Raw genomic sequence first — 230686 nt, forward strand, 5'->3', positions numbered from 1 at the left:
GTTTTGGCGATCAGCTCGTGGCGCTGACCGATTTCCAGGAATTCGTCCCCGATGTCGGCACCTACGGCAACCGCAGCTTAGGCGGCATCAGGGTTCCCGGCATCATCGTCGATGGATTTACTTATACGCTGTAATGTCAGACGTTTCCCTCACTCAGTTCAAACGCTGAGGGAATGTAATCCTGTAGTACGAGCGTGTAGCCAATCTGCGGCGAGGGTGCGACCCATTTCGGGGTGGGTACTGGGCGAGATTGAGATGATTGGAAGCGCTGGTGATATACAAGCGCCACGTCAAACCGACAGGGTAATGTGGCTAAGTCTGGATAGTCCGCTAAAAATAGGTGAGCTGCCTGCCAGAGTTTTTGCTGCTTGGCGGGAGTAATCGACTGCAAACCATTGGCGTCCCAACTGCCTTGGCTGCGAGTTTTGACTTCGACAAAGGCGATGCCTGTTGTGCTCTGATCTGATTCACAAGATTGGACAGGTTGGTTGAAGTGCGATCGCACTTGTCTCTGTAACGGAAACTGCGCCACTAAATCCAGCTCACCCCAGCGACAGTGCCAGCGACGCTGCAATATTATCCAGCCCTGTTTCTCTAGCCACTTGGCAACAAAATCTTCTCCCCACTGGCCGAGGTCGTTTTGTGCCGAAGAAGATGCAGATGACATAATCGACAAATTTAACCTTAAAATACCGAAACATCCCGTAGGGGGCAGGTTTAGCCGTCAAATGATTTATCTCAATCCAGCTTGACCATCAAAACCTACCCCTACAGCCGCGCATCACTTGAAAGATTTTTTAGTAGCCACGATCTCAATCGCGTAAACGAAAATCCATCCGCACGGGTAGGTGATCGGAGGCTTGGGCGGTGTTGGTCATCACGCTGGCGTTGAGTGGTTCGATGTCTTCTGGATCGTAGAAGATGTAGTCGAGCTTGACGGTGGGGGTGTCTGAGGGAAAGGTGAGCTGATTGGCAAAGTCGGCGGGTGAGGTGGCGACAGCAATTCCTTCAGCTTGGAGCAGTTGGTTAATTGTCGGATCAGTTTCTTCACTATTGGGAATTGAGCTATTGAAATCGCCCAGTAGGATAACCGGATAGTCAGCGGCGTATTGGTTGTACAGATCCAGAACGGTTGCCGTTTGCTGGCGTCGTGTCGGTTCGTCAAACGCTTCCAAATGCACGTTGATCAGCACCAGCGGCTGCCCATCAACGTCAACTTGTGTGACCTGCGCCAGTCGATCCAGGTATAGCGCGTTGTAATAGAACGGTTTGTCCGCCACTTTTTGCAGCACAACCCGCTCGTTTTCAGTAATGGGATAGCGGCTCAGTACTGCCTGACCGGAGACCACTTGGCCGAAATGGGCCGCAGGTGGCCAATAGGGAAACGGCACGTAGCGCTTATTCCAGTTAATTGCGATCGCAGCTTGAGGAAATCCCAAACCCTGAGCAATCGCGGCCACCTGATCGACAAAAAATGACCGCTTGGCGTCGAAATCAATTTCCTGAAAGGCAATAAAATCGGCATCGGCAGAGTTGAGAGCTGCGATCGCAGTTTGCTGGTTGGTGTCAAACAAGCTGCGATCGCGCTCAACAGCTTGATTATTGGTGAGTCCAGATAAATAGCCGATGTTATAGGTGACAACGGTTAGCGTGTCAGTCGTGCCCCCTAGATTGGAGAGCGGATCAGCAGTCGCACCGTTATCAGTACTGTCCTCAGCACCGTCCTCAGACGAGCGAATCTCGGTGTACCGATCAATAGGATAGACGCCAGAAGTAGCCCAGAGAAAGAAAACTGCGATCGCGCCTGCCGCTGCAGCGGTCAGCCCTCCACTTATCTGTAACAGCCACTTCACATCCATGCTGTGATCCCCACATCAGTAGACTTTATCGGAAATTGTTTTGTAGCGCGGCTCAGCCGCGCTACAAAACAATTTCCGACCCCAAAAACCTTATTTCTAATAAAGTCTAGTATCCTCAGCATGCCCAGTTGCCGACTTACAACTCACTTTCAAAGCGGCTGCGGACGATTTCGCCCTCTGACCAGGGTGCATACCAGTAGCTGTCTTGCTGAACCGTATCTTGACTAAAATGGACGACGGATAAGTTATTGCGTCCGACCAGTTCACGCCCCTCCTGAACCCAGCGGCTTTTCCAAAACTTTAGCGATCGCAACCAGCGTCCACGCCGCTTGACGGGCACCCACTCAGCAATGGGGCTGAATGCGGGCGATTGGGTCGGCTGGCGGGGAACCCAGGTAAGTTTGCCAAACCAATCGGGCTTCGTGGGGTGATGAAAGCGGGGAGTTTTGGTTTCAGCCAGCTGTGGCGGATTGATCCAGCCCTGTAGGTAGCGGGTGCGTTCGGGCCAGAGTATGTCCTTCAAGCGCGTGTGAATAATTCGGGTCAGGGTTTCTTCATTGTCAATCGAGCTGGCCGTAAGCTGCACCAACACGCCCGAATTAACGCTTGGATCTTGGCTGGTTAGTTCTAGGCGGACGGCAAAGCTGAAGTGAATATCACCGGACAGGACAATTACCCGTTTGCGCTGCTGGAATAACGTCGTAATTAAACTGGCCAGCGCCTCAGTCGGCAGGTTCCAGGCATCACCAACATCCGAGCCAAAGACCTTTTTTTGGCGCAGGAAATACTGGTGAATGACATCAATCAGCTTGATGCTGAACACATTGGTTGGCGCAATTACTAACGTCAACTGCTGATCAGTTTCAGGTTGGAGGTTTTGGGTCAGTTGAGTCTCCAATCCGAACGGGGTGAGCAGCTTGGGGGGAGCTAAAGCGTGGTCATTCATGGGATAGCCCCGATGCGTTCGCGTATCCAGGGCAATCACCTGATGGCAAGAGCTTTCTACCGTGTAGTGCCAGGTCAATGATCCGGCTTCGCGACTCAGAACAAAACAGTCTGCTTCTTGGTCAAATTTGGGCAATCCGGTGTGAGAATCAACTGGCGGTAAACCCAGGTAATGTGCGATCGCAATTCCGCTCTCAGCGTCTCCCCCAGCCGACGCTGACCAGCGCTGCACCGAATTGAGTAAGGAGCTACCGGGTTGATCAGCAGCAAACTGCCAGGGCGTATTGCCCCACGCTTGCACCAGCGCATAGGCCAGCAGCGCATTCTGCACCACCCGGTAGCCCATTGGCCGGCCATACACGCGCAAGCACCAGGTTTGGTTCAGGTTCCAATCGTCACTCACATCATGGTCATCGAAAATGGCGTAGACCGGGATATTGGCCAAGGCGCGGCGCACCCGCCCCAGCGGCTGAGCAAACAGTTGCAGATTTTCAACCTGTTTCGTCCAGTTTTTGCCCTGTCCAGCCTCATTGGCCGTTGGAAACCGCTGTGGCCAGCAGGTAGGGGAGTGGTTCAGCAGATAAGCGGCCAAATATTCGCCCAAGCTCAGCAAATGGCTACTGACCTTGCTGGCATCTTTTTTGCCTAAGGCCGCCGTCAGGCCACCATAGTCTTCAGCAGCGGCGCGGCGCTGTCCCGGCTTCAAGGATTTAGTCGGATCGCCCGTGGGCAGTAATTCTTCCCAACCCAGCAGATCCGGCCCCAAATAGTGCACCAGCCACAGCATCGGCTCCGCTACGTCATCGCCGTAGATCTGGTCGCCCGTGAAGTAGATCTGATGCGGTCGCTGTTTCGGATCTGCTGCTGTGTGCGTCAGTAACTTATCCAGTAGCGGCAGCGCGTCGTGGCCTGTGCCATGCGGCTTACGGCAGGAACCATGCGCCAGCTTCAAGTCATGCCAATCGGTCGGCGGCAGGATAAACGTTGGTAGGCCGTGGTCGAAGTAGCTTAAGCCTTCAACGCTGTCGCCAATCGCCTCGCTGAGTGAAAGGGGTGACTGGAGTGAATCTGCTGAATTGGCTGAATTTGCGATCTCAAACTGCAAATCATACGCATAAATGCGATCGCTCTCTAAAACCTGGCCCGTACCTGGACGAGCGGTAATTGCCAACAGATGTAAACGGCGACCAATAGCCACCGTTTCCGCCACGCTCGATAGCAGCGCTTGCCCTACGGCTGCACCAGCCCCTGTCGTGTCGTATACCGTCAGCGTGATCTGACAAGGTTGCTGTAGCGCCAGCCAAACCGTCACCGCGTCTGGTTCAGTCCGGCGCAGAACTGGCCCTGCTAGAACCAGCGGCAAATGGGCAAAATCAAGATGGGGGTGCTGTTCGATCATGGTTGGCAATCACGACATGGTTTGATGCTAATCCAAACATGGGTAAACGGCATCATGACGGAGATAGACAAAACAGGCTGGTACAAATCAACTCAACCTAAAATAGAGCCGTCTAAACATGCGCTGGCGATGACGGTAGCCATCAATCATTCAGACTGAATCTGTTTTAGCCTAAATCGCCAACGCTGTCGCTGATCGGACTGTCACCTGTTGATCAAATTTCCATGTAAGGTTCGAGTCAACAGAGTTCAATAAGGTTCAACACAAAGGAAAATCCATGTCAAATTCACCACTGCGGTCGTCAGGACTCACCGAAACTGAACTACGACGCCTGGAGCGAGAACCGGAGAACGAAGAAATAGAGGAAGAGGAAGAAGAACCTTACTTTGACTATCACTTTGATGCACCGGGCAGTTCTCCTGGCACCTTAACCATTGAGGAGGACGCCCACCCACCCGTTATCGTGCTGATTGATTATCAGCCTCGCCATGCTCACATTGTTCAGTTAGACGCGCCTGAAGCCTGCGCTCCTTATCTCGATACCGACAGCGTTTCCTGGGTGGATGTGCAGGGGCTGGGCAGCGAAAACGTTCTGCGCCGTATGGGTAGCGTGTTTCACCTGCATCCGCTGGTATTGGAAGACGTGGTCAACGTGCCGCAGCGACCCAAGGTGGAGCGCTACGACGAGCACCTGCTGATCATTGCCCGTATGGTAGCTCCTAAAGAATCCGGCCAGGGCTTCTACAGCGAGCAGGTGAGTTTAATCCTGGGCCAGCACTATTTACTGACGGTACAGGAAGAACCGGAACAGGATTCCTTCGATCCAGTCCGCGATCGCATTCGGCGTAATAAGGGATTGATTCGACGGCAAGGCGTGGACTATTTAGCCTATGCGCTGCTGGACTCGATTATTGATGGTTTTTTTCCAGTTCTGGAAGTTTATGGAGAACATATCGAAAATTTAGAAGAAGAGGTGGTCAGTAATCCCACCCGCCAAACCCTAGAACGAATTCACGACCTGCGCCGAGAGTTATTTTCCCTGCGTCGCTCCATCTGGCCTCTCCGCAGCGCCATTAACACCCTAATTCGCGACAGTACCGAGTTTATTAGCCCAGAAGTGCAGGTCTATCTGCGAGACTGCTACGACCACATCATTCAGGTACTCGACATCGTAGAAACCTATCGCGAACTGGTATCCAGTTTGATGGATGTCTATCTCTCCTCAGTCAGCAACCGGATGAACGAAGTGATGAAGCTACTGACTGTCATTTCGACCATCTTTATTCCCCTCACCTTTGTCACCGGACTCTACGGCATGAACTTCAACCCGGAAGCCTCGCCGCTCAATATGCCGGAGCTGGACTGGTACTTGGGCTATCCATTTGCCTGGGCCATCATGATCACAATTAGCGCCAGCCTAATTGCCTTTTTCTGGCGACGAGGCTGGTTCGAGAACTTTACAACCATTCGACGGTAAGGGGTGAGCAGCCTAATGCCTTTACAGCCTTTCACAGCTTCTATAGTGATTCCAGTTAAGAGTGAGAAAACGAGAGAGGAGAGTGCCTCAGGATGAGGCACTCTCCTCTCTCATTCTTATCTAGAACCGCTATATAAGCCTCTACAGCCCCACCTCCCAAACGTTCCAGACGAGCCCAATTCGTGACTCAATCTGTAATCCGAATCCGTGATACCAATTTGTGATACCAATCTGTGACAGGTGAAAATGGTAGGATTTCTACGATCTACACGATCCAATTGTCCGTTTAATCGTCCGCCATTTACTTACCCGAATTAACTCATGGATCTCAAAGCGCTGATTCGCGATATTCCTGACTTTCCTAAACCCGGTATTTTGTTTCGTGACATTACAACCCTGCTGCAAAATCCCGACGGATTGCGCTACACCATTGATCTAATGGCTGAAAAGTGTGCCAGTCTCCAGCCGGACTACATCTTGGGTATGGAGTCCCGTGGTTTCATCTTTGGGCCACCGCTGGCTTATAAGCTGGGCACGGGATTTGTACCCGTGCGGAAACCGGGTAAGCTGCCAGCCGCTGTCCACGCCGTCGAGTATGAACTTGAATACGGAACCGATAGTCTGGAAATGCACCAGGATGCTCTGCATGAGGGCGCAAAGGTGCTGATCGTAGACGATTTAATCGCCACGGGTGGCACAGCCGCCGCCACGGCACAGCTCGTTGAACAAACCGGAGCCGAGGTGATTGGCTTTGGCTTTATTGTCGAACTGCTGGCGCTAGCGGGTCGTCAGAAGCTACCTCAGGTTCCAGTTGTTACCCTAGTGGAATATTAAGGTTCAGGATTTAGCCTTTTATGACCTTCATCCCTGATTCACCGTCTGATGCTCCCAAGTCGCCCAAGCGTGACAATCGCATGTCGTCGATCCGCGATCGCATAGTTGATTTTCTAACCAGCGATACGTTCTTGTTCATCGTCAAGCGCGTTTTGCAGGCTATATTTACGCTGTTTCTGGCCTCCATTCTGGCCTTTTTCGTGATTCAACTTGCTCCGGGCGACTACGTTGATAAGTTTCGCCAAGACCCATCAGTTTCCGCCGAAACGCTGCAACAGCTCACAGAGCGATTTGGTTTGGATAAGCCGGCTTGGGAGCGCTACTGGCTCTGGCTCAGACAAGTGGTGTTTAATCAGGACTTTGGTAACAGTTTGACCTATCAACGGCCTGTGGTGGAACTGTTGTGGGAGCGGGCGTTTAACACGCTGCTGCTGTCTATTTCTTCGTTCTTGTTAACCTGGGCAGTTGCGATTCCCTTGGGCATCGTTGGCGCAGTGCGGCAAAATCAGTTTGCTGATCGGGGTTTGCGAGTTTTGTCGTACCTGGGACAGGGAATGCCGAGCATTGTCACGGGCCTACTCTTCTTGATGTTTGCCCAGGCCACATCCCCAATTTTTCCCGTGGGCGGCATGACCAGTATTAACCATGCGGATCTCAATCCGATTGGTAAGGTGTTAGATATCGGCTGGCATATGATTTTGCCAACCTTGGCGCTGAGCATTACTAGCTTTGCCGGACTACAGCGAATTATGCGGGGTCAACTGCTGGACGTGCTGCGGCAGGACTATATCAAGACAGCAAGAGCCAAGGGATTACCCGAGAATCGCGTGATCTATGTTCATGCATTGCGCAACGCCATCAACCCGCTGATCACTCTGCTGGGCTTTGAGTTTGCGGGTTTGCTGGGTGGAGCGTTTATTACCGAGACGTTTTTTAACTGGCCGGGTCTGGGTCGCCTAACCCTGCAAGCGGTGATCTTTCAGGATGAATATTTGATTATGGCGAGCTTGATGATTGGTGCAACGATGCTGATTGTTGGTAACTTGCTGGCTGATCTGATGTTGAGGGCAGCCGATCCGCGGATTAGCTTTACCGATATCAAGTAGTCCTGATCAAACCGTCCCAAGTTGTACTAAGTTGTACCGTTCCATAAGCCTATGGTGGTTTCACAGATTCATTATTTATTGCGATCGCGCATGGATGGCCAGTATTTGGTGGCTCATCCACGACGCACAACCGATACAGAAGAAGCGGCGGCACCGCAGGCTGGTTTTTTGCTGCTGTTCCAGGAGCAGTATGAGGCATTGAGCTATCTGAATACGCACGCTCCCGATGTCGCAGATCGGTTTGCCGTCGAATCGGTATCGGGGACTCAACTAGGCAAATTACTGGAGCGCTGGGGCTTTATCGGGGTGGGGTTAGTCAAAGACCCCTTGACTTCAAATATCGAGTTTTTAGTGCGCGAAAAGTAGATTCAGCCACATATAGCAAAGCGGGGCACATTGTGCCCCGCTTTGCTATATGTGATGTAATACAGAACCTAGCTGGCTAGATAGCCTCGAATATTGGCTTTCTTCCGACGCAGATGATCAAGTGCCTGCCGTTCAAGCTGGCGTACCCGCTCACGGCTAATGCTCATCCGCTGACCAACTTTAGCCAAAGATAGCTCATGACCATCATTGAGGCCAAACCGCAGCGTCAGCACTTCTCGCTGCTGAGGAGTGAGTTCCGACAGCATCCCCTGGATGTCAGACCGCAACGACTCCTGCACCGTATAATCTTCCGGCGATGCATCTTCGTCTTCTAATAGGTCTTGCAGCTCGGTATCTTGATTGTCACCAATCCGCAGATCTAAGGAGACGGGCTGACGAGCCATCAGCAGATATTCACGTACCTGTTTCGGTTCCAGCTCCAGCGCTTCCGCAATCTCGACGGCGTTGGGGCTACGACCTAACGTTTGGGATAGTTCGCGCTGAACTTTCTTGATTTTGTTCAGTTTCTCAGTAATGTGAATCGGCAAGCGGATCGTACGAGCCTGCTGTGCGATCGCACGTGTGATAGCCTGACGAATCCACCAGTAGGCGTAGGTTGAGAATTTGTAGCCCTTAGTGGGGTCAAACTTCTCTACACCACGCTCTAGGCCCAGCGTCCCCTCTTGGATTAAGTCAAGAAACTCTAGATTCCGCTTTTGGTATTTTTTTGCGATCGCAACGACTAGGCGCAAATTCGCCTCAATCATTTTTTGTTTCGCACGCTGTCCGACCCGCAGATGCTGCTCTAGCTCATCTACAGTCATATCAGCTTTATCAGCCCACTCTTGCTGAGTCGGCTCGCGCTCTAGCGTTTCGGTCAAATTCGCCTGGATGTCGAGCAGTTCCATTAGCTGCTGAACTTGCTTACCCAACACAATTTCCTGCTCATGGGTCAACAAGGGAACTCGACCAATCTCATGCAGATAGGTTCGTACCATATCCGCTGAGAAGGTGGGTTTAGTATTCTTCTGGATTTTTGCGTTGGGCATGGGGTTAAACAACTCCAATCGAAATAAATTCGGCAACAGGGAAGAACAAGGATAGTAGAAGTAAAAAGTTAGAGAACCTAGAGGACAGAGCCTACGAATATTGCTCTGGGTTCTAGAATGAAAGTAGACAGGTGAATGAAACCAAAACGGTCAATCTTAAAAAAGAGCTATAACGAAATTGAAAGGGCAGCGTTGAAACTCAGAACCAGCCTGCGCTTTGGTGTGGCGGGTTGAGGTGATGAACATTACAGAAGCTTGGGGGATGTAACAGCTACAGAGATAGGGTCAAGACTTTAATCAGTCGAATTCATAAACCCATTTGCTGATGGAGCGAAATCAGGAGCATAATTAACTGTTGGGAAAGTTCAACTCACAGATTTAAACGGCTCAGCCACCAATTCTAACAGCTCAATAACGGCTCAAGTGCCAAGCGGCTTCAAAACGACTACAGATGCTAATTCGGAATCATTATGAGTTTAGTTTATCACGCTTCAATATCTAGCCTAGAAATGAATTGATTGAAATAACTCATCCTGTTGATAGAATCTGTTTGGGGACTAGGGGACGATTGAGTTTATTACTGGCGAGTTATGTAAATTATGCCTGAACCATTTAGCGGGGGAAATACGGATAACCCAACCAGAATAGATCGCGTTAGCCCTACGTATGTAGTCCCGGTAGATCGGGTGGCGGAAGCATACTAAATTCACCTCATCGATCATGAATTACATGGCATTTATCATTAGCATTGGCAAGTTTGAGTAACCCTCACCCCCACGCTTGAAGACGGCTTTGTTAAAGACTGCTCTGTCTTTTAGCCACTTAGTTTGGTTCATGTAGGTAAAAAATCGGTAAAGTGACCTGCCAGTTTTTATACCAAGCCTCATGTGAATAGACCCGACTCTTTCTAGAGAAGCGCCTGCGGTGCAAGCGTGACTAGAAATAGCGGTAGGGTTTTAGCTAGGCTTGACGCTATCTGTATAACGAAAATAACGGAACGAATGTTCCATTACCCTATCATCACCCCAAAACCTGAGATTTTGCAGAGAATTTTATGAGATCCTTAGTATTCACCGTTAGTTCAGTAAAACTTACATCCGAAAAAGAAAATTGGTGAATCAGGTCATGATTTCTTGAGGTCTAAACCCAAAGCGGGTATTCTGCTGCCGCATGACGGTGCAGAATACCCGCTTTGGGATATTTGGGGATATTAATTCTCCTACAACGCATGATGACAGGGGCTTGAGTCACCGGATTTTGCAGCCAAAGTCAAAACTGATTGATCAAATCGGCTTCTTTAGTGGGATGGGTTGAAAACAGGCAGTTCTCAAAGTTGATTGTTTCCAACAGCTCTAGCAGTACCCCATTTGTCCAGCCAAAGCCGATTTCGTTGCTGCTGTAGCCAAAGTGAATTTCTGAAGACACATCCCCGGTACAGGCTTCCACATCGTATTTTTCGAGCAGTGTACCCGTGCGCTTGAACTCTTTCACGAGTAGACTGATGAACTTGCCTGCAATTCGCTTTGCTTCTTCTTCATAGCCATAGCGACGCAGTCCTTCAATCGCAATCCAGTTTAGCGGTGCCCAGCCGAAGGGGGCGTCCCACTGATTGCCCGTGACGGTGGTGCTGGTGCGCAATCCGCCTGGGCATTCGAACTTGTGAAGGTTTTCTACAACGCGCTTGGCCTGCTGTGGGGTGGCGATGCCGACCCAGAGGGGATAGAACGTGGTGATGTAGTCGTAGTAGCGATGCTGACCCGTACGGAAGTTGTAGTCGTAGTACTGCCCCTGCTCCTCATCCCAGAGAAATTGATTGATTAGTGCTCGCCGCTTGATGGCGCGATCGCGCCAGGAAATCCAGGCATCTTTGTGGCCCAGGATGTCGTTAATTTCAGCGATGTCCCGTTCCATTTGGTAGAGCAGCACGTTGAGACAAACGGGGGCATAGTGGATAATATCGACGCTGAAAGGGCCGAAGCGGTTAGTGGGGTCGAGGCCTGACTCCCGCATGGCTCGGTCGCCTTTGAAAAAGAGATTGGTTAGCTGGTTGCGATCGCGGTCGTAATACAGGTTGACGTCGTAATCTTCGACCACATGATTTTGGTAGTAGTCGCAGATGCGATCGTAGTGAGTGCGACCATACTCATCCCGTTCCGATACGACTACTTCTGGGGCAGGGCCTTCGCCGAGATCGTAGTAGTGGGATAGTCCGGTGGACTGATTGAGATGGGGCGGCACCGTCCAGAAATAGTAGTAACTCTCAACCGCAGGTAGCGTAGACAGCAACCACTCCCGATCAACGTTGTACTGATACTGAGCCAGGATCATCAGCGTGAGCACAGGCGGTTGCGATCGCGTCAGCATGTAGGTGCGATTCGCGTTCAGCACCGTGCCATAATGCTCCACCTCGTAAATCATCTGATCGACGAGGCTTTGGGCCAGATCGACCTCGCCATCGCGCAGTAAGCCAAGCTGAATAAAGTAGCTGTCCCAGCCGTACATTTCGTTGAAGCGACCTCCGGGCACCACGTAATCATGGGGCAGATAGAGCAGACCGTGTTCTTCAATTTGGTCGATTTCGGCTGGTAGTACCCGCAGATCAATGCGGCTGAATTCGCTGGGCGGCAATACCTGTTTGAGGTGGTTGCGCACGCGCTCAATATCTTCTTTGATGGAAATATAGACGGGCCAGCGAGTGTTTCGCTCATGATCCACTTTTGAATCTTTAGCCGCAGCCAGGATATGTTCAGTTGAGCGGGTCAAGGTTTTCCAGGTGCGCTTAATGTAGTCGCGGACTGCTTCAATATCTTCAGATGGAGGCAGTAGGGAGGTGGAAGTAGAGATTGAGGTGGAAGTTGATATCACAGAATTAAGGGGAATTCAGCAAACTTTACTTTTTCTTAAGTTTGTTTTTTGGAGATTAACATCTTTTGGGACTTGACACCATTTGAGCGACGTCGCTACAGCCGATGCAGAACTTGTGCTCTATTCAGTTTGCTTTGGAGGAAACCCCAGAACAAACCGAATAGAGCACTCAAGACAACGAAGCGTAGATGCGAAGCGGCTTTCCCCAAGTGGGAGCAACGAAGCCTTTGTGTAGCTGTAATTTAGAAATTGCTTTGAAGAACGATTTGTATCGTTAAAACTGTTGCCAAGGCAACTTATGCAGTCGGTAGAAACCCTTACGAGATTTCCCCTAAAACAAACTTGATGTCTACTTGTCCAAGCTCACACAGGATTCAAATAATGCAAAGGGAAAACGCTGACGGTTCAAGAAATGTTCAAAAAACTATGGCTTTAGTTCGATTTTTCTTGGCATCAGTTGATATGGGCCTGTATCCGTATCATTTCTTACAGTTTTATGGCGTGGAGTAAGATCGAATTGGCTACAGCGTTGTCAGAATAATTTGGGGCCATAACGAAGAAAGGGTTTTACTGCACGCAGTAAAACCCTTTCTTTTTTTCGTGTTGCTGATGCTATTGGAAAATTCTCCAAGAAGCGTGAATTGGATAGAGCCGCAAACTGTAGGGATGGGTTTCGTCGTCAAGTTTATGACACGGTGCAGATTGATCTGCTAAACCCACCCCTACCCAATATCGAACTTGTTTATCACAACGCAACTAAATTAGCTTGGTGTACTCACTAATAACGCAACTGGAAATTGGTTAAGGATTTGGGAGATGGGTAAGACCGATTGCCCAGAGAGGGATTCATTCGTGATGGTGTTGATCCAGTTGACTTGGTTGCCGTTGGGAATCTCGATGGCGGTGTTGCCCCAAACAGCATCACCCAGGGGAAACTCGGAGGGATGAACTAGCTTTACTAGAAAGCGGGGGACTACCGTGAGCGCCACTTGATTGCCAAACTGGCGAGCAAAGGCGACGACGTGATCCTGATAGTCGCCCGTGACCTTGATCGGTAAATAGCTACCCTGCTGAAAAATACCGACATATTTGGTACGAGCAGCCAGTGCCTGCATGATTAAAAACAGCTTGATGCGACCGTCGGCAGCCTGCGATCGCAACTCTTTCAATAATCCAGGCATATCGGCAGCGGTGCGATCGCGCAGGTTTTGCAGAGCTTTGGCTCGCAGTTCGTAATCGACGGGGCGGCGGTTATCCGGATCGACCAGGCTCAAGTCCCAGAATTCGGTGCCCTGGTAAATGTCGGGTACGCCAGGTGCGGTAATTTTAATCAGCAGTTGGGAGAGGGAGTTGAAAATGCCGTAGGCGGCAACCTTCTCGTTAAAGGCATGAAGTCGCTGGAGAAATTCGTTGTCCTCTCGCTGTTCCATTAGCCCATCAATGAAGGCGACAAATCCTTCTTCATATTCGGTATCGGGTCGCAGCCAGGCAGTGTGGACTTTGGCTTCTCGTACGGCTTTGACGGCGTAGTCTTTGATGCGATCGCGGAAATTCTCATGGTCGTAGGGAGCAAAGGGCAGCGCACCGACCAGGGTCTGGTAGAGGAAATACTCGTCGTTGGCATCGGGAATCAGCCGATCCTCACCCGTTTGCTTGTGGACATGGTTCAACATGCGCCAGGTTTCCACCTCGACATCCCATTCGTCGGGGATTTCCGACAGCACGTTGAGTCGTGCCCGGATGTCCTCGCTGCGCTTGGTGTCGTGGGTGGAGGTGGCATTGAGGGCGTGGGGCCAATGCTCTCGCTGATATTTGTGGAAGGCGTGAAATTCGGGTAGCGAAATGGCAAATTCATCAGGCGACCCGCCCACTTCATTGAGTGATGTGAAGCGGTAGTAAACATACAGCAGCGTGTCTTCAATGCCTTTGGCCATCAGCGGCCCAGTGAATTGCTGGAGCCACATAACAAAGTGCGTCCAGCGATCGCGCTCTTCTTTGGTCAGCCAGTCTTCATGCTCCAGCAGTAACAGCTTTTGAATGAAGTCTAGCTCTTTGGTGAGCTGCGGGCGGCGGGCTTTGGCCTGACGGATCACGCGCTGAACGTAAGTGCGATCGCGTTCGTCAATGCCCTCATTGGTAATGTAGGTGCGATAGATGGGGAACAGCACCAGCACTTCCATCACTGCGCGCCGCAGACCGTTGAGCGTAAAGTCACTGGCGTAGCGATAGCGCCCGGCAATGCTCTTGAGCTGATTGGCTAAATTTTCAATATCGCCCGCCAGATTTGTCTCGGCAATCAGCTGCTTTTTCTCCAGTGCCAGCTCTTTATAAGGCTCGTAGAGTCCGGTAAAGCGGTAGTAGAGCCGGGTGAGGGCATCTTCGCTTTCCGATTGGCAGAACAGACGGTTGACGGTGTTCAAAAAGTCGTAACCGGATGTGCCCTGAATCGGCCAGTCGTTGGGCAACGTTTCGCCTGGTTCCAGAATTTTTTCTACAACGATGTAGGTGTCGTCGCCTAAACTATCGCGCAACTGGTGCAGATAGCGTTCTGGATCGTATAGCCCGTCAATATGGTCAATGCGAATACCCGTAAACTGTTCCTGATTAATCGCTTCGCAAATTAGTTTATGGGTGGTGCGAAAGACATTTTGCTTTTGCACATTGACGCTAATCAGCTCATTGACCGTGAAAAAGCGGCGATAGTTAAGTTCTTCGGCTCCCACTTTCCAGAAGGACAGCCGGAAAAACTGGTTAGACAGTAGCCGATCAAGGGGATCAAAGCTGCTGGGATCGTTGGCATCGCCGTTAAAATAGGCCAGATTATGGTCAATAAACTGCTGAATCTCTTCATTGGACTGATACAGTTCCCACAGCATGCCTTTGACAAAGGCAACCTGATCGCGGCGCTGCTGCCCCGTGGTATCGGCGATTGAATGCCGCAGCATGTAGAGCACGCCCAGCAGCTTAATAAAGTCGGGATGCTGTCGTCCTAGCGATCGCGCCAGTCGGCCCATATCGTAGGTAATCAAGTCAGAGTAGGACTCGACGCGCAGGGGGAATCGGTTGTTGTAGTAGTTGACGGCTAAGCCCGCTTCGTCATAGCTGAGCTGGAGTTCACCCCGCTCCAAGCACCTGCCGTAGAAGTCTCCCAGCAGCGGCGTCAGAATCTTGCCCTGCAAATCGGGATAGGGATGCTCCCACTGAATATCAAAAAAGCTGAAATATTCGGAATCTGGCCCATTTTCCAATACGTCCATCAGAAACTCATTCTGGGTATCATAGGCCATGTGATTGGGCACAATGTCCTGAAGCCAGCCCATGCCCTGATCCCGCAGCGTCTGCACCAAGGCTTCAAATGCTTCTTCTCCACCGAGTTCCGGATTGAACTGACGCGGATCGACTACGTCATATCCATGTGTACTGCCCTCACGAGCCTTAAAAATCGGTGAGGCATATAAATCGGAAATACCCAGTTCCTTCAAGTAAGTTGCGATCGCATGAGCATCCTTGAAGGTAAAGTCGAGATTGAACTGAATTCGATAAGTCGCAACAGGAATTCGCATAAGCTCTGGCTGACTCCTAGTAGTTGCTAGATAGTTGGATTTCTAAAAGTTGATGGTTGATGGAAAGTTGATGATTGATGGTGATTGGGTTGATGGTTAGTGGTTAATAGTGATGATTAAGGTTCAGGATTGATAGTGGGAAGCTTAGTTGATTGGTAGGTGGTAAGAGTTCAGGTTAATTGTTGTCGGTGCGTTTCGTTTTGCTCAACACACCCTACAAAGACTCTCTCCCTGCTTTCCTGCCCTTTACATGCCTCCATATCTACCCCTTCCCCCCATAAACCGCCACACTCCAAGGAGAAACTGTCAGCGAATCCTGAGAATCAGAGGTTAATGTTTCTGGCAGGGTTGAGCCCTTGCCTTTCCAGCGGGAATCGGCGGAATCGAGCTGTTTTTGCCAGGTTTGTCCGGCTAGCCAGTCGGTGGGGATGGGGGCGGGATTATCGTTGAAGCTGAAGAGAGCGAGCGTTTGCTCATCTCCCTGCCAGCGGCGTAGGGCGAGGACGCGATTAGCTTCATCGCTGGATGCTTCGAGACAGGTGCGATCGCAGTTCATCAAGGCCGGGGAACTGCGGCGCAGTTTGATCAGCGTTTGATAGAACTCCAGCAGCACGCCATGTTGACCTTGGGTGCGCTTGTCCCAGTTCAGCGTGCTGGTTTGAAAGGCTTCTTGGCTGGCGGCATCGGGTGGTTCGCCTTCGAGGTGAAAGGCTTCAAATTCGCGTTTGCGGCCTTCGCGGACGGCTTGGACGAGATCGGGATCGGTGTGGCTGATGAAGTAGAGGAAGGGAGCATCTTCTCCATATTCCTCGCCCATGAACAGCATGGGGATGGCGGGAGCGAGGATGAGTAGGGCTGCTGCCAGCTTTTGGGCTTCAAACGAGACGAGATGGGACAGCCGCTCACCTAACATGCGGTTGCCGACCTGGTCGTGATTCTGGACGGCAACGACGAACTGAAACAGGTTGCATTCGCTGGGATCGCTGCCGTGGTAGCGCTGCCGATCATGGGAATAGTCCCAGGTGTAGGCAAAGCTCTTGCGCCAAACTTTGGCCAGTTGCTCACAGGTGCCGAAGTCCTGGTAGTAGCCAATATTTTCACCCGTCAGCAGGGTGTGAACGCAGTGGTGGTAGTCGTCGCTCCACTGGGCGTTCATGCCGTGACCATTTTGCGATCGCGAACGAACAACCTCTACGTCGTTCAAATCGCTCTCGGCGATTAAGTAGCGCTGAAACTGGCTTTGCTGGTTCAACTCCGCCACCCGATCGGCCATTTCGGCCAGGATGTGATAAGCTCCGTAGTCATAAATGGCGTGGACGGCATCCAGGCGCAGGGCGTCAATGTGATACTGCTCCAGCCAGTAGAGCGCATTTTCAACCACAAAGTTGCGTACGCCGGGGCTGTCAGCATCGTCGAAGTTGACGGCATTGCCCCAAGGGGTTTTGTAGTGGGCGGTAAAGTATGGCCCAAACTGGCCGACATAGTTACCTTCGGGGCCAAAGTGGTTGTAGACCACGTCCATGACGACGGCAATTCCCTGCTGATGGCAGACGTTGACCAGTCGTTTTAGACCTTCTGGGCCACCGTAGGAATTTTGGACGGCGTAGACATAGGTGCCGTCATAACCCCAGTTGCGATCGCCCGGAAATTGGGCGACGGGCATAATCTCAATTGCGTTAATGCCTAGTTCTTTCAGATCGGATAGTCGATCTGCGATCGCATCAAATGTGCCCTCTGGCGTGAATGTGCCAACGTGCAGTTCGTAAATAATGTAGTCGGCCAGCGGAATGCCTCGCCAGTCCTGATCTGTCCATTCAAATGCATGGTGCGAAACGATTTGGGATGGCTGATGCGGCCCTGCGGGCTGAAAGTGAGAAGCCGGATCGGGAAAGCTGTCTGTCCCGTCGAGGCGATAACGGTAGCGAGTATCCGGCGGTAAGTTTGAAATTTTCACCTGCCAGTGTCCTAGTTCGGCGGGCTGCATCGGTACCCAGCGCGGCTCTGGGGTAAGTAGTTCGACGTCAACCTGCTGACGCTGCGGTGCCCAAACAGTAAATTCCCAGTCTTGATTGCCAACCCAGGCTGCGCCTAGTCGCATAGTTGTCCTCTGACCCGTTTACAAGATGTAGGTGACTGAAATGATGTAAATTGACGCAGTTCATTTGCGCGATTCTATTCTCAAGTTCTCTTGAAAGTAAAACATCTATCGCGAGGGAGGATTGCTATGGAGACTACTGGCTAAACCCAAAAACTAGAAGAGCCATTCTGTCGCCGTTGATAGCAACAAAATGGCCGTTCTAGTATCAAGTCCGCATATAAGAACCTAATTTACTTTTTGTGAAACGCTTGCTCCGCAAGCGTTTGTTGTTTAGCGTAATGCTCTGCTAGCTTGCCCTCGATCGTTTTGCCCTCACCCTAAATCCCTCTCCCGCAGGAGAGGGACTTCCGATCCGGCTCCTCTTCTCCTGTGGGAGAAGGGGCTGGGGGATGAGGGCATTCTATGCCACGCTAAACATATACCCACAAACGTTTCTCAATGAGTCAATTGGCTGAACTTACATCTTGCACCAAACCCAAGAAGCGGTTGTTTTGCCGCCGCATCGCGGCGGCAAAACAACCGCTTCGGGTTCTCAAAGTGCAAGATGCAAGATGTAAGCTGAATGTGTCGTTTAATATTGGCTACCCGTTGCTTCTGGAAATGTCCGATCAAACTCGTCGAGTAGGTCGTCCATTTCTTCTAGTGCCTGGTTAACATCAATTCGTAGGGTGCCTAGGTTGGGCTGTTCTAAAAGCTTGACGAGGGCTTGGCGCTTGCTTTGAATGATTTCAATCCGTTCGCGAATTTGGGTTAGATCCATAATGATGTCGGGTAATGTGCATATAAATTCGTGTGGTGCCTGATCCAGACAGGCCGCTGTTCTTATCTTAAGGGGAAATCTGCGATCGCACTATTTACACCAGGCATACAGCAATAGTGTCTGGTAGGGGCGTTAGCGTAGCCATGCCCGAAGAGCTATATGGCCATTCGCCCTTACGTAAGGTCGCACAAATATTTGATCGGCGACAGGCATAAGGGCAGATTTAAGGGGATGATGGAGTCAGGACATCATTAACTGATTCTGATCAACGATATTTATTTTTTCTTCATACTATGCTGCGTCAATTTCCCCTGGGAGCAATTGGACTTACGGTTGGAGGCATTCTGACCGTCATTGGTTTTGCGGCCTATTTTGCCGAGCAGGCAACGCTCAACCTGGTGGGTTTCTTTTACGGCATTCCCATTTTGCTGGGCGGGTTAGCGCTGAAGGCGTCTGAACTGAAGCCTGTGCCGTTTACTGAGCCAACCTCACCAGAGGTGCTGGAGCTGCGGAAAACCCAGGCGACTCAAACTCAAACTCAAATTCGTAAGGATGTCACTCGCTATCGCTACGGCCAAGAGGTTCATTTAGATACGTCTCTAGAAGCACTGGGGTTAAGTCGCAATGACGAGGAGCGCCCTACTTTGACCGGAGTGCGCGAAACCCAAATCGGCGGCGCTTATACGCTGATTTTGGAGTTTGACTCGCCGAATATGCCGTTTGAAACCTGGGAGAAAAAACGCGATCGCATTGAGCGCTTTTTTGGGCCTGGCATCCGATTAGATTTAACCCAGCCGACTGAAGACAAAGTTGAGGTGTCGCTGATTACCAGTCCAGAGGCAGCAGGTACACCCGCAGCCGTGTAAACAGGGTTAAACATTGTGTAGGGGCGAATGGCCATTCGCCCCTACACAATGTGGACGGTTTCAGGTTATTTCTCCAAGCGAACAACGTACCACTGTACAGAATGACCGGGTTCTGTTTCAAATTCGCAGGACGTGTTGATCAAATGCTTCACCTGCTCGTCAATCTGGTCATATCGGGCTAGGCTGCGCGGCAAATCGGCTTGATGGGTGCGCAGGACATCCGTCAGTTTGGCTTCTAATTCCTCAGCATCGAGAAACTGCTCCGGTTGACCTGGCTCAAGCAGAACAAACATTTCTTCCTGATACATCAGTGAATCGGGCATGATTTCGTCGCTCCAAACAATTGGACAGTGCCAGCGGGCTGCATGAGCAGCGCCAGCTTCTTTCTGAGTCTATCGCGCGTCAATTGCGTTTGCGATCGCACAGCCGCACCTCGGCACTGAACCTAAGGAACGTTTAAGGTTTGGGATGTTCGGCGAAAGGAATTGTCTCAGCGAAATCAGGTTATGAAATATCAACCTTTGGCGACTCATCCTCCTCAACCTCGACTAGAAGAGATGTTAGGATGAAGGGGATACACCGCAATCTCGACCGATTTACCGGGGTTTCTCATACTTACCAGATTGAGCGACCTTGAAAGCTTGAGACTTTTAAAGTGTTTCCTTGCGATCGCAGCCTGCGATGGTAGGTTAATAATCTTGCTCGTCCATCATCCCGCTTAGACTAATGGTTAACACTCCAACGAAACCGTCCGCACCCGACAAGCTTTCCAAAATGGAAGGCATCAAGCAGCGCAGCGATTTTTTGCGCGAACCCGTTGCTACCGAAATTCTGGAAGATACCACCCACTTTTCGAGCGATGGTATCCAAATTCTGAAGTTTCACGGGTCATATCAGCAGGACAACCGGGATAACCGAGTCAAGGGGCAGGAGAAGGACTACCAGTTCATGCTGCGGACGCGGAATCCGGGCGGATTCATCCCGCCGGAGCTGTATTTAGCGCTGGATGATCTGTCGGAGCGATTTGGCAACCATACCCTCCGTGTCACTACGCGTCAGGGTTTCCAAATTCACGGCATTCTGAAGCGGAATCTGAAAGAGACAGTTGCGACTATTGTTAAAAACATGGGGTCAACTCTGGGAGCCTGCGGCGATTTGAACCGCAACGTGATGGCTCCCCCGGCTCCATTTCAGGACAAGCCGGAGTATGTTTACGCACGGGACTATGCTGACCGAATTGCCGACCTACTGCGGCCTCAAACCAGTGCGTATTATGACATTTGGCTGGATGGCGAGAAATTTTTAACCGCTGAGGAGCATCCCGATGTCGTGGCGGCGCGTCAGCGCAACGGCAGCGGCACGGTTATACATGACTCGGTAGAGCCAATCTACGGGGATGTCTATATGCCCCGTAAGTTCAAGTGCGCGGTCACGGTGCCGGGCGACAACTCCATTGATGTCTATACCCAAGACGTCGGTCTAATTGTCATTACCAGCAAGAAGGGCAAACTGAAGGGCTTCAACGTCCTAGCAGGTGGCGGCATGGGTCGCACCCACAACAAGGAAGAAACCTTTGCGCGACTGGCTGATCCAATCGGCTACGTCGATAAGGACGATGTTTATGACCTGATTAAAGCGATCGTGTCAACGCAGCGCGACTATGGCGATCGCGCTCAGCGGCGGCATGCTCGGATGAAGTATTTGCTGCACGATTGGGGCGTTGACAAGTTCCGAGCCAAGGTGGAAGAGTACTTTGGCAAGGAGCTGGAGCCGTTCAAAAAGCTATCCACGTTTGAATTTCGGGACTATCTGGGTTGGCAGGAGCAGGGTGACGGCAAGCTGTTCTTGGGCATTTCGATCCAGAACGGTCGGGTAGCAGACTGGCCCAATCTGAAGCTGAAGACGGCCCTGCGCGAGATTACGCAGCAGTTCCATCTGCCGATGCGGCTGACGGGCAACCACGATATCGTTATTTACGATATTGAGCCCAAGGCGAAGAAGAAAATCCAGGCCATTCTGGATGAAAATGGCATCAAGAAAGAAACCGACATTGATCCGCTGGTGCGCTACTCAATGGCTTGCCCAGCGCTGCCGACCTGCGGTTTGGCGATCACAGAGTCGGAGCGGATTCTGCCGAGCATGATTGATCGGGTGCGGGCGCTGCTGAACCAGCTTGGCCTAGAGAAAGAAGAGTTCTTCATTCGGATGACGGGTTGCCCCAATGGTTGCGCCCGCCCCTATATGGCGGAACTAGGTTTTGTGGGCAGTGCGCCGGATTCCTATCAGCTTTGGCTGGGCGGTGCGCCGAATCAAACGCGGCTGGCGCAGCCGTTTATTGACCGGATGCATATTGACACGCTGGAAGACACGCTGACGCCAATTTTTGTCTTTTTTCGCGAGAAGCGTAAGTCGAAGGAAAGCTTTGGTGATTTCTGTGCGCGGGTTGGTTTCGATGCGCTTCGTGAGTATATGGATCGCTATCAGCCAGGGGATGACCAGCACCTCAAGAGCAGCACGGCTAAGCAGGGTCGCAAGCACAAGCGGCGGGTGACGGTGGATGATGAGCTGTACGATCTGCTGAAAGAAGCGGCTATGCGGCAAAATCGCTCAATGACTGAAGTAACGGCTGAAGCACTGCAAAAGTACCTCAAGAGTTAAACTCAAGCCTAAAAACCCAAAGAGGCATGTTGCTGCCGCATTGCGGCAGCAACATGCCTCTTTGAATGAAAAAAATCTATGACAAATTCCTACGCTGCGTTGCTCGTGTGGAAGTAAACAGGTTAGGTATAGGTCAGCTATGAGGGATAACGATTGTCCCCTAAGCCCTACTGTCAAGCGGCACATGCATTATGACTGCTTCTGTTTCTTCCCGGCGCGTATTGTGGCTACAGGTTTGGGGATTGGCCGCCGTGCAAGGTGCGATCGCACTGATGTGGGTGATTTATAACTTGTACCTGGCAGACTTGTTGATCCAGGTTGGATTCCCTAGAGGCTTGGCGGTGGGGCTGCTCGTGCTGGAAAATCTGCTGGCGATGGTGATGGAGCCGCTAATGGGCAGCTTTTCGGATCGGGCGCAGCAGTGGGTGGGTAGCCGCTTTCCAATAATTGCCGTGGGTGTGGTATTAGCCGCCGTCTGCTTTATTCTGATTCCGTTCGCTGTGGTTTTTGGTTGGGATTCCGGCGCAGCCCGCTGGCTTTTACCGATTATCCTGGTGGCTTGGGCACTGGCCATGACGGTGTTTCGCAGCCCAGCCCTGTCACTCTTGGGGCGATATGCCTTTGCCACCCACTTGCCGCAAGCGGCGAGTATTTTGACGCTCGTGGGCGGCGTGGCGGGGGCGATGGGGCCACTGGCGAGTGAGTTTATTTTGGGACTAGGGCCAGTGGTGGCGTTTGGCTTGGGTTCGTTTGTGCTGCTAGTTGCGGCTGGGGCATTGCGCCTGTTTGATCCGGATCGCACGGTTAAACCTTTAGACACAGCCGCCAATAAAGCCGATGGAAGCCGCGCAATCGCACATCCGCCCGTTTCGATTCCAGCACTGGGATTAATCTTCGGTGCAGGCGTGGGTGTGGGATTGGGCTTTCGGTTGCTGATGCTGAGCTTTCCCCAGCTCGTCCAGGCTCAGGCGGTTGATAATCCTAGCTTGGTCGTGGGGCTAATTTTTATTGCCCTGGCTGTTACTGCCATACCAGCAGGCACGCTCACGACTCGGCTGGGCAATCGTTTGGGCATGATGATTGGACTGGCGGCGATGGCGATTTTTTGCGGACTGATGATCTTGATGCAGGGATTGGTGACAGCGGCGGGACTTGCGATCGCACTGGGAGCTGCCTTCAGTCTCGTTTCCAACAGCACAATTCCTTTTGCCCTTTCGCTGGTGCCGCCGGATAAGGCGGGTTTAGGAACGGGCATCTATTTCAGCGGTGGGGCTTTGGCCTCTAGCCTATTTGGAGTGGCGATTGCACAGTTGGAGAGTATTCCGACGAGTACAAGCGGTATTGGCAGTGCGATCTCATTTTTGGCCGCCGCTGTCTGCGTTGCGCTCAGTGTCCAACCCCAGTTTGATCACTCAAAGCTAGAAGACTATTAATTTCGCCAATGAAAAAGCCAGAAGAAGCATGTTTTATACCGTTTCGCCGTACTACAGCGACACATGCCTCATCTGGATTTCAGCTTTATAGGTGCGCAAAATATGCGCTAAACCAACTTGAAATTTGGTAGCTATGCAGGACAATTATGCGGACAGCAACTTCACACCGTGAGTTTCAATCCCTTCTGCTCCATTGACCCGTAGCGTAAACTTAACTAACCTAGCCAGCACATGCGGGTTAGCGACCTTGCCCGTGAAAATGACAATTCGACCTCTTTGCGTAATTCTTAAACTATTGATTGTCTCTGCATCAAAGGCTTCTGTCAGTTCTAACTTGACTCGCTTCGCCAATCCGTGATGATCATATTCACCGTTCAACCCAATCCGCTCCGGCGGAATAGATTTGAAAAATCGTTGCTTCGGTGAGAACGCGCGCGAAACACGGCTACCAAATTCGAGATAGTCGCAGTTCTCTTGGAATAGAATCGTTTCCTGCATAGCACCCACAGCCTATAACCTCTTTAGCACTGTATGTTTGAAAGTGGACTCAACTTTGTGAAGTAAGCCAATCAACGCTTTATTTCAGCTTGATTTGGCAACAATATATGGCCCGAACTTTCCCTGATGGATCTTAAAAAGGTGAAGCGCTTTGAAGCAGCTTTTCCTAAACCACAACTTACTTCAACAACTCTTCACATTAAATCTAAGTGTATGTGATAGACGCTGTATCGATAACTACCCTAAAGGTAGATATTCCTGTTTTAACTCAAAAAATACAAATGTCAATTCTGTGAAGCTGCCTATGCAAGCTAGTTTGTGGTACGTCACATGTCATAAAAGCAGCAGAAATCAAGCCGATTTTGCACTTCAACCTTGCCGTAGATCTACGGAGACAGTTCATCAATCTTAAAGATATTCATTAGTTTATCGGGAGTTTTACGTAGGTGTGCCAGATGTACTAGACAAGGTGACGTATCGAAAACGCTAACCTACAGTATGGAATTACGGAGGCTAGATCTTGCCAGAAAGTAGCATGGTTGGGCAGATTCCTCGGTAGAATCTTCATCGTTGTAGTTAGAGGGATTACAAAAATGCCCAAGTATGTGATGTGGGGCAGCTATTGCGAGAACGTGCTGGAAAAGCGAGCCCCCTATCGGGAAGCGCATCTGGCCGGATTGGCCAAGCAAAAAGAAGCGGGTCAGCTGATCACGCTGGGGCCAACCGCAGACACGACGATGGTGTTTGGTATTTATGAAGCGGCAAGCGAAGCTGAGGTGCGATCGCTAGTTGAGGGTGACCCCTATTGGCAAAACGGTATCTGGACAGAGTATTTCGTCAAAGAGTGGATTCAGGCGTTCTAGTAGGGGCGTTAGCGAAGCCATGCCCGAAGGGCTATATGGCTATTCGCCCCTCGACGCGATTTGGAGGTCAGGGCGAATGCCATTTGCCCCTACGAGTGATTGATGCAGAATTGAATGGCCTGTTCTATATCATTTGTTTGATTGGGATAGGTGATTGCAGGGCGCTCAATCGTCACCAGCAAAATGCCAAGCTGCGCGGCAATTTGGCGTTTAGTATCCTCCCCTCCAGCCGTGCCGGATGCTTTTGTCACGACCATTGAAATTTGCCACTGCTGCCAGAGGGCTTGTTCTAGTGCAGGAGTGACAGGGGGACGGAGGGCGATGATACGGTCAGGGGTGAAACCAGCGGCTAAAGCGGTGTTGAGGGCAACGGTTGAGGGCAGAATCCGCACAAACAGGGCTGCTCGGTCTTGCCACGGTTGAAACAGCGGTAGCCAGCGGTAGCCAATGGTCAGCAGGACTCGCTGATCGGTGAAGATGTCGCTGGCAATTACGTCTTCTATTGACGGAAATACCAGGTGACTGGAGTGGCTTGGTGCGATCGCAGGTCGTTCGTAGCGCAGGTAGGGAATTGAGAGAGCTTGGGCGGTTGCGATCGCAGATTTCGAAATTGCTACAGCGTAGGGGTGAGAGGCGTCTACAATTGCGCTGATTCCCTGATTCTGTATAAACTGCGGCATTTCATCATCAGCTAACCGTCCAACCCAAATATCTAAGCTTGAAGATGGGGGATAAAGCTGGCGGGCGGATTCGGTGGTGACGGTGACGAGAGAGGGAATCTGATGCTGGATGAGGGCATGTGCGATCGCAGCGCTTTCCTGAGTGCCGCCAATTAACCAAATTCGTTTCGAGCTTTTCACGAAAAATAAACCCTGTTGTAGAGCGGGTTTTATTGATTAGTTTTGAGTGAGATCTGTAAGGGCGGGTTTCGTTCACCAATGTTGATTGGGAGTTTAGAGTCAACGGTTAAACCCTCCCTTACGGGGTGTTTGGGCTACTTTGTATAACAGTCCCTAGACTCCGTTTCAACGCTGAAATCCCCTTAAATCCCCCTTAAAAAGCAGGGCTGATTTATTGAAAAAAGGAAAATAGACGGGGGATATCGTGGGCTAAATGCCGCAGTCCCTTGGTGATGGAGGCAAATCCGGCTTGGCGAAACAGATTGACCGCAATCGTTCGCACAATCGCAAAATTGGTCGGTGCATGACCATCACACAAAGGGGCGTGATCTTCATGAAGCACGACATCCTTTGGCCAATGCAATCGATTCTCAATGTGCCAATGAGAGCGAATGTGCTGAGCAAAGCCTACGGCATCCAACGGGAGTGAACTGATGTAGAACATGGTCTGAGTGTAAGGCTGGTTGTCACGAGTTCCGACTCGTTCGACTCGAACCATGCGCTCGACTCCAACCCAACCGGGGTCTATCCCTGCGACTGATTCCAAAACACTGACGGTACGACTTGTTTGGCGCTCACGCGTTCGTTCAACTTGGCAATCTGAACTGGTGGGTAACGATTGCTCAAACTGGGTTCGCAGATGCTCAAACAGCTTAGGTTGGTTCGGCTTGACGGCCATCAGGTAGTCATTGCCACTGGCAATAATCTGCTCAACCGTTTTTTTGAGTGTGCAACGCATCAAAACTGAAGCAAACTCCTTTGAATTGCAAGACATCTAACAAGGTCTGCACGGTGACAATCTCACTTTGCTGTTGGTTTCGCATCGATTGGAGTCCAACCACGACCCCTTGTTGCACACTGAAGGCAGAGACGACACTGACGAAGTCTTGATAACTTTGGTCATAGTCTGTGACGGTTGCCTTGATACTCTTGCCATCGGTGGCCAGTTGTTCTCCGGTTTGGGGCGCAAATGCCGTTGTTGCCCAGTCATTGAAGGCTTGACTCAGGTGTTCAAAGTTGGTTCGCACGATCACCTTGCGGATCGTTGAGTAGGCGGGCAGTCGGGTGTGAGGCAGCTCTAAACAGTCCAGCAACACCGTTTGATGCCGTTCGACGAAATCTTCAATCGCTCGGTAACCCAAGCACCCACTCATCGTTGCCATGATGATCAAAAGCAGCACGACCCACAGGGGATATCGCGGTTGAGTTCGAAAGTCTGGAATTTGCTTGAGATGGCTGATGAGGCTCATGGTTTAGTTGTTGTGCAAAAATGGTTACCTATCTCATTATCTTTTTTCTCTCATCAATAAATCAGCCCTGCCCTTAAAAAGGGGGAACTTTGAGTCAATTCCCCCCTTTTTAAGGGGGGCAAGGGGGGATCATTTCGGGGTTGAGAAGCAGTGATCAAGATGTGTATACACGGTAGGGGGTGTTTGGGGAAGCGGATCTAGGTTGGCCACTTGACGCAGAAACCGTGGAATAGCTCACCTTCGCGCTGCTTGGTAACTTTTGCGCCAGATTGTTTAATTAAGGCTTTCCAATCCGCAATGGATTCGAGAAAGACTTCTGCGCCGAGGTAAGTTTCCAGAATGGCCCAGTTTTCGGCGAGGGGAATGTCGGGATTCAGCACGTCAAACACAAAAGCGCCGCCAGGTTTCAGTACCTTTTGCACTTCTTCCATGACGGTTTGCCAGTAGTCCAAGTCGTAGTAGCAGCTAAAGCCAACTGCGATCGCAAGATCAAAATAATCTGCATCGTACTCCAGCTTATGAGCCGGAGCGAGACGCGCACCTTTGAACAGCTTGGAGTTGAGCTGGGGGCTGCGGGAATTGAGAGTTTCCTGCGCGACGCTGCTGATTTCTTGACCGTGGAAGTAGGCTTGCCACTCGTTCCAGGGATAAATCAGAAAGCTGACGCCGCAGCCCAGATCCAGGCAATGCTGATTTTTCTTGGGTTTCGCCAGTTCCCAAAATGGGGTTGATTTTCTGGCAGCTAGCGCTCCGGAGGCCCATTCGTGAAAAACGGGCATGGCTTCCACTTCAGCAGGCAGATCGAACGGTTGCTGCTGATATTCCTTGTTGTAGCGCTGTGCGATCGCAGTAATTTGCTTTTGCCAATTTGCGGCTTGGCTACCGGGATGCTGAGACGCGGAACTATTGAACCAACTGTTTTGGGGGCGATTGGTCATTCCCTATCCCTTTAATGCTTTGTTGAAATTCTGACGATAGTTTTTGTTGGTCAAAAACAGGGGCCACAGCAGGGTCAGTACAGCGCGATTTTGGGTGAAGTTGGTGCGATTGAAGCCTTTCCAGAAACGAAAGGCACCATAGCCATAGCCACCCAGGGCCAAAATACCAATCAGTGGAAACATAATGAAACTCTCGCGGTATTCAATCGAAGTTTAAGTGTTTTTACAGTTCAAGTGTAGTCTAACCGATTGGCTATCGGCGATGAAGCACATATTTCTCAGTACCAATGAAGATCCTCAATCCCGGTTTTGTTGGGTTTTGCTAGCGCTCTAGCCAACCTCCGAAAGAACAGGGAGAGCAAGAGTTTTGTCAGTCAACCAGCCCCGAATCTGTATTCCTATTAACGAGGAACGGTATTATCCGTTAATCTCATTAGTAGCCCGCCCCAACTGGTCAGACCGATGAGCGAATACCAATATTACGAGTTTCTAGCTGTTGATCGTCCGCTGACATCGCAAGAACAAGCTGTTATTCAGAAGCTGTCTAGTCGGGTTCAGATCAGCTCTAGCCGAGCCGTTTTTGTCTATAACTACAGTGACTTTCCGGGCGATGCAGAACAGATCTTGGCCAAATATTTCGACATCATGTTCTACATTGCCAACTGGGGTTCGTGGCAGTTTATGTTTCGACTGCCATCTGCGATCGCAGATCTGGAGTGGTTTGAACCGTACTGTCTGCCTCATGCGATTACCTGCACCCAGACTAAGCAGCACATTGTGCTCAATATTGAAATTAGCGACGATGGCTGGAGCGGCTGGGCGGAGGGTGACGGGTGGCTCTCACAGATTGCCCCGCTGCGGGACGATTTGCTGAAGGGTGATCTGCGGTTGCTCTACTTGGCGTGGCTGCGCGTGATCGATCAGTTTGCTGGCTATGAGCTAGAGGAGGATCCGGTTGAGCCACCTGTGCCGCCCAATTTAGGTCAGCTTTCTGCTCCGCTCAAAGCATTCATGGAACTGGTCGAACTCGATCCGGATCTGGTTGCCGCTGCTGCTCAGACGAGTCCTAAACAGAAGTCGGGGACAGAATCACCCCTGGAAAATTGGCTACCTAAACTTTCAGAAGCTGAGCGACAGGAGTTTTTGATTAAACTCGTTCGGCAGGAACCACGGGTTGATTTACAGTTGATCAGTCGGCTGAAGGAGTTGGCAGGAGCTGATCAAGCCGCACCACAGACGGCTGCTGGTACGAGACGACTATCGGAGCTGTGTGCGATCGCAGATGAGCTGAGAGACAAGCGTCTGAAGAAAGAACGAGCAGCGGCTGAAAGAAAGCGTCAGAAAGAGCAAGAAGCGGCTCGCAAAAAACGCCTGAAGTATTTGGAAAATTTTGCGCTCAAAGCTGATCAAGCCTGGGATCAGATCGTTGAGCTACTGCAGCGGAAACAAGCGAAACCGTATGATGAGGCGACGCAGTTACTGCGCGATTTACACGATGTGGCTGAGCAGCAGGGGAAGTTACCTGAGTTTCGCGATCGGTTTGAGCGTTTGAAATCGGACTATAGCAATCGTCCCGCGCTGATGAAACGATTTGAGACAATCAAAGTTTAAGGGTCAATTTAGCACTTGCGGATAAATCTGTTGTAACAGTCCGATTTCGCCAATCACAGCCAAATTGCTTAGAGGCGAGGTGTTACTGACAACCCGCATTAACAACCATCCTGACGCAGGCTGGAAAGATCTTGCTCTAGGTCTTCCACATCGTAGTGAACGCAGATGCCACGGCTAGCAATGAGACGTTGAAATTCAATTTGATGCAGTTCCGCAATTTGGCTAGCGGTACCCAGCGTAATCCGTTCTTGTTGGAATAGAGTAATCGCTAATTCTGCTCGCAAATCGGTTTCAGTTAATTGGAGATCATCTGGCAGATCGAGCGTGATTTGCATGACTCATGCTCCACAACAGGTCTTCACAAATTCTGACACGTTGACTTGTGTTGATGCTCAATTACCTAATCGGCTCGATAGAATGGGCGCTTCACGACTTTGGTGGGATAGGTTTTACCGCGAATTTCGACTTCAAGCTCCTGGCCGACCTTACTGAGTTCTGTGGGGACGTAGGCCAGTGCAATTGGCTGACCGACTGTGGGTGCGAGGGTGCCGCTGGTGACGATACCGACGGAGGTGCCCTCGTGTAGGACGAAGTAGTCATGACGGGCGATATTGCGGCCCCGCATTTGTAGGCCAACGAGACAGCGTTCCACGCCATTTTCTTGCTGCTTTTCCAAGACGGAGCGACCAATGAAATCGCCCTTGCGATCCAGATGCACCAGCCAGCCTAAGCCTGCTTCTAGGGGAGTGGTGGTGTCGCCGATATCCTGACCGTAGAGGGCTAGTGCGGCTTCAAGACGGAGAGTGTCCCGTGCGCCCAGGCCGCAGGGGATGATGTCCAAATCGAGGAGTATCCGCCACAGTTTCGTGGCGTCGCTGTTGTCTACCATGATTTCGAAGCCGTCTTCGCCTGTGTAGCCCGTGCGGGCCATGAAGGCGTCGTAGCCTGCGAGCCGAGTCTCGATGTGGGCGAAGCGTTTGACTTTGGATAAATCCGCTTCAGCGATGGTTTGCAGCTTTTTGACCGCATTTGGCCCCTGGACGGCAAGTAGGGCGTTGTCCCGTGAGAGATCGGTGAAGGCGACTTGCCCTTGAGGCAGGTGATCGAGTAGCCAGTACTTGTCTTTGCTGGTGGTGGCGGCGTTGACGATCAGGAAAATGCGATCGCGCTTTTCGTCGTCCGTCGCTTGATAGTAAATAATCAGGTCGTCGATGATGCCTGCGTTTTCGTTGAGCAGGACGGTGTACTGGGCGCGACCGGGTTTGAGCTTGCTCAAATCGGTGGGCACTAGTGCTTGCAGATGTTCGATCAGATTGTTGCCGACCAGCGTGAACTTGCCCATGTGGGAGATGTCAAACACGCCTGCATTTTGCCGTACCGCTTCATGCTCTTGGCGAATGCCGCTGTACTGGACGGCCATTTCCCAACCCGAAAAATCGACCATTCGCCCTTTCAGTTTCAGGGCTTCTTTGTAGAGCGGCGTTTGCAGCAGCGTTTGGGTTTCAGCCGGAGTTGGGTTCGATTCAGTCATGAAGATTGTTTATCGGTGTTGAACGCATTGATCGGGGCAGGGATTAGCGCTCAGATTGGAAAAATTGGCGAAAATCTTCATCCTGATCGCTAAGCTGTGCCCAGTTTACACCGATTGCTTCTAGACGTTTGACTAATCTTGCACAGGCTGGTCGCTCGGTAGCGTAATGTCCAGCATCGATGAGGACAATGTTGCGATCGCGGGCTTCTTGAAATTGGTGAAACTTGCAGTCGGAGGTGAGATAGGCTTGCGCTCCGGTTTTGGCGACGGCGGAGAGAAAGCTGGCTCCTGAACCGCCCAGGACGGCTAAGCGATTGATGGGCTGATCCAGATCGGCGGCTGGTGAGTAGATTAAGTCCGGCGGATTGAGCGTTTGCTGAATTTGGCTGAGCAGTTCGTCCAGCGACAGGGCCGGAGAGAGGTTGCCAACGCGACCGTAACCCAGGCCGTCTTGAGTCGGCACTACGGGTTGCGAGTCCTGTAAGTTCAATAGCTGGGCCAGCACGTCCGCCGTTCCGTCTGCTACCTGGTCAAAGTTGGTATGAGCCGTATATACGCCGATCCGGTGCTCGTAGGCCAGCGCCACCATGTCAGCGACGGGATTTCCCGGTTGCAGCGACTTAACGGGACTGAAGATCAGCGGATGGTGAGCAAAAATCAGGTTGACGGGTGTTCCCGCTTGGCAACGTGCGATCGCATCTTGCATCACCGCCAGCGTCGGCGTCAGACACACCAGCACTCGCGCGTCTTGGTCTAGAATTCCAGGCTGCACCTGCCAGCCACAGTTATCCCAGTCTTCCTGCCAAGCCGGATTGGCCCAAGCTTCAAACTGCTGAATTAGGTCTGCAATGTTCATAGATCTCACCGTTCAGTTTTTGCGATCGCAATGATTCATGTGATTCGAAAGTGCGATCGCTGTAATTCCGTGCAATTGGCAATTGTCCTTATCTTCTGCCGCAATCCTACCGCGCTTCCTCCTACATCCTGCAAGCCCCGGAAGTTTTACAACTTGGTCTTTTCAACTCCCTCTACAGCCTCTACAGCCCTTTACACCCTCACCCTCTCCTACCCATCCACCCATCCACCCTCTCACCCCCTATAAACTTTTTTGAAAATTCGCAACGAAATGGGAAGCAACGGGAGATGCTGATTGAGTGAATCAACGCCACAATCATCTTTCCAAATGCAGGGTGGCACCGCCCATCAGCTTTTATACCCGTCCAAATCACCTGCTATGACCAACCCATCCCTAAAGACAACTCCAGCACCTGACGTATTCGATGACGTACTAAATGATTCCGTTCACGTTGCGCCGCTGCCCTCTCGACGTAAGCTCTGGATGGCTGCCATCAAACCGCCAATGTATAGTGTAGCGATTATGCCGATTTGTCTCGGAACGGCAGTTGCTTACTACACAACGGGCCTATTCAATGGGGCAATCTTTAGTGTTTTTTGTATTGCGGCCATCCTAATCTTAGCCTGGGAAAATATTAGTAATGATGTATTTGATTCTGAAACTGGAATTGATCAGAATAAGCATCACTCGCTGGTGAATTTAACGCAAAGAAAGAATCTTGTTTTTGCTGTCGGTAATTTGCTTTTAGCGCTAGGTATTGCCGGGATTATTAGTATTTCAGTTTGGCAGAAAGACTTTACTGTTTTAGGTTTAATTTTGCTGTGTTGCTTCTTGGGCTATGCCTATCAGGGGCCACCGTTTCGCTTGGGATATCAAGGATTAGGCGAAATTCTATGCTTCTTTGCCTTTGGCCCAGTGGGGCTTGCAGCCGTTTACTATAGCCAAGCTCAATCTTGGTCTTGGAACAGTTTAGCTGCATCAATCCCATTGGGAATCACAACAAGCTTAGTCTTATTCTGCTCCCATTTCCATCAGGTAGAAGACGATATTCAAGCTGGAAAAACATCACCCATTGTCCGTTTGGGAACGTTACGAGGCTCGGAACTTTTAACGTGGATTTGTGGCAGTGTTTTTGTTTACATTATTGGTTGTGTTTTGGCAGGTTTATTTCCTGCTTGGACACTGATTACCGTATTGAGTTTTCCGCTAGCTGTTCGGCTCTATCGCCATGTGTCACAGAACCACGATCAGCCAGAGCGAGTCAGTAACTGCAAATTTTATGCAATTCATTTTCACTTTGTTAGCGGTGTTTTGTTGTGTTTGGGGTTTGTTTTGGGGTAGGTGATGGTGAGTGGTTGATGGTTAATAGTTGATGGTTGATGGTGATTGCTTAGTTGAGATGGGTCAGGTGGCGATTGAGTATTTGCCCTATCGTCGTTCGTTTCGGCAACCTTTGCGATCGCATCATGGTGCTTGGACAGTGCGGGAAGGAATTTTGCTCAAGGTTACGGATGAGCAAGGGGAAGTCGGTTTTGGTGAGATTGCGCCGTTAGAGTGGTTTGGCTCCGAATCCCTTGCAGATGCGCTGGCCTTTTGTGAGCAACTGCCTCAGACGCTGACGCCTGATTGTGTTAATCAGATTCCGGATACGCTGCCTGCGACTCAGATGGGTTTTGAATCGGCGTTTAATTCTGCTGCCTTAAAGAGAATTGCACCTCTGACTCATTCTTTTCTTTTCTCTAATTCGCTTGAATTCTGTGGGCTTTTGCCCACTGGAAAAGCGGCGTTAACTTCCTATTCATCGCTGTATCAGCAGGGCTATCGTACGTTCAAAGTCAAAATTGGCGTGGCAGATTGGGTTGTGGAACAAGCTTGGCTCAATGAGTTAATTCAGCGTTTTTCACCTGATATAAAACTGCGGCTTGATGCAAATGGTGGACTGACTATAGAAGACGCGCATCACTGGTTGGAATGGTGCGATCGCAACCTTATCGAGTTCCTAGAACAACCGTTATCTGTTGATCAATTTATATCCATGCAAACCCTGGCGGAGCAGTATCAAACGCCGCTGGCACTAGATGAATCGGTGGCGACGCTGACGCAGTTACAGGATTGTTATCAGAAAGGCTGGCGAGGAATTTTTGTGGTTAAATCTGCGATCGCAGGTTCACCCCGGAAACTGCACCAGTTCTGTCAGCAGCATCCGATTCGTTTGGTATTTTCGACCGTTTTTGAAACAGTTATTGGTAGACAGTCGGCATTGAGCTTAGCTGTGGATTTAAACTCCCCAGATCTGGCGGTTGGCTTTGGCGTAGGGCATTGGTTTGGGGATGATTGGGATGGGTTGGAGGCGGAGGAATTGTGGGAGAGAGTGGGAGGGTAGATGGGTGGATGGGTAGATGGGTAGATGGGTAGATGGATGGATGGGTAGATGAGTGGATGGGTTGTAAAGAATTGGGGTTTAGGTGTAGATGGACTGGGCTTCGTATTTGGAGGGGTGTTGGCTGAAGAACTGGTGGATTAATGGTGATCTGGATGCTTTGCAGCGCTTGATTGAGGCGAAGTGGCGGGAGCTAGATCAGGTTAAATTACGGAATGCTCAACCTGTTGTTCTGCTGGTGGAGGCGGAGCCTGTGCGGTTTCTGGCGGGATTGCTGGCGGCGGGAAGTCAGGATTGTGCGCTGGTTTTGGCAAATCCGGGCTGGCGCGATCGCGAATGGCAGCAGGTGGCCCAACTCATCAAACCGGACATCATCTGGTCAGATACTCCCCTCTCCATTTTTCAATCACCAACCATTCACCATTCACTATTAACCAACTCACCATCAACCCTCCCCCGCAACGCCATTCTCATCCCCACAGGCGGATCATCCGGAGACATCAAGTTTGCAATTCATACCTGGGACACGCTAACCGCTTCTGTGCGAGGCTTTCAGCAACATTTTCAGGTGGATGCCGTGTCGTGCTACTGTACGCTGCCGCTGTATCACGTGAGCGGCTTGATGCAGGTGTTGCGATCGCTAATTTCTGGTGGCCAACTGATCATCCAACCCTTTCGCGAACTCCAGCAGGGACAATATGCAATTCTCCCCGAGACAGCAGACTCTAACTGGTTCCTCTCCCTCGTCCCCACCCAACTCCAACGCCTCCTACTCACTCAAAACTCAAAGCTCAAAGCTCAAAATTTATCTACCCATCCACCCATCCACCCATCTACTCCCTCGCTCCGCACTCCTCACTCCTCACCCCATTCACCCTTGCCCCTCCTCCCCTGGCTCGCTACACTGAAAGCCATACTCCTTGGCGGTGGAGCGGCTTGGCCGCAGTTGTTCAGTCAGGCGCGTCAGTTGGGGTTGCCGTTGGCTCCCACCTACGGCATGACTGAAACCGCATCCCAGGTTGCCACGCTGCAACCTCAAGATTTCCTAGCTGGAAACGAAAGCTGCGGTCGGGTGCTTCCCCATGCTGAGATCACAATTCATGACGAAACCGGAGCCATCTTGCCTCCCGGCCAGCCCGGACAGATCAGAATTCAAGCAAAATCCCTAGCTTTCGGCTATTTGTCGCTCCAACCGACAACCAACTTTCTCCCCATCACCCATCCACCCATCCACCCATCCACCCTCCCACCCATCCACTCCTTCCAACCCGACGACCAAGGCTATCTCGACGCTGATGGCAATCTCCATATCGTGGGCCGCAACAGCACCAAGATCATTACGGGTGGCGAAAACGTGTTTCCGGAGGAAGTGGAAGCGGTGATTCGAGCGACAGGTTTGGTTGCTGATGTCTGCGTGGTGGGTGTACCGGATGCTGAGTGGGGGCAAGCTGTGACGGCGATTTGGGTGCCGGGAGTTGATACCGATCGGGAGAGAATTGAGCAGAAGTTACGAAGCGCGATCGCAACTCAACTCAGCAAGTATAAACATCCCAAGCGCTGGCTGATGGTGGAGCAGTTGCCGCGTAATGCTCAGGGGAAAATTGTGCGATCGCAGTTGGCTCTCTAGACTCGCAATTCACTGTGCCGAAAGCAGTCAACCGTATGGTCATTCACTAGTCCGGCTGCCTGCATGAAGGCGTAGCAGATGGTGGAGCCGACAAACTTGAAGCCGCGTTTTTTCAGATCTTTGCTGAGGGCGTCGGACTCTGGAGAGGTGGCGGGGACTTGCTCTGGGGTTTGCCAGGTGTTTTGAATGGTTTTGTTGTCAACGAACTGCCAAATGTAGTGGTCAAAACTGCCGAATTCGGACTGGACGGCTAGAAAGGCTTGGGCATTAGTGATGGCGGAGGCGACTTTGAGGCGATTGCGGACGATACCGGGATTTTGGAGCAGGGTTTGGTACTTAGCGTCATCGTACTGGGCGACTTTTTGCGGGTCGAAGTTGTCAAAGGCGTTGCGGTAGTTTTCGCGCTTGTGCAGAATGGTGCGCCAGCTTAAGCCAGCCTGCGCTCCGTCGAGGATGATTTTTTCAAAGAAGTGTCGATCATCATGCACCGGGACGCCCCATTCCTGGTCATGATATTCAATCATCAGCGGGTCATCGCCAACCCACGCACAGCGGTTGCCCATTTGTCTATCCTGCTGGTCTATTTGTACCAGTTTGGCTGGTATTACGACTATATGGCATAGACGCCCGTTTTGCACCCAAAAACAAAAATAGAGGAGTTCTGTTGCCGACACATGGCTGGCGAAGAACTCCTCTGAGCTGTGGGTGTGAGGTGTGAACTCTAAAAGATGAAGGTCAGCCCAAGTCGTCAACGTGAAGGAGCGTGGTGTGAGAAGCAATTGTGGTGCTTCTTGGGCTGACATCCTTAATATAAGCAGCGGTTATGAACCTCCTATGTCAATCGTGTGACAAGGAGATAAAGCTTTAGGTTTTGGTGCGATCAGTGAATCAAACAGGGAAATGAGAGGCTTACTCTCGCTATCGTAAACTTTGTTCTCATTCACCCAATCTTAGAAAAAATCGCAGTATTCTAATAACAGAAGCGAACAGCTTCTACTCACAGACAGAAGCAAAAAGCTTCTACTTTCAAAGTCCAGTCCACAGCGTAATAGGAGGTTCGTATAAACTCCGAATTAGATTCACTGGATAGTCAACTCGCAACAGCATCCAAACGAATCGCCAACGTTTCCTATTTCATCACTTAGAGAGTACTGCATCTCGCCAAGGCTATTTCAATCGAACGACACAGCGCTTAACTGGCCAAGGCTTGAGATTCAGCTCTAGATAGTATTAATGAATGGAAGGAAATGTTTAGGTTGATTGAATCGGATGCTGTTGCGCTTTTAAATGCGGGATTTTAGATGATCCCAATTCAAGTCTTCCGCTCAAAAACTCTTCATTAAATTGAGCCCAATTCTTGAATCTTTCAACCCTAGTTCGTTTGATTGTCACTCATTTGAGCCAAATTTTTGCTTGGCTTGTTCATAGACTTCTTCGGTAATTTGCGTGGCTCCCATTTCTTGAGCAAACTTTTCAATTTTCTTGCGGGCAGCCGGACGCACAAAAAAGGGAATTTCTTTTAGTCGTGCTTTTGCTTCTTCTGTCCATGCGATCGCATCACTCATACCGTTCTCCTCCGATTATTCGTTAACGTTCAGGTTGATTATCCATCTTAAGCTGAGAGCGGCACGGGTTTTGCGGGTCTGTCTCAGAAGAACTGAACAGTTTAGACGAAGGCTGGGGTGACTCGAAGAGAATGACGAAGATGGCGTTGGACATGAGGCGACGCAGGGCTTTGAGGTGTTCTTCGGCGGCACTGCGCTGGCGGAAGCGGGCGATGGTGATGCGCTGGGCTTTGGGCAGCAGGCGGATGATGCACCAAGGATGGAGTTGATCGCGGTAGTTCATAAGGGTATTTCCAGACACACGAATTTGCAGCGATGGGCGACAGGCTCACCACTTGATGAGAAACTAAATAAGGCAATCGGCTCGAAGCCCCGGCTTCTGGGACGACTTGCCAGTTGAATATTAGTTGACTATACCGTTCTTTCTATACCGAACGGTAATTACCAAGCAGTATAGTATGACGAACCAGAGCGATCAAGTCTCTCTGATGGATTTGCGTAATCGTGCGAATTTGACGCGCCGTGAAGTGGCATTGGCGCTAGGGGTTACGGAAAAAACAATTTACGTGTGGGAAACGAGTTCAAAGACGCCAAAGATGACGGTGGCTCAGGTGCAAAAGCTGATTGAGCTACTGAATTGCTCAATGGAAGAGCTAGTGCAGGCAACTGAGAAATCGCAGTAGATGTTTTGATGACAGAGAACCCGTCCGCATCTGAATCAGTATTAAAGCAGCGCCGCGAGGAGCTGGGTTTGACGCAGCGAGATGTTGCAACGGCGGCGAATGTGTCAGTGCAGACGGTGAGCAATTGGGAAACGGGGCGCTATAAGGAAGCGAAGCTAACACTGCCGCAGGTTAAAGCGCTCTGTCGCATTTTGCAGTGGACGATTGAAGACCTACCAGATGATTTGGGGCCAGTTGGCTAAAGCCCCAGTCTTTCCAGCTGATCTTCTTAGGCTAGTTGCTTGATTTATACTCACGGACTTGAGTTACACGGTAGTTACTATCTACTGTAATTGACAAAGCCATTTGCAGTGCTTGTAATGTGTCACCTGATAAGAGATCTAGCTTGTCTTCTATTGCCAACTTTAAGCTGTGATGAATTTCCATTGCCTCATCTTTCTTTTCCGTTGCTCCATCCAGGATTTGTCTTCGTACTTTTGCTAGAGGTTTGCCCTGCCCAAAGAAACTTTGAATCATATCTACAGGAACAAAGGAATCTGCATCATTAATTATTTTGTCTTGGAATAAAGAATGGAATTTGTTTTGCAAGGAAAGCCAAGCATCTAGATCTTTTCTTAAAATTTCTAATGCATGAGTTTTCGCTAGTCTATTTCCAGGTATTGAGCAACGTAAGAATACAGCTAGCATTTGAACAAAAATGGCTTTGACTGCAACTTCTGCATAACTTACATAACCTATTCCCTTTCTGATTGCTTTTCCAAACTTGGGTTGCCAAAAGTTAGAAAAATCAGAATTTTTGAAAATCTGAAATTTCTTTTCCATCAGTTTGTAGTAAATGCAATAAACTTCTCCACAGTCTCGCTCGATTTCCTTAAGCGTATTGATACTAGCAATTCTTTCATCTTTATCTAGATCAGGGCTTTCAAGTGCCAAGCTGATTTCTTTGATTTGCTTCAAGCTGCTCTGCAAAACTGCATAATCTTTAGCCTCCATATGCTCCTTAATTGCGATCAGCTCTTTTTTGATGTCTTCTAGTTTAGAGTTTATTTCTGACAAATAATGTTGTGCTGTGATGATAGCTAAACCTTGCCATACAACTGTGACGGCTGCTGCTAGTTGAAGACTTGACGTAGGTAATAAAGCAGCTTGTCCTACTATTCTTCCTTGAGAATCTACAGCGATCGCTCTCACTCCTCCTTCAGTAGCCTTCATTATGGAATATGTTCCATCTGCTATTCCCTTCGCAACTTCAGGTGAAAATCGCATGACGTAGGTGTTGCTGGTAGCAGTAAGAAGATTGCTAGCAAGCCCTGGAACATGCTGAAAAATGGCTCCCAGATCTCCCATTTGAGTAGAATTCAAAGGAATCTTTTTATGAGTTCCGTGGTGTGTTTCTGGCTCAAATGGCTCAATTTCAGCAAAAGGATTTTCTATATCTCCAATAATCAGCTTTGAGTAATTAGCTCTACCTAGCATCTGTTACCACCTATTAACTTGGGCTATTTTGCTGTAACTATACGAGATTTGGGCGTTTTCCCATTTCGCCTTTTAGTATTCCCTGGAGATAACTGAAAATAATCTGCTTCCGGCGCAATGTATGTTTTTTAACTCGCCTGACTCCAATCTTCTAGCTGTAAGCCTGCAATCAGGGAAAATCTTGGCCATCGCATGTAACAAAGTGCGATGGCGTTTTTGAAGTATGGAAGTGCGATCGCGCTATTCCGTTCCCTCGTAGACAATTGGTTATGCTTTAATTACAGATTGACATCCGGCCAAGGCTTATCAGCGATGACCCTACAAGAATTGCAGCAGCAAATATTACAGCTCCCCCTCCAAGACCGCTGGTACCTTGTCCAGTCTCTTTTAGCTTCCATTCAGCAAGAAACAGCGTCGAACACCCACACTTCACCCGATTTGGATGAACAGTTTCTCACCAATCTCGATCCCTGGACTCAAAGCCTAGTCGGTGTAGTGCAACTCGATACCGATGACCCAACGGACACCTATATTGATTATCTAGAGGAAAAATATAGTTGAGTCAGGTGCTGATCTATAACGATATTCCATTGACGCGAATCTTGTTTGATAGCGACGTTCTGCTCGATGTTTTAGCCAATCGGCAACCATTTGTTGCGGCCTCCGCTCAAGCTCTGGATACCGTAACGAGATCGCAGGCAAAAAGTTACGTTGCAGGGCATGCCGTAACCAACATTTTCTACATTTTACGTAAGCAAATTGGCAGTCAATCCGCACGAGAAATACTGTCCAGGCTCATGCAGCGTATTCAAGTTGCCGATATTACTAATCAGGTCATCCAAGCTGCGTTGCAAAGCTCCATTTCAGATTTTGAAGACGCAGTTACCAGTGAGGCAGCTTGTTCAGTAGAGGCACAGATTATTTTGACCCGTAATACAAAAGACTTTATTGAGTCTCCTGTCCTTGCAGTTTCCCCAGACGACTTTCTGATCAACGTAGATCAGCACATCGAGCAATTAGAGTTGTTTAACCATTAGCAGGAACTTGGCTTGATTGTAGTGGGCACGATCTCACCTAGAAAACGCACTGCTTCGCCGCTACATGATATAAGCGAAACAAACTAATATCTGTTTGATAGCATTGGCATATCAAGCCCTGTTACATCAAGCAGTTCAGCAAGTTTTAACCATGACAAAGAGCAGCAAAAAGCAAATTATCGATAACTTACGCGAAGCATTTCTGGAAGACGGGGAAATGTATCGCTCGCTCTATGAATACGAACTCGAAGAACACATTGATTACTGGTACGACCAACTTAAAGCCGATCGCAACGAGTACGTCATTGTCATCACCGAAAACAATGGGCACGTCGCAATGGTTCTGATTCAGGACGACAAAACGCTCTACATCAACGAAGCAGGCCGAGAAAAACTTAAAAAACTATGGTTCGCCGCCTATAAGCAAAACATGGAGAGGTTCATCCCGATGATGGCTCAAGATCTATTCAATGGTTGTATAGCTGTTACCGGAGTCAACACTGTTAACACCGCCAAACGCAAGTGGGTTGTGAAATAAGCTGCTTACTTTGTTGCGTACTTGTTATGCGATCGCACTTTCCCAAAACTGAGATCGCACCCAGCAAACGAACTGCTTCACCAAAAAACCGAGGCTACAATTAAGCATCAGCTTTTATCCCACTCTGATTAGCGTTCCTGCTATGCCGAATCTATCCGTTCCCTATCCCGACGATTTACTCATCACATCCGGTAAATCGCCTCAAGATCTAGAAGCAGAACTGGCTTTTCTACTTGCTGCCAAGCTCTTTGAACTGCATCGACTCTCCCTTGGCAAAGCCGCCACCTTTTGCAATATGAGCAAACTACAATTTATGTACGAGCTGGGTCGGCTACAAATTCCAGTGATTAACCTAGACGATGATCAAATAGCTGATGAGCTGAGTGATGACTAACTCAGCAATCGTTGCGGATAGCGGCCCTCTCATCCAGGGCTATTGCATTCTAAATAGAGACTTGAGAGTGCTAAGTCCAAATCCAGCCCGGCGTTGAGCTTGAGCCATATTCTCAAAGCCATGATTGCGATATAAGTTCAGCGCAAAATTACGGGCCAGTGCCCAATTTTGCACCAGAGGAGGGGTTCGAATGCGGGAGGCATCTTCCCCTTGAGTCACATCTCGGACATAATGCACCTTGTTTTCTACGCCCCAATAGCCTCGGATGCGTTGAGCAAAGGCTTGGACACTCTCACAAAAGGAAGCCACGTAGTAACGGGTGTCGTGAGACACCTCAACGATGTCGGCTCGATGCACCTGGCGCTCGGATTGAACTCGAATCAGCGTCTGCAATCCCGGAAACTCGGGCATGTTATCCAGGATGTGACTCATGCTGATCGTTCGTTTTTCAATGCGACCATGCCCTTTGTTGAGCTGTTGGACGGTTTGCTGCGCCTGAAAATGAGTCGTTACGGCCTGGAGCAGCCCAGATTGGTTGCCTTTGAGTGCCCCCAGATAATGGTTGCCACTGCTGAGAATCACCTCAGCCGTTTTTTTTGAGTACTGATCGCATCAAAGGCAAACACCACTCCATTGAGCGCCAATTGTTCAATGAAGATGGGCAAGGCTGTGATTTCATTGGTTTTGGACTCCACCTCATAGGGCTCCAGGATGAGTCCTCGTTCCACAATGTAAGCGCTGACCAGCAGAATTGCTGGATGCGACTCGACCTGTGGGTCATCGCTGAGCGCTTCATAAGACCCCCGCACAACTTTGCCATCAGTCGCAATCGTTTCTCCAGGCTGAGGATGAACGCCGAAAAACCGAGATAAACAGGCGGCATACTCGTGATAATCCACCCGCAAGAGCGTTCGTCGAATGGTGCTGTAGGAGGGTAAACGGTCTTGAGGAGGCGAAAACAACGCCACTAATTCATCGTGATACGCCTTGAGCCAATCCCCGATCGCCAGAAATCCCCGATTCCCTGCCGCAACGGCCAAGGTGAATAGGGCTAAACATAAGGCTTGGCTATGTCGTTGTCCGGCTCGACGGCGGGTATCGGGTAAGTCGACAAAGGCTTCTACAATCGCAAGTTGAGTCATCTGAACCTGTAGATGAGCGTCAGCTTCGATCCCATATTAGGCTACTTGTTTAGAATGAAATAGCCCTGCCCTCTCATCGCATTAGCCATCATTGAACAGCTAGAACTCTTGCCGCAACTATATCTGCAGGTTTACCTCCCGCCAGCCGTTTGGGAAGAAGTGACAGTTCATTGAACAGTTGCGAGCTAACGGCATCTATATTCGCACCAGCTTAGTTGAAATCATCCTGCGTGACGTAGGCGAAATCGATTGATTATTCAGAAGATTCACTGTTCATCTTGCCCTTGAGGAGTAAATAAATCGAACCGGGCAACCAGAACAGAAGCGTAATCGGGAACTGAGCAAAATTGCGCTGTTGAAAACCATCTATCAAAATAAACACGCTTCCTGCTAGCCCAATTGCGCCCAAAATTCGCAGCGTAAATGGACGACTCCTCGGCACCAAACAGGCCAGTGCGATCGCAATCAACAGACAGGTGAAAATAGCAACACCAATAATAAGTTTGGGATGCTGATCCGGTGGCAAAACTGCTAGGCGCTCCGGCACTCCGGCCAAAAATAAAACAGTCGTCAGGATCGTGAGAATACCTAATATCGTCCAGATATTCCAACCGCTTTTACTCATATACGTAACGGTAATAGAGAATCAAGGCAGAGTGCGATCGCATTAGGAACAGCGGCTTTTCTTGTTTACATACATGCGCTGATCAGCTAATTGTAATAGGTCATCGATAGACTGCGATCGCTCACAATCAAACTCAGCTAGACCCACACTGTATAACAACTGGTAGCCGCGAGATGCTTGACGATTGTGGTCATCGCAGGCTTGCGTGAGGCGCTTTAAAATCTGTTCCGCTTCAGTCACGTCAGCCTGGCTGAGCAACACCACAAATTCGTCTCCACCCAGTCTGCAATCACATCGGACTCGCGAAATGTATCTTTGAGAAGTTGGGCAAACGCAACGAGTGCGCGATCGCCTTCGGCATGACCATATCGGTCGTTAATTGCTTTAAAGCGATTCAGATCAAACAGCAGTAAAATAGCCTTTTTCTGGAGACGCGTACAGAGATTCAGCGTATGTGAACCGAGCGCCATCAGCCCACGCCGATTGGAGATCAGCGTTAAATCATCTAGCGTTGCAAGCTGAACGGCGGCTAGTTCGCGCTCGGCCATGTGTCCCAAATCGCGGAGTAAGTCCAAATCATCTTGGTTCATTGATCGTGGATCGCGATCAATTAAACACAGCGTACCGAGCTTGCTGCCGTTTGGCACTTGTAGCGGCACACCTGCATAGAAGCGAATTTTCGGATCATTGACAACTAACGGATTATCATGAAACCGTTTGTCTAATAGCGTGTCAGGTACGACAAAGACATCGTTGCCCAAAATGGCGTGACCACAGAACGAGATATCCCTTGGGGTTTCTTGAGCAGATAATCCCTGGTTGGATTTAAACCATTGCCGATTAAAGTCAATAAGGCTTACCAAAGCAATGGGGACACCAAACAAACGTTTGGCTATACGAGTGAGCCGATCAAAACGTTCTTCTGGATCAGTATCCAGTAAATGTAGCGCCTTGAGTGTATCGAGGCGTTCGACTTCTTGTTCTGGATGTTTGGGTGCTTCCATGTCAGTAGTTTTTCTTGCTTTGGATTGGGGGAGTAGAGTCTCCCTACCCTTAGACATTCCAAGGCAGGTCGAAGGCAGATCTTAAGGGAATATAAAATCAGGGTGCCCAAACCACCGAAAACTGACACAGATCACATCAAAGATCAGGAACAGATCACCTCAAGCTTAGCGATAGTCATATTGGTTATGACATTTTGTGGCACGGCTTAGCCGTGCCACAAAATGTCCGTGTCCCCTACAGAGTTGACTGCAGCGATATCAAGACAACTTGCAGAAATGGTATTGCAACCTGGGCATGAATGGGTTCATTTCTCAGCCAGGGCAGGTTCCGGCAGCGCACCCTGCATGCGGCTCAGCCAATCCACCAGGTTGTCAAGCTGCTGATCAGGTTTGAGCGAACCCAAGCCGCGCACCGTTACCTTGCCCGGAGAATAGACAAACCGAGAATGCAGGTGAGCGGGCAGATTTTCCTTCAGCAGGTTCCATGCGGGTTCTTCCATTGGCGTTTCCAGGGCCACGTGCTGCTTGCCTTCGGGCGCAATCCGTGAGAAACCCAGCTTGCGTGCTACCTGCTTCAGCTCCATAATTCGGATGAGCTGACTGGCTGCTGTTGGGATTGGGCCATAGCGATCGTTCCAGTCGGCAGCAATTTCGGTGAGTTCCTTCTTCGACTGGGCAGATGCGATCGCACGATAGGCGCTCATCTTCTGATCCAGATCCGGGATGTAGTCGGCAGGAATAAAGGCCGTGAAGTTGAGGTCGATTTGAGTCTCGTCCACCTGGGGAATTTCCTGACCGCGAATTTCGGCCAGTGATTCCTCTAGCATTTCCATATAGAGGTCAAAGCCAATCGCCTCCATTTGGCCGGACTGTTCGGCACCGAGTAGATTACCCACGCCGCGAATTTCCATATCGCGCATGGCCAACTGATAGCCGGAACCGAGCTGGGTAAATTCCTGAATTGCCCGCAGCCGCTTCCGTGCCTTATCGGTCAGCGAACTCTGCCTGGGATACAACAACCAGGCATGGGCTTGAATGCCCGCCCGCCCGACGCGACCCCGCAGCTGGTAGAGCTGAGCCAAACCAAACCGCTGAGCGTCTTCAATCAAAATCGTGTTCACACGGGGAATGTCAAGACCCGATTCAATAATCGTCGTACAGACCAGAATATCGGCCTCGCCCGTGCTGAAGGCCAGCATTGTTGCTTCCAGTTCACCTTCGTGCATTTGACCATGTGCGATCGCAAGTCGCGCACTGGGCACCATTTCCCGCAGCCGCGCAGAGATTTCTTCAATGCCCTCGACGCGGGGCACGACGTAAAACACCTGGCCACCTCGATCCAGTTCTTGGCGAATCGCCGAGCGCACCGTTTCCGGATCGTAGGGGGAGAGGTGAGTTTTAATGGGTCGGCGGGAGGGCGGCGGCGTGGTGATCAGGCTCATTTCTCGCACCCCAGACAGCGCCATATAGAGCGTCCGAGGAATCGGTGTGGCGCTGAGCGTCAGCACGTCCACCTGGGTCTTCATCGCCTTGATTTTTTCCTTCTGGTTGACGCCAAACCGCTGTTCTTCGTCCACCACCAACAAGCCCAAGTCTTTGAACTGGACGGCTTTGCCCAGAAGCTGGTGCGTGCCCACAACCACATCTAGCTCACCCGTCGCCAACCGCTGCTGGATATCCTTGCGCTCACTGGCCGTCCGGAAACGATTGAGCAAACCAACCTGAATCGGATAGGGCGCAAACCGCTCCTTCAGCGTGTGGTAGTGCTGCTGGGTCAAAATCGTGGTGGGAGCCAGCAGTGCCACTTGCTTTCCGGCAGTGATCGCTTTGAAAATGGCTCGAATCGCGACTTCCGTTTTACCAAAGCCCACATCGCCGCAGACTAGCCGATCCATTGGCCGCTCGCTTTCCATGTCCCGCTTCACGTCCTGCACCGACTTAAGCTGATCCGGCGTCGGCTGATAGGGGAAGGAGTCCTCCAGTTCTTCCTGCCAAGGCATATCTTCTGGGTAGGAATAGCCCGTATTCTGCGCCCGCTGCGCGTAGAGCTGAAGCAGATCCACCGCCACTTTCTTAATCGCCTTGCGGACTTTGCTCTTGGTGCGCTCCCAGGCTTTGCCGGACATCTTGTTCAGTGTCGGTCGCTCACCGCCCGTACTGCGGAAGCGAGAAAGCGACCCCACCTGATCCGCCGCCACCCGCAGCAGCCCGTCTTCGTACTTTAAGACCAGGTACTCCCGCGTTTCATTGTTAATCGTTAGGCTTTCCAGCTTGATGAACTGGCCGATGCCGTGGTTGCGATGCACGACAAAATCACCAGGCCGCAGCTTGTTCGGATCAACCTGCTTGGAGGCTGCCCGTCGCCGCTTCCGCACATAGCTCGGCGTGGCCAGCGTGTGCTGACCAAAGAATTCTCGGTCAGTGACAACCACTAAGCGGAATGTGGGCAGGATAAACCCTTCTAACTCTGCCAGCCCCGAATATTTCACGGCTACGGGTGTATGCTGCGTTTGCAGCTTGTCAATCGCTGGATAATCTCTAGGATTGGGCACAAACTGAGCCGGACAGTCATGCTCCTGCAGCAGCGCCACGCAGCGAGACGGCTGAGCCGATACCAGCCAGATCGAGAAGTTGCGATCGCGCTCCTCCCGTAACGTCTCAGCTAACTTACCAAACTGATGCGGAATGGCCGGAAATGGGCGACTAGCTAGATTTAGCCCAGTATTTTCTTCTGCAATTTCTGATAAGTTAAGCCGCTGGAACCGCTCCATTTCGGCCAGAGAATCATCAAAGGAGCGGTGAATTTTGACGAACGCGTCTTGGTTAGATTGAGCGTTAGAGCTTGAAAGCAGATGGGAATTGACTTCCAGCCAGTGATCCTCAACGTGTTCCAACCAGCGATCGCTGTGGGCGCGGCACTGTTCCGGTTCATCCAGGGCAATCAGCGTATTGTCGGGCAAATAATCCAGCAGCGAGGCCGTTTGCTCAAAGGCCAGCCCCAGGAAACGCCGCATTCCCTCAATTGGCTGTCCGGTGCTCAACTGCTCCTGCTCTTCGTCGGAAACGGGCAGTCGCTCCAGCAGTCCTTTGTCCTGTAGCGCATCGAAAACAATGGGTGAAAAGCTGGTGGCCGTCAGCGTAATTTGGTTGATTTTGTCTAGCGATCGCTGACTGGCGGGATCAAACTCGCGAATCCGATCCACCTCGTCTCCAAACAGCTCTAGTCGAACAGGCAGTTCAGACGCAACCGGAAACACGTCAATGATGTCACCGCGCTGGCTCCACTGCCCTTCCAACTCAACCTGAGAAACTTTCTCGTAGCCCAAACGAGCGAGGCGATGAGACAGAGATTTGAGGTTTAGCTCATCCCCTTGGCACACGTTGACGCAGTATTCCTGAAAAACCTCAACGGGCGGCAATAACGGCTGCAGCGCCCGCTCAGCCGCGACAATGGCAAACGGTGCATCCAGCTTACCGCCCGATTTACCATTCCCTTTTCCACCGTTCACTTTCCCATTCGCCGACGGATCAACTGGAGCCTCGGATCCCTGTCCAGTCCGACTTCGCATCAAATCAGCCAGCACCTGCATTTGCCCCCAGGTCATCTCGGCCTCGGTATCAAACGGCTCGTAGGGCGACGATTCTGATGTGGGATAAAAATGCACCGTCTGCCAGCCCATCGCATCGAGCTGGGCTGCCCAACGTCCCGCTTCTTCCAGCGTCGCCGTCACGATGACTAAGGGTTGCGTCTGGTTTTGAGCGAGCGCTGAGCTGACCAGCCCTTTCGGTAAACGAGCAATCCCGTTTAGCGTAAGTTCACCCTGCTGATTCAGCTTCTCCAGCAGTTCAGTGGTTAGGTTTGATCGTCCGAGTGCGCGAGTAATTGAAGAAAAGGACATGAGGATTTTTAGTGTGAAGCCCCATCACGGGTGTCTTTAATCTTTCTTTATGCATCTTATTGTAGTCATACAGCGCGGTTCGAGCAGGAGCACTTGGTTCGGGCAAGCCAAGCGCAACCAAATCACGATTTAATAATGAAGCAGCGCCAGAGAGGGTAGACTTGTTTTTTCGTGTACATTTTTCCCTTAAGGGGATGACCTCCCAATCAAGCTACGGTATACCCACAAGTGTTCTAACAATGTTCCGAGATTAACAGTCAAATATTGCACTCTTCAAATGGTTCATGATGTTCGTTTGAGTCGGCAAAATCCCCTCAACCAAACATCTAACTCCGCACCACGATCCACTCATTTATTTTGGAGACGCGAGGCCACTTTAGGCATGTCCACAACGAGTGAAATTCTAGTTATCTTGCTGCTGGTAATGGCTAATGGCTTGTTTGCCATGTCCGAAATGGCCATTGTCTCTGCCCGTAAAACCCGCCTCCAGCAGTTGGCCAATCAAGGAGATTTGCGGGCACAAGCCGCGCTGGATTTGGCCAATAGCCCCAATCGCTTTCTCTCGACGGTGCAAATCGGCATTACGCTGGTGGGGATTTTGGCCGGTGCCTTTGGTGGTGCCACGCTGTCTACGTCACTCTCCGAACTGTTTAGTCAAATTCCGGCTCTCGCACCCTTTAGTGCCACATTGAGCTTGCTGGCCGTGGTGCTGCTGATTACCTATTTATCCCTCGTCGTTGGAGAGCTGATCCCTAAACGGCTTGCTCTTAATGCGCCCGAGAAAATTGCCTCTGCGATCGCAATTCCGATGCAGTTACTCTCTGCGATCGCATCTCCTGCCGTCCGCTTACTCAGCGCGTCTACAGAATTGGGCTTAAAGCTGTTTGGGGTTGGCCCGACAGAAACCGAGCCGCTGGTGACGGAAGACGAAATTAAGGTGCTGCTGGAACAAGGGCGAGAAGCGGGCATGTTTGAGGCCGCTGAGCAAGATATGGTGGAACGCATCTTTCGCCTGGACGATCAGCCGATCAGCGCGCTCATGACGCCGCGACCCGATATTGTTTGGCTCAATCTCAACAGCTCTGCCGACGAGAATCGGCTCAAGATTACCCAAAGTGATCACTCGCGCTTTCCCGTTTGCCAAAACACGCTGGATAACGTGCTAGGTGTGGTGCATATCACCGATTTACTGGCTCGCAGCATGTCAGGCGAACCGATGGATTTGACCTCAGCTCTACGCCAACCGCTGTTTGTGCCGGAAACCACTCGGGCGCTGCGGATCATGGAGATGTTCAAGCAGTCGGATACCCATATTGCGATCGCAGTTGATGAGTACGGTGTGATTCAGGGCATCGTCACGCTCAACGACATCTTGGAAGCAATTATTGGCGATTTGCCCTCCGTTGGTCAGTCCGATGACACCTCTGCCGTACAGCGAGAAGATGGCTCTTGGCTGCTTGACGGTATGGTATCTATTGAAAAATTCAAGGATCTATTTCAACTTAGCCGCTTACCAGGGGAAGAAATGGGCAACTATCAAACCCTGGGCGGTTTTGTGATTACTCACTTGGGCCGTATTCCGGTTGCTGCCGATCATTTTGAATGGGGCGGCCTCCGGTTTGAAGTAATGGATATGGACGGCAACCGCGTCGATAAGATGCTGGTTATGCCCATGGGCAAGCCGCTGTAGATGAGTAAAAATCTGACCGAATATTAATTTCAAAGGCTTGGTTGGTCACTATTAGGTTAAAACTGCTCTGCAAAATGGGTGTTGCCGCAGTTTTTCCATACTTTTACTCTGAAGGTGCTCTACCATGTCTTATTCCGTCAAGTTTATGCTCGATACCTGGTTGAAACTCACGACTGATCAGGGGGCAACGCTGCCCGATAGTCAGCGGCAATATATTGAGGCTGGCACGGAACTTCCCTTAGCTGCCTATTCGCTTGTGGGCAATCATCTGCGCATGATGCTTGGCCAGAACAATGAGGGACAGCAGATCTTTTTCAAGGGTCGCAATACCTGGTTTGTCTACGAGCCAGCCGTTGATATTTTGCGAAATGGTGAAGAAATCAACCTTTTTCCGCCGACTACGGACGATGAACCCAGTATCTTCCAGCTAAAAGTCAAATCGGATACCTGGTTCAAGCTCAACACCGACCAAAGCTCGGCCCTGCCAGATGGCCAAAAGTATTTGGTGAGAGCGAATACGACAATGCCGCTCAACAGCTACACACTGGATGGTTCTCATCTGAAGCTAGCGCTGGGGCAAGATGGGGATGGTCAGCAAATTCACCTGCAAGGGCGCAACACTTGGTACGTTTATGCTTTGCATGTAGAGATGCTACAGGAGGGAAGACCCGTACAGCTTTCACAACCCGCCGTACTCCAGTCAACCGGACAGATTAATGACAAAGGGTTGCACCTGCTGAAATCCTTTGAAGGGTTAAGGTTGAAAGCCTACTTGGATGCGGTCGGCGTTTGGACAATTGGCTACGGCACGACTCGCGGCGTTCGTCCCGGTATGCAAATTACCAAAGCCGAAGCCGAAGCTTTACTAAGGGACGATCTGAGAAAATTTGAGCAGGCCGTGTCGAGCAATATTCAAGTACCGCTGAATTCCGACCAGTTCTCTGCGCTGGTTTCCTTTACGTACAATGTCGGTGCTGGCGCATTAGCTAGTTCAACGCTGCGGCGGGTGCTCAATCAAAACAACTACAGTGCAGCAGCAGAGGAATTCCTGCGCTGGAATAAGGGGGGTGGTCGCGTACTCGCTGGCCTCACTCGGCGGCGGCGAGCTGAACGAGCATTGTTTTTGGGCGAAGATTACAGGGTTTTCTTGTAGTTTTCAACTTTGTAGGTGTGTAACTTGTCTCAGAACCCAGAGCGGCAGGGCATTGCTCTGGGTTCTGAGTTGATTGTAGATAGAAGCAGCTCAAAATCTATAACTAGAGACGAGTTCCAATCTGCCTTGAGGGACTAACAGTGCTGATCGAAAATTCTCTAGCCTATGCGTGATGCAGTTAAAAAGAGATATTTTTATGGCAACTGATGCTCCAGTTAATCCGAAACAAGTTAGCAACCGAGCCCTTTGGACTGGGATTGTATTAACAGTATTAGGGGTAGTTGCGATCGCACTTCCCGTCGTTTCAACTGTCTTTGTCGAAACCTGGCTAGCGTTGATTCTGATTTCAGCCGGGGTGGCGAAGCTCGTTTATGCCTATCAAACTCGCGATGAAGGCAACACCCTTTGGAAAGCACTCTTAGGTGTTCTGTATATTGCTACAGGACTCATGCTGTTTGTCTATCCCCGCACTGGAATTTTGACGCTAACGCTGCTGCTGGGTAGCTTCTTGCTCACCGAAGGCGTGTTTGAGCTGATTCTAGCCTTCCGCTTACGCCCCCGACAAAACTGGACGTGGGCCCTAACGAACGGCATCATCACCCTAATTTTAGGTGGCATGATCTGGTTCCAGTTTCCCTTCAATGCGCCCTGGCTACTGGGTACACTGCTGGGTGTGAGCATTCTATTTACAGGCATTTCTCGGGTCGGACTCTCGCTGAAAGCACGCAACCTTCTCAGCAGCAAAGACGAATCCACGCCTGCGGGTGAATCCGATTCACCCGCTTCTGCCTAATTCACCGGATGTATCGAGTTTTCCACCTAACTATCTAAACTCTTGCACCTGATAGAAGACGCAATTCGCCGCTGCAGCGGCGAATTGCGTCTTCTGGTTTAGGATTTGATATATGCATCGTTTGAGCGGATGGCTGTAACCCCATGACCCCCGAACCGATTGAAATCCTCTCGGAAGAAGAAATTCGTCGTACCATTACCCGATTGGCGTCGCAGATTCTAGAGAAAGCTGGCAGCGTTGAGAATTTAATCCTGATTGGTATCTATACTCGTGGTGTGCCGCTGGCCCATCGCTTGGCCGATCAGATCGAAATGCTAGAGGGAGTGCGACCTGCGATCGGAGCCATTGACATCACCTTCTTCCGCGATGACCTGGATAAGATCGGTGCCCGCACTCCGGCCAAATCCAAAATTCCATTTGACCTTTCTGCTCATAACGTCGTGCTGGTTGACGATGTCATCTACAGCGGTCGCACGATTCGGGCGGCACTGAATGCGGTGAATGAATATGGTCGGCCTGAGACAATTTGGCTGGCGGTTCTGGTGGATCGGGGACATCGGGCACTGCCCATTCATGCAGACTTTGTCGGTAAGGAGCTGCCTACCTCCAAGGACGAGCAGGTCAAGGTACATCTACAGGCCGAAGATGGCCGCGATTCAGTTGAGCTGATTAAGTTGGGTAACGTTTAGCCGCTTGTGGTCATGACTTAAATAGCCACCGTCAGTCATTCCATCTGTAGGGACACGGCATTGTACTTGTTTAGCGAAACACTCTGACCGATCCCCCTAAATCCCCCTTAAAAAGGGGGACTTTGAGTTGGCGGTGGTATAGCCCCTTTTTCAAGGGGGCGGCGACAGCGGGGGATCATGCGGCTACGCTAAACACATATAGCGGTGTGCAGATTGATTAAGCACAGTAGCACCCGTGGGTGAACCAGTGACGCACATCTTCTAAGGTGATCAGAGAAAGCCCCTGAGCGATCGCCTCATGCAAGGCTTGCGGAGTTCGTGCCTCAACGGCTCTCAAATACCCTTTCAACTTTGACCACAGGTTTTCAATCGGATTGAAATCTGGGGAATAAGGAGCCAGATAAATCACTCGTGCCCCCACGGCCTCAATGGCTTGCCTGACGCCGTCCACTTTATGGGCAGGCAAATTATCCATCACCACGACCGCTCCCGGCCATAGGAGTGGACAGAGAAGCGTTTCGATGAACCACAAAAACACATCGCCTGTCGTGCCACCCGTAAAGCTGAGGCCCTCAAGGAACCCAGCCTTGAGGCTCATGGCACCGAGGATCGTGAGGTTTTTGCCACGGCCTTTCGGTTGCTGGGCATAGGCCCGTTGACCTCGTTGAGCGCGCGCATACAGCAACACCATGGCCAAGTTAACTCCCGTTTCGTCAAGAAACACCAAATCTTCGACGGCTACATTCCGAATGCTTTGCCAGTAGTCATAGCGTTGCTGCTGTTTTGCTTCGCTATAGACCTCACTGGCCTTGAGACTTTTTTTTTCGCGTGATGCCCAGTTTGCTGAGGGTGCGACTGATGGTGCTACCGCTCACCTGGATGCCGGTTCGGGCGGCTAAGCGCTCAGCCAGTTGGGCCAACGTGGCATCATTATCCGCTTCTACTAGCTCCCGTAACACCTCATGGTGACTGGCTTGAAGCGTGGGTTGAGGACCGCCGACATAGGGTTTGGGGGCGATGCTTCCGGTAGCTCGATACTGTTTCACAAGCAGACGGACGCTATCTTGACTCACTTGAAAGCGCTTGGCTAATTGTCGAATGGATCCTTCACCTTGCTCGTAAAGGGTGACGATACGGTGACGTAAATCAGCGGAGTGGGGACGCATAGGCATGACCAAAGCAGTACAAACGAGCGTACTGCATAATTTTGCAAACCGCTATACATGGCAATGCCGTGTCCCTACTCCAAAGATTTTGCCTTGTTAGATCCGCGTTCTTTAACCCGCTCCTAAGCTGGTTTTTAAGATATATGACGCACCCGTTACTTATTGCGTAGGTTGAGCAGTTCCTTCGGAGAAGCCAGCAGCTTAACCCGGACGGCAGTTAACTGATCATCCTGGTTTAAAGTGAATGTCCACTGGACGTTCACGCCAAATACTGATGTTTGCACCTTACCCGTGACTAAAATCTGATAGATTTCGTCGGGTACATTTTCAGGTTCATCTTCGGACTTATCGTCAATCGGCTGCACCACGCCTTCACGGGGCTGAAGCTGCATACCTTTGGCTTCGGTTTTTAAGTAATCTGCGATCGCACCTCTGCCTTGAATGCCAGATTCAAATGGCGCGTAGAGTATGCCATCTTCTGTGAACAGAGTGACAGCCTGATCGTAGGCTTCCTGATTCAGCCAATCGAAATAGCAAATCACCGTAGGATGCTCAATGCCAGCGATTTGTAACTCGGACTGTGAGGCGGTCTGATGAATATAAGTTTGGTACTCAGTTGGTTCCCCTCGACTGGTATCCGGCTGATTAGACGGCGCAACGGTGGATTGAGAGGCGGAGGAACGGGCTGAAGACATAGTCAAGGGGAATTTAAAGTACAAACTATATCAGCATTCCACGTCTGGCTCTTGAGCCGCATCATGCGGACGGTAGAAATACTCTATTGGTCATGTGCTGTTGGTGACTATACCGTAGCCGTAACCTGTCGTTTCAGATTTGCGGCAAGATGTGAGAGTAGGGACACGGCAATGCCGTGTCCCTACGGATGGAATGATTGACAGGCTATTTAATTCACAATTCCAAGCTTTGCATGACAGCTCATCCGCTTTCTCGCACGAATTCTCAGACGAACGCAGATTACGTTAAGCAGCAGGCTTTAGCCGTTGGATTCCACCGGGTTGGCATTGCCGCAGTGCCCGACGACCCGACTCAGCTAAGCGCCGCTTACGATCCAGTTGCCGTGCTGCAAGACTGGTTAGCGCAGGGCTATGAAGCCGATATGGCCTGGATGCACCATTCGCGGCGGCAGAATATTCGTGAAATTATGCCGGATGTGAAATCGGTCATTTGTGTAGCGCTGAACTACTACACGCCTCACGAGCGTCCCGAAGGTCAGCAGTATGCCAAGATTTCTCGCTACGGCTGGGGTCGAGATTACCATCGCGTCATGGAAAAGCGGTTGAAAGAATTAGCAAGCAAGCTGCGATCGCACTTTTCTCCCACCTATCCCGATCTACAACTGCGCTACTACGCTGACACCGGCCCCGTTCAGGATAAAGTCTGGGCTGAGCGAGCGGGCATTGGCTGGATTGCGAAAAATGGGAATCTAATCACCCGCGACTATGGATCGTGGGTATTCCTGGGCGAGATTCTGACTAATTTGGCACTGCCACCCGACCAGCCCCATACCCAGCACTGCGGCACCTGCACCCGCTGTCTGGAAGCCTGTCCGACCCAGGCGATCACGAAACCCTTTGTTGTGGATGCCAATCGCTGTCTGGCCTATCACACGATTGAGAATCGGGCTGAAACATTGCCCCAGGAAATTGCGTCTCAGGCCCAAGGATGGGTGGCTGGCTGCGACATCTGTCAGGATGTGTGCCCCTGGAATCAGCGGTTTGCACAACCGACCAATGTTGAAGATTTTCAGCCCTATCCGGGAAATATCGCGCCGACTCTGGCAGAATTGGCCCAGTTGACCGATGAAGAACACGATCGGCAATTTCGGGCTTCTGCCCTGCGGCGGATCAAGCCAGACATGTTTCGACGCAATGCCCGTGCCAATTTAGAAAATTTCTGTCAGGATGGGACATGATTAGCTGACCTGTCCCTGCAAATCATCAAACTAAATCAAACTAATTAGTCGTTATAGTGCGCTTTATGAGTCGTCCATTGCACAAATCAGTCCGCCGCACCCTGCCCTTGGCATCTTTCCTGATGCTGCTTGGGTTATGGGCTCCGGCTCAACCTGTTTCTGCCCAGGTACTCGTTCCCTACACGCCTGAGCTAGATTTTGAGCTACTGGAGGAACAGGGTTTAATCCTGGCGCAGGAAGCGACTCAGCTTGCCCAGTTTCAGCAATACGATTTGGCTCTGGCGCGGGCGCAGTTGGCCTCCCAGCTGGTGCCGCAAAATGCCGATGTGTGGGGGCTACTCGGCAGTCTCTACTTGCAGGTTGAAGAATATGACGATGCCGTCAGCGCTCTCAAAAAAGCGCAGAGCCTAAATCCGGAAAACTCATCGGTTTTGTTTGCGCTTGGTTCAACCTACTTCCGGATGGAAGAGTACACAACAGCCGCAGACTATATTCAGCAGGGACTGAAGATCGAACCCGATACGCCGGGGGCGCTGTTTGATTTGGGCAATGCTTATTACAAGCTACAGCGCTATAACGATGCGATCGCAGCTTATGAAGATGCGGTCGATAAAGACGAAGAATTTTGGCCTGCGGTGAATAATATCGGCCTGGTTCTGTATGAGATGAATCAGGTGGATGAAGCACTGGAAAAATGGGAAGATTCGGTTGCCATTGCCAGCGAAGAGGCCGAACCTCAACTTGCGATCGCAGTTGCACTCTACGCCCAAGGGCAGCAGCAGGCTGGCATTGATCAAGCAATTGACGCGCTGACCCTCGACAGCCGCTATGCCGATATCCAATTCCTGCGGGACAATCTTTGGGGGGAAGCACTAATTGCTGATACCGAGCAATTGCTCAACACACCCCAAATTCAAGATCTGCTCTCAGGAGCACTGACACTAGAAGAAACTGCGCCAGCAGAACCAGCAGCAGAACCGGAAAGCAACGATGGTCTGCTTGATCAAGGTCAACCGACAGAGAATCAGCCTGCAGACGAGAGCGACGACAGCGGCGCTGAAGGACTGTTAGAACAGCGCTTAGAGCGTGATGGTGATGGCGGTGGATTGCTAGAGCAGCGGCGTTAACTGAGACGTTAACTGAAGGCGTTAACTTAAAGCGTCTTTAATGTTTGGCCCAAATGTGTACGATGCGCACGTTTGGGCCAAACATGATTTAAGACTTACACATTTTGTCTAGCTTACGTTCGGTTATCCGTCCTCTTTCGGATTAGCACTCCTTTCAACAGAGTGCTAATTTAGGACATTGGAGAGCTGTAAAGGCGATATGGCAAAGATTGTAGTATTTGACGAAGAGTCACGGCAGGCCCTGGAACGGGGCGTCAATGCGCTAGCCGATGCGGTGAAAATCACCCTCGGCCCTAGAGGTCGCAACGTCGTGCTAGAGAAGAAATTTGGTGCGCCTCATATTGTGAATGACGGCATCACCATTGCGAAGGAAATTGAGCTTGAAGATCCCCTGGAAAACACGGGTGCACAACTGATTCGGGAAGTTGCGTCCAAAACCAAGGATCTGGCTGGGGATGGCACCACCACGGCAACCGTTCTGGCCCAGGCCATGATTCGGGAAGGCTTAAAGAACGTCGCCGCAGGCACTAATCCTGTTAACCTGCGACGTGGCATGGAAAAAGCGATCGCAGTTTTGGTGAACGAAATTAGTGCGATCGCAAAGCCCGTCGAAGGCAACGCCATCACTCAGGTCGCGACCGTTTCCTCAGGTAACGATGAGGAAGTCGGCCAGATGATCACCGAGGCCATGAATCGCGTCACCACCGATGGTGTGATCACCGTTGAAGAATCCAAGTCCCTCGCTACTGAACTAGAAGTAGTAGAAGGGATGCAGTTCGATCGCGGTTACATGTCGCCCTACTTTGTGACCGACCAGGAGCGGATGATTGCCGATTTCGAAAATGCTCGCATTCTGCTGACGGACTCCAAGATCAGCTCCATTCAGGATCTAGTCCCCATTCTGGAGAAAGTAGCTCGCTCTGGACAAGCACTGATCATCATTGCGGAAGACGTTGAAGGCGAAGCACTGGCAACGCTAGTCGTAAATCGGATGCGCGGTGTACTGAATACCTGCGCCATCAAAGCACCTGGCTTTGGCGAACGCCGCAAGTCCATGCTGCAAGATTTGGCTGTGATCACTGGCGGTCAGGTCATTTCGGAAGACGTTGGCCTCAGCCTTGAAATGGCTGACCTAGACATGCTGGGTACGGCTCGCAAAGTCACCATCTCCAAAGACACCACTGTCATGGTGACGGATACGGGCAACAAAACTGACATCGAAAAGCGGGTTGCTCAGCTCCGCCAAGAACTCAGCAATTCTGACTCTGACTATGACAAAGAAAAGCTGCAAGAGCGGATTGCTCGCTTGGTCGGCGGTGTGGCGGTGATTAAAGTCGGCGCAGCTACTGAGACTGAACTGAAAGACCGTAAGCTGCGGATTGAGGACGCCCTTAGCGCCACCAAGGCAGCCGTAGAAGAAGGCATCGTTCCCGGCGGTGGGACGACTCTCATTCACCTAGCTCCCAAAGTTGAGCAGCTCAAAGAGTCTCTCAGCGCTGAAGAGAAAGTTGGGGCAAATATTGTCCTGCGGGCACTAGAGGCTCCTCTACGCCAGATTGCTGACAATGCTGGTGTTGAAGGCTCGGTCATCGTTGAGAAAGTGCGCAGCATGGACTTTAACGTTGGCTACAACGCTCTGACAGGCCAGTTCGAAGACTTGATTGCCAGCGGCATTATCGATCCTGCTAAAGTAGTGCGCTCCGCACTACAGGATGCCGGGTCGATCGCAGGTATGGTCTTGACCACTGAAGTCCTTGTGGTCGAGAAGCCAGAACCAGAACCCCCGATGCCCGCTGATGCTGGCATGGGCGGCATGGGTGGTATGGGCGGCATGGGCGGTATGGGTGGCATGGGCGGTATGGGCATGATGTAAGCCATCCCCCTGATACTTAAGCTACTTAAGCTCAAGGTTTGTAATCCTTAAAAGTCACCGCACCATCAAAACGTGATGGTGCGGTGCTGTTTTTCGAGATCAATTTTGTATAGCCGTCGCCACTTTGGTCCAGACATTTATAGGGGTTCTAGATAAGAACGAGAGAGGAGAGTGCCTCAGGATGAGGCACTCTCCTCTCTCGTTTTCTCACTCTTAACTGGAATCACTATACAAAACCCGACGTTTAAATTTGAACGTTTTCAGAGTTTGCCAGCGTCACTCAGCACTCAGCGCTTTGTTCTGTAATGATGTCCCATTAAAACCCACTGGGCATCCGGTTGCTGGTTGCTGGTTGCTGCACGGCATCTCGCTGGCTTTGCCGATTGATAAACCGCTTCAGTATGTGTTTTTCAGCTGGGGATAGAGAGACGTTGTCATTTTCCTGGGCAGCGCGGGCTTTATCGGCCAAATTTTGCCACTTACCGCTGGCGCGATCGCGGGCATCCTCAATCACGGTATGAATGGGTTTCTGATCTTTGCCATAGAGCTTTTGTGTATCTTCTAAACCCTGATAAACCTTTTCAGAGGCTTCTTCTGCCTTATCAGCAGCTTTGTCTAGGTCAAAAGACGGATCGGGATCTGTCGTGGGTTTACCTTCAATAACCTGATCGGCCTGGGCGATCTGGATAGGGTGCTGAAGTGGATGAGACAACAGGTCGGGCGATAGAGTATGCGATGGCGTAGCCAGTAGTGGTCTAGCGGATGCGATCGCAGGAGCCATCAACCAGAATGTACAGCAGCAGAGTAGCACTACAGCACAGATACCAGCCGCTCGGATTGTCGTTAGTGTCCAGGTTGATATCCAGGATGTCCAGCACTGAGAACCCCAATTTTGAAAGGTTCCGGATTGAGGCGCTGAACGTTTGTTAGGAGAATGGTTCGAGTACATCTGGTGATCATGATTATCGTGTTACTTTGTTGTAGCGATCAGCTTGCACCTTGTCGTCGTTCAAAAGATAGGTATACCGGGCACCTGATAGGCTCAAACCTATAGCCTGAAGGATTCACAAGCCTTGGCCAATAGGTAAAGCAGGGCATAAGGCTACCAAAATATGCTGCTGAATGAAATTTTTCGTTCAAAATATGAGTGGAGCTTTTCTCGGCTCATGGCGGGACTAGAACTTTGGCTGCCATGCAGACAGCGTAGGCGTTTCAGCTTAGAATCTAGCCAGGTTTAGAGTCGATTCTCATACAGCTCACCATCTGATTCGATCAAAGGTTGCTATTCTGAAGGTTGGAGTCAGCCTGTGGTTGTCTCCAGGTAGCTGAGCATAATGAAATATAAACTCTCAAACCCTGCGCCACCCGCTGCGCGGGCAGCGCAGGGTTTGAGACCTGGTTTTAATTACGCTCAGGTACTGATTACCTTTAACTTAAGAAAAGGCTGATAGCCAAAACTTCGTTTCCAAATACCGTTGTGGAAACTTTATATGCTAAGGATTACTTATGGCTCGTTATACCAGTTTGTTTACTACCAATACCGAGATTGAGGGCCTGCGCGAGGCTCTACACAAGACGTTGGAATCCTGTAGCTTTGACATTATTTACGATACAGGTGACTACCTTGTGGCGCGAGAAAAACCAGGCAAAGTGAGCTTTGCGAGACTGGTCACTGTAGAAGTGCTACTGGATCAGTCAGCCGTCAACGACGAAACTCGCATGAACTTTGTGGTGAAAAACGAGGAGCTGCCCCTCAAAGCGGATAATCACTGCCACCGGATTTTTGATCATCTAAATAAAGCGATCGCAGATCGTCAGCAGTGGAAGCTAGTCGAGAGCCTCACCTAGCCCTGATTCGGTTTTGTCGGTCTTTGGCTAGTGTTTGTAATTTTTGGGTGATGAACTTGGCAACTAGTCATGAGTGCTAAGTAGCTACATAAAATACGCTCAAAGTTTAAGAACCGGGGAAGCCATTTAATAGATGGCTTCCCCGGTTCTTAAACTTTGAATCTGTTCATACCCATCAACTTAGAGCCTGCGCTAAGTTGTTAACGGGTCGCAACTCACCTCACCTGCTGCCACTCATCTTTGTTTAGATATCGATTTAACCAATAAATCCTTTAATCGACAGATCATCGTCAATCTAGCTCGAATTTGATTGGTTTTAAACTTGAGCATCGCTGCTCGCTAAGTTGAACTTAATCTTCTGGATCACCCACCATGTTAGGGCTAATCAGCGTGATATCAAATTCGTCGGGTGGTACGGTGGTAATTGCCTCTCGCTGGAGTAGGTAGTAAATTGCCCGCACTTGAGGTCCAAAAACAATTTCATCCTCATTTTGCAAATCGTGCGCCTGTAGCTTGCGCCCGTTGATTAGCAAACCATTCGCACTGGGTTTGCCCTTCAGGTTGCCATCGACAATGCGATAGTAGTAGCTGCCGTCTTCATTAGGCAACTGAACGAGCGTAGCGTGTCGGCGGGACACAAACTGAGAGACCAGGCGAATATCGCACTTTGGATCGCGCCCAATCGTATACACCGGGCTATCCAAAATGTATTCTCGCCGACCCTTGCTGTCTTCAATGATGAATAGATGGTTTTGGTGAGGTTCTGAAGCCATGTTCAAACCAGGGGATATGATGAGCAACGCCATTGATGCGGAGTACCTGCATCTTAGCTGTTTTTAGAGTTCCCACATTTGGGAAACAGTTGCGAGTTTAGAAGTAAAAAATGATTGAGCTGCGCCTGTTCTGCCCGAAAACCAAAACCACTCTAGTGGGCTTTGGCTTCGCAGATGCTGCCCAAATTAAGCCTTACTATAGAGTGCTACTGGCTGGCTTGCATCGCCCGTATTGGGTAATATCTAGCGCTGTACCCGGCAATACGCAATGATGTTCGCTGATCCATGATACTAGAATCCTTTTCATTACTGGTGAGTCCAACCTATGTTAACAGTTAGATCTCCTAAAAACTGGCATAGCTATTTCTAGTACGTCTGAGGAGGAGGATTGGATGCCTACCTGCGACGTAGCAGCAAGGAATTGGTCACAACGCTGACTGAGCTAAAGGCCATCAGCGCACCTGCGATCGCAGGGCTAAACGCAATCCCAAACGCGGGTAATAACACACCTGCCGCCACGGGAATGCCTATAGCGTTGTAAGCTAGTGCCCAAAACAGATTTTGACGAATTTTATTAAACGTGGCTTGGCTGAGACCAATTGCCTCGACGACATCGAGTAAGCGATCGCGCATCAGGATGATATCAGCGGCTTCAATGGCGATATCGGTGCCGGAGTTGAGCGCAATGCCAACATCGGCTTGGGCGAGGGCTGGTGCATCGTTGATGCCGTCGCCGACCATGGCCACCCGCTGACCCTGCTGCTGGAGTTGCATGATCGCTTTCACCTTTTCATCCGGCTTCACGTTGGCCAAAACAGCGGTTTCGTCTAGGCCGAGAGAAGTTGCGATCGCAGTGGCGGTTGTCGGCTGATCGCCCGTAATCAGCATGATGTGCAGCGGCTGGAGCCGTTTGACCACATCTATAGCATCAGGGCGCAGCGTGTCACGAATGCCAAGCAGTCCAACCACCTGCTGTTCGACAGCGATAAACACAACCGTTGCGCCCGTGGTCGATAACGCCTCTGCCTGCTGGGTTACGGCATCGTCGATTAAAATTTCCTGGCGCACCAGCCAGTCGCGATTGCCGAGATAAACCCGCTGCTGGTCAATTACAGCCGAAATGCCCAATCCGGGCTGCGTCGTAAATTCATCGGCAGCGCAGATCGACATTCCGCGATTATCAGCCGCGCGGCGTATTGCTTCGGCCAGCGGATGGCGGGTGCCGCTTTCCACCGTTGCCGCCAGTTGAATCAGCCGTTTCTCGTCGTAGCCAGCCTGTAGAGAAATGCAGTCGGTCAGCTCCGGCTGCCCCGTCGTGAGCGTTCCGGTTTTGTCAAATACGACCGTATCCAACTTATGTACCGTTTCCAGCACGTCGCCGCCACGAATCAGCAAGCCCCGTTCGGCTCCTAGTCCGGTTCCGACCAGGATTGCCGTCGGTGTGGCTAAGCCCAAGGCACAGGGACAGGCCACCACCATAACTGCGATCGCAAGTTTGAGGCTGAATAGTAACGGCGAGGTATGAGTAGTCGCGTGATGCACCATCCCCGTCATCATCGTAGGCATTTCCGAGGGAACGGCCAGCACGTCTGGCCAAATCGACAGGCCGATGAAGTACCAGAAGCCAAAAGTCAACGCTGCAATCGTCAGTACGCCGTAGGTGAAGTAACCCGCTACCGTATCTGCCATTCGTTGAATCGGCGCTTTGCGGGTTTGGGCATCTTCGACCAGGGCAATCATCTGGGCTAGCGTTGTATCGGCTCCGGTGCGCGTCACCTGTAGAATCACGGCTCCAGTTTGATTAACCGTGCCAGCAGCAACCGCATCTTCAGCCTGCTTGAGCACAGGCGTCGATTCGCCCGTCAGCATTGATTCATCAACAGTGGTTTGTCCCTGCACCACATCGCCGTCAACTGGGAATTTTTCACCCGGCAGTACCTGCACCCATTCGCCGACTTGGATTTGTTCAATGGGCAACTCGACGCTCGCTGGAGTACCGGACTGACTGGGATCAGACACCAAACGTGCCGTATTGGGCTGGAGCTGAACCAGGGATTCAAACGCCCGTGCCGCTCGACTGCGGGCGCGGTGTTCCAGCGTCCGGCCAATCAGAATAAAGCTGAGTAGCATAACAGGCTCGTCGAAGAAGCACTCCCAGCCCAACTGCGGCCAGAGCAGCGCCACCACGCTGGCGGTGTAAGCACTGAGCGTCCCCAATCCCACCAGCGTATTCATGTTGGGGGCACCGTGCCGCAACCCCTTCCAGCCATCCAGCAGCAGGTCGCGACCGGGTATCGCCAAAGCCAGTGTTGCTAAACCCCAGTGGAACCAAATGTTGCTCAGGACAGGCACACCGGCAACCCAGCCCAAATGCTCTAGATGACCAAAGGCCGAGAATAACAGTAGAAAACCTGCGATCGCACCTCGCCAGTAATACTGACGGGTTTCTTGCTGCCGCTTTTCTTCCCGTTCGGCCATTGACGCGGCGGTGCTGGTTTGCGATCGCGGCTGAGTGGGAAAGCCAGCATCGGTGACGACTTGGGCTAACTCATCGGCTTGAATCACATCAGCCTGTCCTTCCACAATGGCGGTCTGTGTGACCAGATTGACCGTTGCCGCCACCACGCCATTGCAAGCTTTCAGCCGATCCTCAACTACCTTGACGCAGCCTGCACAGCGCATCCCATCTACGCTGAGCGCAACGGTCTTGGTGGCAGATTCTTTTGGAGCGGATGGATAAGATGTCGATACGACATCGGTCGGCGTGGCCGATTGATCAGGCGTCTGGGGCTGAAGGAGCGGCGTTTGATCCATGTAAATCGAGTCCGTACAAAATCTATATTCAAGGTTTAGCGCTGAACGCAAAGACAAAACCTCAACCCAAAGAGTGCAATAGAGCGCATGTTATGAGGATCAAGTCAGTGCTACAGCTTTATAAAGTATGACGAAGGATGAAGCTGTTTCGCGCAAAACACTAAGAAATATTTAGTATTTGGCCGCTAGCAGAGTGAGGATGATCGAAACTGATTAACAACAAGCTCGGACATTGGTCTTGCAATTTATGCATTGGAATTAAGGGTTGTCATTTGCCTGTATCGCAGTGACAGCAGTCCGTTCATGTAGCTTGAACGTCGGCTTCTCAAATCATTTCGGCTTACAAAAAACGCTGAGTTGATGAGCGAATATGTCCAAATATTACGAACTAATTCACTGTTAGTCATCACTTCAACATTATGTAAATTCAAGTAAAGCTTGTGAGTATGGTTTTCGCAAGAATAGTTCACCGCAAACACTGCAATGATTCGATAAGCTGAGAATAAGCTCATACGTCATCATAAAACCGAGTACGTCATTATGTTTTCTCAGTTTTGGTCAAAACGCTCAACTTGGCACAATGTGCTAATTGTTAGCCTTTTATTTTGGCTAAGCGGCAGCATTTTGCTGGACTTTGTGATCATGCCAAGCCTATACGCATCGGGCATGATGGCTGAATCTGGATTTGCGTCGGCTAGCTATTCAATATTTGGAGTATTTAATCGTTTAGAACTCGTTTGCGGAGCAATGATTTTAACAATTGCTTTAGCAAATTGGGGCCTTAATGCAGCTAGTAAATCAGCGATTAAATCACAAGCCAATCAAGTACTTGCGATCGCAGGTTTACTATTTTCGATCGCGGTGATTTACACCTACGGTCTCACGCCCGAAATGAGCGGCTTAGGTCTGCAACTTCAGCCGTTTGATCAGATTGCTGAAGTTCCCGCTGCGATGAATCGGCTGCATGTCGAGTATTGGCTGCTTGAGATTATCAAGTTGGTCGCTGTCGTGGCAATGGTGCGACGGGTTGGCTTCAGCTCAGATGACGAAGATTCTCCGAATCAACTTCTTCTCGGCTAGAGTGACCTGGCAAGGCTGGTTGCAGCGCTTCAACGGCGTGTGTCCGTAGGACAGATTCAGTCAGACAAGCTAAAACAGGCCAGGGTTAAGACAGGCCGGACAAGACAGGCAGATAACACAGAACTGCAGAATTAGTCTTTCTAAGGTTAATATTCCTGAGATAGTGAAAAGGGATGACATGTCATCCCTTTTTCTTATTTGCTTTTTATTTGCTTTTCTTATCCTCGCGTTTCTTATCTTCGGGCCACAGCAGCCGCACCCCTAAGACGGCGAACCCAACTGCGGCTGCGCCTTTAACCCAGTAGGTCGGCAAAAGCTGAGCCGCACCTTCACCCAGCCACACCCCCACAAAGCTGGTGAGAACTAAAGCACTGGCCGTGCCGAGGAAAACAGCCTTAGGGTATCTGGAACTGCCGCCAAGTGCGATCGCGGCCAACTGACTTTTATCGCCCAATTCAGACAGAAAAACCGCCACAAAGCTCAGTCCAAGCAAATTCCAATCCATACTGATACCTGAAATATAACTGAAATATAAGCGTCAAAAAGTTGTGTGCGTAGGTTGGGTTTTGCTGATCGCGATCGATCCAGTTTGTTATTTCGTGGCTAAACTCACCCTTACACCTGCGCTACCAATCAACAATGGTCGAAATTTACAGATGAGTGATATCCCACAGCAGCAGCACCGCGATCAGCAGCAAGGTCGCTCCAGCCGCTGTTTCAGTCGTGCGAGCTGACACTCGCGTAGACAGCCAGCGGCCCACTAGCACTCCCAGCAGGCTAGTGGCAATTAAAGCCGTACCTGCCCCCAAGAACACAATCCAAGGAGAGTGGGACTCTGCGCTCATCAGCAGCGTCGTAAGCTGAGTTTTGTCGCCTAGTTCGGCCAGCAGGATGGTTATAAACGTTGAGAGAAAGGCTTTGAATGCGCCAGATGGACGGTGAGGAGTGGGCTCAGAGGAGGCAAGCGGCTCGGCTACAGGTTGAGAATCGATAGGATCTGTGGGATCTGTATCAGAAATGGGATCAGCAGCCAGTTCAGCCGGGGAAGAAGGTGTTCCAGTCACAGAAAAATGGCAAATTGCGATCGGTTTTCATATTTTTTTCATTATCCGCAACTTCACCAGACAGATCAATCATTGATTACTGACATCGTCACATTATGAGTCTAGAGCAAGATCTGAGATTGGCAGGATCTAACCATCGATCCAGACTCTGATTAGACAACGAGGCTATCATGAGGAAAGTTGAAATTTCTTTACAAAACTTTTTGCATGACAGCGTCTCCGTTCGACTTAACCCGGCTGAAAGACACCGTTTCGCGGCGGGTACTGTTTGGCAACGAGCTGAGTACTGAACTGGTGGCCATCCTGATGGTCTACTTTGTGCAGGGCATTTTGGGACTAGCTCGGTTGGCCGTGAGTTTTTTCCTGAAGGACGACATTGCCATGAGTCCTGCCGCTGTGTCGGCGCTGATGGGAATTGCTTCGCTGCCGTGGACGATTAAGCCGCTGTTTGGCTTTATTTCGGACGGATTTCCCCTATTTCGCTACCGTCGTCGCCCCTATCTCATCTTGTCAGGCATTTTAGGCGCAGGATCTTGGATTGCCCTTGCGACAGTTGTACATACAGTGTGGGCAGCGACGCTAGCAATTCTGGCGACCTCCCTATCGGTGGCAATTAGTGACGTAATCGTCGATTCCCTCGTCGTTGAGCGGGCGCGATCAGAATCTCAAAGCCAGATTGGCTCATTGCAGTCACTGTGCTGGGGCACGTCCGCCTTTGGTGGTTTGGTCACAGCGTACCTAAGCGGGTTTCTGCTGGAGCAGTTTAGTGTCAGCGTAGTGTTTGGCATCACCGCAACGTTTCCGCTGATTGTAGCTGCCGTTGCATGGTTGATTGACGAGTCCCCTGTGGTTGAAGCACCTAAGTTTTCAGTCATTTGGGAACAGGTAAAGCAGCTTAAGCAAGCGGTCAGCAAAAAGTCGATCTGGATGCCAACTGCGTTTTTGTTTCTCTGGCAGGCGACGCCAACGGCTGATGCAGCCTTTTTCTTTTTCACCACTAATGAACTGGGATTTCAGCCAGAATTTCTTGGTCGAGTGCGGCTGGTAACGAGCGTCGCTGCGATCGCAGGTATCTGGATTTTTCAGCGCTTTCTTAAGTCAGTACCGTTTCGCACCATTTTTGGCTGGACGACAGTGTTATCCGCCCTTTTAGGCATGACCACGCTGCTGCTGGTGACCCATGCGAATCGCGCGATTGGGATTGACGATCACTGGTTTAGCTTGGGCGACAGCTTGATTCTGACCGTCATGGGCGAGATTGCCTTTATGCCCGTGCTGGTGTTAGCGGCGCGGCTCTGTCCGCCAGGAGTGGAAGCAACCCTATTTGCCCTGTTGATGTCGGTGACAAACCTGGCGGGTCTGCTGTCCTACGAGTTTGGTGCGGGCCTGATGCACCTGTTTGGTATCACCGAAAATCAGTTCGACAATCTCTGGCTGCTGGTGGTGCTGACGAATATCAGTACGCTGCTGCCGCTGCCTCTGTTGGGCTGGCTCCCAGACACCAGCGCGGGTAGTGAGGATGGTGATACTGAAGAACCGTCTAATCACAGTCCGAATCTACAGCCAGCAGTTGAATCAGCTATTGATGCCAGCGGACTGCGAACACCAAACTTGGCCGAGCGGGTACCCATTGATGCGCCCGTTGAAATCTTGACTTCATCAGGCGCAAGTTCGTCCGGTACAAATTCGTCAGCATCACCATCAGCACCAGATGAAGCCGACGCGTGATGCTCACGCAGTATCAATCCTAATTTAAGTTCTGAGTTGAGTCCTGAGTTGAATTGAAGCCGAGACAGAGTCTCGTTTCCCCCTTTTTTGACTTCCGTTTTGACTATCCGTTGTTGATTAAATTGGAGTGCGATCGCACATGCAAACTTTACCTAATTCCGCCTATGCAACCCAACCGAGTCGTTCCTACACCCGCGAAGATTGGGCCAGTGGCTATCGCTCACAAACCGAAGAATATGCTTATCCGGTAGAAGATATCGAAGGTCAGATTCCACCAGAACTAGAGGGCACGATCTTTCGGGTTGGCCCTGGTCTGTTAGATGTGGCAGGCAATCCTGACTATCCGGTGCATCATCCCTTTGATGGCGATGGTATGGTCAACGCGATCGCATTTCGAGACGGTCGCGCCTTCTACCGCAATCGCTATGTGCGGACACAAGCATATGTGGAAGAGCAGAAAGCCGGAAAGCCACTGTACCGGGGCGTATTTGGCACTCAGAAACCCGGTGGCTGGTTGTCAAACGCCTTCGATCTGCGTTCCAAAAATATTGCTAATACCAGCATGATGTACTGGGGCGATAAGCTGCTGGCGCTTTGGGAAGGCGGCAATCCCCATCAAATTAATCCTCATACGCTGGAAACCATTGGTCGAGACACGCTCGACGGTGTGCTGGAAGAGGGGCAGTCGTTTACCGCCCATCCCCGGATTGACCCCAGTTGCGATCGCATCGGTGGTCAGCCCAGCTTAGTCGGCTTTGGCGTCAAGCCCGGACTGTCTAGCACAATTACGATGTATGAGTTTGACCCGCAAGGGAAGCTCTTTCATCAGTCGTCCCACAGCGTCCCTGGCTTTGCCTTTCTGCACGATTTTGCCCTGACGCCCAACTACTACATCTTTTATCAAAATCCAATTTCGTTTAACCCGCTGCCGTTCTTGTTGGGGATGAAGGGTGCAGCCCAGTGCATCAGCTTTGAGAAAAACAAGCCGGGCCAGATCGTCCTGATTCCTCGCTACGGCGAAGGCGAGCTGCAAATTATTGACACTGATCCATACTTTGTGTTCCACCACGCCGCCGCTTTTGAGCAGGATGGACAGGTTATCCTCGACTCCGTTTGCTACGCGTCTTTTCCCCAGGTTGAAACGGATACTAACTATAAAGAAGTTGACTTTGAAGCAGTGCCCGAAGGTCAGCTCTGGCGTTTTCGAATTGACGTAGGCCAAAAATCCGTCACGTCTGAATGCCTGGTCAGTCGCTGCTGCGAGTTTCCCCTGCTGCATCCCGACCGAGCCGGACGCCCCTATCGCTACCTGTTCATGGGAGCCGCCAATCGACCCCACGGCAACGCACCGCTGCAAGCCTACATAAAGGTTGACCTAGAAACCGGAGAGCAGCAGATCTGGAGCGCTGCCCCACGCGGTTTCACAGGCGAACCCAACTTTGTGCCCCGTCCCGGTTCCGACCGCGAAGACGACGGTTGGCTGATTGGCTTTGTCTACAACGCCGAACGGCAATGTACCGACATTGTCATTTTGGATAGTAAAGACTTAACCCGTGGCCCAATTGCCGCGCTCAAACTCAAGCACCACGTGCCTTATAGCCTACATGGCTTTTTCACCGCAACTAGCTTTATGGAGTAGGAATAGTACTGAGTACTGAGTGAGTAGCAGGAATACGCCTTACGCCTCACGCCTCACGCCTTACTTCTTCCGGTGCGTTGCGCTTCGCGTAACAGCACCCTACATTCCCTTATAGCTCCCCTACCCCCTTGCTCCCCCTCGGTTCCCTCAACTCCCTTTACAGCCTCTACAGCCCTCTACAACCCCTATCTCCCAACTCAGGTGATCTGTCGGCCAACTCAGCCACAGATCACCTTTTTGGTTAAGTTTGGTTAGTAATTGCGATCGCACCTGAGTCACTTTAGTCATCCATTGCTACAGTTTTAGCCACCGCTGACCTATCTCGGCGGATTTGGCTATCCTGAAGCCGATCACTGGCTCAAATACCGAAAATAATCTGCGATCGCTATTGACGATTTCAGCACCTTTGATTACCGTTTCAGGTAGCTTTTGCACCAAGTTTGTATGTAAGAACCTGATTGTTTTTGCGAAAGGCTTGTACTACAGGCTTTTCGCAAAAATACAGCTTTCAGCCAAACTTGATATTCCAGCCTCATTTTCGTTGCACTCTATTCGTTAGCCACCGATGTCCAAAGACGTCAGCACCTATCCTGAATCCGCCGTCACTCCCGACACCACAGCGTCCAACGCAGCGCCTAATACGGTGTCTGGTATCGAAGTCCCTGATGCGTCCACTCTGATGGACAGCTATGCCAATGGATTAATGGACGAGCTGTTTAACGATGTGGAGTATGCCCTTGACGAAGGTTTAGAACTACCGACTGAGACAGCGCAGGTCGAAGACCCAGAACCAATCGCTACCCCTCAGATAGTGCTGCCTGCAACCTTAATTAATCCTCCCAGCTCGGCTCTAACGAAAATTGAGGACGACGAGAACAGCTCAGAACTGGCGCTGATTCGCGATGAGCTGGAAAAAGCCAAACGGCGGGAGCGACGATTAGATTTCTTACTATTGGGAGCCGCTTTTACGGCACTGGTGCTAACCGCTGGCATTTGGCTCTCAAATCGACAAAATTCTCAGGGTGTGCCGACCACTAGCAGCAATCCCCGCTTGTCGCCCGAAGAAATTCAAGCTCAATCGGATGCTGAGTTTTTAACCTATCTCGATCGCTCTCTGGAGATGATTGATCGGCGCGCGGCGATGCAGCCTCCTACCGCTAACGCCAATATGACTGGAGGAGCAGCCGGATCAACAGCCACGGCATCTAGCGCTCTACCTCCGGTTCTCGTTCCAGGCAGCAGCACCGGACAGCCGTTGATTCCGCAAGGCTCAGGTTCAGGGCAGCGCGTGATTGAGCGGGTATATGTGCCGCTTTATCAACCACCCGGTGGTGCATCTCCATCGGCGACTGCTACAGCTCCTGGCACCGTGCCGTTCCGCAATATTGCTGAAACCTACGGCAATGCCACCTCGTCACTGCCCACTCCCAGCAGTAGTCCTTCGGCCAGCAGTGGTGCAGCCGCCAATCCATCTCCCACCAATAGCCCACAGGCAGCGGCTTCCAGTTCGTCTACAGCTCCAGTCGGCAACCATACGTTGGTTGGCATCATGGAACTGGGCGATCGCTCAGCGGCGCTGTTTGACATTGAGGGCGTTACACAGCGGTTCTTTGCTGGAGAAGCGATCGCATCCAGCGGCTGGACGTTAGTGACAGTATCCAATCAGGAAGCGATCATTCGTCGCAATGGTGAAATCCGTTCAGTTTTCGTTGGCCAAAAGTTTTAAGCCTCTGATTCAGTACTCTGTAAATTAAGTTTTGACGATGGATGTGCCGCGCTCCGCGCGGCACATCCATCATCAAAACCCACTAAAACAAAGCTGACAGACTATTCAATGACCCTGATCCAATAACCTTTGGCAGTGGCAGGTTAAGGTGTAAAAGGTGTACACAGGACAATGAGCGGATGTGTTGACCACCGAGTTGACTGCTCATGATCTGGAATGTTGTCTAACCAACACTGACTGCCACTAGGAGCTTGTGCTATGGGTCTATTTGAAGATTTCAGCCGTTTTTTGGAAACACGGCTCGAAGAATTCCTCCGCAATAATCCTCATTTAGAACTACAGGCCCTCGACGAGCAGCTACGGGAGCAGGAAGCTGATACGCTGCGCCTGATTGCAGATTTGCAGCGTCAGGAGAAAAATACCGAGGCCAGTATTCTGAACACCGCCCAAGAAGTACAGCGGTGGCATGTTCGGATTGAAAAAGCCAAAAACGCTCAGCGCTGGGATTTGGTAAAACCCGCCGAAGAACGTGAAGCGGCTCTACTGCGGGAGGGCAACCAGCTCTGGGGCCAAATGAAGGGCATCAAAGACCGAATTCAGCAGACAAAAGAGCTATATCAGCGTATCCAAACGCGCCGGAAAGAAGTCAAAGCCAAACTTCAGGAAGTCGAAGCCGCAAGAGCGGCTCAGGCCGCACAGGCGGCCAGTTGGTCAACCAACTGGAATCCCTCGGCGGATTATGGGGCGTCGTCCTACCGTTCCACTCAAGCTGCGGCTGACCCCTTAGAGGCTCAGTTCCGTCGATGGGAAATGGAAGACGAACTGAACGAGATGAAACGCAACATGGGTAAGTGATGCGTCTGGGTAGGGGCAGGTTTTGGTTGACAATGCTAGTTTGGTCCCGCTATCTGCTAGCTAAACCTGCCCCTACGGATGGTGGATTTAGGGTGTGATCGCAACTTTAATCACCTGGCGCGCTTTCATGGACTGGAACACGTGCCCTAACTCCGTGAGCGGCTGCTGGCCTGAAATCAACAGCTGCATCTGATCGGCATATTCGGTGAGGAAATTCAGCGACTCGCGCACGTACTGCGGCGTGTTGTGAAATACTCCCTTGAGCGTCAACTCGCTGTAGTGGAGCTGCTCTGTATCGACGGAGATACTCGTATTGCGGGGACAGCCACCGAATAGATTAACCGTGGCACCCGGACGGGCGCAGGCAATGGCTGTTTCCCAGGCAGAGGGAACTCCGGTTGCTTCAATCACAATATCGGCTCCCCAACCGTCGGTTAGACTCTTGACTAAGTTGGGAATGTCATCTACGTCATGATAGTTAAAGGTTTGGGCTGCGCCGAGCTTTTGGCCAATCGTGAGACGCGGATCGCTGCCGCCAAACTGAATCACTTCAACCTGCTGCTGGGCCAACGCTGCCACAAACATTAATCCAATCGCTCCATCCCCCAGCAATACCACCCGATCACCGGGTTTGACATTTGAGCGAGCAATTCCGTGCAACACACAGGCCAACGGCTCGGTCATCGATGCGATCGCAGTTGGCATCCCGTCCGGAATTGGTAGCAGGTTGTGCTGAACGATTGCAGCCGGGATTTTCAAGAACTCAGCAAACGTCCCGTTATTGAACGTCAAATTTGGGCAGAGCGAAAACTCCTGACGCTGGCAAAAAAAGCAGTCCATACAGGGAGCCGAATTGTTGGCGACAACGCGATCGCCAATCTGCCAATCCATCACTCCTTTACCGAGTGCAACCACTTCCCCTGCCGCTTCATGCCCAAACAGCGTCGGTGGCTTCAGCATCTTGGCATGTCCACCCCGCCGCCACACCTTCAGATCAGTTCCACAGGTGGTCGCTGCCTTGACCCGAATTACCACTTCTCCCTCATTCGGCGTCGGATCATCAACCGTCTCTAACCGCAAATCCTCTTTGCCATACAGCACCGCTGCTAACACGTTCTCCTCCTGACCCTGCCTGATTGTTGATTCAACTGATTGACTATCCCCAAAAGGTCTAGAAACAAGTCCCCATTATGACAGTGCAGTATGACAGCGCCGTCATACTCAATTACTATCCCTTATCTACTCCTCAATATCGTGGCCATTCCTCTCAATACATGAAGAATTAGGGAATTTCTCGCTAAAATTCTGTATCCCTTCGTATTGTTATGGCATACCCATCGCTGTCGTCGCCCCATCCTCACAGAATCGTTTTTGGAGTCACTACCGTCGTCATGGTTATGAAACTACGCTCAATTGCCCTCAGCCTATTGGCTGCTTCTGGGTTAATCATTGGAACCACGCTGCCCGGTTGGGCGGTTACAGCATACCTTACGGCGCGGCAGCCCGGTAGTGCCATCAACTTGAGATCGCGACCGTCTGCTCAAGCCTATTCTCCCGGTACGGGACTGGCTGGCGACATTGTCGAAGCCCGGTTTCAAGAAGTCGGCGATGACGGATTGATTTGGTACTACGTTGAACTGCGCGATCGCAACCTAACCGGATGGGTTCGTAGCGACTTTGTGGCCATTCAACCGGGTAGTTTACCTCTACCGGGACAAGGCACAGGCGGCAGCGTGCGACCCGACACAATTCAGCGATCGCGAATATTTCTACAGTCAAGGCTATCAACAGGGACAAGCCGATGCCGCCGCTGGTGTCCAGCGCGATCCCAATGCCCAGCTTCAGTTTTTAGGCACAGAACTCAGAACTGCCTATCGGTTAGGGTATGAGACGGGGTATAACTACGTCTTAGCCGGTAATCCTCCCTCAACCGGAGTGCCATCCTCTTCACAAGGCGCGGGTGGCAGCCGACCCATAAACCCTGAATACTATTACAATCGCGGCTTTGAGCAGGGACAAATAGACGCGCTGGCAGGCCGAATTCAAGATCCAACTGTCCAAGCCCAGTTTTTGCGGGCAGAAGAAGCCGCTGCCTATCGTCGCGGCTACAGCCAGGGCTATTCAATCATTGCCGCTAACAATAACCAGCTAGAAATCGGCAACAATGACCTGCCATTCGCATTTCAAACTGAGGACTATGCGGTGCGCGTCTTCCGCATTGGCAGTGACATTCGCCTGAATGTATACAATTCAACCACCGAAACATTAGAACTTAATGCTGTATCCGTGCGGGCAATTCCAGTCAGTGGCGGAGTGTATTACGTCTATCAGGGCGGTAACAATGTGGAAGTTTTTAGCCCCGATGATGGCGATCGCGTTTTGCGGATTACATCGCTGGACAGCATTTTAGAGCAGAGTGAGTTTTAGAGACTGAGGGAGGCCTTGGGGGCTAAAAATAGATCTGCTCTCGGAATAGCGCTAGGCCGAAGATTAGTGAGGCGGTGATACTGACGATGGTGCAGATAGAAAGTGCGATCGCAACTCCAGCCCAGATGAAAAATGGTCGATGATCGGTATCGAGCCAATAGGCGCAGAGATAACCGCCGAGTAGACCGCCTAGGTGTCCCCAATTATCGACATTGGGCATCATAAAGCTAAACCCAAACAGCAGCACGGCATAGACCAGGGCAATTCTGAAAATCCGGGGATGGGGTTTGCGCTGACCATAGACAATCAGTGCTCCCAGAAGGCCAAAAATGGCTCCAGATGCACCAACGGTAAGTTCAGCACCCTGTAGCCGATTGGGTAAGTTTGGCCAGTAGTAGCTAACGGTTGCACTCGCTATAACGCCAACGGCGGTGCTGGCTACATAGAGAATGATCAAGCGACTGCTGTCATAGGCCCGCGCAACGGCTGGAGCCAACTGGTTGAGCCACAATAAGTTAAAGGTAAGATGCAGTAAGTCGCCATGCAGCCAGCCCGCACTGAGAATTGTCCACCAGCGTCCTTGCTCGAAAACCGGAATAGAACCCGATGCGCCAAACAGCCAAACACTGACGATACTGGGCGCTAATACTCTGAGAGAGGCTACATCAGACGAAATATTGGCCTGATCGATGAGCAAGGTGGCAATGTAGAGTGTAATGCAGACCAAGCTCAACCAAAGGCTCGGGCTCAGGTAATGGAACCAAGGACGGAACCGAGAGTGCGATCGCAAAGGCACAGCAGCAAGGCATAGAGGGACTGACAAAAATCTAAGCTAAAGAGCGGGTTGCTTACTACGCCCTGAGTACTGAACCAGGAGAAGATCCTGACTGAAGATACCTACTCGATATTGGCAAACCGAAAGCCCATTTGGCATTCAAACTGTTCTGGCTGCTGTTCGGCTTGGCGACCCAGTGCCCGACCGCAGCGGAGTTTGCCCTGTTGCCAACGAGGTTGTCCGTACTGATTCGCCATCAGGCACGATTGGCATACCTGTTCGGGGGCAAGTAACTGATCATTCATGAGAATGACTAACATAAAGCTGAGCACCTCCATTCAATGTGGATGACTCTTCGTAGTCCTAGATTGTAGGCTGATCGCCCAGACGGTCGAAACGTCTTCAAACCGCTAACACAACCATAAGCTTGCCGCAGGGCAGCATCAATCTAACTAGGTGAGGCGAGTGGTTGTATCACTGCAAAACGCCAAGTAACGCCTCTGGGATCATTGTATGGCAACTGCTTAGAGGAATTGATGTCTAGAATACATTGCTTAACAGCGAATGGGCCTGAGTGCAGTCAAGCTGAATTTGTTAGACAGGAATTTTGCGATCGCGCCAGCTCTGACTACAAACAGCGTTATTATGAATAATCTAGTCGATTCAGCCATTACACCATCTATACTATGCATTGCTCTAATCATGATTGATTACTGGCAGTTATTGATCGGTATTTGTTGCTGATACTAAGTTATTGCTGAATGCTCCGAAATGATTGAGTTCCGCACTATATTGTATTGCCCTGTACATCTCCACAAACTGGTCGTGGTATTCAGGTAAGCGCTTTTTGAGTACGACCCACAAATTTTGTGTAAGTTTTGCACAACTCCACATAATCCGATTTTCCACTGATTTTTACGATTTCTGAAGGGGACAAACGAACTGTGACTCAGACTAATCTTGATTTTCTAGCAACCACCGATCCAGAAATTGCTGCGGTTCTACAGCAAGAACTACAGCGCCAGCGTGACCACCTAGAACTAATTGCCAGCGAGAACTTTACTTCTGCTGCGGTGATGGCCGCCCAAGGTTCTGTCCTCACAAATAAGTATGCTGAGGGTTTACCTCGTAAACGCTACTACGGTGGCTGTGAGTTTGTTGATCAAGCCGAACAGCTAGCAATCGATCGCGTGAAACAGCTCTTTGGCGCAGAACACGCTAACGTGCAACCTCACTCTGGTGCTCAAGCCAATTTTGCAGTTTTCCTGGCATTACTTGAACCAGGAGACACCATTATGGGAATGGATTTATCCCACGGTGGTCACCTCACTCACGGTTCGCCGGTCAACGTATCGGGTAAATGGTTCAACGTTTGCCACTACGGGGTAGATAAAGAAACCGAGCAGCTCAATTATGATCAAATTCGCGAGCTAGCTCTTCAGCACAAGCCCAAGCTAATCATCTGCGGTTATTCCGCTTATCCCCGCACGATTCATTTTGATAAGTTTCGTGCCATTGCCGATGAAGTCGGCGCTTACCTGATGGCTGACATCGCACACATTGCTGGATTAGTCGCCGCAGGTCTCCATCCCAATCCCATCCCTTACTGTGATGTGGTGACGACGACGACCCACAAAACACTGCGTGGGCCACGGGGCGGATTAATCATGACTCGTGACGCTGAGCTGGGTAAGAAATTTGACAAAGCCGTATTCCCTGGTTCTCAAGGCGGCCCTCTAGAGCATGTGATTGCTGCCAAAGCTGTTGCCTTTGGTGAAGCGTTGAAGCCCGAATTTAAGACCTACTCTCAGCAGGTGATTCAGAATGCTCAGGCACTCGCTCAGCAGCTAGAAGCCCGTGACTTTAAAGTTGTCTCTGGCGGCACGGACAATCACCTTTTACTAGTCGATCTACGCTGCATTGGTATGACGGGTAAGCGGGCGGATCAACTAGTTAGCCAAGTCAATATTACAGCGAATAAAAACACGGTTCCCTTTGATCCAGAATCTCCCTTTGTTACCAGCGGCTTACGTCTAGGTTCTCCCGCGATGACAACTCGTGGTATGGGTGCGGATGAGTTCCGGGGAATTGCCAACATCATTGTGGATTGCTTGTTAAATCCTGAGGATGAGGCAATGGTTCAGGACTGTCGGCAACGGGTCGCTTCATTGTGCGATCGCTTTCCACTCTATCCTCATCTCTCTATTCCGCTGCCCGCTATGGCCTAATTGGTTGCAATTTTATCAATACATCTCATAGATAAAAAAGGAGCGCATTTCAAGCGGGATGCGCTTTTTTTCTGCTTAGTTGTCTTTGGCAGCATAATTCTAGAGCGAATTTGTACCAATATGTCCAAGTCGTACTATCATGCCTTCAGGCTGTTTTGCGCGGATGAGATTTAGCCTCGTCTATTTTGATACTTTGAGGCATTATTACTAGTAAGTTTGGATTCTGTAATAATCCTATAAAAGGCAAAAAGTTGAGCTAATCTCTGGCAAAACCGTCTAATGTTCTAGTAGACTCTGGCTGAGTCATTTTGTTCCAGTCACGTACTGTTGTTTGCCAGATGCCTTCCCATCTGTATCACATTCTAGCTTTCACTATCTCCGCTACTGTCGTACTGCTTAGTACGCCTGTCGTTAAGCGCATCGGTCTTAAAAGCGGACGCGTTGACTTACCAGGGGGCCGTAAGGTTCACGATTGCCCGATGGTGCGATTAGGGGGAGTATCCATTTATTTGGGTGCTTTGATCGCGTTGCTCATCGTCTGGTGGATGGGAGGATTTATTGATAATTTAGGCAATCATCTACCCGCTCACAAAGAGTATGAGATTTGGGGAGTGACAGTTGGTGGACTAGCCTTTTTTGCAGTTGGCTTAGCCGATGATTTATTCGGCTTGTCTCCTATTAGTCGCCTATTCTGTCAGGTTGTGATTGCGGCGCTGGCATGGAAAGCCGGGGTACAGATCGAGTTCTTGACTGTTCCTTTTGCTGGATTGACCCCGTTGCCAGAGTTGATTAGCTTGCCGATTACGGTCCTTTGGCTGGTAGGCATGGCTAACGCGATTAACTGGATTGATGGTTTAGACGGCTTGGCGGCAGGAGTTTCAGGTATTGCTGCCATTGTCATGCTGATCGTTTCGCTGTTTATGAATCAGCCAGCGGCTGCTCTCATCGCTGCGGCTCTGGCTGGAGGTACGCTGGGATTTTTGCGCTACAACTTCAATCCAGCACAGATCTTTATGGGAGACGGCGGCGCTTATTTTATTGGCTTTACCTTAGCGGGGGTCGGAGTAATTGGTCTAGTCAAGAGCGTTACGACCGTAGCTGTATTACTGCCCTACCTGATTTTGGCTGTCCCGCTGCTTGATATGTCGGCAGTGATTTTTGATCGCTTGCGCAGCGGCAAATCTCCTTTCATTGCAGACAAACGTCATTTGCACCATCGCCTACTGGATGCAGGTTTATCGCATCGATTAACGGTTCTATTTATTTATGTTTTGACGATTTGGGTCGGTAGTCTAGCTCTGGCCTTTTCTGGTATTCCCAGCGGTATTGCCTATGCCCTAGCCGCTACTGGGCTATTAACCTATACAGGTTGGAAAGTGCGCCAGCACGCCCGTCAGTAAATAGCTTGCCCTAGGATTGCTATATGATGGTGTTCTGCCGTTGTCGCAGATCCACTTCAGCGATCGCACTTGTGACAACCATGAATATAGCGTCCACTCTTTATGGGAATTAGTTCAGATGAGTATGAGTGCGGAAATCATCTGTGTTGGGACTGAACTGCTACTAGGGCAGATTTTAAATACCAATGTTCAGTTCCTTGCTCAAGAGCTGGCTCAGCTTGGCATTCCCCACTATTACCAAACAGTGGTTGGTGATAATCCGATTCGCCTGAAGAAGGCGGTTGCGATCGCATGTGAGCGATCGCGAATTTTGATCTTTACAGGTGGCTTAGGCCCCACTCCAGATGACCTAACCACTGAAACCCTGGCAGACTTTTTTGATGTGCCGCTGGTTGAACATCCCGAAGTCCTGGCTGACATGACCCAGAAGTTCGCTGAGCGCGGACGCGCCATGACGGCCAACAACCGGAAACAGGCACTTCTGCCAGAAGGCGCAGAAGTCTTGCCCAATCCAGTCGGCAGCGCCCCTGGCATGATTTGGCAACCTCGTACAGGGCTACTTATCCTCACCTTTCCGGGTGTACCGTCGGAAATGCGAGCCATGTGGCAAGCCACGGCAGTACCCTATTTGCGGCAGCAAGGCTGGGGTGAAGACGTGATTTACAGCCGCACCCTCAAGTTCTGGGGCATTGGTGAATCTACCCTGGCGGAAAAAGTCAATCCGTTTTTTGAGTTGAATAACCCAACCGTTGCTCCCTATGCGAGTGACGGTGAGGTTAAGCTCCGCCTTTCGGCTCATGCTGGGTCTGAGGCTGAAGCCAAACAATTGATTGAGCCAGTCGAGCAACAGCTCCGCAAGATTGCAGGCCACGACTATTATGGCGCAGACGATGAAACCCTACCGTTGGTGGTAGGTCAATTGCTGCAGCAGTCAGGCGCAACCGTATCAGTAGCAGAATCCTGTACAGGCGGCGGATTAGGCCAGCTTTTTACGGATATTCCAGGTAGCTCTCAATACTTTATCGGTGGCATCACGTCTTATGATGATTCGGTCAAGGAAAAAATCTTAGGCGTTACTCCAGCAGATTTAGCCGAGCATGGAGCCGTCAGTGACACCGTAGCCCATCAAATGGCGGTTGGTGTCCAGCGCCTACTTGGAACAACCTGGGGCATCAGCATTACCGGCATTGCTGGGCCAGGAGGTGGCACCGTGACGAAGCCCGTCGGATTGGTCTACATTGGCCTAGCAAGCGCTGATCAGGCAGTCGAAACGTTTATGTATCAGTTTGGGGCTCGCCGCAGCCGCAGTTGGATTCGCCACGTCAGCGCTTTTACTGCACTTGATCTGCTCCGAAGACAGCTGCTCTCTCGGGCCGAGTCTGCTTCATCCCGCATTCGTCAGTAGGATGGTCATCAAGCGTTCATGATTCTGAGCTCTATAAGCAAAACTCATCAAACATAAACTACAACCTGAGCAATCATCTCGCGACTGCATCATTCAGATTGTTCAGTAACTCTCAGCCAAAATACCGAGACAATACAGGATAAATGTCGGAGCAACCGGCGAGAGATTGTATTCCTCTTGACCATTTCTGTAAATTCGCTATGATTAATTTAATAACACAATGAATGTTGTCTATTACGAAAGTGTTTTTACTTTTTCTGCAATGCGCAACTTGGCGGGAAAAGTAAGGTCGTACTAGGTGGAGTTATCTTCTTCGATGGATTTCATTGATCAGATACTGGATAGACTGAAGGAGTGGGCTCGCAAAGTGGTGGAAGCACTACTTGAACCGGAAGGTCAGCCAGAGCCTGAACCCATTCCAATTCCTGTACATGACCCGCAGCGCCGTCGTTAAGGTTACGCTTCATAGTGTCGGTAGCAGCGGCAAATCACTTGAGCATTTTGGTGTTGAATGGCCCTAACTTAAATTTGTTGGGTCAGAGAGAACCTAGCATTTATGGTGCTGAAAGCTTGGATGCAATTAATCTGTCCCTGAAGGAGCATGGTGCAAATTTGGGGGCAGATTTATATTTCTTGCAGTCGAATCATGAGGGATCTCTCGTTGATGCGATCCAGGATTGTTTGGGGCGGCATCAAGGCCTGCTGATTAATGCAGGTGCTTATACCCATACCAGTGTGGCAATTCGAGATGCGATCGCAGCCGTCGCTATTCCCACCGTTGAAGTCCATCTCAGCAATATTTATCGACGCGAAGAATTTCGCCATCACTCTTATATTGCACCGCTTGCCATTGGTCAAATCAGCGGTTTCGGAGCAGATAGCTACCTACTCGGACTCCAGGCATTAGTTTCCTATCTGCGACGTTCTCAATAGCTTGTAAACCGCAGCCTTGGCTGCCGCATTGCGGTAGCCAAGGCTTTCTGGCTGTTATAGTGATCCCAGTTAAGGGTGAGAAAACGAGAGAGGAGAGTGCCTCATCCTGAGGCGCTCTCCTCTCTCGTTCTTATCTAGAACCGCTATATTAAACGGTAAGTTTAGCCTGTCGATCGTCTAGACTGATGATTGTTGTGTTGTCGGTTTGAACTTGTGGTGACTGCGGCGTTTCCCACCATTAAATTTTTGCAACAGCCTACCTCTACGGCTTGGGTTGAGCAAGCGCTGTCCAACTTAGATACGGTGCTGCTGGATCATTCTCACTGCGAGCGCAAGGCGGCAGGAGTGGCATTGAACCTGATGTGTCGCTATCCCTCCTACACTAAACTGGTGCGGAGTTTAACTGCGATCGCACAAGAGGAGCTAGAACATTTTGAGCAGGTGAATCAAATTTTGGAGCAGCGTGGCATTCCACTTCGACCACTGCCGCCGCCGCCCTATGGGGCACAATTAAAGGCTCAAGTCCGTCGTCATGAACCGGATCGCCTGCTCGATTCACTGCTGGTTTCTGGGCTGATTGAAGCGCGGAGCCATGAACGATTAGGGCTGTTGTCGGCTCACTGTGACGATCCGTTTCTGGCTAAATTCTATCGAGGACTAATGGCATCTGAAGCCCGTCACTACGGCATCTACTGGGTGCTGGCAACGGAACAATTTGACCGAGCAGCTGTGAATCAGCGTTTAGCTGAGCTATCTGCTGCCGAAAGTGATATTCTATCGACCTTGCACCCTGAACCCCGTGTTCATAGCTGATATAGATTGATATAAATCATGCAGCAGCACTATCGCGATTTTTATATCCGGGATTGGCAACCCTGCGATCGCACAGCAGCCTGTAGTTTGATTAAAGATGTCCTGGCAGAGTATGGTTTGGTGTGTGAACCTCAAGGAGCCGATCAGGATGTATGGGATGTTGAAACCTACTATCAACAGGCAGGTGGGCAATTTTGGGTTGTGGAGCAGCAAGGTCAAATTGTGGGAACGGCAGCTTACTATCCAGTTAAAGGCAATTGTCCAACGGTCGAGATTCGTAAAATGTATCTGCGACCTCTAGCACGAGGACAAGGACTCGGTCGATTTTTGCTCCAGGCTTTAGAGCAAAACATCATTGCCAACCAGTTTGAAACGATTCGGATTGAAACCGCAAGTGTGCTCAAGGAAGCCGTTCAGCTCTATGAAACAAGCGGGTATACACCTGATTCACAAGTTGAAACGCAACGATGCGATCGCGCTTACTACAAAAAGCTCTAGGCTGATCCAACCTAGGTTTCACCTGCATGCGGCTATTGAAATCGTTTGCAGTATGACGAAATATAAATAAAATCATTACAGCTATCGTCCGTCGTTGTGAGGTGTGTATTGCTTAAGCTGAATACTGTCTGGCACAAGCTAAATACCAAAGCATGGCGCAGTGCTCATACTCTTGGCGATCGATTACCCATTCAGCCCGAGCATCTGCGTAAACTAGAACTGCTTATAAATTTGGTGCAGCGCCAGCTTACGGCTCAGTACAAAGGGTCAGTTTTTGGCAATTTGTGGCCGCTGTTGCAGCAAATTGCGTTTATTCTGATCTACACCTATGTCTTTTCAATCGTTTTACAGGTCAAACTGGGTGATCGCGGCATTCCGATGGAAAATTCCAAAATTGGCTTTGGATTGTGGCTGTTTGCGGGTATCTTGCCCTGGTCTGTTATCACTGGAGGATTGCATAAAGCCTGCGGAGCCGTCATCAGCCAAAAAGATTTGGTGCGAAAAGTTATTTTTCCTATCGAGCTGCTACCGCTAGTACCGGTGTCTGTGGCCTTTATTGAAAGTACAGTTGGCTCAGTTGCCCTAATCATTATGGTGGCATTGCTCACCCAGACAGTTTATCCAACTTTTCTTCTATTACCTCTGGTTTGGATTCCTTTGCTGCTGTTTACGGCAGGTATAGGCTATTTGGTCGCTGGATTAACCGTGTTTCTGCGGGATATTCCCCAAGCCTTGACGGTCATCCTGCGCCTTTGGTTTTATGCAACTCCCATCCTATATCCAGCTGTTTTGATTCCTGATGCAATTCGGCCTTGGATGCTGTATCTCAATCCTGTGGCTGCCATTGTAGGAATGCACCGTGATATCATTCTCGTTGGGGAAATCGGCCATTGGTTTGAATGGTCGGTGGCAACTGCTATTTCGGCTCTTTTATGTGCTGGAGGGTTTTACTGCTATCAAAAACTTCGTCCGGCTTTTGCGGATGTTTTATAGCTCAATTCACATAGCAGATTTACATCAAACCCATTGCTAAAAGATGGTGCAGCTGTTTTCGGTTCCCAATCATCAACTTCACTTGAATAAAATATTCGTGACCCAACATGACCATTAGCCGATATTACGATCCCACGTTTATTAAAGAAGAAGTCCAGTCTGGGAATCATCGCGAGGTTATCGGTGGTAAATGGGATGAAATTGGTAACCTCCAGTTTGAATTTTTGAAGGCGCAGGGACTTAAGCCTGAAAGCAAATTCTTGGATGTGGGCTGTGGTAGTCTGCGTGGCGGAATCCACTTTGTGCAGTACTTAAATTCCGGTAACTATTATGGGATTGATATCAATGAATCTCTACTAGAAGCAGGCTACAATGTGGAACTTGCCAAAGCGGGTATTCAAGATCGGCAGCCACGGGAGAATTTGGCCTGTGTGAGTAATTTTGACTGTAGTCAGTTTAACTGCCAGTTTGATTATGCGATCGCACAATCGGTCTTTACCCATCTCCTGTTTAACCATATCCGTCAGTGCCTCGAAAAAATCGTAGACGTCATGGCACCGGGTGGGGTGTTCTTTGCTACCTTTTTCGAGCTGCCGTCTGATCGACCTCACAGCCAAAGTTTTACCCATCGTCCATCCGGAATTATTACCCACGCCACCGAAGATCCATACCATTACAAGGTCAGCGACTTTGATTACGCCTGTGAGGGATTACCTTGGCGCGTAAAATACATTGGGGAATGGAACCATCCCCGCGATCAGCACATGATCAGTTTTGTCAAAGGCAGTTAGTGCAGGAGGTTGGATTGTCTGACATTGCCATTCGCCTGCAAAACGTTAGTAAAACGTTTGAAATCTATAAGCGTCCATCCGATCGGCTAAAGCAAATCGTCTGGGGCAAGCGACGCAAGTTCTACGACGAATTCCAGGCGATCCGTAATATTAGTTTAGAGATTTATCGTGGCGAAACCGTTGGTGTTGTAGGGCGAAACGGAGCGGGGAAATCAACTCTGCTGCAGATTATCTGTGGTACGTTGACCCCTAGCGCAGGACAAGTCATAACAAAGGGCCGGATTGTAGCGCTGACGCTCGGCTCTGGATTTAACCCAGAATTTAGCGGTCATGAAAATATTTTCATGAATGGCACAATTTTGGGCTTAACTCGCAAAGAATTAGAAGCGCAGTATGATTCCATTGTGCGATTTGCGGATATTGGCAACTTCATTCATCGGCCTGTCAAATGCTATTCAAGTGGAATGAAATCTCGGCTAGCATTTGCCGTTGCCATCCATGTTGATCCCGATATTTTAATTATTGATGAATCCTTATCCGTTGGAGATGCAGCCTTTCGACGCAAATGCTATGCTCGTTTAGAAGAATTGCGGCAATCTGAAAAAACGATTTTATTTGTTTCCCACGCAGCAGGACAAATCGTCGGACTCTGCGATCGCGCTATATTGCTCGACTGTGGAGAACAGCTCCTAGCAGGCACGCCCAGAATCGTTATGAATTACTACCAGCGACTGATTGACGCTCCAGCTGATCAAGCTGCTGAAATCCGGCATGAAATCTTAAAGTTAGCTGCTGATATGGGTACAACGACCAATACAGCAGATACAACAAATGCATCTATAGCCCCATCTTCTCTGTCTTCTGATCTCACTTATGTACGAGAATCTCATCAACAATCTGAAGCACCCCTTGTCCCAGCCAATTTAGATCGTCAACCTATCACTCATAAAGAAGTCACTGAACCTATTGATCGGTTTGACCCAAACTTAAAGCCCAAGAGTACAGTTGAACATGCGGGGCGTGCAGCAAAGATTCAAAATGTACAAATTCTAAATCAGCAGGGCAAATCGGCTAATATCTTGGCTTTTGGACAGCAATATATTTGTACCTACAGCGTCCGGCTACTGGAACCAGCGTATGACATTTACTGTGGTATGAGTATTAAAACAACCAACGGCATCCAAGTAAGCGGTATATTAACTCACGAAATCCCCTATGCTGATGCCGACTCAACTTTAGAGGTTAATTTTGATTTTCAGGCCATTCTGAGACCAGGGATTTATTTCTTGAATGCGAAAGTAATGGGTAAAGAAGAGCAGGGCAGCAAGGTGCTTCATCGCATTGTTGATGTCATTATGTTTCGCATCCAACCCATTCCACAGAAACGGTTTCAGGGATATGTTGATATTTCTAATCGCACTCCAGGTACAGTAAATGTTTTTGAAAGTGTTGATTCATTTGCCGCGTCCTAAAAATACATCTAAATCAAGAAGACGCTAGAACGCCACGATCAGTCATCGTGATGTTGTTGAAGTTTTTAGCTATCAATTACTTGAGATATTTTGAGAATTTAGTTCGGTGAACCCGCCAAATCAGATGAAAAAACAGGCGATTTTAGTTGTTGGTATGCATCGTAGCGGAACATCCGCCCTGACACGTGTCATCAATTTAATGGGAGCCGAATTACCTGAAGAACTATATCCTAGCAATTCAGATAACCCAACTGGCTATTGGGAGCCGAATCAGGTTTTTCAAATTCATGAAGAGGCCCTCTCTAGTATTGAGTCTGCATACTACGATTTACTCAGTCTGCCGCAGCAATGGTTCTCTTCATCTGAAGCTATCAAATTTGAAGAAAAAATTTATCAGTTTTTACAGAAGAGTTTTTCTCAGACAAATTTATTTGTTATTAAAGATCCAAGATTGTGCATCTTATTGCCACTGTGGGAAAAGCCACTTCAACGATTTGATGCAGAGATTAAATGTATTCTCCCAATTCGTAATCCTATCGAAGTTGCCTCTTCCCTACAGGCTAGGCATGATTGGTCTTTTAGCCGCAGCTTTTTGCTATGGCTAAAGTATGTTTTAGAAGCAGAACGGTATAGCCGCGCCTATCAGCGTGCATTTGTCAGCTACGAAGAGCTATTAGAAAATTGGCAGTTTGTAGTTCAGTATTTAGCAGACCAGCTTGATATTATTTGGCCGCAGTATAGCTTGCGCAAAGAAGTTGATGTTGAACAATTTTTACGGCCTCAACTTCGTCACCATAAAGTTACGGCTGAAGAATTAAATGCTCGCTCAGATGCTTCTGACTGGGTAAAGCAAGTTTTCCAAGCTTTACACATCATCCGTGCTGATGAAGCGCAGGCCGTCGAAATATTAGATTCTATTTACCATCAGTGGATAACGGCAGAACAAACGTTTGGTCGTATCTTAATTGAAGCCGAAAAATCGGTTCGACAACAAGAGACTGAATTTAGCCAGCTTAATGCTCATGCCGAGTGGCAGTCATCTGAAATTGAGGTTAGAGACAACAAGCTTGATCAGATGTCCTCGGAGTTAGAAGCGAAATATGCTGAGATTACGCAGCTCTCTGAGCAGATTGAGGCGAAGAATGATGAACTTGAAGTTAAGACTAGCGAAATAGAAGATTGGATTGCGCAAATTGAAGTCAAGCAGCAACGTATTCAAGCTTTGGAAGGTAATGTTTATGTCCTAACGCAACAGCTGCAGGAAAAAGAGGCACAAACTCAGTCCCTCCGTCAACGGTTAACCCTGTGGCAGCGGCAGAAGTTGTCTACTCCTCATCAGCGATCGCTAAAGCATACGGTGGTTGGTGATATCGTTCGCATTCCGCGGTGGATTCTGACTAATCAGCTCAAGCAGAAACTGAAATTGCGCCAAGCCGCTAAGCTCATTCGCTCCACTAATCTATTTGATGCAGACTTTTATTTAGCTCAAAATCCAGACGTCAGCGTTTCTGGACTTGATCCGCTAGAGCATTATCTTGAATGGGGATATAAGGAAGGTCGTGAACCGAGCCCTTTCTTTAGTGGCACTCGTTATATTCTGGAAAATCCAGATGTTGCATCGGCTGGGATGAATCCGCTAGAGCATTATTTGCGCTTTGGCAAAGCTGAAGGACGTAAAGGGGGATTAATCTATGAATCGGCTGAACCACCAGCGTCTTCGGCTATTATCACTACGTCTCCGGCTCAATCCAAACAGCCTAAATCTAAACTAGGCTCGGCAGGACGGTTAAAACTGCTGTTTGTCTCCCATGAGGCGAGTTTAACCGGGGCACCTCTGATTATTCTGACAGTGATGCGCTATTTTGCGCGCCACTGTCCAGATGTTGAGCTATACGTTTTTTTGGATAAAGGTGGGCCAGTTGTTGAGGATTTTGCTGCGATCGCAACTGTCTTCAAAAAGTATGAAGAGGCCCCATTTCAAACTGCTAAGGAATACGTTTTAGCAACACTCAAGCATTTCCGATTGCCTAAGCCAAACGCAGCTTTTTGCAACACCGCCAACACGGTACATTATTCGGAAGCATTTGTGGCACAGAGAATTCCAGTGTTTACGCTGGTGCATGAATTTGCCTCTGCTTATGACAAAAGTCACTTTGAGCGCCTGTATCAACTGTCTGAGAAAGTGATTTTTCCATCACAGTTTGTCATGCAGTTGGCTGACCAAAAAGTGCGGCTCCCTAAAAACAAGGCAACTGTCTTGCCACAGGGTTTGCTCAACTCAACTTTTGCGAATAAAGATCGACAGGCTTGCCGTCAACATGTTTGTCATGAGATCGGCATTCCTGATGATGCCTGTATTGCAGTTGGATGTGGGAGCACCAGCTACCGCAAAGGAGTTGACCTATTTGTCTCTGTGGCTAAGCTTGCACTTCAGGCAGAATCGCAACGACAGATTCACTTTGTCTGGATTGGAGGTGGTCACTATGCCCACGATACGCCCCTATTTTGGGCCTTACGGGATGTTGAGCGTTTAGGCTTAAAGGCTAATGTTCACTTTATTGGACTGCGCTCTGATCCAAGTCCTTACTACTTAGCCGGAGACGTGTTTTTGCTAACATCACGGGAAGATCCCTTTCCCTGCGTTGTACATGAAGCAATGACGTGTCGTCTGCCAGTCTTAGCCTTCCAGGATGCGGGTGGTGCGCCGGAAGCGATCGCAGACGGTGGTGGTATCGCTGTCCCGTATTGCGACACGGCTGCGATGGCCGACGCTTTGGTTGGCTTAGCCAATAACCCTGCGAAACAACAAGAAATCGGCGAACAGGGACATGAAATAGTTCACCGCAAGTACGATTTCTATGATTATTTTGAGGCGTTGGCGCATCTGGTAGAGCAGGAAGCCAATATTAGTTTGCTATCCGGTGCTAAATCGGAAACACTTATACCAAAACACCAACAACCTAAAGTCTTTTTCACCAATCGAGACTGGTGGATCAGTGGAGTTAACTCTTTTACAGAGCGGCTAGTGCGAGATTTGTGTCGACGAGGTATTGATGCTCAAATTATTTTCCCAGAGTTTCATAGCCAGAATGATCGCGCCTTTTTACCCGATGTGCCCCATTCATTTTTGGGTTTAGAAGCTGAATCATTGACGGAGCAGTGGACAGAAATTATCAACTTTTTGGAAGCCCATTCACCATGCATTCTGGTTCCTAACTACGATTACCGCACGTCGGCAATTTCGCCTGCCCTGTCTAACAAAATCGGCATCATTGGCATTATTCATAGCGATGATGTTGAGCACTATGATCATGTTTACCGCTTAGGTCGATATTGGAACGCTATCGTTGCTGTATCTCAGCATATTGCTGGCAAAGTGGTTGAGATTAATGCCAACTTCAAAGACATTACGACTGTGATTCCTTATGGAATTAATCGGTTGGGTAATCCAGACAGAAAAGACTTTTATACTGGCCAGCGTCCACTGCGATTAGTGTATTGTGGTCGGGTGATTCAACACCAAAAGCGGGTGCTTGACCTGTTAGAGATTGTGGAACGCCTGCATCAGCGACAGATTCCGTTTTGCTTAACGGTGATCGGTGAAGGCCCAGAATTGAGAACCTTCCAATCCCGCTTAAAGCCGCTCATTCGATCCGGGCAGGTTCGCTTAGTGGGTCGGTTATCTCCTGATCAAACAGCAGCAGAACTCTTTAAGCAGGACGTATTTTTGCTTACCTCAGACTTTGAGGGGCTACCAATCTCGCTGATGGAAGCGATGGCTCAGCTTTGTGTTCCTGTTGTTTCCAATATCGAAAGCGGAGTACCTGAACTAATCCAGTCGGGCCAAAATGGGTTGATTCAGCCAGTTGGCGATATTGATGGTTTTGTAAATGCGATCGCATCTTTACAAAGTCAACCCAGTCAAATTAAGGACATGGCTATCTCAGCCTTTCAAACCATCTCAGAAGGTGGCTTCCGAGATACCGATATGGGTGCTCAGTATGCCGAAGTGATTGAGCACATTTGGGAACAGTTGTGGAATAATGACTATCGTAGGCCTGAGCCGATTTTATATAAATCTCCGGTTGAAAATGTTTCAATTCCGCCTTCTTTAATTGCGAGCTTAAATGAGAATCGGTAAGTGGTTTGAGTTTATTTAGGACTATTTGCTCTAGTAATTAATGAATGTATATCTAGGTTGATATACGTGGCCTAATCTTCACTCACATTTTTGATCAGCAACCCATTCTAAAACATGCTCAAGAACCCATTTCGTCGCCCATCGGCTCAAACTACTTCGACATCTGCCGATACTAAAAAGCAGATTTTATTTATCTTTGGCTGTCAGCGTTCTGGGACTACGATCACGAGTGACATCTTAGGCAAGTTGAACTACGTCAAATCCTATGCTGAAGTCAATACAGAAATCACAGATCAAGATACTGAAGAAGGTGATTTACATACTATCCGTCTAAACCCGCTAGACGATGTCAAGCAAAAAATTTATGCCAATTCGGAATCGTTAGTTGTCGTCAAGCCGCTGGTTGAATCTCAGTATGCACCAAAGATACTCGACTATTTCCCAGACAGTCACGCAATGTGGATGTATCGAGATTATCGAGACGTGATTAACTCTTTGATCAATCGATTTGGTGCACGCAATAAAGTCCTATTTCGTATGTTGGAAGATGGTGGGAACTGGCGAGCTGAAAATTTGCCGCTTGAACTCAAAGAAACTTTAGCAAAATATGCTCATGAAAAGATTGCACCCGCAGATGCATGGAGTCTATTTTGGTACGCTAGAAATTACTTGTTCTTTTCCCAATCGTTAGAACAGGATCGGCGGGTTGTTTTGGTGAAGTACAACAAGCTGGTGCAGCAGAGAGATTATCTGGAACAATGTTTGAATCGAGTCGATATTCACGCACCTGGCCTTGAATACGTCTGGAACTACCATGAAAAGTCGGTCGGTCAGGGTAGGGAAATTGAAGTTTCTGATTCTATTCGAACGTTGCTGGACGAGATGTTACAGAAGTTGAATACAGTAGAATCCCAACAGTGGGACTAGTTGTTTAATCAATGTCCAAAAAACTCGTGGGTAAAAAAACTCACTGGTTTGAACATCATAAGTCAGAGCAGTTTTTTACCAACAAAACCCCGGATTTTTGTCGAATTTCCGGCTTGATAAACCGTCAAATTCGAAGAGCTAACTGTAATTCTGGTTCAGGTTTGGTATCAGGTGGTAATGGATCAGGATGAGGCTGAACGGCAGAACAGTAGCGGGCATAGGTGCAGCGATCGCAATGTTTTCCCGTATTGGCTTGCCAAGTTTGCTCATGCCGCAACTGTAGGGCTAGCTGTCCGATAACGGCATGTACTCGTTCTTGATGTTCGGGCGTTACGTCAACGCTGTATTTTTCTCCATGCCGCAGATAAATCACGCTAACCCGCTTGAGCTGCTGTTGGTAACGTTGCTGTAAGGCAATTGAATATAAGCCGAGCTGTAGATCAAACTCTTCCGATTCGGGTAGCTTGAAATCCTTGGTTGATTTGTAGTCAATTAGCTCTAATCCTTCGTTAAAGCTATCCAGTCGATCGTAGCGACCCGTTAGCGTAAATTCTAAATCTTCAGTCAAGAGTGCGCCTTGAATGCGCCCTTCAACCGCAATGGGGCGACGCATTGGGGGCTGAGACAGCACAAATTTCTCGTAATAGATTTGCAAAATTTGGCGACCTTCTTCGATATATTTAGGCGATAAATCTTGCTGATTTTGCTCCCAACAGGTATACAACCAGCCCAAGCCAGGTATCGGAGCTAAATAGTGCCACTGGCCATAAAATTGTGCCAAAGCAGCATGTAAAGCCGTACCGAGGGGAGAGGCCCCAAAAAAGGATGGGCCTTGCACTCGACGTTGGTAGCGAAAATAATAGGCTCGATGACAGCGGTGATAGGTTTGCAGTTTGGCCGCTGAAAGATAATAAGTCATAGAGCAGAACCGAAGACGGTTGAGTTGCTAAACACTCGATAGCTAAAACAAGTTGCTAAAACTGTAACGCACTCCACTTTTACGCGATCGCACCTCACACTAGAACTTAATGCTGCTCAGCAGCAGATCGAGTCTGCTGGACGGATGAATTCGCTACATCCAGTTTTCGCCCGTTTGCAGCCCCCAAACATCTACAAAATCCTTGTGAGGAGGAATTCCATGAATCGGCGCTCCGTAACTCGTCCACTCCATTCAACTCATCCAACACCACACACAACGCGGTATTCTACTGCCCGAAAACTCATGTGGTGTGCTGTATCGCTGGCAGCAGGTTTGCTAGCTTTAGCATTTATGCCAGTTGCGATCGCACAAGAAGCCGTCGTTCGCACCATTACCGTAACAGGCCAGGGAGAAGAAACCATTCCCACTACGTTAACCCAGGTGAATCTAGGTGTAGAAGTACAGGCTGACACAGCGGATGCCGCTCAACGTCAAGCCGCTCAACGCGCAGAAGCCGTCGTCAGCCTCTTGAGATCGCGCAACGTGCAGAATCTACAGACTACTGAGATTCGCCTCAATCCGGTCTACAACTACGACGGTTCTACGCCCCGCATTACAGGTTACACGGCAACCAATATCGTCAGTTTCCGACTCGATACCAATGATGTGGGTACGCTGCTTGATGATGCGATCGCAGCTGGAGCCACTCGAATTGACAATATAAGCTTTGTGGCTACCGATGCGGCAATTGAGGCTGCCAGACAGCAAGCACTTGCAGAAGCCGCCCAGGACGCCCAGGAGCAAGCAGAAGCCGTTTTGAGCAGCTTAGGCTTCACTGCTCAAGAAATTATCAGTATCCAGGTCAACGGGGCTAATCCACCCATGCCAGTGCCCCTAGCTCGATTTGATGCTCAAGTTGCAGAAGCCGCCTCAACTCCCGTTGTCGGTGGCGAGCAAGATGTTCAAGCTGCAATCACGTTGCAAATTCGCTATTAGAACAAGCTCGATTGGATAGAACAGGGCGCTGCGCGGCACTGCCGCGCAGCGCTGCACGCTTTCATTTCTAGTTCAACATCTAAAATTCATCGTCACCATAGTTGTCCATACTGCTCGCGTCATTATCTCGCTTTGATCCCAGCAACTCCAGCCGATCAACTCGAATGACTGGTTTAGTCCGCTCAACTCCCGTCGCCCGATCTTGCCAGCGATCTAGCTTAAGAGCACCGCTCACGCCAATGAGACTGCCTTTGCGAACATAATTTGCCGCGATCTCAGCCGTTTTACCCCAAATTTCTAGATTGAACCAGTCGGGTTGATCGTTATTACGACTGCGGTGATCCACAGCCAAGGTGACATTACAGACAACGCTACCAGACTCAAAATATTTCACGTCTGGATCACGACCAGCCCGCCCGACTAAATTCACTGTATTAACTGTCATATTTCTAACGTCCTGTTGATTTGTTGCGTATCGCGATAGTCCCGTAAAAAGATAATCGCGTAAACTACTCAAAAAGCACTTAGAGATTGTCTAAACCAACTTTGTTGAAGTCACGTGCTCAATTAAGCATTTCATAAGCATTTCATCATTCCATTGTAAAAATATTTGTAAAAATATTTGAGCAACGTGGTGTAGATTGAGGGAACAGTCTATATCTTGCAGCAGTCAATCTATTTCACGTATATCTCGTATAGATGTCTGATTATCTACGGTGTCTGTGCGTGTTGAGTTGAATCGATGTGAGTCAAATCCTCTGTTATTCGGCCAAAGCACCCTCAAAGGACACTTAAGTCGCTCAAGGCGCTGTTGATAACTAGTTCTCTTGCTAGCGATATTGTGTGGCTGCAGTGTCTAATCTAAAACTTTACTTTAGCTCAGTAACCTGTCTTCAGCCTTGTTCCTGCACATAGCCTGGTAGCAAAGCATTTCAAGCATTCAGTTTGAAGGATTTCCATGCCCAACTTAGGCAAATGGTTTGGCAGACGGACTAGACGCTGAAACACAAAACGTAATAGAATCCACCACGACTGCAAATTCTGTTAATCATGGCATGGCAGTCGCTATTTCAATTCCCTTTGTTAACGCATCTTAGTCAGGAGGCGTAAGAAGCTAGTGGGTCTCTTCAGTCGCTTTTCATTCTCAAGAGATATGGGTATCGATCTCGGTACCGCAAATACCTTGGTTTACGTCTCTGGCAAGGGGATCGTCTTGCAAGAACCATCCGTGGTAGCGATGGATCAAACCGATCGCACTCCCCTTGCCGTTGGAGAAGATGCAAAAAAAATGCTGGGTCGAACCCCCGGCAACATCATTGCATTACGCCCACTCCGCGACGGTGTCATTGCCGATTTTGACACCGCAGAGATGATGCTTAAGCATTTTATTCATCGGGTGCACGAAGGGCGGGCTTTGGTTCAGCCCCGTATCGTCATCGGTATTCCAAGTGGTGTGACCGGAGTTGAGCGCCGAGCCGTTATGGAAGCTGCTGCTCAAGCAGGTGCTCGCGATGTTTATTTAATCGATGAGCCTGTGGCTGCAGCGATTGGGGCAGGTTTGCCTGTAGCCGATCCGACGGGCAACATGATTATTGACATTGGCGGTGGAACCACTGAAGTTGCTGTTCTCAGTTTGCAGGGCATTGTCCTCAGTGAGTCGGTCCGGGTAGCTGGTGACGAGCTAAGCGAATCCATCACCCAATATATGAAAAAAGTACATAATCTCGTTATTGGTGAGCGGACAGCCGAAGAAATCAAAATCAAGATTGGCTCGGCGTATCCCACTCACGAAGATGACGAGGCGATTATGGATGTCCGAGGCTTGCATTTACTATCCGGACTGCCTCGTACTGTAACCGTAAAGAGTGCTGAGATTCGCGAAAGCATGTCTGAGCCTCTTTCAGTCATTGTAGAGGCTGTAAAGCGCACGCTGGAGCGGACTCCGCCCGAATTGGCGGCTGACATTATCGATCGCGGTATTATGCTGGCTGGCGGTGGGGCGCTATTGAAAGGTTTAGACACTCTAATTAGTCATGAAACCGGCATTGTGGTTCATGTAGCTGCCGATCCATTGAGTTGTGTCGTATTGGGTACGGGACGAGTGCTAGAAAACTTCAATGGCAATAAGCAACTGGAGCGGGTCTTCAGCGGTCGTTCACGCGGTATCTAATTTGCTTCTTCCTGGTTTTAGGGAAAGTCGTAAACCGATACAGCTCTTTCAAGTAATCTCGAAAATCTCGGCGAGTGGTTAGATAGTTCCCCCCTATCTAACTTTTAGCGGAAACAGAGCAAACGCTCATATGGTTATGTAGATATCAGGCAGCGCATTGATTGCATGTACACATTACAACGCTGGTGGGACCGAAACGGTATCAAGCTTGGTTTGGCGTGTCTAGCTATTGGAACAGCTTGGCTCATCCGTCAAACTCAGGGGGCCGCTATCTATGAAATGTATCAGACGATAACTCGCCCCTTTCAAACGCTGCCGAATTCAGAAGAGACGCTCGAAAATGCTCAGATATTGGAGTTACAGCAGCGTTTAATTGAATTGGAAAGCCAAAACCAAGAGCTGCGAGAGCTGATTAATGAGGCAAAAGCACAGACCGGTGAAGATGTTGTTGCCCCCGTAATTGGTCGCAGCGCTGATCATTGGTGGCATCAATTAGCTTTAGGACGTGGCTCTCAAGATGGCATTGAGGTGGGAGATGTGGTGATTGCGCCTGGCGGTCTGGTTGGGCGCATTGTTGATGTGACTTCTAATACGAGTCGTGTCTTGTTGATTAGCGATCCCAGTAGCCGGGTGGGTATTACCGTGAGCCGCAGTCGTAGCATGGGCTATATGCGGGGACAATCCGCAGACCGAGCTGTGGTTGAATTTTTTGAGAAGGTGCCGGATGTACGTCGGGGAGATGTAGTTTCGACATCTTCTCTGAGTCAGCTTTATCCTTCTAGTGTGCCAATTGGCCGGATTGAATCAGTTAATCTGAATAAAAGCCCAGCACCAGAGGCGGTGATTACACTGACGGCTCCAATTAGTTCGCTGGAATGGGTAATTGTTCAAGCGAATCCCAAGGTGAATGAACAGACGCTTGCGCCTTTATCGGTAGAGACAGAATCTTCCGGCAATTCAGATTGATAGGAGTCGGAGGTATCTGTTAATGCGTTGGAAGAATCCCTCGACTTGGAATCCTGCAACTCGCCAGCTTATGTACGGCGTAATCACAGTGTTGTCTGTGCTGTTGTGCCTGCTAGTTTTACCGCTTCGGCTACCGGGAGTGGAGCTGTTGGGGGTTGCACCGAACTGGTTACTGATTTGGGTGGTGGCTTGGAGCTTGAGACGGTCACTCTGGCAAGGTGCGATCGCAGGTGTTGCCTTGGGTTTAATTCAAGATGGCATGACCGCCCCAGTTCCAACTCACGCTCTGAGTCTAGCTGTTGTTGGCATCCTGACTTCTCGAATTCAGAAACAACGCTATATCCAAGAAGACTTTATTTCAGTCGCTCTCATTGTCTTTGGTATGGCGGTTGTGGCTGAAACAGTTGTGGCTATGCAGTACAGCTTTCAAACGTTTGGACTAGAGTTTCAATCTGCTCCAACGGATGCTATTGAGCTTGACTTAGAAGGTCAGACCTCAGGTCGCACTTTGTCTGAGATTTGGATTTATCATCAGCAGGTTGCTTTGAGTTCAGCCATTCTCAGCAGCCTATGGGCACCAGCACTGTACTATCCGCTCCGGCGCTGGTGGGAGCGCTTAGCTCCGCTTGAAACGAATTAATCAAATAAAAAACAAAAACTCAAATTATCAAACCAGAAAAAGCCACGCGATCGCGTGGCTTTTTCTGGTTTGGCTTATTCTTTTACGCGTCTATAATGGCAACGATTATAAGATCCATTACGCGTTCTTAGGCTTTTGTTTTGTAATCAGCATGCGCTCAAAACTCAAACCCGCTACAGCGAGCGTCACCAGAACAATACCCATTATTTGGACACTGGCCAAAGACGCCTCTGGTGTTGGAGAAATGAAATAGGCCAGGAGAGCTGTAACAATGGGGCCGCTAGAGGCAATAATTGAAGCTCGTGCTGCGCCCATCAAGCGAACTCCAAAGTTGTTCAGCAGATAGCCGACCAGCGTTAGTAAGCCGAGAATGACAATTGCAACAATTAGTCCTCGGATATTGGCAGATTCAATATCACCTGGACGAAAGATAGTGAACAAGCTAGCAAAAACGAAGATGGCTGAAAACTGGATTAAGCTGACAGGGACAGGATGAAGCTTGCGGAAGCTAATTTGCATAAAGAGCAAATAGAAGGCAAAAGCAATTCCAGAACACACTGCCGTTATAATTCCGACGGGGGAGGCCTGATCGGAAAGAGTTAGTTTGGGCAGAGATGCTAAAACGATACCCGCCACGATTGCAAACATCACGACAACTCGCAGCCAGGTTGGTCGATCGCCAAACAAAAGCCAAGCCATCGGCACAGTAACTAAGGGGTACATGAATAAAATCGTTACGGCGACCCCTGGGCCAATCATGGGGATGGCCATATAGATCAAAATCTGGGAGAGAAACAGAAAAATGGCACTGCCAATTACGGGTGCCAGTACTTTGAACTGACGATCCTTAACGGCAGAACGAATGTCTTGCCAAACTGGCGGATAGAGGTATGTAGCAACGAGGGATAAAGCTGGCACAACAATCAGCATCCGCAGTGACAAAACCAAGACGGCATTCTGGAAGTTGAGCTGAATCAAATCATCAAAGGGAAATTGACCAAAGATATTGCCACCAAAGCCAATGAGCCCTACAACGACGTTGTGCAGCGACAGTGCAACGGTTGAGATCAGAATCAAGATCATGCCTCGCTGCAAAACAGATGGCGATGCCTGTGGCGGTGGTGCAGCTGGCTTTCTAATCTGCGATCGCATCAGAGGCTGATTGGCAATCGGTGACTGACCAGAAATCGGCGGGGTGGATTGAGCCTGTGGAGGATTTGCTGCTGGAGTCGCAAATTGTGGGTCGAGTGGTTGTGAAGCCGCGCCCAAGTTAGTAGTTGTATGACTATCTGCGATCGCATGTCCGTTTTCGAACGCTACGTTTTGAGCTGTGTGAGCGCGATCAATTTCAGTCTGTAGCTGCTGATTTAGGCGATTCACCAAGGCTTCCAGAATTGTCTCGCCTTGCTTCTCTAGACTGTGCATGCGGCTGAGCTGCTGAGACAGCGAGCTTTCGTAGGTCTCTAGATCCTGCTCTAGCGATCGCAATGTGGAATTTAGAGTGGTATCGAGAGAACTGAGGAGTTGGGTCGCTCGCCCGTTGTACTGTTCGAGCGAAGCCGCTGCTGGTAAAGATACAGCCGATGCGCCCTCTAAATTTGGGCCATTTGCCGCATATTGGCTCTGTAGGACTGCACCTTGCTGATTAAATAGCTTTTGAATGTGGGCAGCCAGTGCTTGAGCTAGATGCTTTGCCAGTAGCTGCTGCTGTGCCACTTGCTGACGAGACAGAGCGGCTTGATGCTGGGTTTGCAGCAGTTCGTACTGGTTTTTCAGGTGATCAATCTCTGTCATCAGGCGAGACTTTTCAGTTTGCAGTCGGCCAATGTCCTGCGTCAACTGAACGACCAGATCCTGCTGGAGCGCTCTTAAATCCTTGGTGATGTTTTGCAAAACCTCGTCCGCAGATTGAGCACGATTGGTTCCAAAATTCTCAGATTGGTTGTCTGGCAATGCCATGACCGCAAACCCCTACTGTACTGATTACTAAGATGCCCGAAGTTAAACAAAAACAAACGTCAGCGACTAATTTTATGCTCGCCCCGGTGATGTCACACTGAATTTCTCAATTTGTTAATTTGTTGAAACACGAACGCTGTCGGTTTTTAGAGGATTTCTCGATTCAGATGATAGGCGATTTCAGCCGAGCGGATTGTGATCTTTGTCCGATGTTGGGATTTTTAACGTTAAGCTGCGATCGCAGTCTTGGGTTGAGGCAGATTCGTGGAGAAGTCGTGATGCTTAGGGCGTGAGGTGCTGGTGATGCAGGACATGCCTAAAAGCCTGACTGGTTAGGTAGTCTCAGCTGAGATGGTTGGTAAAGCGAGAAGGCTGCATGGGGAGCTTAAGTTGCCCAACTCAAAGCCAGGTTCATGAAGCCGCATCTATATGGTTTGGTTTTGGCTCGAATATGACAGTGCCAGGGCAGTTCTGCTGACTAATCGGCAGTTATTGTTAAGTGGCTCAGCAGGTGTTGCTGCTCGACCGTAACGTCGCGTTGACAGCAGCCCAGGAATTTGAACATCGAGTCCTACTGCGTTGGCTGAACTTACTGACGAACTTCAGTAGGTAGGGGATTGGCTAATGTGGATCAAGACCGATGTTTCCAAACGGCAGATCGTGCCTCAACTGCAATTACGTATACAAATATGAGCAATATTGATATCAATAAAGGAAGACTTATTTCTTGATATATAAATATCCAAAAATGGCTTAGCCTCTGAATACTTATGGCGCAGCAAACTGGAGGCTTGGATAGCCTGAGAATTAAGTTTATACAACTAACCACAAGCAACTTGTAATACGAATGATAGTGACTTATGCAACGCTGTTTTGACCAATATCATTGTTTCAAAACGGCGTTGCAGCAAAATACATTTGTTCTTCATTGAAATTGGCTAGGTGAGCTTTAGCCTATTCCCGTCTTTACCCAAGAACTCGTTACAAAGCGTAATCTTTGACGATTTGTCTTTTTACAAAATCAACTGCCAATTTTAGGATGATTCAGATTTACCTACCGTGATGGAGAACAGTCAAGTGAAACGTTTTTTGAGTATTTTTATTCTATTAGGCATCGTGTTTAACCTATGCTTGTCGCTGCCTGCGATCGCAGCTGACCTGGGCGATGGGGCCAAGATCTTCTCAGCAAACTGTGCGGCTTGTCATGTAGGAGGTGGAAATATGGTTAATCCTGCGAAGACTCTGAAGAAAGCCGACTTGGAGAAATACGAAATGGCTTCGCTCGAAGCGATTATGAGTCAAGTTAAAAATGGTAAAGCTGCGATGCCCGCTTTTGGCGGCCGTTTAACAGATGAGCAGATTGAAAATGTTGCTAGCTATGTGCTTGATCAGTCTGAGAAAGGATGGTGATTTGTAGCTAACCCAGTGCTAAAGCAATCAAATCGAATTTGCTAGTAAGAACCCCCAGCATTTCTTCCCATGAAAGATTCGAGATTGAACCTTTTATGGGAAGAAGCCGTATTTGAGGAGTATGTATGATTAATTGGTTGAAAGTAGTACTTTCTTCAGTCTTAACCGTAGTCATATTTTTCTTAAGTCTTGTTTACCCTAATGTGGCAATCGCAGATTCGTTGAGTTCATTTCAACTAGGCATCAATGCGTATGAAGCTGGACAGTACGAACGAGCCGTTGACGCATTTACTCAAGCAATTAGAGTTGAGCAGGCAAACGCTTCAGCTTATGCTGATCGCTGCTTATCGTATATTCGTTTATATGCTTATGCCGAGGCAATTAACGATTGTACTCAGGCTATTCAGCTTGATTCCCAAAATGCAGAATCTTACTTAAATCGGGGATTAGCGTACTATTACACTAATAAATTAGAGGCTGCGATATTAGATTTTAATCGAGTTTTAGACATTCAAGCGGATGATTATCGGGCTTATTACAATCGAGGTTTAGCACAATCAGCTCTCGGCCATTACCAAAGCGCGATCGCAGATTATAACTTGTCAATTCAACATAGCCCAGCCTTACCTGATGCTCGGATGGCTGCGGTTTACAGCGAACGGGGGGCTGCCCGTTTAGCCCTTCACCAAATTGACGATGCTCTACCCGACTTGAACCAAGCGATTGAGCTGAACGAGTCTGATGCAGAGGCTTACTTCAACCTGGGTTGGCTGAAGTACCAGCGGGGAAATCTTCAGGCTGCGATCTCGAACTTCCACCAAGCAGCACATTATTTCCGCACTCAGGGAGCTGAAGCCAGCTATCAGCACACGCGCCATCTGATTGAACAGCTGCAAGCAACTCCGGCTGTGATTGGTTAACTAGCTAACAAATGGACAATTAGAAATGCGGCTAGCTATGGGCTTGATCAGTCTGAGAAGAGATGGTGATTTATCATTGCGCTACTGATTTAAACCAAGTCACTAAACCAGACTCGGCTCGGATTCGGTAAATGCGGTTAATTGTTCTCTAAACCGAACTTTCACGTCTAAAGTTGCTGGCATATATTTAAAGTGTAGAGTTCAATCAAGCGTTTGTGGATTGATCTACCTTGTTGATTGATTTTCAAGGAGGATAGGCTATGTCACTCGTACGCTGGAAACCCTTTCACGAAATGCAGGACATTCAACGGGAAATGAACCGCCTGTTCAATGATGTGCTGTCTTCACCGGCTCGACCTGATGGTTTTGGACTGTCATTCTCGCCAGCAGCTGAGTTAGAAGAAACTGATGATAACTATCAACTGAAGCTAGAAATTCCAGGAATGGAACCTAAAGAGCTGAATGTTGAAGTAACTGCTGAATCGGTTTCTATCAGTGGTGAGCGTAAGTCCGAAAAAACGGAAGAAAGCAACGGTTCAACTCGGTCTGAATTCCGCTACGGTCGATTCCAACGGGTTATTCCGCTTCCTGGACGGATCGACAATCAAAATGTTACTGCCGATTACAAGAATGGCGTTCTGCATCTAACATTGCCGAAAGCAGAAGATGAGAAAAACAAAGTTGTGAAAGTTAGCCTTGGCTAGCGGTATGGCAGTGTAGATAAAGGGACATTAGCTTGATTTGAAAGAAGCGGATTTGGAAACCTCATTAGAAACAGGTTTTCAAATCCGCTTTTTGTTTGTATAGTGCGAATACCGAATTCGCTAAGTTGGGCTATGCTTTACTGAGCACATTCGTTCCCGTTATCTTTAACCGTTGGCGTAGCTTCATGTTACAGGTTGAGCACCTTTGGAAATTTGCCGATAAACGTCCGCTACTCCAAGATCTATCGTTTCAGATTGCGGCGGGAGAAATCTACGGCCTTCTGGGACCGAATGGTGCAGGTAAAACAACAACTATTAATTTAATCTGCGATCTGCTGCGTCCAGATCGGGGCCGTATTCAGATTGATCATCGACCGGCTTCCGTTCAGACTAAATCCCTGATTGGTGTCGTTCCTCAAGAGAATCTGCTCTATCGCAACTTGACCTGTGCGGAAAATCTACGCTTTTTTGCTCAGCTTTATGGTGTGCCGCGCAAACTGCGATCGCACTCTATTCAAGATTGTCTCGCAGCGGTGAACTTACAAGAGCGCGCTAATCAAACCGTTGAAACGCTCAGCGGTGGTATGCAGCGGCGGTTAAGCTTAGCGGTTGCCCTAGTACATCATCCCAAACTGGTGATCCTAGATGAGCCAACCACTGGACTGGATATTGAAGCTCGTTATGAAGTGTGGGAGCTGATTCGCAAGTTGCAGCGGCAGGGGATCACGCTATTGCTGACCACGCATCTACTGGAAGAGGCCGAGCGATTGTGCGATCGCATCGGCATTATTCGCCAAGGCCAAATTTTGGCGGAAGGTACACTGAGCGAACTTCAGCGCTATGTTCCGGCCAAGGAAATCGTCACAATTAGCACGGCGGCGGAAGAAGAAGCGATTAATCACGTGAAACCGTATGGATTTGTACCCCGTCGTTACGGATCCGATCTTGCCTTTTGGATTCCGGAACATTTAGAGCTGCGAGACATTTTGGATCGATTTGATGGCATCCCGCTAGATTCTATCTCGCGTCAGCCCGTGCGCTTAGAGCATATTTATGTCGAAATTGTGCAACGAGGCAACGCCTTAGATCGGTTAGTACCTACTACAGAAACGGAAACACCTGCTTCACAACGCTGAAACGGGAGCAGTTCCAGCCGTCTACATGTGAAGCCACTAATCCATGATCATTCAGCTCTAATTCGCTCCAGCCTGGAATCGAAATTCTGGGTTTCCACCAGGTTGGAGCTGTAAAGTGCAGTGTCCACTTTGTGTAGATGGTGTATCCCTCTTGCTTAATATCGTGCAGCTCCATGTGGGTATCAATAAACCACTTTTCGATGAAGCCAATCATCTGGCGATATTTTTCGACGCCTCGAAATTCATTTAGCGGATCTTTGAAATAAACGTCGTCTGCATACAGATCAAAGCTTTGATTCTGCGGAAATCTCTGATAATCATCTTTGAGAATGTCAACAACGTTCATAGCTTCATGATTTTTTGTTTCAGTATTTATGTGCGTTGTGTAAATGATTCGTTGAGTTTATGTCGATCATTTCAAGATTGATGTTCAATCGCTGCCGCCTATTAGCTCATAAGATTAGCTCGTGGGCTTGCTATGCTGGTCTCAATCGCTACGGATGCATGTGCATCAGAGGCGAGAGGGCAGCAACGCCCAGTACAACAGCCAGAATTTGAAATAACCAAAGCAAAGAAGCTTGCATAGTTCTTAATCTCGTTTTTTATCTAAGGACTTGTCTGAAACGGTGAATTAATTGTTCCAGCTCAAGTTACCTAAGAGTCGATTGTTCAACTCTACAATCACCGTGACGCAGAAATGTGAAAAAATCGATAACTTTGGATTTTATTAGGATAAGTTCTGGCAAAAGAAAGACCACGGGATTATACACGAACTCGATTTCTCTACTAATCGAAATAAGCAACCGTTACGAAGTCATTCAGGAGTTATACAGCATTTGAATTATTCCTCTGTGAATGAAACTGTGTGTAGAGGTAAAGGCTCTAAAGCTGCTGCAATCGTCGCTAGAGCAACAACTGGAGCTGTGACGGCTCTTAGAACTCGTTTGCCCAGAGAAATGGGTTGGTATCCAACTGCGATCGCAGATTCAATTTCGTCTGCTGTCCAGCCACCTTCGGAGCCGATGGCGATGGTGAGGCTGTTGAGGGTGGATGGGTTAATGGTTAATGGTTGATGGTTGGTGGCTGGCTGGCTGGCTGTGGGTTGATCCCCGCCTATCTGAGAAAGATCTAGTTGTAATTGCTGTAGGAGTGAAGGCCAGTTTCCGCGGGCAACGGCAATATATTGAAGCGTATGATTGGACTCTTGGAACAACTGGCGCAGGGGAATTGGGTCGCTGACGGTGGGGATCACGCGCCGTTCTGACTGTTCAGCGGCTTCATTGGCGATGCGCTGCCAGCGTTTGAGGCGGTTATCGCTGGGCTTGAGCAATGTGCGATCGCTAATGACGGGAATGATTCGGCTCACGCCGAGTTCCGTCACTTGGCGAACAACTTCATCAAAGCCATTTCCTTTGGGTAAGGCGGCTACGAGGGTAACCGTAAGTGGTAATTCGGTGTTACTGGCTTGGTGGTCGGCTAGTTCCCGTAAAATCCGGGCCGATTGCCCTTCGGTGGCCAGTTGGGAGAGCCACCAGTGCCCTACGCCATCCATTGCAACAAACTGATCCCCAGTTTCTAGGCGCAGCACTCGATGCAGATAGTGATACTGCTCCGGTGTCAGCACGATGTAGGGCTGATTGGACTGGTGAGTAATTTGATGGCTAGAAACCGTAATTCGCTGAAGTTGAGCCACAGGCAAGAAAGTTGATTATTTGTTGCGCGGGTACGCTACCGTGTTGCACAAATCAAATTTTGCCACGGATAATGAGTATCACAACGATGTAAAGCGCTTCTTGCGCTAATAAAGAGTGAGTTATTTTTTGAAAGCCGCGCTCCGCGCGGCTTTCAAAAAATAACTTGTACCTCAGTAGCCTAAGAAAGGCTATAAAGCTGTTTATTGTAACCAAGACCGAGTGGTGACAGTCGAAACCGAATTTTTGAAGCAGATTGATGCTTACCTGCGCGAACAAGTTGCGCCCTATGCTGGAGTGCTGGATCATGATCCGCGTGAGCTGGAATCTGCGCTGCGACAAATGGGCGATCGCAACTTACTCGCCTTACGCTTATCAACCCGCTGGGGCGCGCCCGAAGTTGATCCCCTGACCTTTTGGGCCTTTCAAGAAAAGGTGGCAACCTATTCAGGCGCGTTGGCCTTTCTGCAAACCCAGCACCAAAGCGCGTCTCAAATGCTGCAGTACAGCGACAATAAACCGTTACAGAAAGCCTATTTGCCCTATCTCAGCTCTGGCCAAATCTTGCTTGGTATTGGATACTCTCATCTGCGCCGTACCGATCCGCCTTCTGTACGAGCCAAAGCGGTTAAAGGTGGATTTCGAGTTTCGGGTGAAGTGCCGTGGGTGACGGGCTATCAGTGTTTTCGGGAATTTATCCTGGGGGCACAGCTACCGGATGGTCAGTTTGTTCTCGGGCTGGTCCCGCTGGCTAGCGTGACTCAGTCTACGACCAGCCGCATTGAACTCAGTCCTCCCATGCAGCTTGCGGCGATGGGATCAACTCAAACCGTCAAAGCCCGCATCGCGGACTGGTTTATTCCTCAAGACTATGTCGTGGCGGTTCATCCCGCTGACTGGTTGGCTCAAAAAGATCGGCGTGGTGCGCTCAATCACGGCTTTTTTGCGATTGGCTGCGCCCGTGCTGGCCTCAATATCATGGCTGCCGTGCAGCGTCAGCGGCCCGAGTGTGTAGCCACTGCTTGGCAAGCGCTGGATGAAGAAGTTCGCACCTGTCGGCAGCAAATGTACGCGGCACAGGCTGGCAATATTGAACTCGCCCAGCGAGTGAAACTAAGAGCTTGGGCGATTGAACTGGCGGTTCGCTGTGCCCAGGCAGCCGTTGCGGTTTCGCGGGGATCAGCCAATTACAGTTATCATCCAGCCCAGCGGGTTTATCGTGAAGCCCTAGCCTATACGGTGTTTGGTCAAACAACTGATGTGATGGCAGCGACGCTGAATCGCTTGGCTAAGCGGTATTAGGTGATACGAGTCATCTGGGAGACTATGCAACAAAAGCCCGCACCAAGTGCGGGCTTTTGTCGCATTCTTCTGCAGAATTATCGTTTTGGCTTATCTTCGCCTTCAACATACATCGGTGGCTCAACGGCAAAGTTATCTAAACGACCGGCTTCGTCAATCACATAGCCGTCCGTCGTTTTCATGCCGCTGCCTTTTTCCTGTTCGGCTTCAGCTCTGACATCCTGCACATTTTCGTCAACATGCTCGTCAGTTGGAATTTTAGTATCGGCAGGATTCACATCAGTGGGTTGAGCTGTTTGTACACCCCATTGACTACCGGGGGCACCACGACCTGGCTCTGCTTCCTTCGGATTACCGGGCATATTGCGATTTTGTTTATCTGCCATATTATTTGCGTCCTCCTTAACGGTGCATGAATATGCATTGGTTTCACCTTATTTCAGACCCCAGGTTTCATGAGTCTTTCAGAGGAGGGGACATTAACTCAGGCATGTCTTTCGCTGGTCATGGATCTGATCGCGTAGTAAGGAGGAGATGCAGGCTAAAATGCCAGGGTTAAGTCAAGCGCAACGTGCAAAATTACAGTCATGACCGACGCTAAATCTCCCGCAGAGGCCCAAATTGAGACCCGGATTGAAACAGATAGCATGGGCCAAATTGCAGTACCCGCTGATCGCTACTGGGGCGCACAAACCCAGCGATCGCAGATTCACTTTGCTATCGGTCATGACACCATGCCCCGCGAGATGATCCGGGCACTGGGCATTTTGAAAAAAGCGGCTGCGATCGCAAATCGAGATTTAGGTAAGCTTGCGCCGGAAAAAGCGGAGCTAATGCTGAAGGCAGCAGATGAGGTGATCTCCGGCCAGCTTGACGGTCACTTTCCGCTGCGGATTTGGCAAACGGGCAGCGGCACGCAAACCAATATGAATAGTAATGAGGTGATTGCCAACCGGGCGATTGAGCTAGCGGGGGGCACAATGGGCAGCAAAGATCCTATTCACCCCAACGATCACGTCAACATGTCCCAGTCGTCTAACGACACGTTTCCCACAGCAATGCACATTGCGGCAGTGGAGCAAATTCATCATCATCTACTGCCAATGGTGACGAAACTGCGGGACGCTTTGGCTGAGAAGCAGCAGGAGTATGCGGAAGTTGTCAAAATTGGCCGCACTCACTTAATGGATGCAGTGCCGCTGACGCTGGGGCAGGAATTTTCCGGCTATGTCGATCAGTTAGATAAGGATCTGGTTCGCATTCAGCACACCTTACCGGATCTCTATGAATTGGCAATTGGCGGTACGGCAGTTGGCACCGGGCTTAACACTCATCCCGAATTTGCCGATCGAGTCGCGGCCCAAATTGCCCAGATGACGAGTTTACCTTTCGTCAGTGCGCCGAATAAATTTGCAGCACTGGCAGCCCATGATGCGATCGCAATGACCAGTGGTGCGCTTAAAACTCTAGCCTGTTCTTTGATGAAAATCGCCAACGACCTGCGCTGGCTGGGATCAGGTCCCCGCTGTGGTTTGGGGGAGTTGCTGCTACCTGCCAATGAGCCGGGATCATCGATCATGCCGGGTAAAGTAAACCCAACTCAGTGCGAGGCGATGACGATGGTATGCGTTCAGGTTTTGGGCAATGATGCGGCCATTGGCATTGCGGCCACTCAGGGCAATTTTGAACTCAATGTGTTCAAGCCGATGATGATTTTCAACCTGCTCAACTCAATTCGGTTGCTGGCCGATGCCTGTGACTTGTTTACCGATCATCTAGTGGTTGGCCTACAGGTGAACCGCTCCCAAATTCAGCATTTTGTCGAAAACTCGCTCATGCTGGTCACAGCGCTCAATCCTCATATCGGCTACGACAATGCCGCTAAAGTTGCGAAGAAAGCCTACGCTGAGCAAATCACCTTGCGGCAAGCCTGTGTTGAGTTAGGTTTGCTAACGGGAGAGGATTTTGATCGATTAGTGCGGCCAGAGGAGATGGTGTGAGAGGGAATTTGAGGCTGTAGAGGGCGATAAAGGGAATCTAGGGAGTCGTAAGGGTGTGTTGAGCGAAGCCGAAACGTACCGGATGCAAGGGAAGGGTTGTCGAGGGAGTCAAGGAAGTTGATAAGGAGTGATGGCGTGTTGCCCCATCACCCATCTGACCCGTCCCCCTCTCACTCCTTATAATTAATATCTTGAGGGAATAGAGGAAGACAGCTCGCTACCTGTAACTGCTTGTCTTCACAGTATTCCGCGATACCGGGTAGGGTTTAATGCGTAGTTTGTTGGGAAATCCTGACCTACTTTTGGGAAATTCTCGTCAGATTGTGTAGTTATGTTATCGATTGTGCGTTAAGATAGCCATTGCGAACGTAACTGTCGTTGGTACGCTTGGTACAGCTTCCATTTCTGGGAGTGAAGTTTATCCCACAAGTTTCAGTTAACGTCGGTGCGATCGCTTCGAGTAAGCTTAGGTGCTTTACCTTATCGCTGTTAACGCTAGGTTTGAGATTTCACTCATTGGATGACTGAAAGTTTAACGTTGAGTGAAATGGCTCCGAAGAGCCTCGATAATGGTTCGACAAGGTTGAATCCGAATCTGACCTAAGCTTGAACTGACCTGAAACTATTTGGATACTGTTGCCAACGTTCATGGGAAATCTTCCAACCATTGCCATCTCTCATTTGGGCTGCGAAAAAAACCGAGTGGATACCGAACACATGCTGGGCTTGCTGGTCAAGGCTGGCTATGCGGTGGACTCCAATGAGGATTTGGCGGACTATGTGATTGTCAATACCTGTAGCTTCATTCAAGAAGCGCGAGAAGAGTCTGTGCGGACTTTGGTCAATCTGGCCGAAGCCAACAAGAAAATTGTGATTACGGGATGCCTTGCGCAGCATTTCCAGGATGAGTTGCTGGCGGAAATTCCAGAAGCTGTTGCGGTTGTCGGTACAGGCGACTATCAGAGCATCGTCAACGTCATTGAGCGGGCGCAAGCGGGTGAACGGGTAAAAGCCGTCTCGGCTGAGCCAACCTACATCGCTGATGAAACTGTGCCTCGCTACCGTACAACGACTGAAGGTGTGGCCTATGTGCGCGTGGCTGAAGGCTGTGATTATCGCTGTGCCTTTTGCATCATTCCTCATCTCAGAGGGAAACAGCGATCTCGACCCATCGAATCCATCGTGGCTGAGGTTCAGCAACTTGCAGCGGAAGGCGTTCAAGAAGCAGTTCTTATTTCCCAGATCACCACCAACTATGGTCTGGATTTGTACGGTGAGCCGAAGCTAGCGGAACTGTTGCAGGCTTTGGGCAAAACTGATATTCAGTGGATTCGGATGCACTATGCCTATCCAACGGGTTTGACTCCCAAAGTCATAGACGCAATTCAGAACGTCCCGAACGTTTTGCCTTATCTAGATTTGCCGCTCCAGCATTCTCATCCTGAAATTCTGCGAGCGATGAACCGCCCCTGGCAGGGACAAGTTAATGACCAGATTATTGAACAGATCAAAACGGCGCTGCCCAATGCGGTGATGCGGACAACGCTGATTGTCGGTTTCCCCGGTGAAACAGATGAGCACTTTGAGCATTTGAAAGCGTTTATTCAGCGCCATGAATTTGATCATGTAGGTGTGTTTACCTTCTCACCAGAAGATGGAACACCCGCTTATAGCTTGCCGAATCAGCTTCCCCAGGCGGTGATGGATGCCCGCCGGGATGAGCTGATGATGATTCAGCAACCGATTTCGCTACGGAAAAATCAGGCTGAAATTGGCAAAACCGTTGATGTATTGATTGAGCAAGAAAATCCGACGACAGGTGAACTTGTCGGTCGCTCAATGCGATTTGCCCCCGATGTAGATGGAGTTGTGTACGTCCAAGGACAGGCACGACTCGGTTCCATTGTGTCGGTTCAGATTCAAGATGCAGATATCTATGATCTGCATGGTGTGGTTATTTAGCGTCTGAATCGCAGCGGCTTCGAAGTCAGCTTGAAACGGGTTCGAAGCACTTTTTTGATCGATTACAAACTCAAGAGTAGAAAAACACATGACCCTTTCATTCAAAAGTCTCGGTCTATCCGATGCGCGCGTAAATCATCTAGAGAAGATTGGATTTACTAGCCCGACTGCGATTCAGGCCGAAGCTATTCCCCACCTACTGTCCGGTCGCGATGTCGTTGGACAGGCCCAAACAGGTACGGGTAAGACCGCAGCGTTTGCGCTGCCCATGCTAGAACAGGTTGATGTCAACTCTGGTGCAGTACAGGCACTGGTTTTGACTCCCACCCGCGAACTGGCCATGCAGGTTTGTCAGTCGATGCGGGATTTCAATATTGATCGTCGTCTGTACATTATGACGGTGTATGGTGGTCAGTCCATCGATCGGCAGATCAGCCGCCTCCGCAAAGGCGCTCAAATCGTCGTCGGCACCCCCGGTCGCGTGCTCGATCTACTCAGCCGAGGTGCGCTAAAGCTAGATAAGCTGAGCTGCCTGGTGCTAGATGAAGCTGATGAAATGCTGAACATGGGCTTCATTCAAGATGTGGAAGATATTCTGAGTCAGGCTCCGGCTGAGCGACAAACTACGTTTTTCTCGGCAACAATGGCTCCAGCCATTCGTGAGTTGACGACCAAGTTTTTGCAGTCACCCGTAACGGTTACGGTTGAACATGCCAAGACGACGCCGAAGCGGATTCGTCAAGTAGGCTATGTTGTTCCTCGCGGCTGGTCAAAGTCTCGGACACTCCAACCCATTTTGGAAATGGAAGATCCAGAATCGGCCATCATCTTTGTGAAAACTCGTCGCACTGCCGCTGATCTCACTCGTCAGCTTCAGGCTGCTGGACACAGCGTAGATGAATATCACGGTGATTTGACGCAGCCCCAGCGGGAACGCTTACTGCTCCGCTTCCGTCAGCGTCAGGTTCGCTGGGTGGTTGCGACCGATATCGCTGCGCGAGGTTTAGACGTGGATGATCTCACTCACGTGATCAACTTTGACTTGCCCGATAGCAACGAGAACTACGTTCACCGGATTGGTCGAACAGGTCGGGCAGGCAAAGAAGGAACGGCAATCTCGATCCTGCATCCGCTTGATAAGCCAATCATGCGCCGGATTGAGCGCCATGTGCAGCAAAAAGTAGAGATTCTACCTGTACCAACTCGGGCAGAGATCGCAGCGCGTCACCTAGAAAATCTGCAAAGCCAGATCCGCGATGCGATTACTGGTGAGCGGATGGCGTCTTTCTTGCCGATTGTGTCGCAGTTAAATGAGGAATACGACCTGCGTGCGATCGCAGCTGCGGCACTACAAATGGCTTACGATCAAACTCGGCCCTCCTGGATGCGGATGCAACCGGATGCTCAGGACGAATCGACTCCTGCACCTCAGAAGAAGTTTAGCAAGCGCAGTCCAAGCAAGGGCAAGCCAAAGTCCGTATCGTCCAAGTCATAGTCAATCGTTGTACAAGAACGTGTAACTGACAAAGGGCTTCAGTCATTTAACTAAAAACTAAAAAGTGAGGGAGTTCTTTTAAGGAATTCCCTCACTTTGAGTTTTAAAGGCCCTGAAGCCTACGTTATTCCTCTAGTTCGAAGCTTGTTTGGTATGGGGAAAGCGTGGGGCGTTGCTTGCGATCGCACTTTATTGGCCAAAATTCTCTCTGCTCATCTCGCAATAATTAGGTAGTTGAAATTATAGCGGTTCTAGATAAGAACGAGAGAGGAGAGTGCCTCATCCTGAGGCACTCTCCTCTCTCGCTTTCTCACTCTTAACTGGAATCACTATATTGCCTAAATTAAAGAAGACAGTACATAAGAGAGTACATACATAAGCTTGTTCTAGTAAGTGAAAAAAGCGACTAAGTGCAGTGGTTTAAGAAGAGCGCCGACAAGCCATCTCATTGTTGAGATAGAGACAGTCTGAACGGGAAGTCCCCCGGATGATAGGCGTGTGGTGTTTAACGAACTCTTAAGATCGAGAAAATTCACTCACCACAAGAGTAGGTTTCTCAAATGCTAGCTGTACAGATGACTGCACGTTATTAGGCAGTTAGCTTAAGCCTACTAACAACATTTAAACAATCAACTAAGTTACGGCGCGACAGAAATTCTGTACGCCTAACAGAGTTGTATGTTGACAATTTGGAGATTCGATATGGCAACCGTAGAAAAACAAGGTCGCCCCAACGATCAGCAATCTGATCAGTGGCAAAACGATTTAAATCCCGATCCGATGGCTGGTCAAAACCACGGGCCTCAGACGGAAGAACCTGGACGGTTTGACCGTACCGCTGATGACATTAAGGAACTACACGAACGTATGCAAGACTTTTCACGCGACGATTTACGGCAAATTCCCGTTCTTCATCCGGGTGCCCGCTTGGAGCAAGGATCGGCTTATATCAACTTGAATGATTCAGAGCGCAAAGAATTCAAGGGTATGGGTAATATTAATGTTCAGAAGAACGACTTCATTGTGCCCAAAGATCAAGTTCCCTATTCATTGTGGAATCGATTAATCGGCGTTAATAACGCTCTTCAATGACTCTAGGCAGAGGAAATATTTTGTAGGATTGTAGTTGGAACTCCCCGAAATTGATTCATGAGCCGGATGAGCATCTGAAAACCTCGCGCCAGTTCGGGAATCGGAAACACGTCCAGCCAAGGTTGTAAACGATTTGAACTCACCCAAGGCAAGAGAATTAACCGTAGGTTATTGAGCCAGTTCTTCCATCCGTTGCCCATATTCCAATCTGAATGCTGCGTGAACGAAGACACCACAATCGAGTCATCCTGTTCCGGTGGAATCGCCCCCTGAGGACGCATCGGGGGGGTGTTTAAGGTGACCATCAAATAGGCACTCATCACGACTTCCCACCACTTTTCAATTACAGCATAGTCGGTGACGCGAAAGTCCGCCCAGCCCAGTTCATTTTTGCTTTGCTTGAGACCATATTCCACCCAATTTCTTAGACCATAGAGGTCTCCAACCTGGTGGTAAGAAATGTCCTTAACCCACGTCATCACCATCCAGGTTGACGCGCTAGGTAACGTTTGTGGATCCGTTGTCAATTCCCAGTAGCGCTGGGAACGACGTTGGCCATAAATAATCTCTCGAATGAAGCGAGTTTCACAACGACCATCACTCAATGTTCGCTGATACTGACGCCAGCGATTGCTTCTGACCCGTTGCTCTTTGGGCAAGAGCACCGCATGGTTTGAGCGAATAGCCAACACATACGGGAGCTCTAATTGATGTAATGTCCGCACAAAGCTGCTGCCGCTTTCTCCATAGGCACTATCGGCCAAAACAAGTTCAAACTGAAATCCCAATTCACAGAGTTCTTGAACCATTGCTGCCGCAATTTCGGGTTTGGTGTGATGAGAGTCTCCTGCTTTTAATCGCTCTTTCGGCTTGTAAATTCTAAAACTTAACGGGAAGGTCAAATTGTCAATTACCCCATAAGCATCCACCGAAACAATGCCGTTTTCGATCTTACCTAAGTTGCCGATGTACTGTCGTTTCACATAGTCGGTGGTCTGTCCCTTTTTGCGGTCGCCCGTTTCATCAATGACTAGGATCAATTTTTGTCCCCCTAAGAGACCTAAAATCAGCTCAATGCGTCGTTGCCTGAGGTCTTTAGCCTGCCAAGGTGAGCTGACTAAAAACTGTTGTAATGACTGAGCATTGGGTAGTCCTGTAACCTTAGCAATGGTTGGTAGCGACTTACGCTTGACTTCCGATATCATCCCGACATGCAGATGCTTAAAGGCTTCAAAGCTTCTGACTTCTGCAAACAAGTCTTGGTAATAGTCACAATATTCATCGATGAACCGGACGGTTGGCTTGGCTTGTCGGGGAGCTACCATTGATTCTCTCTACCATTCAGCCCTTTTACTCTAATTTATCTCTGCCTAGAGTCATTGAAGAGCGATAAGTAGGTACGGGCTGAAACCTGCATCTGTGTAACTGAATGTAAACAAAAGGCAAACCGATTGATGGCTATAGCCTTCGAGTTGTTTGCAAATCTCAATATGGCGTAGTTTTTCTACCCCAACCTACTTAATCCAGAGCGATTAGACGAATCTCGACGATAGATTTGAAGACATCCCTAACACAAATAAACCCTATTGTAAGGGCGGGTTTCGTTTGTCAGTTTATGATTTAGACGCATAGCTTGACGGCTAAACCCGCCCTCATTTACGTATTGGGTTGAGGTGAAAATAACTCTCAGCAAGCTACTCTCCGCAAACTTAACGGTATGCCTAAAGTCCAGCCTGCTGTAGTCGTGCTTCCATATCTTGCTGGGTCAAGTCTGACTCGATATAGGTTGGATTGTGCGGTTGATAGGGGCCTTGTAGCCGATCGATTGAAGTAACCTCAGCGGTATCGGGCAGAACTGGAACTTCTGGATCAGCGGCAGTTGGACGCATGAGAGAACTAGAAAAGCCCCGATAGATCATGATTTGATCAGGTTCATCGTCAACTTCTGCCGTGACTAACAGCACCTCAGCCGGATACAGCCGCGTATATTCTTCCAGGCGTTCTACTTGCGATCGCATTTTGTTCCGCTCAATCCAACCTTAAACCCAACCTAAAAAATCATTAAAAATCATTGATTCGTCGCAGAGCGTCCCTGCCGTCCTAAGCGAAAGACAACAAAGTAGGACAGGTAAAACAGATAAATGACCAGCGCCAGAATGCCCGTAAAGCCGAGGACAGCGTAGGTTGAATTCGCGTGGAAGAACTCTTTGTAGCGTAAGGGCGGTTCAAACCAAACCTGGCAGGCTTCGGTAGCAAACACCTGAGCTGAAAATGCACAGGGCAGAAATAGCGCCACCAAAACGGCGCTGATGCTGCTATAAAACGTCATCGCCCAGCGCCAGGAGGTGAGTACAAGCTTGAGCGGACTGGGGCTGTGTTCCCGAATTTCGTCATTCAGATCGATCCAGAACCAAAGCGCAATCAGGATCAAGACGTGCGCCATAAGTGATGTAATGAAGCTGATCTTCAGCCCCCCAATCATCAGATAAACCGTGATTGCAAGTAGGCTAGCAACTCGCCAGTAAATAACCAGCAGGGTCTGCATGGCCTCTTCTTTTTGCAAAAACGCCCAGAGGAGTAGGACGAGCGGCAAAATGACAGTAAACAGCACAGCGAGCCGATAGTCTGTCCAAACGATGGGACGTAGAATGTCTAAATTTTGCAAAAAACCAATGTTCATCAGGTCTGAAAGCTAAAGGGTCATCAGCGTTAGTCTTAATCGCACTCCCCATCCTATCTTGCGATCGCATCTTCATGCTCATTTCTCGTCATGAAACCCATTTGGATTAAGCTGACGCACCAGGTGAACCAGTTCTGGCAAAATCAAGGCTTCCATACCGAGCTGTACCGCTTTGCTAGAGCCAGGCAGCGAGAAAATTAACTGGGCACCATAAACTCCTGCTACGGCGCGGGATGCCAGGGCGCGGGAGCCAATCTGCTCATAGCTCAACATGCGAAACAGTTCGCCAAAACCGGGTAGCGTTTTATCCAATAATTGTGCGATCGCATCATAGGTTGTATCGCGGGGGGCAATACCTGTGCCACCATTGCAAATCACGGCTTGAATGGATTGCTCCTGCCACGTTTGAAGCTGAGCTACGATCTGTGGCGGTTCGTCTTTGACGACAACATAATCAGCAATTTGATGCCCCGCCTGCCCCAGTAGTTGATGAATAATCTGTCCGCTTTTGTCCGTTTCCACAGTGCGAGTGTCGCTGACAGTGAGGACAGCACAGCTAACGGCTAACGGTTGCGGATTAGCGTGGGGAGTCGGAGAATGGCTCATTCTAAATGTTTCTGTATCGACCGCAAAACGAAAGGACGCTCCATGAACGTCCTTCCCAATTCAAACCATTTTATAGTGAGCGCTCAGTTCGGATTGAACTAGCTCTTGGTAAATCCTAAACCTTTTTCCTCCGCATATCGCTCCATAAACCGCATGAAGCGATCCCATTCTTCAGGACTTAAGATGGCATACACTGCTTCGATTGCAGTGGGCTGGCCGTTAACAAACTTGGCGTTGACATCCCGCGTTGAGAGGGTTCCTTCCTCATCAACTAGATACATGCCGGTAATGTCACTATTTTCATCCGTTAATGCTGTTGGATTATCAAAGTAAAATGTTGCCGTTCCGTTGGTGCCATCCTTCGAACGGGTTAGCCGCACATCAGGCACAGTATCTTCAGCCACACCTCTTGTAAATTGAATTTCTGCCATAGCAATATCACGTCACATTTGTACATACAATTTTTATATCTTCTCATCATATGCGCGAGATACGGAAAGGCTGTGGCAAAACCTTTCGCCACAGCCTTTCTAAGGGTTGATATGAAATCCGCAATTTTTTTAGGGATGGCATACTGCCCATGCCGTCCCTAAAATCTGTTGATCCTGTATGACCAGATTTGAAATTGCTCAGGATTGGAGTTTAGAGGATACCTAAGTAACCCAAGCCTAGAATGGCACCTGCTCCTAGCAAGTGACCAAAGCTGGCCGTACCTAAAAGCGCTGGTAAACCCATGCCTCCAAATAGTTCCGGAGACGGTAGTTGAGGATCAGCATTTGGGTACCTAATCGTGAGTCTGCCAATTGCGATCGCAATGATGTTGCAGATAATCATTACAGCAGCGACCTTAGGGTTCCAAGCGGGAGTATGGGGAACTGCTGCCAGTAAAGATGTTAGATAAATCAAGTTAAAACTCCTTATTAGTCCAAATAAGCCTATATCAGCCATGAGTGAACCGATAGTCATCATCTTTGACCAAAAGTGAATTTCATATAATTGCTTGTTGCAAGACTTAATGGAAGTTAGCAATTCTTACCGTTGTGATGTGGTTTGAAGCAAAGCCCTTTGAGCTGCCGCATTGCCGCAGCTCAAAGGGCTTTGCTTCAAGGCGTTGGATTAATCTCCGGCGGGGATTTGCAGAATGATCCAGTTCCCGTCATCGGTGCGACCAAACACGAGGCGTGGATCGAGTGGTGCATAGGCATAGCGGCTATAGACAAAGCCTTGCTTGCCGTTGGCAATCTCGACCGGAGTCCAGCTATCCATCGGATCGCGATGCTCACCTTCGTTAGTTTGGCTGTGAATCAATTCCCAGCCTTCGCTGTAGGAGCTGACAACTTCATTAGAGAGCAGGGCAATTACATCGCTGTCTAATGACGGTTGCGATCGCAAATTCACGTTTTCGCCAAGAATCATCAGGTTATTGAAGTAGTGGTCAATTCCTTCAGCATCTGGCGGGGTTGGATATTGCTGCTCAAACGCGATGGTCGTCCCTGGACACACCCAAACGACATCACCAGCGGTCTCATATCCTAAATCAGCAGCCGGAACATCCGCACAACCAAACTGCATGGCCTTCTCTAGCGTTGACCAAAACCAGCTATCGCGTTGATCAAGCTTTAAATCATCTATCGGAGTTAAGCCAAAGCCAAAGGCTAATTCTCCCGTATCGTAGCGGGGCAGCAGCGGCAAAATAAACTCGGCATTTCGATCTGCGATCGCACGCTTAAATTCCTGACGAAACTTGGCAAAGTCGCTACTAGGGGGAACTTCGTCCTTTAGCTCAAATGGACGATGGGGAAAATCACGTAGCCGCTCATATTCTTCGGCAGATAAGCGAGGCTTTGAGTCAGTCTCGGTCTCTTCATCTGAGGCTTGAGCATCGTCCGGTGATGTGACCTGGCTGGTGTCAGTTGTATCGCTGCCTATCTGACCTGGATCGACATCATCAGATTTATCGCCCACTTCTGTAGTTGGGCCGCCAATCTCGGCAATCGGATTTTGCTGTCGCCAAGCAGTGACAGCACCCACTCCCGACGCAGCAACAACAAGAAAACAAATGGTCGCAAGTCCAGCTTTATTCATGGTTAACTTGTCCACAGATAAGAATCCGTGAATCATGAGGCGTTATCTTTAACTTCAATCCAACAAAGGCCGATTCCGTTAACTAAACCGATTGAAGCAAAACTGCGATCGCGCCTACTCTCCTAATCCCCCATCTCCCAAGACCGTGAAGACTCTACAGACTCTTGCTGGAGACGATGCTGATTGACTTGCTTAAGATAATTCAGCAGCACATCGGCTTCAGCCTGGAGTTGAAGAAAGCGATCGCGGTGACTGGGTTTGTAGCAGGACAATCGCTGTGGTTCAAGTTGAGGTGAGTCTGGCTCGTCGGTTGGTTGCGGCGGGCAGAAGCGAAGAGTTGGCAGAGTTGAACGCGATGGCAATTGAGACTGGGAGTACCAGGACGGCTGGCGGATTGAAGCTGGAACCGCCGCTCGACCCCCATTTGAAGTCAAGACTTGAGGTGTCATTATCACTCACTCACACATTGTTGGGATTTGACGGAATGCGTAGAAGGTTAATTGCACCCATCAGCCCACAGTTCAGCCTCAATTCTATGTAAGTAATTCGATTTTGCCTCATTTTTTGTGTCGGTTTTGTAACTGGAATGTGGATTGGGACAGTCGGGTAGGTGGGTGGGTGGGTATTAGGTACTAGGTTTTGGGTGCTAGGTATGGATGCTAAGTAGAACCGAACAGCCAATGCCAAATATTCCGCCCCTCCAACCTAATCTCTAACACCAATACCTACATACCCAGTACCCAAAGCCCAATACCCAGTACCCAGCACCCGGTACCCAGTACCCAATCCTGACCTTCGCGCTCACTCGTAGAACTGGCATTATTTCTCAAACTTAGTTCTCCGACTGAACATCATTCAAACCCGACAGATCGGATGAATTGCGACCATTGATGTCTGGTTGTTTGGACTGCTGCGTTTTAAGCCAGTGCTGGAGTTCGGGGGGGAGTTCTAAAGGGAGCGTGCCCGATCGCACATGCAGGTCGCGTTGCGGGAAGGGGATTTCGATATTGTGTTCTCGCAGAGAGCGTTCGATGGCAAAGTACAAGTCGCTTTTGATGCGAACTTGTTTAGCGGGTTCGGCAATCCAAACCAGTAGCTCAAAGTTGAGTGAACTGTCGCCAAATTCAGTGAAAAAGACGTGGGGAGCGGGTACGGCTAGGGTATTGGGGTGCTCTTGTCCAGCTTTGATCAACACCGATTCGACGACGGCGGGATCAGAGCTGTAGGCAACGCCAACCGGAATGCGTAGGCGCGAAACAGGGTTACGATGACTCCAGTTAATTACCTCGTTTTCGAGAAAACGGGAGTTGGGCACGATGATTGAAACCTGATCGAGGGTTTTAATTTCGGTGCTGCGAGCGCCCAAGCGTTCCACAGTGCCCATGAATTCGCCCACTTGGACAAAATCGCCAATTTGGATCGGGCGTTCGAAGACCAGAACTAGACCGCTGCCAAAGTTTTTGGCGATGTCCTGTAAACCAAAACCGATACCAACGCTGAGTGCACTAGCCAGAATGGCGAGAGAGCTGAAGTCAATTCCCCAGATTTGCAGCAGGATAATCACGCCAATGGTGATAAAACCATATTTGATCACAATTGCGATCGCTTCTCGTAGGCCGCGATTGATCCCGGTAATATGGCTCAGAATGCGCCGCCGGATGACGTTGGTGACGGTGCCAGAGGCAATTACTAGACCAAAGACCATTGCGATCATCAGCAAGATATCGAGCAGCGACAGCGGATTTTGGCCTAAGTTGAGCACGTCAGAAGTCAAGCTGGCCTGGAGGATACGCCGAATTTGGTCGTTCAACCGCCGCGTTAGGGCAAATTGATTGGTGACAAACAAAAACGCCGCTAACCAGATGCCAGTCCGGATCAGCAGCAAAATCGCCTTGAGAATAAGATTGAGTTCTTTAGTGGATTGAGTGTCAGCCGCTTCCTCACCCGACTGAATCAACCGATAGAGTGTCGGACGTAATCCTTGATCCATCGCTCGCTGGCAGCCTCGATCCAGCGCAAAGGCGATGATAATGGTGACGGCAGCGATCAGCAGGCCAGTAATAACTCCGCGATTGTTATAGGTAATGAACTCTTGAATCTCAGACTGCCACTCGTAGGCAAGGTCGAGAATCGCGCTGGGGTCTGGATTGGTGGCATCAGCTAAATCTTCTCGCGTGACGGTGACTAAAACGGAATCGATGGTACTGGTTGGTTCACCGCCGAAAGTGCGATCGCGGATGCCAATGACGGTGGCGCTACTGCCATCGGCTGCGTCACAGGCGGTTTTAATTTTGCTGCCTTCATTAATGATGGTAATGGTTGCTTCACCTGCGGTCTGACAGCCAACAACAATATCACTGGGGGCTGGCGGATTGTCTTCATTCAGCGCTTCCATCAGCCGCAGCTCGTAGATCCTGGCCCGTTCCGCCGCTCGTAATTCGCCTGCTGTGGCAACTTCAAACAGAATCTCGTCGTTGAGGATGACAGAAGCTTGTTCGCTTTGATTGGTTACCGCTTCTTCTGCTTCTGTTGCACTATTGGTTTCATCGCTGGCTTCGGCTTCATCTGGATTGGAGCTGTCGTCAATTAGAACGTCATTTAGCCGTTCAATCAGTGGCGCTTGGCCGACGGGCTGCTGTGCGATCGCAGGTTGCAGCCAGCCTACACCGATCAGCAGCAGCAAACAACCCGCCACTAAACGGCTGATCAGGCGGAATTGAAACTGCTGCCGCTGCCTTACAGCACGCGCAGACCGAGATGAGTAGTAAAAGCGCAACACAATTAACTTCTGAGCAACTGTTTTTTCAGTTTGAATCCATATTCTAAGAAAAGTTCCATGCTATGGGATAGCCATATTGGTTGGAACGTTTTTGAGGTGCGGCTCTGCCGCACCTCAAAAACGTTCGTTCGACACATAAAAAGGCATTGTTGCCGTATTACGGCAGCAATGCCTTTTAAGGACAAAGCAAGCCTGCTTATGCTTGGGGTTCGGCCTCAGTTGTAATTGTTTTCACCGACTCAGCGTCTAGCTTGAACACGGTGACCGCCAATGGTGGCAGCGTCAGGCTGAGAGCATAGGGCCAGCGGGGATTATGCTCCCACTGGTGTGCTTCTTTGCCGCCATAGTTGCCGACGCCGCTACCGCCGTACTTCTGGGCATCGCTGTTGAGCAGTTCCTTATAATATCCAGGTTTGGGTACCCCAACCCAGTAGTCATAGTGGGGACGGGGCATGAAGTTGCAGACCGTGACCAAGAAATCATCGGAGTGTTTATCCTTGCGCAAGAAGGAAACGACGCTATTTTCGGCATCGTTACAGTCGATCCACTCAAAGCCATCATGGGAGAAATCTTCCGTATACAGCGATGATTCCTGCTTATACAGCGCATTCAAGTCGCTCATGAACTGCTTCATCTTCTTATGCGGATCGTACTGAAGCAGGCTCCAATCCAAGTCGCCCCAAGCGTTCCACTCGCTGGTTTGGCCAAACTCCATACCCATGAATAGGGTCTTTTTACCAGGGTGAGTGAACATGTAGGCAAACAGCGATCGCAGATTAGCGAACTTTTGCCATTCATCTCCCGGCATTTTGTGAATCAGGTTGCCCTTGCCGTGAACGACCTCATCGTGAGACAGGGCCAGCATAAAGTTTTCGCTGAAGGCATACCAAATGCTGAAGGTGACGTTGTTTTGGTGATAGCGGCGATAGAGCGGGTCTTTGCTGAAGTAGTCCAGCATGTCGTGCATCCAGCCCATGTTCCACTTGAAGTTGAACCCTAGGCCGCCCAAATAAGTCGGTCGTGACACATTAGCCCAAGCGGTGGATTCTTCCGCAATGGAGAGAATACCGGGATAGTAGCCAAACAGGGTGTAGTTGAGCTGACGCAGGAAGTCAACTGCTTCCAGGTTCTCGTTGCCGCCATAGTGGTTGGCGACCCACTCACCATCTTTGCGGTCATAATCCAGGTACAGCATAGACGCGACGGCATCCACTCGAATGCCGTCAATGTGGTACTTGTCAAACCAAAACAGGGCATTGGAGATTAGGAAGTTGCGCACCTCATGGCGAGCATAGTTGAACACGTAGGTGCCCCATCCCTTGTGCTCACCTCGACGGGGATCTTCGTGCTCGTATAGGTGCGTGCCGTCGAAGAAGGCTAAACCGTGGCTGTCCTTCGGGAAGTGACCGGGCACCCAGTCCACGATGATGCCGATGCCGTTTTGGTGGCACTGATCGACAAAGTACATAAAGTCTTGCGGACTGCCGAAGCGCGAGGTGGGCGCATAGTAACCCGCCACCTGGTAGCCCCAGGAGCCATCAAAGGGATGCTCAGCAACGGGCAAAACTTCAATGTGGGTATAGCCTAGTTCCTTGACGTAGGGCACCAAGCGGTCGGCCAGTTCTCGATAGGTCAGAAAGCGAGTGTTGGGCTTTTGATCGATCGGGACAGGCTGTTCGCCATTGGGAGTGGGTGTGTCCAAGCTCTCATGCAGCCATGATCCCAGGTGAACCTCATAGACTGAAATCGGCTCTTCTTGAGGATTAGAATGCCGCCGCTTTTCCATCCAGTCGTTGTCTTTCCAGGTGTAGTCAAGACTGGCCACGACGGACGCGGTATCGGGCCGAACTTCCTGCTGAAATCCGTAGGGATCAGATTTGTAATAGAGATGTCCCGCTTCGTTTTTAATTTCGTACTTGTACTTTTGCCCTTCCTTTAGACCGGGAATAAACAAGTCCCAGACGCCACCGTTGACCAGGCGCATCTGGTGCTTGCGGCCATCCCAGTTGTTGAAGTCGCCCACGATTGAAATATTGCGGGCATTCGGTGCCCAAACAGAGAAGTAAACTCCCTGTACGCCTTCAATATTGACGAGGTGCGCCCCCATCTTTTCATAGATGTAGTGGTGGTTGCCTTCGCCAAATAAATAGATATCGTAATCCGTCAAGAGCGGCGTTTTGAAGGCGTAGGGGTCATGAATGACGCGCTCATGTTCGCCTTCTTTAATCCGGATTAAATAGTTGGCAGACAAGTTGGGCGTCGTGATCTCACATTCAAAAAAGTGGGGATGATGAGCCGTCTCCATTGGATACTCGTTGCGATCCTCTGGATGGATAACCCACGCTGCTTCTGCATCCGGCAAATAGGCTCGCACCACCCAACGGCGACTGCCGTTTTCTCCAACTGGGTGTGAACCTAGTACTTCAAATGGATTGTGGTGGCGATTTTCAACGATACGTTGAACTTGATCGGGGGCAGCGGTAGCTGGCATAAGTTATCAGTCCTATCTAAACAGCAAGTCCAAAAATTGAAATTCAAGCGATTTAAGCCAAGCAATAATCAATTCACGGCAAAAAAATTAAATATTTCTCGTTAGTGTAGATCGATGTGTAAACTTTCCTAAACCCTCTTAGGTTTAGTGTATGTGATGTGATGAGACGGTATACATCAGGGAACCGGATTTAGGATGAGTCCTAGGTAATGGCCTTAGAGCAATGTAAGGGCAATGTGCGATCGCATATTTTCGTCACCATTTACTCAATATTTTCTTTAGATTTCACATCTGTTTAGCCAAATTCTGCCGCCGGAGTGAGGTGCAAGAGTCTGCCAACAGCGCTACGGTAAAGCCGTTGGCGAACCTAAGTCGCAAACTTATTTGTAGATTCACATTGCAAACGGTATGACTCAATCTGACTCTACTTCAGACTCGGTAAAGAAACTGCAAGTCTCTGATAAGCAGGCGTTTTTGGAAACTCAGGATGCCTTTCAGCGCTTGGAGGCTGACGGGATCACGCGCTTTCAGATGTTTAACGCATTGGCCGATTTATTTAATCGGGAACAGCAGCCTGAGTTATCTAAGCTGATGGCTGATGCTGCCTATAAGTGCTATCAGCAAGGGTTTGACTAGCTGCTCAATCGGCTGGTTGCACAACGTGAATCTAACACCAGCGGCAATTTTGTTCGGTACGCTAGCGCTTTAACGTAGCCATGCTCGCAGGGCTATACCCAATTTTGACGGAATAAGGATTTCAAGAGTTTTGCCAGTCACCTAGTCAGTCAACCAGGCATCGAAAACAGCATGATCCCCGTGGAAATCTTAGCGGTTTTCGCCCTCTGGCATCGGCAGAGGCGCGCGCCGTTCGCGGTAAGGCATAGGGATGTACTGTACCGAGGGACGGCCCATCTGCGGCTGAGGATAGAGATCCATCAGGTCGTAGATTTCGCGGGGCAAATCCGTTGAAATCGGTAATCCCAGCTCTCTTGCCTCCTCAACAGAGATGGGATAGTCGTGGGTAACAGCTCCGGTCGTTAGCTTTTCAATGATGTGATCGATATTGGCGGGATCAATTTTCTGGCGAGGAATGCTGTCCTCTAGCAAAACGCGCACAAATCGCTGCACCTGAGCTGTCGCTTTGCGGGCTACATCGGCCATCACCAGCGTCTCGTCGTCAATTTCACTGATGGGTTTTTCTTCAACCACTTTAATTAGGCTAGCGGCAGGTAGGTTGCCCAGTTGCGGATCGACGGGGCCAAGCACCGCATTCTCATCCATGACGATTTCATCAGCAGCCAGAGCTAACATCGTGCCGCCGCTCATGGCGTAGTGGGGCACAAACACGGTGACCTTGGCCTGATGCCGAATCAGGGCGCGGCCAATTTGCTCGGTGGCGAGCACCAATCCACCAGGAGTATGCAAAATTAGATCAATCGGAATATTGGGCGGCGTCAGGCGAATTGCTCGCAGCACTTGTTCAGAGTCTTCAATGCTAATGTAGCGAGAAAGAGGAATGCCGAGCAGGCTGACAGATTCTTGCCGATGAATCAGTAGGATAGTTCGGCTATTGCGAGTACGCTCAAACGATTGAATGGCACTGACTCGTTTTTGCTCTGTCCGGCGACGCTGAATAACGGGCTGCAGCGATGTAATCACCAGAAAAACCCAAAATAAATCGAAAAAGTTGAAGTCCATAGATCGTAATCATTGAGCGATACCTTCAGGATATTAGTTATCTGTAGAGAACTCGGCGTCTATCTTGTGGCTTGATTTCGGGTTCAAACTGCGATCGCAGTTTGTCTCAACTGGAATAGAGGCGCGATCGCACTTCTTCCCGTGCAACAGGCCCATTCAACAGAAATGTTTAAGGATTGATAACTTGTTTACCGCAGACGATGACATTAGTGATTCATTGGGAACATTGAAAACAGTCATCTTTCAAGATCTGACGGCATTTCACAAAACCACACTCTGCACTCGGCGCAACAACTATGGTGACCGCAACACAAAATCAGCACATCCTGCACAAGCGACGCCCCAAAAAGCACAATCACTACGGGTTTCGTGATTTCTTCCAGTTCGATCCAGAGCGCGGCGTGATTCTAGACTGGAACGACTGCCAAAACGTCTTGACCAGCGAAGACTTCATCATCGGTCTGCAAGAAGGACTAGAGGAAGAAGTGGGCGATGCGTCCGCTGCGATCATGTACACCATCGGTCAAGAATGGGGCCAGCGGGACGCCTTTTTCTTTGAAAAATGGTTTGAAAAAGAGTTCGATCGCAACATTCGGCAAACTAACCTGCTGTTTTTGCTGGAAACCTGGTGGTGGCCTTTCACATCGCAGGGCTGGGGCCGCTGGGAAGTGGATCTAGAAGACCGCAAGCAGGGCTTCATGTTCATCAATTTATTTGACTCGGCAGTTGCGCGCACCCTGGGCGATGTCGGTAAACCCGTATGCTTCCTCTATGCCGGACTGTTTGCCGGCTTCTTTACCGAGCTGGTGAAAAAGCAGTTGAGCTGCATTGAAATTCAGTGCTACTCCATGGGCGAAACCTACTGCAAATTCCTCCTGGGTGGCCAAGACCGGATTGACGCCGCCTCCTTCTGGATGAACGAAGGGGCAACCGCTCGCGATATCGAAAAACGGCTGCGTTCTGGGGAGCGACTGGGCTAATGATGGCATCTGTATCGGCCAATAATGGCAACGGACACCGAAATGGACACCGAGCTACAGGCGAATCCGCCGCTTGGCTCCAGCTTTCCGTTCGACAATTCTTTGAGCAATGTAACTGGGACGGACGTGCGATCGCACCTACCGCTTCTCCGGTTTCAGATGACGCTACTGTATCGGATACGTCCCTCAACCTAACGCTGAGCGTGCGGCAATTCTTCGATGAATTTCCCTGGGAAGGCAAACCTGCGATCGCAGCTCCTGTCTTGTTTGATGCACTGGAAGCTGACGATGACATAGCTGAAAGCGACATTACGCTGGAAGACATCACCGATTTGTTTGGGTAATTCAGGCCAACCCACTACCAACTAACCCCCTATCCACCATCAACCTTACTGCCACGAGTCATACCAAACTCCCCCACCTCTTATCTCGCCCGTTACAACCCCTGAGAAACCAACCATGAATTCCAACATTGAAACCCTGCTTGATGCAGCAGAAGATCGCTATCTTAAACCGGAAGAACTGACTGCCCTCGGTCAATATGTCACCTCGCTCTCCGATCGGTTGGCGGTGTATCGTACATTGCGCGATCAAGAAGTGCAGATTATGCAGCCCGTAGCCGATCAGCTCCAGGCTCAGTGCGCTCAAGAACCGACCGAAAAGCTAGAGCGCTGCATCAAAAATGCCCTGCTGGTGCTGCGCTACTGTGCAATGGCGATGCTGCTGGATGATGAAAATTTCGTGTGCGATCGCATCTCCGGTTGGCTCACCGAAGTCACCCATGCCTACAGCACCCAAGCCATTGATCAGCAGCTTTATCGACTACTAGAGGCAAAGCTTGTCCAAACCCTACCCACCAATCAAGTCGCCTTGCTCAAGCCCCACCTCCAATCCGCCCAGGCCGTACTAACAGCTATCTAATCCGCCCGGATCTCAAAATTCTCCATTGATAACATTCGCTTTTACTTCCTAATCCTCTCCTCCCCTAAGCCTTCTAAACGAGCCTTCTACGTAAGTCCTATGATTTCTGTCGCTAATTTACTTACCGAAAATCGGATTCCCGGCAACTACTTTGCCAGTGATGCCTATGTCCACAGTGATCTGGAATTAGGGCTGCTGGAAAATCGGCGGAGCGATCGCCTGCTGGCGCTGCCCGAAACCATGCTGCAAGCCATTTATGCCGGTTTGGAAAAAGAGACTGGACAGGCTGGAGGTTTGGTACTGGTTAACTGTGGTCGCTGGTGGGGCAAGAATTTTTATGCCCGCTTTTGCGAAGAAGTGAGCGACTACTACCGGGCTCCGCTGTCGGATATGCCGATGGTTGAGTTTTTGCAGTGTCTGCGTCAGTGCTGGCAAACCCACGGCTGGGGCAAAATTGACCTGGATCAGACCTATCAGGCCAAGGGTTTTCTAGTCGTTGAGGTGCAAAATTCACCTTTTATTAAGTTTGCATTGAAAGGGGATACACCCGTTGGCTATCTTGAATCTGGTGTGCTGAGCGCGTTCTTTGGTCAGCTAACGGGGCGTGATCTGGCCTGTGTGCAGACCAGTTGTGAATCCCAAGGCTGCGATCGCAACCGATTTGTATTGGGTATTCCCAAGCGGATGGAAGCCATTGAGCAAAAGGTCTTAGCTGGGGAATCTCACGATGCCATTATGCAGGCAATCACAGCTTGACTTAAGGCCGCATCAGTCAAACATTTACAACTCAACATTACCTAATGAGGGCAGCGAGCCGCTGTGGCTGTATCGACTCGTTTAAAGCGTTCCCCAAAATATCGAATATTGGGTCTAATTGGCCAAGGACAGTTTGGCCAAGTGTTTTGTGCGGTACATCGTAAAACTGGGCAGTTTGTTGCCCTGAAGAATTTAGACCACTATCGGTTTCCTACCCACAAGTTTCTGCGGGAACTACGATTCTTACTCAGCCTTCAGCACCCCAATATCGTCAACTGCCAATCCCTGGAGCATACGGCGACGGGACGCTATTTGGTCATGGACTACTGTGAGGGTGGCACCCTGCGGCAGTTGATGAATATGGGTGGTACGTTAACGCTGATCCAAAAAATCGGCCTCATCGACGATGTGCTGGCGGGGCTACAGCATGCCCACAGTCGCGGCATTATCCACTGTGATATTAAGCCTGAAAACATTCTGCTGACCCTGAAACCAGGTACTTGGCAAGCTCACATCTCTGACTTTGGCATTGCCCGCCTGACGCAAAATGAATCGATGCAAGCTGGCAGTAATACGGGGTCTCCAGCTTATATGGCTCCTGAGCGCTTTTATGGACAATATTCCTTGCTGTCTGATCTGTATGCAGTAGGAGTCATGCTCTATGAGCTAATTCTGGGCGACCGTCCGTTTAGCGGTACGCCGCAAGAGTTAATGACGGCTCATCTCAATCAGCCAGTTGTTCTGCCAAATGAGATACCGATTGAGTTGCAAACCATTGTGCGGACGGCCCTGCAAAAGCTGCCTGCCCGTCGATTTCGCTCAGCGGCGGACATGCTGCAGGCGCTCCAGTCGCTGACACCTCAGCAATTGCAGCAGACAGAACAGCAGTTAGCGCTGCGATCGCAACAGCTACGATTTGCCAATGCCCGCCATTTAGAAGATTGGGAAATTCGAGCTGCGGTGAATGCCGCTCGCAAATCGGTTGCTGTCCGGCCACAGTCTGTTTGTTCACTCTCGTCGCCGCTGATGGCAATGGCCAGTTTCTCGACCACGTTGGCTCGTCACACGTCGAGTGACGTGGCTGGTCTTGTACAGCACCTGGTACAGATGAGCCCATCGGAGTGTGCCTATATTCAGTACCGTTCCGACGCACTCACCGCCGCTGAACCCTATAGCCAGCAACCGATTAGCACTCCCTTGACTGAACGAGTTCGGGAACTGGCTCCAGTGCCGCAGGGCTGTTTTATCATCAAAGCTCATGCGGTTGAGTTTTTTCCTTGGCCGTCTAACTCTACGTCATCTGCGTCAACGACACAGGTAGTCCCACTGCAGCCCACATCGGTGATTCAGTTTAAGTACAACAGCCAGGTGGTTGTTCATGCCGCAGGACACTGGCTGGCTGCTTTAACCGCCGAATCAGCTAAACAGCTGCAGACCTGCCGCTGGCAGTATGATTTGGCTACACAAACGGTCAACGTTTCTGACCTGCGATCGCACCAATTATCTCTGTCCAATTCGTCCCTCACAGGCGCGAAATTACTGCCGCTGGATGATCGTCATCTAGCCGTTATGCAGCAATTTCGAACTGATTCAGCTCCATCAAAAGCTATACCGTCTGAAGCCGTGTCAAAAGCTTCAGCTTCCAGATTAACGGCGCATACTCAGCTCCAGGTTTTCACCCGGCGCGACACTCGATTAGGCTCCGTTCGGATCAATGTGCCGATTGAGCAAGCGATCATGACGACTCGCCCTTATCGGCTGTTGGCAGTTGAGCAGGGGAATCAGCAAGCCATTGTGTTAATTGACCTCAAACCGTTTTATGCTCAGCGAATAGGGGTAGGCATTGTGCCTGTTTGTCTGCACGCCACCAGTTGGGGCTACATCTTAGCCGCAGAAAACGGTGAGATTGTGCTAATCAACCACGATACCGAAATCGTTGGTCGCTTAGCTGGTCCCGCTTATCCCAGTGCGATCGCAACTTTCAACGGCTACGGTCTGCTCATCGCAACCTGGAATGGACGACAGGGACAGCTCCACACCATTGATCTACGCGAACTAGACATTGACTTAATCTTTTGACCCTCCATAAAAAATCATGTTTGTTCAGTCCCCATGCATGACAGAATTTACGGCAGTGTGAGATTGTAGAGCAATATTTGGCAATTTTGCCATCCCTGTTGGAGACATCTCGGCTGTGTGTCTCTGTTTCGTGGAGCCGAAAAATGAAGTTTGAAACTGCCGCTCAGCAAGTCTGCTATGAGCAAATTGTGCCTTGGATGAATGAGCTATTTGGAGAAACGCTGCTGATTCTGGATGATGAGCCCGTTTTTATCAACAATTTTGGCTCAGCTGTGGCCTCAACCAAAATTATTCCCTGGGGAGATGAGGAATCGCTAATTGTCACCCGTGCTTACGTGGTAACAAATATTGATATTACGCCGGATCTGACGTATTACTTGCTGCGGGAAAACGACGGCATCTATTTTGGCCGCTTTGCGCTGGATTCCGAAAACGACATTGTGTTTGAACACAGCTTAGTTGGTTCCACCTGCGACAAGAAGGAGCTGCAAAATTCAGTCATGTCGGTAATTGAGTTTGCCGATGCTTATGATGATGAGATCGTGGTGCGCTGGGGTGGTCAGCGGGCTCTTGATCGGTGGACGGCCATGAGTGATCGTGGCAGTTAATTGAGCGAGTTTATTGGGCTAGGCTTCCGTCACAAGTTCTACACCACTCGGCTGAGAAATTGAATATCATAGCAACTGATTGCAAATTATTTGGCCCGCAGGCAGGGCGTAAATTAGGTCACTATGGTTAAATTACGAGGCGCTTTAGGCCGTATTGTGCTGGTTGTTGGAACTGCGATCGCAATTATTCTGGTCTCAATCCAGCCCTGGTCAAATAATCCTGTCCGCTCCGCCTATTCTTCGGCCAACGAGTTTGACCCACTTAAACCGTCTCTGGTCTCTCCCTTTGTGCAGGATTTGTCATCAACTTTGACAGAAGCAGTTGAGCAAACTCAGCGGTTCCATAAACAGGCTAAAACAACTCAGCCGACAACCAATACCGCTGATCAGTCAGCTAAAGCCGCCTCTGCCTCCACGTCATCAAATTCATCTAAAGCGACCCAGCGTTCAGCTAACGAGGGTATCACCAACCCATCAACCACTAACTATACAACTACCACCGATCAACCCGTTCCATCCCCAACCCAACTTGCCCAATCCACCCCGGATTACGTTCCTGCCACAGAAGTTGCCTGGGCCGACCCCACCAACTACGGCGAACGCTACGCCACTGATGCTTATGGCAATCCGGTCTACAACGACTTTATCGTGGTGCTGCATGAGACCGTTGGTTCGGCAAATAGCGCGATCAATACCTTCCGCACACCCCATCCTCGCGATGAGGATCAGGTCAGCTATCACACTCTAATTCGTCGTGATGGCACGGTTGTCTACATTGTGCCGCCAGAGAAGCGAGCCTTTGGTGCTGGTAATTCGGTCTTTGATGGCCCCAATGGATCTGAAACGGTGGTAACGAATCTTGAGTTTCCGGGGTCGGTGAATAACTTTGCCTATCACATCTCGCTGGAATCGCCTTCTGATGGCCGAGGCAACAGTCGTACCCATAGCGGCTATACCGACAACCAATATCGTTCTTTAGCATGGTTAGTCGCACAAAGCACCGTGCCCGATTATCGCATTACTACCCACCGAGATGTGGATCGCTCCGGTTCCCGCCTTGATCCCCGCAGCTTTAACGGTGAGCTATTTCTCAGTCTGCTTCACCAATACGCTCGACCGGCCTAACGCAGCCAATTCAAATCTCTAAGCCAAAACCGCCAATCCAAAATCGGTACTTCCTCTTGCTCGTTTACTGTTCGAACTTGTGACCCATTCTCCTCGCCAAGCGGCCTTTTTAGCGCTCAAAGCCATCAACCAGAAGCAAGCCTATGCCGATATTGCACTCGATCAGGTGTTGCAGCGTAGCCAGCTTTCAGCCCGCGATCGCAGATTGGCGACTGAATTGGTTTACGGCAGCGTTCGCCGCCAACGCACGCTTGATGCATTGATCAATCAGCTTGCAACCAAACCCGCAGATCAGCAGCCTCCAGATCTGCGGCTGATTCTGCATCTGGGCTTATATCAGCTCCGCTATCTGACTCAAATTCCCGCCCGCGCCATCGTCGATACTACTGTTGAACTGGCCAAGGATAACCGCCTGAAGCGTCTGTCCGGCGTCGTCAATGGCATCCTGCGCCAGTACGACCGCCTTACTCAATCCGTTCCAGTACCCAACCCCAATTCCCAACCAAATCAACCATCACCCCCCTCCCAAGCAACAACTCCCACCGAAACCGCATCCCCATCAACTATCAACCATTCCTCGACCACCAACCACTCTCCATCAAGCATTACCCCTTCCTCATCAACGCCCACTGACCCCCTCCACCTCCCTGCCAACCCCGCTGAACGGCTTGGCATTCTCCACAGCTACCCCACCTGGATTGTGCAAGTTTGGTACGACCAATTGCAGGACTGGGCCGCAGTCGAGCGGCTTTGCCAGTATATGAACCAGACGCCCAGTTTGGATTTGCGCGTTAACCCGCTCAAAACCACAATGGCCGAGGTGATGACCGCCTTTGAAGATGCGGGAATTGCTGTTCAACCCACCCACATTCCCTGGTGCCTGCGCCTGGACGGTCATGCGGGCAATGTGGCAAAACTGCCAGGATTTGAGCAGGGCTGGTGGACTGTACAAGATCAAAGCGCACAGCTCGTTGCTTATTTACTCGATCCGCAACCGGATGAAACAGTGATTGATGCCTGTGCAGCTCCGGGTGGCAAGACGACCCAAATGGCCGAGCTGATGGGCGACCAAGGCAAAATCTGGGCCTGCGATCGCTATTCCTCCCGATTGAAAAAAGTGCAGCAAAACTGCGATCGCATCGGCTTGCAATCTGTTCAACTGCGGGCAGGCGATAGCTGCGATATGCCCGACTTTAAGCAGACGGCGGATCGGGTACTGATGGATGCGCCCTGTTCCGGTCTCGGTACACTGCACCGCCATGCCGATGCTCGCTGGCGACAGACGCCGGATTCAATTCAGAATTTAGCGAAACTTCAGCAGGCGCTTTTAGAATCAACCGCCACTTGGGTTAAGCCTGGAGGCTGCCTGGTGTATTCGACCTGTACTCTCCATCACGCCGAGAATGAGCAGGTTGTGCAGCAGTTTCTCGCCACACATTCCGATTGGCGTGTTGAATCCCCTGAAGATCCTCTGTTTCAGCCCTATATAACGTCTGATGGCTGGCTAAAAGTCTGGCCCCATCAAGCTCAGATGGATGGCTTCTTTATGGTCAAGTTGCAGCATGTTGGTAATACCTCTCAATAGGTTCATGTTGATTTGGAAAAACCAACATAAAAGCACCTGGTTGGGTCATGCCTGTGGTTAAATTACTCATTTAAAGTGTTATTAAAGCCAGATTTTATGGTGTAAATTCAGCTCAATTTTAACCTGTGGGTTAGTGATTCAAATCTGCAAGTTGGAATTGCTGAAGTCCACTATATTACTGAAGTTTTAAACACTATTGCTATGATAATTACCCCACCCCCTCTACCCACTCAATTAGCTTCATCCACTCAGCTAAAGTCCTCAAGATTGCCATCCTATGTTTCGGCTGACGGCTCAATTAATAGAAAGGTAGCTTTTTCCTCAGTTGGCGCAGCACTAGGCTCAATAGCGAGCCTATTCTTGGCCACGTTTCTATTAAATTTACCTATTCTTGCCAACATCTCGCCAGAAGATAAGGGCACATTAAAGGCAAGTTTGACATCGGGACTCACTGCGATCGCAACTTTGGCCATTGGCTATTACACCAAACCCGGCGCTAGCGATCAGATCGTAGAAAAAGAAAACCAGAACAGTTGACAACACTAGGTACAAGCAGAGTATTCTGACTTACCATACAATTGTTCTTCACTAGATTGTCGCGCTCTCGATGGCTCATCCGTCCCCGAAACTTCGTCCATATCAGGGACAGTTGATTAATGACCTGTACGCCAAGATTAATCAGGGGCATCGTCGGATTGCCATTGTTGCCGGGACGGGTGCGGGTAAAACCGTGATTGGCGGCCAAATCTGTGCTCAGGCCGTTGCCCACGGCTGCCGCCTATTATTTATCGTTCATTTAGACATCTTGATTGAACAGACCTTCAACAAGATGCAGTCATTTGGGCTAGAGTGCGGCTTCATTAAAGCGGGCTGGCCGGAAAATCCAGACGCACCGATTCAAATTGCCAGTGTGCAAACGCTGGGCAAGCGCTCCTGGTGGCGCAAGTGGCCTGCTAATCTGGTCTTTTTTGATGAAGGCCACACCACCGTTTTCTCCCAAGTCGGGCAAGAAATTATCTACCGTACCCACCCCAATGCGGTTCATTTAGCACTGACCGCAACGCCCTATCGTTTAGGTCAGGAGCAGCTCGGCGACCATTTTGAAACATTTGTGGCTTCGCCTGTGCCCTCAACGCTTCAGGAAATGGGCTTTCTGGCCCCTATGCGGTATTACAGTATGCCCGCTGATGGCCAGGCGAATCTAGGCGGTGTCCGCACGGTGGCGGGTGATTACCATGAACGCGATTTGAAGAATGCCTGCGATCGCCCGGAGCTGGTTGAGAAAATTGTGGATGAATGGCATCGCCTCTGTCCGGGGAAGCGCACGATTGCGTTCTGCGTCGATATTGAACATGCGCGTCACGTTGCGGCAGCGTTTCAGGATGCCGAAATTCCGGCGGCAACGGTGGAAGGGGGAACGCCAATTAAAGAGCGGAAGCGGCTCTATGATGCGCTGGGCGCGGGAGAGCTATTGGTTCTCACTTCTTGTAATGTAATTAGCATCGGTTTTGATGAACCTAGTGTGGAAGTTGGTTTGCTGCTGCGTCCGACCCAGTCCCATGCGCTGCATCAACAGCAAATTGGTCGGGTGATGCGAATTTCGCCCCAGACGGGCAAAGCCTACGGGCTGATTTTGGATCAGGCGGGCAATCTGCAACGGCTAGGTTTTCCAGAAGATATTGAAGCTTACACGTTGCCGACGCGCACCGATTCGTCGCCCGGTAAACCACCACCAACCAAACAGTGTCCAGCCTGTGGCTGTCTGGTCTATGCCTTTGTCACCGACTGTCCGAGTTGTCATCACCAGTGGCTGAGTGAAAAAGTGATTCAAGCCGATGATCTAATTGAGGTCATTACCAATCTCTCGCGTGAACAACTGCATCAGCTCCAGGACGAAGCAGCACTGATTGCGCTGTTCCATCACCAGCGCCGCCGCACCTTTGAGCAGGGACAAGGCCCCAACTGGGCCAAGCGAGCATTCTATGAGCTGACGGGACGCTGGCCCCAGGAGGAATGGTGCCGAGGATCGGTGTTTGGTCATAGCCCCACTCTCCAAGATCAGGCCACCTATAAACGATATCTGACGCAGCTTGCCCATCGTTACGGTCGGCCCATTAGCTGGGTGATGCATGAATATCAGCAAGAATTTGGCTAATCAGGGCTCTATAATGCGCTGCTTATACAGCCTGTAAAATTCTCTCTTCAATTTATAGCGATTCTAGATAAGAACGAGAGAGGAGAGTGCCTCAGCCTGAGGCACTCTCCTCTCTCGTTATCTCACTCTTAACTGGAATCACTATATTTGGATGGGTTATCGATTAGCAAACAGGTGTGCTGTGGCTAGATTGCGATCGCAACTTTCGATCAATCAGTAACAGCTCTGTCAAATTGCCTACAGCAATACGTTGCCGTAAGCGAGAAAATCTATATAAATCACAAAATTCATAGAAATAAACCTATCAATCTACCTATCCATAGAAATAGGTAGGAGCAGGTCGTATCTTTCAAAAGACCCACACAGCATGCTTAACATTTGTTTACAATAAAGAGCCAAGGTTGATTCGATCGACGTATGCCTTAGTTGTTGAGGAGTTTAAGCAAGATGTCGTTGCCCCTACTGATTAGCGAACAGCAGGTTCGACCATTCAATTACTATCAGGACGGCGCAATCTTTTGTGCGATCGCATTTCAGCGTAAGTTTTACAAACGAGTCTGCCAGTTCAAACAAGCAGAGCGCTCCAAAGCCTACACAGTGGGTTACCAATTTGGTGAGCATGGCAACAGCGTTGTGATCACAGCTTCGGATACGCACTATACACTTTGGGTCGATGTGCGCGCAGATGTTGCCGCTATCCCCATCATTGAAATGTCGGATTTGTTTAGATCCACGCCTGGCCCAGCCGCAGTCGGGGTAAGTGCTGCATAAAAATTGGCACTCTATGTCGATCTCTGTGATCTAGACAGAGTGTTGATCAGTTGTTTAGTTGGCAAAGAGGAGGGTTGCTAGCAGTAAACCCTCCTCTTTGCTTTACCAGTCGGCTTTGTGGATGTTCTCAAAAGCAATGGTTTCTTAGCGCGACTGAGGTGGCTGCTTAACACCCGTACCGTAGGATTCACTGTACCGCTGTGGTACATCCTCTAGAACCTCGCCGCTTTGATCGGTTTCGTCTTCAACAGGAATATTGGTGCTGTGGGTCGCTGAAGCCAAATCTTCTTTGTCAGTTGAACTGACATGGGCTTGCTCAGCAGTTTCGTTGGCGCTGTGGATACGATTGGCCACGTCTCGCCGTTTAGATTCTTTAGACATGGTACTGCTCTCGTGATGCGTTAACCCCTGCACGATAACGAGGTCAATACGGATTGGGAATCTCCACAAGGTCGGAAATGGCAACGGCTATCGAGCAACATCTGCGATCGCAGAAAATCCCTCTCTTAGTCATACCGTTAGCTAGAGGCAATCCTATCGGAACCCGTTTAAGATGCCCCATAATGTGCAATTTTAATAGGTAAAATCTTGGCTCAGGCAGCACCAAGCATCTATTAGGAGATCGTAGGAGGTGTTTAAAAACCAAAATCAGGGGCTGAAATAAATTGTTGCGGCTAATCATTCTCGTCACTCTCGATTTATTTACGACTTATTTGAAGGACGTTTAAACCTATGCATGTTGCAATTTGGCCTGGTAATGTTTATCCTCTGGGAGCAACTTGGGATCGCAAAGGCACTAACTTTGCCTTGTTTTCGGAACATGCAACTGCGGTCGATTTGTGCCTGTTTGATAAGAATGGCGAAGAGACTCGCGTTCCACTGACTGAGGTCAGCAATTTTGTTTGGCACGGCTATCTGCCCGGTATCAGCCCAGGCCAAGAGTATGGCTATCGAGTGCATGGCCCCTATGCGCCACAGGAAGGGCACCGTTTCAATCCCAACAAACTGCTAATCGACCCCTACGCCAAAGCCATTTCAGGTGAAGTGGGCAACGGGCCAGAACTGTTTGGCTATGACTGGGAAAGCCCAGATGAAGACCTGTCGTTCTCAGAACTGGACAGCGCTCCCCTCGTGCCTAAGTCCGTCGTCGTCGATGAAACCTTTGACTGGGAAGATGATACCCCGCTGCTTACGCCCTGGCATGAAACCATAATTTACGAGGTGCATGTCAAAGGGTTTACTAAGCAGCATCCCGACATTCCCGAAGAACTGCGAGGCACCTACGCGGGTATGGCTCACCCTGTCGCAATTGAGCACTTGCAACGGCTGGGGATCACGGCAGTCGAGCTGATGCCGATTCATCACTTTCTGTCTCGCCCCGGACATTTGGCCGACAAGGGAATGCGCAACTACTGGGGCTACGACTCGATTAATTTCTTCGCTCCATTTGCAGGCTACAGCTCTAACGGCATCTTGGGTGAACAGGTTAGCGAGTTCAAAGAAATGGTGAAAACCCTGCACCAGGCAGGAATTGAGGTGATTCTGGACGTGGTGTACAACCACACGGGCGAAGGCAACCACCTTGGCCCCACGCTTTCCCTGCGCGGTGTTGACAATGCCAGCTACTATCGCCTGGTTGAAGATGATCCTCGCTACTACATGGATTTCACAGGCTGCGGCAACTCTCTGCACATGCGTAGTCCCCAGGTACTCAAGCTGATTATGGATAGCTTGCGCTACTGGGTATCTGAGATGCATGTGGATGGCTTCCGCTTTGATCTGGCCTCCGCTCTGGCCCGAGAGCTGTACGACGTGGATCGACTGTCGGCCTTCTTCGACCTGATTCACCAGGACCCCGTATTAGCTGGCGTGAAGCTGATTGCTGAACCCTGGGATGTGGGCACCGGCGGCTATCAGGTGGGTAACTTTCCAGTCAACTGGTCGGAGTGGAACGGCAAATATCGTGACACGGTACGCGATTTCTGGCGTGGTCAAGATGAAACCCTGGGCGAGTTTGCTTATCGGTTGACGGGCAGCCCCGATCTCTATTTCCAGATGAATGGCCGACAGCCGAATGCCAGCATCAATTTCATTACGGCTCACGATGGCTTCACGCTCAACGACTTGGTCAGCTACAACGATAAGCACAACGAAGATAACGGTGAAGATAACCGCGATGGCGAGAGCCACAACCGCTCCTGGAACTGTGGTGAAGAAGGCTTAACTGATGATCCGGAAGTCCTACAGCTCCGTGAGCAGCAGCGGCGCAACTTTCTGACAACTCTAATGCTGTCCCAGGGCGTACCCATGCTGTTGGGAGGTGACGAGATTGGCCGCACTCAGTTGGGTAACAACAATGCTTATTGCCAGGACAACGAAATCTCCTGGTTTGACTGGCAGTTACCGGAAGGGAACGAAGACCTAATTAATTTCTGCCGCGAGCTGATCTACTTCCGTAAGCAGCACCCGGTCTTTCGGCGGCGCAAGTGGTTCCAGGGACGGGCCATTCATGGCTTTGAGGTGACCGACATTAGCTGGCACAATCCCGATGGCACGGAAATGACTGGCGAGCAATGGGACGCTGGTTTTATCAAGTCAATTGGCGTTTTTCTGAATGGCGATAAGATTCCCAGTCCGGGTAGCCAAGGCGAGCGGATTAGCGACAATGACTTTCTGATATTTTTCAATGCCCATTACGAAACAATTGAGTTTCACTTACCGAAGATATTCCGCGAGTATCACTGGTCAGTGCAGATCGACACAAAGGAACCCCGATTTGTCACCGAAGAGCGAATTTTCACGGCTGATCAAACGATCCCCGTTGCAGCACGCTCAATCGTAATTTCGCAGCGGCTGTAAATGCCTCGCGTCATTCCGCACCGCCAGGCATTTCAGCTACTGCAAATCACTACAGCACTCGCAGGATACTCGGTACGCTATCGATGGAGCTGTAGCTTTGTAGTTCGCCTAACGCGGTGTGGAAATCTCCTTCGCGGACATTGTGCGTAACCACCACAATTTCCGCTCGCTCATCCTGGAAGCCAATTTGTACCACCGACTCCAAGCTAACATTGTGATTGCCAAACGTCGTGCCCAGCTTGCCGATAACGCCCGGTTCATCCTTTGCCAGCAGCCGCACATAAAACCGCGTGACTAGATCCTCAATTGGCGTAATCGTGCAGTAGTGCTGATGCGAACAGGCCAGTAGCGGATCGAGCGGCTTTTGTCCTGATTTCTCGGAGCTGCTATCACTGCCGCGCTCCACCATCAGAATGGCCGCAATATTCAGCACATCGGACATTACTGCGCTGGCTGTTGGCCCCGAACCTGCTCCCGGCCCAAAAAACATGACTTGTCCCACCGGATCGCCTTCAATCAGAATTGCGTTGTAGACATCATTGATGCTGGCTAGTGGGTGCGACTTATTCAGCAGCGTTGGATGAACACGTATCTGGAGCTGCTCATCATCCGGTGAGCTACCCAGTTCGCGTTTTGCGATCGCAAGTAGCTTAATCACAAATCCCAGCCGGTCGGCATAGGTAATATCGGCGGCTGTAACGCCGCGAATGCCTTCACAGTACACCTCGTCTAGCTTAATTCGTCCACCAAAGGCCAGCGAAGCGAGAATGGCAATCTTATCAGCGGCATCCAGACCGTCTACGTCTGCCGTTGGGTCAGCCTCGGCATAGCCCAGTCGCTGCGCATCGGCCAGAATATCCTCAAACTGGCCACCCTCCTGCTGCATCCGCGTCAGAATATAGTTGGTCGTACCGTTGACAATACCCGTAATGGTGTGGAGACGATTGGCGCAGAGTGACTGCTTTAGCGGTTCCACCACTGGAATGCCGCCGCCCACAGCGGCTTCCAGCAGGACATACACTCCGGCTTTAGTCGCGGCGGTGAAAATCTCGTCGCCGTAGCGGGCAATTACCGCTTTGTTGGCTGTTACAACATGCTTGCCGTTTTCAATGGCTTTTAGGATTAGCGATCGCGCGGGTTCCAGGCCACCAATTACCTCAACCACAATATCCACTACCGGATCAGTGACAATCGAGTCCAGGTCAGTCGTCAGACGCTCAGTGGGAATCTCAATTTCACGCGGCTTGTCTAAACTGCGAACTCCTACTTTATAGAGTTCAAGCTCATTCGTCAGCGGATGCCGCTGCGCCGTGTCGAGTACGATTTTGGCCGTGCCTGTGCCAACTGTTCCGAGTCCCAATAAGCCGATTTTGACAACCAAGGGTTTTAACCTTCCCACTACATGTTCACCCCAATTATTGTAGTGGTAGGACTTCACCATTGACGGTGGATTTCGTTGAAGCTGTTGAAATTATTGGTCAAAAGGCGTTCAATTGCTTAGCCATTTCGTTCCGACGACAGTAAGCGAGCAGAGACCACGCCACCGATGAAGCCAAAGAGGTGCCCCTGCCAAGACACGGTATCGTCAGTTGGCAAAACACCCCAAATCAAACTACCGTAAAACAGGATCGCGATGACCGACAAGGCAATTGAACTCATGCTGCGCTCAAAGTATCCTCTCGATAGCAGAAACCCGAAATAGCCAAAAATCAGGCCGCTAGCGCCCACATGGATCGAGTTGGGACTGCCCAAAAACCAAGTGCCCACACCGCTGACAATCAGGGTAATCACTGACACTACGAAGAAATCACTTGTTTCCCGCAGCATAATTAGCCAGCCTAGCGTAAACAGCGGTACGGTATTTGCCAGCAAATGGCCAATCCCATGATGCAGAAACGGGGCAAACAAGACGCCTCGCAGCCCAATCAGGTGACGGGGCCAGATACCAAATTGATCAAGCCAACCGTTTAACAGATATAGATCAAGCAGCTCAATCGCCCACAACAGCACCACGAATCCGCCCAGAATGCGGATATGCTGTCTCACTTCCTTGGCCAAAGCCTGAAAGGGTGACAACATAGCTAGATAGCTTGCTGCATCAAGGATAGGGCACGGAGACCCCGCTGAAAATAGAGGCGTTTGTGGGGTTTGAGCGCCATCAACTGAAACGCTTGATTGGCCCACAGTTCCATCCCATACGTCCACCGTTGCCCATAGAGAGCCAAGCTGAACTCACTGTGTCGCAAGGTTTTATCTTGGTGTTTTTGAATACGTCCAGCATAGTGGTCAATGCGGAGTTGCCGCATCCATTGCCCCTGTAGGGTGGCCAAACTGTACGCGATCGCAATGAGTAAGAGCAAGGCTAAAAATCGGGGTTCATTGACCTTGGTGTCCTCTAAGTTGTAGCCCCCAGTCTTACAGTCCTTGAAGAGCTGCTCAATGCCCCAGCGACAGCGATAGATCTCAATGGCCTGCTTCAAATTAGGCAGATTGGTGAGAATATACCAGGGGTCTTTCGGGCCTTTGTTACGATAGCTTCGTTTCCAATAGATCGCCAAATTAAAGGGACCCAACCCATCGCCTTTGTTGGCCAAGATGCCCCGATAGAACTGTCTCATGCCGGGTTGAATGCCCAAGTCTTTCACCACGGTATACTCCTGTTGCACACTCACTTGAAAATGAAGGTCTTTCTTCTGCCGCAAGGCAAACATGATGCCCCTGGAGTCTAGCCATTTAGCTAGTTTTGGACTATGGAACTCTCGGTCTCCAAGCACTAAGACGGGGTAGGATTTCAACAGGGGGAAAACGGCTTTTAGCAGTCGTTTTTGAGTCCGAAGGTCGCTGTTGCCGCTTTGCTTTAAGACCTCCCAATACAGGGGCAGGGCATGGGTGCCCCAGATCAGAGAGACCATGAAGATATTTCGCCCTTTCCACTGAGTGCGGTCAATCGCCAGAATCCAGTAGCCATACTTTTGATGCTTCAGTTGTTTGAGGCGGCGGCGTTGGGATCGATTCAATCCCCGTCCGGTTTGCTCTTGCCGAATCCAGTATTTCACCAGCGGAAACCACAGCAGTTTGACCCTCAGTTGAGGCAAGACTAAAAACCGCTGTAAGTTCCGTTTTCGACTGCCATATTGAATCGGTTGAGGAAAGACACTGGCTAAAACTGACAGTTTGACCTGACGATGGGCCTGTAGCAAACATAACAAGAGCTGCAGGGTCAAATACTGCGGGTCGCTCAGATGAGCTTGGAGGGTGGTTTGGTAGAATGCAGGAAACATATTTGGTTGGGGGAGTCTGCTCAAGGCTCCCTATTTCTTTGCCTCTGTTATTCTCTCAAAGCTTTGTCCACCTTGGTTCTGAACTCGCTTGTCACCCGGTTAGGGCCAAAGCATTCGTTTTTTCTTGAAATCGGCTCATTGATTACTCTTCAGTCACAGAAGCAGGCGTCTCGGCTGGCTCTAAACGGGGTTTTACGCCAAAGGTCAATACCGTTTCATCCACTCCCTTTAATTTTAGAGGACTGAACTTAACGATTTCATTCTCGGTTAGGTAGTCGGCTACGGCGGCGGAAACGAGAATCGCATCTGGATCTGCCGCCTCCTGAATGCGAGCCGCAATATTTACACTGGGGCCAATGGCGGTATAGTCTGAGCGCTGTGCCCCACCGAACAGTCCCACAACTGCTGTGCCTTGGTGGATGCCGCAGCGGAATTTAACTTCACCGATACCTTGGGATCGCCATTTTTCATTAAGCTGATCGAGGCGATGATACATCTGACGAGCCGCTGCGATCGCACGTCGCACTTGTTCATTGGGCGAAATTTCTTCCGGTGCGCCAAAAATAGCTAATACAGCATCACCCATAAACTTATCGACCGTGCCGCCATTATCAAAAATGGCGTAGGTCATTTCTTCCAGGTACTCATTTAGCAGCTCGGCGACCCGCCGCGATCGCAACGTATTCGACAGTTGGGTAAAGCCAACAATGTCGCTAAACAAAATCGTTACCAGCTTTGGCTCAGGCCGGAGATCGAGCGAGAGCTTTCCTCGCGCCGCTTTTTCCACCATCATCGGCGGCAAGAAGCGCTGGAGTACCGATTCAGTCAAATACGTATTCAGCTCAGCAATCCGGCGCTCATTCGCTTTCAGCGCCAGAAGATTACGCACTTCGGCCAATAGTTCGCGGTTATTAAACGGTTTCGAGAGGTAAGCATCGGCTCCCTGTTCTGCTCCCGTAATCCGCGTATCCTCGTCTGCTTTGGCAGTTAACAAAATAATCGGAATGCCCCGCAGATGCTCATTAGCCCGCAGTTGACGAATCATGTCTAATCCCGACACTACGGGCATCATCAGGTCGGTAATGATCAAATCGGGTTTGCGCGCCTCGGCCATTTGATAGCCTTCTGCCCCGTTGCGAGCACCGTAAACCTCATGACCAGCCTGCTGCAAGATTTGCGACACATAGGCCCGCAGGTCGTTATTGTCATCTACGACCAGAATATTAGCGGTAATAGCCGGAGCAATTGTCGTCTCAGCTTCGTTGAGCGCGGGCAGCGGCGTCATAGGCAATGGATCAGCCGTCGAGGCAGCCGCCCGTTGATCTAGCTCAATATCAGCGAGTTCAACCAATGCACGACTGGCCGTACTTTCAACGGCAGCTTCGACAATCGCTTCAGCCGATAAATGGTCGGTACCCGTTCGCAATCGAATTTTGAAGGTCGTGCCCTTGCCATAAACTGAACTGACCTCAATCTGGCCGCCGTGCATATCAACTAGCTCTTTCACCAGTGCGAGTCCGAGGCCGCTACCTTCATAACTGCGGTTTTCAGAACCATCAGCCTGCCGGAAGCGCTCAAACAGATGCGGAATCTGATCATCTCGAATGCCGATCCCAGAGTCAGAGACCTCAATGATGCAGTCGTCGCCATCTGGATAGAGGCGTACCGTGATGCTACCGCCCGCCTGAGTAAACTTCATGGCGTTGGACAGCAGGTTGTACAGCACCTTATCAAACTTCTCGGCATCCAGATAAACCGATGGACAGGGAGAAAGCTGAGCAATTAGCTGGAGCTGTTTGCGATCGCAGTAGGGCTGAAACGATTCCGTAATTTGGCTGACAAATTCCTCAATGTTGCAGGGACGGAACTTGGGCTGCATTCGTCCGGCATCTAGACGCTGCAAATCGAGGAGCTGATTCACCAAGCGCAGCAAACGGCGAGAATTGCGCAGAGCAATCTCCGACTGCTCGTAGCTCAATCCCTGCTTTTGAGCGACGGCGGCTTCCAGCGGCCCGATCGTTAAAGTCAACGGCGTGCGGAACTCATGGGAAATATTCTGGAAAAACTCGGTCTTTTGCCGATCCAGCTCCATGAGCTGTTCCGCCTGCTGCCGCGTTTTTTGGTAAAGACGAGACTGCTGAACTGCGATCGCAGCTTGAGTAGCAACAGCCTGAGCCAAGCTAATTTCTGTTGCTTGCCAAGTTCGCGGTTGATTTTGGCGCAGCGAAATGCTGCCAATAATCTTGCCTGCCGTCGTCAAGAGCGGAACCACCAGCAGCGCCCGCGTATGCACCCGTAGCGGCAGATCCGGCATATTCAGTTCCGGATGCTGGATCAAGTCGTGTACCACTACCGGCTGTTGCGTCTCCAGCAGCCGCAGCAGTACTGGGTTACCCTCAATCGGAGCCAGAGACTGTGGCAACGGCTTATGCAGGTCTGATGTGCGAACCTCATCCACAGCCGTAGAAACCCGATGGTTTAACTGAGCTTGATGATAACTTGCTGAAGAATGCAAGACATCCCACGCTTCAGGCGTCGCTACCGATACAGCCGCCGTGTCAGCCGATTCGCTTCCTTCATTAGGGTGCTGATCGGCTGCATCATAGAGTCCAACACACTGGACATACTCATCATCCTCAGTCCAAAGCGACAGGGCGCAGCCATCAGTATTGAGGACTTCTCCCAGATTCTTGGTAATGGCCGCAAAAATATCTTGGGGATCGAGGCTAGAGCGGATTGCTGTGGTAATCGTGTTGACTAACGACTCTCGCTGAGCCAAAGCTTGAGACTGTTCATAAGCGCGAGCCTGCGATAGCGCCAAGGCAGCCTGATCAGCCACCATCAGTAAAATCTGCACTTCGTCGCCTCGCCAGCGCCGAATCTCATGCTTTTGGTGTAAGGCTAAAACCGCCAGTAGCTCCTGCTGCACCATCAGTGGCACCAGGAGCGATGAGCGAATATCTTGACTGAGATAGGCTTGCCGCCGCTGCTCACCCTCTGGTGTCTCTAGACAAATGCGGGGATCTGCGTGAACATCCTCAATAACCAGAACGTCATCTGTTTCCCAGATAGTCTGGGTTAAATCGTCAATAGAGTAAATTAGGGTTCTGGATGTCCCGTTACTCTCACTATCGAGCTCGGGATCACTAGTTTCATGCCCTTTCTCCAGAGCTTTTTCATGGCGAGCATGATAAACAAACCACTCTTCTGCGGCTGTATCAGCCTGTAGCGATCGCAATACGCAACAGCTCGCCTCAAACATCTGCCCAACCGTATTGACCAGTGTTTGTAGAATTTGGCGATAGGTGCGGGCACGTCGAATTGTATTGGTGACGGCATTGAGTAACGATTCCTGCTGAAGCGTGCGAGCTAATTCTTGCGTCCGTGCCCGCAGCACATTGTGGGTGTCAACAGCCTGCTGCACCACCGCCTTGAGTTCCTGATCGTCCCACGGCTTGGTGACATACTTGAACACCTTCCCAGCATTAATGGCCTCCACCAGGTCTTCCACATCGGTGTAGCCAGTCAAAATAATCCGAATAATGTCGGGATAGCGAGTTGCAGTTTGGCTCAAAAACTCGGTACCGCTCATACCCGGCATCCGCTGATCCGAGATGATGACCGCAATATCCCCTTCTTGCTCTAGAATTTCCAACGCAGCATGACCGCTCTCAGCACGCAGAACGACATACTCACGACGAAAGGCGCGGTATAGCAGATCAAGATTGTCAGGTTCGTCATCGACGACCAAAATCTTTGATTTTTGCTTGACTTGATCGCTCATGCACTGCTCACTCCGTGCCAGGGCCGAAAAAGAAGATGCTGGATTTGACTGAATATAGAACCATCTCTAGTAATATGTGAATCTCAATCCCTTCCGACCCGAACCAAATCTACTCACTGATTGCTGCTAGAGCTGCGCTGTTGCCTTTATCAACTTAGCGTTCTGTTGGTCGATCAACCATCCTCCTTTGTCTTAATTTACTAGAACAACTCAAACTAGAGCCTGCTCTAGTAAATTGGTTCTGCACCAACTTACATCAAAGATGCTGAATTCATCCGGAATGCGTTGTTTGGGCTTGGCAAAGCAACAGCTTAATTTGCCTATTAACTATTCACTACTAACTACAACGCGCGTTCCATAGGATCCGCACATCAATATCAGCAATTCAGCTTAAAGATCTCGTTTTTGGGTGAAATGAATTGTTTAGGTGAAATCGTAGAACAAATAGTGATGGAATTAAGAGTAGAACGGCAGAAATTGAGAATGGATCGCAGAGCAGGTTGCCAGTGAATTAAGTCTAGCTGTCAGTTCTAACTGTCCGTAGCTTGGCTCACCGACCTGTCTGACGATGTTCATTTTCAATCTCTGAGCAATGCACCTGAGACTAGGCAGAACGTAACGAAATACTAAAAACGTCCCGTCATCCTAGCATACCTAGCATTCCCCAAGGTTTTGATAAATTATCAATCCTGATTGGGTGACACCGTTTCCATTCTCTAGAAGCGCCACTGTAACGACACGGCAGCCACAGACAACAGATTGTGACAGTTACAAAACTGGTTCCTGTGTGGCAACTTGACTGCGAGTCCCTCGTCAAAGGTTTTATAGGTAATCTGGCTATGAGAGCCTAGAATAGGGTTTTGCAAAAAGTATGCGCTCCATGCTTTTATCTGAAACAAGATTGGTTTCTACTATAAAGATTCTGCATCGACGCCTGAACCCAATATCAGGATGAGTACCCTCACACACACCGAAGGATTTTGAGTATGAAACGCCAGTTGTGGTTCCGACTGATGACGCTAGCTCTGATTAGTTTCGGAGGTGGCACGGTATGGCATCGTGTGGATGCCGCTACGTTTGGTCAGCAAGAGGTGAGTCAGGAGAATATTATTGCGATCGCATCTCCGGTCAATGGTGGTGAAACCTATCAGCTTTTAGTGGTAGAGCAAGTCAGTGACAGTCAAGCCTGCTGGCAGGAAAATCAAGATATCGCTGGCACAATTGAACCGCTGCTGCTCAATTTTGACTTTACTGGCATCTGTAGCCGCGCTACTGACAGCAATGGCTACTCGATTCGAGTGGGAGGCGAAGACTTAGGGCTGCAATATGTGCTGCGCGTGGTGCAGTCTGATAATGTTATGCGGCTGGTGGGGATTCCCATTAGCGATCGCAGTGCGCCCAAGCTTGACATTGGTCGAACGAAGGGTGTGACTACCGATTTTGTCAAAATTCAGCTCAATCCGGGCTGGCGCTTTACGAAGCGGACGTACGACGGGCAAACGCTGGGCCATTACTACTTCACCAACGATCAGAGCTTAGCCGCTCTAGCTGCCGCTTCTGAAAACACAGGAACAGGTTCTGGTTCGAGTATTCCCAGCACCGGCACGGGGGCTGTGACCTCACCGTCACCCTTGCCAACAACATTACCCAGCTCTGATGTGACACCTGAGACACCGACAACTGAACCAGCAGCAAGCCCAACTACTGACACTGCAACTGATGGTTCTGATGCAACCTCTTCAGATACGAATGTGAGAATCATTGATATCGTTCGGCCATCGGCAGGTTCAACTCCGGCTGCTGAAACCGAGACACCTACCGACTCGAACGTTGAGCCAACTGTTGATGATCCAACTGTTACGGATGAGACATCAGCAACTCCGACTCCGTCAGCACCCAGTAGCGGCTCCATTATGGTGCCAACCTTACCCACACCACCGAGTTCACCACTACTAGATTCCATGCTTGGTAATTAACCTAACTGCGCAAATTGAAACTCAAAGAGGGCTTATGCCGTATCGGCATAAGCCCTCTTTGCTATTGCTACAAAATCTATTGCTGCAAAACCTATTGAGTCTGCAGAGCAGCCTACCACTTCAGCGTGTTGAACTGTTCCATATCAACTGTGTCGCGGTTGCGATAAATCGCCAGAACAATCGCCAGTCCAACTGCCGCTTCCGCAGCTGCGATCGTAATCACGAAGATGGCAAACACCTGACCGCGAATGAGCTGTGCGTCCAGATAGTTGGAAAACGCCATCAAGTTGAGGTTAACCGCGTTCAACATCAGTTCAATCGACATCAAAACGCGAATGGCATTTCGGCTCGTAACTAAGCCAAATACGCCGATACAAAACAGGGCCGCTGCCAAAATCAAAAAGTACTGAAGCTGCATGACTATCTTTCTCGCTGATCAAAACACCAAATTAAGCTAAAGCCTTTTATGTAGGTTGGGTTGAACAACGCGAAACCCAACAGTGAGTTAAGCAGTCGTTAGATTTCGCAAGCTCGATAGCAATCTACAAGAGGCTCAATCTACTTAAGGAGTTAAACACTAACCCCCCTGTCCCAAACTGACCTCAAGTTAGCTTTCCTCTGACGGAGCAGAACCCCCGATTGAAATCAAATCTCGTGGCCGTTCTGGAAGCTGGAGCGAGATTTCTTCTGGAATACCCGTTTCCGCTTCATCCGGCAAGAACTCGCGGCGGGCCAGAATAATCGCTCCGATTAGAGCCATCAGCAGCAGAACAGATGCTAATTCAAACGGCAGAAGGAAATCACTGAATAAATGCTGACCAATCAAGAGGGTTGCCGCATCTCCAATCGCAGGCTCAGTGGACAATGGCCAAGCCGTGGACATAATCATCGTGCCCAACAGTGCGAACAGGCCAACACAAATTACACCTGTTGCGGCTCGACTCACCCAAGCGTTCTGTACAGGAGTAAAGGGCTGCCGCTTATTCACAAGCATGATGCCGAAGAGGATGAGAATATTGACAGCGCCAACGTAAATCAGGATTTGGGCAGCGGCGACGAAGCCAGCATTGAGCAAGATATAGAATCCCGATATGCCCACAAAGACCATACCCAGCAGAAAAGCTGAGTAGACAATGTTAGCTAAAAGAACCACTCCTAAAGCGGCTCCGATCATCATCACTCCTAATAGTCCAAACGAAACAATTTGGACGCCCTCGGCTAAATTCACGGCAGTGTATGCTCCTTCTACAGCGTCTATAACGATTGCAAGATTAAAGCTAATCTCTTAAATTTGCCAGTTTTTCGTATTTAAGCCTATTCCTGACCAATTTTGCATAGGTTTAACCTGTGCTTGCATCTAGCTGAAACATTAAGACTTGGCAGACTCTTCGGCTGCTTCATCCTCTGCTGCTTCTAGCTCATCTAGAATCTCTTCTGGCCGCTGGCCCGGTCGCTGAGACCCCGGTGGTAGATCATGAGGATCAATAACGCCTTTGGGCAGATAGGCAAATTCCCGCAGCGGGGTCACCATCGGATCTTCAGTTACCTTGTAAGGCAGACGACCCAGCGCCACGTTGTCGTAGTTCAGCTCGTGGCGATCGTAGGACGATAGCTCATATTCTTCCGTCATAGATAGGCAGTTGGTGGGGCAGTATTCCACGCAGTTGCCGCAGAAAATACAGACGCCGAAGTCGATACTGTAATGCTTCAGGTTTTTCTTCTTCGACTCTTTGTTGAACTCCCAATCGACCACAGGCAAGTTGATCGGACAAACGCGCACGCACACTTCACAGGCGATACACTTATCAAACTCAAAATGGATACGCCCACGATAGCGTTCTGAGGGAATCAGCTTTTCGTAGGGATATTGAACGGTGACCGGGCGGCGGCGCATGTGGTCAAAGGTTACGGAAAGCCCTTGACCAATGTACTTGGCAGCTTGGCCTGCACCTTTCGTATAGTCTGCAACTTGTTTGAGAAACTTCAGCATAGTGTCTCCGAGCGACTTCAGTATCGGAAGAAATCGAAAGAATTGGACTCAGCTCTCACTAACCGCCAAAGGCGAAGGGGAAAACCAGCTTAAGTCCAGCAGTGATCAGTAGGTTGACCAGCGAAATAGGCAGCAGAAATTTCCAGCCAAAGTCTAGCAGCTGGTCGATTCTGACGCGGGGTACTGTCCAACGCATCAGGATAGAAATGAAGACGAGGAAATAAGCTTTGAGTAGTGTTGAGAGAATGCCGAGAGAGGCAAAGGAAATCTGGAGAATCGGATTTGTCTCGCTTACACCGAGCCAACCTGCGATCGCATCAATTGGAATCGGAAAGTCCCAGCCACCGAGGTACAAAATCACAAACAGCAGGGCCGACAGAATTAAGTTGACGTAGGAGCCGACGTAGAACAAACCGAACTTCATGCCTGTGTACTCGGTTTGATAGCCTGCCACCAGCTCTTCTTCTGCTTCTGGCAAGTCAAATGGCAGACGCTCACATTCGGCCAGCGCGGCGATCCAGAAAATCAAAAAGCCGACTGGCTGTCGCCAAATGTTCCAGCCCAGAATGCCGTAGCCGGACTGCTGCTCAACAATATCAATCGTGCTGAGGCTGTTCGACATCATGACGACGGCCAAAACAGCCAAAGCAAGTGGAATCTCATAGCTAATCGACTGCGCGGTTGCCCTGAGTCCACCCAGAAGGGAGTATTTGTTGTTGGACGAATAGCCAGACATCAGCAATCCAATGGGAGCGATGCTCGAAAGCGCAATCCAGAGGAAAATGCCCACACCGATGTTGGTGATGATGAGATGTTGGCCGAACGGCACAATCAGGAACGATAGCAGAACCGGAATCACAACGATAATCGGCCCTAACGTGAAGAGAATAGAGTCAGCCTTTGCCGGTGTGATGTCTTCCTTAAACACCAGCTTGAGACCATCAGCCGCCGCTTGCAAAACTCCTAATGGGCCCGCATATTCAGGGCCAATTCGCTGCTGTGCCGCAGCAGAAATTTTCCGCTCTAGCCAAACTGCAACAAATACTCCAACGACCGCTGCAACCAACATAACCGTCATCGGTAGCGGAATCCAAGCTGCCTTGGCCGCACCCGGAGGGACGCCCAGTTCGGTCAGCGAACGGATAAACGTTCCTTGCAGATCAATTCCTGAGTTCATATCACCCGCATCTCAGCCTACGAAACCAATGTGTATGAGCCATTGCCATCATATATAAAGATTTTTGACTTGACTCCACTTGCTTAGTATATCGCTGTGCAGCAGTTCGCCAAATCTAACTTGCTGAATGTATCCCAAGTTTCTATTTATCAATTGCATAAGTCAGCAAAACAGAGGGCGAGATCGGCTCAGCCAATCTCGCCCTCTGCTGTTCAAAATCATGGAACCAATAGCGACTGAATCAGTGACGCAAGTTAGTCTGAGCTAGCGTCTGGGCGATGCTTACGCAGCTGTTCTGCTTCAGGGCAATCGTCCGAAACCAGCGGCTCTACATTTCCACGCGGAACGGTTGATAGCTTTTGGGTCACTGCACCAATGCTTTCCAACCGAACCATTTCTTCCCAAGAGCAAACTTCATCGTCTTCTTCGGTTTCGTAGCGCAGTGTCACCAAATCGCCTTCGATATCGAGGATTTGCGCCCGTTCAATCCAGCGTTGTTGATCCCGTAGAAAAATCCATACCTCACGTCCATCACAGCAGAGCTGATAGATCTTGCGGTGTAACATTGATTCCTTCTCCGATCCGGTACAGTTTTTTACAGTGTCGAAAATCTAATCTTGTTTTTTCTGAGAACGGCTTCATCCGCACAGTTCAGAATCTATTGTCACCATCATCATGTAGCCGAATTGGGAGTAGCTGAACTTGAATGGGAGCATTGTGTTGGCGGCAGCACATGCAGTTGTCATGATTTAAACCTTGGGAGATAAAGTTCTACGCTTCGGTTGTCAAATTGGCCCACAGCTTGCACTCTGCTTAACCCAAAACTAAATCAAAACCCGAAGCGAGCGCTTTGCCACTGTCAAACACGAACATGTCGAACAAGGACAATCTACTCTCTTTGGGTTCAGTACAAGGTGTGAGATTTACGGACATTAAACCCCGACTTTTGGCACTTGTGAAGGGGATAAGGGATATTACCATTTTAACGATTGATTGACCCGTACTGCTGCTGTGAAGTCTGTATTTCGTTCAAACTTTATGAAGCTATGCTGCGAAAGATTGATCAGCTCTCAGCCGATGGATTGTCAATCAAGCACTTGACACGTCCCTATTGGGATTAAATACAAGCTGTATAGCTGTAGCCAGCCAGCTCTATTCGGACACGGACGTTTTGGTGACGCGACGTCGCTGCGCCACCAAAACGTCCCAACCAATAGGATTATGGCTATAAGATCCAAGATGTGAGTGGACGTTTATCCAAGAGATTCGACATGTTGTTACATCTCAGTACATGGCCAGAGGTTGAACAGTATTTGAAACAGTCCCCAGGGATTATTTTCCCGATTGGTTCGACCGAGCAGCATGGCCCAACGGGTCTGATTGGAACCGATGCGATTTGTGCAGAGGCCGTAGCGAAAGGGGTCGGCGAATCCGTTCATGCGCTGGTGGGGCCGACCATTAACGTGGGTATGGCGCTACACCATACGGCATTCCCCGGCAGCATTAGCCTACGTCCCAGTACGCTGATTTTGGTTATTCGCGACTACATTACGCCGCTGGCTCGGGCTGGATTTACGCGATTTTTCTTCATCAACGGTCACGGTGGCAATATCGCCACGCTGAAGGCTGCCTTTTCGGAGACCTATCAGATTCTGGCTGATTTACAGGTGCCAAATTGCGATCGCATTCAGTGTCGAGTGGCTAATTGGTTTATGTGTGGCTCAGTTTATCGGCTGGCTAAGGAACTTTACGGCGATCAGGAGGGTTCCCATGCCACACCGAGCGAGGTGGCGCTGACGCAGTATGTTTATCCGGAATCGATTAAGCAGGCACCGCTGTCGCCGGAAGTCGCTTCGGGTCATCCAATTTACAGCGCTGTGGATTTTCGTCGCCGTTATCCCGATGGTCGCATGGGATCGAATCCGGCTTTGGCTACACCGGAGCATGGTAAGCAGTTCTATGAGTTGGCCGTTAAAGAACTGAGCAACGACTATCTCAAGTTTTTGAATGCAGAGTAAGGGCAAATGGCCATTTGCCCCTACCTAGTATGTAAATTGCGTTATGTCTTCAGCCCTTGCGCCTCACCCCACACTGCCGACTCCGCCGCCGTTGATGATGTCGGGGCCGGGGACATTTGCTTATTACACAATTACTGAACGCTGGCCGAAAATTGTCCGGCAGATTCAGGCGGAGCAGAATTTTGATGCGGCAGTTCAAGCCGAACTGACTGCACTGATAGATGAGCTATTGCACGGTACGGTTGAGCTGAACGTGAGCGGAGAGGAGCAAGCGGCATGGCGATCGCACATGTCACCGTATCAGGGGCAGTCCTGGTTCGAGGTGCCTTGGTTTCTGGCTGAAACCTACTTCTATCGCCGTATTCTAGACGCGACGGGTTACTTCAGTACCGATGAAGCTCAGGGCGTTGATCCCTTTGCCGTTCAAAAACAGCGAGGACTGAATCATGCGATCGCACCGCTCAGCACCCTCAGCCATCAGATTTGTCAGTGGTATGAATCAACGGATTGGAGTCCGGTGCCGTGGCGGCGGGACTGGATGCGGCGGCTGATGCTTGATGTGCTGTGGGGCAACCAAGCCGACCTCAGCCTGCGTCCTGGTGAAGCTACGAATCAGTCTGCTCAGCAGGAGGAGCAGATCCTGGTTAATGATGTCGAGACCGTTCTGGATCACCTGGAAAACTGCGATCGCACCCGTATTGATATCGTCACGGACAATGCCGGAGCAGAATTAGTCTGCGATCTATTCCTAGCTCATGCGCTGGTGGCAACGGGCAAAGCCGGACAGGTGCATCTGCATCTGAAAAACCATCCCACCTTTGTGTCGGATGCGACGGAGCGAGATGTTTATCAAACCCTGTGGCAGCTAGCAAATATGCAGACTAGTGGCGTTGATACCGAGGAGATTGATTCGGCAAATTTGGCTACGCTTCAATCGCTGGCGCTGGAAATTTCCGCCTATGTGGATCGGGGACAGATTCGTTTACAGACGCACCCCTTTTGGACATCGCCGCTACCTGCCTGGGAAATACCTGTGGATTTGCAGCAGGAGCTGGTGCGATCGCAGCTTGTCATTTTCAAAGGCGACGCCAACTATCGACGGCTGCTGGGCGATCGCACTTGGGAGTTCACCGAGTCGTTTCAGGCAGTTACCGACTATTTTTCGGCCCCGCTGCTGGCGCTGCGGACAGTTAAATCCAACATGGCAGTTGGATTAGATGCTGAGACAGTTACAGCGTTGTCGCAGACAAATACAGACTGGATGACAACTGGCGAATGGGGGCTCGTGCAGTTCAATAAACAGAAGCATTGAAGGGGATTTTGCCGTTTTGCGGCAAAATCCCCTTCATTATTGAGATGAATGTTAGTTTACTTGCCACCAACCCAAGCTAGGGCCAATGAAGCGAATCGTAATCCAGTACACAACCAGAAACACGATGCCGATCCAGGCTCCTTTGGTTGTCCAGTTTGAAAATTTTGCAGCCTGACTTTTGCGGATGGGAACCCACGGCAGAATATTTTCCTCTTTGCCGTAATCATCCCCTAGATGTTCTTTGCGACGTTTTGCCTCACCCATAATCTCTTAGTTGAATCGCTATAGTGTGTTGAAAATGCAGCTCAGCAACCGGGTTGTGACACCGAATCGAATCCAAATCAGCAGAACATGACCCAGCGCTTGAGTTTGATAATAGCGTCCTGACCTTATCACTGGGGACTGTATTGCAACATTGTTTTAAGCTTTGCTGCTCAGATGATCGAGGGATTGATGCGTTACGGCTAGCGCCTCACGCATCCTACAAATCTAGCGCCCAACACATCCTACAAAATCTGCATTGCGCTGTTGTTTTAAGCTTTAGTGCTCTAGCTCTCGTTGATCGTCAAAGAGGGTGATGTCAACGTAATTCAGCCGAGCGGCGGGGCTGAGGGCAGACAGCACTTGCTGACCATAGCTGCGGTGGTTGACGCGATTGTCTAGCAGCGCAACGACGCCTTGAGACCGACGGATAGGTGCGATCGCACGTTGCAGTTCACTGAGCGCATCCGGTAGCAAATAGAGGCGAAACCAGTCCTGCCGCTGTTTTTTGTAATAGGCGACTCGTCCGGCTACCAGGGGATGCTCCAGAGACGGTAGCGGCAATGTAGCAATAATTAGCAGGGATGGCGTCGGCAGCACACCCTGATGCTGTCGCCAGAATTCCCAGCCGGAAACCAGAATGCCGTTATCGTCCAAGCCTGTCCGCTCCACCTTGACCCGTGAGCCAAATTCGGCAGCGAGACTGGTACCCACGCGGGTTTTCAGCGGCATATCGCCAACCAGGACAACGGTGGTGCCCTGCACATCCGCCGTGATGTGTAAAAGGCTGCGAATTTCGCTCATCAGGGCCGACTGAAACTGCGGCTGATTGGGCATTGGCATCCGATCGGGAATGTAGAGCTGAATCAGATCGTGCTGGCGCTGGGGTAAAAACTTGAGACAGGTCATGTCACCGAGGCCTAGCCGCTGGCGATAGGTCGGGGCATCACTTTCTAAATCCAAGGCTCCACCGATCAGAACAACAGGCTGCTGTTCCCAAATGGGGGCTAGCTTCGTGGAAAGATTGGCAAAGTCGCAGTGCAGCGTGAACTGACCGTGCAGACGCGAAATTTCCGTCCAAGCAAACGCATTGGTGCTGCGGAACATCTGCCAAAACCGCTGCCAGGGCGCAGGCATTCGGTCATCGGGCAACGGATCGGGGGTGAGCGCCGCCATGCTCTGGTGCTGGATCTGGCTTGATGCCGATAACAAACGCCGCAGGTCGTGCAGCGTCTTCTGTTCCGGCTGATCCAAGACGTGGCAGTTGTAGGGATTTTCGGGGTGCTGAAAAATGATCCGCGTGAGCTGGATGCGGGCGTCTCGAATCGCATCTTGATGCTCCGGATAGGCCAGCATCAGCAAATCCCAGTCCTGTGGTTGGATTTGCACATTTAGCGCGGCCCGTCCCCAGGTTTCCAGATCGTCCACATTGTCAAACACAGTTGGAATGTTGGGTGGAAACTTGCCCTGGTTGTAAATGCGATCGCACAACCAAGCCTGGGGCGAAGTTAACAGCACACCAGCAAAGTGATCACCGGGCCAGGAATCGCCCACATGAATCGGCTTTGGGGTAGCAATCCACTGGCGCAGACGGGGAATTTCCACCTGAATCAATCGCTGCTGGAGATCTTCGGGCACGACCAGAATGACAGCGTCCGGCCAAATCAGTAGCGGCATTAAATAGCTCAGCCGATAGCGACCGTAGTAGCCAGCCGGAGGCCCCGCTTGAATCAAAGCGCTGCGGCCCACCCGTAACGCCCGCGCCACCAGTCGCGCCATCGTTAAATGGTGCGGCCATTGAGCCTCTCCCTGCTCTCGCAAAAAGGCTCGAAGTTGTTGATGTACCTCAGCTTCGATCACAGGCGTCCGTATCAGCTCAACTTGATCAGTAACTGTACTAAACCTAAAAAACAAAGACCAGGGGGGTGATCCTCCGGGACGTTCCCCCGGCCTTGATTTAAGTTGGTTTATGCCAGTTTACTTATTGAAATCCGTCAAAGACCTGCAATCCTTCTGGAAAAGGCACGATGGCCAGCTTTCCCAAAAGGATTAAGGTTGCTACTCATCTTCAATCTGACATGGTACTCATTGTGACACATCGCTCTCAGTTGTCCTGTGACCGGAGTGTCAGAAAAGCGATTTATCGCGGTAAACCGTTAGGTTGCTGCAATTCAATTAACTACTGCACGTAGGCTGGAACAGAATGAAAACTGGTTAGAAAATCCATGTCGTCTGTGGGCAAGCTTGACTAAAATAAGGGGCACTCAATTTTCGTCTTGTCCCCCTTGATATCCTATGAATAAGCGCGTTCGGTTTTCACGTTCACTCGGCTGGCTCGGTACTGCGATCGCAACCACTGTCCTCGTCCAGCCCACGGTTATCCATGCCCAACCGTCACCGGGAACCGTTACACCCGATCAGACAGTAGAATGCGAAATCCTAATTGTGGGCGGTGGCTTGGCTGGATCAGCCGCAGCCTATGAAAGTTTGCTGAAGGGGCGCACCGTCTGCATGACCGAGCTAACGGACTGGATGGGCGGCCAGATTTCATCTCAGGGGACGTCAGCCCTGGACGAAGCCCAGCGACAGCGGGCGCTACTGTTCTATCCCCGTGGCTACAACGAACTGCGGGCACGGATTGAAGACTACTATGGCGAACTCGATCCGGGTGGCTGCTGGGTAAGTGCCACCTGTTTTCTACCGCGCGATGCGGCGGAGATTATTCGCGAGCAGCTTGAAGAGGCCGAAGATGAGGGCGATGGCGAACTGAAGTGGTTCCCCAGCACAGTAATTAAGGATTTAGAACTGAGTGCGGATGGACGGCTGATTGAATCTGCGATCGCAATTCAGCATCAGCCTGCACCGGGTGCGCCGCCGCTGAATACTGAGCCGCTGTCGGCAGTGATTGAGGATATTTACCAGTATCAGGATTCCAGCCGCTTCACCAAGAACATTATTCGCTTCACGTCACCGACACCTGACCCCGAAGAAGCCGCAGAACCTCGCGCGGCGGATTGGTACATAATTGAAGCCACGGAAACGGGCGAAATCATTGCGCTGGCCGATGTGCCCTATCGCCTCGGCCTCGATCCGCGTTCCTATCTCAATCCGTCATCCCCTGTCACCGAGCAAGATCCCTACTGCACCCAAGGCTTTACCTACACGTTTGCGATGGAGCGGACAGAAGAACCGCAGCCGCAGCCAGAACCGTCCTTCTATGACCAGTATCAGCCCTACTACAGCTACGAGCGCCCACGGGAAACCAACGACTACTTTGACTATGTGTTTACCTATCGCCGGATTGCCACACCCGATCCCGACCCGGAGGAGCGGATGTTTGGCGTGGTCGCAACCAGCCCTGGCGATATTTCGATGCAGAACTGGACGTGGGGCAACGACTACCGACCGGGCACCGCAGAGGACAATTTGGTCTACAGCCGCGATCAGCTACAGGCAACGGGGCAACTGGAACCCGGTGGCTGGATGGGCGGTCTACGCACCGAAACGCTGCGACGCGGCGAGGAAAATGCCTATGGCTACTACTACTGGCTGGTTGAGGGCACAACGGATTCGCAACTGGGCGATGGTGTGAAAGAGCCAAATCCCAATCACATTTTCCTCTCTGGCTTTAACGCGCCAATGGGCACCGCGCACGGTCTGTCGAAGTATCCCTATATGCGCGAGGGACGGCGGATTATTGGTCGTCCGTCCTATGTGTTCCCGTCCGGATTTGCGGTGAATGAAATTGACATCTCGCGCCAGGATTTCAACAGCGACTACTATCGCAATACGCTGTCGGAAGACACCTATCGCTCGCTGCGACTGGCGCTAGCGGGACTACAAACTACACGAGCGATTGAGCAGTCGGTGCCAACGGGTGATATTCCAATTCGGACGCGATCGCGGATCTATCCCGATGCGGTGGGCATTGCTCAATATGCGATCGATTTTCATCCCTGTATGGAGTTTTCGCCACCGGAAGCTCCTGGCAATATCGAACGGACGGGCGTTCGGCAGGCTCATGGACAGGCGTATCCGGGCCAAATTCCGCTGCGAGCCATGATTCCTCAGGAGATTGATAACCTAATTGTGGCCAGCAAGAGTATCGCCACCAGTACGATTGCAGCGGCAGCCTATCGGGTGCATTCGTTTGAGTGGTCAGTCGGTGCAGCAGCGGGAACCACAGTGGATTATGCGCTGGAGCAAAATGTGTATCCCTATGAGCTGGTGGATGAGCTACCTCGACAAGAGCCAATGCTGGAAGAGTTGCAGCAACGCTTAGAAGCTAGCGGAAATCCCACTGCATTCCCCAACACGTCGATTTTCAATGAAGACTGGGCAGAATGGAGAGTTTGGTAGTTTATCAAGAGTAACGCTCTTGCTTCAAAGTTCAAAACATCTACAAGTTTAGCCAAATTGACCGTGTCAAATTTGGTTTTTTATTCCGTAAAAGTTACGATTGATGCAGCATGTGCAGGTTTCTTCTAGGAAATAGTTGGTGTTTAAGCTATCTGAGCAAGAATTAGATCACGCTTTTGAAGCAATTAATCATCATGGCTATAGTGCAATGTTGCCTGAGCCTGTGGAATGGACAGAAATTCAAAACAAATGGGAAGAAGTAAATGCTTATATTCAAGAGATAGATCTAGATACTTATGACCCATATAAGCCAATGAAGATATTTGCACCCAAAAGTAGAGCAAATATTCGAGTGGTGCATCTTTTACATCCTCAAGACCTCATTATATATACCGCACTAGTTTTACTGGTCAAGGATGATATTGAAGTACAGCGTTTATCAAAAAGATCGAAGCGTGTATTTTCATATAGAGTTGATCAGTCGAGAGCAGATAGGCTTTATGAAACACGAGGAGCACATGACTCGTATGTTGCTCAATTGCAAAAAAAAGCTGAAAAATCTAATATCAAGTTTGTCGGCATTGCAGATATTGCAGATTTCTATCCAAGGATCTACCAACATAGATTAGAAAATGTTGTTCAGACGGTTGCTACGAGTCAACGAGGTATAGATGTTGCTCGAGTATTAGTCAAAAAACTAATTTCCAACTTGATGGAACGCAATAGTTATGGTATACCAGTAGGGCCTTATGCATCTAGAATACTTGCAGAAGCAGTACTAGTTGATGTTGACTCATTTCTCTATTCAAACAACATAGATTTTGTCCGTTGGGTAGATGATTACAATATATTTTGCAAATCAGAATATGAAGCACAATCTAGTCTTTTCCGGCTAGGAGAGTGGCTATTTTCCAATCATGGATTAACTCTACAATCTGCCAAAACAAAGATATTGCCCACCTGTAGATATATAAAAGAAGTATTAGTAAAGCCTGATGAGAATCTAACAGATAGAGACTATGCTGTTGCCCTACTCAAAGATTTTCACGCTGTCTATGAAGATGAAAGCGATATTGAAGATACTTTGAGTGATGAGGAAGTTCAAGATGTTTTAGAACAGCTACAGAGTTTTGATCTTCGCGGAATGCTTCGACGATCCGTTTCCGATAAGGCTTTAGTTGATTATGAAATTGTCAATTATGTTTTAACGAGACTGCCCCGTATTCCAGATGTTCCAGAAGATCTTAAGCATGAAGTACTAGACTTAGTTATTGACAATGCTGAGTTGCTTTATCCAGCTTCTGAACATATTGCTAAATATGTCATTTCTTTTACTGGTTTACCACCAAAAGAAAAAAAGAAAATAGCTAAAAAGCTATTGAAGCCTTTAAGTAGCAAACGCAATCCACCACCCACATACTATGCGATGTGGATACTATATATCTTTAGCATGTCAGAGGATTGGAATCAGATAAAAGATATTATTAAAATTTATCAAAACTCAACTTCTGAAGTCGTGAAACGCTACGCTGCATTAGCTATTGCAAAAGGCGGATCGAGATCAGAGGCGCTTGTGATTAAAGATGATTTGGGTGCAGCGTCTGACCTACTTCGGCTCGCAATATTAATGGCTTCTCAAAAGTTAGGTAAGGACGAAAGAAAGCATTGGAAGCTATCGCATCAAGTCAATGGAATTATTGAAAAGGCTATCTGAATCTATAGTTGTAAATCTTCAGTTTTTGTCCCCGAAATTATAGATGACGCTGCAACAAACTGATGGGATAGAAAGTGCAATCATGAATGGCGCGATCGCACTTCAACCTAAGTCTGCACCATATCCATCAACTATGATCAAAGCAAGCGCTGCCATCCGTTGAGGTCTGTCCTGTGAACATTAGCTTAGATTTACCCGCAGAACTAGAAACCGAGCTATCCCAAGAAGCCGCTCGGCTCAACTTGCCCTTAGCAGAGTACATCTTACGCATCCTCACCGTTCGATCTCCATTGCAAAATCCGCCGAAAAATGGAGCAGAGCTTGTCGCCTACTGGGAAAAGGTCGGTGTGATTGGCTCCCGTCCGGATATTGAGATTGCTAAAGATAACCCCTGGCAACCCTTATTCGAGAGCTTGGATCAGTTCTCTGATGATTTCATGGCGATTAGAGATCAGCCATCACTCGATGTGCGAGAGGCATTCTAGATGCAGTATCTGCTTGACACTAACATCTGCATTTACCTGATCAAGCAAAAGCCTCTCAAAGTACTGGCACGCTTCCAAAGTCTTGTACCTTCAGATGTTGGCGTTTCATCAATTACCGTAGCGGAATTAGAATATGGCGTTTGTAAAAGCCAACAGCAAGAGAAAAACCGTAATGCTCTGATGCAGTTTTTAATTCCTCTCAAAATTGTTGAGTTTGATCAATCTGCTGCAACCATTTACGGCTCCATTAGAAGTGATCTCGAAAGTAGAGGTTTAGTCCTAGTTCCACCCAAGTTTGTGTTGAGTAGAATTGAGGCAGAGAGTTCAGCAGGCCAAAGCCGATGGCTCAGCAACGACGCAAGCGTGGCACAGCAGGCGATAAAACGATTTGTCTGCCCATTGCAGACGACCTTGACTACGAGGTCTTAGTAGAAGACCGGGAAGCCTTTCGCCAGTATCTCAACGAGCAGATCGCATCCCACCCGGAACTGTTTCCCGACGGGATTGAGGCAGGCTATCGCTTTCACGGATGGGTCGAGTCCTCTCGTCAACAGCTCAAGACCCGGCGGATTTTGCTGCCGAGTACCGGAGAGGCTTATCAACTGCGTCCCGATTTGGTGATGCCGTACATGAGCGAGACGGCGGAGATGGCCGACAAAGCGCTCTATTTAAGAAAGCATGGCCTGTCGTATGAGGGGATTGCCTATGTGCTGGGCCGTTCTGAGATGCACTGGTATCGGCTCTGTCAGTCGTTCGGTCGAGCCTCGATTGTGGGCAGTACCCTCAAAAGGGAAACGGCGCTCCCCCCATCTAGTTGCCGATGAGAAGCATTGTGATTGGCACGGGCAGCGAGTCTATCTGGCAGTGACAGCGGCGCAAGGGTGCGTCCTGGGAGCCAGTCTCAGTGCCAATGCGGGTCAGGATGGATTAACCGCAGCCTATGGGGTATTCCAGCAGGAAGCTGCCCATCATGTTCCCGACTATGCGCCCGAGACGGTGACGACTGATGGTTGGGAGGCCACCCGAGCCGCTTGGGAGGAGCTATTCCCTGGCCTGGTCTGGATTCTGTGCTTCCTGCATGAGGTGATTAAAATTCGCGATGGGTGCCGCTCTAAACCAGTCCTGGGTCAGCAACTAGCCGACAAGCTTTGGCATCTGTATCGGGGCCAGAGCAAACGTCACTTTGCTCAACGGTTGCGTCGGTTGCTGGAGTGGGTGAACACCCACGCGTTGCCCCAGGCCATTGACGCTCGCTTGCGACGCCTCAACGACAAATCTCACGTCTTCCAACGCGCCTTTGACTTCCCTGACGCCTATCGCACCAGCAATCAGGTTGACCGTCCGATGAACTATCTTGACCGCATCTTGTATGCCATGCAAGATTTTCATGGATTCTGGGACTCGGCGGAACAGTCGGTGCGCTCGATGGCCTTACTCTGGAACTTCCATCCCTTTTGTCGCAAGACTCGCAAAGCAATGGGCGGGTGCTTATGCCCCTTTGAGCAACTCAACGGCTTCCGCTATCACGACAACTGGGTTCGCAATTGGCTGATTGCCTCATCGTTGAATGGCAGAAGACCATTGCTCAGGAACGCTGACACAAAATAAGTTGGAACTAGGTTTAGTCATTGGTTCAATGGATATGCTGATAGCAGCTCACGCCTTGAGCCTTGGCGTTACACTTGTCAGCAATAACATTCGAGAATTTTCGCGTATCGCCAATCTGACCTTAGAAAACTGGGCAGCATGACATGCTGAATATTTTGCTCTGTGATGAATGAAGTGCGATCGCAACTCGCAGATAACGCTTTAACAGATTGATGGGATGGAAAGGGCAATCAGGAAGAGCGCGATCGCACTTTCCCCTCACGCGACAGGACTGATTGAAAACTGCGATTTCGCCAAATTGATTTTAATAGTACCTAATTATTAGTATTAGACAGATCTGTTCATACTCCGTTGGCTAACCTTCTATCGAAAATAATTGGAGACTAATCGCTGATGTCCATAGATGAACCTTCAGAGCAAAATGCTCATAATGTAGATCCCGTTGATGCTTACTTTGAGAAAAAACAACAAGAAGCGAAGCAGCTTAGAGCACAAGAGCTAGCGTTACAGTCGAAGAATAAAGGAGAACTGAAATTTATCAGTCGTATGTCACTTGATGTTATCAAGATCTTAGGTTTATGTGTTAGTTATGGTCAGCGGACAGCAGAGATTTCTGATAATTCCCTTGTAATTAGATCTACTGATGAGCTTGTGCAATCTGTAATATCAGTATGGACTCTGGTTGAACAAGGCTTAATTAATCCTATAAAAAGAGAACTTCGGTATATCACTGAAAGCTCAATTAAATATCTGTATGTAGATCAGCAAACTAGAAATATTCAAGATTCGCCCAAACTGCATGAGCGCATAGATTTTCTAGATGCCAACATCAAGCCTTCGATAGATATTCGAGAGCAGCTTGAACTTGAAGCGTTTCATCCAGATGATGCAAAGCAATTTATAGACGAGCTATATGACATATACCGAGAGTGCTGCGCTTATGTGCATGTTTCTCGACATCAAATAGAGGAAAGACTACGGTTAGCCGAAGCGGGGCGTTCTTTGGTATATAAGTCTGATCAAGACTTGCAGAAAATAAGCCGTTTAATATTTAGAGTTTACGATGTTGCGCTGGCATTATATTTTCATGGGTATGGATTATCTATGACAGGAGATATATTTATCGAAATTCTCGACGAAATACCACAGTGGAAATTTCATAAAGGCAAGTACGTTAGTGTTGTCTCAGCTTATTTTGATTACAAGCATGAGCGGAATATTAGGAAATATGGTGAATCAAGACCGTGGTCGCCGAATGGTTGGCCTCCAAAACGTCTGTAGAGCTGAACTCAAAATAAAAATATTAAAAATCTTGCCGTCTTAGCAGTTGTCTGACTGCGATCGCAATATCTGGGAAGGCTAAAGGACAAATTTCATTATCAATCAAGGTGCACTTTTCTCGATAGTTATCATCACCTGGGTCTCGAAAAATGACGAGTTCCATTCGTTTCAAATTAATTACCCAATACTCCAAAATGCCTGCTTGAGCATAGATTTTGGGTTTGACTTCCAGATCTTTTGCAAGGCTAGAATGTGAATATTCAACCAGCCAAAAAATATTTTCAGGATAGGGATGATGCTCCAGATAGACATCCCCTAAATCGTGAACCACGGCAATATCCGGTTCTGGTTCCGATTGATTGGGCAGAGTAATTGGCTTACCTTCGCGAACTTTGGCCCGACCGCGCAATAACTCACGGAAATAATCCGCCACATCGCTGCTTAAATGAGCGTGGGTTTCGCCTTCCGGGGACATTTCAACAATTTCTCCATTCAGCAACTCCACATGGCGATCATCCAAGATACCCGCCTTGATCATTTGATGATAGTCATCAAGCGACCATTTGCTGACAACAATGGCTGAGGAATTGGGTGGATTCATCAGAAATTCCTCTACTGCACGAATGATTTGACTCTATTCTAAAAAGTTTTGGCTAACCCCAGCATCGGGAATTGTGATAGTTGGCTAGATGAGGAGTGTGAGGAAGTGCAATAGAGTGCGATCGCACTTTCTTAGATATTCCCGCTTGTCAGACAAAGGATTTTCGCGAAAGATTAGCTACAGAACACAGATCGCTAATATGGTTTTATTGTCAGGTTAGGGGCACAAGCCATCCGTAGCCCAGAGCGTACGCCGCTGGTGCTGTGGCTGCCGTAGACTGTTTTCTGTTGGAACTAGGGAATAACGAGAGAGAGAGAACTGCCGTGAGTAACAGTTTTAACGCTAAAAAAACGCTGTCTGTCAACGGGAAAGACTATCAGATTTACAGTCTGCCCAACGCGGCTGAGAAATTAGGCGATATCAGTCGCTTGCCATATAGCCTGAAAGTGTTGCTAGAGAACCTGCTGCGTAATGAAGACGGTCGCACCGTATCTGCCGACGATGTCCAGGCTGTTGCCGACTGGCTGAAGACCCAATCGTCCACCCGTGAGATTGCCTATCGGCCTGCGCGAGTGCTAATGCAGGACTTCACGGGCGTTCCAGCCGTGGTGGATTTGGCAGCCATGCGGGATGCCATTGTCAATTTAGGTGGCGACCCCAAGAAGATTAATCCGCTTTCGCCCGTAGACCTGGTGATTGACCACTCGGTGATGGTGGATTCTTTTGGTTCCGCCAACGCCTTCTTAGAGAACGTTAAATATGAGTTTCAGCGCAACAAGGAACGCTACGCCTTTCTGCGCTGGGGTCAAAATGCGTTTGATAACTTCCGCGTGGTGCCACCGGGAACTGGAATTTGCCACCAGGTCAACTTGGAGTATTTGGCTCAGGTGGTTTGGACGAAAGAGCAAAACGGCGAAACCGTTGCCTATCCCGATACGCTGGTGGGCACCGACAGCCACACGACGATGATTAACGGTTTGTCGGTTCTCGGCTGGGGCGTCGGCGGCATTGAAGCAGAAGCGGCGATGCTGGGACAGCCGATTTCCATGCTGATTCCGGAGGTGGTGGGTTTTAAGCTGACCGGTCAACTGCCGGAAGGCGCGACTGCAACCGACTTGGTACTGACCGTCACCCAAATGCTGCGGCAGAAGGGCGTTGTCGGCAAGTTCGTTGAATTTTATGGCCCTGGATTATCTCATCTAACTCTGGCCGATCGCGCCACCATCAGCAACATGGCTCCAGAATATGGCGCAACCTGCGGCTTCTTCCCCATTGATGACGAGACGATTACCTATCTGAAGTTCACGGGTCGGGATGCGGATCGGATTGCCCTGGTGGAAGCCTATGCTAAAGAGCAGGGTATGTGGCGCTATGACGATACGCCCGATCCAGTTTTCACCGATTCCCTAGAGCTGGATCTCTCGACTGTTGAGCCTTCCCTAGCTGGGCCAAAGCGTCCCCAGGATCGAGTCCTTTTGTCGAATGTAGCCGCTCAGTTCAAGGAGAGCGACTTTCCGACGTTCAGTAACCTGTCCTACGACCAACAGCGGTCAGTGGCAGTGGCAGGGACAGATTACGAACTGAGCGATGGCGATGTGGTGATTGCCGCGATCACGAGCTGCACGAACACCTCCAATCCTTCCGTCATGATTGGCGCGGGTCTGGTTGCTCGCAAAGCGCTAGAAAAAGGCTTGACCGTGAAGCCCTGGGTGAAAACCTCTCTGGCTCCTGGTAGCCAGGTGGTGTCTGATTACTTGGAACGGGCAGGTTTGCAAACCGATCTCGATCAACTGGGCTTTAACCTGGTTGGCTACGGCTGCACCACCTGTATTGGCAACTCTGGGCCACTGCCGGAACCAATCGTCAAAGCGATTGACGAAAAAGATCTGGTGGTTGGCGCGGTTCTCTCCGGCAACCGTAACTTTGAAGGTCGGGTCAGTCCGCAGACCAAGTGTAACTATCTGGCGTCGCCGCCGCTGGTCGTTGCCTATGCGATCGCAGGTAATCTCTCAATTGATCTCAAAACTGAACCCATCGGCCATGACAAAGACGGCAATCCGGTTTACCTGAAGGACATTTGGCCGACGACAGCAGAGATTAAGGCGGTGATTGAAGAAGCGCTGACGCCGGAAATGTATCAGAGCCGCTACGGTAATGTGTTCAGCGGCAATGAAGAGTGGCGCAGCATCGACACGGTTGATAGCCAAACCTACGACTGGAAGTCCGATAGTACCTACGTTCAGAATCCGCCGTTCTTTGAGGGGATGGCCGCTGAAGTGAATGGTGGCGGTTTTGCCGAGATTAAGAATGCTCGTCCGCTGGCTATTTTGGGCGACAGCATTACCACCGACCACATTTCTCCGGCAGGCGCGATTAAGTCTGATAGTCCGGCGGGTAGCTATCTAACTGACAATAATGTCGTCCCGCTCGACTTCAACTCCTACGGTTCCCGTCGCGGCAACCATGAAGTGATGATGCGCGGCACCTTTGCCAATATTCGCTTGAAAAACGAGATGGTGCCCGGTTCCTCCGGTGGCGTGACCAAATACATGCCCGCTGGGGAGGAAATGTCGATCTATGATGCGGCGATGAAGTATGTGGCCGAAGGTACGCAACTGGTGGTGATTGCGGGTAAAGAATACGGCACGGGTTCCTCCCGTGACTGGGCGGCCAAGGGCACTCGTCTGCTGGGTGTAAAAGCGGTTGTGGCCGAGAGCTACGAGCGGATTCACCGTTCCAACCTAATCGGCATGGGCGTCCTACCGCTCCAGTTCCAGGCTGGTACGAATCGCCAAACGCTCGCTCTAGAGGGTACAGAAACGTTTGACATCACTGGCATCAGTGGCGGCATCAAGCCCGGTATGACCGTGACGATGACGGTTCACTCAGCAGATGGTTCAACTCAAGACGTAGAACTGCTCTGTCGGATCGATACCGAGGACGAAGTGGAATACTACCGCAACGGTGGCATTCTCCACTACGTTCTGCGGCAACTGGCTACGGCTTAATTCAGTTAATTGAATAAAAAAAGCGCCCCACTGGGGCGCTTTTTTATTAGCAATCTTTTACTAGCAAGCTACAGACCTATTGAAGTGCGTTGGAAGCCTCTTCTAGACCTAAGTCAAACGTAATTTCATGGATACCAGGAATTTCCTTGATTTCATCCACAACCTTACGGGCAACATCTTGATTTTCTACGGTACCGGATACACGCACTGAACCGTTAGAAACTGCAACCGCTAGGTCATCACGCACATCTTTGACGCGGCTCTTTAACGTTTCATCAGAAACGGTTCTACCGCCGAGCTGATCGTTCGCGTATTCAATGCCGCTGTACTGGCTACCCGGTGAGCTTTGCTTCAACTGCTCTTGTGGAACCGCAGGATTCTCAGTAATACCCTCATCGGACGCAGCCTGAGCCGCGATCGCAGGAGCTGTACTCAATCCCAGTAGGCAAACCGCTAGCGCCAACGCGATCACGGTGTCCTTGAGATGCGATCGCAGAAGGCCAACTGTCCAAAATGCAGCAAGGGCAATAAGACTGACTATTAAAACAGTATCAAAGTTCATAAGTTAGGATTTCCTTTTTCGAATCAATGTTTAGCAATATGCGTTAATAAATGCAACAAACAAACTGCTGATTTAGTTTGTCTGCCGAGACGCAAATTGCTCGACTTCTGGTCAATGTGAAACAACACAAAATCGCGCAATGTCTATTTGCAAATCCATGCGTACGTATGGATTTAGAATGCTTCATAAAAGTAGCAGTATAAAAACAAGCAGTATTGCTAACTCATTACTGACGAACCTAAACTCGTGTCGAATCAAAGCTCGCGCATGTACATCATAGATTGCGCTATATTTTGCTGTCTTCAAACTAAAAGTCCAGCTTTAAGAGTAGGGAATAAATGTAATTTACGAATCCCACTGTAGGCTCAGTCTTGATCCCGAACCTGATCCCAACCCGTTCTAGCGACATAGTTCATCAGATAGAGCAAAAAGATGTACTAGGTGCTGCACATTACATTATGCATATTGGATGACCTAATTTGGTTCAGATTTCATCTCTTGAGTTAATTTGTAAATAGTTAATCACTGCAAATATAGAAGTACATTTGCAAACCGCCGCAAAGGGATGAATTAAAGGTATACAGCAATCTCAAACAGGACATGAACAGTAACCATACATGAAGGCTTTCTCAAAGATGAAGGTTTGCAGATGAGTCGCCAGATAAAAGAGGAGTTTGACCGAGCGAAAGGAGTGGCACAAGCGGGCAAATTTACGACTAAATCGCTTGGCCTGTAACCAAACATCTTCGACCGGATTTTGCTCGGGTGCATTAGGCGCAAGCTGAATGCAAGTGAGTTTCCAGTGCTGCTCTCGAGTACCATGATTCTGTTGACTCAGGTAGTTGCGAACCACCTTGGAACGGTGGTAGCTGGCTCCATCCCAGATGATGAAAAAGCGAGTGGACTCATCATACTGAGATTGAAGATACTTCAGAAAGGCCACGGTATTGTGCTGATTGCCTGCCTCATACTCATGAATAACAAAGCTCTTGCTCAAATAGTCCAAGGCTCCATAGTAGGTCTGCCGCTCTCGAATGGAGGCAATGGGGATGTCCACTCGCTGATTGCGCCGACTCCATCCATATCCACGGAGGTCTCCCCAGAGCAGATGGCACTCATCGAGAAACATCACTCGCACCTGCCCACTGGCGATCTCGGCTCGCCACTGAACCAGCAACTGTTGAATCTCGGCTTTTTTGCCTCGACTTTGGCCTCCTCTTGGCCCGGATGCACCGAGTGGGATTTCTTCCAGCTAAACCCTGCGTCTTTGAGCAGTTGGGTATAGCTTTGGGCTGAGCGATAGAGCACTCCATAGCGCTCTTCAATCTGCTCAACAAGCTCCTCTAGTGTCCACCAGTTTTTCTGCTGCAACCACTCAAAGATGTCCTGTTTCTGCTCGGCGCTTAAATAGCCTTGGGTGCCCCAGTAGTGGGATTTCAGTCCCTCGACTCCTCGCTCTTCATAGCGCTGGTGACTCGCACTAATAAATCCCAGAGAAACCTGTAGGATATCTCGGATCGCCCGATAGCTTTGACCTCTCTGGTGCAGTTGCACGGCCAAGGCGCGTTTCAGTTCTTGGGCAGAGGGATTACTTTGGATAAATTCTTCCAGGGAGGTCATGGCTGATTTACTTCGGTGAGGATAACTCTTTATTCTATTCTCCCTCGTTCATTACCTATTTGTGATTGCTGTAAATTTGATCCTTGTATTCTGCACTTCAATCAAATTTGCATTGGAACTAGATTTGCATTAGTACAAGTCAGCTAGAAAAACTTAACAATAAGTGAGTCAAAAACTTGACGCCTCAACTTAATTAATTCCTGGAAAGTAGGCGGTTGATCTGTTTTTCCATGTATTTACCAACCTGTATCAGCCATGAAGCGTCTACATCAAATCATCAACTCATTACAGCCACAAACCGAAGAAAAGACTGGAATTGAGGCTTTAGCCCAAATTTCACGAATTGATTTAGCCCAAGGTGGTGTAATTTATCCTAAAATTCAATTTCAGTCTCGATCACGCCCGAGGCAACGTCGAGGTTCGCAACGTCAGACAGAATAGCTGTAAAGCATGAGGCTTCACGCTTTGCAACCTACGGCTTACCAAGATTGCAATTAGCTTAATCACTGTCCCCACTTGCCCCAACAGCGTGGGGGTATCCCGCTATTGCAATTTATTTCTTTCTGTCCTCTCATTGAATTTTTCTGCTACAGCGTATGTGCTTAAGTGAAACAAGTATTGTCTAAAAAGCCGTGCTCTACATGTCTTTCCCGGCAAGGCTATGTTCAATTGACGGGTGTAGTGCCATAAGATGCTGCTTACACACTTTCTTAAACAACTTTTCTAGATCTCGGAACAACCCTTCCTAAATCCCTAAGTTTTGGATCAATTTTTTCTTTTAATTGATATGAATACTGATGGAATTTACAATGCCGGAGCCAAGTCGAAAAGTTTTGTGTATCAACAGCAGCCAAAATGAAGAGAAATATATCTTTATCAAACTTAATATCTAGAATTGATCTTGTGGAATTTGAACTCAAACATTAAGGTTGACAAACCATTCGATAGTTTACGAAGTACGTCTATCGTGTGAAAAATCCGGCATTTTGGTCTATTTTGGCGTGATGGAGCCGTGTTACCAGTTGTCGTGATATAGGGCAAAGAAATGGGCAAAGTCTTAATTGAAAATGGTCGCATTATCACGGCAGTTGATGACTACATCGCAGACATTCTGATCGTAGACGAAACCATCGAAGCAATTGCTCGTGAGCTAACGGTTGACGATGCTGAAGTGCATGATGCCAGCGGTTGCATAGTCATGCCAGGTGGCATTGATGTTCATACCCACATGGAAGGGCCGCAGGGCATTGCCGTTAACTGCGACGACTACGAATCGGGCACAGTTGCTGCCGCCTTTGGCGGTACGACAACGATTGTGGACTTTGCTTATCAGGAAAAAGGAGATGGAGCGAAAAAAACGCTGGATGATCGTCTAGCGCTGGCCGATCCGCAGGTGTGTATTGACTACAGCTTTCATCTGATTCTGGTAGACGTCAATAAAGATATCTTGGCCGAACTGCCGGACATTATTAACCGGGACGGCATCTCCAGCTTCAAAATGTACATGGCCTATCCCGATATTCTCATGGTGGATGATGCGGCCATCTTTCGCACGATGACGACTGTTGGGCAGCACGGCGGCATGGTCAATCTCCACGCCGAAAATGGCTATGTCATTCAGGCATTAATTGAAGATGCGCTAGAACAGGGCAACACCTCACCGAAGTATCATATGCTGACTCGTCCCCGCTTGATGGAGGCCGAAGCGACCCATCGCGCCATTCGAATTGCCGAGCTAGTGGATATTCCGGTTTACATCGTGCATTTATCTGCACCGGAAGCGTTAGACAGCGTTGTTGCCGCTCGCGATCGCGGAATTCCAGCCTTTGCCGAAACCTGCCCTCACTACCTATTTTTAGATGACCAAGAGTACGATCATCCTGGATTCGAATCCGCCAAGTACGTAATGACGCCACCGTTACGGGAGCATCACTGCCACCATGCTCTCTGGCGTGGCTTGCGGTTTGACCAGCTGCAAATTGTCGCTACTGATCACTGCCCATTTTGCCTCAATGAACGGTCAATGGGACTGAAATATTCCAAGGCGCTAGGTAAAGACAATTTCAACAAAATTCCCAATGGCGCACCGGGGGTTGAAACTCGCTTAGTGCTGCTATATGACGGCGGAGTGAAAACCGGCAAAATTACGCTCAATCGGTTTGTTCAGCTCGTTTCAACCGCCCCAGCTAAGATGTTTGGCCTGTTTCCCCGCAAAGGCACGATTGCCGTGGGCAGCGACGCTGACATCGTTTTATTTAATCCCAATGCAACACAGGTGCTAAGCGCTGCAACCCACCACTCCCGAGTGGACTACAGTATGTTTGAAGGACGAGAAGTGACGGGTAAAGTCGAAAAAGTGTTTCTACGAGGGAAACTGCTCGTAGATGGCGAACAGTGGCACGGCGAGAAAGGCTATGGCAGCTTTCTAAAGCGATCTGCCTCGGGGCGTGTGCTGTAAACTGCAAGCCAGCTCAATTCCAAGAAATGTCAACCGGATCGGCTGAAAGAGAAGGAACACTCTACTCGCTGTTCTTGAACCATGTCCCGATCTCATTCACATGTGCAGGGTTAAGGTCTAGATGATCGGGAGCCGGATGCGGGGAACTCGCACGTCCGAATCTATAGTGATTCCAGTTAAGAGTGAGAGAACGAGAGAGGAGAGTGCCTCATCCTGAGGCACTCTCCTCTCTCGTTCTTATCTAGAACCGCTATAACAGGGAGGGACGCTGGGTAATACCAGCCCTTGACTCTACCAGATGGGTAGGAGGGTGTTAGGTGTTGGGTTCGCGATCCTAGGTATTGGGTCTAAGGCTGTGGGTTGAGTTGGAGAGCGGCGGTGAGGGCGGCTTGGTGGACTTGTTGCCAGGGGATTTGGTGTTGATGTGCGATCGCAGCGCAGTCTTCATATTCTGGCTGGAGATTGAGAATTGGACTACCGGGTTGCCGCTGGGCCATTTTTACCCGTACCGTACCATAATCAGTCTCGACCGTTTGCCAAAAGCGATGGAGTATGGTGCGCTGCTGGGTGGTTCGGCGAATGCCGAGCGTCGTCGTTTCAGCGAAGATCACCTGTTCACAGGCTTGCACGTGATTCGGTGGGCAAATCACAGAAAGCAAGATGCCAGGGCGGGATTTTTTCATGCCGATCGCCTGGGTGAACACGTCTAGGGCTCCGATTTGGAATAGCTTGCCGTAAATGTAGCCAATGGCTTGGGGATTGAGGTCGTCGAGTTGGGTTTGGAGGAGAGTGATGGTGTCGGTGGGGGAAGGGTGAGGAGTGAAGAGTGAGGAGGGAGGAGTAGATGGGTGAGTGGGTGGATGGGTAGATGAGGGAGATGGGGAGTGGGTGATTGATGGTTGATGGGGGGAGGGGAGAGAAGGAGAGGGGGAGAGAGGAGTAGATGGGTGAGTGGGTGGATGGGTGGATGAGTGGATGGGGTGGGTGTGGAGAGTGGTGTGGGTATTTTTAGCGGTAACGGTAGGGGTATTAGGGATGATGCCGAGCCAGAGGCGAACCATATTGGGAATGGGGAGAGTGCGGGTACCTGCGCCGAGGCCGATTTTTTGCAGGGTCATGGGGGGTGGATCGCCGAAGTGAGTTGCGATCGCAGTGACAATGGCAGCTCCAGTGGGTGTGACCAGTTCGCGCTGGATACCGTTGCTGTAGATGGGAATTTGTCTAAGCTCATAGAGCTTTAGAACAGCCGGTGTGGGGACAGGTAGAATGCCGTGAGCTGCCCGGACAGTGCCGCCTCCTGTGGGCAGGGGAGAGCAGTACAGCTCGTCAATACCGAGCCAGTCAAGGCCCAGGCAGGTGCCGACAATATCGACTATGGCATCGGTTGCGCCGACTTCGTGAAAGTGGACTTGATCAGGTGTAACCCCATGAACAGCGGCTTCGGCTTCAGCCAGCTTACGAAAAACGGCTAAGCTCCAAGCAGTGGCGCGAGGTGGCAGTTGGGCGGATTGGATGAGGTGTTCGATTTCGGGCAGGTGGCGGGTATGGGGGTGAGAGTGAGGAGTGAGGAGTGAGGGAGTGGGGGAGTGGGGGAGTGAGGGAGTGGGGGAGTGGGTGGATGGATGTCCGTGGGCATGATTGTGTGGATGAGGGTGTGAGTGGGAGTGGGGATGTGGGGGTGCGATCGCAGCCGAGTCACTACCATTCCCAGAATCATGAACCTGTCTACGAGCCTGATCATGCGAGCGATCATGCTCACCCTGCTCACCATCAGAGCCTTTACTGTTAACTAATCCACCATCAACGCCTTTCCTATCAACTCCCTCAACTTTCCCCTCTCCAAACCCCACCGACTCATACAGCTCAAACGGCTGCTCTGCCTGTAGCAACTTGACCTTGACTTTGGTGGCAACCAACCCATTGTGATGAACGGTTTCCAGCATCAGCTCATACTCGTCGTTTAGTCCGAGTTGTTTGAGCTGCTGGCTGAGATAGTCGAACGGGACTCCGGCATGAACGAGTGCTCCCAAGCACATGTCTCCGGCCAAACCCGATGGACAGTCTAAATAGGCAATTTTCTTCATAAAAAACCAGTCATCCTTGGTTCTAGGATGTCACACTATAGGAAGGTGGAGAGTTGAAAACGGGATTAGCACAATCTTTAGCAGCGCGGCTAATACGCCACAATGACGAGCTGCACCGGCGGGCTAATTCTGATAACGATAGTGAGGGGGACTCATGGCTACCATTTACGAAATTCATCCGGATACGCCACAATATCGCCGAATAGAGGAGATAAAAGCAGCATTGCGAGATGGTGCAATTATGCTGTATCCAACGGATACAGTGTATGCCATTGGTTGTGATCTTAATTCTAAAACGGCAGTCAAGCGGGTTCGCTGGATTAAGCAAATGTCAAACGATAAACCGTTGACGTTTTTGTGCTCATCCCTCTCGAACATTGCCGATTTTGCCGTGGTCAGCGATCCAGCTTACCGTCTTGTCAAGCGCTTAATCCCTGGCCCCTACACGTTTTTATTGCCCGCGACGAAAGAAGTCCCCCGGCTCGTCATGAGCCCCAAGCGACGCACAACGGGTATCCGCGTACCGGATAATTCGATTTGTCAGTCGCTGCTTGACGCGTTGGGTAATCCGGTCATTTCCACATCTGCCCTATCTGCTGGATTTCCGGATTTAGACAATTTTGAGATTAGTAAAAAGTCTCCGGCTGCCCTATTCGATCAACTGGATAGTTTAGTTGACATCATCGTAGACAATGGTTCATCAACGCTGACGACCAAAGTGTCTACAGTAGTGGACTTGACCACCATGCAGCCACAAATTATCCGTCAAGGATTAGGTTGGAGGGCTGCGTTGGAATGGGGAGCGGAGTCTTTGCAAACCAGTTAAAAGACTGTCCTAGACTTTACGGAATCAAAATCCGCGATCGCAGCCTCAACCTGCCCCCTCTGATTAGGCTCAAACCCTTTAGCAGTGAACGCTATCGCGATTCTTCATCGACAGCACTCCGTCTCCGTAGAAAACTGGACGACGCCGATGTGACAGTTGGGTTGGAATAGTGACACAGGGTTGATCAAGATCGGGGGTGGATTTCCCTACAGTCGGTACAGAACGTTCGGGAAACGGGTCAACTGGCCTGTTTGACCGTGTGCATCACCAAAGAGTTTGCCATGAATATCCAGCCTACTTGTTCTGCTACCCGCACCCACATTTGCGATCGCGATCCTGCTCCTACTGAGGAAATCTCTGACTGTGTTCAGTCTACTCCTCCTAATTCCAGGCTGCTTCAGTTTATTCAGGATGAATTGGCCCAGCAAATTCACCAAATTAACCTCTCTGCGGTGAAGTCCACCGAGCAATCAGCGGCCTCACCTCCAATCAAGCCTCTATCTCCGCCTCGCCTCGCCGTGGCCCATCGGATTGCCACCGAAGTCGAGCGAATTTGTCAAAAAAGCGATCGCATCCAGCGCTCTCAAGATCCGTTTGCTTGGCAAATCACGCTAGCTCGACATCGCATCAAGAAGTGCCTAGACTACTATCGGCTCGGCTCCCAGCAGGGACGGGTTGAACTGCACAGCTATCTCAGTTCTATTGTGTATCGCTATGTGGCACCTACGCGATCTCGCTTGGGCTTTCAGGGTCGCTGCGTGCTGCTGGATGACTTCCTACAAGGGTTTTACATTGAGGCGCTCAAAGCCTTCCGCCGTGAATATCATCTGCCAGCCGACTACACACCGCGTTCTCGGTTGGAGCTGGCCGAATACATGGCCTTTTGTGAGCACTATGCCAAGCGTAAAATTACGCTACCCGGACGCCGCAATCAGCAGTTAATCATTCTGCGGGCGCAAAATTTTGCCAATCGCCAACCGGAGGAAGCCAGCGTCGATCTGGAACTGGCTGTCGAATCTGCCCGTGAAGATGATGCTCAGGGACATGGTCGTTCTCAGGTGATCAACCAAATTCGGGAGCAAATGGTTTCCGATGCCGTTGATCCAACCGAGCAGGTACTGCGCGATCGCGTTATTCAAGAACTGATTCGATATTTACAGGATCAAGATCAAACCGACTGCATTGACTACTTCGTCCTGAAGCTCCAGGACTTTGCAGCCGCTGAAATTGACGAAATTCTCGGTTTAACAGCTCGTGAACGCGACTACCTGCAGCAGCGGTTTAAGTATCATGTCGAGAAGTTTTCGCGATCGCACCAGTGGCAGCTCGTTCACCAGTGGATCGGCGCAGATGTTGATCAAAATCTTGGCCTATCGGAATCAGACTGGCAAACCTTCACGGCATCGCTGACAGCCTTCCAACAGCGACTGCTGGAGTTAAAAGCAGTTCAGTCTCAATCGGCGGATCGAGCCACTCCCACTGACACTGAAATCGCCAAAATTCTACGCTGTACGCCTAAACAGGTGCAGCGCCGCTGGATTAAACTGCTGGACTTAGCTTGGCAACACCGGAATGCCCAATCATAAACCGCGTCCGTCAACAAACAATGGAGTGTGAAAGGCTTGCGGCACAAGCCTTTCACACTCCATTGGCTAGCATATCTGACTAGCTATTTTCGTCATCTAGTTCCGGCGGCTCAAACTTATAGCCAACACCCCGCACCGTTTGAATAAGTGCAGGCTGTTCTGTACTGCGCTCAATCTTTTTCCGAATTTGACCAATGTGGACATCTACCACACGCTGATCGCCCACATATTCGTAGTCCCAAACTTTTTGAATCAACTCGGCTCGCCGCCAAACGCGACCGGGGTGGCTGGCAAGAAAGTGAAGTAAATCAAACTCTAGTGCCGTTAACAGGACGGGCTCTTCGGCCAAAGTGACTTCTCGGCGAACCGGATCAATGACCAACTGTTCAAACTGAAGCCGCTGCTGTTCCGCTGTAGTGACGGGTCGCTGCCGCTTAAGAATAGCACCTACTCTTACCTCTAGTTCGCTAAGGCTAAACGGCTTGGTGATGTAGTCATCGGCTCCCTGCGCAAAACCGCGAATCTTATCCGCCTCGTCGGCACGGCTCGTCAACATGAGAACAAATACGCCCGTGCGTCCCTGCATCTCTTCACAGAGACTGTATCCGGTTGCATCAGGTAAGTTAACGTCCAAAACAACCAAGTCAGGATTGAAATCCTCGAACACAGCAAGTGCGCTTTTACCATCTTCTGCGGATTCCATCTCATATCCCTGCTTTGCAAGAAAGCGATGGATTAAATTCCGAATCGCAGGATCATCATCAACAACTAGTATTTTGGCGGGAGCCGTAGCCATAACTTTTCGTGACTGATTGCATGAACAGTGGGCAAAGTTAAAAATGAAGCACCTAATTATACCGCTAGGCTATTTATAGCAAAGCTAACCCTGTTATAAACCAGTTCAGAAGAATTACCCACCCACTTTTAAGAAAATTCTGTGAAATGAGCGGATAAAGCTTGAATATAGCTTAGCTAGCAACCGATTGAGGTCGAACATCAAGGTTGAAGCCAGCCAATTCAGCATCAAAATATTAAATCCGACAGTCAAGCCCAACTTTATTCTATGTGAAAGACGCACCTTTATGTGAAAGACGTACCTTGCATACATTTCATAAAAAATTGTAGATCTCTATAAAGTCAGATTGCCGATCGCTCACATCGAGCATCAGATTTTGAAGAGATTACTGTGCTAGCATGATGCGGCGGCAAAATTATGGACTTCAGATTTCAGTTTCACGAAGTTTGATTTGACAAGCTGCGGTTTGTAAGCTGTGGAATGGGAGTATCATCGTAATCCGTCTCAGCTTAAACTTATCAGTCTCAAGTGTGAATCCTCGTAAGTTTTCACGGATTTTAGTTTTCGATTCTGAGCTTCGCTAGTTACACTTGATGATAAACGAGGGCTGCTGGCAGCAAATGCTTGGAGGTTTTGAATGAGCGAGCAAAATCCTTACGATACGTTGGGAATCACAGAGGCCGCATCATTTGATGAGATTCAAGAGGCACGGAATCGACTGACTCAACAACACGAAAGCGACCTTAAGCAGGTCGAAACAATTGAAGCTGCCTACGATGCTATCTTGATGGAGCGGTTGCGGCTTCGCCAAGAGGGCAAGATTAAGGTACCCGATCGGATTCGGTTTCCGGAAGAGTCCACTACCCAGTCAGCCCCAGCAAAAATTGCCTCAGTCATCCCAGATAACCCGCCCAACTGGTTGCAGGGCTTTTTGGATAATCCCAGCCGGGAAGAAATTCTATGGCCTGCTCTGGCCTTTCTCTGCTTGGGATTGCTGGGCTTCTACTACACGTCTTTTGCCCTTGCACTCAGTGCTGGCTTTAATATCTATTTTCTTAATCGCAAAGAGAAGCGCTTTGTCCGCGCGGTGTTGCTAACGGTGGTCGGTCTGATCATTGGAATTGTCGCTGGCCTACAGGTGGGCAACTTGCTCACTCCTCAAGGCGCTGCGTTTGCCATTGACCCCAATAGTTCTGCTGCGGCCTTTACCTGCTTCCTTTTCTGGCTGATAAGCAGTTTTCTACGTTAACTGGTATTATTCAGACTCACCATAACGATACTTTTGCTGTGTTCAGAGGGAATTCTTGAGACAGCAACTTAATGAGGCTCAGTGTAGAGCCGGTATTGTTATGAGTGAACAGGACAATAACAGTAAGAAAACAAATAAGCTGGGGTTAGCGCTCGGCTTGGGTTGCGGGATTCCCTTGGGACTAATCGTTCTGTTGTTTACTGGGGCAATTGTTTATTTCTCAATGGGGCCAGAGGGCGGTGTACGATTGGCGAACAACATGGAAGATTATGCCTTAGAGTACATCGACGATCAGAATTTACTGACAGACAACGAAAAAGTGATTGCCTATTATGATGCCACGATATCTTTGAATGGCTCTGAAGCTGCAATTTTAACGGATTCTCGCCTGATCTATCACAAAAGCGATCGCAATACAGAAATGGCCCTGGCCGATATCAAATCTATCGATACGGAAAGCGACGGCATCGGCGGCAATATTATTCAAGTCGAATCTGTAAATGGTGATCTGATGGTCATCCAAATTGCTGCCTTCAATCAAGGCGACCTGTTTATTAAAGCTCTGCAAACTAAAATTGCGAATGAGTGAGCTTTTGTGGCTTTGTTTTCTCTCAATCTACACAAGCTGTCTGCACAAAGGGTAGAAAATGCTCCAGATCAGGTGTTTTTAGCTTTGGCTGCTTAGCTAAATCGTCCCAGCGGCGCAGGTGTACAGCATCTTGAGCATAGGATTGTTGAATAAAGGCGATGGCTTCAGCCTCTGAAAAAACGCCGCCCTGAAGTTCAAGACTCCGCTTTGAGGCTGGCGAGAGAGAATCCCAGTAGCTTTCATCTACGGCACACAGATACCGTTTGGCGGCAACATGTAGCTTGATGGGGGTAGTAACCGCAGACGGGAAGCAGGTTTCCAGGACTGGTATGGCGCAGTATTCGTGGCGATCGTCAATGCCTCGAACCGCAACATCTTCACCCAAGTGATGCACGAGATGGCCCAGATCGTGCAAGAGACAAGCGGTAATCAGTTCCGGTGATGCACCTGTTTGTTCTGCCAAGGCGGCGCACTGAAGTGCATGTTCGAGCTGGCTTACAGCTTCGCCGCCGTATTGGGATTGGCCGCGCTGGTGGTAGAGGTTGAGGATGGAGGAGAGGGTGGTCATAAGAGGTGAGGAGTGAGGAGTGAGAGGGTAAGGGGGTGAGGGGAGGTACTGGGTGTTAGGTATTGGGTATTGGGTTGATGGTTGGTGATTGAGTTGATGGTGAATAGTGAGGAGGAGGTGGTGGTGGAGATAAGTTGGTAGTTAATGGAAGAGGTGGTGTTTAGGGTTGGCTGTAGCGGCTGGCTTCTTGGCCGTTGATGTAGACGGAGCGGATGGCGTTGGGTAGGGGATTTTGGGGGGTGAGCAAGAGAAAGTCAGCGTCGTAGCCGGGGGCGATTTTGCCTTTGCCGCCGGATGAAAGATGACTGGTGCGATCGCAGATTTTAGCGGCTTGGGCGGGATATTCGGAGACGCATTTCCAGGCTTGTTCAAAGGGCATCAGTCCTTTTTCAGCTAGCAAGAAAGGAGCGTGGAAGAGAGAGGGGTAGTGATAATCGGAGCAAAGGCAGTCAAGCACTTGCGCCTGGGCTGCTTCAGCGACGCTCATGTAGCCGACGTGGGAACCACCCCGCACGAGATTCGGCGCGCCCATGAGTACTGCTGCACCGTAGGAGCGGGATTGTTCAGCTAGTGCAACTGAGGCAGGAAATTCTGCGATCGCAACGCCACGTTCTTGGCTCTTGGCAACATCGGCTTCGGTTTCATCATCATGGGACGCAACGGGAATGCCGAGTTGGTGACAGCGCTGAACTAAATCTTCAAACTGGGCTAAACCCTCTTCCTGGCGAGGATAGGCGGATTCGATTAGGGAACGGATATCGGCTTCAGTCATCTTCAGCCGCTGGCGTAATCCCTTGGTGTAGCGCTGTAGTGTCTCGTGATCGAGTGAGGGTGGCAGATGGTTGTTGAGCGAGAGCAGGGTGACTTTACGGGTTTCGAGCCAGTCGCACAATTCGTCGTAATCCGCCGTATTAGCCTGTTCATGACGAATATGAACGCGGCTATCGACTCTTAAATCGCTGTCTGGTGATGTAATACGTCTAATCAGTTGACGTGCCATCTCTCGACTGCGTAAACCGGGTTCAAACGAGTCAGTAATGGAGTAGAAGAAGGTCGTAATCCCCGCTCCCAGCAAGGCTTGATCGTTCTCAACTAGCGCCATATCTAGGGGTAAATTTACACCGGGACGTGGGCAGATCATCCGCTCAAAGGCATCACCATGAATATCCACGATACCGGGTAGCAACTGCAAACCCGTCACATCAACGCCGATGTAACCGCTGGGCTTCAGCGTTTGATCTACGGCTACAAATCTGCCGTCCTCAATGAGCACCGTTGCCGCTTCTAGCCATCCGTCAGGAGTCAGTACGGCTGCGCCTTGGAGTGCGAGTTTGGTAGGGGATGTCGGTTGTTTCATGTCTTGTGATCCGTTTAAGCAATTCGTTGGCCTTGGCGTCTAACGGAGGTGAGGCGGGGGACAGCGCCATCGTGGTGGATGGTGATAAAATCGGCGCGTTTGCCAACTTCGAGACTACCGCGATCGCAGTCGAGGCCGATGGCTTTAGCGGGGTTTAAGGTAAAGAGCTGCATCGCTTCGTGTAGGGGCTTTTGCTGTCGTTGGGCAATCAGGAACATGGCCTGCACTAAGCTTTGGGGAACGTAATCAGAAGAGATGATGTCGACTAGATTATATTCAACTAGCTCCATCGCTGAAACGTTGCCAGAGTGAGACTTTCCAAGAATTAGGTTGGGTGCTCCCATCAGCACTTGTAAACCGTGTGAATGCGCTTCCTTGGCGGCATCCAGCGTGGTGGGAAACTCTGCAATTTCGGCTCCGTCCTGTAGGGATTCCTGCACATGCTCCGGCGTGGCATCATCGTGACTTGCTAAACAGATCTCATGCTCCTGCGTTAAAGCCACTAGCTTGCGGCGATTCTCGTCGGCATGGCGCTGCTGGGCTGCAATTCGCGCCTTGATAAAGTCGTCCATCTCGTCGGCTCCTACGCCGTGCTTGCCCTGGTAATACTCTTTGTACTTGTCTACCTGGGCAAACTGCCGCTGGCCAGGGGTGTGATCCATCAGCGAAATCAGCGACAGTAGCGGATGATCAGCATAGGTTGCTGCCACGTCATGCACTTGCTCATACCCCAGTTCGCAGCGGAGATGTAGCCGATGATCAACCGCAAATCGGCCTTCCGCTTGTCCTTGATGAATTGTGTCGATCATGGGGCCAAACTGGGTCATCCGCATGGATGTTGGCGTAATATCTCCAACTGCGATCGCATCACAGACTGTTGTAATACCAGCCGCTGCCAAATCGCGATCGTGGTAAACCGCTGCGATGTCCATAGGCCAACGAACTTTGGGTCGAGGTGATAACCGCTGTTCAAAGTTGTCGGTATGCAACTCAACTAAGCCTGGTAACAGATAATCTCCCTCGCCATTTTGCCCTTGGGAAACAGCACCAGGCTGGATATCTGCAATCCTGCCGTCTCGTACAACTAGCGTACCGAGAACCTCTTCATGCGGTAGCTGTAAGCGATAGTTCGTGTAGATGGTTTCGGTCATGATTAGGGAAGATTAGCTCTAGTAGTTCACTATTTCATCTAAAGGTTAAGACCCGGTTACAGACCCGATTTCTTACTTCGTCGTCGTGAAAAATGCCAACCATTGCGCAGCCTTGAGCTTTGCGTTGTTCAATGAGCTGCATCACAACTTCCCGATTTGCGGCATCTAAGGCAGAAGTGGGTTCATCTAAAAGCAAAATTGGATAATTAACGGAAAAGGCACGGGCGATGTTCACCCGCTGCTTTTCGCCGCCTGAAAATGTTGTGGGTGATAAATGCCATAGCCGTTCTGGCAGATTCAACTGGGCAAATAAGCCGCGAATTTTGTCATAAGCAATATCCGGTTCAACCCCCAAATCCATCAGCGGCTCGGCAGCAACTTCTAATGCAGGGACACGTGGAATGACTCGCAGAAACTGACTGACGTAGCCAATCGTATGTTGCCGGACTTCCAGTAGCTGATGCGGCTGGAGCTGAGGCAAATCAACCCATTCGCCTTGGTGTTTAACCCAAATGGAGCCACTATCGACGCGGTAATTGGCATACAGCGATCGCATAAAGGTCGATTTACCCGATCCAGATGGCCCTTGCAGTGCGACACATTCTCCCGCCTGAATAGTCAAGGAAACATTTTCTAGGACAGGGATACGGACACCACCCTGATTATGCAAAACAAAACTCTTACAAACATGCTCTGCGTTGAGCATGGCCTGAGTAGATGGCTGAGTTGGGGTGTGCGAATTATTCGATAAGGTTGAATGGGTCATGGTTCATTGTTTATGACGTTGTTTATGACGTTGGTGGTCAAGATAGGTGCGATCGCACTTTCGCTTTTACTTTCACTGCACGCTCGTTCACTTTCGCTTATGGCACCAGCGTGGCGCTGACTAGCTGCTGTGTGTAGGGATGATGAGGGTCATCTAGCACCTGATCGGTTAAACCCGCTTCAACAACCTGGCCGTTTTGCATCACCATCAGCCGATGGGCTAAAAGCCTGACTACGCCGATATCGTGAGTGACGAGGATGACGCTGAGATGGAGAGTCCGCACTAGCGATCGCATCAAGTCCAGCAACCGGGCTTGCACCGATACGTCTAGTCCTCCTGTTGGTTCATCCATTAGAACTAAACTGGGCCGAGTCACCAAGATGCGAGCAAGCTGAAGCCGCTGCTGCATTCCACCGGAAAAGGTGCTGGGCAGGTCATCCATACGAGCATCGGGAATTTCGACCTGGCTCAGCCACTGCATTGCCTCAGCGCGAATGTTGCCGTAGTGGCGCTCTCCCACATCGAGCAACCGCTCACCAATGTTGGCCCCAGCGGTGACAGTCATTCGCAAGCCATCGCGAGGATTTTGCTGCACAAAGCCCCACTCGGTTTTCATTAACTTGCGGCGACGCGCTTCTGGCAGAGTCCGCAGATTGATCAGATGTCCGCTGCGATCGCAATAGGTAATTTCGCCTGCGTCAACCGGAATTTGACCTGCGATCGCATTTAATAACGTACTTTTGCCGGAACCGGATTCGCCGATGATACCCAGTACTTGGCCAGGATACAGATCAAAGGAAATGCGATCGCAAGCTTGGATGGCGTTGTAGGTTTTGCTGAGGTTGTTAATAGTAAGTAAGGGTTTCATAGCTTTACGATTAGGATAACTGTTTTTCCTCTATGAAATTTTTCAGGTCGTTCTTTGTCTTAAACTCTTTATTTTTCAAGAAGTCGAGCATTTTTATCATTAATTCCATCGTTTTTCTTCTTAAGAACCAAACGCTTCCCTCAGTAACATCAGTATTTGTGCTTCCGTGAACCGTATCATTTCTAGATTTACAGAGCTTTTCTATCCTTTCCTTCAAATCTTTTCTCTTGGCCAATTCTTCTTCTAAAATGATTGCGACTCCAAAGCCGACCGCTTTCCCAGAGCCAAACAAAGTCTCCAAAGCAATTATTAAGCAAAGGATCTGATTCTCTAATTCAATTTGAAGATACGACTCAGATATCCAGTGTAAAAATCTAAGTATAATTTTCTCGAATTGATTTCTTCTATCATCTCGTTTAGACAAAATATTTGATAAATCAAAAACTCCTATTTCTTGCAGCCTTTCTGTAGTATTAGAGGTGATTTCGAAAGGTCTATTTAACCTTTCTCGGTTTTTCCATGATCCAGAAGATGATAGTATCAAACTATTTCTTAAGCCACGCTTAGTGCCTCCCGAAATAGCTAATTCAACTTTTAAGCTTCCTGTATAAAGATCAGGAAAAGCAACAATCGAGTAACGTAATATTTCCAAGGATTTGTTGATTTCAATAATCGCTAATTCTTGTGCTTTTCTCGGTTCAGCTATAACTTGATATACAGCACAGGTTTTTTCAAGAAATTCCTCTTTCAGCTCCTCTTGAATCTCTTGGGGTCCATTCCCCGCCGCTCTGCGGCGTAAGATCTAAGAATGAGTGAGTACATCCACAAGAGTCATAACGTAACAGTTTTGCTATACCACTTAGTGTTTCCAGCAAAGTATCGACGGGTTGTGTTTGATGAGCAAGTAGATGCGGTTCTGCGAGAGGTCTGCCTCGAAATCGAGAAACGCTACGAGGTGAAGTTTGTCGAAATTGGAGTGGACAAAGACCATGTCCATTTTCTAGTGCAGTCCGTGCCGACCTATAGTGTGACCAAACTGGTAACGATGCTGAAAAGTTTAACTGCACGAGAAGTCTTCAAACGATGCCCTCAAGTGAAGCAGAAACTTTGGGGAGGCGAGTTTTGGAGTGATGGATATTTTGCGAGTACAGTAGGCCGCCACGGGGATGAAGGAATGATCGCCAAATATGTTCAAGCCCAAGGCAAAGATTACCTCAAATTGCATCGGGATAATCAACTTGCTCTTTTTTGATTCTGATACCCCGTCCGCTTGCGGCGGGGTATTTCATTCTTCTTAATATAAGAATGTTTATCCTGGTCTGAATTTTTTGTGGACTCAATAATTGATTTTTTCTTCTGAAATATTTCTTCGAGTCTGTTCTTGGTAATAGCCAAGAATGTCACTTTGCCTATTGAAATAGGCATCTCTTTTTGTTCATCATAAAATTGAATTCCTTCAACTGGAAGGTATACAGTTTGCTCGATATTGTACTTGCTATAATTTTCGTTTTCTTGGAAAATAGCTTCTTTGATGCTTTCAATATTTCCAGGTATGGCTGTTTCGTATATTTGCCTCAGAGCTACGTCGATCTTCTTACGAGAAAATTTATCCCCCCACTCTTTATCTAATTCAAGTAACAATTTCTGATGTTCTGTGTATTTTTCTCTATTTAGAGTCGCCAAATTCAACTTATTATTTAATATTCTTTTTGCTATATTTTCTATTTTTGCTGAATTCATCTTGATTCGACTTACTGTTCAGGGGTATTGCACTATATCTTAAAGTATGATTATTTTTCATGCCTCCGCTTATTTCTGCTCCTTTATTAACTCTTTTTGTTGTAGCTGATTGCAGTAGTCCGTATCCGAGCAAATCCACATGCGGCTGCCTTGGTCATCAATGACTACTTCATCTAGATACGTATCAGTCGCTCCACAAAACTCGCAGGGCTGCTCCCAGGCTTCAATGCTGAAAGGATGGTCTGCAAAATCGAGGCTTTTCACTTTGGTGTAGGGAGGTAGGGCGTAAATCCGTTTTTCGCGACCTGCACCAAATAGCTGTAGAGCAGGATTCATGTGCAGCTTGGGATTGTCAAATCGAGGAATGGGGCTAGGCTTCATCAAGTAGCGATCGTTGACCATGACCGGATAGTCATAGGCCATCGCAATGTGACCAAAGCGGGTAATGTCCTCATACAGCCGCACATACATGGATCCATATTCTTCCAAGGCGTGCATTTTATTGGCTTCGGTGCGCGAGGGTTCAATAAAATACAGTGGCTCTGGCATGGGGACTTGATAGACCATGATTTGTCCCTCCTGGAGAGGCGTTTCAGGAATGCGGTGGCGGGTTTGAATTAGCGTTGCTTCGTTGGTTCGCTCCGTTGTCTTCACGCCGCAAACTTTGCGGAAGAAACGGCGAATATTTACAGCGTTGGTCGTATCGTCAGCGCCTTGATCAATCACCTTCAAGGTATCAGTTTGGCCAATTACCGAGGCTGTTACCTGAATGCCACCTGTGCCCCAGCCATAGGACATGGGCATTTCGCGAGAGCTAAAAGGAATTTGATGACCAGGGATGGCAACAGCCTTGAGGATGGCGCGGCGGATAGAGCGTTTAGTTTGCTCATCGAGGTAGGCGAAGTTGAAGCCAGGTTCAGGAGGAGATGGGGAGATAGGGGGATGGGAGGATAGGGTCATAGGTTTTTGGGTGGTTGCTTAGTTGTGTTGGGGGAGGGTTTGGAGCTTAGTAAGAAGGTGATCGCAGGCGGTTTCGATTTGGTGGGCGCAGTGGCGATAGCTGTCGAGGTTGCTACCGTAAGGGTCTTCAATGTCGGGCTGGGCAGTGTTGCCAGCATATTCATTGAGGGTCGCGAGTTCGACTGAGAGTTGTGGAAGTTGCGATCGCAACAGTAATTTTTGAGCACGAGTCATAGTCAGAATTAAATCGGCCCAGTCTAATAACTGCCAATCGAGTCGCTGAGATGCATGCGTGCTGTCAATTCCGCGCTCTTGCAGGATGGTTTCCATCGCAAATGACATAGGTTGTCCTGGATAGGCCGAGGTTCCGGCGGATTTAACCTGAATATCTGGGCTTGATGTGGATGCTGGGGAGGTGATCAAACAAGAGATTTTGTGGCGCAGCAAGGCTTCTGCAAGCGGGCTGCGACAGATATTGCCGGAACAGACAAAAAGGATGTTCATGATGACACCTCGGATGGAGTTGGGGGAGATGATATTTCAAGCAAGCTGGATTCGCCGTTTTCCTGATTGGTTTGAGGCTGTTTGTACTGACGGCGTAATTTTCGGATTAGGTTAAGCTCGGCTTGGAAATCAATATAGTGCGGCAGTTTCAGGTGTTGAACAAAGCCTTGTGCTTCGATGTTGTCGGAATGGAACAGGACAAATTCTTCATTTTGGGCTGGCCCGTCGATGGATTCGCCTAAATCCTTGGCTTGCAGTGCCCGATCAACCAGCGCCATTGCCATTGCTTTGCGTTCGTTGTAGCCAAACGTTAGACCGTAGCCCTGGGTGAACTGGGGCGGAATCTGTTTGCTGCCTTTGAACTGGTTGACCATCTGCACTTCAGTGACCGTAATATCTGCGATCGCAACTTCAAATCCTAGTTCTTCGGGACAGATCACGACTTCTACATCGCCAACGCGAATTTCGCCCGCAAAGGGGTGATTTTTGCCGTAGCCGCGCTGGGTGGAGTAGGCCATTGAGAGCAGAAAGCCTTCATCGGCGCGGGCAAGGTTTTGTAAGCGAGCGTCGCGGCTGGTGGGGGTGGTGAGGGATTGGCGAGTGATATCGAAGGGATTTTCAGGTGAGGAGTGAGGAGTGAGGAGTGAGGAGTGAGGGGGGAGAGGGGGAGAGGACTTGTTTCGTTGCTACCTGCGGGAGTATTTGCTGAGTTGATTAAACCTTCTTGGGCTAGGGTGTTGAGGACGCGGGGGGTAGCTTTAGTTGGATCGGCTGGTTTTGTGGATGGAGATGTGAACTGGTTAGTTTCGGCGGCGAGTTTGAAGTCGAGTAGCCGATGGATGTAATCGAAGGTGGCACCGAGCTTTTGACCACCGGGGGTGTCTTTGAAGATGGCGGAGATGCGGCGCTGGAGATGCATGTGGTTGGTGTCAATTGGCTCACTGTAGTAGAGCCGGGGCAGGGTCGTCCGATAAGCGCGCAGGAGGAAAGCTGCCTCAACTAAGTCACCCCAAGATTGTTTGATAGCTAAGGCAGCCAAATCTGGATCATATAGGCTGCCCTCAGCCATCACCCGATTGACAGCGAGCTGCATCTGCTGCTGGACTTGCTCTAGGGACAGCTCTGGCACTGCCGGATCACCGCGCCGTTTAGCTTTGAGTAAGGCTTCGGCGTTTTGGATGGCCTGTTCACCACCTTTAACTGCAACGTAGGGCATGGGATTCTCTGGAATTCAACCTGTAGCTTAATGTATAAGAACCCAATTTTGTTTTTGTAAAACGCTTGCGCAGCAAGCGTTTTACAAAAATATGGGTTTTCAACCAGACTTCGTATCAACTAAAAAACTGTAGCCATGCTTCTGAAAGCCAAGCGACTCATAGAATGCATGGGCCTTCTCGCGCTTCAGATTGGTGGACAAGCTGAGCTTGTAGCAACCTGCCGCCCGACAAAGTGCGATCGCATATTGCATCATTTGCTTACCGATTCCCTGACCTTGAAACTGTGGATCAACGGCAACGCCTTCCACAATGCCGGAGGGACTGCACTGGTGAACCAAATTGTCCATAATTAGCAACGTAAATGTGCCGACGGCCTGATCGTCTAGCTGTGCAACCCATAGCTTATAGTTGGGATACTGCTGAATCCGCTGAAACCACTGTTCAGCATCAGCTAGCGCCAAGCTAGAGTCGTGATCCAAACCGGATTGGTGATACAGCCGCAGCACTGTAGGCAAATCATCAACGGTGGCTAAGCGAATGACTAGATTCACAGCTCATCCCCCTGATTGCTGATCAGACGAGCAGTACGCGGCAAGCCGAGCACCTGATTTCCGGCAAAGCACCAGCTGTCTAGTCCCAGCGGATAGTCTGCGGTCATTTCCTGCCACTGTTGCCAAAAGCTGACTGGCAAAGGCGTGTGAATCGTGATAACATCCGAAATCCCTGGCCCTTGCAACGTGACGGGACTTCCAGTCTGTAAAGCTGCAAGCTGGATCAGCAGAGACGTAGATGCTTCTGGATATTCCGCTGTACCCCAGTTGAAATCCTCTAGGTTGGGCAGTGTGTTAATATCCCAAATCACAGCAAAATCGGCTGTTTGAGGATGGGATGTAAAGCGGCAGCCCGTGTGGAACAGCAGCCACGATCGCGCAGCATCGGGTAGTCCGGGCTGGAGCCACACCGTCGTTTCTAGATCCAGCAGGGTCAGGCAAGCCGCCGCACAGCTCGGGGCTAATCCCTCTGGCGGGGCCAGCGACGCTGTTGTTTGCACCATTCCAGGACGTGCCAAGGCCTCTAGCAGCGCCCGAAAGGTTTGCTGGGCATCGTGGACGGGGTCTTTGAAGCTGGGGAGTTGAGTCAGCATGGTTAATTAGCTTTCTCCGCGTAGCAGCGTAAAGAAGTTGACGCGGGTTGATTCGACTTCTGCGGCTTCTGCGGCTCGTTGTTCTTGAGCCGCAACCTGCAATGGTTCAATCACCTGGGTCTGCACTGTCAGTTGCCAGTCGGGATGCTGGAGTAGCGCATCACAAACGGCAGCTAGTTCGGCATGGCGCTGCGATCGCCCTGCGACGTAGCCGAAACCTGCAATCGGCTCACCATCAGGATTAGGAAATACCTGCACGACGCAGCGGGTGATGGTCATTTCGCCCAAGTTGAAGGGCTGACCTGTCCCTTCGGCGCGCCCGCGTACCATTGCTAGACCAATTTCGGGCGATCGCAAAAAGTCATGTTTCGGCAGAGTTCCCAACGTAACGACGCGATCCTCTAGGAGCGAAAGCGGCGCTTTGGCCAGGGTTGCCATCCAGTTTGAGCGTGATTGTGTCTGTGCTGAGTCCACCATTACTTAACCCAGGATTAACTACAGCTTAAATATGTATAGACATCTAGACAAATTATGGGGCATGATTAAATAGAACGCAATGCCTTAATTTGAAAATGCACCAAGAAGCCCTGCCTCTGTATCTCCAAATTGCGGATGAACTGCGTCGCAATATTCAAGAATCCGTGTTTCAAGTGGGCGATCGCCTGCCGACGGAAATTGAGCTAAGCGAGCGATTCGGCGTCAATCGCCACACGCTGCGGCGAGCCGTGGAGGTGTTGCGTCAAGAGGGAATCATTGGCGTTGAGCGGGGTCGAGGCACATTCGTCATGGCTGACCCGATTGCAGTGCCGATTGGCAAGCGAGTGCGGTTTAATCAGGCGCTGAAAGCGCAGTCGCTGACGCCAACCTGGCAGGTGCTACGAATTGTAGAAATTAATGCGGATGCCAAGCTGTCAAAACGGCTAGAGGTTGAGGTGGGCGCACCCGTCGTTTTATTTGAGCGGTTGAGTTCAATTGATGACATCCCAATCAGCATTTCTAGCAGCCATTTCCCCAGTCAGCGATTTCCAGGATTGGCCAAGCATTGTGAAACCTATCGCTCCATCTCCAGCATGTTGGATAACGAATATGGCTGCGACCATATTCGCCGCCGCACTCGGCTCTCGGCGCGGCTGGCCCAATCGAGCGATGCGCGGCTGCTCAAAATGCCAGCTAATGGCCCCATTTTGCTGTCAGAGTCGATTAACGTCGATCAGGATGGTGTGGTGATTGAATACGGTGTCACCCGCTTTCGGGGCGATCGCATGGAGCTAGTCATGGAAAACGAGGCTTAAGTGCGATCGCAGCTTTGCGCCCAAGGGATGATGAAGAGAGAACATTGGTTTGCCAAAATGACCGATAGTCGTATGAACCCTGTGAACCTTGGGATAAGCCATGTTCAACAGTTGGCTGGTAATTGGAGGAATAACCCTTGTGGTCGTGTTGGGAGGTGCCGTTATTCGGCCTCGCGATGTGTCCTGGGGCCAGCGCTTAGATCGTCCCAACTGGTTATTCTTTGAACCTGCCATTCCCTTCATTTGGACAGTGATTTTCACCTGTGGAGCCATCTCCGCCGTTTTGGTTTGGCAAAAAGAACCCGGTAGCCTGAAAACCTGGTTGCTGATGGCATTGTACTTGCTTGTAGAAATCGTCACCGTTGCTTACATTCCCGCCACGCTGTGGCTGAGGAGTCTGCAAGTTGGCACCCTTTTAGGCGGATTGGGCGTCGTTTTAGGCGTGCTACTTACGCTGGCGGTTCTGCCGACCTCAGGACTGGCGGCTCTGCTCCTGCTACCCTATATTCTGTGGAGTCCCATTGGAACATATACGACACAGCAGATGATTGAGCTGAATCCCGATGCACAGTAAGCCATCATCGCAAAACATCACCTTAGAACTCCTTAAACGAATATCTACACAAACTTAATCTGCTGCGCAGAGAATCTTAAACTGCCTCCCTGAAGATAGTCATGGCTCGTCGTGAGTCGCTTTTGTCTAGACATCTACACCTAGCTGTTTGGCGAAGTGCTCATTGGTTGTCAGCCAGTACTGTAATTGGGCAGATAAGAAGCCATGCAACCAGCTACAAAGAGTACTTTGGAGGCATCCTTTGCCGCCCCCGCTGTTAGCGTTCAGCGACTATCCAAGTTTTTTAGAGGACAACCTGCACTCCAAGATGTCAGCCTGCGGGTTGATACGGGTGAAATGGTGGCACTGGTAGGGGCTTCTGGCTCCGGTAAGTCCACACTGCTGCGGAATCTGAACGCCTTACAGCAGGTGGAGCAGGGCACTGTCGAAATCTTCGGCAGCCCACTGCAAATTGACGGCAAGCTGCATTCCAAAGCCCGCCAGCTCCGCAGCCAGATGGGGTTCATTTTTCAGCAGTTTAACCTGGTCAATCGTCTGACTGTGCTGGAAAATGTGCTGATCGGCAACCTATCCCAAGTTTCGATGATGCGATCGCTAATTCGCGGCTTCAGCAAATCGGAAAAACTGCGTGCCTTATCTGCTCTCGAACGAGTTGGTATTCTCAACCAAGCCTACAAGCGAGCTTCTGCACTCTCTGGGGGACAACAGCAGCGAGTTGCGATCGCACGTTGTCTGATGCAGGGAGCCAAAATCATCCTGGCTGATGAGCCGATTGCTTCTCTTGACCCAGAATCCGCCCGCAAGGTGATGGAGCTACTGACCCATTTGAACCAGGAACAGGGCATCACTATCATCACCTCACTGCATCAGGTGCAGATGGTACGCCGCTACTTTGAACGTGCGATCGCACTGCGAGACGGCATCGTTCGCTTTGACGGTCACATTGACGACCTCGATAACCAGCAGCTCAACCACATCTACGGCGCAGCAGCCGAAGAACTCGTCCTGAGCGGACATGCCGAAATCTTTTCAGCCTCGCAGGTCTAATCCATAAGGAGTAATAGTTCCGTGGATTAGCGTGACGGATATAAATACAAGTTTTGAGTTAACTCGAAACTCAAAACTCGAAATTAAAAACCAGCTTCCCTATCTCTCAATTTTCCTAATAGCCCTAACTACCCAAGGATCATGCCATGATGACAACTGCTTTGACCAAATGGTCTGCTCGTTTTCTCTTAGTCCTAGCAGGTTCGGCCCTGATTGCTAGCTGTAGCAGTACTCCTGAACAGGATGGTGCCACGGCAACTGGTGATGCTGCCGATGCATCCGGTGAAGCTTGTGCGCCAGAGCTAGCTGAAATCGATTTTGGTATTATTTCGACTGAATCCCAGGACAATCTCAAAACTCAGTGGGAGCCGTTCCTAGACGCAATGGAAGCTGAGATTGGTCGCCCAATTAACGGTTTCTACGCTACTGACTACGCGGGTGTGATTGAAGCAATGGGTGCTGGCAAAATTCAGCTTGCTTGGTATGGCGGGAAATCTTACATCGAAGCCGCAGATCGCTCGGATGCCGAGGCGTTTGCTCAAACCGTTAATTCAGATGGCACTAAGGGTTACTACTCCCACTTAATTACCAACAAAAACAATCCAATCCTGGGAAATATCGACGTTGAAGCTGGCAACGGCGACAAATACGTGATTGATAACACAGACAGCTTGACCTTTGCCTTCAACGATCCCAACTCCACATCTGGCTTCTTGGTGCCCAGCTTCTATGTGTTTGCTAAAAATGGTATCAATCCCAATGAAGCATTTTCAGAGCTACTGTTTGCTGGAAGTCACGAGGCAACCGCCCAAGCCGTTGCCAATAATCAGGTTGACGTGGCTACCAACAACAGCGAAAACCTGCTGAAGATTGAGCAGGGCGACCCTGAAGCTTTCGAGAATATTCAGATTATCTGGACATCACCTGTTATTCCCAGTGATCCAGTGGCGTATCGGAAGGATTTACCGGATTGCTTGAAAGATCAGGTCAAGAACTTCTTCTATAACTACAAAGACGCGGCTGTGCTGGAACCGCTGGGCTGGCAGGGCTTTGATCCTGCTACCGACACGGATTGGAATACTATTCGTGAGCTGGATATCGGCCAAAAAATGATGGAGGTGCAAAACGATGCCAACCTTAGCCCAGAAGCAAAGCAGTCTCAGCTTGATGAACTCAACAAACAGCTAGACGCGTTGCAGTAAGTCTCTAATTTAGTTCCCCAAATTGTTGATGCTTAGGGACGCGAACTTAATCAGGTGAAATTGTTGGGGTAGGGACACGGCATTGCCGTGTCCCTACGGATAGGACGATTGACAGGCTATTTGATTTGCATTCCTTCGGTTTTTAACTGGGCTTCGTATGAGTAGATGTTAATGCTAAAAGTGCGATCGCAGTTTTTCTATTGCAATTTTTCCTATGACTAAATCTCCCATGTCTGCCCCGTCTCAGGAACTGGTGGCCACTCCTGCCGCCCGTGACATGCTGGCGCAAGAGCGACCCATCGTTACACCGCTGCGAATTGGATATTTGATAGTTGCGATCGCAGTTTTGATTTATGCAGGCCGATTGAGCGATCTAAGCTTTGGGGAACTGGTTCAAGGGAGCGGCACAATGGCCGAGTATGTGACCAAGTACTTTCCGCCCGACTTCACCAACTGGCGATCGTACCTGCAGGACACGTTGGAAACAGTGGCGATGGGCATTTGGGGGACGCTGCTGTCGGCGATTTCAGCGATTCCGCTGTCGGTGCTGGCATCGAGCAATATCTGCCCCAACTGGATTGTGTTTCCGGTGCGGCGGGTGCTAGATGCGATGCGAGCCATTAACGAAGTGGTGTTTGCGCTGATCTTCGTTGTGGCTGTGGGTTTAGGCCCCTTTGCTGGCGTGCTCGCGCTGTTTGTTCACACAGCAGGTATCTTGGCCAAGCTGTTCTCGGAAGCGATTGAAGCGATTGAAGTTGGCCCAGTGGAAGGCATTCGAGCCACGGGAGCCAGCAAGCTCCAGGAAATCCTATTTGGTGTAATTCCCCAAGTAGTGCCGTTGTGGACTTCATTCACGCTCTATCGGTTTGAATCCAACGTGCGCTCGGCTGCCGTGTTGGGGATTGTTGGCGCAGGCGGCATCGGTGTTTCCCTATATCAAAGCTTTCGCGCGTTTGAGTATCAAGAAGTCTGCGCCATCATGATCATTTTGATTGTGACGGTGGCCATTATCGACACGGTGTCCGCCAAGCTGCGGCAGCGACTGGTTTAGAGTGAGTCAATTTTTGGAGAGACAATGAAACGACGCAATTTTTTAGCTTATTCAGCCCTATTTCTAGCCGGTTGTACGGCCTCAACCACACAATCTCAAAGTAACTCTGGCGATGGTTCCACAGCTAGCCAGCCCAAAACGTTGCGCTTAGCCGTAACCGACGTGCAGGGTCTAGAAGAGCTACAGCGGGACTATGGCGCATTCCGGGACGAATTAGAAGCAACGCTGGGACGTACAGTTGAGTTCTTCCCGGTGGCCGACCGAGCAGCAGCGGCAGTGGCGCTCCAGTCTGACCAAGTGGATGTTGTCTTTACCGGGCCAGCAGAATATGTGGTGATTAACGCCAAAACCCAGGCTGTCCCTTTCTTAGCCATAACCCGACCGAACTACTTTTCTGCGATCGCAGTTCGAGCCGATAGTGGTATCACTAGTGCTGAGCAGCTTAAGGGGCAGAAGCTATCCATGTCCGATATTGGTTCCACGAGCGGTCACTTAGGCCCTTCAAAAATTCTGGTCGATCAGGGTTTAGACCCACAGGCCGATTTGGAAGTCCTAATGCTGGGTGATGCCGAACTACAGGCGCTAAGGAACGGGGATGTCGTTGCTTGGGGCGGCTCCTACATTGACTATGAGCGCTTCCTGGAAGCAGAAGGAGCAGAGGAATCTGACTATCCCATTCTGTTCCGGGGTGAAATGCTGCCCAGTGATGTGATGGTGGCCAGTAAATCGCTTGATCCGGCACTGGTAGAGGAAATGCGAGACAAGATGCTGGCGAATCAGGATGCCTTGATTGCCGCCATCACGTCCGTGGATGCCAATGAAAAATTTGTTGGCTCAGAGCTAGTCTCCGTTGATGATAGCGATTATGACTCGGTGCGCGAGGCGTATAAAGCCATTGGCGTAGACGAGTTTACCGAATTTGTCGGCAACTAACATGTTCTTTTTCTGGCCCATAGTATGCTTTCTCTCCAGGTTAATCAGCTCGTTAAAGTCTATCCCAATCAAACCTTGGCTCTAAATCAGGTCAGCTTTGCGGCTGCACCAGGCGAAAGCATTGTGATTCTGGGTGCCAACGGGTCAGGCAAGTCTACGCTGCTGCGCTGTTTAGTGGGACTGGAGAAAGCTACATCTGGACAAATCCTGCTGGGTGATTGGGACGTGACGGCGTTACGCAATGCTCAGTTGCGGCCAGTGCGGCGGCGAGTGGGCATGGTGTTTCAGCGCTTTAACCTGGTGAAGAACCTCAGCGCGTTTCACAATGTGCTACAGGGTGCTCTGGGCCGTAGCCGTGGCCCCTGGTATTGGTTCCCCGCCACTGCCCCCGAATATGAGCGACAACGGGCAATGGATTGCTTGGCCCAAGTTAACCTAGCAGACCTAGCCACCCAGCGCGTTGATACCTTATCTGGCGGACAACAACAGCGAGTTGCGATCGCACGTATGCTGATGCAAAATCCCGACATTGTGCTGGTCGATGAACCCGTCGCTAGCCTTGATCCCAAAGCCGGACGAGAGGTTATGGATCTGCTCTGGACAATTGTCCGAGAACGCGGATTAACCGTCGTTTGCACCTTGCACCAGCTCGATTTAGCTGTGGAATATGCAGATCGAATTATCGGTTTATCTTCCGGCCAAATCGTCCTCGATCAACCCGCAATCACCCTCAACCCCGACACCCTCGACTGGCTTTATCACACAACCACAACCGACCCCCTCTATTCTGAAATAGCCTCCTACTAACCCAAAACCATTTAACTAATCTAGTTGCGACCAACCATTGACCTAACCACGCCTCACCTCTTACTCCCTCACTCCTCACTCTCTTACTTATCCATGCCTACCCCCTCTTACTCCTACCAACCTCCTGTCCGCTGGCAGCGCCCTTCTCCATTACTGTTTATCTTAGGGCTGATTCTACTTGGGGTATTTCTGCATGGAGTGTCGATTAGTGGGTTAACCCCAGAACGGATGGCTAGAGGGGTGTTTCGCCTCGCTGAATTCCTCAACGATGCCTTTCCGCCGGATGTTTCCCGTTTACCCAACATTCTCAAAGCAACACTGGAAACCTTTGAGATGGCACTGGTTGGCACAGTTTTCGGCGCATTGCTGAGTCTACCTCTTGCCCTGTTAGCCGCTAAAAACATGACGCCTCATCCAGTCATCTATGTCGCAACGCGCACGCTGATCGGCCTGCTGAGAGCCATTCCCGATCTTATCTGGGGCTTGATTTTTATTGTGGTTGTAGGTTTAGGGCCGGGGCCAGGTGTTTTGGCCATTACCGTTGATGTAATGGGTTTCTGCGGACGGTTTTTTGCTGAGCGAGTCGAGGAAATTGAACCCGGTACGGTCGAAGCATTGAGGGCACTTGGCGCATCACCAGCAGGTGTGGTGGTGGGTGCAATTTTGCCGGAAACACTGGCGTCATTTGTGGCATCAACGCTGTTTTCCTTAGAATCTTCGGTGCGTTCTGCGGTGGTCTTAGGACTGGTAGGTGCAGGCGGCATTGGTGTTGAACTGGCAACCTCAATGCAGCTTCTGCGCTACGATGAAGCGCTGACCATCATTTTAGTGATCTTCTTAGTCGTTATTATGGTTGAACAGATTTCGTCGGCCATTCGTAAACGCCTGATTTAATGCTTGATTTATATCAAGTCTGCGCGTAAGAACCCGATTTATTTTTTGTGAAACGTTTGCGAAGCAAACGTTTCACAAAAATAAATGATGGGTCTTCAACAAGAATTCATATTAATAGACTTTATTGGAAATAAGGTTTTTGGGGTCGGAAATTGTTTTGTAGCGCGGCGGAGCCGCGCTACAAAACAATTTCCGATAAAGTCTAATGCTTAATTTAAGGGCAAAATCAGTTAATGCAATATGAATCAACAGCAGTGGACGGCAGTAGATCAGTATTTTGCCGATGTCTTAGTACCATCTGACGCGGCTTTAGAGCAGGCGCTACAGGCTAGTCAATCGGCTGGTCTACCGCCTCATCAAGTAGCGGCCAATCAGGGCAAGCTATTACAGCTCATTGCTCAAATTCAAGGCGCTAGAAGGATTCTGGAAATCGGCACGTTGGGAGGCTACAGTACGATCTGGCTGGCACGAGCCGTACCAACAGACGGTCAAGTGGTAACGCTTGAAGCGAATCCTACCTATGCTGAAGTTGCCGCCCAAAATATTGCCAGGGCTGGTTTGGCCGAGCGCGTCGAGATTCGAATCGGTCGAGCCATTGAGACCTTATCGCAGCTTCTACAGGACAATGCGGCTCCTTTTGACCTAATCTTTATCGATGCCGACAAACCGAGTAATCCGGATTATCTGCACTGGTCTCTGAAGCTGTCTCGCCCCGGTACGGTAATCATTGGCGATAACGTCGTGCGCGATGGTGAGGTTGCCAATCCTGCCAATTCTGACCCCAAAGTGCAGGGTGTGCGCCGATTTTGCGAACTCATCGCGGCAGAACCCAGATTATCGGCCACAGCGATTCAAACAGTAGGCAGTAAAGGCTATGACGGATTTGCGATCGCACGCGTCATGTATTAACGAGTGATATCAAGTCCGATTTTATTTGTGCAGATAGTGCATGTGAGTAGTGCGATTAATGCGATCGCATATCCAAAAAACATGCCAAACAAAAAGTAGGCTAAACAAAAATTCTCCGCCTGTCAGAGCCACGCTGACCGAGGAAGGCCAACGCCTGCTTTGGCAGTGCGGAGAAATCTAAGAGCTCAGGCTAAAAAGAAATCGCTAAATCTCACATCTTGCACCTTGCAGTTTGAAAACCCGAAGAGGTTGTTTTGCCGCCGCATCGCGGCGGCAAAACAGCCCTTCTGGGTTTTGGTGCAAGATGTGAGTAAATCTCCTTAATGCCCATCGCCGATTGATTTTTCATGTTGCTGTGGAAGATCCAAGCAGCAGCAAGCTAGAATGCTTTATCTAAGATAAAAATCAAAGTTAAAAAGCGTTTTAGCCAACTGTGGTCTTTGCCATGCCTTGAATGAGGAAGTCAAAGTAGGGAGCTGCTTCTTGCGCATCTTCAGCGGAGAGCAAGCCCAAGGAAGCATCCTTGAGTGCCCGCATGGAATCTTCCATGCCTTTCATCGGCACACCTAATGCGTTGTACATTTCGCGCGCACCAATTACACCAATTTTTTCAATTGGATCTTTGCTGCCGGACAAAATGCCGTAGGTGATTAGACGTAGGTACCAGCCATAGTCACGAATGCACAAAGCACGCTGACGGTCGCCATAGGCATTGCCACCGGGTTGAATATACTCCGGATGCTTTTGCCACAGACGACGGCTAGATTCGTCCACGATTTTCTTTTGGTTTTCATTGAGGATTTCAACAATGCGGAGCCGCTGCTCCCCAGTGCTGAGGAAATCTTCAATCGCTTTTAGTTCTCCGCTAGTGGGATAGCGAAGCTGATCGTCGGCGTTGAGAATAACTTGACTAACTACACTCATGATTATCAGAGCATTCAGATAGGAATATCTCTGACAGTGTAACGATTTGAGGGGCCTCAAGGGAAGAGAATGACTACACTAAACCGTAACGATTCGCAACATTCAAGCTCAGATTCGCTCTGGGAGCAGGGTTCAATTCTGGAGCTGGAGGTGATTGACCTGAGCGACAGCGGCGATGGCGTGGGGCGCTGGCAGCAGCGAGTCGTGTTTATTCCAGACACGGTACCGGGCGACAGGGTTCGCGTTAGATTGGTCCATGTTAAGAAATCTTACGCTCACGCCAAATTGTTATCGGTCTTAACACCATCGCGCGATCGCATTCGGCCAGCCTGCATCGTGGCAGATAAGTGCGGCGGCTGTCAGTGGCAGGTGGTGAGCTATGAACGTCAGCTAGAGGCTAAGCGAAACCAGGTGATACAGGCGCTGGAGCGGATTGGTGGATTTGAGCAGCCGCAAGTCGAACCTGTGTTGGCGATCGGTGACGCTCTGCACTATCGCAATAAGGCAACCTATCCCCTGAGTCGCAATGCGGAGGGGCAGGTGCAGGCGGGCTACTACCGCAAGGGTAGCCATCGGCTCGTGAATCTCAATCAGTGTCCGGTACAGGACGAGCGGTTGAATCCCTTACTCGCTCAGGTGAAGCAAGATATTCAGCAGCGGGGCTGGTCGATCTACAATGAGGAACGCCATCAGGGACGATTACGCCATTTGTCGTTACGAATCGGACGGCGAACGGGAGAAATTCTGTTAACGCTGGTGACAACGGATTGGCGGCTGGACGAGATTGAAGAACAGGCGGCCCTGTGGCTAGAGCAGTACCCCGATCTAGTCGGCGTGGCGCTGAATTTAAACTGCGATCGCACTAACCGCATTTTGGGTGCAGAAACTCGTTGCGTTGCTGGAGAACCTACTCTGACTGAGGTATTCGCTGGACTGCAATTCAAGATTCAACCCACGACCTTCTTCCAAATCTACACCGAGCAAACAGAAGCCTTGTTGGATGTGGTGATGCAGGAACTGAATCCTCAAGGTGAGGATATTCTATTGGATGCCTACTGTGGCATTGGTACGCTGACCTTGCCCCTGGCTCAACGAGTCCAATATGCGATCGGCATCGAAGTTCAAGCTGAATCTGTTGGACAGGCCCGACAAAATGCGACATTAAACCAGATTCACAATGTGGAATTTCAGGCGGGCAAAGTGGAAACCTGCTTGAAGTCCTTAAACATGCAGCCCAATCTCGTTTTACTCGATCCACCTCGCAAAGGCTGTGCAACGGCTGTACTGGAGCAGCTTCGTCAGCTTCAACCCCAAAAAATCGCTTATATTAGCTGCAACCCAGCCACATTAGCGCGTGATCTGAAGCATTTGTGTGCCGATGGTCAATATCAGTTCATTCGTGTGCAACCTGCTGATTTTTTCCCACAAACGGCTCATGTTGAATGTGCTGCTTTCCTGGAACTCCAGCATTAAGCAGTATTGATCCGCATTAATTTATAGATAGTTGTCGCCATTGGGGTTGGGGCATTTACAAAACAGCGTTCATATTTTGAACACTGTTAGATTTTCTCTCTGCCTGAACTAATATGGCTACTGCTATGAAGCACCTGAATAAGTAGGTTGGCATAAATAAACGCATACAAAAAACCAGGGGAGCGCCCCGGAGGGGCGCTCCCCTGGTTTTTTAGTTATGCATTTATTCATATGCAGCTACTTAGAACACCTAAATTCGATGCTGATTAGCTAACAAATGCTTTAACACTGTTGTCTGATAATGTTTTGATTTTGAATGTAGTTTCTCAAGCGGTTGATTAAAGCTTTTTGACTAAGAAATATTAAAAGCACAACTGTATTCGTCAAACAGTTATGAAACGTCACACGGCTTGACAATGGCACACTTGTTTGGCACTTGCTGATTCGACTAGCGAAGTCAATACGTCTGTGCTTAGGGGATTGACTAAAAATCCATCTAAGCCTGGATTCTCCTCTCGATGAATCCAACTCGATGCATCACTATCAGCCACTGATAGGATCGTCGTGTGCGTTAAACCAGATGCCGCGCGAACCTGCTTAATAAAGCTGTTGGGCCAATGAACATGCTCTCCCATGAGTAAAACCAAACACGGGTGAACGTGATAGGCGTAGTTCAGGGCCTGTTGCAGTGATGTGGCAACGACAATTGGACAGTTCAACCGTTTGAATGGCAAATGCCAGCTAATGGCAAGCCTTAATTCCAAATCAACGATGAGGACTGGATCGGAATGTGGCGTATTCATAATGGAACAGCATAATGCAGGGACGAAAGAGCCAATTGATTTGCTGGCATGTGCCTAGCAAAGTTACACGCATCCGTAATTTAGAATCCGAGTATCCATCATCGTTCTAATTGCATGTTTTGGTGACATCCTTCAGGCTTTTTTAGCCTTTGTGCATTAAAAGTAGTTATTTATTTTTCGTTTAGATTTTGATGAAGAATATTTACCTTTTTGTGTGGGCTTTTGAAGGAGCTTGTGAGACTTGTTGAAGTTAGCAGGCAGCGGTATGGCGTAAAGCGCTCTTTAAAAATTAATATTTTCAATTGTTAAGTCGCTGCACATAATTGGCTAAATTCAAAAGTCTAAACATGTCGGTTTTGGGCAAGTTCTGCCCGCGAAAAATAAAGGCTAGGATGCCAAAACAGTTCAAATATCGTTATTTCCGCATTTCTGATGATTTTTCGAAGCATTAACATTCAATCTATTGGCCTTGCTGTTGGAGCCGGACTGGTAGCGCTCGTCTCAGGCTGCACAAATGAGGTCGTTGCCAACTATGATGCGATCGCAGAAGTGTCCTACACCTGGCAAGTTAACTACACCGAAGGCTCGGATCGCCCGAATGACGTTCGCCGCGAGCAGTTTGCCTCCACGTCGCTGATTAATCAAAATGGGGAACTGCCCGTTGGTTCTGTGACTGGCCCAGACGATCAGGGACTCTGGTGGCCAGAGTTGCCGCCACGTCCGACAGTAAATGAGATTGAAGCGCGGCAGAGAAGCTCCCAGGAGCGAGCTAGTGCGCCGGAGTTAATCAAAAATGTGGACTACCGCATCACGTTTCAGCAGGATGGTGAAACGGTAACACTGCCGACCGAATATTCGGTTTATCGAGCAGCGGTGAAGGCGTATGAGCAGGATGCCGCACTAGAACTGACCGTGATTGATAATGTGCGGGTGGAGAAGGCGGAGGTTGTGGAGTAGCACTGTGCGACTACTGATTTGTCCAGCTTATTGTCGCCAGATGGCGTCGGCAACTTTGCAGACATCGGCCATTTCGGCAACATCGTGAACTCGTAGGATATCGGCTGAGTTTGCGATCGCAGCGCAGCAGGTGGCAGCGGTGCCCCAAATGCGCTGTTGGGGGGCAGGTTGGTTGATGATTTTGCCGATAAAGCTTTTACGAGAAGTCCCCACTAGTAACGGATAGCCCAGTGCCCGTAGTTCCGGCAAGTGGCGCAGCAGCTTAATGTTCTGCTCGGCGGTTTTGGCAAAGCCGATGCCTGGATCGAGGGCAATGTATTCCGGTTTGATGTCCGCTGCGATCGCAGTTTCCACCTGCTGCTGGATTGCAGCGGCAATGTCTCCGACCAGATCGGTATAATCGGTCATCTGCTGCATGGTCTGGGGTGTGCCGCGCATGTGCATCAGGATGATCGGCACGTTGAGCGCAGCGGCGACTGAAAGAATTTCCGGTTCAAACATGCCGCCGGAAATGTCGTTGATGATATCTGCTCCGGCTGCGATCGCGCGTTTGGCGACTTCGGCCCGAGTCGTATCAACTGAAATGGGGACGGTTGTCATCCAGTCCATCTGGCGCAGGGTTTGGATAATGGGAATCACCCGCTCAATTTCCGCCTCTAGCGTAATCTGCTCGGCTCCAGGACGAGTAGACTGGCCGCCGATGTCCAAAATATCAGCTCCCGCTTCTGCCATCCGCTGGGCTTGTTCTAGCGCCGAATTGAGAGTATTGAACTGCCCTCCGTCGCTGAAGCTGTCGGGCGTGACGTTGAGAATGCCCATCAGATAGGTGCGCTGACCCCATTCAAATGTGCGATCGCGCAATTGCCAAGCCGACGACTTCAATTTCACGTTCTTCATTCCTCCCGCAGTCAAGGTGGGCACTGCCCACCCTACGTATTGATTCATCTCCTAACTATCAACATCTGCAAACGTATCTTGCGCTGTTCTAGGAACCGGCCAGTCTTCGTTTTCGCCGCCGATGATGATCCGTTGGATATCCACATAGTCTTTGCTGAACTGGTGGAATACATTGATTAACACATCCAGTGCGATCGCATCTGTGGTGCCTAAGTCAAACCAGCAGCGGGCCCAATTGCCCTCGTATTCGATATCGCCCATGTTGTGCATCAGCGCCATGAAGCTGTCGTCGGCTTGATCGGAGTTGTAGTCCATGTAGCTGATTTCTAGACCCGTCTCCTGCACTTGCAGATTTTCAGCGTTGAACCCACCTAGCTTGCCGAGAAAGAACCAGGAGTCGAACACTTCTTCGACATACTGGCGCTCCATGATTGACGGTACGGTGGCAAATTCCACCCAAATCCAAAGATTGAAAAAGTCAGTTTCTCGAAATTCAACACGCATGGACTGCTTGCACTATCTAACAGGGCAGAACTGACTCTAGCACTCAATCCGGCTGGGCATCAATCTCCACAGCTAGAAACTGGATTTAACCGAGCAGACAAGCAGCGGGAAAAATTAAATACTCAATAAAAAATAGCTTCCAGATGAACTGATAAAACTGGGGATAGGTAAGGGGCTGCGATGACAGCTTTGGGATAGCCTTCACTCTGCGATTTTGCCAGTTAACGCGCCAGCTATAAATCCAGCAGAGTGCAAGGGCAATAGCGTGACTGACGATCAGCAGCGGCGCATTCACGTTGGGCAACAGGATACCCGCCAGAATCATGCCCAAATAGCAAATTGTCAAAATCCAGCGCGCCAGGTTGAATACGGCCTCTTGGCCCATCTGTACGGTAAACGTTTGGATATTGAACCGCCGATCGCCTTCGATGTCAGGTATGTCTTTGAAAATTGCGATCGCAATACTAAACACCACCACAAAAGCCGTCAGCACCCAAACCGCAGCAGGAATAGTGAGCTGGCTAAGGTCATTCCAGGCTGCACCGAGAAATCGCTGCTGATAGTGCAGATACAGCCCCAAATTGACGATGCCACCCCGCACCGACAGAATACAGACCGAGGCCCAGAAGGCGAATCGCTTCAGCCGAATTGGAGGTAGGGAATATGCTGTACCGATCAGCAAACTAGAGCCAACGGTCGCCAATAAAAAAATGCCCTGACTGAGGGCAATCAGCAGGGCTAGCGTACCAGTGATACTGATAATTGCGATCGCAGTGCGACGAGAAAACTGACCCGAGGCGACGGGTAAATGAGGTTTGTTGATCCGATCAATCTCAACATCGGCAATCTGGTTTAGCCCCACGATATAAATGTTGCCGCAGATACAGGCGAGCCAAGCGGAAAGTAAAAGTGCGATCGCGCTACCGATAGGAGGAATGCCGACAAAACTCCAGGCAATTAGCCACAGACCCATCGCACTGAGGCTGGTACCAATAATCGTATGGGGGCGAGAAAATCGCCACAGGGCACGGAACCATAATTTTGGCTGGCGCAGGATAGAAATTGGGGCACTCGATTGGGAAGTCACAGACACGTTGAAAAATTTTAAATATAGACAGACATCTCAATCAGATTACCGTCAGGATCCCTAAAATACACAGATTCAGTTGCTCCTAATGCACCCGTTCTCTGAACTGGCCCTTCGATGATCGCGAATCATTCCGCTTTTGTGGCAGCTAGCACTCCGTAGCGCACCAGCCCAGTTTGATAACCCCGACTCATTAAACCCAGCGCCAATGCGCCGCGAATCGTGGGCCATCCTGCTTTCAGCAGTCCAACTAATGCCTGTGGTTCAAACGCCGATTCAATGACATGCGTCCAGAACGGCGCAACGGCAGTTGACCAGTCCGAAACTCGGATGTTCTGAAAGCCAACTTCTGCTGCGATCGCATGATATTCCGGCAGCGAAATTACGTAGGGCAAGCAGTAAACATCATAAATTTCTTCTAAATGCTCCTGCTCGTCAGGCGTTAGTGCGCCGCCCTCTACTGCATCGGTGGGACGGTGACACCAGGTCGCCATTAAAAAAGTGCCGCCCGGTTGCAAAACGCGGTAGCACTCCCGTAAAAACTGCACCTTATCCGGCATGTGTTCGCCGCTTTCCATTGACCAGACGAAATCAAAGGAATTGTGATCAAACGGCATATCCAGCGCATCGGCAACCTGAAAAAACGCCTGTGGCGTTCGCTTAGCATCGGCCAGATTAGCAGCCTGCGATCGCTCAGTGGCTCGGTTAGCCTGAAACGGACTGAGCGTAATTCCCATCGCATCGGCCTGAAATTTCTCGGCCAGATACAGCGAACTGCCGCCAATGCCGCAGCCTACATCGAGGATCTGCTTGGCATCGGTTACACTGCCCCATTTCAGCAGTTGCTCAATCAAATCAATTTGCGCTTGGCGGCGATCCTTTTTCAGATTGCCGGCAACGCCGTAATAACCGTGATGCATATGCTCCCCCCAAATTTGCTCCCATAAATCGGAGGAGGCATCGTAAAACGCTTGAATATTTTGCCGTAGTGTCGCAGTCATGCTAAACCCGTTGCGTCCCTGTGGTGAATGGATGGCATATGCCTTATCTCATCGTGCCGTGCATCCTGGAAATTGCACATGAACTAATGCTTTTTACAAAAAGAATTTATTTAGTCAGGATGCTTTATTAAGCTTGCTTTCACTAAACCATAAAAAACAAGTAAATGTCGCTAGGTCATGACCATTTACGCACAGAGATTACACACAGAAAACCCCAAAAGGGAAGGGTGTGCCGCATTGCAGCACACCCTTCCCTTTTGGAGGCTTAGGCTGATTCAACTTCACGCCCGGAGTCTGAAAACGTCAGAACGATTGAATATCGCGAGCTTTAGCCAAGATATTCTTAACGTGGCGCTTCACAGTGTTTTGGGTAATGTAGAGCTGTTTGGCGATGTCTTTGTAAGAATATCCGGCCCGACGTAACGTCCAGACTTCTGTTTCACGCGGGGTGAAGCCATACTTGCGAGCATCTGCGATCGCAAGATTTTGAATCGACTGAGAGCGATCTTCCAGCGTCACCAGTAGGCAAGCACCCTGTTCAATATCGACCCACTGCACCCGCACGCGGATCGTAGAGCCTTCCTCAGTTACGATTTCAGATTCGGGGGCAACTTTTTGTTCGGGAAAAATCTGGCGGCTTTCAATCATGGCTTGGCTAACTCGGCGGACGGAAGGGGGCACAGAATCGGCATAGCCTGCCTGCTCCTGAAGCCGACGGCAAATCCGGCGAGCCCGGCCATTCATCATTAAAATTTCACCCTGTTCGCTCAGGATAATTAGCCCATCGACGAAGCCTTCCAAAATCGCCTGCATTAAAAGTAGCCGATTAGCATGGCCAGATGAAGCTGGCTTTTGTGCAGATTGAACAGGTTGAACAGACGGGTGGCGACGACTTGTCAGCTGGTCAAATTCGCGGACAGGATTGGGTTTGACTGGCATCGAAATCATAATTTTCTCCTTCAGTAGCCCATAGGGGGAATTGGGCGTTCGTTACTTCTTCACGTTGTTACTCTCATTGTGTTGCCAGCATTTATGAAGACACAATGAGTGGTATGTATCAAACACCAGTGACCTGAAGTAAAATGAAGGGCACTGAAGCATACCGAAGTGAGATGAAGGAGGGTGAAGTTTTTAAAGTCGTCTATTTATTAAAGTGTCTAAAAAGTGGCTACCAGAAAGCCAATTCGGTAACGCAGGCTAATTTCGAAGGCGTGTATTACCTGTGTTAATCAACAGCTTGTACGAAAGGGATGCATCCAGACCACGCAAAAACATTGTCATGGGTAACAGTCAAAAGCCTCTATTGGCCTTAGATTCAAGAAACTCAAGGTAGCACTACAGGCCAAGCTAAGCCTGTAATTTTAACCTCATCAATTTCAACCTGACTTAAACCTGGCATGGCTGCTGAGTTAAGCGCTGAACTTGAATACAAGTCAGTCTATGCGTCAATGCAGCACACCCAATCAGGTCAACCCGACGCTACTGAAGCTCAATACGTATGACTGATAGCGTATGGCAAATAAATAGGGTTGATAGTGTTTGCTCTATACCCGTGATTTATTCTTGCAGGTCTGCTTACTGAAAACATCACCCACCCAGGGTGAATTGTTGTCCGGCACAGTTCATCACCTTATTTATCGGGTTTATGTCTCTCAATACCTTGACTGATCTATCTCCCAATCAAGTCGATCACTATTTCCCCCGCGCTACTCAGCGGCAACATGTGGTCAAACTGTCTCGCCGGGTAGGCTTCACGCGGCGCAGAGCGGAATGTTTTGTGCGGCTGATTGCCTACCTGATGCTGAAATCACTTGATGAACAGGGGCAAGCCCTACCTGATTCCATCACAGAACTGACGGCACCAAATGACTATGTTTCTTGTACGTTGCGAGAAGCATTTGAACTGTTCTATGGGGATAGCGATCGCGGCAGTGAACGGTCAGCCGGAATGATGCTGGATGAACTGGTGAAGCTGGGCGTTATCGACAAGCAGTTTGATGGGAACACACTCTGCATTAAGATCCGCTCTTTACCGCAGTCATTTGAATCGGCGGATGAGTCGGCTGCAGTCAATGAACCACTCCGATTTGCACCGGATGACTTTAATCCCAATACCGATGCAGTGTTAGTATCGCGATTTTTGGCTACCAACTACAACTGGATGAATGCCAGTGCAAAAGCTGTCCCAGCTAAGATTGCCCGCCTGTTGCGCAAATGGTCACGGGAATATGCTAAGGGCATTCGGGTGCTGCGGCGAATGGATAATCAACAGCCCGTGGGCTGCTACATTCTGTTTCCGGTTGCGGCTGAATCAGAAGACAATTTCTGTCTGCCGCCGAGCCGGGGGTTACACCTCAGCACAAACGCCGTGGATGACCCCTTTCAAATGGCGCAGCCGGGAGATTTGACCTGTACGGCACTACTAGTTCGCAGCATCATGATTGACCGTCCCTATATGCAGCCTGAGGCGCTGCGAATCATTTTGGAAGACGGCAAACAATGCATGCTGTCCATCCGAGAGGATTTCCCTAATGTCTGCGACCTCTACGGTTTGACGATTCATCCTATGTATGAGGAACTCGCGCGCGTCACGGGCTTCCAGAAAATCGACACTGACCCCCACCTATCGATCCACTGGATTTATCAAGCTCTCGATCATTATTTGCAGCTTGATGTGGCTCAAGCCGTTACCCAGTTGAAGCTGTGATCTTAACTGGAATCACCATAAATGATGGGTCTTCGACCGGATTTGACATAAGGAACAGCAAGTGACCCAACAATTGGGGATAGAAATCTCGCCAAGCGGGGTTTCTATCCCCAGTTATTCTCTGGCTTTGCGCCCATTCGTGCTAGATATAGCCTGCCTAAATGGGCAATAGCCGTTCGATATCGAGATTAGAGGCAACTTGGGCTAGTTTGCTTAAATCAGTGGGGTCACTGAGGTGAGGAATACAGCCCAGCACAGGAACTTGGGTCAGTTTTTGGATGAGATTTTTCGGTGTCCACTGATCAATTTCAGCTTGCGATCTCACTTCCGTACAATTTAAGACCAGTCCCCGCAGATGAATGCGAGATTGGCGAGCGAGAGCAACATTGGCAACCGCTTGGGAAATACACCCTAGACGCACGGGTACAACCAGAACAACCGGAATCCGCCAATCCCAGGCCCAGTCCGCAACAGTGGTTTCGCGCGTAACTGGAGAGCCAAGACCACCAAGCGACTCAACTAGGACAAAATCACGCTCCCGCTGAAGAGCCTCAAACGTTCGCCAGACCTTTTCGAGATCCACAGATTTACCTGCTTTTTCGGCAGCGAGAGGTGGAGCCAGTGGTGCGTCAAAGGCCACGGGAGTAATTTGCTCAGAGGTCTGCGCCAAATCAAATAGATCGAGATACAGTTCGCGATCGCCCAATCCAGACTGGATCGGTTTCATCAGTCCCAGAGATCGATCGGTGCAGTAGGTTTGCCAGTAGGCGACCAGGGCCGAGGTCAATACAGTTTTGCCCACTTCGGTATCGGTACCTGCAATCAAAAGTGCCTTCACGCTGCTACTCCACACTGCCGTTAATCACGCTTATTTCTAATGTATAGTTCGCTGGCCCTTCTGAGAAAACATCGATCTGATAATCACCGCTGCGCGTCAGTTCTGACTGCCAGAAAATGATGCGGCGGGCGTTTTCCACGGGGTTACCATTGGGATAGCGCACGGTGAAAGAAGCGGCACCTTCTAGAATTTCGGCACTCATAATCTGTCCGGCCTGGGCATTGACTAAATACCGCTGAATGATGCCAGTATCCGTGCGGCCAAAAACGGTCGTGCCCGTGCTGTCCTCTGGAAACTGCACCCGTTCTTCGATGATTTCAGGCTCAATGGGAGTCGGTTCAGGAGTAGGTGTTTCCGTCGGAGTAGGACTAGGCTTCGGTGCGGCTTCTACGGTCAGCTCTAGGCGATAGTCGCTTTCGGCTAGGCCCTGCACTGGACGGAGCTGGACGGTGTATTGACCGCTAAAGTTGAGCGGCCCTTGCCAGCGCAGCACTCGCTCTGCGTCGCTGCTCACCACTTCGCCATTCGGTGCAATCAGGGTCAGCAGCACTCCTTCACCCCGCAATTGGGCATTGAGCGACTGATCCTGCTCGGCCTCAAAGCGATAGTTAATGGTTTCATTCTCCTGTAGCGTGCCGTCAAATTCGCGGGTCACGCCGGGCTGGAGCTCAATCCGCTGGCTATACTCCACTGGCTCTGTCTCGGTGGGCGTTGGAGATGGCGTTTCGGTCGGGGTTTCAGTCACCGTTTCCGTTGGTGTTGGGCTGGCTGTATCCGATGAGTTTAGCGATCGCACAATGGCCCATGAGCCAAATCCGGCTGCGATCGCAAGTAAAATTCCCACCAGCGCAATCACCCAAGGATTATCCCACATGCTTTCTTCAGCAGAATAAGCGGGCTGCGTAGCGGAGGCGGGTCGGGTATTGGAGCGCGGAACAGGACGCTCCTCGGGACGGCGACCTACAGCAACCGTGTTCATCTGAGATACGTTGTCTGGGCGAGGCGCAGGTGCTGGCGTTGGCTGCGATTGGGGCGCAACCGGATTGGGCATTGCCGTGGGCGGCATGGCGGAACCGTCCTGCAAATCCTGTGCCATTTCCCGCACCGACTGGTAGCGATCGCCGGGACGGTAGCTGAGCGCTTTGTTCAATACCTGAGCCAGGTGTGGCCCCACGTTGACCCACTGCTGCCAGCGCCAGGTGCTGTTGTGGTCGTCATAAAGCTGCTGGGGCTCGCGCCCGGTCAGCAGCACGATAGCGGTAACAGCCAAAGAATAGAGATCGCTACTGGGATAGGCGTTGCCCGTCTGCATTTGTTCGCTGGGCGCATAGCCAAATTTGCCAACGGTGGTGGCCTGCACTTCGGTATCCAGCTGGAGGCGGGTGACGACTTCTTTCACGACGCCAAAGTCAATCAGCACAGGCTGCTGATCCATCTGTCGCAGAATGATGTTGTCCGGCGTAATGTCGCGATGAATAATATTTTTGCTGTGGATATGGGCCAGCAGGGGCAGCATTTGCTGCAAAAACTGATAAGTTTCGGCTTCAGAGAAAGCCATGCCCTGACCAATCCGGTCGTTGAGCAGGGCGCGGTAGGTTTTGCCTTCCACATAATCCTGCACCAGAAACAGCCGTCCATCCTGCTCGAAGGTGGCGCGAAACTGGGGAATCTGGGGATGCTGAATCTGATAGAGAATCGCGGCTTCCCGCTGAAAAAGCTCTTTGGCCTTATCGGAAAAGTCGGCATCGGACTGGGAGGGCACAAATTCTTTGATGGCACAGCGCTCTTGAAAACGACCCAGATCTTCAGCCAAATAGGTACGGCCAAAGCCACCCTGACCGAGGATGCTCAGGATGCGATAGCGATTTTGTAAGACTGTGCCAACTGCCAGCGAAGAAATCATGACTCCCCACTTTTCCTCTTAAACCGTATCCAGCATACTACTGCGGATTGAAAATCGGCGGGGATGCTGTTGGGGTTTGCAAAGTGCAATACAGTAGCTTACGCTCGAACGACGGTTGAGAAGCCAGCTATCCTTGGCTGCTTGCAGTCTTGTCAGAAAGAAGACTGATGTTCATGCGATCGCACTTCTAACCTGCAAGATGCTTACATTGTTGCTTACATCGTACAGAGAATACTCGTGTCCGATTTCGGTTTTTTACTGGCCTTTCCACTGTTTGACTAATGGATCAGCGTCAATTGCTTTTTTGATTTCAGTTTGTCGGCGATTTTGGTCGTGGGTAATCCCATCCAGCGTGTTGCCTAAGCCAGGGGCATTCCACTGTCCCGTATCAGGATTAATAAATGATCGAACCCTAGCCCACAGAATCGCTTCTGACCCCAGCAGCCCCATTTGGTAGGCTTGCGCTAAGCGGTCAATGTACCCTTCACGGCCTAGTGCGGCTAAAGGAGCCTGATTGGCCAGATCAATCCCGTTGAGTTCCTCTTCTAGGTCGAGCTGTATTTGGTAGGTTGCCGCTTTTTGCCGCAGTTCAATGGCCTGATTCTTGAGCCGATTCAACTGCTTACGATCGGCTTCATCCGGAGAACTGGCACCGTGCTGGTAGGAAAAGCTGCCCATATTCCAAACGCCATTGCCGGGGTCAGTATGTCCGTGGTAAGCGGGATTGTAACCACCATCCGGTCGGCGAGTGCCCTCCGCGCTGCCAACGCTGCGAGCCACCAGAGACTCCGAACCGCCCTCGAATAGAGAATCTAAATTCTGATAGGGACGAGCGGAGAGATTCGGAGCGCTGAATGTTGTACTCGGTTCAGACTGGGGTGGTTTGGGTTGAGCCGGGGCAGAGGGTTTTGGGCTGGGACTCGATGATGCGACTGGCGGCGATGCTGGCGGCGAAGACGATGACTGCGACTCTGTATCTTGAAAAAGCGCTTGAAACTGAGGATTTTGCCGAACTTCTGCCGGTGTGAGCGCGACTTTTGACTCAGACGGAGCGGCTTGTGATGAGGTATCAACATCAAATCCAACTGAGCCAGAAGACTCGGTTGAGCGAGAGGGATCTGAATCTAACTGCGATCGCACTTCGTCCTGCTGTTCTTCACGGCTCAAATCCGATGAGGCCAATAGCTGCTCGGCTCCGGGGGGAACGGGGGGAAGTACATTAGCCGCGCTATCAGAAACCGCAGGCTGCAAGGGTGCGGCGGCAGAGGGTGCTGCTGCCGTAGCGGAAAAGTTGGGCAGTGAGTCAACCTGATCAGCAGGTTGTTCTAAATCAAACGTGAGGGCATAGTCGGCAGCATGGGCAACAGTTGGACTGCTAGTTGCGATCGCAAGTACGCCAATTGAAATCCAGGTGGTTTGAGTCATGGCTATTCTGGGAAGCTCTAGGGCTGAGTCAACTTGTGAAGCAACTCTAGTTGACTTAATTAGAATAGTACAATTGAATCAATAATAGATCAAGCGTACTAAAAAAGAGTCGGAGCAGCACTGCTCCGACTCTTTTTTGTTTGATTGTTAACTGTATTTATCTCAACTGTATTTAGCGAACTCCAGCACCGTTGGCCATTGCCATGTCTTCCTCAGCGGGTAGTCCAAATACCTCACGAAAGACTTTGTCTACTTTATAGCCAGAATCGATGGACTCTAGCGGGTCTTTGCGGAGACGGTGGCGCAGGGAGAGGCCAATGACGCGGCGGATGTCGTCTACGGTGACTTCGGCGCGACCTTCAAAAGCTGCGATCGCTTTTGCGGCTCGGTTGGTGACAATGTCGCCCCGTAAACCATCTACGTCGAGTTCAGAGCAGACTTGAGAAATCTTTACCCGCAGCTCGTGGTCAATATTGACCGACTTGAGCCGATTTTGAGCATCTACGATCTGCTGCTGAAGTTCAATTTGCTGCGGCTGATGCTTTTCGAGATAGCTTTGCGGATCTTGGTCGAACTCAGACCGCTCTTCTACGATTTGCACCCGCAGAGTGGGGTCTTTTACCGTGCGAATTTCAGCGTGCATTCCGAAACGGTCGAGCAACTGAGGCCGCAGTTCACCTTCTTCGGGGTTACCGGAACCGACTAGGACGAAGCGGGCGGGGTGACGGATAGAAATACCCTCCCGCTCAACCGTGTTCCAACCAGACGCCGCAGAGTCAAGCAGCACGTCAACCAGGTGATCATCGAGCAGGTTGACCTCGTCTACGTAGAGAATGCCGCGATTGGCTTTGGCGAGCAGACCCGGTTCAAAGGCTTTCACACCCTCGGCCAGTGCTTTTTCAATGTCAATGGTGCCACAGACGCGGTCTTCCGTCGCGCCCAAGGGCAGATCAACCATCGGCACTTTCTTCTTTGCGATCGCAACACTGTGCGGATCAACATCACCCAGCTGATCGGGATCATGCGGGTCGCTGTTAAACGGATCGTCAGCAATCACGTCGATCTCAGGTAGCAAATCAGCTAGGGCGCGAATGGTGGTGGATTTGCCCGTGCCGCGATCGCCCATGATCATCACACCGCCGATTTTGGGATCGATTACGTTCAAAATCAGGGCCAGCTTCATTTCTTCCTGACCAATGACGGCGGTGAAGGGAAAGACCGCGCGGCGAGCTTTTTTCGTCGGGGTGGCTTCGGCAGTAGAACTCACGAGCGATACCTAAATCTTTATACAAATTTTGTCACAGAGTTTCATTGTGCCATATTGCGCAGCCTGTACCAAAGCGGATGTTGCTCAGAGTAGTAACGCTTTAACGCTGGCTCGATCGGGCATCGATGGTTGAGCACCAGGCTGAGTTACAGCAAGCGCAGCGGCGGCATTGCCCCAGCGGACAGCCTCTGCCAGCGAATGGTTTTCACAGAGGGCAACAACAAGTCCGGCATTGAAGGCATCGCCTGCGGCGACGGTATCGACCACTTCAACGTCAAAGGCTAGACTATGAAATGTCTCATTTTCAGTTACACAAACTACGCCCTTTGATCCGAGTTTAACGATGGCAGTTTTGACACCGCGATCGCACAATTGCTTGCCAGCTTGTTCAGCCGTTTCCAGACTGTCTACCGTGATACCCGTTAGCTGAGAAGCTTCGATCTGGTTGGGCGTCAGGATATCTACTTCGGCCAGCAAATCGTCAGATAAATCGGGATGAACCGGGGCCGGATCGAGGATGACCGGGACATCGGCACGACGGGCCAGATGAGCAGCTTGTCTCACCGCATCCAGCGGAATTTCGAGCTGCATCATCAGCGCATCGGCAACGGATAGGCGCGATTTCAGCCGATCCAAATCTTCTTCCCCAACTTGAATGTTGGCTCCCGGCACGATGATGATATGGTTCTGCCCTGCATCATCCACGGCAATGACCGCCACACCCGTTTGGCTGGTCACATCTTGCACGACATCAGCGCTTTCTACGCCCGCTTGCTGTAAGCTGCCCAGCAGCAATCGGCCAAAGCTATCGTCTCCCACGCGTCCATACATGCGAGCCGTGGCTCCTAGTCGCGCCACGGCCACGGCCTGATTCGCTCCTTTTCCACCGGGTAAGGTCTTGAAGTTTCGCCCTACAATTGTTTCGCCCTGAATTGGCAGTCGCGGCGTTCGTGCGACTAAATCCATATTGAGACTGCCAAACACCAGAATCGTCATAATCGATAGATCACCCCAGCTCTGAAATCAGAAACCGAAATCAACAAAACGTTAAAAATCCTCCAGTCCCAAGTTATCGACTTCTTCTGATTTGCCGAAATCAGCGGGGGGACGATCGCTGCTCCAGGCCCACCAAGCTTTGCCGCATTCACACTGATAAAACTCCTGCCACTTACGGCGATGATCAGGGGTATACACCGGGGCGCGACGGTTGATCCAGGCCCGCTGAGCGGTCATTGGGTCAGCGCGACAGGCCGGACAGCAAAAATCGTTGGCGTGAACGGCTGATTCAGTCCAGTCAGGCGGTGTGGGAGAAAAGGCTTCCATTGAATATGGCTGAAGTGACTAACGGTTATGCTTCATTGAAGCAAACCCACGCAGAGAATGAAAGAAAGAATAGGTTTAACGCCGAGGTTTGAGACGATGCATTGGATGGTCAATCATGATCGGTTTCCGGTAGGGGCGATGCATTTGGCCGATACATGGGGTTTTTGATGAGAACCATGATCGGTCTTGGGTTAGGGACGATGCATTTGACTGATACATTGGTTTTCTGATGACAACATTCTGACCAAATGCATCGCCCCTACGGGATGGTTCAGTGTAGATGTATCACCGTAATAGTTGATCAATTTGGTTTTGCCAATCCGCGATGATCGAAGCGGAAGATAGCTGGGTAGATTCTGCACCGTTGATTAGAAACGTTGGTGTAGACCAGACGCCGCGCTGAATAGCATAGCGAAACGGTTCTTTGGCGCGACTGGCAACTTCGTCTGTGTCGCTGGAGATTTGCTGGAGAAACTGGTTGCGATCGCAGTTTTCCATAAAATCAGCCGCATAGTTGGCTAAGAGCTGATACAAATCTTGCCGGGTTTTATCGTCAAACGCCTCATTGGCAAACTCGCTCTGGTGCTGATAGAGATAGCTAAAGCAGCGCCAAAACTCAACGGGGTCATCATCCGCCATAATGATTGCGGCTTTGGTAACATCCCAGCTTTGGCGATGGTCACTGAGAAACGTGGGGTAAAGCGTGACCGAGACTTGCGTGTCAGCGTAGTGATTCACCACATTGAGCAGCGTGGGCCAAGCCTTTTTGGAAAAGGGGCATTCAATATCGACAAAGGCTTCAACTTGAACTGGCGCATTGCCAGAACCCAGGCGATAGCCACAGGGACGAGTTGGAACGGGAATAGGCATGACATCTCTATCGATTGACGACGGTTTTAATCATGTCGGAGGATTTCTTGCTCGACCCCTATAAACCGAGCGATTGTTGCCTACACCGAAAGCTTGATTTTTGAACCTTCATTAGTTTTCGTAATATCCATGCGCGCTTGAAATGCTTCGCGCAGGTGGGGCACGTGCGTCACCATTAAAATGCAGGCAAAGTCAGCTGCGATCGCATTTACCGCCGCAATCAGTCGCTCACAGCCCTCGGCATCCTGGGTGCCGAATCCCTCATCGACAACCAGCATCTGGAGTGCCGTGCCAGAGCGCTGGGCTAGCAGTTGAGCCAGGGCAAGACGAATAGCAAAATTGACTCGGAACGCTTCACCACCGGAATAGGTTTCGTAAGGACGAGTGCCCTGAGCATCGGCAATCAGGATTTCCAACGTGTCAATAATGCGGCTGGAGCGTCGTCCAGTCTTTTGAGTGACGAACTGGACGTGGAGCTGGTTGGCACTGAGCCGACTGAGGAGCCGATTGGTTTCCGTCTCTAGCTGGGGCAGCACATTTTCGATCATCAGCGCTTGAATGCCGTTTTTGCCAAAGGCTTGAGCCAGTTCTTGATAAATGCGAAGCTGCTGCCGCGTTTGAGCTAGCTCCTGCTGCTGAACAGAGAGTTGTTCATGTAAGAACAGAAACTGCTGCTGCTGCTGCTGAAGCTGTCCCAGTCGGGCAATCTGCTGATCGCGCTGCTGGCGATACTGCTGAATTTGCTGCTCCAGGTGCTCAATATCCTCAGAGACATCACCCGCTTGATGAAGCTGCTCGGTGATTTGCTGAATCTGCTGCTGAAGCTGATGGCGCTCTTGCGATCGCAACTGCCAGCGGTAAGCTAACTCCTCAAACCGCTGCCGCACGTGAGGATACTGCTGCTGGGCCTGCTGAAGCTGCTGATAGCGGAGCTGCCAGGGTTGCGCCTCGCGGAGAGCTTGCCGAAGCTGATTATGGGCTTCTCGGTCGTAACCCAGTTCCGCCAAGTGACGATCAATCTCCTGAATACGCTGCTGTTGAGAAGAGTTTTGCCAAGCCGTAACTTGCTGTTCCAGATCGGCAATCTCAGCCTCTAGCTCTGGACGACGAGTGGCAAGCTGTTCCAGCCGCCGCTGAGCCTGCTTCACCTCAGCCTGCTTAATCTCCGCCCAGCGCAGTCGATCCACCTGTCCCCGCGCCAGAGCATGATTGCGCTCATCATAGCCAAGTTGCGCTAACCGTTGCTCAATCAGGCTTAGCTCCTGATAAGCGTCAGCCGCATAGGTGTGGTTGCTCAACGTTTCCTGTAGCTCAGCCTGCTCTTGGCTCAACTTCTGGAGGCGAGACTGCACTTCTTCGGCCAGACTAAGATGCTCTTGTAGCTGACCCCGTCGTTCCAAAATGGAGCCGTAGCGACCCAGTTCCTCTTCCAGTTCTAGGTATTCCTGCCGTAAAACCTGGATCTCCCGCTCCGATGTCGCTAGCTGCTCCCGAATCGTCCAGATTTGCTCCCGAATCTCCTGCTGCTCTTGCTGGTGGCGGTCTTGCACCAACTGCCAATGAGCTTCATCTAAGGCGCGATCGCACAGTGGACAAACGGCATTCGGATCAGACAACAAGCTAATTTTCTGATCAATTTGGGCAAGCTGCACCTCATAGGCTCGCTGGTGCGCCTGCAACCGCTCCATGAAACTGCGCCGCTCCAGCCCCTTTTCCCGCACCCGCTGCTGATAGATGCGCCGCTGCTCCAGATACCCCACCTGATCGGTCATATCGACCACGGCTTGGGCAATCTGGGGCTGATGCTCCTGCTGCACTTGCAGCTGCTGTTGCGAATTGCTGATTGCTTCAATTTTGGCCACAATCCGAGCCTGCGCCTGCTCAAGCTGCCGCTGAAGCTGCTGCTGCCGCTGCATCAGGGGAGCCGCCTGGAGCTGAATCTGATCCAGCTCAGTTAGTCGCTGCCGTGCTGCCTGGAGCTCCGCCACCGCAACCTCGATTTCATCCGCCTTCCGCAGCGTGTGCTGCACGTCTTGCTCCTGCTCAATCAGCGCATTCAGGCTAGCTTGCGCCTGCTGGAGCTGTTGCTGAAGAGTTGTTAAGTGTTTCTGCTGTTCTTGCTGAAGTTGCGATCGCACTTCTTTGGCCTGCTGATAAACCTGGGCTTGCTGCGCCACCTGCTCCTCCTGCACCTGAAGCTGCTGGAGCTGCGCAAAACCCTGGTGAATCTCATTAGTTTGATGCAGCAGCTGCTCTAACTGCTGGTACTGCTGCTGTACCTCAGTGAAATCCCGCGTCAGTCGCTGACAATCCTGCTCTAGCTGCTGATCCTGCTGCTGCAAAAACTGGAGCTGCTGCTGCCAGCCTTGCCGCTGCTGCTGAATCGCCTGTAGCTGTTGCAGGGTCTCACGAGTAGACGCCTGTGTTTGCTCTGTCTGCGCCAATTCCAGCTCTAGCGTTTCCCGCTCTTGCCGAATTGATTCTTCTTGCTGGAGATGCTGTTGCGATCGCACCACAGTCTGCTCCAGGACGGCTAACTGCGCCCTGAACTGTCGCGCCTGCTCCTTGGCCTGCTCCGCCAGCGTGTCGTACTGATCCAGCTTCAGCAAGTCAGCCAAAACCTGCTTGCGCTCACTGGGCCGCTTCAGCATGAACTCATCTGCTCGACCCTGCCGCAGATAGGCGGAATGAACAAACGTCTCGTAGTCCAGCCGCAGGTGCTGCAAAATGAGTTGCTGAGTGGCCTTCAATCCTCGCTCGGTTAAGCTCTTGAACCCCTGCGGCGTTTGGATTTGAAACTCTAGGGTGCTGGACTGCTTGCGACGGCGCGATCGCAACACCCGATAAATTTGCTGCTGGTGCTCGAAAATGAAGTCTACCAGGGCTTCGCTGGTGCCCAGGTGGATAATGTCGTCTTCGATGGCGACGCGACTGTTGCCCCAGAGTGCCCATGCGATCGCTTCCAGCAGCGACGACTTGCCTGCCCCATTGGCACCACAAATACAGGCTACGTGCAGTCCTGTGAAATCGACCGTAGCGTCTCGATAGCTAAGAAAATTTTTGAGCGTGAGCTGCCGTGGAATCATAGGCATCCTGCTGTATTGCCCGTGATTCCTTAAGAGTAGCAGTACAATCGCACTTTAATACGTCTGCACTGAGGAATTTCAGTTATTTTTTGCAGTTTTTTGCAAATCGTTTGCAAATCGAATGATACCCGTACTCCAAAAGTCGGAAATCTCTCTTCAAACCAGGCTTATGCAGCGTGACTTCATTGAGTCATATCGATATGATTAAAGCAGATAAGCAAGTCAGGATAAATCGTTCATCTCTCAGTTGAATCAAGTGCGGCTTAATCTCTCCAGCCCACTTCACGAACCACTTCATCAGCAAGTACTTAATTGCCAAAGCAAGCAAAGAAAGTTGAGAGACGGAAGTAGGAAACCCCGAAGGAACGCGCCGCTTATTGTCGTAACGTCGCTACAGCGTGATTCTAAGGAGCAAGCACATCATGAACTCTGAATTATTACTGGGTCTACAACTCATCGCCATCATCACCGCTTCTATTTCGCTTATCTCTCCGATGCTGTACTGGGTCATTACCCATCCAGTTTCGCTAAGCAGCGCTAAATAATCCCAATCTGGGCATTGCTGAGTTAAGTATCGAAAACTCCAAGAGGGCAATTTCGCTGCTGCAAGCAACGGCGAAATTGCCCTCTTTTTAGGCTTTATAGCCTCAGATCATCAATTGAGTACAGGTCGTTGTTGAGAAGCGTGTCGGCCACAGCTTCTCAACAACGGCTTTCCTGGATCTAAGCACGTAGCACTATATTTCTATGCTTGAGTTTGCGCCGAAACATCATCGCTCACGACTGGATTCTCTACAATGGTGAGGCGTACTTACAGGTTACAGGAGTTTCTCTCCTATGAGGCGATGGAAGTGGATTATCCTTGCGATCGCAGTTGCGACGCTGATTCTGGTTGTTAATCGGCAGCGGCTTATCCCGCAAGCATTCGTATCACAAACAGAACAGTTGACTCAGCAGTTTAATTCACCCTCAATCCTTGCTCAAACTGTGCCTCCGTCCCGACCACAGGCAAACTTAGAGCGGATTATGGGACGACTTCAAGATTTAGCTTTTGAGCGCTACACGAAAGCCGATCGCGACTTCACCCTGCAGTACCTGATCGAAACCATCGAAGCGATTGGCTGGGTGCCCGAAATTCAGGAATTCGATATTGGCACCAATCTCGTCGCCACGCAACCCAACGCCGACCCTAATGCTCCCAGCATCTTAATTGGTGCCCATTACGACACTGTCGCCGGTTCACCTGGAGTAGATGACAACGCCAGCGGCTTAGTTGCCGCCTTGGAAATAGCCGAACTGCTCAACAGTATGCCGAACCTGGAAGCCTCACGTCAGCTCAAGCTAGTCTTCTTCGACCTTGAAGAACTGGGACTCCAGGGCAGCCAAGCCTATGTCGCTGAGCCTGAAAATCGGGCCGGACTGGAAGCCGCAATTATACTCGATATGATTGGCCACGCCTGTTACATAGACGGTTGTCAGCAGTATCCAGATGCCATCCCCAAAATTCTGCGTCGCCGCAGTCAAGGTGATTTCATTGCCGTGATTGGTGGATTGAAGCATAGTGAACTCATGAGTTCCTTCCAAAACCGAACCGACAGCACCCCAGTTGAAAAATTAGCTGTCCCCATCGGCGAATTTTTGCCACCTGATCTGATGCGCAGCGACCATGCCCCATTTTGGCAGTACGACATTCCCGCCGCCCTCGTCACCGACACCGCCAACTTCCGTAACCCCCACTACCACCAATCCTCAGACACCATAGAAACCATCGATCCCCCCTTCCTCACAGCCACAACACAGACGATTTTTGACGCCACGCTATCGCTATTGATAGAAGAATAGTCAGACAGCACTGTCCCTCTTATCACTCTCTCACCCATCCACTCTCCTACCCACCACCCTTCTACCTATGCCCAACCTCCTATCCTCTACCCTACTGATCCTCAGCAGCCTTGCGATCGCACAATCCGCCCAAGCTGACTTAACCAGCAGCCAGCTCAATATTGCTGTAAATGGCCTACGAAGCGCTGAAGGTCAGGTTTGCGTCAAGCTGTTTTCGGGCAGCTCGGGTTTTCCCAATGACGATAACAGTGCGGTGCAGCGCCAGTGTATTGCCATCGGCGAAAGCGAAACACCAATGACAGTTACGTTTACCGATGTACAACCGGGCAGCTATGCGATCGCGGCTTATCACGACAGCAACGGAGACGAACAGTTGAATCGTGGTGCCTTTGGCATGCCGACAGAAGGCTATGCGTTTTCTAATGATGCGGTGGCTGAAACTGGGCCAGCGGCGTTTGAAGATGCGGTCTTTCTCATTGCTGGCCCCAATACGGCGATTCAAATCGAAATGAGGTACATGCAGTAAAGTCTAAGTGATTTTGCCGCCACGCCGTGGTGGCAAAAGCGCTTGGGCTTTCAATTTGCACGGTGTAATCTGGCTGTGTAATTTGCGCTGTGTAAGCGGTGAGACAGTTTATTTTGACTCTTGCGATCGCTGCAGAGCTTCTGACCAGCTTTTGGCCAGCAGCATAAAGTCAGACGGCATCATCACCAGCGTCGTTGTGTTATTTTCGGCCCCAACTTCCGTGAGCATCTGCAGACGGCGCAGTTCCAGCGCTGCCGGATTTTCGAGGATGGCTTTCGATGCTTCTGCCAACTTGACGGAGGCTTCTTGCTCAGCGGCAGCCTTGATCAACCTGGCTCGTTTTTCCCGCAGTGCTTCCGCTTCTTTTGCCATGGCCCGCTGCATACTGGTTGGAATTTCTACGTCCTTCATTTCGACTCGTTCCACCACGATGCCCCAGGGTTCAGTAATCTCGTCAACGATTTCCTGCACGCGGTAGTTCACCTTGTCGCGATTCTGCAGCACGTCATCCAGTTTGTTTTGACCCACAACGTTACGCAATGTGGTCAGCGCCGTTTGGTAAACCGCCATCTGGTAATCCTCTACCTGGTTGATGGCTTTGCGAGCATCCAAAATTCGGTAGTAGAGAACTGCATTTACCTTAATCGTGACGCTATCTGCCGTAACCGTTTCCTGAGATTGAATATCGACGGTTTTCGTCCGAATATCAACTCGAACTTTCTGATCAATCAGCGGCATAATCCAGTACATGCCGGGGCCTTTTGTTCCGGCTAGACGACCCAGCCGGAAGATCACCCCTCGCTGATATTCTCGATCAATCTTGAGACCGCTGATGAGCAAGACCAGCGCAATAATCAGAACGCTAAGAGGAACGCCCATATTTAGAGAAACTCAACGAAGAATACTTTAATTATGGCAAGGACAAATCCGAGCCACCATCTGACGTAATATCAAGTCCATGTATAAAAACACAACTTAATTCTGCGAAAGGCCTGTGACACAGGCCTTTCGCAGAATTATAGTAATTCCAGATAAGAGTGAGAGAACCGCTATAAGTTATGGGCTTTCAACCGGACTCTGTGTAATGATGGCGTAACGATTTAACAGCACAAGCTCCAGTCCAGTTGGGCAACCCGCAACAGGATCGTTCAACTGAACTGGAGCTGGATCGAGCAGATCCTAATCTTGAGGATTGTCAACAACTTGACTGCTGTGGCTACGAGGATCATCAGGACGACTGTTCGGCGCAAGCGGCTTGGCTTCTACGGTGGAGGTTTGGCCGCGACCCTGCACATAAGGTAAACCGTCGCCGCTAATCAGTGCTTCCACATTGGCCGCCATAATCGAGCGGGGCTGTTCCCCAATTACAGAGGCAACCGTTTCACCTGTGGAATCCAAAAAGACAAAGTGAGGAATGCCATCCACTCTATAGTGCAGCATTTCCGGTAGCCATTTGCTGTTATCTACGTTGAGCATGACAAAGTTGAGCTGGTCTTTATAGTTATCTTTCAGCTCGCCTAAATCCTTAGCCATTGCCTGACAGGAGGTACACCAGTTGGCATAGAACTCAACCAGAGAGGGCTTACCGTTGGCTAACGCCAACTCCAGCGGCACGGTTCCGTCCTCAGCCAGTTCATTGAGCGACACGGTCGTTGCTTGGGTACGGAATCCTAGAAAGACGGTGACGGTGAGGACGGTTGCCACGACGACAATCAGCAGATTTCGCAACTGCTTACCAATTGTCATGTCGGCGTCAGCCGTGGAGCGAGATATCGGCTCAGACTCCGTGGGTCGAGTAGAGGATTTAGAAGGTTCTACAGCCATAGGTTCAGATATACAGCAATCTAGCAAAAAGAATTATCATGGCAGTCGGTAAACCGGATAAATGCCCTTATCCTAAAAGCAGAAGCTAGAAGCAGGAACATTTTCAGGCGCACCGATGTGGATGAAGTAATGTCCAAGTCTGGTTGGAAATCCATAATTTATTTTTTGTGAAACGTTTGCGGAGCAAACGTTTCACAAAAAATAAATTATGTTCTAATACACAGACTTGATATAAGCGTGTTATGGGGCAGTTTGCCTAATCCGGGTCGTCGCGATCGCATTTATTGCACGTATCGCATTTAGTGTAACGAAAAACCACAACCCTATGAAGAAACGCGTCACACTGGCATTCCCCAAACGCTCCGTCCACATGCCAATCACTTATCGTTTGGCCAAAGACTTCAACGTGGCAGCGAATATTATTCGAGCCCAGGTAGCACCAAATCAAATTGGTACCCTTGTGGTGGAGCTATCAGGCGATATCGATCAACTCGATGCCGCGCTAGATTGGTTGCGATCGCAGGAGATTGGCATTTCCTTATCTAATCGAGAAATCCTGATCGATGATGATATCTGTGTGCATTGCGGGCTGTGTACTGGTATCTGTCCGACCCAGGCGTTGACGCTAACGGCAGATACGTTTCAGCTCAACTTTACGCGATCGCGCTGCATCGTTTGTGAACAGTGCATTCCGACTTGCCCTGTTCAAGCCATTGCCATTAATCTCTAGCGTAACGATACTGAGGGAATGACTAGACTAACTCGACTGCCGCTTCTCTCTTTTTTCCTGTTGCTGAGCGCCTTTTTTACCTTCGGCTGGTTTCTGTTTCGCTCTGAAGCACCACCCGCAGTTTGGGGATTGTCAGCCGGATTTGGGCTGTTTGAAGCCGCTATCTTTACATTTCTGTGGGAACCCGCGCAGAACTTTTTTCTGAGACACGTTCAGTCCGATGCCGGATACACAATCACCATCTTGTCATTGGCCTCATTGGCCGTTATTGCCATCGTCTGGATTCATATTACTGCTTATTTTCTAGTCTTAATCTCGTCGCTTCTGCTCGCCCGATTGGATACGCTGATGCTGCGGATGCACAGTGTGCAGTCCTTTTTCTGTCTTTGGATCACGTCATGGATCGGTCTCGGACTGAGTGCAATCGTGACGCTGCAACTCCACTGGTTGAGCTAATCTCGCCAGTATAAATCGTTGCTGAGCAATACGCGCTACTCAGTACGATTGAGGAATTGGCACAAATCGATCTCTACTGCGTAGCAACTCCTTCATACTAATAGTCAAGTACCTCAATCGGTGCTGAGATCAGGTTAACAGAACACTCATTATTCCAATGGTTTGCTTTCTTTCGAGAAAGTGGGTTGCATAGTGATCTGAATCATTTCTCTGATCAAAGCTCTGAAATCCAGCGTTTAATTGGCTCCACGGTAAAGCTGTGGAGCTTTTTTGTGAAAGTTATAGCGGTTCTAGATAAAAACGAAAGAGGAGAGTGCCTCATCCTGAGGCACTCTCCTCTTTTTTCACTCTTAACTGGAATCACTATAGGTACTGTCTAACTTGCACAACAGATCAAACTCGTTTGTTTAGTCAGTTACGGTTATCAAACACGAGCGGATCTCGGAGCTGCAACCACGATATCTTGAGCTGCGGCCCACTGAGCAATGTCTTGACGGCTAATGGCAGTCGCCATTAAATCTGGGAACTGATCTGGCGTACAGGCAAACGCTGGAATTCCCATGCTGGCCAGTTTGCTGGCAATTCGCTGGTCAAACGCAGCCGCACCTGTATCGCACAGGGCCAGTAATACAACAAACTGAACCCCTGAAGCTGCGATCGCAGCTGCGCGCTTTAAAAGTTCTGTCTCAACACCGCCCTCATACAGATCGCTAATCAAAACCAGAATCGTATCCTGCGGCTGGCGAATCAGGCTTTGAGCATAGGCTAGGGCGCGATTGATGTCGGTGCCGCCGCCGAGCTGAGTGCCGAACAGTACCTCCACCGGATCTTGCAGCTTTTCCGTCAGGTCTACGACGGCTGTATCAAACACAACCAAGCTAGCCGAAACCGCTGGCAGAGAGGCCATGACGGCAGCAAAAATACTGGAATAAACGACTGAAGCGGCCATTGAACCGCTCTGATCCACACAAAGGACGATGTCTCGCAGCGACGAGCGTCTGCGACCAAACCCAATCCGCTTTTCTGGAATAATCGTGCGGTACTCCGGCTGATAGTGGCGCAGATTAGCGCGAATGGTGCGCTGCCAGTCAATTTCATTGTGACGAGGGCGATAGTTGCGAGTCGCGCGATTTAAGCTACCCAGGATTGCCTGCCGAGTTGGGTTGTAGAGCTTGCGCTGCAGCTCGTCCACCACCTGATGAACCACCATGCGAGCCGTTTCCTTGGTCTCATTGGGAATAATCTGCCCCAGCGCAATCAAATTCGCGACCAGGTGAACATCCGGCTCAACCTGCTCCAGCAGTTCCGGCTGCAGCAGCATTTGGGTCAAATTCAGCCGCTCTAGCGCATCCTGCTGCATAATTTTGACCACGCTAGACGGAAAATAGGTACGAATATCGCCCAGCCAGCGCGCCACATTCGGCGATGACGACCCCAGCCCGCCCCGCCGCTCGGCTTCATACAGTGCCTCCAGCGACCGATCCATCCCCTGATCAGCCGCAGACATCTCACCCTCCAGTCCAAAACCCTGACTATTAGTAGCCTCAGCCGCTCGCCCCAACACCAACCGCCAACGCCGCTCCCGTTCTGATAAAGACATGTGTGCTTTTCTCTACACTAAAACGTTTTCTTATACCGTTGCCTGAAAAAAGGGTGAGGCGTGAGGCGAATTTGCATATATCACCTTATTGAACCTCTACACAATCCAACATTTAAACGTTCGAACGTTCTAACGTTTTTCCAACATCCCACCCAATGTGACGACTGCTACAGCTCAACACTTGCCAGCACCTATTACCCAAAACCTAGCACCCCAACCCCCCATCCTCAGCACTCACCTAGCCAAACCTCACTCCCAACAACTGCGCCACAATCGGCAGCACAATATCTCCCTCGTTCGACATTGATGTAGCTGATGAACCCACCGATACGGCAACAGTGCCCTGCTTAACACGTTCGGCCATTTGACGACGTTCGGGTTGGCTAAAAGTAGAAAAGGTGCGCCGCAGCAGAGGAAGCGTGAGGGTAAACCCATCATTAGGTAGCGATATCAGCCAGTTATCCAAGACTGACCAGAGCGTTTCGTCATGCAGCAGGAGTAGACCGCTACCGCGCAGCAGCCCTTCAATCCAGGCGGCAGCTTGGGCAGGCTCAGTGGCTTGCGAGAGGGCAAAGTGCAGTTGTTGAGCAGCCGTTTCACTGCTGATTTCGCCAGCATCTAGCAGTAGGCGACAGCAGCGTCCAGCCAGGATGCCGTGCAGGCTTTGGCGATTGCTCAGCAGTCGCAGGACTTGAGACCAATCGGCTTGATACTGCGAGTTTTGCAGAAGCTGGACGGCGCTATTCACCGCCATGACGTGATTAAACATTTGATTGGCGGCGTCATCATCCAGGGAAAAGCAGGCGGCGGGTAAACCAATGCAAATCCGGGCCACTAAGCCATCAATGATATATGAGATCGCAGCTGTATCCGTTTGGCGAACATCGGAATAGCGGCTGATCTGAGCTAGTGGCGGCAGCGCTGCCATCAGGTGGCCAATGTCGCTAGCGACAGCAGCCGTTGCCTGGAGATGGGTAATCAAGTGGGCCACAACCGCTGAGAGATCAGCCAGCAGCACTTGATCAAGCAGCGTCGTTAACCGGGGTAAATCGGTGAGGGTATTCGCCTGATGAATGGTTTGCGCTGTCGCGGCGGATTCTACTGTGTTGCCCCAGGTGCCTGCCTCGATCAACCTCACCATGAATTCTGGCTGCCACTGCAAGCGCCAGGTTTCCTTAAAGGTGCCTGTACCCGTCGAGCGCTGAACAGATCCCCAAGGTACACGCAGCAAATTAAGCCGATGCAAAATGTGCGATCGCTCCCGATCTAGCGGTTTGCGGAGGTCGAGGACAAGCGTTTTTTCAGTAGCTTCAGGTTTGAGGCGCAGGCGCTTTTGCAGTTGCTGGACATCCTGCTGGAGAGGAATAGCCGGAGTTTCAGCCGGAACCGCACCTAAGCGATCATTGAGAATTAGGCGGCGATGAATGATTTGCAGGGGCAACGGATCGCCAAAACACAGCACGGTTTGAATAGCTTCATTCAGCTCCGCCAAACTGGGACGAGGTCGCTCCCGTAAAGCGGCCAGCGTATCGGCTAGGCGCACGGCCTCAATCACGCTGGCAGACGAAGCATCCAAATCCTCTTTACGCAGCAAGCGAGCCACACGGGCAATCCAGCGGGTTGTGACATGGCGCGGATGGTGCCAGAGATGGTGATACCAGCCAGGAGATTGAATGCCAGCTCCATAGCCACTGCTGAACTGCAAGCGGCTATACGTCCAGGGCACCCAAGTGGTATTGACTTTGGCCTTTGGCAGTCCCTTAAGCAGCGCCTTATCGCCCTTGGCTGGCGGCAATGGAGCCTGCAGGGCAGGCACATGCCAAGCGCCACAAACAACGGCAATCCGCTCAAATTCCTTCTCAGCCGTCCGGATAGTCTGCCGCATATAGGCTTCGCGCAAATTCTCCCGATCCGCCCGCCACGCTAAGTCTGAACTGACGGTGCTGGGCGGTTCTAGGGCTTCCACCTGCTGCCGCAGAGCCGTCATCGCCTCCGCAATGCCCGCAAACAAATCGCGACTATCCTGTCGCTGTTCAACCACATGTTCCCACCAGCTTTCCCCATCGCTATAGCCCGCCGCCTGAGCCAGCCAGGACAGAGGATCGAGGCGGATACGCAGCCACTCTGGAATGTCCGCATTAGCTTCAGGGTTAGAGCTGTCTACCGCTGTCTCTTTTGCCGTTGAGGAGTCTGCATCTTCCGCTGGGAAAGCGTCTGTTGAAGAATCAGGTGCGATCGCACCTGCCGCATCTGCACCTGCTGAATCCGCAGTTCCTGAATCCGCAGCCTCCGCATCTGTAGCAGCCTGTGCTCTCTGCGCCTCATCCAGCGCAAACTGATGAGTTTGAGGCAAATCCATCAACCGAATTGGAATCTCAGCGTTCAAGCTATATTGGAGCGCTTGCCACTCAGGAGAGAAAACTGCAAAAGGATAGTAAACCGCCTGCTGCGGATTCGTCGGAACGTACTGTAGAACAGCAACTGGCGGCTTGATGTCCGGATGAGCCGCCAGTGCGATCGCATCTTGAGCATCAGCAGGCGCTTCGATCAGCAAAACATCTGGCTGTAAAGCCTTTAACGCATTCAGCAAGCTGCGAGCCGATCCTGGCCCATGATGGCGAATACCAAAATAGTGAATACTCATAGTGATAACTAGATCACCTCGCGACAGGCTCGATAGAGATCTTGCCAACCGTCTCGTTCTTTGACCACCGTTTCTAAGTACTCGCGCCAGACAATCGCGTCTTGCACAGGGTCTTTAACAATTGCACCCGTCACGCCGGATGCCAGGTCAGAAGCAGTTAGCACGCCATCACCAAAGTGAGCCGCTAGCGCCATACCGCTGCTCATCACCGAAATCGCTTCGGCGGGACTGAGGGTACCGCTGGGTGATTTGAGTTTGTTTTGGCCATCCAGCGTTGCGCCGCCCCGCAACTCGCGGAAAATCGTCACAACTCGCCGAATTTCTTCCAGGGCTGGCACCTCTGCTGGTAGCTCTAATGCCTTGCCTAGACTGCCGATCCGCTGCTGGACAATCGCCACTTCTTGGTCAATCGTGTCGGGCACGGGTAGGATGACGGTATTGAATCGCCGCTTGAGGGCACTGGACAATTCGTTAACGCCGCGATCGCGGTTATTGGCCGTGGCGATCACGTTAAAGCCTTTGGCCGCCTGCACCTCTTCGCCCAGTTCGGGAATCGGCAGCGACTTCTCCGAAAGCACGGTGATTAGGGTGTCCTGGACTTCTGACGGGATGCGCGTTAGTTCTTCAATGCGGGCAATCTGTCCCGCTGACATCGCCTTCATCAGTGGACTGCTGACGAGCGCCTCCATTGATGGCCCTTTGGCCAGCAGTTGGGCGTAGTTCCAGCCGTAGCGAATCGCTTCTTCGCTGGTTCCGGCTGTGCCCTGAATGAGTAAGGTGGAATCGCCACAGATGGCTGCCGCCAAGTGTTCTGAAACCCAGGACTTGGCCGTGCCGGGAACGCCGTAGAGCAGCAGAGCCCGATCCGTGGCCAGGGTTGCGATCGCAATTTCCATCAGGCGACGATTGCCGATATATTTGGGCGTAATTTCAAAACCGTTGTCCAGCGTGCCGCCTATCAGATAAAGCGAAACGGCCCAGGGCGAGAGCTTCCAGTTGGGTGGGCATTGACGGTTGTCCGCTTTGGCTAACTCCGCTAACTCTTCAGCAAACTGCTGCTCGGCATGAAGCCGCAATAGAGCCGAAGCCTCAGTACTGGCCTGAGATTTGGCGGATTTAGTGGATTTAGTGGTTCGAGTTTTAGCAGTAGTCATGGGGTAATAAACGCTTGGTGAAGTCGTTGACGAAACGCTAAACGGCCTAAGCAGTCATCAATCGGTTTGGCAAAGTAGTCGTGATCTGCGATCGCAGTTTGTAAGCTAGGCGCAATCAAGTCATAGTGCTCCGGCTGGATATAGCAGGCAAAACCGAGTAGACGGCGCTGCCAAAAATAATAGTTTGATCCTCGATTCTGGTTCTGAACCGCATCGCAAAATAGGGCAATAACGGATTCGGTCAACTCTAGGGGCCAAGTAGTTTGACAGAGATCGAGTAGTGAAAATAGGACTTCAATCGCCATATTGGTTGGTTGGGGATGCTGAATCAGGCTCAAGCACGCATCCACCAGATGTGTCGGAGACAACACCTCGGTAATTTCATCCAGCCAAATGAATGTATCTGCCTGATTGCTTTGGAGCGCTTGCTGCACCACATTATCCAAAAGCGCTGTCGCCCAAACCAAGTCACGATGGAGTTTGGTCGCTTTCATCCAGCCATACAGCACGACGGGTTTCCACTGGTCATCTACTGCCGAGAGCAGTTGTTCAGGAGTGGTCTGCCAGCGATCGCACCAGTGACTCGGGGGCACGCGAGCCAGCAGTTGCTGAAGCCACCCGGCTTTTTCGCCAATACCCGCAGGGGGACGGCGCTGGAGACCCAGTTTTTCCATCTCAGGTGTGAACGTGGTCGGCAGGTGAACGTTGAGGACAGCCGTTTGGGCAGACGACTGAAAATCCAGCAGCGGTTCAGCCCAGTTCTGCACCTGCTGGCCAAGCTCAGACATGGGCAGCGCAATCAGCAATTCTGCCGCATCCTGGCGCACCTGGCGACTGCGATCGCTAGC

The 230686-nt window shown here is 50.1% G+C and carries 209 protein-coding genes, 5 pseudogenes and 1 riboswitch (2 of these 215 cut by a window edge); of the genes and pseudogenes, 107 read left to right on the forward strand and 107 right to left on the reverse strand.

What is annotated here, in order from left to right:
* Positions 1-134 carry the 3' end of a TldD/PmbA family protein gene (locus tag AC286M_RS15735; protein WP_488205287.1) on the forward strand. 1204 nt of this gene lie to the left of the window's left edge, so the window shows 134 of its 1338 coding nt (coding positions 1205-1338); the start codon falls outside the window, past its left edge; the stop codon is at positions 132-134.
* Between the two features lie 2 nt (positions 135-136).
* Here the strand turns inward: AC286M_RS15735 and AC286M_RS15740 are convergent, their stop codons facing one another.
* The 3 genes from AC286M_RS15740 to AC286M_RS15750 form a co-directional block, all read right to left on the reverse strand.
* Complete coding sequence (locus tag AC286M_RS15740) at positions 137-667, reverse strand: YraN family protein (protein ID WP_488205288.1); 531 nt, start codon at positions 665-667, stop codon at positions 137-139.
* Positions 668-812: 145 nt separating this feature from the next.
* Positions 813-1859, reverse strand: coding sequence for an endonuclease/exonuclease/phosphatase family protein (locus AC286M_RS15745; RefSeq protein WP_488205289.1), 1047 nt, complete (start codon positions 1857-1859; stop codon positions 813-815).
* A gap of 136 nt (positions 1860-1995) precedes the next feature.
* Positions 1996-4203 (reverse strand): metallophosphoesterase family protein, encoded by a 2208-nt coding sequence (locus tag AC286M_RS15750; RefSeq protein ID WP_488205290.1) that lies wholly within the window; start codon positions 4201-4203, stop codon positions 1996-1998.
* A 277-nt stretch (positions 4204-4480) separates the two neighbouring features.
* On the opposite strand from AC286M_RS15750, the gene corA reads away from it, so the two are divergent.
* From corA to AC286M_RS15770, 4 genes are all read left to right on the forward strand, one after another.
* Positions 4481-5680, forward strand: a complete 1200-nt coding sequence (corA, locus tag AC286M_RS15755) for a magnesium/cobalt transporter CorA (RefSeq protein ID WP_488205291.1) — start codon at positions 4481-4483, stop codon at positions 5678-5680.
* A 321-nt stretch (positions 5681-6001) separates the two neighbouring features.
* Positions 6002-6514: an adenine phosphoribosyltransferase gene (locus AC286M_RS15760; RefSeq protein WP_488205292.1), complete on the forward strand. Its 513-nt coding sequence runs from the start codon at positions 6002-6004 to the stop codon at positions 6512-6514.
* Between the two features lie 20 nt (positions 6515-6534).
* On the forward strand, positions 6535-7620 hold the full coding sequence (locus tag AC286M_RS15765) for an ABC transporter permease (RefSeq protein ID WP_488205293.1): 1086 nt from the start codon (positions 6535-6537) through the stop codon (positions 7618-7620).
* 51 nt (positions 7621-7671) lie between these two features.
* A complete protein-coding gene (locus AC286M_RS15770) occupies positions 7672-7986 on the forward strand; it encodes a hypothetical protein (RefSeq protein WP_488205294.1) in 315 nt (104 codons plus the stop codon).
* A 68-nt stretch (positions 7987-8054) separates the two neighbouring features.
* On the opposite strand, the gene AC286M_RS15775 is transcribed toward AC286M_RS15770, so the two are convergent.
* From AC286M_RS15775 to AC286M_RS15795, 5 genes are all read right to left on the reverse strand, one after another.
* A complete protein-coding gene (locus tag AC286M_RS15775; RefSeq protein ID WP_488205295.1) occupies positions 8055-9035 on the reverse strand; it encodes an RNA polymerase sigma factor, RpoD/SigA family in 981 nt (326 codons plus the stop codon).
* Positions 9036-10304: 1269 nt separating this feature from the next.
* Positions 10305-11900, reverse strand: coding sequence for a trehalase family glycosidase (locus AC286M_RS15780; protein WP_488205296.1), 1596 nt, complete (start codon positions 11898-11900; stop codon positions 10305-10307).
* Positions 11901-12661: 761 nt separating this feature from the next.
* Positions 12662-15463, reverse strand: a complete 2802-nt coding sequence (gene treY / locus AC286M_RS15785; RefSeq protein ID WP_488205297.1) for a malto-oligosyltrehalose synthase — start codon at positions 15461-15463, stop codon at positions 12662-12664.
* A gap of 262 nt (positions 15464-15725) precedes the next feature.
* Positions 15726-17561: a malto-oligosyltrehalose trehalohydrolase gene (treZ, locus tag AC286M_RS15790; RefSeq protein WP_488205298.1), complete on the reverse strand. Its 1836-nt coding sequence runs from the start codon at positions 17559-17561 to the stop codon at positions 15726-15728.
* Between the two features lie 571 nt (positions 17562-18132).
* Complete coding sequence (locus AC286M_RS15795; RefSeq protein ID WP_488205299.1) at positions 18133-18321, reverse strand: hypothetical protein; 189 nt, start codon at positions 18319-18321, stop codon at positions 18133-18135.
* Between the two features lie 293 nt (positions 18322-18614).
* On the opposite strand from AC286M_RS15795, the gene AC286M_RS15800 reads away from it, so the two are divergent.
* Positions 18615-19187 carry a DUF2854 domain-containing protein gene (locus AC286M_RS15800; protein WP_488205300.1) on the forward strand — a complete coding sequence of 191 codons (573 nt, stop codon included), beginning with the start codon at positions 18615-18617 and terminating at the stop codon, positions 19185-19187.
* A 65-nt stretch (positions 19188-19252) separates the two neighbouring features.
* Here the strand turns inward: AC286M_RS15800 and AC286M_RS15805 are convergent, their stop codons facing one another.
* On the reverse strand, positions 19253-19510 hold the full coding sequence (locus AC286M_RS15805) for a CRR7 family NDH-1 assembly protein (protein ID WP_488205301.1): 258 nt from the start codon (positions 19508-19510) through the stop codon (positions 19253-19255).
* Between the two features lie 403 nt (positions 19511-19913).
* On the opposite strand from AC286M_RS15805, the gene sir reads away from it, so the two are divergent.
* Positions 19914-21845 (forward strand): sulfite reductase, ferredoxin dependent, encoded by a 1932-nt coding sequence (gene sir, locus AC286M_RS15810; protein WP_488205302.1) that lies wholly within the window; start codon positions 19914-19916, stop codon positions 21843-21845.
* 191 nt (positions 21846-22036) lie between these two features.
* Positions 22037-23278, forward strand: coding sequence for an MFS transporter (locus AC286M_RS15815; protein WP_488205303.1), 1242 nt, complete (start codon positions 22037-22039; stop codon positions 23276-23278).
* A gap of 144 nt (positions 23279-23422) precedes the next feature.
* Here AC286M_RS15815 and AC286M_RS15820 read toward each other — a convergent pair whose 3' ends face one another.
* On the reverse strand, positions 23423-23776 hold the full coding sequence (locus AC286M_RS15820) for a hypothetical protein (RefSeq protein WP_488205304.1): 354 nt from the start codon (positions 23774-23776) through the stop codon (positions 23423-23425).
* A 593-nt stretch (positions 23777-24369) separates the two neighbouring features.
* Here AC286M_RS15820 and AC286M_RS15825 point away from each other — a divergent pair.
* Positions 24370-24639, forward strand: coding sequence for a YciI family protein (locus tag AC286M_RS15825; protein WP_488205305.1), 270 nt, complete (start codon positions 24370-24372; stop codon positions 24637-24639).
* Between the two features lie 89 nt (positions 24640-24728).
* On the opposite strand, the gene AC286M_RS15830 is transcribed toward AC286M_RS15825, so the two are convergent.
* The 4 genes and pseudogenes from AC286M_RS15830 to AC286M_RS15845 form a co-directional block, all read right to left on the reverse strand.
* A complete protein-coding gene (locus tag AC286M_RS15830) occupies positions 24729-25499 on the reverse strand; it encodes a cobalt-precorrin-6A reductase (RefSeq protein ID WP_488205306.1) in 771 nt (256 codons plus the stop codon).
* Between the two features lie 211 nt (positions 25500-25710).
* A pseudogene (locus AC286M_RS15835) lies at positions 25711-26788 on the reverse strand (ISAs1 family transposase).
* Between the two features lie 197 nt (positions 26789-26985).
* Entirely contained in the window at positions 26986-27726 is a 741-nt protein-coding gene (locus AC286M_RS15840) for a class I SAM-dependent methyltransferase (RefSeq protein ID WP_488205307.1), read from the reverse strand.
* A 3-nt stretch (positions 27727-27729) separates the two neighbouring features.
* Positions 27730-27909 carry a hypothetical protein gene (locus AC286M_RS15845; protein WP_488205308.1) on the reverse strand — a complete coding sequence of 60 codons (180 nt, stop codon included), beginning with the start codon at positions 27907-27909 and terminating at the stop codon, positions 27730-27732.
* A 279-nt stretch (positions 27910-28188) separates the two neighbouring features.
* Between AC286M_RS15845 and AC286M_RS15850 the strand changes: the two genes are divergently transcribed.
* Complete coding sequence (locus AC286M_RS15850; protein ID WP_488205309.1) at positions 28189-29337, forward strand: cell envelope integrity TolA family protein; 1149 nt, start codon at positions 28189-28191, stop codon at positions 29335-29337.
* Positions 29338-29435: 98 nt separating this feature from the next.
* Here the strand turns inward: AC286M_RS15850 and AC286M_RS15855 are convergent, their stop codons facing one another.
* The 3 genes from AC286M_RS15855 to AC286M_RS15865 all read right to left on the reverse strand — a co-directional run bounded on the left by AC286M_RS15855 (position 29436) and on the right by AC286M_RS15865 (position 31724).
* Positions 29436-29672, reverse strand: a complete 237-nt coding sequence (locus tag AC286M_RS15855) for a UPF0175 family protein (protein ID WP_488205310.1) — start codon at positions 29670-29672, stop codon at positions 29436-29438.
* Positions 29673-29737: 65 nt separating this feature from the next.
* Positions 29738-30868 carry a glycine cleavage system aminomethyltransferase GcvT gene (gene gcvT, locus AC286M_RS15860; RefSeq protein WP_488205311.1) on the reverse strand — a complete coding sequence of 377 codons (1131 nt, stop codon included), beginning with the start codon at positions 30866-30868 and terminating at the stop codon, positions 29738-29740.
* 43 nt (positions 30869-30911) lie between these two features.
* Entirely contained in the window at positions 30912-31724 is an 813-nt protein-coding gene (locus AC286M_RS15865; RefSeq protein WP_488205312.1) for a Nif3-like dinuclear metal center hexameric protein, read from the reverse strand.
* A gap of 294 nt (positions 31725-32018) precedes the next feature.
* Between AC286M_RS15865 and menA the strand changes: the two genes are divergently transcribed.
* The 3 genes from menA (at position 32019) to AC286M_RS15880 (ending at position 35731) form a co-directional block, all read left to right on the forward strand.
* On the forward strand, positions 32019-33065 hold the full coding sequence (menA, locus tag AC286M_RS15870; RefSeq protein ID WP_488205313.1) for a 2-carboxy-1,4-naphthoquinone phytyltransferase: 1047 nt from the start codon (positions 32019-32021) through the stop codon (positions 33063-33065).
* 31 nt (positions 33066-33096) lie between these two features.
* Positions 33097-34107 carry an o-succinylbenzoate synthase gene (locus AC286M_RS15875; RefSeq protein ID WP_488205314.1) on the forward strand — a complete coding sequence of 337 codons (1011 nt, stop codon included), beginning with the start codon at positions 33097-33099 and terminating at the stop codon, positions 34105-34107.
* 88 nt (positions 34108-34195) lie between these two features.
* Positions 34196-35731, forward strand: coding sequence for a 2-succinylbenzoate--CoA ligase (locus tag AC286M_RS15880; RefSeq protein WP_488205315.1), 1536 nt, complete (start codon positions 34196-34198; stop codon positions 35729-35731).
* Here the strand turns inward: AC286M_RS15880 and AC286M_RS15885 are convergent.
* From AC286M_RS15885 to AC286M_RS15895, 3 genes are all read right to left on the reverse strand, one after another.
* Complete coding sequence (locus tag AC286M_RS15885) at positions 35728-36294, reverse strand: DNA-3-methyladenine glycosylase I (RefSeq protein ID WP_488205316.1); 567 nt, start codon at positions 36292-36294, stop codon at positions 35728-35730. The genes AC286M_RS15880 and AC286M_RS15885 overlap by 4 nt on opposite strands.
* Before the next feature lie 825 nt (positions 36295-37119).
* Positions 37120-37296, reverse strand: a complete 177-nt coding sequence (locus AC286M_RS15890; RefSeq protein ID WP_488205317.1) for a PCP reductase family protein — start codon at positions 37294-37296, stop codon at positions 37120-37122.
* A 22-nt stretch (positions 37297-37318) separates the two neighbouring features.
* Positions 37319-37597 (reverse strand): hypothetical protein, encoded by a 279-nt coding sequence (locus tag AC286M_RS15895; RefSeq protein WP_488205318.1) that lies wholly within the window; start codon positions 37595-37597, stop codon positions 37319-37321.
* Positions 37598-37754: 157 nt separating this feature from the next.
* Between AC286M_RS15895 and AC286M_RS15900 the strand changes: the two genes are divergently transcribed.
* The gene (locus AC286M_RS15900; RefSeq protein WP_488205319.1) at positions 37755-37979 is read left to right on the forward strand and encodes a helix-turn-helix transcriptional regulator; all 225 of its coding nucleotides are present in this window, start codon (positions 37755-37757) and stop codon (positions 37977-37979) included.
* Between the two features lie 8 nt (positions 37980-37987).
* On the forward strand, positions 37988-38221 hold the full coding sequence (locus AC286M_RS15905; protein ID WP_488205320.1) for a helix-turn-helix transcriptional regulator: 234 nt from the start codon (positions 37988-37990) through the stop codon (positions 38219-38221).
* Positions 38222-38252: 31 nt separating this feature from the next.
* Here the strand turns inward: AC286M_RS15905 and AC286M_RS15910 are convergent, their stop codons facing one another.
* Complete coding sequence (locus AC286M_RS15910) at positions 38253-39455, reverse strand: hypothetical protein (RefSeq protein WP_488205321.1); 1203 nt, start codon at positions 39453-39455, stop codon at positions 38253-38255.
* Between the two features lie 312 nt (positions 39456-39767).
* On the opposite strand from AC286M_RS15910, the gene AC286M_RS15915 reads away from it, so the two are divergent.
* The 4 genes from AC286M_RS15915 (at position 39768) to AC286M_RS15930 (ending at position 41424) form a co-directional block, all read left to right on the forward strand.
* A complete protein-coding gene (locus AC286M_RS15915) occupies positions 39768-40016 on the forward strand; it encodes a hypothetical protein (RefSeq protein WP_488205322.1) in 249 nt (82 codons plus the stop codon).
* A 5-nt stretch (positions 40017-40021) separates the two neighbouring features.
* Entirely contained in the window at positions 40022-40492 is a 471-nt protein-coding gene (locus tag AC286M_RS15920) for a PIN domain-containing protein (RefSeq protein WP_488208840.1), read from the forward strand.
* Positions 40493-40643: 151 nt separating this feature from the next.
* Positions 40644-41030, forward strand: coding sequence for a hypothetical protein (locus tag AC286M_RS15925; protein WP_488205323.1), 387 nt, complete (start codon positions 40644-40646; stop codon positions 41028-41030).
* 142 nt (positions 41031-41172) lie between these two features.
* Positions 41173-41424, forward strand: coding sequence for a UPF0175 family protein (locus tag AC286M_RS15930; RefSeq protein WP_488205324.1), 252 nt, complete (start codon positions 41173-41175; stop codon positions 41422-41424).
* Between the two features lie 39 nt (positions 41425-41463).
* On the opposite strand, the pseudogene AC286M_RS15935 reads toward AC286M_RS15930, so the two are convergent.
* Positions 41464-42566, reverse strand: a pseudogene (locus AC286M_RS15935) (ISAs1 family transposase).
* A gap of 75 nt (positions 42567-42641) precedes the next feature.
* On the opposite strand from AC286M_RS15935, the gene AC286M_RS15940 reads away from it, so the two are divergent.
* Positions 42642-42740 carry a PIN domain-containing protein gene (locus tag AC286M_RS15940; protein ID WP_488208841.1) on the forward strand — a complete coding sequence of 33 codons (99 nt, stop codon included), beginning with the start codon at positions 42642-42644 and terminating at the stop codon, positions 42738-42740.
* 79 nt (positions 42741-42819) lie between these two features.
* Here the strand turns inward: AC286M_RS15940 and AC286M_RS15945 are convergent, their stop codons facing one another.
* The 3 genes and pseudogenes from AC286M_RS15945 to mfd form a co-directional block, all read right to left on the reverse strand.
* Positions 42820-43191 carry a hypothetical protein gene (locus tag AC286M_RS15945; protein WP_488205325.1) on the reverse strand — a complete coding sequence of 124 codons (372 nt, stop codon included), beginning with the start codon at positions 43189-43191 and terminating at the stop codon, positions 42820-42822.
* 42 nt (positions 43192-43233) lie between these two features.
* Positions 43234-44252 (reverse strand): annotated as a pseudogene (locus tag AC286M_RS15950) (sensor domain-containing diguanylate cyclase).
* Between the two features lie 248 nt (positions 44253-44500).
* Positions 44501-48094, reverse strand: a complete 3594-nt coding sequence (gene mfd / locus AC286M_RS15955) for a transcription-repair coupling factor (protein WP_488205326.1) — start codon at positions 48092-48094, stop codon at positions 44501-44503.
* Between the two features lie 382 nt (positions 48095-48476).
* Between mfd and AC286M_RS15960 the strand changes: the two genes are divergently transcribed.
* The 4 genes from AC286M_RS15960 (at position 48477) to pyrR (ending at position 52419) form a co-directional block, all read left to right on the forward strand.
* On the forward strand, positions 48477-49784 hold the full coding sequence (locus AC286M_RS15960) for a hemolysin family protein (protein ID WP_488205327.1): 1308 nt from the start codon (positions 48477-48479) through the stop codon (positions 49782-49784).
* A 124-nt stretch (positions 49785-49908) separates the two neighbouring features.
* Positions 49909-50937: a lysozyme gene (locus tag AC286M_RS15965; RefSeq protein ID WP_488205328.1), complete on the forward strand. Its 1029-nt coding sequence runs from the start codon at positions 49909-49911 to the stop codon at positions 50935-50937.
* A 196-nt stretch (positions 50938-51133) separates the two neighbouring features.
* Entirely contained in the window at positions 51134-51730 is a 597-nt protein-coding gene (locus tag AC286M_RS15970; RefSeq protein WP_488205329.1) for an HdeD family acid-resistance protein, read from the forward strand.
* Positions 51731-51873: 143 nt separating this feature from the next.
* Complete coding sequence (gene pyrR / locus AC286M_RS15975) at positions 51874-52419, forward strand: bifunctional pyr operon transcriptional regulator/uracil phosphoribosyltransferase PyrR (RefSeq protein ID WP_488205330.1); 546 nt, start codon at positions 51874-51876, stop codon at positions 52417-52419.
* A gap of 217 nt (positions 52420-52636) precedes the next feature.
* Here pyrR and AC286M_RS15980 read toward each other — a convergent pair.
* From AC286M_RS15980 to AC286M_RS15990, 3 genes and pseudogenes are all read right to left on the reverse strand, one after another.
* Positions 52637-53197: pseudogene (locus AC286M_RS15980) on the reverse strand (IS630 family transposase); the annotation flags it as partial.
* A 22-nt stretch (positions 53198-53219) separates the two neighbouring features.
* Positions 53220-53591 carry a helix-turn-helix domain-containing protein gene (locus AC286M_RS15985; RefSeq protein ID WP_488202941.1) on the reverse strand — a complete coding sequence of 124 codons (372 nt, stop codon included), beginning with the start codon at positions 53589-53591 and terminating at the stop codon, positions 53220-53222.
* A 149-nt stretch (positions 53592-53740) separates the two neighbouring features.
* On the reverse strand, positions 53741-54280 hold the full coding sequence (locus AC286M_RS15990; RefSeq protein WP_488205331.1) for a hypothetical protein: 540 nt from the start codon (positions 54278-54280) through the stop codon (positions 53741-53743).
* Between the two features lie 233 nt (positions 54281-54513).
* Between AC286M_RS15990 and queG the strand changes: the two genes are divergently transcribed.
* The 3 genes from queG to groL all read left to right on the forward strand — a co-directional run bounded on the left by queG (position 54514) and on the right by groL (position 58518).
* Positions 54514-55518 carry a tRNA epoxyqueuosine(34) reductase QueG gene (gene queG, locus AC286M_RS15995; protein ID WP_488205332.1) on the forward strand — a complete coding sequence of 335 codons (1005 nt, stop codon included), beginning with the start codon at positions 54514-54516 and terminating at the stop codon, positions 55516-55518.
* Positions 55519-55583: 65 nt separating this feature from the next.
* Positions 55584-56645 (forward strand): tetratricopeptide repeat protein, encoded by a 1062-nt coding sequence (locus AC286M_RS16000; protein WP_488205333.1) that lies wholly within the window; start codon positions 55584-55586, stop codon positions 56643-56645.
* Between the two features lie 199 nt (positions 56646-56844).
* The gene (groL, locus tag AC286M_RS16005; protein ID WP_488205334.1) at positions 56845-58518 is read left to right on the forward strand and encodes a chaperonin GroEL; all 1674 of its coding nucleotides are present in this window, start codon (positions 56845-56847) and stop codon (positions 58516-58518) included.
* Positions 58519-58834: 316 nt separating this feature from the next.
* Here groL and AC286M_RS16010 read toward each other — a convergent pair whose 3' ends face one another.
* Positions 58835-59299 (reverse strand): hypothetical protein, encoded by a 465-nt coding sequence (locus AC286M_RS16010; protein ID WP_488205335.1) that lies wholly within the window; start codon positions 59297-59299, stop codon positions 58835-58837.
* A complete protein-coding gene (locus AC286M_RS16015; protein WP_488205336.1) occupies positions 59274-59396 on the reverse strand; it encodes a hypothetical protein in 123 nt (40 codons plus the stop codon). Before AC286M_RS16015 ends, AC286M_RS16010 begins: the two co-directional genes overlap by 26 nt.
* A gap of 628 nt (positions 59397-60024) precedes the next feature.
* On the opposite strand from AC286M_RS16015, the gene AC286M_RS16020 reads away from it, so the two are divergent.
* Positions 60025-60366, forward strand: coding sequence for a hypothetical protein (locus AC286M_RS16020; protein WP_488205337.1), 342 nt, complete (start codon positions 60025-60027; stop codon positions 60364-60366).
* A gap of 350 nt (positions 60367-60716) precedes the next feature.
* Here the strand turns inward: AC286M_RS16020 and AC286M_RS16025 are convergent, their stop codons facing one another.
* Together AC286M_RS16025 and AC286M_RS16030 are read right to left on the reverse strand one after the other, a co-directional pair.
* The gene (locus AC286M_RS16025; protein ID WP_488205338.1) at positions 60717-61139 is read right to left on the reverse strand and encodes an FHA domain-containing protein; all 423 of its coding nucleotides are present in this window, start codon (positions 61137-61139) and stop codon (positions 60717-60719) included.
* Between the two features lie 396 nt (positions 61140-61535).
* Positions 61536-63953 (reverse strand): heavy metal translocating P-type ATPase, encoded by a 2418-nt coding sequence (locus AC286M_RS16030; protein ID WP_488205339.1) that lies wholly within the window; start codon positions 63951-63953, stop codon positions 61536-61538.
* Positions 63954-64493: 540 nt separating this feature from the next.
* On the opposite strand from AC286M_RS16030, the gene AC286M_RS16035 reads away from it, so the two are divergent.
* Positions 64494-65033, forward strand: a complete 540-nt coding sequence (locus AC286M_RS16035; RefSeq protein WP_488205340.1) for a hypothetical protein — start codon at positions 64494-64496, stop codon at positions 65031-65033.
* 205 nt (positions 65034-65238) lie between these two features.
* Here the strand turns inward: AC286M_RS16035 and AC286M_RS16040 are convergent, their stop codons facing one another.
* Together AC286M_RS16040 and AC286M_RS16045 are read right to left on the reverse strand one after the other, a co-directional pair.
* Positions 65239-65538: a TMEM165/GDT1 family protein gene (locus AC286M_RS16040; protein ID WP_488205341.1), complete on the reverse strand. Its 300-nt coding sequence runs from the start codon at positions 65536-65538 to the stop codon at positions 65239-65241.
* A 145-nt stretch (positions 65539-65683) separates the two neighbouring features.
* Positions 65684-66097: a TMEM165/GDT1 family protein gene (locus AC286M_RS16045; protein WP_488205342.1), complete on the reverse strand. Its 414-nt coding sequence runs from the start codon at positions 66095-66097 to the stop codon at positions 65684-65686.
* Positions 66098-66304: 207 nt separating this feature from the next.
* Here AC286M_RS16045 and AC286M_RS16050 point away from each other — a divergent pair, with 207 nt between their 5' ends.
* The 4 genes from AC286M_RS16050 (at position 66305) to AC286M_RS16065 (ending at position 72045) form a co-directional block, all read left to right on the forward strand.
* Positions 66305-67825 carry a folate/biopterin family MFS transporter gene (locus AC286M_RS16050; RefSeq protein WP_488205343.1) on the forward strand — a complete coding sequence of 507 codons (1521 nt, stop codon included), beginning with the start codon at positions 66305-66307 and terminating at the stop codon, positions 67823-67825.
* A gap of 139 nt (positions 67826-67964) precedes the next feature.
* On the forward strand, positions 67965-69464 hold the full coding sequence (locus AC286M_RS16055) for a carotenoid oxygenase family protein (protein WP_488205344.1): 1500 nt from the start codon (positions 67965-67967) through the stop codon (positions 69462-69464).
* A gap of 565 nt (positions 69465-70029) precedes the next feature.
* A complete protein-coding gene (locus AC286M_RS16060) occupies positions 70030-71190 on the forward strand; it encodes a hypothetical protein (RefSeq protein ID WP_488205345.1) in 1161 nt (386 codons plus the stop codon).
* 258 nt (positions 71191-71448) lie between these two features.
* Complete coding sequence (locus AC286M_RS16065; RefSeq protein WP_488205346.1) at positions 71449-72045, forward strand: TIGR04376 family protein; 597 nt, start codon at positions 71449-71451, stop codon at positions 72043-72045.
* A gap of 87 nt (positions 72046-72132) precedes the next feature.
* Here the strand turns inward: AC286M_RS16065 and AC286M_RS16070 are convergent, their stop codons facing one another.
* A complete protein-coding gene (locus tag AC286M_RS16070; protein WP_488205347.1) occupies positions 72133-73158 on the reverse strand; it encodes a zinc-dependent alcohol dehydrogenase in 1026 nt (341 codons plus the stop codon).
* 284 nt (positions 73159-73442) lie between these two features.
* Between AC286M_RS16070 and AC286M_RS16075 the strand changes: the two genes are divergently transcribed.
* Both AC286M_RS16075 and AC286M_RS16080 read left to right on the forward strand, forming a co-directional pair.
* Positions 73443-73934: an SH3 domain-containing protein gene (locus AC286M_RS16075; protein ID WP_488205348.1), complete on the forward strand. Its 492-nt coding sequence runs from the start codon at positions 73443-73445 to the stop codon at positions 73932-73934.
* A 46-nt stretch (positions 73935-73980) separates the two neighbouring features.
* Complete coding sequence (locus AC286M_RS16080) at positions 73981-74472, forward strand: hypothetical protein (RefSeq protein WP_488205349.1); 492 nt, start codon at positions 73981-73983, stop codon at positions 74470-74472.
* 22 nt (positions 74473-74494) lie between these two features.
* Here AC286M_RS16080 and AC286M_RS16085 read toward each other — a convergent pair whose 3' ends face one another.
* The gene (locus tag AC286M_RS16085; RefSeq protein WP_488205350.1) at positions 74495-75199 is read right to left on the reverse strand and encodes a rhomboid family intramembrane serine protease; all 705 of its coding nucleotides are present in this window, start codon (positions 75197-75199) and stop codon (positions 74495-74497) included.
* 170 nt (positions 75200-75369) lie between these two features.
* The gene (locus tag AC286M_RS16090) at positions 75370-75567 is read right to left on the reverse strand and encodes a hypothetical protein (RefSeq protein WP_488205351.1); all 198 of its coding nucleotides are present in this window, start codon (positions 75565-75567) and stop codon (positions 75370-75372) included.
* A 624-nt stretch (positions 75568-76191) separates the two neighbouring features.
* Here AC286M_RS16090 and glyA point away from each other — a divergent pair.
* The 12 genes from glyA to AC286M_RS16150 all read left to right on the forward strand — a co-directional run bounded on the left by glyA (position 76192) and on the right by AC286M_RS16150 (position 90848).
* On the forward strand, positions 76192-77475 hold the full coding sequence (gene glyA / locus AC286M_RS16095) for a serine hydroxymethyltransferase (protein WP_488205352.1): 1284 nt from the start codon (positions 76192-76194) through the stop codon (positions 77473-77475).
* A gap of 338 nt (positions 77476-77813) precedes the next feature.
* On the forward strand, positions 77814-78875 hold the full coding sequence (locus tag AC286M_RS16100; RefSeq protein WP_488205353.1) for a glycosyltransferase family 4 protein: 1062 nt from the start codon (positions 77814-77816) through the stop codon (positions 78873-78875).
* Between the two features lie 118 nt (positions 78876-78993).
* Entirely contained in the window at positions 78994-80280 is a 1287-nt protein-coding gene (locus AC286M_RS16105) for a competence/damage-inducible protein A (protein WP_488205354.1), read from the forward strand.
* 316 nt (positions 80281-80596) lie between these two features.
* The gene (locus AC286M_RS16110) at positions 80597-80734 is read left to right on the forward strand and encodes a hypothetical protein (RefSeq protein ID WP_488205355.1); all 138 of its coding nucleotides are present in this window, start codon (positions 80597-80599) and stop codon (positions 80732-80734) included.
* A 14-nt stretch (positions 80735-80748) separates the two neighbouring features.
* Entirely contained in the window at positions 80749-81213 is a 465-nt protein-coding gene (aroQ, locus tag AC286M_RS16115) for a type II 3-dehydroquinate dehydratase (protein WP_488205356.1), read from the forward strand.
* A 216-nt stretch (positions 81214-81429) separates the two neighbouring features.
* A complete protein-coding gene (locus AC286M_RS16120) occupies positions 81430-82026 on the forward strand; it encodes a MiaE family protein (RefSeq protein WP_488205357.1) in 597 nt (198 codons plus the stop codon).
* Positions 82027-82044: 18 nt separating this feature from the next.
* A complete protein-coding gene (locus AC286M_RS16125) occupies positions 82045-82524 on the forward strand; it encodes a GNAT family N-acetyltransferase (protein ID WP_488205358.1) in 480 nt (159 codons plus the stop codon).
* A 108-nt stretch (positions 82525-82632) separates the two neighbouring features.
* Positions 82633-83517, forward strand: coding sequence for an ABC transporter permease (locus AC286M_RS16130; protein ID WP_488205359.1), 885 nt, complete (start codon positions 82633-82635; stop codon positions 83515-83517).
* Positions 83518-83624: 107 nt separating this feature from the next.
* A complete protein-coding gene (locus tag AC286M_RS16135; RefSeq protein WP_488205360.1) occupies positions 83625-84308 on the forward strand; it encodes a class I SAM-dependent methyltransferase in 684 nt (227 codons plus the stop codon).
* Entirely contained in the window at positions 84257-85780 is a 1524-nt protein-coding gene (locus AC286M_RS16140; RefSeq protein WP_488205361.1) for an ABC transporter ATP-binding protein, read from the forward strand. The genes AC286M_RS16135 and AC286M_RS16140 overlap by 52 nt, the downstream gene beginning before the upstream one ends.
* Positions 85781-85979: 199 nt before the next feature.
* The gene (locus AC286M_RS16145; protein WP_488205362.1) at positions 85980-89921 is read left to right on the forward strand and encodes a glycosyltransferase; all 3942 of its coding nucleotides are present in this window, start codon (positions 85980-85982) and stop codon (positions 89919-89921) included.
* 246 nt (positions 89922-90167) lie between these two features.
* Positions 90168-90848, forward strand: coding sequence for a hypothetical protein (locus tag AC286M_RS16150; RefSeq protein WP_488205363.1), 681 nt, complete (start codon positions 90168-90170; stop codon positions 90846-90848).
* A 124-nt stretch (positions 90849-90972) separates the two neighbouring features.
* Here AC286M_RS16150 and AC286M_RS16155 read toward each other — a convergent pair whose 3' ends face one another.
* Entirely contained in the window at positions 90973-91767 is a 795-nt protein-coding gene (locus tag AC286M_RS16155) for a RecB family exonuclease (protein WP_488205364.1), read from the reverse strand.
* Between the two features lie 219 nt (positions 91768-91986).
* On the opposite strand from AC286M_RS16155, the gene AC286M_RS16160 reads away from it, so the two are divergent.
* A complete protein-coding gene (locus AC286M_RS16160; protein WP_488205365.1) occupies positions 91987-92763 on the forward strand; it encodes an SIMPL domain-containing protein in 777 nt (258 codons plus the stop codon).
* Positions 92764-92842: 79 nt separating this feature from the next.
* On the opposite strand, the gene AC286M_RS16165 is transcribed toward AC286M_RS16160, so the two are convergent.
* Positions 92843-93208: a single-stranded DNA-binding protein gene (locus AC286M_RS16165; RefSeq protein ID WP_488205366.1), complete on the reverse strand. Its 366-nt coding sequence runs from the start codon at positions 93206-93208 to the stop codon at positions 92843-92845.
* A 672-nt stretch (positions 93209-93880) separates the two neighbouring features.
* Here AC286M_RS16165 and AC286M_RS16170 point away from each other — a divergent pair.
* The 3 genes from AC286M_RS16170 to mreD all read left to right on the forward strand — a co-directional run bounded on the left by AC286M_RS16170 (position 93881) and on the right by mreD (position 96539).
* Complete coding sequence (locus tag AC286M_RS16170) at positions 93881-94933, forward strand: rod shape-determining protein (protein WP_488205367.1); 1053 nt, start codon at positions 93881-93883, stop codon at positions 94931-94933.
* Between the two features lie 165 nt (positions 94934-95098).
* On the forward strand, positions 95099-95899 hold the full coding sequence (gene mreC, locus AC286M_RS16175; RefSeq protein WP_488205368.1) for a rod shape-determining protein MreC: 801 nt from the start codon (positions 95099-95101) through the stop codon (positions 95897-95899).
* Positions 95900-95921: 22 nt separating this feature from the next.
* On the forward strand, positions 95922-96539 hold the full coding sequence (mreD, locus tag AC286M_RS16180) for a rod shape-determining protein MreD (RefSeq protein ID WP_488205369.1): 618 nt from the start codon (positions 95922-95924) through the stop codon (positions 96537-96539).
* Between the two features lie 117 nt (positions 96540-96656).
* Here mreD and AC286M_RS16185 read toward each other — a convergent pair whose 3' ends face one another.
* The gene (locus AC286M_RS16185; RefSeq protein ID WP_488205370.1) at positions 96657-98498 is read right to left on the reverse strand and encodes an EamA family transporter; all 1842 of its coding nucleotides are present in this window, start codon (positions 98496-98498) and stop codon (positions 96657-96659) included.
* Between the two features lie 1077 nt (positions 98499-99575).
* Here AC286M_RS16185 and petJ point away from each other — a divergent pair.
* The 4 genes from petJ (at position 99576) to AC286M_RS16205 (ending at position 102668) form a co-directional block, all read left to right on the forward strand.
* Positions 99576-99908: a cytochrome c6 PetJ gene (gene petJ / locus AC286M_RS16190; RefSeq protein ID WP_488205371.1), complete on the forward strand. Its 333-nt coding sequence runs from the start codon at positions 99576-99578 to the stop codon at positions 99906-99908.
* 221 nt (positions 99909-100129) lie between these two features.
* Positions 100130-100828 carry a tetratricopeptide repeat protein gene (locus AC286M_RS16195; RefSeq protein ID WP_488205372.1) on the forward strand — a complete coding sequence of 233 codons (699 nt, stop codon included), beginning with the start codon at positions 100130-100132 and terminating at the stop codon, positions 100826-100828.
* A 260-nt stretch (positions 100829-101088) separates the two neighbouring features.
* Positions 101089-101532: an Hsp20/alpha crystallin family protein gene (locus AC286M_RS16200; protein WP_488205373.1), complete on the forward strand. Its 444-nt coding sequence runs from the start codon at positions 101089-101091 to the stop codon at positions 101530-101532.
* 185 nt (positions 101533-101717) lie between these two features.
* Positions 101718-102668 (forward strand): ABC transporter ATP-binding protein, encoded by a 951-nt coding sequence (locus AC286M_RS16205; RefSeq protein WP_488205374.1) that lies wholly within the window; start codon positions 101718-101720, stop codon positions 102666-102668.
* Here AC286M_RS16205 and AC286M_RS16210 read toward each other — a convergent pair.
* Together AC286M_RS16210 and AC286M_RS16215 are read right to left on the reverse strand one after the other, a co-directional pair.
* Positions 102634-103014, reverse strand: a complete 381-nt coding sequence (locus AC286M_RS16210; protein WP_488205375.1) for a DUF2358 domain-containing protein — start codon at positions 103012-103014, stop codon at positions 102634-102636. The two genes, AC286M_RS16205 and AC286M_RS16210, sit on opposite strands and share 35 nt — an antisense overlap.
* A 495-nt stretch (positions 103015-103509) precedes the next feature.
* Positions 103510-104361 carry a 16S rRNA (uracil(1498)-N(3))-methyltransferase gene (locus AC286M_RS16215; protein WP_488205376.1) on the reverse strand — a complete coding sequence of 284 codons (852 nt, stop codon included), beginning with the start codon at positions 104359-104361 and terminating at the stop codon, positions 103510-103512.
* A 223-nt stretch (positions 104362-104584) separates the two neighbouring features.
* On the opposite strand from AC286M_RS16215, the gene AC286M_RS16220 reads away from it, so the two are divergent.
* A complete protein-coding gene (locus AC286M_RS16220; RefSeq protein ID WP_488205377.1) occupies positions 104585-105661 on the forward strand; it encodes an acyl-CoA dehydrogenase family protein in 1077 nt (358 codons plus the stop codon).
* Positions 105662-105738: 77 nt separating this feature from the next.
* Here AC286M_RS16220 and AC286M_RS16225 read toward each other — a convergent pair whose 3' ends face one another.
* Positions 105739-106047 carry a hypothetical protein gene (locus AC286M_RS16225; RefSeq protein WP_488205378.1) on the reverse strand — a complete coding sequence of 103 codons (309 nt, stop codon included), beginning with the start codon at positions 106045-106047 and terminating at the stop codon, positions 105739-105741.
* A gap of 201 nt (positions 106048-106248) precedes the next feature.
* Between AC286M_RS16225 and fumC the strand changes: the two genes are divergently transcribed.
* The 4 genes from fumC to AC286M_RS16245 all read left to right on the forward strand — a co-directional run bounded on the left by fumC (position 106249) and on the right by AC286M_RS16245 (position 112210).
* Positions 106249-107661, forward strand: coding sequence for a class II fumarate hydratase (fumC, locus tag AC286M_RS16230; protein ID WP_488205379.1), 1413 nt, complete (start codon positions 106249-106251; stop codon positions 107659-107661).
* A gap of 648 nt (positions 107662-108309) precedes the next feature.
* Complete coding sequence (gene rimO / locus AC286M_RS16235; RefSeq protein WP_488205380.1) at positions 108310-109623, forward strand: 30S ribosomal protein S12 methylthiotransferase RimO; 1314 nt, start codon at positions 108310-108312, stop codon at positions 109621-109623.
* A gap of 88 nt (positions 109624-109711) precedes the next feature.
* Positions 109712-111118: a DEAD/DEAH box helicase gene (locus AC286M_RS16240; RefSeq protein ID WP_488205381.1), complete on the forward strand. Its 1407-nt coding sequence runs from the start codon at positions 109712-109714 to the stop codon at positions 111116-111118.
* A gap of 702 nt (positions 111119-111820) precedes the next feature.
* A complete protein-coding gene (locus AC286M_RS16245) occupies positions 111821-112210 on the forward strand; it encodes a hypothetical protein (RefSeq protein ID WP_488205382.1) in 390 nt (129 codons plus the stop codon).
* 2 nt (positions 112211-112212) lie between these two features.
* Here the strand turns inward: AC286M_RS16245 and AC286M_RS16250 are convergent, their stop codons facing one another.
* The 10 genes from AC286M_RS16250 to glgB form a co-directional block, all read right to left on the reverse strand.
* Positions 112213-113535, reverse strand: coding sequence for an IS701 family transposase (locus tag AC286M_RS16250; protein ID WP_488202758.1), 1323 nt, complete (start codon positions 113533-113535; stop codon positions 112213-112215).
* 396 nt (positions 113536-113931) lie between these two features.
* A complete protein-coding gene (locus AC286M_RS16255; RefSeq protein ID WP_488205383.1) occupies positions 113932-114228 on the reverse strand; it encodes a DUF7734 family protein in 297 nt (98 codons plus the stop codon).
* A gap of 50 nt (positions 114229-114278) precedes the next feature.
* Positions 114279-114890 (reverse strand): DUF3177 family protein, encoded by a 612-nt coding sequence (locus tag AC286M_RS16260; RefSeq protein WP_488205384.1) that lies wholly within the window; start codon positions 114888-114890, stop codon positions 114279-114281.
* 78 nt (positions 114891-114968) lie between these two features.
* Positions 114969-115496, reverse strand: a complete 528-nt coding sequence (locus AC286M_RS16265) for a MogA/MoaB family molybdenum cofactor biosynthesis protein (protein ID WP_488205385.1) — start codon at positions 115494-115496, stop codon at positions 114969-114971.
* A gap of 98 nt (positions 115497-115594) precedes the next feature.
* Positions 115595-115927 (reverse strand): photosystem II reaction center protein Psb28, encoded by a 333-nt coding sequence (gene psb28 / locus AC286M_RS16270; RefSeq protein WP_488205386.1) that lies wholly within the window; start codon positions 115925-115927, stop codon positions 115595-115597.
* Between the two features lie 211 nt (positions 115928-116138).
* Positions 116139-116402, reverse strand: coding sequence for a photosystem I reaction center subunit PsaK (gene psaK / locus AC286M_RS16275; protein WP_488205387.1), 264 nt, complete (start codon positions 116400-116402; stop codon positions 116139-116141).
* A gap of 210 nt (positions 116403-116612) precedes the next feature.
* Positions 116613-117596, reverse strand: coding sequence for an SH3 domain-containing protein (locus AC286M_RS16280; protein WP_488205388.1), 984 nt, complete (start codon positions 117594-117596; stop codon positions 116613-116615).
* A 107-nt stretch (positions 117597-117703) separates the two neighbouring features.
* Complete coding sequence (locus AC286M_RS16285; protein ID WP_488205389.1) at positions 117704-118030, reverse strand: hypothetical protein; 327 nt, start codon at positions 118028-118030, stop codon at positions 117704-117706.
* A gap of 383 nt (positions 118031-118413) precedes the next feature.
* Entirely contained in the window at positions 118414-120360 is a 1947-nt protein-coding gene (locus AC286M_RS16290) for a mechanosensitive ion channel family protein (RefSeq protein WP_488205390.1), read from the reverse strand.
* Between the two features lie 196 nt (positions 120361-120556).
* Positions 120557-122851: a 1,4-alpha-glucan branching protein GlgB gene (glgB, locus tag AC286M_RS16295; RefSeq protein WP_488205391.1), complete on the reverse strand. Its 2295-nt coding sequence runs from the start codon at positions 122849-122851 to the stop codon at positions 120557-120559.
* A 408-nt stretch (positions 122852-123259) separates the two neighbouring features.
* Here glgB and AC286M_RS16300 point away from each other — a divergent pair, with 408 nt between their 5' ends.
* Positions 123260-123487 carry a hypothetical protein gene (locus AC286M_RS16300; protein WP_488205392.1) on the forward strand — a complete coding sequence of 76 codons (228 nt, stop codon included), beginning with the start codon at positions 123260-123262 and terminating at the stop codon, positions 123485-123487.
* 189 nt (positions 123488-123676) lie between these two features.
* On the opposite strand, the gene AC286M_RS16305 is transcribed toward AC286M_RS16300, so the two are convergent.
* Entirely contained in the window at positions 123677-124549 is an 873-nt protein-coding gene (locus tag AC286M_RS16305) for an SDH family Clp fold serine proteinase (RefSeq protein WP_488205393.1), read from the reverse strand.
* Between the two features lie 296 nt (positions 124550-124845).
* On the opposite strand from AC286M_RS16305, the gene AC286M_RS16310 reads away from it, so the two are divergent.
* From AC286M_RS16310 to AC286M_RS16360, 11 genes are all read left to right on the forward strand, one after another.
* Complete coding sequence (locus tag AC286M_RS16310) at positions 124846-125529, forward strand: V4R domain-containing protein (protein WP_488205394.1); 684 nt, start codon at positions 124846-124848, stop codon at positions 125527-125529.
* On the forward strand, positions 125529-125873 hold the full coding sequence (locus tag AC286M_RS16315; RefSeq protein WP_488205395.1) for a hypothetical protein: 345 nt from the start codon (positions 125529-125531) through the stop codon (positions 125871-125873). Before AC286M_RS16310 ends, AC286M_RS16315 begins: the two co-directional genes overlap by 1 nt.
* Positions 125874-125988: 115 nt before the next feature.
* Positions 125989-126450, forward strand: coding sequence for a bilin-binding protein (locus tag AC286M_RS16320; protein WP_488205396.1), 462 nt, complete (start codon positions 125989-125991; stop codon positions 126448-126450).
* A gap of 99 nt (positions 126451-126549) precedes the next feature.
* Complete coding sequence (locus AC286M_RS16325; protein ID WP_488205397.1) at positions 126550-127206, forward strand: V4R domain-containing protein; 657 nt, start codon at positions 126550-126552, stop codon at positions 127204-127206.
* Positions 127207-127269: 63 nt separating this feature from the next.
* Positions 127270-129285 (forward strand): serine/threonine-protein kinase, encoded by a 2016-nt coding sequence (locus AC286M_RS16330; protein ID WP_488205398.1) that lies wholly within the window; start codon positions 127270-127272, stop codon positions 129283-129285.
* Positions 129286-129428: 143 nt separating this feature from the next.
* On the forward strand, positions 129429-129893 hold the full coding sequence (locus AC286M_RS16335; RefSeq protein ID WP_488205399.1) for a T3SS (YopN, CesT) and YbjN peptide-binding chaperone 1: 465 nt from the start codon (positions 129429-129431) through the stop codon (positions 129891-129893).
* Between the two features lie 123 nt (positions 129894-130016).
* Positions 130017-131018 (forward strand): peptidoglycan recognition protein family protein, encoded by a 1002-nt coding sequence (locus AC286M_RS16340; RefSeq protein WP_488205400.1) that lies wholly within the window; start codon positions 130017-130019, stop codon positions 131016-131018.
* A 79-nt stretch (positions 131019-131097) separates the two neighbouring features.
* The gene (locus tag AC286M_RS16345) at positions 131098-132603 is read left to right on the forward strand and encodes a 16S rRNA (cytosine(967)-C(5))-methyltransferase (protein ID WP_488205401.1); all 1506 of its coding nucleotides are present in this window, start codon (positions 131098-131100) and stop codon (positions 132601-132603) included.
* Between the two features lie 360 nt (positions 132604-132963).
* On the forward strand, positions 132964-133140 hold the full coding sequence (locus AC286M_RS16350; RefSeq protein ID WP_488205402.1) for a hypothetical protein: 177 nt from the start codon (positions 132964-132966) through the stop codon (positions 133138-133140).
* A 70-nt stretch (positions 133141-133210) separates the two neighbouring features.
* On the forward strand, positions 133211-134758 hold the full coding sequence (locus AC286M_RS16355; protein ID WP_488205403.1) for a DEAD/DEAH box helicase: 1548 nt from the start codon (positions 133211-133213) through the stop codon (positions 134756-134758).
* A gap of 447 nt (positions 134759-135205) precedes the next feature.
* On the forward strand, positions 135206-135529 hold the full coding sequence (locus AC286M_RS16360) for a hypothetical protein (protein ID WP_488205404.1): 324 nt from the start codon (positions 135206-135208) through the stop codon (positions 135527-135529).
* 144 nt (positions 135530-135673) lie between these two features.
* Here AC286M_RS16360 and AC286M_RS16365 read toward each other — a convergent pair whose 3' ends face one another.
* Positions 135674-135910: a hypothetical protein gene (locus AC286M_RS16365; RefSeq protein WP_488205405.1), complete on the reverse strand. Its 237-nt coding sequence runs from the start codon at positions 135908-135910 to the stop codon at positions 135674-135676.
* Positions 135911-136261: 351 nt separating this feature from the next.
* Between AC286M_RS16365 and glgX the strand changes: the two genes are divergently transcribed.
* Complete coding sequence (gene glgX, locus AC286M_RS16370) at positions 136262-138388, forward strand: glycogen debranching protein GlgX (RefSeq protein WP_488205406.1); 2127 nt, start codon at positions 136262-136264, stop codon at positions 138386-138388.
* A 49-nt stretch (positions 138389-138437) separates the two neighbouring features.
* Here the strand turns inward: glgX and AC286M_RS16375 are convergent, their stop codons facing one another.
* The 4 genes from AC286M_RS16375 to AC286M_RS16390 all read right to left on the reverse strand — a co-directional run bounded on the left by AC286M_RS16375 (position 138438) and on the right by AC286M_RS16390 (position 145453).
* Positions 138438-139769 carry a homoserine dehydrogenase gene (locus AC286M_RS16375; RefSeq protein WP_488205407.1) on the reverse strand — a complete coding sequence of 444 codons (1332 nt, stop codon included), beginning with the start codon at positions 139767-139769 and terminating at the stop codon, positions 138438-138440.
* A 116-nt stretch (positions 139770-139885) separates the two neighbouring features.
* Positions 139886-140467 carry a rhomboid family intramembrane serine protease gene (locus AC286M_RS16380; RefSeq protein WP_488205408.1) on the reverse strand — a complete coding sequence of 194 codons (582 nt, stop codon included), beginning with the start codon at positions 140465-140467 and terminating at the stop codon, positions 139886-139888.
* Positions 140468-140469: 2 nt separating this feature from the next.
* Positions 140470-141669: an IS4 family transposase gene (locus AC286M_RS16385; RefSeq protein WP_488203413.1), complete on the reverse strand. Its 1200-nt coding sequence runs from the start codon at positions 141667-141669 to the stop codon at positions 140470-140472.
* A gap of 142 nt (positions 141670-141811) precedes the next feature.
* Entirely contained in the window at positions 141812-145453 is a 3642-nt protein-coding gene (locus AC286M_RS16390; RefSeq protein ID WP_488205409.1) for a response regulator, read from the reverse strand.
* 986 nt (positions 145454-146439) lie between these two features.
* Here AC286M_RS16390 and AC286M_RS16395 point away from each other — a divergent pair.
* A complete protein-coding gene (locus AC286M_RS16395; RefSeq protein WP_488205410.1) occupies positions 146440-147429 on the forward strand; it encodes a DUF3747 domain-containing protein in 990 nt (329 codons plus the stop codon).
* Positions 147430-147541: 112 nt separating this feature from the next.
* On the opposite strand, the gene nuoK is transcribed toward AC286M_RS16395, so the two are convergent.
* The 5 genes from nuoK to AC286M_RS16420 form a co-directional block, all read right to left on the reverse strand.
* Entirely contained in the window at positions 147542-147847 is a 306-nt protein-coding gene (nuoK, locus tag AC286M_RS16400; RefSeq protein WP_488205411.1) for an NADH-quinone oxidoreductase subunit NuoK, read from the reverse strand.
* A gap of 189 nt (positions 147848-148036) precedes the next feature.
* Positions 148037-148657, reverse strand: a complete 621-nt coding sequence (locus AC286M_RS16405) for an NADH-quinone oxidoreductase subunit J (protein ID WP_488205412.1) — start codon at positions 148655-148657, stop codon at positions 148037-148039.
* 141 nt (positions 148658-148798) lie between these two features.
* Complete coding sequence (ndhI, locus tag AC286M_RS16410; RefSeq protein ID WP_488208842.1) at positions 148799-149416, reverse strand: NAD(P)H-quinone oxidoreductase subunit I; 618 nt, start codon at positions 149414-149416, stop codon at positions 148799-148801.
* Between the two features lie 61 nt (positions 149417-149477).
* Entirely contained in the window at positions 149478-150596 is a 1119-nt protein-coding gene (gene nuoH, locus AC286M_RS16415; protein WP_488205413.1) for an NADH-quinone oxidoreductase subunit NuoH, read from the reverse strand.
* A 254-nt stretch (positions 150597-150850) separates the two neighbouring features.
* Entirely contained in the window at positions 150851-151162 is a 312-nt protein-coding gene (locus AC286M_RS16420; protein WP_488205414.1) for a DUF6679 family protein, read from the reverse strand.
* A gap of 705 nt (positions 151163-151867) precedes the next feature.
* Between AC286M_RS16420 and AC286M_RS16425 the strand changes: the two genes are divergently transcribed.
* Together AC286M_RS16425 and AC286M_RS16430 are read left to right on the forward strand one after the other, a co-directional pair.
* Entirely contained in the window at positions 151868-152614 is a 747-nt protein-coding gene (locus AC286M_RS16425) for a creatininase family protein (RefSeq protein ID WP_488205415.1), read from the forward strand.
* Positions 152615-152657: 43 nt separating this feature from the next.
* Positions 152658-153926 (forward strand): damage-control phosphatase ARMT1 family protein, encoded by a 1269-nt coding sequence (locus AC286M_RS16430; protein WP_488205416.1) that lies wholly within the window; start codon positions 152658-152660, stop codon positions 153924-153926.
* Between the two features lie 51 nt (positions 153927-153977).
* On the opposite strand, the gene AC286M_RS16435 is transcribed toward AC286M_RS16430, so the two are convergent.
* A complete protein-coding gene (locus AC286M_RS16435; protein ID WP_488205417.1) occupies positions 153978-154190 on the reverse strand; it encodes a DUF2839 domain-containing protein in 213 nt (70 codons plus the stop codon).
* Between the two features lie 276 nt (positions 154191-154466).
* Entirely contained in the window at positions 154467-156101 is a 1635-nt protein-coding gene (locus AC286M_RS16440) for a helicase C-terminal domain-containing protein (protein ID WP_488205418.1), read from the reverse strand.
* Between the two features lie 381 nt (positions 156102-156482).
* On the opposite strand from AC286M_RS16440, the gene AC286M_RS16445 reads away from it, so the two are divergent.
* The 7 genes from AC286M_RS16445 (at position 156483) to AC286M_RS16475 (ending at position 163634) form a co-directional block, all read left to right on the forward strand.
* Positions 156483-158546: an FAD-dependent oxidoreductase gene (locus tag AC286M_RS16445; protein WP_488205419.1), complete on the forward strand. Its 2064-nt coding sequence runs from the start codon at positions 156483-156485 to the stop codon at positions 158544-158546.
* A 139-nt stretch (positions 158547-158685) separates the two neighbouring features.
* A complete protein-coding gene (locus tag AC286M_RS16450; RefSeq protein WP_488205420.1) occupies positions 158686-160260 on the forward strand; it encodes an RNA-directed DNA polymerase in 1575 nt (524 codons plus the stop codon).
* Positions 160261-160433: 173 nt separating this feature from the next.
* Entirely contained in the window at positions 160434-160745 is a 312-nt protein-coding gene (locus AC286M_RS16455; RefSeq protein WP_488205421.1) for an antitoxin, read from the forward strand.
* Entirely contained in the window at positions 160746-161174 is a 429-nt protein-coding gene (locus tag AC286M_RS16460; RefSeq protein ID WP_488205422.1) for a type II toxin-antitoxin system VapC family toxin, read from the forward strand.
* Entirely contained in the window at positions 161087-161569 is a 483-nt protein-coding gene (locus AC286M_RS16465; RefSeq protein ID WP_488203899.1) for a hypothetical protein, read from the forward strand. The genes AC286M_RS16460 and AC286M_RS16465 overlap by 88 nt, the downstream gene beginning before the upstream one ends.
* Positions 161570-161609: 40 nt before the next feature.
* On the forward strand, positions 161610-162353 hold the full coding sequence (locus AC286M_RS16470) for a hypothetical protein (RefSeq protein WP_488202632.1): 744 nt from the start codon (positions 161610-161612) through the stop codon (positions 162351-162353).
* A 393-nt stretch (positions 162354-162746) separates the two neighbouring features.
* A complete protein-coding gene (locus tag AC286M_RS16475; RefSeq protein WP_488205423.1) occupies positions 162747-163634 on the forward strand; it encodes a hypothetical protein in 888 nt (295 codons plus the stop codon).
* A 22-nt stretch (positions 163635-163656) separates the two neighbouring features.
* On the opposite strand, the gene AC286M_RS16480 is transcribed toward AC286M_RS16475, so the two are convergent.
* A complete protein-coding gene (locus AC286M_RS16480; protein WP_488205424.1) occupies positions 163657-164235 on the reverse strand; it encodes a Uma2 family endonuclease in 579 nt (192 codons plus the stop codon).
* Between the two features lie 323 nt (positions 164236-164558).
* Between AC286M_RS16480 and acnA the strand changes: the two genes are divergently transcribed.
* Positions 164559-167243, forward strand: coding sequence for an aconitate hydratase AcnA (acnA, locus tag AC286M_RS16485; RefSeq protein ID WP_488205425.1), 2685 nt, complete (start codon positions 164559-164561; stop codon positions 167241-167243).
* Between the two features lie 76 nt (positions 167244-167319).
* On the opposite strand, the gene AC286M_RS16490 is transcribed toward acnA, so the two are convergent.
* The 3 genes from AC286M_RS16490 to AC286M_RS16500 all read right to left on the reverse strand — a co-directional run bounded on the left by AC286M_RS16490 (position 167320) and on the right by AC286M_RS16500 (position 169425).
* Positions 167320-167805, reverse strand: a complete 486-nt coding sequence (locus AC286M_RS16490; RefSeq protein WP_488205426.1) for a BON domain-containing protein — start codon at positions 167803-167805, stop codon at positions 167320-167322.
* Positions 167806-168394: 589 nt separating this feature from the next.
* A complete protein-coding gene (locus AC286M_RS16495; protein ID WP_488203438.1) occupies positions 168395-168982 on the reverse strand; it encodes a transposase in 588 nt (195 codons plus the stop codon).
* A complete protein-coding gene (locus AC286M_RS16500; protein WP_488203439.1) occupies positions 168934-169425 on the reverse strand; it encodes a helix-turn-helix domain-containing protein in 492 nt (163 codons plus the stop codon). Before AC286M_RS16500 ends, AC286M_RS16495 begins: the two co-directional genes overlap by 49 nt.
* Before the next feature lie 1045 nt (positions 169426-170470).
* Between AC286M_RS16500 and hydA the strand changes: the two genes are divergently transcribed.
* A complete protein-coding gene (gene hydA, locus AC286M_RS16505; RefSeq protein WP_488205427.1) occupies positions 170471-171883 on the forward strand; it encodes a dihydropyrimidinase in 1413 nt (470 codons plus the stop codon).
* A 347-nt stretch (positions 171884-172230) separates the two neighbouring features.
* Here hydA and larC read toward each other — a convergent pair whose 3' ends face one another.
* Positions 172231-173967 carry a nickel pincer cofactor biosynthesis protein LarC gene (larC, locus tag AC286M_RS16510; protein WP_488205428.1) on the reverse strand — a complete coding sequence of 579 codons (1737 nt, stop codon included), beginning with the start codon at positions 173965-173967 and terminating at the stop codon, positions 172231-172233.
* 154 nt (positions 173968-174121) lie between these two features.
* On the opposite strand from larC, the gene AC286M_RS16515 reads away from it, so the two are divergent.
* Complete coding sequence (locus AC286M_RS16515; RefSeq protein WP_488205429.1) at positions 174122-174793, forward strand: L-threonylcarbamoyladenylate synthase; 672 nt, start codon at positions 174122-174124, stop codon at positions 174791-174793.
* A gap of 281 nt (positions 174794-175074) precedes the next feature.
* Positions 175075-176379: a HetZ-related protein gene (locus AC286M_RS16520; RefSeq protein WP_488205430.1), complete on the forward strand. Its 1305-nt coding sequence runs from the start codon at positions 175075-175077 to the stop codon at positions 176377-176379.
* 79 nt (positions 176380-176458) lie between these two features.
* On the opposite strand, the gene AC286M_RS16525 is transcribed toward AC286M_RS16520, so the two are convergent.
* Entirely contained in the window at positions 176459-177175 is a 717-nt protein-coding gene (locus AC286M_RS16525) for a response regulator transcription factor (protein ID WP_488205431.1), read from the reverse strand.
* A 637-nt stretch (positions 177176-177812) separates the two neighbouring features.
* On the opposite strand from AC286M_RS16525, the gene AC286M_RS16530 reads away from it, so the two are divergent.
* The gene (locus tag AC286M_RS16530) at positions 177813-178424 is read left to right on the forward strand and encodes a CPP1-like family protein (RefSeq protein WP_488205432.1); all 612 of its coding nucleotides are present in this window, start codon (positions 177813-177815) and stop codon (positions 178422-178424) included.
* Positions 178425-178524: 100 nt separating this feature from the next.
* Positions 178525-179013 (forward strand): hypothetical protein, encoded by a 489-nt coding sequence (locus AC286M_RS16535; protein WP_488205433.1) that lies wholly within the window; start codon positions 178525-178527, stop codon positions 179011-179013.
* A gap of 22 nt (positions 179014-179035) precedes the next feature.
* On the opposite strand, the gene AC286M_RS16540 is transcribed toward AC286M_RS16535, so the two are convergent.
* From AC286M_RS16540 to AC286M_RS16565, 6 genes are all read right to left on the reverse strand, one after another.
* Entirely contained in the window at positions 179036-179581 is a 546-nt protein-coding gene (locus tag AC286M_RS16540; RefSeq protein ID WP_488205434.1) for a phosphonate degradation HD-domain oxygenase, read from the reverse strand.
* 160 nt (positions 179582-179741) lie between these two features.
* Positions 179742-180938: an alpha-D-ribose 1-methylphosphonate 5-triphosphate diphosphatase gene (locus AC286M_RS16545; protein ID WP_488205435.1), complete on the reverse strand. Its 1197-nt coding sequence runs from the start codon at positions 180936-180938 to the stop codon at positions 179742-179744.
* Positions 180939-180952: 14 nt separating this feature from the next.
* On the reverse strand, positions 180953-182089 hold the full coding sequence (gene phnM, locus AC286M_RS16550) for a phosphonate metabolism protein PhnM (protein ID WP_488205436.1): 1137 nt from the start codon (positions 182087-182089) through the stop codon (positions 180953-180955).
* 34 nt (positions 182090-182123) lie between these two features.
* Positions 182124-182855, reverse strand: coding sequence for a phosphonate C-P lyase system protein PhnL (gene phnL, locus AC286M_RS16555; protein ID WP_488205437.1), 732 nt, complete (start codon positions 182853-182855; stop codon positions 182124-182126).
* Positions 182856-182952: 97 nt separating this feature from the next.
* Positions 182953-183723: a phosphonate C-P lyase system protein PhnK gene (gene phnK, locus AC286M_RS16560; protein WP_488205438.1), complete on the reverse strand. Its 771-nt coding sequence runs from the start codon at positions 183721-183723 to the stop codon at positions 182953-182955.
* A 10-nt stretch (positions 183724-183733) separates the two neighbouring features.
* Positions 183734-184375, reverse strand: coding sequence for a hypothetical protein (locus tag AC286M_RS16565; RefSeq protein ID WP_488205439.1), 642 nt, complete (start codon positions 184373-184375; stop codon positions 183734-183736).
* A 156-nt stretch (positions 184376-184531) separates the two neighbouring features.
* Here AC286M_RS16565 and tnpA point away from each other — a divergent pair, with 156 nt between their 5' ends.
* Positions 184532-184975, forward strand: coding sequence for an IS200/IS605 family transposase (gene tnpA, locus AC286M_RS16570; RefSeq protein ID WP_488202591.1), 444 nt, complete (start codon positions 184532-184534; stop codon positions 184973-184975).
* Here tnpA and AC286M_RS16575 read toward each other — a convergent pair.
* The 8 genes and pseudogenes from AC286M_RS16575 to phnG all read right to left on the reverse strand — a co-directional run bounded on the left by AC286M_RS16575 (position 184957) and on the right by phnG (position 189765).
* On the reverse strand, positions 184957-185463 hold the full coding sequence (locus tag AC286M_RS16575; protein ID WP_488205440.1) for a hypothetical protein: 507 nt from the start codon (positions 185461-185463) through the stop codon (positions 184957-184959). The genes tnpA and AC286M_RS16575 overlap by 19 nt on opposite strands.
* Positions 185464-185532: 69 nt before the next feature.
* The gene (locus AC286M_RS16580; protein ID WP_488205441.1) at positions 185533-186423 is read right to left on the reverse strand and encodes an alpha-D-ribose 1-methylphosphonate 5-phosphate C-P-lyase PhnJ; all 891 of its coding nucleotides are present in this window, start codon (positions 186421-186423) and stop codon (positions 185533-185535) included.
* Positions 186424-186441: 18 nt separating this feature from the next.
* Positions 186442-186927 (reverse strand): low molecular weight protein arginine phosphatase, encoded by a 486-nt coding sequence (locus AC286M_RS16585; protein WP_488205442.1) that lies wholly within the window; start codon positions 186925-186927, stop codon positions 186442-186444.
* On the reverse strand, positions 186924-187532 hold the full coding sequence (locus AC286M_RS16590) for a carbon-phosphorus lyase complex subunit PhnI (RefSeq protein WP_488208843.1): 609 nt from the start codon (positions 187530-187532) through the stop codon (positions 186924-186926). Before AC286M_RS16590 ends, AC286M_RS16585 begins: the two co-directional genes overlap by 4 nt.
* Before the next feature lie 98 nt (positions 187533-187630).
* Positions 187631-188143, reverse strand: a pseudogene (locus tag AC286M_RS16595) (carbon-phosphorus lyase complex subunit PhnI); the annotation flags it as partial.
* A 99-nt stretch (positions 188144-188242) separates the two neighbouring features.
* A complete protein-coding gene (locus tag AC286M_RS16600) occupies positions 188243-188695 on the reverse strand; it encodes a GNAT family N-acetyltransferase (protein WP_488205443.1) in 453 nt (150 codons plus the stop codon).
* Positions 188692-189288 (reverse strand): phosphonate C-P lyase system protein PhnH, encoded by a 597-nt coding sequence (gene phnH, locus AC286M_RS16605; RefSeq protein WP_488205444.1) that lies wholly within the window; start codon positions 189286-189288, stop codon positions 188692-188694. The genes AC286M_RS16600 and phnH overlap by 4 nt, the downstream gene beginning before the upstream one ends.
* A 6-nt stretch (positions 189289-189294) precedes the next feature.
* Positions 189295-189765, reverse strand: coding sequence for a phosphonate C-P lyase system protein PhnG (phnG, locus tag AC286M_RS16610; RefSeq protein WP_488205445.1), 471 nt, complete (start codon positions 189763-189765; stop codon positions 189295-189297).
* A 95-nt stretch (positions 189766-189860) separates the two neighbouring features.
* Here phnG and phnF point away from each other — a divergent pair, with 95 nt between their 5' ends.
* The 9 genes from phnF to AC286M_RS16655 all read left to right on the forward strand — a co-directional run bounded on the left by phnF (position 189861) and on the right by AC286M_RS16655 (position 197997).
* Entirely contained in the window at positions 189861-190580 is a 720-nt protein-coding gene (phnF, locus tag AC286M_RS16615; RefSeq protein ID WP_488208844.1) for a phosphonate metabolism transcriptional regulator PhnF, read from the forward strand.
* 100 nt (positions 190581-190680) lie between these two features.
* Entirely contained in the window at positions 190681-191154 is a 474-nt protein-coding gene (locus AC286M_RS16620) for a TspO/MBR family protein (protein WP_488205446.1), read from the forward strand.
* Positions 191155-191358: 204 nt separating this feature from the next.
* Positions 191359-192201: a phosphonate ABC transporter ATP-binding protein gene (gene phnC / locus AC286M_RS16625; protein ID WP_488205447.1), complete on the forward strand. Its 843-nt coding sequence runs from the start codon at positions 191359-191361 to the stop codon at positions 192199-192201.
* A gap of 146 nt (positions 192202-192347) precedes the next feature.
* Positions 192348-193403, forward strand: a complete 1056-nt coding sequence (gene phnD, locus AC286M_RS16630; RefSeq protein WP_488205448.1) for a phosphonate ABC transporter substrate-binding protein — start codon at positions 192348-192350, stop codon at positions 193401-193403.
* A 214-nt stretch (positions 193404-193617) separates the two neighbouring features.
* Positions 193618-194454 carry a phosphonate ABC transporter, permease protein PhnE gene (phnE, locus tag AC286M_RS16635; RefSeq protein WP_488205449.1) on the forward strand — a complete coding sequence of 279 codons (837 nt, stop codon included), beginning with the start codon at positions 193618-193620 and terminating at the stop codon, positions 194452-194454.
* 24 nt (positions 194455-194478) lie between these two features.
* Complete coding sequence (gene phnD, locus AC286M_RS16640) at positions 194479-195387, forward strand: phosphate/phosphite/phosphonate ABC transporter substrate-binding protein (RefSeq protein ID WP_488205450.1); 909 nt, start codon at positions 194479-194481, stop codon at positions 195385-195387.
* Positions 195388-195411: 24 nt separating this feature from the next.
* Complete coding sequence (gene phnC / locus AC286M_RS16645; RefSeq protein ID WP_488205451.1) at positions 195412-196194, forward strand: phosphonate ABC transporter ATP-binding protein; 783 nt, start codon at positions 195412-195414, stop codon at positions 196192-196194.
* 93 nt (positions 196195-196287) lie between these two features.
* Positions 196288-197088, forward strand: a complete 801-nt coding sequence (gene phnE, locus AC286M_RS16650; protein ID WP_488205452.1) for a phosphonate ABC transporter, permease protein PhnE — start codon at positions 196288-196290, stop codon at positions 197086-197088.
* Positions 197089-197328: 240 nt separating this feature from the next.
* Positions 197329-197997: an O-methyltransferase gene (locus AC286M_RS16655; protein ID WP_488205453.1), complete on the forward strand. Its 669-nt coding sequence runs from the start codon at positions 197329-197331 to the stop codon at positions 197995-197997.
* Between the two features lie 423 nt (positions 197998-198420).
* Here the strand turns inward: AC286M_RS16655 and apcD are convergent, their stop codons facing one another.
* Positions 198421-198921 (reverse strand): allophycocyanin subunit alpha-B, encoded by a 501-nt coding sequence (gene apcD, locus AC286M_RS16660; protein WP_488205454.1) that lies wholly within the window; start codon positions 198919-198921, stop codon positions 198421-198423.
* A 69-nt stretch (positions 198922-198990) separates the two neighbouring features.
* Here apcD and rlmD point away from each other — a divergent pair, with 69 nt between their 5' ends.
* Entirely contained in the window at positions 198991-200394 is a 1404-nt protein-coding gene (rlmD, locus tag AC286M_RS16665) for a 23S rRNA (uracil(1939)-C(5))-methyltransferase RlmD (protein ID WP_488205455.1), read from the forward strand.
* A 401-nt stretch (positions 200395-200795) separates the two neighbouring features.
* Here the strand turns inward: rlmD and AC286M_RS16670 are convergent, their stop codons facing one another.
* Positions 200796-201197: a response regulator gene (locus AC286M_RS16670; RefSeq protein WP_488205456.1), complete on the reverse strand. Its 402-nt coding sequence runs from the start codon at positions 201195-201197 to the stop codon at positions 200796-200798.
* A gap of 432 nt (positions 201198-201629) precedes the next feature.
* On the opposite strand from AC286M_RS16670, the gene AC286M_RS16675 reads away from it, so the two are divergent.
* Positions 201630-202154 carry a hypothetical protein gene (locus AC286M_RS16675; RefSeq protein WP_488205457.1) on the forward strand — a complete coding sequence of 175 codons (525 nt, stop codon included), beginning with the start codon at positions 201630-201632 and terminating at the stop codon, positions 202152-202154.
* Between the two features lie 27 nt (positions 202155-202181).
* Here the strand turns inward: AC286M_RS16675 and folP are convergent, their stop codons facing one another.
* From folP to AC286M_RS16700, 5 genes are all read right to left on the reverse strand, one after another.
* Positions 202182-203042, reverse strand: a complete 861-nt coding sequence (gene folP, locus AC286M_RS16680) for a dihydropteroate synthase (RefSeq protein ID WP_488205458.1) — start codon at positions 203040-203042, stop codon at positions 202182-202184.
* A 60-nt stretch (positions 203043-203102) separates the two neighbouring features.
* The gene (locus tag AC286M_RS16685; protein ID WP_488205459.1) at positions 203103-203555 is read right to left on the reverse strand and encodes a DUF3531 family protein; all 453 of its coding nucleotides are present in this window, start codon (positions 203553-203555) and stop codon (positions 203103-203105) included.
* 85 nt (positions 203556-203640) lie between these two features.
* Positions 203641-204642 (reverse strand): homogentisate phytyltransferase, encoded by a 1002-nt coding sequence (locus tag AC286M_RS16690; RefSeq protein WP_488205460.1) that lies wholly within the window; start codon positions 204640-204642, stop codon positions 203641-203643.
* A gap of 128 nt (positions 204643-204770) precedes the next feature.
* On the reverse strand, positions 204771-205643 hold the full coding sequence (locus AC286M_RS16695; protein ID WP_488205461.1) for a methyltransferase domain-containing protein: 873 nt from the start codon (positions 205641-205643) through the stop codon (positions 204771-204773).
* Positions 205644-205946: 303 nt separating this feature from the next.
* Positions 205947-206591, reverse strand: a complete 645-nt coding sequence (locus tag AC286M_RS16700; RefSeq protein ID WP_488205462.1) for a helix-turn-helix transcriptional regulator — start codon at positions 206589-206591, stop codon at positions 205947-205949.
* A 697-nt stretch (positions 206592-207288) separates the two neighbouring features.
* Here AC286M_RS16700 and AC286M_RS16705 point away from each other — a divergent pair.
* Positions 207289-208350, forward strand: coding sequence for a hypothetical protein (locus AC286M_RS16705; protein ID WP_488205463.1), 1062 nt, complete (start codon positions 207289-207291; stop codon positions 208348-208350).
* Positions 208351-208507: 157 nt separating this feature from the next.
* Here the strand turns inward: AC286M_RS16705 and bioD are convergent, their stop codons facing one another.
* From bioD to sbcC, 8 genes are all read right to left on the reverse strand, one after another.
* The gene (gene bioD / locus AC286M_RS16710; protein ID WP_488205464.1) at positions 208508-209188 is read right to left on the reverse strand and encodes a dethiobiotin synthase; all 681 of its coding nucleotides are present in this window, start codon (positions 209186-209188) and stop codon (positions 208508-208510) included.
* A 4-nt stretch (positions 209189-209192) separates the two neighbouring features.
* A complete protein-coding gene (locus tag AC286M_RS16715; RefSeq protein ID WP_488205465.1) occupies positions 209193-211091 on the reverse strand; it encodes a protein kinase domain-containing protein in 1899 nt (632 codons plus the stop codon).
* Positions 211092-211346: 255 nt separating this feature from the next.
* Positions 211347-212516, reverse strand: coding sequence for a hypothetical protein (locus tag AC286M_RS16720; RefSeq protein ID WP_488205466.1), 1170 nt, complete (start codon positions 212514-212516; stop codon positions 211347-211349).
* A gap of 172 nt (positions 212517-212688) precedes the next feature.
* Positions 212689-213783: a magnesium chelatase ATPase subunit I gene (gene bchI / locus AC286M_RS16725; RefSeq protein WP_488205467.1), complete on the reverse strand. Its 1095-nt coding sequence runs from the start codon at positions 213781-213783 to the stop codon at positions 212689-212691.
* An 84-nt stretch (positions 213784-213867) separates the two neighbouring features.
* Entirely contained in the window at positions 213868-214779 is a 912-nt protein-coding gene (gene rbsK / locus AC286M_RS16730) for a ribokinase (RefSeq protein ID WP_488205468.1), read from the reverse strand.
* Positions 214780-214830: 51 nt separating this feature from the next.
* Positions 214831-215106: a hypothetical protein gene (locus AC286M_RS16735; protein ID WP_488205469.1), complete on the reverse strand. Its 276-nt coding sequence runs from the start codon at positions 215104-215106 to the stop codon at positions 214831-214833.
* Positions 215107-215391: 285 nt separating this feature from the next.
* Entirely contained in the window at positions 215392-215976 is a 585-nt protein-coding gene (locus AC286M_RS16740; protein ID WP_488205470.1) for a DsbA family protein, read from the reverse strand.
* 80 nt (positions 215977-216056) lie between these two features.
* Positions 216057-219062 (reverse strand): exonuclease subunit SbcC, encoded by a 3006-nt coding sequence (gene sbcC, locus AC286M_RS16745; RefSeq protein WP_488205471.1) that lies wholly within the window; start codon positions 219060-219062, stop codon positions 216057-216059.
* A 231-nt stretch (positions 219063-219293) separates the two neighbouring features.
* A riboswitch (Glutamine riboswitch) is annotated at positions 219294-219434 on the forward strand.
* 50 nt (positions 219435-219484) lie between these two features.
* Here sbcC and AC286M_RS16750 point away from each other — a divergent pair.
* The 3 genes from AC286M_RS16750 (at position 219485) to AC286M_RS16760 (ending at position 221430) form a co-directional block, all read left to right on the forward strand.
* On the forward strand, positions 219485-219607 hold the full coding sequence (locus tag AC286M_RS16750) for a hypothetical protein (RefSeq protein WP_488205472.1): 123 nt from the start codon (positions 219485-219487) through the stop codon (positions 219605-219607).
* A gap of 292 nt (positions 219608-219899) precedes the next feature.
* On the forward strand, positions 219900-220904 hold the full coding sequence (locus AC286M_RS16755; RefSeq protein ID WP_488205473.1) for a M28 family peptidase: 1005 nt from the start codon (positions 219900-219902) through the stop codon (positions 220902-220904).
* A 67-nt stretch (positions 220905-220971) separates the two neighbouring features.
* Complete coding sequence (locus AC286M_RS16760) at positions 220972-221430, forward strand: DUF2141 domain-containing protein (RefSeq protein WP_488205474.1); 459 nt, start codon at positions 220972-220974, stop codon at positions 221428-221430.
* Positions 221431-221538: 108 nt separating this feature from the next.
* Here the strand turns inward: AC286M_RS16760 and AC286M_RS16765 are convergent, their stop codons facing one another.
* Together AC286M_RS16765 and AC286M_RS16770 are read right to left on the reverse strand one after the other, a co-directional pair.
* Entirely contained in the window at positions 221539-222309 is a 771-nt protein-coding gene (locus tag AC286M_RS16765; protein ID WP_488205475.1) for a slipin family protein, read from the reverse strand.
* A gap of 300 nt (positions 222310-222609) precedes the next feature.
* Positions 222610-223254 (reverse strand): thioredoxin family protein, encoded by a 645-nt coding sequence (locus tag AC286M_RS16770; RefSeq protein WP_488205476.1) that lies wholly within the window; start codon positions 223252-223254, stop codon positions 222610-222612.
* A gap of 325 nt (positions 223255-223579) precedes the next feature.
* Between AC286M_RS16770 and AC286M_RS16775 the strand changes: the two genes are divergently transcribed.
* Together AC286M_RS16775 and AC286M_RS16780 are read left to right on the forward strand one after the other, a co-directional pair.
* Entirely contained in the window at positions 223580-223984 is a 405-nt protein-coding gene (locus AC286M_RS16775; protein ID WP_488205477.1) for an NIL domain-containing protein, read from the forward strand.
* Between the two features lie 18 nt (positions 223985-224002).
* Positions 224003-224440, forward strand: coding sequence for a hypothetical protein (locus AC286M_RS16780; protein WP_488205478.1), 438 nt, complete (start codon positions 224003-224005; stop codon positions 224438-224440).
* 424 nt (positions 224441-224864) lie between these two features.
* Here AC286M_RS16780 and AC286M_RS16785 read toward each other — a convergent pair whose 3' ends face one another.
* The 4 genes from AC286M_RS16785 to AC286M_RS16800 all read right to left on the reverse strand — a co-directional run.
* Entirely contained in the window at positions 224865-226040 is a 1176-nt protein-coding gene (locus tag AC286M_RS16785; protein ID WP_488205479.1) for a VWA domain-containing protein, read from the reverse strand.
* A gap of 238 nt (positions 226041-226278) precedes the next feature.
* A complete protein-coding gene (locus tag AC286M_RS16790) occupies positions 226279-228684 on the reverse strand; it encodes a DUF5682 family protein (protein WP_488205480.1) in 2406 nt (801 codons plus the stop codon).
* Between the two features lie 8 nt (positions 228685-228692).
* The gene (locus tag AC286M_RS16795) at positions 228693-229838 is read right to left on the reverse strand and encodes an ATP-binding protein (protein WP_488205481.1); all 1146 of its coding nucleotides are present in this window, start codon (positions 229836-229838) and stop codon (positions 228693-228695) included.
* Positions 229835-230686, reverse strand: the 3' portion of a protein-coding gene (locus AC286M_RS16800) for a DUF5691 domain-containing protein (RefSeq protein ID WP_488205482.1). Its footprint extends 696 nt past the window's final position; 852 of the gene's 1548 nt are visible here — the last part of the coding sequence; its start codon lies beyond the right edge, outside the window — the gene reads right to left on this strand; its stop codon occupies positions 229835-229837. The genes AC286M_RS16795 and AC286M_RS16800 overlap by 4 nt, the downstream gene beginning before the upstream one ends.

It is taken from the genome of Thainema salinarum CENA647, from assembly GCF_057732415.1.

Excerpts from the sequence above, each read along its gene's own strand:
- AC286M_RS15740 (WP_488205288.1), bottom strand. The coding sequence starts at position 667 with ATGTCATCTGCATCTTCTTCGGCACAAAACGACCTCGGCCAGTGGGGA.
- AC286M_RS15745 (WP_488205289.1), bottom strand. The coding sequence starts at position 1,859 with ATGGATGTGAAGTGGCTGTTACAGATAAGTGGAGGGCTGACCGCTGCA.
- AC286M_RS15750 (WP_488205290.1), bottom strand. The coding sequence starts at position 4,203 with ATGATCGAACAGCACCCCCATCTTGATTTTGCCCATTTGCCGCTGGTT.
- corA (WP_488205291.1), top strand. The coding sequence starts at position 4,481 with ATGTCAAATTCACCACTGCGGTCGTCAGGACTCACCGAAACTGAACTA.
- AC286M_RS15760 (WP_488205292.1), top strand. The coding sequence starts at position 6,002 with ATGGATCTCAAAGCGCTGATTCGCGATATTCCTGACTTTCCTAAACCC.
- AC286M_RS15765 (WP_488205293.1), top strand. The coding sequence starts at position 6,535 with ATGACCTTCATCCCTGATTCACCGTCTGATGCTCCCAAGTCGCCCAAG.
- AC286M_RS15770 (WP_488205294.1), top strand. The coding sequence starts at position 7,672 with ATGGTGGTTTCACAGATTCATTATTTATTGCGATCGCGCATGGATGGC.
- AC286M_RS15775 (WP_488205295.1), bottom strand. The coding sequence starts at position 9,035 with ATGCCCAACGCAAAAATCCAGAAGAATACTAAACCCACCTTCTCAGCG.
- treY (WP_488205297.1), bottom strand. The coding sequence starts at position 15,463 with ATGCGAATTCCTGTTGCGACTTATCGAATTCAGTTCAATCTCGACTTT.
- treZ (WP_488205298.1), bottom strand. The coding sequence starts at position 17,561 with ATGCGACTAGGCGCAGCCTGGGTTGGCAATCAAGACTGGGAATTTACT.
- AC286M_RS15795 (WP_488205299.1), bottom strand. The coding sequence starts at position 18,321 with ATGGATCTAACCCAAATTCGCGAACGGATTGAAATCATTCAAAGCAAG.
- AC286M_RS15800 (WP_488205300.1), top strand. The coding sequence starts at position 18,615 with ATGCTGCGTCAATTTCCCCTGGGAGCAATTGGACTTACGGTTGGAGGC.
- AC286M_RS15805 (WP_488205301.1), bottom strand. The coding sequence starts at position 19,510 with ATGCCCGATTCACTGATGTATCAGGAAGAAATGTTTGTTCTGCTTGAG.
- sir (WP_488205302.1), top strand. The coding sequence starts at position 19,914 with ATGGTTAACACTCCAACGAAACCGTCCGCACCCGACAAGCTTTCCAAA.
- AC286M_RS15815 (WP_488205303.1), top strand. The coding sequence starts at position 22,037 with ATGACTGCTTCTGTTTCTTCCCGGCGCGTATTGTGGCTACAGGTTTGG.
- AC286M_RS15820 (WP_488205304.1), bottom strand. The coding sequence starts at position 23,776 with ATGCAGGAAACGATTCTATTCCAAGAGAACTGCGACTATCTCGAATTT.
- AC286M_RS15825 (WP_488205305.1), top strand. The coding sequence starts at position 24,370 with ATGCCCAAGTATGTGATGTGGGGCAGCTATTGCGAGAACGTGCTGGAA.
- AC286M_RS15840 (WP_488205307.1), bottom strand. The coding sequence starts at position 27,726 with ATGACCAATCGCCCCCAAAACAGTTGGTTCAATAGTTCCGCGTCTCAG.
- AC286M_RS15845 (WP_488205308.1), bottom strand. The coding sequence starts at position 27,909 with ATGTTTCCACTGATTGGTATTTTGGCCCTGGGTGGCTATGGCTATGGT.
- AC286M_RS15850 (WP_488205309.1), top strand. The coding sequence starts at position 28,189 with ATGAGCGAATACCAATATTACGAGTTTCTAGCTGTTGATCGTCCGCTG.
- AC286M_RS15855 (WP_488205310.1), bottom strand. The coding sequence starts at position 29,672 with ATGCAAATCACGCTCGATCTGCCAGATGATCTCCAATTAACTGAAACC.
- gcvT (WP_488205311.1), bottom strand. The coding sequence starts at position 30,868 with ATGACTGAATCGAACCCAACTCCGGCTGAAACCCAAACGCTGCTGCAA.
- AC286M_RS15865 (WP_488205312.1), bottom strand. The coding sequence starts at position 31,724 with ATGAACATTGCAGACCTAATTCAGCAGTTTGAAGCTTGGGCCAATCCG.
- AC286M_RS15875 (WP_488205314.1), top strand. The coding sequence starts at position 33,097 with ATGGTTGATGGTGATTGCTTAGTTGAGATGGGTCAGGTGGCGATTGAG.
- AC286M_RS15880 (WP_488205315.1), top strand. The coding sequence starts at position 34,196 with ATGGACTGGGCTTCGTATTTGGAGGGGTGTTGGCTGAAGAACTGGTGG.
- AC286M_RS15885 (WP_488205316.1), bottom strand. The coding sequence starts at position 36,294 with ATGGGCAACCGCTGTGCGTGGGTTGGCGATGACCCGCTGATGATTGAA.
- AC286M_RS15890 (WP_488205317.1), bottom strand. The coding sequence starts at position 37,296 with ATGAGTGATGCGATCGCATGGACAGAAGAAGCAAAAGCACGACTAAAA.
- AC286M_RS15900 (WP_488205319.1), top strand. The coding sequence starts at position 37,755 with ATGACGAACCAGAGCGATCAAGTCTCTCTGATGGATTTGCGTAATCGT.
- AC286M_RS15905 (WP_488205320.1), top strand. The coding sequence starts at position 37,988 with ATGACAGAGAACCCGTCCGCATCTGAATCAGTATTAAAGCAGCGCCGC.
- AC286M_RS15910 (WP_488205321.1), bottom strand. The coding sequence starts at position 39,455 with ATGCTAGGTAGAGCTAATTACTCAAAGCTGATTATTGGAGATATAGAA.
- AC286M_RS15915 (WP_488205322.1), top strand. The coding sequence starts at position 39,768 with ATGACCCTACAAGAATTGCAGCAGCAAATATTACAGCTCCCCCTCCAA.
- AC286M_RS15925 (WP_488205323.1), top strand. The coding sequence starts at position 40,644 with ATGACAAAGAGCAGCAAAAAGCAAATTATCGATAACTTACGCGAAGCA.
- AC286M_RS15930 (WP_488205324.1), top strand. The coding sequence starts at position 41,173 with ATGCCGAATCTATCCGTTCCCTATCCCGACGATTTACTCATCACATCC.
- AC286M_RS15945 (WP_488205325.1), bottom strand. The coding sequence starts at position 43,191 with ATGAGTAAAAGCGGTTGGAATATCTGGACGATATTAGGTATTCTCACG.
- mfd (WP_488205326.1), bottom strand. The coding sequence starts at position 48,094 with ATGTCCTTTTCTTCAATTACTCGCGCACTCGGACGATCAAACCTAACC.
- AC286M_RS15960 (WP_488205327.1), top strand. The coding sequence starts at position 48,477 with ATGTCCACAACGAGTGAAATTCTAGTTATCTTGCTGCTGGTAATGGCT.
- AC286M_RS15965 (WP_488205328.1), top strand. The coding sequence starts at position 49,909 with ATGTCTTATTCCGTCAAGTTTATGCTCGATACCTGGTTGAAACTCACG.
- AC286M_RS15970 (WP_488205329.1), top strand. The coding sequence starts at position 51,134 with ATGGCAACTGATGCTCCAGTTAATCCGAAACAAGTTAGCAACCGAGCC.
- pyrR (WP_488205330.1), top strand. The coding sequence starts at position 51,874 with ATGACCCCCGAACCGATTGAAATCCTCTCGGAAGAAGAAATTCGTCGT.
- AC286M_RS15985 (WP_488202941.1), bottom strand. The coding sequence starts at position 53,591 with ATGCCTATGCGTCCCCACTCCGCTGATTTACGTCACCGTATCGTCACC.
- AC286M_RS15990 (WP_488205331.1), bottom strand. The coding sequence starts at position 54,280 with ATGTCTTCAGCCCGTTCCTCCGCCTCTCAATCCACCGTTGCGCCGTCT.
- queG (WP_488205332.1), top strand. The coding sequence starts at position 54,514 with ATGACAGCTCATCCGCTTTCTCGCACGAATTCTCAGACGAACGCAGAT.
- AC286M_RS16000 (WP_488205333.1), top strand. The coding sequence starts at position 55,584 with ATGAGTCGTCCATTGCACAAATCAGTCCGCCGCACCCTGCCCTTGGCA.
- groL (WP_488205334.1), top strand. The coding sequence starts at position 56,845 with ATGGCAAAGATTGTAGTATTTGACGAAGAGTCACGGCAGGCCCTGGAA.
- AC286M_RS16010 (WP_488205335.1), bottom strand. The coding sequence starts at position 59,299 with ATGGCTCCTGCGATCGCATCCGCTAGACCACTACTGGCTACGCCATCG.
- AC286M_RS16020 (WP_488205337.1), top strand. The coding sequence starts at position 60,025 with ATGGCTCGTTATACCAGTTTGTTTACTACCAATACCGAGATTGAGGGC.
- AC286M_RS16025 (WP_488205338.1), bottom strand. The coding sequence starts at position 61,139 with ATGGCTTCAGAACCTCACCAAAACCATCTATTCATCATTGAAGACAGC.
- AC286M_RS16030 (WP_488205339.1), bottom strand. The coding sequence starts at position 63,953 with ATGGATCAAACGCCGCTCCTTCAGCCCCAGACGCCTGATCAATCGGCC.
- AC286M_RS16035 (WP_488205340.1), top strand. The coding sequence starts at position 64,494 with ATGTTTTCTCAGTTTTGGTCAAAACGCTCAACTTGGCACAATGTGCTA.
- AC286M_RS16040 (WP_488205341.1), bottom strand. The coding sequence starts at position 65,538 with ATGGATTGGAATTTGCTTGGACTGAGCTTTGTGGCGGTTTTTCTGTCT.
- AC286M_RS16050 (WP_488205343.1), top strand. The coding sequence starts at position 66,305 with ATGACAGCGTCTCCGTTCGACTTAACCCGGCTGAAAGACACCGTTTCG.
- AC286M_RS16055 (WP_488205344.1), top strand. The coding sequence starts at position 67,965 with ATGCAAACTTTACCTAATTCCGCCTATGCAACCCAACCGAGTCGTTCC.
- AC286M_RS16060 (WP_488205345.1), top strand. The coding sequence starts at position 70,030 with ATGTCCAAAGACGTCAGCACCTATCCTGAATCCGCCGTCACTCCCGAC.
- AC286M_RS16065 (WP_488205346.1), top strand. The coding sequence starts at position 71,449 with ATGGGTCTATTTGAAGATTTCAGCCGTTTTTTGGAAACACGGCTCGAA.
- AC286M_RS16075 (WP_488205348.1), top strand. The coding sequence starts at position 73,443 with ATGAAACTACGCTCAATTGCCCTCAGCCTATTGGCTGCTTCTGGGTTA.
- AC286M_RS16090 (WP_488205351.1), bottom strand. The coding sequence starts at position 75,567 with ATGTTAGTCATTCTCATGAATGATCAGTTACTTGCCCCCGAACAGGTA.
- AC286M_RS16100 (WP_488205353.1), top strand. The coding sequence starts at position 77,814 with ATGCCTTCCCATCTGTATCACATTCTAGCTTTCACTATCTCCGCTACT.
- AC286M_RS16105 (WP_488205354.1), top strand. The coding sequence starts at position 78,994 with ATGAGTATGAGTGCGGAAATCATCTGTGTTGGGACTGAACTGCTACTA.
- AC286M_RS16110 (WP_488205355.1), top strand. The coding sequence starts at position 80,597 with ATGGATTTCATTGATCAGATACTGGATAGACTGAAGGAGTGGGCTCGC.
- AC286M_RS16125 (WP_488205358.1), top strand. The coding sequence starts at position 82,045 with ATGCAGCAGCACTATCGCGATTTTTATATCCGGGATTGGCAACCCTGC.
- AC286M_RS16135 (WP_488205360.1), top strand. The coding sequence starts at position 83,625 with ATGACCATTAGCCGATATTACGATCCCACGTTTATTAAAGAAGAAGTC.
- AC286M_RS16140 (WP_488205361.1), top strand. The coding sequence starts at position 84,257 with ATGGAACCATCCCCGCGATCAGCACATGATCAGTTTTGTCAAAGGCAG.
- AC286M_RS16145 (WP_488205362.1), top strand. The coding sequence starts at position 85,980 with ATGGGAGCCGAATTACCTGAAGAACTATATCCTAGCAATTCAGATAAC.
- AC286M_RS16155 (WP_488205364.1), bottom strand. The coding sequence starts at position 91,767 with ATGACTTATTATCTTTCAGCGGCCAAACTGCAAACCTATCACCGCTGT.
- AC286M_RS16160 (WP_488205365.1), top strand. The coding sequence starts at position 91,987 with ATGAATCGGCGCTCCGTAACTCGTCCACTCCATTCAACTCATCCAACA.
- AC286M_RS16165 (WP_488205366.1), bottom strand. The coding sequence starts at position 93,208 with ATGACAGTTAATACAGTGAATTTAGTCGGGCGGGCTGGTCGTGATCCA.
- mreC (WP_488205368.1), top strand. The coding sequence starts at position 95,099 with ATGTACACATTACAACGCTGGTGGGACCGAAACGGTATCAAGCTTGGT.
- mreD (WP_488205369.1), top strand. The coding sequence starts at position 95,922 with ATGCGTTGGAAGAATCCCTCGACTTGGAATCCTGCAACTCGCCAGCTT.
- AC286M_RS16185 (WP_488205370.1), bottom strand. The coding sequence starts at position 98,498 with ATGGCATTGCCAGACAACCAATCTGAGAATTTTGGAACCAATCGTGCT.
- AC286M_RS16200 (WP_488205373.1), top strand. The coding sequence starts at position 101,089 with ATGTCACTCGTACGCTGGAAACCCTTTCACGAAATGCAGGACATTCAA.
- AC286M_RS16205 (WP_488205374.1), top strand. The coding sequence starts at position 101,718 with ATGTTACAGGTTGAGCACCTTTGGAAATTTGCCGATAAACGTCCGCTA.
- AC286M_RS16210 (WP_488205375.1), bottom strand. The coding sequence starts at position 103,014 with ATGAACGTTGTTGACATTCTCAAAGATGATTATCAGAGATTTCCGCAG.
- AC286M_RS16225 (WP_488205378.1), bottom strand. The coding sequence starts at position 106,047 with ATGGCAGATAAACAAAATCGCAATATGCCCGGTAATCCGAAGGAAGCA.
- fumC (WP_488205379.1), top strand. The coding sequence starts at position 106,249 with ATGACCGACGCTAAATCTCCCGCAGAGGCCCAAATTGAGACCCGGATT.
- rimO (WP_488205380.1), top strand. The coding sequence starts at position 108,310 with ATGGGAAATCTTCCAACCATTGCCATCTCTCATTTGGGCTGCGAAAAA.
- AC286M_RS16240 (WP_488205381.1), top strand. The coding sequence starts at position 109,712 with ATGACCCTTTCATTCAAAAGTCTCGGTCTATCCGATGCGCGCGTAAAT.
- AC286M_RS16245 (WP_488205382.1), top strand. The coding sequence starts at position 111,821 with ATGGCAACCGTAGAAAAACAAGGTCGCCCCAACGATCAGCAATCTGAT.
- AC286M_RS16250 (WP_488202758.1), bottom strand. The coding sequence starts at position 113,535 with ATGGTAGCTCCCCGACAAGCCAAGCCAACCGTCCGGTTCATCGATGAA.
- AC286M_RS16255 (WP_488205383.1), bottom strand. The coding sequence starts at position 114,228 with ATGCGATCGCAAGTAGAACGCCTGGAAGAATATACGCGGCTGTATCCG.
- AC286M_RS16260 (WP_488205384.1), bottom strand. The coding sequence starts at position 114,890 with ATGAACATTGGTTTTTTGCAAAATTTAGACATTCTACGTCCCATCGTT.
- AC286M_RS16265 (WP_488205385.1), bottom strand. The coding sequence starts at position 115,496 with ATGAGCCATTCTCCGACTCCCCACGCTAATCCGCAACCGTTAGCCGTT.
- psb28 (WP_488205386.1), bottom strand. The coding sequence starts at position 115,927 with ATGGCAGAAATTCAATTTACAAGAGGTGTGGCTGAAGATACTGTGCCT.
- AC286M_RS16285 (WP_488205389.1), bottom strand. The coding sequence starts at position 118,030 with ATGACACCTCAAGTCTTGACTTCAAATGGGGGTCGAGCGGCGGTTCCA.
- glgB (WP_488205391.1), bottom strand. The coding sequence starts at position 122,851 with ATGCCAGCTACCGCTGCCCCCGATCAAGTTCAACGTATCGTTGAAAAT.
- AC286M_RS16300 (WP_488205392.1), top strand. The coding sequence starts at position 123,260 with ATGACTCAATCTGACTCTACTTCAGACTCGGTAAAGAAACTGCAAGTC.
- AC286M_RS16305 (WP_488205393.1), bottom strand. The coding sequence starts at position 124,549 with ATGGACTTCAACTTTTTCGATTTATTTTGGGTTTTTCTGGTGATTACA.
- AC286M_RS16310 (WP_488205394.1), top strand. The coding sequence starts at position 124,846 with ATGGTGACCGCAACACAAAATCAGCACATCCTGCACAAGCGACGCCCC.
- AC286M_RS16315 (WP_488205395.1), top strand. The coding sequence starts at position 125,529 with ATGATGGCATCTGTATCGGCCAATAATGGCAACGGACACCGAAATGGA.
- AC286M_RS16320 (WP_488205396.1), top strand. The coding sequence starts at position 125,989 with ATGAATTCCAACATTGAAACCCTGCTTGATGCAGCAGAAGATCGCTAT.
- AC286M_RS16325 (WP_488205397.1), top strand. The coding sequence starts at position 126,550 with ATGATTTCTGTCGCTAATTTACTTACCGAAAATCGGATTCCCGGCAAC.
- AC286M_RS16335 (WP_488205399.1), top strand. The coding sequence starts at position 129,429 with ATGAAGTTTGAAACTGCCGCTCAGCAAGTCTGCTATGAGCAAATTGTG.
- AC286M_RS16340 (WP_488205400.1), top strand. The coding sequence starts at position 130,017 with ATGGTTAAATTACGAGGCGCTTTAGGCCGTATTGTGCTGGTTGTTGGA.
- AC286M_RS16355 (WP_488205403.1), top strand. The coding sequence starts at position 133,211 with ATGGCTCATCCGTCCCCGAAACTTCGTCCATATCAGGGACAGTTGATT.
- AC286M_RS16360 (WP_488205404.1), top strand. The coding sequence starts at position 135,206 with ATGTCGTTGCCCCTACTGATTAGCGAACAGCAGGTTCGACCATTCAAT.
- AC286M_RS16365 (WP_488205405.1), bottom strand. The coding sequence starts at position 135,910 with ATGTCTAAAGAATCTAAACGGCGAGACGTGGCCAATCGTATCCACAGC.
- glgX (WP_488205406.1), top strand. The coding sequence starts at position 136,262 with ATGCATGTTGCAATTTGGCCTGGTAATGTTTATCCTCTGGGAGCAACT.
- AC286M_RS16380 (WP_488205408.1), bottom strand. The coding sequence starts at position 140,467 with ATGTTGTCACCCTTTCAGGCTTTGGCCAAGGAAGTGAGACAGCATATC.
- AC286M_RS16385 (WP_488203413.1), bottom strand. The coding sequence starts at position 141,669 with ATGTTTCCTGCATTCTACCAAACCACCCTCCAAGCTCATCTGAGCGAC.
- AC286M_RS16390 (WP_488205409.1), bottom strand. The coding sequence starts at position 145,453 with ATGAGCGATCAAGTCAAGCAAAAATCAAAGATTTTGGTCGTCGATGAC.
- AC286M_RS16395 (WP_488205410.1), top strand. The coding sequence starts at position 146,440 with ATGAAACGCCAGTTGTGGTTCCGACTGATGACGCTAGCTCTGATTAGT.
- nuoK (WP_488205411.1), bottom strand. The coding sequence starts at position 147,847 with ATGCAGCTTCAGTACTTTTTGATTTTGGCAGCGGCCCTGTTTTGTATC.
- nuoH (WP_488205413.1), bottom strand. The coding sequence starts at position 150,596 with ATGAACTCAGGAATTGATCTGCAAGGAACGTTTATCCGTTCGCTGACC.
- AC286M_RS16420 (WP_488205414.1), bottom strand. The coding sequence starts at position 151,162 with ATGTTACACCGCAAGATCTATCAGCTCTGCTGTGATGGACGTGAGGTA.
- AC286M_RS16425 (WP_488205415.1), top strand. The coding sequence starts at position 151,868 with ATGTTGTTACATCTCAGTACATGGCCAGAGGTTGAACAGTATTTGAAA.
- AC286M_RS16430 (WP_488205416.1), top strand. The coding sequence starts at position 152,658 with ATGTCTTCAGCCCTTGCGCCTCACCCCACACTGCCGACTCCGCCGCCG.
- AC286M_RS16435 (WP_488205417.1), bottom strand. The coding sequence starts at position 154,190 with ATGGGTGAGGCAAAACGTCGCAAAGAACATCTAGGGGATGATTACGGC.
- AC286M_RS16445 (WP_488205419.1), top strand. The coding sequence starts at position 156,483 with ATGAATAAGCGCGTTCGGTTTTCACGTTCACTCGGCTGGCTCGGTACT.
- AC286M_RS16460 (WP_488205422.1), top strand. The coding sequence starts at position 160,746 with ATGCAGTATCTGCTTGACACTAACATCTGCATTTACCTGATCAAGCAA.
- AC286M_RS16465 (WP_488203899.1), top strand. The coding sequence starts at position 161,087 with ATGGCTCAGCAACGACGCAAGCGTGGCACAGCAGGCGATAAAACGATT.
- AC286M_RS16475 (WP_488205423.1), top strand. The coding sequence starts at position 162,747 with ATGTCCATAGATGAACCTTCAGAGCAAAATGCTCATAATGTAGATCCC.
- AC286M_RS16480 (WP_488205424.1), bottom strand. The coding sequence starts at position 164,235 with ATGAATCCACCCAATTCCTCAGCCATTGTTGTCAGCAAATGGTCGCTT.
- AC286M_RS16490 (WP_488205426.1), bottom strand. The coding sequence starts at position 167,805 with ATGAACTTTGATACTGTTTTAATAGTCAGTCTTATTGCCCTTGCTGCA.
- AC286M_RS16500 (WP_488203439.1), bottom strand. The coding sequence starts at position 169,425 with ATGACCTCCCTGGAAGAATTTATCCAAAGTAATCCCTCTGCCCAAGAA.
- hydA (WP_488205427.1), top strand. The coding sequence starts at position 170,471 with ATGGGCAAAGTCTTAATTGAAAATGGTCGCATTATCACGGCAGTTGAT.
- larC (WP_488205428.1), bottom strand. The coding sequence starts at position 173,967 with ATGAAGAAAATTGCCTATTTAGACTGTCCATCGGGTTTGGCCGGAGAC.
- AC286M_RS16515 (WP_488205429.1), top strand. The coding sequence starts at position 174,122 with ATGGCTACCATTTACGAAATTCATCCGGATACGCCACAATATCGCCGA.
- AC286M_RS16520 (WP_488205430.1), top strand. The coding sequence starts at position 175,075 with ATGAATATCCAGCCTACTTGTTCTGCTACCCGCACCCACATTTGCGAT.
- AC286M_RS16525 (WP_488205431.1), bottom strand. The coding sequence starts at position 177,175 with ATGGCTACGGCTCCCGCCAAAATACTAGTTGTTGATGATGATCCTGCG.
- AC286M_RS16530 (WP_488205432.1), top strand. The coding sequence starts at position 177,813 with ATGAGCGAGCAAAATCCTTACGATACGTTGGGAATCACAGAGGCCGCA.
- AC286M_RS16535 (WP_488205433.1), top strand. The coding sequence starts at position 178,525 with ATGAGTGAACAGGACAATAACAGTAAGAAAACAAATAAGCTGGGGTTA.
- AC286M_RS16540 (WP_488205434.1), bottom strand. The coding sequence starts at position 179,581 with ATGACCACCCTCTCCTCCATCCTCAACCTCTACCACCAGCGCGGCCAA.
- AC286M_RS16545 (WP_488205435.1), bottom strand. The coding sequence starts at position 180,938 with ATGAAACAACCGACATCCCCTACCAAACTCGCACTCCAAGGCGCAGCC.
- phnM (WP_488205436.1), bottom strand. The coding sequence starts at position 182,089 with ATGACCGAAACCATCTACACGAACTATCGCTTACAGCTACCGCATGAA.
- phnL (WP_488205437.1), bottom strand. The coding sequence starts at position 182,855 with ATGACCCATTCAACCTTATCGAATAATTCGCACACCCCAACTCAGCCA.
- phnK (WP_488205438.1), bottom strand. The coding sequence starts at position 183,723 with ATGAAACCCTTACTTACTATTAACAACCTCAGCAAAACCTACAACGCC.
- tnpA (WP_488202591.1), top strand. The coding sequence starts at position 184,532 with ATGAGTGAGTACATCCACAAGAGTCATAACGTAACAGTTTTGCTATAC.
- AC286M_RS16575 (WP_488205440.1), bottom strand. The coding sequence starts at position 185,463 with ATGAATTCAGCAAAAATAGAAAATATAGCAAAAAGAATATTAAATAAT.
- AC286M_RS16580 (WP_488205441.1), bottom strand. The coding sequence starts at position 186,423 with ATGACCCTATCCTCCCATCCCCCTATCTCCCCATCTCCTCCTGAACCT.
- AC286M_RS16585 (WP_488205442.1), bottom strand. The coding sequence starts at position 186,927 with ATGAACATCCTTTTTGTCTGTTCCGGCAATATCTGTCGCAGCCCGCTT.
- phnH (WP_488205444.1), bottom strand. The coding sequence starts at position 189,288 with ATGCTGACTCAACTCCCCAGCTTCAAAGACCCCGTCCACGATGCCCAG.
- phnG (WP_488205445.1), bottom strand. The coding sequence starts at position 189,765 with ATGGTGGACTCAGCACAGACACAATCACGCTCAAACTGGATGGCAACC.
- phnF (WP_488208844.1), top strand. The coding sequence starts at position 189,861 with ATGCACCAAGAAGCCCTGCCTCTGTATCTCCAAATTGCGGATGAACTG.
- AC286M_RS16620 (WP_488205446.1), top strand. The coding sequence starts at position 190,681 with ATGTTCAACAGTTGGCTGGTAATTGGAGGAATAACCCTTGTGGTCGTG.
- phnC (WP_488205447.1), top strand. The coding sequence starts at position 191,359 with ATGCAACCAGCTACAAAGAGTACTTTGGAGGCATCCTTTGCCGCCCCC.
- phnD (WP_488205448.1), top strand. The coding sequence starts at position 192,348 with ATGATGACAACTGCTTTGACCAAATGGTCTGCTCGTTTTCTCTTAGTC.
- phnE (WP_488205449.1), top strand. The coding sequence starts at position 193,618 with ATGACTAAATCTCCCATGTCTGCCCCGTCTCAGGAACTGGTGGCCACT.
- phnD (WP_488205450.1), top strand. The coding sequence starts at position 194,479 with ATGAAACGACGCAATTTTTTAGCTTATTCAGCCCTATTTCTAGCCGGT.
- phnC (WP_488205451.1), top strand. The coding sequence starts at position 195,412 with ATGCTTTCTCTCCAGGTTAATCAGCTCGTTAAAGTCTATCCCAATCAA.
- phnE (WP_488205452.1), top strand. The coding sequence starts at position 196,288 with ATGCCTACCCCCTCTTACTCCTACCAACCTCCTGTCCGCTGGCAGCGC.
- AC286M_RS16655 (WP_488205453.1), top strand. The coding sequence starts at position 197,329 with ATGAATCAACAGCAGTGGACGGCAGTAGATCAGTATTTTGCCGATGTC.
- apcD (WP_488205454.1), bottom strand. The coding sequence starts at position 198,921 with ATGAGTGTAGTTAGTCAAGTTATTCTCAACGCCGACGATCAGCTTCGC.
- rlmD (WP_488205455.1), top strand. The coding sequence starts at position 198,991 with ATGACTACACTAAACCGTAACGATTCGCAACATTCAAGCTCAGATTCG.
- AC286M_RS16670 (WP_488205456.1), bottom strand. The coding sequence starts at position 201,197 with ATGAATACGCCACATTCCGATCCAGTCCTCATCGTTGATTTGGAATTA.
- AC286M_RS16675 (WP_488205457.1), top strand. The coding sequence starts at position 201,630 with ATGATTTTTCGAAGCATTAACATTCAATCTATTGGCCTTGCTGTTGGA.
- AC286M_RS16685 (WP_488205459.1), bottom strand. The coding sequence starts at position 203,555 with ATGCGTGTTGAATTTCGAGAAACTGACTTTTTCAATCTTTGGATTTGG.
- AC286M_RS16695 (WP_488205461.1), bottom strand. The coding sequence starts at position 205,643 with ATGACTGCGACACTACGGCAAAATATTCAAGCGTTTTACGATGCCTCC.
- AC286M_RS16700 (WP_488205462.1), bottom strand. The coding sequence starts at position 206,591 with ATGATTTCGATGCCAGTCAAACCCAATCCTGTCCGCGAATTTGACCAG.
- AC286M_RS16705 (WP_488205463.1), top strand. The coding sequence starts at position 207,289 with ATGTCTCTCAATACCTTGACTGATCTATCTCCCAATCAAGTCGATCAC.
- AC286M_RS16715 (WP_488205465.1), bottom strand. The coding sequence starts at position 211,091 with ATGATTTCTTCGCTGGCAGTTGGCACAGTCTTACAAAATCGCTATCGC.
- AC286M_RS16720 (WP_488205466.1), bottom strand. The coding sequence starts at position 212,516 with ATGACTCAAACCACCTGGATTTCAATTGGCGTACTTGCGATCGCAACT.
- rbsK (WP_488205468.1), bottom strand. The coding sequence starts at position 214,779 with ATGACGATTCTGGTGTTTGGCAGTCTCAATATGGATTTAGTCGCACGA.
- AC286M_RS16735 (WP_488205469.1), bottom strand. The coding sequence starts at position 215,106 with ATGGAAGCCTTTTCTCCCACACCGCCTGACTGGACTGAATCAGCCGTT.
- AC286M_RS16740 (WP_488205470.1), bottom strand. The coding sequence starts at position 215,976 with ATGCCTATTCCCGTTCCAACTCGTCCCTGTGGCTATCGCCTGGGTTCT.
- sbcC (WP_488205471.1), bottom strand. The coding sequence starts at position 219,062 with ATGATTCCACGGCAGCTCACGCTCAAAAATTTTCTTAGCTATCGAGAC.
- AC286M_RS16750 (WP_488205472.1), top strand. The coding sequence starts at position 219,485 with ATGAACTCTGAATTATTACTGGGTCTACAACTCATCGCCATCATCACC.
- AC286M_RS16755 (WP_488205473.1), top strand. The coding sequence starts at position 219,900 with ATGAGGCGATGGAAGTGGATTATCCTTGCGATCGCAGTTGCGACGCTG.
- AC286M_RS16760 (WP_488205474.1), top strand. The coding sequence starts at position 220,972 with ATGCCCAACCTCCTATCCTCTACCCTACTGATCCTCAGCAGCCTTGCG.
- AC286M_RS16765 (WP_488205475.1), bottom strand. The coding sequence starts at position 222,309 with ATGGGCGTTCCTCTTAGCGTTCTGATTATTGCGCTGGTCTTGCTCATC.
- AC286M_RS16770 (WP_488205476.1), bottom strand. The coding sequence starts at position 223,254 with ATGGCTGTAGAACCTTCTAAATCCTCTACTCGACCCACGGAGTCTGAG.
- AC286M_RS16775 (WP_488205477.1), top strand. The coding sequence starts at position 223,580 with ATGAAGAAACGCGTCACACTGGCATTCCCCAAACGCTCCGTCCACATG.
- AC286M_RS16780 (WP_488205478.1), top strand. The coding sequence starts at position 224,003 with ATGACTAGACTAACTCGACTGCCGCTTCTCTCTTTTTTCCTGTTGCTG.
- AC286M_RS16785 (WP_488205479.1), bottom strand. The coding sequence starts at position 226,040 with ATGTCTTTATCAGAACGGGAGCGGCGTTGGCGGTTGGTGTTGGGGCGA.
- AC286M_RS16790 (WP_488205480.1), bottom strand. The coding sequence starts at position 228,684 with ATGAGTATTCACTATTTTGGTATTCGCCATCATGGGCCAGGATCGGCT.
- AC286M_RS16795 (WP_488205481.1), bottom strand. The coding sequence starts at position 229,838 with ATGACTACTGCTAAAACTCGAACCACTAAATCCACTAAATCCGCCAAA.